The sequence below is a fragment of the Anoxybacillus sp. FSL W8-1294 genome (genome assembly GCF_037965005.1).
Taxonomy (GTDB): domain Bacteria; phylum Bacillota; class Bacilli; order Bacillales; family Anoxybacillaceae; genus Anoxybacillus; species Anoxybacillus flavithermus_G.
This window is the reverse complement of the sequence record NZ_CP150179.1, coordinates 2,666,421-2,897,106: the sequence shown is the minus strand read 5'-3', so window position 1 is coordinate 2,897,106 and position 230,686 is coordinate 2,666,421. Positions and strand designations below refer to the sequence as shown.

Here is a 230,686-nt window from a genome sequence, read left to right as displayed (position 1 = left end):
AGCGAGGGACGGATGGTGAAACAAACGAAGACGAATGCTGTGCGCATGCTCGATCGCGCACGTGTGCCATATGAATTGCTCACTTATGACTATGACGATGGGCAAATTGATGGGAGATCGGTTGCGAAAAAAATTGGACAACGTGAAGAGATTGTATATAAAACGCTTGTGACAAAAGGGACGAGCGGACAACTTTATGTGTTCGTCATCCCTGTCGTAGCGGAGTTGGATTTGAAGAAAGCGGCGAATGTTGTCGGTGAAAAAAGCGTGCATATGTTGCCTGTGGCGGACATTGAAAAAATGACAGGGTATGTGCGTGGCGGTTGCTCGCCAATTGGGATGAAAAAGATGTACGACACGTATGTTGACGAATCAGCTCTTGCGCACGAGCAAATCATTGTGAGCGCAGGAAAAATTGGCATGCAAATGAAGCTTTCTGTTCAAGATTTATTAAAGTTAACAAATGGGAAAACCGCACATATCATCAAAGCGTAGGAGGGTTGTCGCATGCGAATGACAAAAGAGGAAGAACGTCAATGGCTAAAGCAACGCATGGAAGAAGGACTGTTGACAGACGACAATCGCTTGCTTTGGGAAATGATTTTGCCGAGTCGCTTAAAGCGCATGTACGATGTGTTAAGCGAACGAACAAGATATATTACGATTTTGACTGAAGCGGTCGATGATCCGCACAATCAAGCAGCGGTGTTACGTTCAGCCGAGGCGTTCGGTATTCAAGACGTTCATGTCGTCACCGGAGCGGCTCCATTTGAACCGAATAAATGGGTGACGCGACATGCGGACAAATGGTTAACCGTGCATAAACATTCATCGATTGAACAGGCCATTCGCCACCTCCAACAAAACGGATATCAAGTATATGCAAGCTATTTAGGAGAAGGAACGATTCCGCTTGAACAAATCAACGTATCGAAGCCAACGGTGCTTTTGTTCGGGAATGAGCATCGCGGAGTATCCGAAGAGGCGCTTGCTTTGGCGGACGGGAAGTTTATCATTCCGATGAACGGCTTTGTGCAAAGCTTTAATATTTCCGTTGCTGCAGCTATTTCTCTTTACGATGTCACGAAGCGAGCAAAACAAGTGGCAGGGGAGCGTTATCATTTGTCGCCGGCGGAAAAGAAGGAAATATATGAGCATTGGATGAAGCTTTCGCTTAGTCCGCGGTTAAGAAAAATGGTAGAAAGTCAAATGGGAGGACGCAATGATTGAAGCAGTTATTTTTGATTTAGATGGCGTCATTGCTGATACAGTCGAGTTATATTATATTGCGACAAAACGTGTCGCCGATGAAATAGGAGTGCCGTTTGATCGACAGCTCAATCAAAAGCTACAAGGCATGAGCAGACAGGCGATGGTTGAGGCGCTTCTTGGTGAAACGGCGCATGAATGGACGGAAGAAGAAAAGCGCGCTCTTGGCGACCGCCGTGGCCAATATTATCGTGAGCTGATCGAACAACTGTCGCCGAGCGACGTGTTGCCGGGAATGTGGGATCTTCTTTGCGGCATTCAGCGCGACGGTGTCCCGATGGCGCTTGCATCGTCAAGTTCAAACGCACGTATCGTTGTTGAACGGCTTGGCGTACGCTCTTTTTTTGACGTCATTGTCGATGTAAAAACGATTGCGCGCATGAAGCCGGATCCAGAAATTTTTTTAACAGCTGCGAAAGAGCTCCATGTCGATCCATCTCATTGTATCGCCATTGAAGACGGAGAGGCAGGAATGAAAGCGATTAAGCAAACAAATATGTTTTCCGTCGGCATCGGAGCTCATTTAGCCCCGTTGTCTCCCGATTGGCTCGTTCAACAGACAACACAATTGACGTGGGGCGAGTTAAAAAAACGGTTTATGCAAAAAGCTGGTCAATGACGACCAGCTTATTTTGCGCCTAATATTTGTTTTGCTTTTTCAACACTTTCTTCTGATGGTGTCGGGATGCCTTCAAGCGGATATGTCAGTCCGAGCGCTTTCCATTTGTACACGCCGAGTTGATGATAAGGAAGCACCTCAATTTTTTCGACGTTGCGCAACGTACGAATGAATGCAGCTAAGCGTTGCAAATCGTTTTCATTGTCTGTGATGGTTGGAACGAGCACATGGCGAATCCAGACGGGTACGTTTCGTTCAGATAAAAGACGAGCAAAAGCTAAAATATGTTCATTTGTTTTTCCAGTCAGTTTACGATGTTTTTTTTCGTCGATATGTTTCAAATCAAGCAAAATTAAATCTGTATATTGAAGCAATTCATTCAGCTTTTTCTGGAACGATGCCTCTGTCGTATAACATCCGCCAGACGAATCAATCGTTGTATGGATGCCAAGTTGCTTACAGCGACGAAATAACTCAATTAAAAAGTCGATTTGTAAAAGAGGCTCTCCGCCACTTACTGTAATCCCGCCGCCAGATGCTTGCATAAACGGCAAGTATGTTTGGGCATCAGCGATGATTTCATCGACGGACATTTGATTTCCTTTGCCAATTTCCCACGTATCTGCGTTGTGGCAATATTGACAACGCAATAAACAGCCTTGGGTGAAAATGACATAACGAATGCCAGGACCATCAACTGTTCCGCACGATTCAATCGAATGAATAAATCCGTTCATGATGTTTTCCTCCTAGGTAGAAAGCTCCCACGCATCGTGGGAGCTTCCGCGTCACATTGTTTCATGGAACGTCCGATTAATGACGTCAATTTGTTGTTCACGTGTTAATTTAATAAAGTTGACCGCATAACCTGATACGCGAATGGTCAGTTGCGGATATTTTTCAGGATGTTCCATCGCATCAAGTAATGTTTCGCGGTTAAAGACGTTGATGTTTAAATGATGACCGCGTTTTTGTGCATAACCATCTAAAATGGCGACAAGGTTTTGAATGCGTGTCGCGTCATCTTTACCGAGCGCTTTTGGCACGATTGAGAACGTATTTGAAATGCCGTCTAATGCATATTCATACGGTAATTTTGCGACAGAGCTTAATGACGCAAGCGCCCCTTTTGTGTCGCGACCGTGCAACGGGTTAGCGCCAGGTGCAAACGGTTCGCCTGCGCGGCGGCCGTCAGGTGTATTTCCTGTCTTTTTACCGTATACGACGTTTGATGTGATTGTTAAGATCGATGTTGTATGTTTTGAATCGCGGTACGTTTTATGTTTGCGCAATTTTTTCATAAAGCGCTCGACAATATCGACAGCAATCGAATCGACGCGATCATCGTTGTTTCCATATTTCGGGAAGTCGCCTTCAATTTCAAAGTCGACCGCTAAGCCATTTTCGTCGCGAATCGTTTTTACTTTTGCATATTTCATTGCGCTAAGTGAGTCAGCGACGACAGAAAGACCAGCAATTCCCGTTGCCATCGTGCGCATGACGTTTGTATCATGAAGCGCCATTTCAATGCGCTCATAACAATATTTATCGTGCATGTAATGGATGACATTTAATGTATTAATATACAATTCAGCAAGCCATTCCATGACGTTGTCAAATTTGCGCATCACTTCATCGTAATCTAAGTATTCAGATGTGATTGGCGCAAACTCTGGACCGATTTGCACTTTTAATTTTTCGTCAACGCCGCCGTTAATTGCGTATAATAATGCTTTCGCAAGGTTTGCGCGCGCGCCGAAAAACTGCATTTGTTTACCGATGCGCATGGCGGATACGCAGCATGCGATGCCGTAGTCGTCACCAAACTCAGGACGCATTAAATCATCATTTTCATATTGAATGGAGCTTGTTTGAATCGACATTTTTGCACAATATTTTTTAAACGCTTCTGGTAATTTTGTCGACCAAAGAACCGTTAAGTTTGGTTCTGGCGCTGGACCTAAGTTGTCAAGCGTATGCAGGAAACGGAACGAGTTTTTCGTCACAAGTGGACGGCCATCAATGGCGACACCGCCGATCGACTCTGTTACCCACGTTGGGTCACCGCTAAATAACTCATTATATTCTGGTGTTCTTGCGAATTTCACGAGGCGCAATTTCATGACGAAATGGTCAACAAGCTCTTGCGCTTCGCGTTCAGTTAATGTGCCTTCTTGTAAGTCGCGTTCAATATAAATATCTAAAAACGTGGAGACGCGACCTAAGCTCATTGCCGCACCGTTTTGTTCTTTAATCGCAGCAAGATAAGCGAAATATAACCATTGGAACGCTTCGTGTGCGTTGCGAGCTGGTTTGGAAATATCGTAGCCGTAGCTTGCCGCCATTTCTTTTAGTTCTTGGAGGGCGCGAATTTGTTCGGCTAACTCTTCACGGAGACGAATGATGTCTTCGCTCATTGTGCGCGCACCTGTGTTGCGTAAATCTTTTTTCTTCTCTTCAATGAGGCGATCTACACCATATAGTGCCACGCGACGATAGTCACCGATAATGCGACCGCGTCCATAGGCGTCAGGAAGCCCTGTAATGATTCCGGCTTTGCGTGCGGCTTTCATTTCGTCTGTATATGCGTCAAATACGCCTTGGTTATGTGTTTTACGATATTGAGTAAAAATTTTCTTTACTTCGTCGCTAACTTGATATCCATAAGCTTCGCATGCTTGTTCAGCCATGCGAATACCACCAAATGGCATAAGTGCTCGTTTAAACGGCTCATCTGTTTGAAAACCGACAACTTTTTCAAGTTCTTTATTTAAATAGCCAGGTCCGTGCGATGTAATGGTCGATACGATTTCCGTATCCATATTGAGAACGCCGCCTTTTTCGCGTTCAAGTTTTGAAAGTTTCATCACTTGTTCCCAAAGTGTTTTTGTCGCTTCAGTTGGACCTTGTAAAAACGATTCATCCCCTGTGTAAACGGTTACGTTATTTAAAATAAAATCACGAACGTCAATTTCTCTTTTCCATTTATCACCTTTAAACGTTCTCCAAGCGTCCATTAACGCTTCATTTACAGCAAGTAGCGTCATTATATCTCCTCCCAATCTTTAAAGAATAATTAAAAATATCCCCTACATAAAGAATACTACTTCTTTACAAAGATGGAGGGATGAAATGATGACAAATTTGTGAAATGTTGATCAAAAACATTTTCTAAAATAAAGATTTTTCCAAAAATTATTTTTATAAAATTTGTTGCATAAAATTAAAAAAGCTGATAATATGTGAAACATGAAGAACATAGCATGTTTATACATGAGTATTTATTATTTTACAGTAAATAGTAAGGGGGAGTAACTATGATAAAAAGAAGTATAATTGTAGCATTTGTATGTATGCTTATTTTTGCGCTTGTCGGATGCGGTAGTTCGACAGAAAAGACGACATCAAAGGAACAGAAAAAGAAAATTACCGTTGTGACAAATCCATCATTTGCACCGTTTGAATATATGGATAAAGGAGAAATTGTCGGTTTTGATATTGATTTATTAAAAGCGGTAATGGACGAGGCTGGACTAGAATATGAATTAAAAGGCATCGGTTGGGATCCGTTATTTGCAGCCATTCAAGGAAAAACAGCGGATATGGCCGTTTCCGGTATTACGATCAACGATGATCGAAAACAAACGTATGATTTCTCGATTCCTTACTTTGAATCGACACATATGATTCTTGTCAAAGAAGGAAGTTCGATTAAAAGCGCGAAAGATTTACAAGGAAAAGTTGTCGGTGTGCAAAACGGGACAACAGGACAAGAAGCGGTTGAAAAAATTTTAGGAAAAGAGAATAAAAATATTAAAAAGTTCGAGGATACAGTCGTCGCAATTATGGACTTATTAAACGGCGGTGTGGAAGCTGTTGTGACGGACAATGCTGTCGCAAACGAATATATAAAAAATAATCCAGATGCAAAAATCGTGGCATTTGAAGATCCAGAACATTTTGAAACGGAGTTTTACGGCTTTATGTTCCCGAAAGGTAGCGAGTTAAAACAAAAAGTAGATGAAGCATTGAAAAAAGTCATTGAAAATGGTACGTATGCAGAAATTTATAAAAAATGGTTCGGGATAGAACCGAATATCGAATCATTACAACAACAGCAATAACATGGACGTAAAAGTTGCGTAACTGTTCCCGGTTACGCAACTTTTTCAAAGGGAAAGGTGAGACATATGGATTTTCGTTTTGATATTGTAGTTGAATATGCGCCGTTTTTTTTCAAAGGCGTGTTATGGACGATCGGCTTATCGTTGATCGGCATCTTTTTCGGGACGATTCTCGGCTTAGCCATTGGGCTTGGAAAAATGGTTCAAAATCGTTTCGCCCGTCTTCCGTTTGATTGGTATGTTCATTTTTTCCGCGGTACGCCATTATTCGTACAAATTTTACTTATTCATTTTGGAGTCATGCCGATTTTTACCTCTCAACCGAATCCGATCGTATCCGGCGCGATTTCGTTATCTTTAAACGCAGCTGCATACATTGCTGAAATTTTCCGTGCTGGTATTCAATCGATCGATCGTGGTCAAATGGAAGCAGCTCGCTCGCTCGGTATGACACATGTACAAGCGATGCGTTACATCATTTTACCGCAAGCGATTAAGCGAATGATTCCGCCGCTTGGCAATGAATTTATCGTGTTAATTAAAGATTCGTCGCTTGCAGCAATTATTGCGGCACCTGAACTGATGTATTGGGGACGAGCGATGCAGGGTCAATATTATCGCGTTTGGGAGCCTTACTTAACTGTTGCCCTTATTTATTTAATTCTCACTCTTTCGCTAAGCAAGTTGCTACACTGGTTAGAAAGAAGGTATGATGCATGATTCAAGTGACCAACTTAAAAAAATCGTACGGATCGCTACATGTGTTAAAAGGAATTGACGTGCATATTCGTGAAAAAGAAGTTGTCGTTGTCATTGGTCCTTCCGGTTCAGGAAAATCGACATTTTTACGTTGTTTAAACATGCTTGAAGATTTCGATGAAGGCGATATTATCATCGATGGATTTCGTTTAAAAGATCCGAAAACGGATTTAAATAAAGTGCGCGAAGAAGTAGGAATGGTATTTCAACGATTCAATTTATTTCCGCATATGACGGTGCTGGATAACATCACACTCGCCCCGATGAAAGTGCGCAAATGGCCAAAGGAAAAAGCGGAAGAAAAAGCGCTACAATTGCTTGCGAAAGTCGGTTTACAAGATAAGGCGAACGTATATCCAGATTCATTATCAGGTGGACAGGCACAGCGTGTCGCGATCGCTCGTGCGCTTGCGATGGAGCCGAAGGTGATGTTATTTGACGAGCCGACGTCTGCGCTCGATCCCGAAATGGTCGGGGAAGTGCTTGCCGTCATGAAACAACTAGCAAAAGAAGGAATGACGATGGTCGTCGTGACGCATGAAATGGGATTTGCTCGTGAAGTTGGGGATCGCGTTCTCTTCATGGACGGTGGAGTGATCGTAGAAGAAGGAACGCCACAACAAATTTTTGATGCGCCACAACATGAGCGAACGAAGTCGTTTTTATCCAAAGTGTTATAGGAAAAAGGTGTCCAGTTTGTCAAGACACCTTTTGTTTTTTTATGCTAATAGTTGCTTTTCCAAAGCTACTTCGACCGGAACGTAATCGTAACCGAGGTCGCGTGCGACTGCTTCGTATGTGATTTCTCCGTTTGCGACGTTTACACCGAGGCGTAATGCCGGGTTGTCCGCAACAGCTTTTTGCACGCCCTTGTTTGCAATTTGTAGTGCGTACGGCATTGTGACGTTTGTCAATGCGAGTGTAGAGGTGCGTGGAACCGCCCCTGGCATGTTCGCGACTGCATAGTGAACGACGCCGTGCTTCACGTATGTTGGGTTGTCGTGTGTTGTCACATGGTCGCTCGTTTCCACAATGCCACCTTGGTCGATTGCTACGTCAACGATGACAGAGCCTGGTTGCATCGCTTTTACCATTTCTTCTGTCACAAGTTTTGGCGCTTTCGCCCCAGGAATTAATACGGCACCGATGACAAGGTCCGATTCAGCGACTGCTTGAGCGATGTTCATTGGATTAGACATGAGCGTATTAATTTGGCTTCCGAAAATGTCATCAAGCTCACGTAAACGTTCTGCACTTAAATCAATAATTGTGACGTTTGCACCTAAGCCAATCGCGACTTTTGCGGCGTTTGTTCCAACGACACCGCCACCGATAATTGTTACTTTGCCACGGCTAACACCTGGAACGCCTGAAAGAAGAATTCCTTTTCCACCTTTTGTTTTTTCGAGGAATTGAGCACCGATTTGTGCTGCCATGCGTCCTGCGACTTCGCTCATCGGTGTTAAAAGCGGTAATGTACGACCAACTTGTACTGTTTCATAAGCGATCGCAATGACGCCTTTTTCTTTCAATGCACGCGCTAACTCAGGTTCAGCAGCAAGATGTAAGTATGTGAATAGCACTAATCCTGGACGGAAATACTCGTATTCGCTCGGTAGCGGCTCTTTTACTTTCATCACCATATCGGCTTGTGCCCAAACGTCTGCAGCGCGCTCAATGATTTGTGCCCCTGCCTGAACGTAATCTTCATTTGTAAAACCGCTTCCAAATCCTGCATCTTTCTCAATGATAACAGTATGTCCATTGCTGACAAATGACATAACGCCAGCAGGTGTAATGGCAACACGATTTTCGTTATTTTTAATTTCCTTTGGAACACCAATAATCATAAGCTGTTTCCCCTTTCATGTTGTCTTTTTGTATTATCTACAGTATAAACGGTTTTTATCATTTGTTGTTTGTTAAGAAGGGAGAAAGAAAAAACGAGCTTTTGTGGATTTCCACAAAAGCTATGTTGTCCGATATTTGTCTAATTTCATATCGATATATAGTTTCACTTTTTCGCTCATGTTCCCTAGGTCGATGTTTCCGATTTCATTGATTCGCTTCAGACGGTAAGCAAGCGTATTCGGGTGAATATTGAGCGTTTTCGCCGTTTCGTTGACGTTGCTGTCATAATCGAGATATGTTTCGATCGTCTCGACTAAATTTGTATGATGTTGGGCATCGTATTGTTTTAACTTTTCAAGCGAAGCATTGTGAAAATCCCCATGTCGTTTTTTCTCAAAAAGTAAATCAAAAAATTGATACATGCCAAGGTGTTGATAACTTTGAATATTTGCAAGTTGATGAGGGAATGCTCGCTTCATTTTTAATACCGTTTGTGCTTCTTCGTAACTTTTTGCGATTTTTGTATAACATTCATATACATTGCCAAACGCGCCCGTCATAATGTCAACGCGAAATCGCTCTTTCATTTGCGTCATAAACGAGCGAAAAAACCGTTCGATATGCGCTTCGCCGTAGACGTTTGAACTTGGCGCAACGAGCACGATCAACCGCTGATGATCGATCGTATAAAGCGGGACAGCGAGTTGTTGTGTCGTTTTTAATAAATAATCAATTTGCCGCTCGACTTGCGTTTGAATGTGCTGTTGAAATTGAAAAATGCCAACAGAAAAAAACGGATACACATGTACATTTAATTGATGGCATTGTTCAACGATGTCATGGGGAGATGAAAAATGTCCGGTGAGTAGTTTCCAAAAAAACTCTTGAATGCGCTCTTCTTTTTTATGTTTGCGAATTTGTAATTGCAACAATAAATTTTTTGCTGCTTTCGCTGCTTGTTTTAACAAATCAAACTGATGTTCTGTCCACGGCTCATTCATTTCAATCGCCCAAATAAATCCGAGCACCTCTTTATTTTTCCAAATCGAAATGGCGATACGATTGCCTAGCCCTACTTCTGAAATTTCGGCGACACGAACAGGCTCCTCACTTTGTAAAAGTTTTGGAATCACCCCTTCGCGCCATAAGCTATTAATGACGCGTTCCGGCACGCGACGATGGATAATGGTTGCTGTACGGGCAGGATCGGTGTAATGCTCATGTCCACTGTAAGCAATTAAGCGATGGTTTGCATCTTCAATCGTAATCGGACATTGCAATAACTCGCTCACACGATCGGCAAACTCCTCTAAACTTTCAAAATGAGTGGCAAAAGGATTCATGACATCCACTCCGTTTCTTACGTTGTTTTACGATCATTGTAGCATATTGACAAATGAAAGAGCTCACTTTACTCTATAAATTGAGGAGTTGCATATTGTGGGATTGTGACTGCGTTGCAGGCAAGACCTAAAACGGACGAAGGAAGGTTTCTTTCTTGCGTTTTAGGTCTTTTATTTTTTATCCAAATAATTCCTAAGGAAGGAGATATTTCAAATGTTTCGTTGGTTTCGTAAGCGTGAAGAGGTCATTGTTTCTCCATTAACAGGAAATGTACGATCGCTTGAAAATGTTCCAGACCCTGTGTTTGCCCAGAAAATGATGGGCGATGGTTTTGCGATTGAACCAACAGATGGCGTTGTTGTTTCACCGATCCATGGAGAAGTAGTGCAAGTGTTCCCAACAAAACATGCTGTTGGTTTACGTTCGGATCAAGGATTAGAAATTCTTATTCACGTTGGCATTGATACAGTTCATATGCAGGGAGAAGGATTTGAAGCGTACGTGAAAGCAGGGGATCGTGTGAAGGCTGGGGATTTACTTTTGTCGTTTGACTTGACGCTTGTGCAACAAAAGGCGAAAAGTTCCCTTACCCCAATGGTAATTACAAACGGGGACGTGGTAAGCGAGTGTCATCGAGAGCATACAGAAAAAGCGGAAAGAGGCAGCACAGTTTTAATGAGAGTGAAATTGAAATAATATATATGTGATAAAACAAAGAGTGTTAAGGGGACGAAGATGACGTTGCGAATCCATAAAATTTTAAATAATAACGCTGTCGTTGTATTGGATGAAGGGCAAGAGAAAATTGTAATGGGTCCAGGTATTGCTTTTCAGAAAAAGAAAAATGACATCATCCCTCGCGCGAAAATCGAAAAAATTTTTGTGATGGAAGAAGAAAATGAAAAATTCCAAGAGTTGTTACGTACCCTTCCAGAAGAGCATATTGACATCGCTGAAGAAATTATTAGCTATGCCGAAAGAGAATTGCAAGCACCGTTAAACAATCATATTCATATTGCATTGACAGACCATTTATCATTTGCGATTGAACGTATTCAGCAAGGGTATCAAATTCAAAATAAATTGTTAAATGAAATTAAAGTGCTGTATAAAAAAGAATATCAAATAGGTCTTTGGGCAAAACAACTGATTCGAGAACGTCTCGGTATCGACATTCCGGATGACGAAGTTGCCCATATTGCTCTTCATATTCATACAGCGAAAATGGACGCAGCTAGCATGAACAGAACGTTAAAACAAACGACTTTAATTCGAGAAATGATCGATTTGATGAAACAAACATTACATGTTCATATTGATGAAGAAGGAATATCTTACCAAAGACTTGTGACACATTTGCGCTTCGCACTGAACCGAATTGAAAATGGTGAGTTGTTTCATTCGATGGATGATGATATGTTAGCGCTCATTCAAACGAAGTACGAAAAAGAGTTTGCATGTGCTGTTGCGATGGCTGAATATGCGAAAAAGGAATACGGAATTGAATTCCCTGTCACCGAATTAGCTTATATTACGTTGCACATCCAACGTCTAACCATAAAATAATATTTTTGGTATGAGTAAAATGTTTGTGGGAGAAAAGGAGAAAAAAAGACAGGTTCCCTATTTGTTTGTTATTGACTTAATTTCAACAATAACATAAAATGAAAGCGGATAAAAAATTAGATAAAGCGGGATTGTGACTGCATAAGCAGGCAAGACCTAAAATGTGCGACAGTTCCTACAGCATCTGTACGTACGTTTTAGGTCTTTTTGTTTTTCACAACATAATATTTTTGTTTTTCACAATAATAATATTAAGAGGGAGGAATCCACATGAATTACGAACACGTTGCTAAGCAACTCGTTTCGTTGCTTGGTGGAAAAGAAAATGTCATTAGTGCGGTTCATTGTGCAACTCGTCTTCGTCTTGTGCTAAAGGACGAAAAGAAAGTGGATCAACAAGCAATTGAACAACTTGATGGGGTAAAAGGTGCATTTTCTAGTTCCGGTCAGTATCAAATTATTTTTGGTACAGGTGTTGTCAACAAAGTATACGAACAGTTTGTCAAAGAAGCAGGTTTACAAAACGTAAGTGCTGATGTGCACCAAGAAGCAGTCAAGCAAAAAATGAATCCGCTGGCTCGTCTTGCGAAAACGTTGTCAAATATTTTTGTCCCGATTATCCCTGCCATTGTAGCTAGCGGATTGCTTATGGGATTGCTTGGGATGATGAAGGCATTTAAATGGGTAGCGCCAGATAGCGCCTGGATTGTATTGTTGGACATGTTTTCAAGCGCTGCTTTCATCATTTTGCCAATTTTAATTGGTTATAGTGCTGCGAAAGAATTTGGGGGAAACCCGTTTCTAGGAGCAGTGATCGGGGGAATTATGACCCATCCTGCTTTGTTGAATCCTTGGGGGTTAGGAAGTGCTGAACCTGAGTATTTGCATTTTCTCGGTTTTGATATCGCAATGATTGGATATCAAGGAACGGTCATTCCAATTTTGTTTGCAACATATGTCATGAGTAAAATCGAAAAAAGCTTGCGCAAAGTCGTTCCACACGCAGTCGACTTACTTGTTACACCATTTATTACGGTTATTTTAACAGGCTTCACTGCGATTTTAGTCATTGGTCCACTTGGAAATATAGTTGGGAAAGGAATTACAACAACGTTAAACTTCGTATATGACACAGGTGGTGCGCTTGCAGGCCTCATTTTCGGTGGTCTGTATTCGATGATTGTAATTACAGGTGTTCATCATAGTTTCCATGCGATCGAAGCCGGATTGCTTGCGGATATTGGTAAAAACTATTTATTGCCTATTTGGTCAATGGCAAACGTTGCCCAAGGTGGAGCGGGTTTAGCAGTATTTTTAAAATCAAAACGGACGAAAACGAAGGAAATCGCTTTGCCAGCTGCATTTTCCGCTTTTCTCGGCATTACTGAGCCTGTTATTTTTGGGATTAACTTAAAATATCGAAAGCCGTTTATCGCTGCTGCCATTGGTGGGGCGGCTGGTGGAGCGTATGTTGTATTTACAAACGTTGTCGCAAATGCATATGGATTAACGGGCATCCCAATGATTGCGATCGTCGCACCAATGGGGATGGCGAACTTAATAAACTATTTAATCGGCTTTGCAATTGCAGTTGGTACAGCGTTTGTGGCAACATGGATATTAGGATTTAAAGAAGAATAAGGCGAGTGAATGGCTCGCCTTTTTTTGTAGGAGGGAATAACGATGAAACGAGGAGTCATTAGTCTTGGTGAAGCGTTAATTGATTTTATTCCGCTCGATGCAACAAATCGGGTTTACCAAAAAAGTCCTGGTGGGGCGCCAGCGAATGTCGCGGTCGGTGTCGCACGGCTTGGCATACCATCGACATTTGTTGGAAAAGTCGGACGTGACGTACTCGGTGTCTTTTTGAAAGAAACACTCGATGAATACGGTGTCAACACAACTTCGCTTCAATTTAGTGACGATGTTCGCACAGGTGTCGTTTTTGTAACGTTAGCTGAAAACGGAGAACGAAGCTTTGATTTTCACATTAATCCGAGTGCCGATCGCTTTTTAAGCGAAAAGGAAGTGGATGAGTCGTTATTTTTGACGCATCGCATTTTCCATTTTGGTTCTATTTCACTTATTAGCGAACCAGCACGAAGCGCGACAAAGCGGGCTGTTATGTTAGCTAAAGAAAATGGAATGATCGTCTCGTATGACCCGAATTTACGTCTCGGTCTGTGGGAAAACGAACAACAAGCTCGCGAAATGATTATATCTATGTTAACTGAAGCGGACGTATTGAAAATTTCCGAAGAGGAATTGACATTTATTACAGGGGAAGAAGATATTCAAAAAGGTGTAGATGCCCTTGCTTCCTACAACATTCCACTTATTGTCGTCACGCTAGGAGAAAACGGAAGTTATGCGTTCACGAGGGAAGGATCGGTATTTACCCCAGCGCTTAAAGTAGAGGCGGTGGATACGACAGGGGCAGGAGATGCGTTTGTTTCCGGTATGCTTTATTGCTTGCATGAGCAAGAAGGGGCGATCGACGACTTGTCGCTTACGGAAGTTGAACAAATGGCGCGTTTTGCGAGTGTTTCAGGGGCGCTAGCTGCATCAACAAAAGGGGCGATGACAGCTTTACCGACGCGTGATGAAGTCGAACGAATTTTACGAGAAGGTTGGTCGAGATGAAATCGCTCATACAATTAGCTGAGGAAGAAATAAAAAAGTATGCCTCGATTGTTGAAAGTGATCCGAATCGCTTGCGCTATCATTTAATGCCTCCTGTCGGACTAATGAACGATCCAAATGGACTGATTTATTGGAAAGGGACATACCATGTGTTTTATCAGTGGATGCCGTTTCAAACGACACATGGAGCAAAATTTTGGGGGCATTATACATCGCATGACTTTGTTCATTGGGAAAGACAAGCGCCTGCATTAGCTCCGGACGAATGGTTTGACCGAAACGGTTGCTACTCTGGAAGCGCCGTGGACAATGATGGTGTACTTACACTTTTTTATACAGGAAATGTAAAAGATGATCAAGGAATGCGACATACGTATCAATGCATGGCGATATCAAATGACGGCCTTCACTTTGAAAAAAAGGGGGTTGTTGTTCATCTCCCAGACGGTTACACGGCTCATTTTCGTGACCCAAAAGTGTGGAAGCATGAAAACAAGTGGTATATGGTGATTGGCGCACAGAGCGAGCAATTAGATGGAAAGGCAGTATTATTTCGCTCTGATGATCTCATGCATTGGGAGCATATCGGTGCTATAGCAGGAGGAGAGGACGGGAACTTTGGGTACATGTGGGAGTGCCCAGATGTATTCCGTTTGGGTGGAAAAGATGTTCTCATCGTCTGTCCACAAGGATTACAACCAGAAGGTATGCATTACCAAAACGTATATCAAGCAGGATATTTTGTTGGACAGTTAAATTATGAAACAGGACAATATGTACACGGTACATTTACTGAATTGGATCGAGGGTTTGAATTTTACGCACCTCAAACGATGGTCGATGAGCATGGGCGTCGTGTGATGATTGCTTGGATGGGGGTACCGGATCAAGATGAAGATAAACATCCAACAATTCATTATCGATGGGTACATGCACTAACATTACCTCGTGAACTCATTTTAATTGGCGATAAATTATATCAGCGTCCGATTGAGCAGTTGCAGTTGCTTCGGAGTGACGAAGTTCATCATCCAAATGTATTCTTGCAGAAGGAAGTTAGGCAATTTGATGGTGTAAAAGGAAAAACGGTTGAACTGCTACTTAAGCATATCGATGGTAAAGGCGTTTTATCCATTCATATACAAAACAATGTTTCATTCTCATATGATTTTGAACAAAAAGTTGCGACGTTAGAGAGAGAAAGTTTTGCTCGAAATGGCATGAAAGAGAAACGACAATGTTTATTATCACAATTACACACGATTCACATGTTTATCGATACGTCGTCTATTGAAATTTTCTTAAATGATGGAGAGGAAGTTTTTACGGCGCGGTTTTTTTCGAATAAGGATAACGAAGATATTTCATTTCAGACAGATGAACAAGTTACATTTCACTTATACAAATGGAAATTATGTTAAAACTTTTGCTTGTCAAATGTTCAGTGATTTTCGTATGATGAAAGAAAAGGGAGTATTCCTTCAAATATGGAAGGTTGCTCCTTTTTTCAGTCAATAATAAAAGGTGATGAAGCGATGGAGCAAGAAAAGTTAAAAAAAGTGGTTGAAGCAGCGAAGTTGTATTATTTGCTTGATTATAATCAAAACGACATTGCCAAAAAGCTTGGCGTGTCGAGGCCAACAGTATCACGCTTACTGCAGCAAGCAAAGGAAGAAGGAATTGTGGAAATTAAAATTAACGATCCTGCCGAAGATATTCAACAGTTGGCAACACAACTTGAACAAAAGTTCAATTTAAAAAAAGCAATTGTTGTATCCGTTCCTGAACATCAAGATGGCATTATTAAAAAATATTTAGGGAAAGAGGCGGCTGAATATTTACGTTCGATTGTAAAAGACGGAGATGTCATCGGCGTCACATGGGGGACGACGCTGTATCATGTTGCGTTACAGCTTAAACATAAGCATGTGAAAGACGTCAAAGTCGTTCAATTAAAAGGTGGCGTCAGCTTGTCGGAAACGAATACGTTCGCTTCTGATATTTTACATTTGTTTGGAAGCGCATTCAATGCAACGGTACATCACTTGCCTCTCCCGGCCATCGTCGATCATGTCGTTGTTAAGCAGGCAATGGAGGCAGATCGCCATATTCGCAAAATTCTCGATCTCGGTCGACAAGCGAATATTGCTGTATTTACGATTGGATCAATTAAATCGGAGTCGCTATTGTTCCAGCTTGGTTATTTTACAGAAGAAGATTTGCAAACGATTTATTCAAAAGCAGTCGGTGACATTTGTTCACGCTTTTTTGATCAAAACGGAAAGCTATGCAGCGAGGAGTTAAATGCCCGCACGCTTGGCATTGAGTTAGAAGAGTTGAAAAATAAGGAATACTCGATTGTGATTGCGGGAGGTATTCATAAAGTGGCAGGCATATACGGAGCATTGAAAGGAAAATATGCAAACGTATTAGTAACAGATCAATTTACTGCCGAATGTTTGTTAGAAAAAGAATAAAAAACGACAAACGGGGGAAAAGAAGAAAGCCCCCTTTATTTATGCAAAGAAGGAAGAAAGATGGAGCAAAAACGTGAATTTTATTTTACGTTTGTTCATGCTAACGTTTACATATGTTCGTTTTCCTGTTATATTGATGATGTAATCAAAAATTCAACTTAGTAAGATGATTGTAGCTATATTTATTTAAAAATAGGGAGGAACGAATGGTCAACTACCCCCACTTAGCTAACGCTTGAAGTGAGGGCTTGCAACTCCCCAGAAGTGCAAACGGATTTCGTCCTCCTTCCTTGACTTGGGGTTGCATCAGGGGCAGGTTGACGACTACCCAACGACGCAGGTCATGCCTGCATCGTTACCGATTCTCTCGGTGTGTCTGTTGGCAGTACTTGGCTTCCACACACAACAGACGGACCTACGCTCGATGTTTTACGGTTACAACGTTTCCTGTAACCAACTCCATACATCGAGTAGCAGTTATTGGAGTGCCTTTATTGAACGGTTTTCTCCACGCCTTTATTATATCATACACAAAAGAAAGGGGGAACGCGCATTCCTCTCCCACTTACTCCCTTTGGTCGTTGAAGTGGGAGTCTCCTGCGCGAAATAGGATGAACATTGCCCGTATGATTGATCATACGTTATTAAAGCCAGAAGCGACGAAAGTGCAAATTGAAAAGTTAGTAGAAGAAGCGAAAAAGTACGAATTCGCATCAGTATGCGTTAACCCAACGTGGGTAAAGCTTGCTGCTGAACGTTTGCAAGGAACAAAAGTAAAAGTATGTACCGTCATTGGCTTCCCGTTAGGAGCGACAACGCCAGAAGTGAAAGCTTTTGAAACAAAACAAGCGATTGAAAACGGTGCGCAAGAAGTCGATATGGTCATCAATATTGGTGCGTTAAAGGATGGTGACGATGATCTGGTAGAGCGCGACATTCGTGCGGTCGTCGAGGCTGCAAAAGGAAAAGCGTTAACAAAAGTTATTATCGAAACAGCGTTGTTAACAGATGAAGAAAAAGTGCGCGCATGCGAAATTGCTGTTCGCGCAGGCGCTGATTTTGTGAAAACATCAACGGGATTTGCCAGCGGTGGGGCAACAGTGGAAGACGTTGCATTAATGCGCAAAACAGTTGGTCCAAACGTTGGAGTGAAAGCGTCTGGTGGTGTGCGTAGTGCGGCAGATGCAAAAGCGATGATTGATGCAGGTGCAAACCGGATCGGTACAAGTTCTGGACCAGCGATTATGGAAGGAACAACTTCAAACGAAGCATACTAATGGAGGCATTCACATTATGAAAGAAGTAGTACTTAGCTTACTTGCTGGGCTTGTCGTTGGAATCTTGTTTAAATTTTTACGTTTGCCGTTGCCAGCCCCGCCTGTGTTGGCAGGAGTGATAGGGATTTTTGGCGTATATTTAGGTGGCGTCGTTGCGGATTGGTTAATGAAGACGTTTTTTAACTAAACAGCCCAAGGAGGGGTGATCAACAATGGATAAACAACTATTAATTGAAGCGGCAAAACAAGCGAGAGAGCGGGCGTACGTTCCGTATTCAATGTTTAAAGTTGGGGCAGCGCTATTAACGAAAGATGGGAAGGTGTATGGAGGTTGCAACATCGAAAACGCATCATACGGTTTATGTAACTGTGCTGAACGTACAGCTTTATTTAAAGCGTACTCAGAAGGAGACCATGAGTATGCGATGTTAGCTGTTGTTGCGGATACAGAGCGTCCTGTTCCGCCATGTGGCGCATGCCGTCAAGTCATTGTTGAATTGTGTGACCCGAATATGCCTGTCATTTTAGCCAATATGAAAGGCGATGTACAGGAAACGACGGTGAAAGAACTTCTCCCTGGAGCTTTTTTAAAAGAAGATTTGCGATAAGCGTCGGTTTTTCCGACGCTTTTTGCATTGATACATAACAAAAAAGGAAATATAATCGTGTAGAGGATAATTTGACAGCTGACAATGGAGGGATGACATGAGTCAAGATGTATCAAGAAACAAGTTGCTTTGGATCGCGGGGCTTGGATGGTTGTTTGATGCGATGGATGTCGGGATGCTTTCATTCATTCTTGCGGCTTTGCAAAAGGAATGGGGATTAACAGCTGAGCAAATGGGTTGGATTGGGAGCGTGAACTCGATCGGTATGGCCGTCGGTGCTCTTGTGTTTGGATTGTTAGCTGATCGTATCGGTCGAAAGCAAGTATTTATTATTACGCTTTTATTATTTTCGATCGGAAGCGGCTTATCTGCTTTTGCGACAACGTTAACGGTATTTTTAATTTTACGCTTTTTTATCGGTATGGGACTTGGCGGTGAACTTCCGGTTGCTTCCACGCTCGTATCGGAAAGCGTACCCGCTCATGAGCGCGGGAAAGTTGTCGTTTTATTAGAAAGCTTTTGGGCAGGTGGCTGGCTATTAGCTGCGCTCATTTCATTTTTCATTATTCCGACGTACGGTTGGCAAATGGCACTCATTTTAGGGGCTTTACCTGCGTTATACGCCATTTATTTGCGTATTAACTTGCCCGATTCACAAAAGTTTATTGCGGTAAAAACGGCAGAACGTCGTTCTGTTTGGCGCAATATCGCAGACGTATGGGCAAAACCTTATGCGAAGCAAACGACGATGCTTTGGATTTTATGGTTTGCGGTCGTCTTTTCGTACTACGGCATGTTTTTATGGCTGCCGAGCGTGATGGTGATGAAAGGATTTAGTTTAATTAAAAGCTTTGAATATGTGCTAATTATGACGTTAGCGCAATTGCCAGGTTATTTTAGCGTCGCGTGGTTAATCGAACGCATCGGAAGAAAAGCGGTGCTCATTATTTATTTAGTTGGGACAGCGTTAAGCGCTTATTTCTTCGGAAATGCCGAGTCGGTTGCGATGTTAGTGACGTTTGGAGCGCTGTTATCATTCTTTAATCTCGGCGCATGGGGAGCGCTTTATGCCTACACGCCAGAACAATACCCAACGGTTATTCGCGCGACAGGGGCAGGCATGGCCGCTTCATTTGGACGTATTGGTGGCATTTTAGGACCGCTTCTCGTCGGTTATTTCGTTGCACAAAAAGTGTCTATCACGACGATTTTTGCGATGTTTTGCATCGCCATTTTTATCGGAGCGCTTGCTGTTCTTTTCCTCGGAAAAGAGACAAAGCAGCAAGAACTCGCATAATCATACGATAAGAAGCTATAATGGTATCATTGTAGCTTCTTTTTTTGAAAGGAGATATTTCATTTGGGCGTTTCTGTAGTTATTGCGACATATAATCGGTTACTTCCGCTGGCAGAATTGCTAGAGTCGTTAAGCAAACAAACGTATAAACCAACGCAAGTCATTATTGTCAACGATGGGGGGGAATCGGTGCAAGCCGCGGTTGATGCATATCCTGAGCTCCCGATCGAACTCATTGAATTGCAAGAAAACGTCGGGCATGTTGAAGCGCGGAATATCGGTGTGCGTGTAGCAACAGAAGATTTTATCATGCTTTGTGATGACGACGACTTATTATTGCCGTGCCATATGGAACGAATGATCGCGAATATGAATGATGCGGATTTTGTATATTCGGACGTAGAAATTTTTCATTATCGCACGGAAAATGGTATGCGTATACCGACCGATCGCTTTTTATTTGCATATGAATATGATTTACAAGCAATGCGTACATTTTCGACGTATGTTCCTTCAGGGAGCATGTATCGGCGCACGATTCATGATGCGATTGGCTATTTTGATCCGTACGTTCATAATTATTGGGATTGGGATTTCTTTTTACGTGTAGCGAAAGAGTTTTGTGTCAAACGCGTACCGACAGCGAGTGTTCTTTATGCTTTTTCCAATGAAGGAGATCATTTATCGAAACAAATGAATGAAACGAGACAAATGTATTTAAACCGATTAAGTGAAAAACATGAACTTGGCAACCTACCAACAAAAAACTTTTGGCTCCTTTTATCAGAGCCGGATGTGCAAAAACGGCAAGCAAAAAGTGAAATCATATGGGATGGTGAACCGTTTCGTTCGCGGCTCGCTCATCTCGTTCGTCGCTAGGGGATATGTACAGGGTCTTTGCGAAGGCTCTGTTTTTTGTTTACCTGAATCCGTGATGGATTGACATCGACTTTGACTTTTTTGCTGGTTTTATGGATACGTGATCCACCATTCCCTTTTTATGTTTAAAACAGATGTCATCTTCACTCTCAGAAATGAAATAAATATCTTTTTTAGGTATATAAACCAAAGAAAAAACAAAAAAGGACAGAGGGTTAGGATGAGTACAGAATTGCGAACAATCGTTCGTTATGCTCCTTCTCTCCATTTTATGTAAATGTTCAGAAGGGGCTCGCTATAGCCACTCCTTCGCGTCAGTTTCATCCAGATCTGTCGTGATCGGCGGACGAGTCGACCTGCCATCGTGATCACCGTCTGAATGATCGTCTTGATGCGGCGGCGTTTCACTTTATGATGTAATGGATGTCTCGGATCGCTTAATAGATCTTGTCCAATCAGACGAAGAAGGTTGTACACGAATGCTCCCATGACTAACACGAGCGCATTCGTTTTCATCTTCCCTGATGGAAGTCGCTCTAAATCTAAGTCGCTTTTCAGTTCGCTATGAAACTGTTCGCATGTCGCATGATCGTGATACAATGCGAGCACATCACTCATTCGAACATGCTCGTATCCTTCGAGGCGCACCCAGTAGCTTTCGACTTCGTAATCAGGAACGAGCATCAGCTGTCCATTTCGTTCCATCGTTCGTTCCGTCACTTGGGTGACTTGAACGTACGTATACGTGTGTCCATCAATTGCTGCTGTCTGTGGAAGGCATAACTCATACGTTTGTACTCCTTCGGTTTGTCCATCATCGATGCGTCTGCCCTTTTGCGAAGCGATCTGGAACCAAAGCGCTTTCGATTCTCGGCGTAAGTTTCGCTTGATGACAAAGTCCACGTCTTCCTTTAGACATACGTGCACATTCGCTTCCGCATCGTTTCCTGCATCCATGCGGACAAGCAGACGAGACGAGGTCAGCGGACGAGCTCGACGGATGGCGGTAGTTAAAAACGAAGGCATGTTGTCTTGTACATGTTGTTTCCCTGGACGCAGCTCGGCATGAACGATATACCCTTCCTTCCCTGCGTACGCAAACAACGGCGTAAAACCGTCAAATCCTTTATACGTTCGACTCACTCCTTCTTTCTTCGTATCGGAGTTGTCAAATGGGGAAGCATCTATATCAAGGGGAAGCCATGTCGTTTTCCCTTTCGCCCAACAAGGGGACAAGGTAGCGTGTTGTCGAACCAACAGACGCATCGATTCCTCCCAAATGATGGTTTCGGTCATCGGAAGACAAGCGAGCTGATCGAGACGCTGTCGCAACGTTGGGGAGGAAGGCACGTGCTGAATACCCATTGATGTCGAAAAGATATCGTCCTGACGATACGCTTCGATATGATCAAAATCCGTTTTTCCTGTGGCAAGCAAGCCGATCATCGAGCGAATGACGTCGCTATGGGAAATGTGCACATCTCGACGAACCGTTGGGAGCCGAAGGGCGTTTACTCGTTTATCCAGCTTCGTTTGGTGCAGTAAGTAGCCCACGAGAGCAAGCCCAGCACTTGGAGTAATCGCTTCATCTGTCAATACAAACCGAATCGGGAAATCTTTCATCACATTCACCTACTTGATGAAGAATCGTCAACGTCGTTTTCCCTTATCGTATCAACGGTTTGCGACCATTGTAAAGATGTTTTGTCACGGATTCAGGTGTTTATAGAAAAAGGAATAAAGAAGAAATGTGTCGAAAAACTAACAAGGTTAAGTAGTTTCTGCTTGACAAATAAACATTCCTATATGATAATTTATATTGCATTGTAATTGTTATAATTTTATTATTGTTTCAGTCATAAATTTCGAATGACTGGGACAAGCTATGCATATGCAAAAAAATACAACGAGGAGGATGATTTACAATGCCATTAGTAGGAAAACAAGTACAACCATTTAAAGCGATGGCGTATCATAACGGTGAATTTATCGAGGTAACAGAAGAAAACTTAAAAGGAAAATGGAGCGTCGTTTGCTTCTATCCAGCAGACTTTACGTTCGTTTGCCCAACAGAATTAGAAGATTTACAAAACGAATATCCGAAATTAAAAGAGCTTGGTGTTGAAGTATACTCTGTTTCAACAGATACACACTTCACGCATAAAGCATGGCACGATCATTCGCCAGCTATTAGCAAAATTGAATACGTAATGATCGGCGACCCTTCACAAAAATTATCACGCATGTTCGAAGTGCTTGATGAAGAAACAGGTCTTGCGCAACGCGGTACGTTCATTATCGATCCAGACGGCGTTATCCAAGCAGTTGAAATTAACGCTGACGGCATCGGTCGTGACGCAAGCACAATTGTAAACAAAATTAAAGCTGCACAATACGTGCGCAACAACCCTGGCGAAGTATGCCCAGCAAAATGGCAAGAAGGTGGGCAAACATTGAAGCCAAGTCTTGACCTTGTAGGTAAAATTTAAGGAGGCTTACGTCAATGGTATTGGATGCTGAAATTAAAGCACAGCTCGCCCAATATCTACAATTGATGGAAAATGACATTGTGTTAAAAGTGAGCGCGGGAGACGATTCAGTTTCCCGCGATATGCTTGCTTTAGTCGATGAGCTTGCAACAATGTCATCGAAAATCAAAGTAGAAAAAACAACGTTAGAGAGAACGCCAAGCTTTAGCGTCAATCGCGTTGGCGAAGAAACGGGCGTTGTGTTCGCAGGAGTGCCTTTAGGACATGAATTTACTTCCCTCGTGCTTGCGTTGCTTCAAGTGAGTGGACGTCCGCCAAAGGTCGATCAAGCGGTCATTGATCAAATTAAAGGTTTACAAGGAACGTACCGTTTTGAAACATACGTCAGCTTAACGTGCCATAACTGTCCGGACGTCGTTCAAGCATTAAACGTCATGAGCGTACTAAATCCGAATGTTTCACATACGATGATTGATGGAGCAGCATTTAAAGAAGAAGTCGAACAAAAAGACGTGATGGCGGTGCCAACTGTCTTTTTAAACGGTGAACCGTTCGCAAGCGGACGCATGTCGCTTGAGGAAATTCTTGCGAAGTTAGGAAGCACACCGGATGCCTCTACTTTTGCAGAAAAAGACCCATTTGATGTGCTTGTCATCGGTGGTGGACCTGCTGGTGCAACAGCAGCGATTTATGCTGCGCGTAAAGGCATTCGCACGGGAATTGTCGCTGAACGTTTTGGCGGTCAAATTTTAGATACGCTAGGCATTGAAAACTTTATTAGCGTCAAATATACAGAAGGTCCAAAGCTCGCGGCAAGCCTTGAAGAACATGTGAAACATTACAATGTTGACATTATGAACTTGCAGCGTGCGAAACGGTTGGAAAAGAAAGACCTCATTGAAGTTGAACTTGAAAACGGCGCCGTTTTAAAAAGTAAAGCGGTCATTATCGCGACAGGTGCGCGTTGGCGCAATCTCGGCGTCCCTGGCGAAGCGGAGTTCAAAAATAAAGGGGTTGCTTACTGCCCGCATTGCGACGGTCCGTTGTTCGAAGGAAAGCATGTCGCGGTCATTGGCGGTGGTAACTCTGGGGTCGAAGCGGCAATTGACCTGGCGGGAATTGCTAAGCATGTGACCGTTCTTGAGTTTGCGCCAGAATTAAAAGCGGATGCTGTGTTGCAAGATCGTTTGTACAGCTTACCGAACGTAACAGTCATTAAAAATGCGCAAACGAAAGAAATTACAGGTACAGACAAAGTAAACGGTCTCACATATATTGATCGCGCAACAGGCGAAGAGCACCATATTGAACTTCAAGGTGTATTCGTGCAAATCGGGCTTGTACCGAATACAGAATGGTTAGAAGGAACGGTAGAGCGCAATCGCTTCGGTGAAATTATCGTCGATAAACGCGGTGCAACAAACGTTCCTGGTGTCTTCGCTGCTGGCGATTGTACAGATAGCGCATATAAACAGATTATCATTTCCATGGGCTCAGGCGCAACAGCTTCTTTAGGTGCGTTTGACTACTTAATTCGGAATTAACCGGTTTCCCTCCCCTTGACGCTCGTATTGTCGTTTGATACAATATTAGCCAAACGAAATACAGGTGCAACGATGAAAGATGGATAGTAGCTAAGATCGTTCTTTTATAGCGAGCTAGGGAGGGTGGAAGCCTAGCAAAGACGCTTAGCGAAACGGCAGTCTGGAGTTGCTTCACGCAAAAAGTGGATGCGTTACGCATCAACTAGGGTGGAACCGCGGGAGTTACGCTCTCGTCCCTAGGCGAAAGGCCTAAGGACGAGAGCGTTTTTTGTTTACACTTCGTAAGAGGAGGATGAAATATGTCGGTAACGATGGATCAAATTGTGGCACATGCGAAACATCGCGGTTTTGTTTTTCCTGGCTCAGAAATTTACGGCGGGTTAGCGAATACGTGGGATTACGGTCCGCTAGGGACAGAATTAAAAAACAATATTAAGCGCGCATGGTGGAAAAAGTTTGTCCAACAATCGCCGTACAATGTCGGATTAGATGCAGCGATTTTAATGAACCCGCGCACGTGGGAAGCGTCAGGTCATTTAGGGAACTTCAACGATCCGATGATTGACTGTAAACAATGTAAAGCGCGTCACCGGGCAGACAAACTTATCGAAAGCGCCCTTGAAGCGAAAGGCATTGAAATGGTTGTCGATGGGCTCCCATTTGAAAAAATGGAGCAGCTTATCCAAGAGCACGACATCGCTTGTCCGGATTGCGGCAGTCGCGACTTTACGAACATTCGCCAATTTAACTTAATGTTTAAAACGTTCCAAGGTGTAACGGAATCGAGCGCGAACGAAATTTATCTTCGTCCTGAAACGGCACAAGGCATTTTTGTAAACTTTAAAAACGTGCAGCGGACAATGCGCAAAAAATTGCCGTTTGGTATTGCGCAAATCGGAAAAAGTTTTCGGAACGAAATTACACCTGGAAACTTCACATTCCGTACGCGCGAATTTGAGCAAATGGAGCTTGAATTTTTCTGCAAGCCGGGCGAGGAATTGCAATGGTTTGATTATTGGAAACAATATTGCGAACAGTGGCTTTTATCGCTTGGCATGAAGCGTGAAAACATTCGTTTGCGCGATCATTCTGCAGATGAACTATCTCACTACAGCAACGCGACAACAGATATTGAATATAAGTTCCCGTTCGGTTGGGGCGAGCTATGGGGCATTGCATCGCGCACCGATTACGATTTGCGCCGTCATATGGAATATTCAGGAGAAGATTTCCATTACCTCGATCAAGAGACGAATGAGCGTTTCATTCCGTACTGCATTGAACCTTCACTCGGTGCAGACCGCGTGACGCTTGCCTTTATGATTGATGCATATGAAGAAGAACAACTTGCAGACGGCACAACGCGTACCGTCATGCATCTTCATCCGGCATTAGCCCCATATAAAGCAGCTGTATTACCGTTATCGAAAAAGTTATCAGAAGGTGCACGTGAGATCTTTGAACAATTGTCACAACACTTTATGGTTGATTACGACGAGTCAGGATCAATCGGTAAACGTTATCGCCGCCAAGATGAAATTGGTACACCGTTCTGTATTACGTATGATTTCGACTCAGAACAAGATCAAATGGTAACTGTGCGCGATCGCGACACGATGGAACAAACACGCATTCCAATCGCACAATTAAAAGACTTTTTAGAAGAAAAAATTCAATTTTAACGAAAAACAGGCTATCCTATCGTTAGGGTAGCCTTTATGTTAGGAAGGAGTGAAACGATGAGCATATTGAAAAATGATTGGGCGCCTCTATTAGAAGAGGAATTTCAAAAGCCGTATTATTTGAAGTTGCGTCAGTTTTTAAAAGAAGAATATCGCACGAAAACGATTTATCCCGATATGCACGATATTTTCAACGCCCTTCATTACACGCCATATGCCAATGTGAAAGTCGTTATTTTAGGACAAGATCCGTATCATGGACCGAATCAAGCGCACGGATTAAGTTTTTCTGTCAAACCGGGCGTCGCTTTACCTCCGTCGTTATTAAACATCTTTAAAGAATTACACGATGATCTCGGCTGTTACATACCGAACAATGGCTATTTGTTAAAATGGGCGAAGCAAGGGGTATTATTGTTAAATACGGTATTAACGGTACGGCAAGGGGAAGCAAACTCGCACAAAGGAAAAGGATGGGAACATTTTACGGATCGCATCATTGAACTTGTGAATGAAAAGACGGAGCCGGTCGTCTTTATTTTATGGGGGCGTCATGCCCAAGCGAAAAAAGCGCTCATTACAAATGAACATCATTATCTTATTGAAGCCCCGCATCCGAGCCCACTTTCAGCCGCGCGAGGCTTTTTCGGCAGCCGCCCGTTTTCGAAAACGAACGCGTTTTTACAACGAACAGGGAGAGAGACGATTGACTGGCAAATCGAAAACATTTGATACTCGAATAAACTGTTATGCATGCAAACATTTTTACGTCACGTGGGACCCGCAGCTGCCGCGCGGTTGTCGTGCGTTCGGTTTTAAAAGCGTCGCGTTGCCGTCTATTGTCGTTAAGCAATCATCTGGCGCGCCTTGCATGAAGTTTGTAAAAAAAGGACATAAGGGGAGAAACGGATGAGTTCGTCGCGCTCTATCGTCGTTTCCGTTGTGGCGATGCTCTTCGCCATTGCTGCAGGAACGATAGGGTTTATGTTTTCTGAGCAATTAACGTTTTTTGATGCTCTTTGGTTGACTGTTGTTACGATTTTAACGGTTGGCTATGGCGATACAGTTCCACAAACGTTTTATGGGAAAATGTTTGCACTGATCATTATTCCCGTCGGTATTAGCATCGTGACATACGCGACAGGGGCGGTTGCTTCGATGATGATGGAAGGGGAATTTTCGAAAACAGTGCGGAGGCGAAAAATGAAAAAGAAAGTTGAAACGATGAGAAATCATATTATCGTATGTGGGTATGGACGAGTGGGAGAACAAGTCGTGCGCGAGCTTGTCAAAAACGGGACACCTGTCGTTGTTATTGAGCGAAACACGGATTGGCTCGAAGAAATGGACGACCCTCTTCCGTACGTCGAAGGGGATGCGACAGAAGATGACGTATTGATCGCGGCAGGCATTGAACGGGCGGCTGGCTTAATTGCCGCGTTGCCATCTGATGCTGATAACGTCTTTATTGCCTTAACAGCAAAAGGAATAAACCGCGACATTCAAGTTGTCGCGCGTGCCGAGCGGCCAGAATCAGAAGAAAAATTGCGGCGCGCCGGTGCGGACAAGGTGATTAACCCTTCGTTTTTGGGCGGCCGGCGCATGGCGATGACGATATTAAAGCCAGTTACTGTCGATTATGTTGATACGATTTTTCACGACCGTACCGGACAATACGCCATTGAGGAAGTAAAGATTGAGCCTCATTCTTCATTTGTTCATACGTCTGTCGGCGATCAAGCGGTAAGGACGCGCTTTCGAGTGACGATTATTGCTATTCAGCGGCAGGACGCCATCATTGGGAACCCGACCCCAGATGAGCGGTTTTGCGCGGGCGACATCGTCATCGTCTTTGGGGAAAAACGAGCGTTGGAAGCGTTTGAACAGGCAGTAAATAAAAAGTAAGCAGCCATATCGGCTGCTTACTGTAATGCATAAATTCTCGCTTCGTGTGGGCGCATATGAAGCGTCGTTCCTTCTTCTTTGACGTCTGTATAGTTGCCGAGCAAGAGGCGGCGACTTGCAGAGCTGATCTCTTCTGGCAATGTATATACGTTGTCGCTGTCGCAATGATTTAAAACGATGAGCCAGCGAACGCCATCGAGCTCGCGTGTATAGGCATAAATGTACGGCTCATTTTCTGAAAGATCGCGGAACGTGCCGTACACCATTACCGGATTTTGTTTGCGTAATTGAATAAGCTTTTTATAGTAATAATATACTGAGTTTGGATCAGCTAACGCTTGTTTCACGTTAATTTCTTTATAATTCGGATTCACTTTTAACCAAGGCGTTCCCGTCGTAAATCCTGCATGTTCGCTATCGTCCCACTGCATTGGTGTCCGAGAATTATCGCGGCTTAATAGCTGCAAGCTTTCTAGCACTTCTTTCGGATCGCGACCTTTCGCGACTTCTTCCGCATATTTGTTTTTCATCGCAATGTCGTTATAGTCATCAATTGAGTCAAATTTGACGCCCGTCATGCCGATTTCTTCTCCTTGATAAATGTAAGGCGTTCCAGGCAACGTATGCACGAGCGTAGCGAGCAATTTCGCTGATTCAACTCGAAATTCTTTGTCGTTTCCGTAGCGCGTCACTTGTCGCGTATGGTCGTGGTTGTTTAAAAATTGTGAGTTCCATCCTTTCCCCCACAACCCTTCATACCAACGTTTTTGAATTTGTTTAAAGCGAATCGGATCCCATGTCGGCATTTCGTCACATACTTCAAAATGGAACAGCGTATGTAGCTCGTTTCGGTCTTCCCCGACATATTTCAACCCTTCTTCTGGCGACACGAAAGCGACTTCACCGACTGTGAAAATATCATAATGCTTTAACACTTTTTCATGCATTTCTTGCAAGTAATCGTGCACGCCTGGGTTGTTTGTTAAATAGCGAATGTCATATGGATTTTCGGCATCAGGAAATCCTTCAGGTTTGGCAAGCAAAGCAATCGCATCTAAACGGAACCCGTCAATGCCTTTATCTAACCAAAAGCGCATCATTTTATAAATTTCTTCACGAACTTCTTTATTTTCCCAATTCAAATCTGGTTGTTCAACTGCAAAGGAATGGAAGTAGTATTGCCCTGTTTTTTCATCGTATTCCCATGCGGACGGTGTAAAGTACGAACGCCAGTTATTTGGCTTGTCACGCCATATGTACCAATCGCGTTTCGGATTGTCTTTTGACGAACGCGACTCAATAAACCAAGGATGTTGGTCAGATGTATGGTTTACGACAAGGTCCATAATTAATTTCATTCCACGTTTATGTACCTCGTGAAGCAGGCGATCAAACGTCTCCATATCCCCTGCTTTATCCATAATGCGATAGTAATCAGAAATGTCGTAGCCGTTATCTTTATCTGGGGACTCATAGCACGGATTGAGCCAAATGATATCGACCCCTAAATCGTGAATGTAATCGAGCTTTTGAATGAGCCCTTCCAAATCGCCATACCCGTCGCCATTTGAGTCAAAAAAGCTGCGCCAATACACTTGATAGACGACAGCTTCTTTCCACCATGTCCGTTTCATTTGCTGTCACTCCTTTTTTAAAGCGTTTTCAATTTGAAAAGTTGCTATGTATAAGATACCATTGTTGTAAAGGAAAAAGAAGTGGGGGAGTGAAAACGTTTTGGACATATCGGTGACAAATGTATTAACAAAGATAGAGGAAGAAATCGCACAGGCGAAGCAGTCGTCCTCACCGCATACGATGCGTGAGCATATATATGCGGTTCGCGCATTGTGCGATGTCATTTTACAACAACGATCACAAAATGTGACGGCGATTACGATACGGCAGCCGGCAACAACTGAACGATTAGACATCGATGCTGAAGCGAACGGACCATCATTACTTGATTTTTAGGGGGAATGAACATGAAAATATTTACAATTATCGCTTCCATTAGCGCAGCATTATGTGTCGCGCTCGGTGCGTTCGGGGCACATGCGTTGGAAGGAAAAATTCCAGAACGGTATATGGACATATGGCAAAAAGCCGTTCAATACCAAATGTTCCATACGGTCGGTTTATTTCTCGTTGCGTTGTTTGCGACAAAATGGCCGAACGTGACGCCAGCTGGTTGGTTTATGGTTGCGGGCATCATTTTATTTTCAGGAAGTTTGTATATCCTTAGTTTGACACAAATCAAAATACTTGGGGTGATTACCCCGTTTGGAGGCGTATCGTTTATTATCGCTTGGTTACTTTTAGCGTATACTGCGATCAAACATATGTAAAACGAGGCGCGTTGGACGCCTCGTTTTTAACGTGGGGCATATGTGCTTAATCCGACACCTGATGCAAATGGATATTCATAATTAATTTCTTCATCAAATGTCACATAGTCGAGATAAATCATCGGCAATAAATAGCGCATGCCTGTTTGTGGATCACTTAAAATAAGATGGTCGCGTCCAGCTGCTTCAACGACGCCGCGGAAAATTTTCGCATTCCATTCACGATTGTTTTCAAACGTCGCATAAACTGTGGCGATTTTACCTTTGTTTAGGCGCAAAATGTTTTCAATGTACGACTCTTCAATCGGGAGCATCCCCGATAGCGGTGCGGCTGTTGGTGTTTGCATCGCTCCCGTTTGGGGCGTAAACGTTGGTGTAGGCAACCCAAATGGATATGTTGGCATTTGGTACGGATAGTAGTAAGGATATGCATAATAAGGAACTTGTTGTCTTTCTTCACTCATACTAATCCCTCCCTTAAATTAATATACGCGTGGACAATCCGAGCGAGTTGGCGCGTAAAAACAATGAGATTTGAAGCGACCGGTATTCCATTGATTAAACCATTGTGCTGGACAAGGACCATCTGGTCTGAAAAACCAAAGCGCATTCGTTGCTGGATGAAATCGCTCACCGCGAATGACGCGCCGGGCAAGGCGCATGTCTTCTTCGCGGGCACGTTGATAAAAATACCCCTTTTGTACAGCTTCAAATCCCCCAGGACTTTGGAATACCATTTGTCGAATGGTACGCAGTCCAATAAAATCTAGACAGTCTGCGATGACTCGATTAATTCCTACGTTCCCTACCATAAGCATGCCGAGCTGTCCATCTCCTTCTGCTTCCGCTCGCATTAAACGGGCCAGTAATTTCACATCTTCTTCTGTATGTGCAACAACAGCCATCCCTTCACCTCCCTTTATGGAAATCGCTATTAGCCTATGATGAAACATGCGAAAATGTGAGGAAAGTCGTCATTGTTATATGTATGAAGCACATCATAAAAAAAGACCTCCAAATCGGAGGCCTATACATGTAAAAACGATTGTATTTTTTCCTTTGGCAAGATGTTCCCAACAAAAAACGAGCCAAACTCACCAAATCGTGCGCTTACTTCATCGAAACGCATTTCGTACACAAGCTTTTTAAACTGAAGGACATCGTTTGAAAAGAGAGTGACGCCCCATTCGTAGTCATCAAAACCGACAGAGCCCGTAATAATTTGTACGACTTTTCCTGCATATTTTCGTCCTGTCATGCCATGTGCGCGCATTAAATTGCGGCGTTCTTCCATCGGAAGCATGTACCAATTATCATTTCCTTGACGACGCTTGTCCATTGGATAGAAGCATACGTGATTTGTTTTCGGTAAAATCGGATATAAACGGCGGCGCACTTCTGGGTTTTCATACGGATCGCCAGCTTCTGCCGGCAAATAGTTGCTTAGCTCAACGACAGAAACGTATGAATACGCAGGGATGAGATATTCAGCTAACTTTGTTTTGTTGATTGCTGTTTCAATTTCATGAAGTTCTTCCATCGTCGGACGTAAAAGCATAAACATGACGTCCGCTTTTTGCCCCATAATCGTGTAAATGGCGTGACTTCCCTCTTTAGCCGCTTCCGTTGTTTCCCATTTTTCCACTAGCGTTAAAAACTCATGAATTGCTTCTTGACGCTCATCATTCGAGAGCGTTTTCCAAGCTACCCAATCAATTGTGCGAAAATCATGCAGGCAATACCAACCGTCTAACGTTTGTGCTGCTTCGCTCATATGTCACACTCCTTTTGTATGTACTGTTAAAAATTTTATCATATGTGTTTCGTTTATGACAAACCGCACTATTTCAATCGTTTGTAAATGAGGAAAGCGATGACCATGACTATTCCGCCGACGATCGTAATCGTTGTGAAATGTTGTTCGATAAATGATTTCGCTTGAGCGCCTAAGATGAAAATAATGAGCCCTTCGGTGAAAAAGCGCGCTCCGCGGCCGATGAACGACCAAAAAAGCAACGTGCGAATGCTGACGTTTGAAATGCCTGAGAAAATGGTAAATACTTTATACGGAATAGGTGTAAATCCTGCGATGACAATCGCCATCGCTCCGTATTGTTGAAAGTATTGATCGACTTTGTCCATTTTTTCATCAGAAATAAAATAACGCAAAGCCGGTCTGCCAAATTTTTTCCCGATATACCATCCAAGCAAGGCGCCAAGTACGGAAGCGACGGTCGTTAAAAACGAAAACCATAATGCCTTCTCCGGCTGCGCGAGGCTTAACGGAATTAATAACACATCAGGCGGGATAGGGAAAAAAGAAGATTCCGTAAATGAAACGATAACTAAACCAATGACGCCAAACTCAAGCAACCATTGTTCAATGTGATGAATCCATTGTGACATACGTAACGCTCCTTTGTATTGTACATGTTTTTTAACAAATATATCACTTTTTAAGTGATATATCACTCGAAATAAAAAAACAGAATTATTATAAAAAAAAGACTATTTTCGTTTGCGGCGTAATTCATTGCTTTTCGTCTCAATAAGAGTATTCTAATAGATAGACGAATTTTTTTAAACTAAGGAGGAACATTTCGTGAGTGATTTATTTGCAGCCTTAAAACAAAAGGTGGCAGGAAAAAATGTAACGATCGTGTTTCCAGAAGGATTAGATGAGCGTATTTTAACAGCTGTCGGACGTCTAGCGGAAGAAAATGTATTACAGCCGATTGTCATCGGCGATCAAGAAGCTGTCGTTCAAAAGGCGAAAGAGCTCGGCTTGACATTGGAAAAAGTAGAAATCGTTGATCCGCGCTCATATGAAGGAATGAATGAAATGGTGGCGGCTTTTATTGAACGCCGAAAAGGGAAAGTCACAGAAGAAGATGCTCGCAACATTTTACTTGATGAAAACTATTTTGGCACAATGCTCGTCTATATGGGAAAAGCGCACGGTCTTGTTAGCGGCGCCGCGCATTCGACGGCAGATACTGTACGTCCCGCGCTACAAATTATTAAGACGAAACCGGGCATTCGTAAAACGTCTGGCGTATTCATCATGGTGCGTGGCGATGAAAAGTACGTGTTTGCAGATTGTGCCATTAACATCGCTCCAGATAGCCAAGATTTAGCAGAAATCGCTGTAGAGAGTGCACAAACAGCGAAAATGTTTGATATTGAGCCGCGTGTAGCGATGCTTAGCTTCTCAACAAAAGGATCAGCGAAATCGCCAGAAACAGAAAAGGTCATTGAAGCGGTGCGCCTTGCAAAAGAAATGGCGCCAGATTTAACGCTCGATGGCGAGTTTCAATTTGATGCGGCGTTCGTACCTTCAGTTGCGAAAAAGAAAGCGCCTGATTCTGTCATTCAAGGCGATGCCAACGTTTTTATTTTCCCGAGTTTAGAGGCGGGAAATATCGGCTACAAAATTGCCCAACGTCTCGGCAACTTTGAAGCGGTCGGTCCAATTTTACAAGGATTAAATCAACCGGTAAACGACTTATCGCGCGGATGTAATGCCGAAGATGTGTACAAATTATCGCTTATCACAGCAGCGCAGGCGCTAGCGGCGATGGAATAATGAGCGAATTGTTGCGACAACAAACGTGGCGCATTATCGATCATTCGAGTCTCGGCTCATTGTTTGATGCTAAGCAGTCATTTGCATTCGATGATGCGCTTTGCGAATCGGTCGGTAACGGTCATTCACAACCGATTGTTCGCTTATGGGTGCATCATCATACCGTTGTACTCGGTATTCAAGATACGAAATTACCGCATATTGAGAGAGGACTCGCCTACTTACATGAACAAGGGTGGCATACGATCGTTCGCAACTCCGGTGGGTTGGCGGTCGTACTAGATGAAGGGGTTTTAAACGTTTCACTTATTTTTCCTGATACAAAAAAAGGAATTGATATTGATCGTGGATATGAAGCGATGGCGGCACTTATTGCACGCATGTTGTCAGAAGTGCATGTACAAGCGGGGGAAGTTGTCGGTTCGTACTGCCCGGGAAGCTTTGATTTAAGCATTGATGGAAAAAAGTTTGCAGGTATTTCACAGCGGCGCATTCGAGGTGGTGTCGCGGTGCAAGCGTATATATGTGTAAGTGGAAGCGGCGCCGCAAGAGCGGAGTGGATTCGCCAATTTTATGAGCGCTCGCTAGCAGGAAAACAAACGAAGTTCACGTATCCGACGATCGTTCCGCATACGATGGCGTCGCTTAGTGAATTACTCGGCAAAGAAATGACCGTTTCATCACTCATTATGCGCTTGTACGAAGCGCTCCAATCGTTCGGGAGTAGGCTCGAGCCGTCATCGCTTACCTCGGAAGAATGGGAGCGATATTACATGTATTTTCAGCGCATGATTGACCGTAATGAGATGATGTTGCCGAAATAAAAAAGCTGTCCGATGCGACAGCTTTTTTACTCGGCAATCTTTTCGATTTTTTCTAAATTTCCGTTGCGGTCCATTTTGAAAATAGGGGGCTTAAACTCATCTTCTGAAATTTCCATTTGTCTTGCGCGATTAATAATGCGTGCCATCGTTCCGTAATCTTCGCGTAATTCTTCATTTTCTTTTTGTAGTTTTGTAAATTGTTGTTCTAGTTGTTTATATTGTTGTTGTAGTTGTTCGAGCTCAAGTTTTAGCTGCTTATTTTCTACTAGCGCTGTTTCTTGACCGATATACGATTGTTTTAAAGAGTGCAAAAAAGCAATGACATGGTCAAGCGTTAAATGATTCGTCTCAACATGTTCATATGCATTCGTCTCGACTTGTAACGGTTCCATTCCTAACTCCTCAAGTGAAGGAACAGGTGGTGTATAGAGCGGTCGCTTTCGCAAGGCATGCTTATTTCCGAGTGCTCGCTGCCGTTGTTTACGGAACTTCTTTGCCATTTGTAGCGATTCTTCGTACTGTTGACGCACGACTGCATTCCAGCGAAACCCGCATGCCGCTGACGTGCGGTTTAATTTATCGCCCACTTCTTCAAACGCATTTAACTGCGTGCTCCCTTCGCGCACATGGCGAAGCACTGTTTCAGCTAACAATAAATCCTCTTCTTCAGTCCAAGCATCTTGCCGCTTTTTTGACATATGAAAAACTCCTTTCACATTCTTTTACTTTTATAATCACCAAAAAAGGAAAAAGATATACTATTTTTCAAAGGAAATAGATGCAACTTGCATTGTTTGTATATAAGCGTTAGAATACTCGTTAGCGAAAAGGAGTGAGGACGGTATGCAAAATGAATTTCGCGTCTGTGATGACTGTCAAGCAACAAATTTAAAAACGTTGTTGCCAAGGTTAAAAAAATTAGACCCGAACGCGACTATTGAAATTGGCTGTCAATCGTATTGCGGTCCTGGTCGAAAAAAAGTGTTTGCGTTCGTCAACAATCGCCCTGTATCAGCGATGACGGAAGATGAATTAATTGAAAAAATTGCTGCGAAGTTGAAAAAATAAAAAAATCGCCTTTGTTTAAAAAGGTGATTTTTTCTTTATTTCATGAAAAAGGAACGCTTTGTTTTTTACGAAGAACGCTCTATAATAAAGCTATGTTATGGACGGAAGAGAGGGAGAGAGATTGTATCCCAACGAAAAGTTAAGCGAAGAGAAAGTGTTTAAAGATCCGGTGCATCGGTATGTGCACGTGCGTGATAAAGTCATTTGGGATTTAATTGGCACAAAAGAATTTCAACGGCTGCGTCGCATTAAACAGCTCGGCACGACGTATTTGACGTTCCACGGCGCGGAGCATAGCCGCTTTAATCATTCGCTTGGCGTATATGAAATTGTGCGCCGCATCGTTGACGATGTGTTTGCTGGTCGACCGGATTGGGATGAAAATGAGCGTTTGCTTTGTTTATGCGCTGCGCTTTTACACGATTTAGGGCACGGGCCGTTTTCGCATTCGTTTGAAAAAGTGTTTCATCTTAATCACGAACAATTTACGCGCGCAATTATTTTAGGTGATACGGAAGTGAATGCGGTGCTCCGTCGCGTATCGTTTGATTTTCCGAAAAAAGTGTCGGAAGTCATTGCGAAGACGTACGAAAATAAGCTCGTCGTTAGCCTTATTTCAAGTCAAATTGACGCCGATCGTATGGACTATTTATTGCGCGATGCATACTATACAGGCGTCAGCTACGGGCATTTTGATATGGAGCGCATTTTGCGTGTCATGCGTCCCCGCGAAGAGCAAGTCGTCATTAAACGAAGCGGCATGCATGCGGTAGAAGATTATATTATGAGCCGATATCAAATGTATTGGCAAGTATATTTCCATCCCGTCACGCGTAGCGCCGAAGTCATTTTGACGAAAATTTTGCACCGTGCGAAACATTTATATTTAGCCGGTTATACATTTCAAACACCTCCTGTTCATTTCCAATCTCTTTTTCATGGAAATATGCAACTAGAAGACTACTTGAAACTAGATGAAGCGGTAACATTATATTATTTTCAACAATGGCAAGATGAACGAGATACGATTTTAAGCGATTTATGCCGTCGTTTTATGAATCGCAATTTATTTAAATACGTCGAATTTCAACCGACGAATGAGGAAATGAAAAAGCTAGTGGAATTGACGACGTTGTTTAAGAAGGCAGGCATCGATCCGGATTATTATTTAGTCGTTGACTCTTCATCCGATCTTCCGTACGACTTTTATCGTCCTGGTGAAGAAGAGGAGAGGCTCCCGATTTATTTGTTAATGCCGAATGGGGAGTTGCGTGAATTATCGCGGGAATCAACGATTGTTGATGCGATTTCCGGGAAGCGTCGCACCGATCATAAATTATATTTTCCGCAAGATTTTCTCGATGATTTATCGACGAAACGAAACGTGAAGAAAAAAATTAAACAACTTTTATATGAATAGGAGATGAGGGCGTTGCTTTTCGAGCATGCGAAAATGTTGAAAGCGTTAGCAGCAGTAGGGGAAATTGTCGGTCGAAAAAAACTACAAAAAATGATTTACATTGCGAAAAAGATGAAGTTTCCTTTTTATGAAAAGTTCGATTTTCATTTTTACGGTCCGTATTCGGAAGAATTGACGTTGCGTATGGAAGAGTTATGTAACGTTGGCTTTGTGCAAGAAATGAAAGAAAAAAAAGGAGGTTACTATCAATATCGTTACGTGTTGACGGAAGCGGGCGAGCAGTTTTTGACGCACTATCATTTGGACATGCCTGATTTAGACGTTTGTTTACGCAGTTTAAATGAACAAAGTGCAAGATTTTTAGAGCTAGTTTCGACGATTTTATATTTTGAAGATTTAAGTAAAGATGAAGTGAAAGAAAAAGTATTTACATTAAAAAGCAAGCAGCGATATACGGAGGAAGAAGTGGAAGAAGCGTATCGTTACATCGAGCAGTTGCGTGCACAAGCGTACATAAAAAGCTGACCCCCACAGGTCAGCTTTCGTCGCTTAATCGCTTTCCGCCAATCGCATAATGATTTTTCGACATTTCTTCAATAAAGACGACAATTTTTTCTTTCGGTGCACCTGTCGTTTCCGCAACGGCTTCTGTTACTTTCTCAACGAGCGCTCGTTTCTGTTCTTCTGTGCGTCCTTCAAGCATTTTTACTGTTACATATGGCATCTCCACCGCCCCTTTCCTCTTCATTCGACAATCGTTATTATATCATGAATCGACCGTTCTCAGTAGTGCTTCCCCTTGTTTTTCGTGTATAATAATCAAAAAATGAAAAAAGTTTGAAAAGGAGAAGGATCGTGGACCAATTTTTAGCATATCCGCTTCGAGAAATACCGTATGTTGTTTTGGCGCTTGCGCTTGCATTTTCAGTCCATGAATTTGCCCATGCCTACGTCGCGTATAAATTTGGCGACCCGACGGCAAAGGAGCAAGGGAGGCTGACGCTGTCGCCGCGCGCCCATTTAGACATTCTCGGAACGTTGCTTATTTTTATCGCTGGATTTGGCTGGGCGCGTCCAGTGCCTGTCAATCGTGGCTATTTCCGTCATCCACGCGTGGCGGGTATTCTCGTTTCTGTCGCTGGCCCGCTCAGCAATTTGTTGCTTGCGGCTATCGGTTTTGCTTTATGGTATGGAATGATTCGCATCGGCATATTTGACTTTATTCCAATATGGTTTCGAGACGGGTTGTATCAGTTTTTTGAAATTTATATCGGATTGAATATTTTACTGTTCGTTTTTAACTTATTGCCGTTTCCTCCGCTTGACGGGTATCGCATCATCGAAGATTTAGCGCCGATGCATATACGTGCCAAAATGACACAATTTGAAAATTATGGAGCGCTCATTTTTTTAATTCTTATTTTTACGCCATTAGACCAATATACGATTCAACCGATTTTTCATGTCGCTATTCCAGCGGTTGCCCAATGGTTGCAAGGCATATTCTCAACGCTTATTTTGTAAGGAAAGGATGATCGATCGTGGAAGAGAAAAAAAAGCCGATGTTTAACATTATTAAAAAAGAGCCGAAAGTGCACGGAACGTTTGGTACAGGGGTGCTTAGTTTGGCGAACGTTTCTCCTGTCATTATCGATGTTGAAGCAGGCGAAGCGTTTATTGATATGGGAGCGATGCATGCGCGCAGCGTCGTAGAGAAAGGCATTAAGTTCACACCAAATCGTGATGAAGTGCCAAACGGCAAGCCTTATTGGCTCGTCTGGGTAACGATTGATCAGGCGGAAGAAGGGGCGTATTATGCCGGGGTGACGGCATGCGAAATGACGGTCGATCGCGAGGCGCGTCGCGGATATAAATCGCTTCCCGAACATGTGAACCGCATGGACAAATCGTTAAAGCGTCATATTATTGTCGATCATATGGATGCGCGGTCAAAAGAGGTGTTAGCTTCGTTTTTACAACAACATAACCGCGACATGTGGGAACGCTCAAGCGAGGAGTTAAAACGTCAGCTTCAAAATCATGGATAAAATGTGACGGTTTTGTGAACGGAAACCTATGTATACTTGTCGTTGAGTGGGAAAAGGAGTAAACTAAAAGTACAAATGTAACACATGATAAAACTAGGACGCATAAACGCCCAAGCACACGCGCTTGGGCGTTTATGTTTAAAACCAGTCGAACAGTCGCTTAAACCATGAATCTTTTTCTTTTTTCTTTTTCTTCTTTTTCTTTTCTGCCGGATGGTCTTTGCAGTAGTCTGTCGGTTCTGTACCGACGACATAGTAGCTTAACCGTTTGATCGGACAAGCGGTTGTCGCAAGTTTCCCACTATGAGGATCGACATATACGCCAACGACGCCTTCTGGCGGTTCGAATGTCGCGACTTTTCTTCCGCGTAAACTATCTTCCATAAAATTGACCCAAATATGTTTGGCGTATTGTTTTTCGTCTGTGCGATCAATCGTTTCATCTCGGTCATATCCCGTCCAGACGGTTGTGACAAGTTGTGGTGTGAAACCGATCATCCAACTATCTGTTTTCGTCGTCCCAGATTTTCCAGCATACGGACGGGTCATGCGCGAAATAATCGATTGTCCCGTCACAGACGCATAATCGTTAAGCGTTGGATCAAACATGCCTGTCATTAAATGTGTCGTGACGAAAGCGAGCGCTGGATCAAGTATTTGTTCATCGTTTGATTGTTGTTCATATAGCACTTTTCCTTCGAAGTTTGTCACTTTTTTAATAAATACAGGTTCGACCTTTTTTCCACCGTTGGCGATAATGCTGTAGGCGCGTGCCATATCCATCACCTTAACGGGCGACGTCCCGAGGGCGAGCGATGGCACTTGTTTCAGTTTGCTTGTAATGCCAAGTTGTTTCGCGATGGCGACAAGCTTGTCTTGTCCGAGCAACAAATGCGTTTTTACGGCATAGACGTTGTCAGATAAGGCAATCGCTTGAGCGAGTGTAATTGTATCGTTCGCGTAATAGTTGTTAAAGTTGCGCGGTGCATATGTCGAACCGTCTTCAAGTGTAAACGTCGTTGGTTCGCTACGTAACAACGTTGATGGGGTAAACCCATGTTGCAGTGCAACGTAATATAAAAACGGTTTGAATGTTGAACCGGGTTGTCGCTCTGCTTGTGTGGCCCGATTAAATGGACTTTTCTCATAGTCACGCCCTCCGACAAGTGCTTTCACTTCACCTGTTTTCGGCTCCATCGCGACAAGCGCCACTTGAATGTTAGACTGCGAATGAATCGTTTCTTTTATTTTTGCTTCTGCGATTGCTTGCATGTCGATATCGAGCGTTGTATATACGCGCAATCCGCCCATTTCAATCGTTTCTTCATCGAATCCGAGCGTCGTTTTTAACATTTGTTTGACCGCATCTTGAAAATACGGGGCGATCGTTTTTGTTTTCATATGCTCGCCGTTTGAAAAATGAAGCGGTTCATTTGCTGCTTTTTCGGCTTCTTTCTCGGATAAAAATTTTGCCTCGACCATCGAATGTAAGACAATGCGTTGCCGCTTTTTTGCTCGTTCCATATCGACAAGCGGCGAATAGTAGCTCGGGCCTTTCGGAATGCCTGCGAGCATCGCTGCTTCCGCTACGGTTAAATCGCGGGCCGATTTTCCGAAATAAAAGTTTGCGGCTGCCTCAATGCCGTATACACCATGTCCGTAATAAATGGTGTTTAAATATCCTTCTAAAATGTCGTTTTTTTCGTAGTTTGCTTCCAGTTGAATCGTATATAGTGCTTCTTGTATTTTTCGCCACCACGTCTTTTCGTAGCTTAAAAATAAGTTGCGTGCATATTGTTGTGTAATGGTGCTTGCTCCTTGCACTTTCGCCATTGCTTTAATATCTGCGATGATTGCCCCAGCGATGCGCTTCAAGTCGAAACCGTAGTGGTCAAAAAATTTTCGATCTTCCACCGCAATCGTCGCTTCAATGGCGTGTTGAGACATATCGGATAGTTTTATCCAATATCTTTTTCCTCCGTAATGATTTTCACCAATTTTCGTTCCGTCTTCTGCATAAAAAATTGTGGATTGCGGAACGGCTAAAGGGGGAGGGCCTTTCCATTTCGCAAATATAATAAGCCCGGCGATCGTGAGTGTGCATAACAAGCTAGCAACAAAGGCGAACAAAAGAAAGAGTCGCATATATTTAAACGTTCGTTTCCATCGTTCGATGGCAATCGTCTCCATAGCCATCACCTCATTTTTTACGTTTACAATTTAGTATAAAAACATTTTTATTTTTTTAAACGTTTTCTAGCAATTTTTACTTGAAATTTTGCTAGATTGCTCTATACTTTTTCATGTTTAGCATTTTATTTTTCGGGCATGATGAGCGGTGCATTATTGACGAAAGGGTGTTCAATATGGAACTTTGGTTTACTGAAAAACAGACGGACAACTTTGGGATTACAGCACGAATTAAACGCACTTTACATACAGAGCAAACAGAATTCCAAAAGCTCGATATGGTCGAAACAGAAGAATTCGGGAACATGCTTATTTTAGACGGAATGGTGATGACAACGCAAAAAGATGAGTTCGTCTATCATGAAATGGTGGCGCACGTTCCGTTATTTACGCATCCGAATCCAGAAAACGTTCTTGTTGTTGGTGGCGGAGACGGCGGTGTCATTCGTGAAGTGTTAAAACATCCGAGCGTGAAAAAAGCGACGCTTGTTGAAATTGACGGCAAAGTGATCGAGTATTCGAAAAAATATTTGCCGGAAATCGCCGGTCAATTGGACGACCCACGCGTTGAAGTGAAAGTAGATGACGGCTTTATGCATATTGCGCAAAGTGAAAACAAATATGACGTCATTATGGTTGACTCGACAGAACCTGTTGGCCCAGCGGTGAATTTATTTACAAAAGGGTTTTATGCAGGCATTGCGAAAGCGTTAAAAGAAGACGGTATTTTTGTTGCGCAAACAGACAACCCTTGGTTTAAAGCAGATTTAATTCGCACCGTTCAACGTGATGTGCGCGAAATTTTTCCGATTACGCGTTTATATATCGCAAACATTCCGACGTACCCAAGCGGTATGTGGACGTTCACCCTCGGTTCGAAAAAGTATGATCCGCTTGAAGTAAGCGATGACCGTTTCCATGACATTGAAACGAAATATTACACAAAACAGCTTCATAAAGCGTGCTTCGTATTGCCGAAATTCGTTGAAGACTTAGTGAAGTAAGGGGGGAAGACGATGCGGTTTGATGAAGCTTATTCTGGCAACGTATTTATTAAAAGTCATCCGAACTTTGAAGAAAGCCAAGCGGTCATTTACGGGATGCCGATGGACTGGACAGTTAGCTACCGCCCAGGCTCTCGTTTCGGTCCAGCACGCATTCGCGAAGTGTCAATCGGGCTTGAGGAATATAGCCCATATTTAGATCGCGAGCTCGATGAAGTGAAATATTTTGATGCAGGGGATATTCCGTTGCCGTTTGGCAACGCGCAACGCAGTTTAGATATGATTGAACAGTTTGTTGATCGCGTGTTAGAAGCTGGGAAATTTCCGCTCGGTCTTGGCGGCGAGCATTTAGTGTCTTGGCCGGTCATGAAAGCTGTATATAAAAAGTATCCAGACTTAGCGATTATTCATATGGATGCTCATACGGATTTGCGTGAGCATTACGAAGGCGAGCCGTTGTCGCATTCCACGCCAATTCGCAAAATTGCTGAGCTCATTGGGCCGAAAAATGTATATTCTTTCGGTATTCGTTCTGGAATGAAAGAAGAATTTGAATGGGCGAAACAAAACGGCATGTACATTGCGAAATTCGATGTGCTTGAACCGTTAAAAGAGGTGCTCCCAACGCTTGCAGGCCGCCCGGTATATGTAACAATCGACATTGACGTATTAGATCCAGCGCATGCGCCAGGGACGGGCACAGTCGATGCGGGCGGCATTACGTCAAAAGAGCTATTAGCTGCCATTCACGCCATCGCTCGTTCAGATGTGCGCGTTGTCGGAGCAGATTTAGTTGAAGTTGCACCTGTGTATGACCATTCTGAACAAACAGCCAACACAGCAAGCAAACTCGTGCGCGAAATGCTTCTCGGTTGGGTGAAATAAAGATCAATCCCTGTCGGTGAGACAGGGATTTTTCAATGGGGAAGGAAAGTATAAAATTTTACGATAAGGAGGCTCACTGTCTAGCTCCAATTCCCACCAGTGTCGTGTGTTTTGTCCTCTTTTTTGGTTGTAACATATTCACTGTAGGAAACAAGGGCAATACTTTTTTATCTTTAGGTAGTTTTGTTTATCGTTTATTATGATGAATAATAAAGTTGACGAGTGAACTCCTTTTTATGTCTTTATTAATCTTAGAGTAATTTTCTACAAACAAAACAAGTACACGATATAAATAGTAACCGATCCAAATACCGAATGTATTCATTAAAATGTCATTAATATCTACAATTCGTTCGGAATATGATGTTAGAATAAATTGAATTAGCTGTAACCCTTCAATGACAAGAGGAACAAGTAAACTCCAAAGGATCTTTTCTTTGGAGTTTACTTTTTTTATAAAAGGAAATATGATCCCAAAAGGAACGGTCATAAAAATATTCAGTATATAATTGATAGGTGAGCGATGTAGGTTAATAAAAGGTACCACATTTATTATTTCATCTATGTTTTGCTTAAAGGAATTGCCAAGAAACAAGGTGATAGGGAATTGTGTATATTTAATTAATAAACATATATAAAGAAAGAAAGATGATAAAAAAAAGAATCGTATACGTTCTTTTCTGAACTTTATCCATATAAACATAACACCCATGGCAAAAAAAATAACAAAAAGCGGTCCTTCGAAATATATTCTCATAAAATACCACCTTAAAAGAAATGGTTTTAATAAAAGGTTTAGAGAGTTTCTATGGTGTAGATAATTTGCCGCTACCGACTATTTTCCACCCATTATTGCTTTTTACTATAACTAAATAGTATTTTGAAGAATCAGAATCTAATTTTGATGGAAAAGATTCTTTTATTTTTGACACATTACTTTTATCATTGTTTTTTGATACATAATGATTCACACACCCGTAGCTAGTATCAAACCCTGTTTTTTCTCTGTAAAGACAATAAGTTACTGTTTCTCCTGGCGGGGTGATGCCATCAGCCCAGTTTTCTTTGCTGCCGTTGTAAAAAGCGTGACCATCTATTGTAGCTGTTCCTTTGTTTAAAGTGTGATATATTCCGTTAGCCTTTCCATCAACTATATAAACAGCATTATAAGAGTACGAAGAGGATATTGCCGATACAATGATGGGAGTTAGCATCACAATCGATATGAGTAACATCATAGATATTGTAAAAATTCTTGGTTTCATCATTCGCCCTCCTAAAATTTCTTTCATTTTCCTGCTTCATTATTATAAACTTTTTTTCTATACATGTATATCCGTATATTCCACAATTTTTTCATTTTAAATATTTGTATATGTTTTATCGAAAATGGGCAATTGTAATTTTCTTACATTTGGTAAAAATAAAGGCTCTTTACCGAAAGTTGTACTTGACTATTTCAGGACACCTCTTCCCTATACTTATAAGGAAAAATAAGTAAAAATATTTTTGGACACGAAGGCTCAAAAAATCCCTCTCTTTTCAAGTGTATGTTGTGGTGATGAAACAAAATAAAGTGAAACTTGTCAGTTTTGCACATAGAAAAGTACAGATAAAATGTTTGGGAAAGAGAAAATGCGCAACGAACTTTGGATCATTGGCGAGCTATTGCATGTATGCGCCTCTTTTTCTATACTTAACTACAGTCACAACAACTGCAAGGATGTGGGGAAGGTGAATGGAATACCGATACAACTGAAGCAAGTGACAGAAATTCGCGATGGCGCACGAAAAGAAATTGTTGTCATTGAGGCAAATGGTTTATACTACTTAAAAGGAGACGCAACGTATGTAACGTTTGAAGAGACGTATGAAGGAGAAACGATCAAAAACGTCGTGAAAATTGCCAATGATGAAGTCGTCGTTCTCCGTTCCGGTGCGATCTCGATGCGCCATACGTTTCGCAAGCAGTCGGAAACGATCGGTACGTACGAAAGTCCGGTGGCGCGCTGGGAAATGAAAACAAAAACAGAACAAGTATTGTATCAGTATAACGAGAAAACGAAAAAAGGGCAGTTATTTTTTTCTTACATACTTCACTTATCTGGGAAACATGTCGGTCGTCATGCGGTGACGATTTCGTTTAAGGAGGCAAAGAAATGAACATTGTTGAACAAATGAAACAAAAATTGAAGGAAGAAATAAAAGAAGCAGTCATTCGCTCAGGGGTTGCGACAGAGGCAGACGTTCCAAACGTCATTTTAGAGACGCCAAAAGATAAAGCGCACGGCGACTATTCAACAAACGTTGCGATGCAACTCGCGCGCGTTGCAAAAAAGGCACCACGTATGATTGCGGAAGACATTGTACGCCATTTTAACGGTGAAGCTGTGTTCGTGAAAAAAGTGGACATTGCTGGACCAGGGTTTATTAATTTTTACATGGACAATCGCTATTTAACAGAACTCGTTCCAACCATTTTACAAGCAGGGGACGCATACGGCGAAACAAACGTCGGCAATGGGCAAAAAGTGCAGGTCGAGTTTGTTTCAGCGAACCCGACAGGTAGTTTACATTTAGGTCATGCACGTGGAGCAGCTGTTGGCGATTCGTTATGCAACATTTTGAAAAAAGCAGGTTTTGACGTCACGCGAGAATATTACATTAACGATGCCGGCAACCAAATTGCTAACTTAGCCAAGTCGGTCGAAGCGCGTTATTTTCAAGCGCTTGGCATTGATAAAGATATGCCAGAAGACGGCTACTTCGGTGAAGATATTATTGAACTAGGGAAAAAATTAGCAGAAGAACATGGTGACAAGTTTGTCGCGCTAGATGAACAAGAGCGACTTCAACAGTTTCGCGAGTACGGATTAGCTTTTGAAATGGATAAAATTAAAAAAGATTTAGCGGACTTCCGCGTCACATTTGACGTATGGTATTCGGAAACGTCTCTTTACCATAATGGAAAAATTGAGAAGGCGCTTGAGACATTGCGCGAAAAAGGACATATTTACGAACAAGACGGCGCGACATGGTTCCGTTCGACGACATTCGGTGACGACAAAGACCGCGTGCTCATCAAACAAGATGGCACGTACACATATTTATTGCCAGATATTGCGTATCATCAAGATAAACTTGAGCGCGGGTTTGAAAAAATTATTAACATTTGGGGAGCCGATCATCACGGTTACATTCCGCGCATGAAGGCGGCGATCGCTGCGCTCGGATACGACCCTGATGTATTAGAAGTTGAAATTATTCAGCTTGTCAGCTTGTATCAAAACGGTGAAAAAGTGCGCATGAGTAAGCGGACAGGAAAGGCGGTTACGTTGCGCGACTTAATGGAGGAAGTCGGACTAGACGCCACGCGCTATTTCTTTGCGATGCGCTCGTCGGATACGCATTTAGATTTTGATATGGACTTAGCGGTGTCGCAATCGAATGAAAACCCTGTGTACTATGCGCAATATGCTCATGCGCGCGTATGCAGCATGCTTCGCCAAGGAGAAGAGCAAGGGTTATCATATGACGGCGACTTATCGTTCACGTATGAATTGGCAGAAAAAGAAATTGACTTGTTGAAAAAGGTAGGAGAGTTTCCGTCCGCGGTTGCGGAGGCGGCGGTGAAACGTTCACCACATCGCATGACGAACTACATTTTCGAGCTCGCTTCTGCGCTGCATAGCTTTTACAATGCGGAAAAAGTGCTTGATGCAACGAATGTTGAAAAAAGCCGCGCTCGCCTAGCGCTTATGAAAGCTGTACAAATTACATTGAAAAATGCTTTAGCGCTTGTTGGTGTACATGCTCCTGAAAAAATGTAACACAAAAGCCCTCATTGCAAAGAGGGCTTTTTATAATAATGGGGCGATCATTGTCGCGGTGGCTTCTTTTAGGCGCTGAAACCATGTTTGTTTGCGGAAATATTCCGCTGTTAACAACGTCGATGTGTCGATATCGCGAGCGATTGTTTGTTTCACATGTTGAATAAACGGTTTGTCATATATATAACAATTCATTTCGTAGTTAATAAACAAACTGCGGCGATCGAAATTCGCTGTGCCGATATCACATATATCGTCATCGATGACAATCACTTTTGTATGGTAAAATCCGTTATAAAACTGATAAATGCGTGCCCCTGCGCGCAAAAGTTGACGAAAATACGGGTATGATGCTTCTTTAACAAACGAATGATCTGCTTGCATCGGTACAATAATCGTCAGTTGAACTCCTCGTTTTATCGCTTCAAGCAGGGCATTCATAATTTTTTTACTCGGAATAAAATATGGTGTCCCGATGATGATTTCTTGTTTTGCTCGTTTAATGAGCTGAATAAATTCTTCCTCTAGATATTTTCCATCTGTCGAAAGAAAGCGATGTTTCATCGCCCCTTTTTGAAGAGGTGGAAAATATCGCTCACTATTTCCAAACGATTGTCCTGTTGCTTTTGTCCAATCTTCTTGAAACTGTCGTTGCAAATCATGAACCCCTTCTCCCATAATTTTTAAATGATAGTCGCGCCAATGGCCAAACTTCGGATCTTGTCCGATATATTCTTTTCCGATATTAAACCCGCCCAAATAGCCGATTTTCCCATCAATGACAGTAATTTTGCGATGGTTTCGCTCATTTAGTTTATAGAAAAAAAACGGTAATGCCGGGCGGTTTGCAAAGGCAAATTGTCCGCTTTTTTGTCGGAGGGAAGCCGGTAACCCGAAGCTTCCAACCCAATCGACAAGGAGGCGCACTTCCACCCCTTCGTTTACTTTTTGTTCAAGTAAAGAAAAAAATCGCTGCCCGATTTCATCATTGCGCACGATGTAAAATAAAATGTGAATATGATGTTTTGCTTGTTCTAATTGTGCGAAATAGTCGTCAAACAACGTTTCTCCTGTCGTAAATAGCGTGATGTCACTTTGGCGCGCAACACCCGCCTTCTTTTGTACCGCTGCTTTTGAAACTTTTTTGCCCCATTTATAATCGAGCAAAAGAAGAAACAATAAAATAATGGCAACTATGAGCCAGCCCATGCCCTCACTCCTTTCATTGTTGTAGTTTTCCCAAAAAGAAAATAAAAAATGAGAAAAAATATTGACTGAATGCTCATTCATTATATAATGAAAGTAAGTTTGTTCAGAAAATTTATTTTATTTTTACAACAAAGGGGGAAGGGTATTGTGCTTTGGTTGAACTGGATTGCTTTTTTACTTGTGACAGCGTACGCCGTTCATTTGTTTGTGTATCTCGTGAAAACGCGTATTGCGTATATTAAGTTAGGGAAAAAAGTTGAGTTTGATGGAAAAGTGAAAGAACGACTACAAAACATATGGGTGAACGTTTTCGGACAGAAAAAGCTGTTAAAAGATAAAAAAAGTGGGATTATTCACGTCATGTTTTTTTACGGCTTTATTCTCGTTCAGTTTGGTGCCATTGACTTTATTATAAAAGGTCTTATACCGGGGGCGCACTTGCCGCTTGGGCCGCTTTATCCAGCGTTTACGTTTTTCCAAGAAATCGTCACATTGCTTATTTTAGTGGCAGTGTTATGGGCGTTTTATCGTCGTTACATCGAAAAGCTCGTCCGTTTAAAGCGCGATTTGAAATCAGGGCTTGTGCTCATTTTTATCGGTGGACTTATGCTTTCGGTGTTGTTCGGTAACGGCATGAGCCGCATTTGGCATAACGAAGGGACGTCGTGGAGCGAGCCTGTCGCTTCGGCCATTGCGCTTGCGTTTAGTTGGGTAGGGGAAACAGGTGCAGCGGTATTGTTTTTTGTCGCTTGGTGGGTGCATTTGCTTATTTTATTAACGTTTTTAGTGTACGTGCCACAATCAAAACACGCCCATTTAATCGCCGGACCAGTTAACGTCTTTTTCAGCCGATTAACGAGACCGAAACTTGAAAAAATCAACTTTGAAGATGAGACACAAGAATCGTTTGGCGTCGGGAAAATTGAAGACTTTAAGCAAACCCAACTGATCGATTTATATGCCTGTGTCGAGTGCGGGCGCTGTACGAACATGTGCCCAGCAACGGGGACAGGGAAAATGTTATCACCGATGGATCTTATTTTAAAGTTGCGCGACCATTTAACAGAAAAAGGTGCAGCCATTACATCGAAAGCTCCTTGGGTGCCGACGTTTGCGTTTGCGAACACAAAAGGAAACCAGCTCGCTTTTATGGCACAAGGAATGCAAGAACAAGCGGCAACGATTGAAATGCCGAACTTAATTGGCGATGTCATTACGGAAGAAGAAATTTGGGCATGTACGACGTGTCGCAACTGTGAAGACCAATGCCCAGTTATGAATGAACATGTCGATAAAATTATTGATTTGCGTCGTTACCTCGTATTAACAGAAGGAAAGTTAAACCCAGATGCACAACGGGCGATGACAAATATCGAACGTCAAGGAAACCCATGGGGACTCAATCGCAAAGAAAAAGAAAATTGGCGCGAGTTGCGTGAAGATGTCCGCATTCCGACAGTAAAAGAAATGCAAAAAGCAGGGGAAGAATTCGAATATTTATTCTGGGTTGGTTCGATGGGTTCGTTCGATAATCGAAGCCAAAAAATTGCGTTAGCCTTTGCGCGTCTATTAAATGAAGCAGGCGTGAAATTTGCGATTTTAGGAAACAAGGAGAAAAACTCGGGCGATACGCCGCGCCGTTTAGGAAACGAATTTTTATTCCAAGAATTAGCGACAGCCAATATTGCCGAATTTGAAAAAGCGGGCGTGAAAAAAATTGTGACGATCGACCCGCATGCGTATAACACATTCAAAAACGAATATCCAGATTTCGGCTTTGAAGCGGAAGTATATCACCATACGGAGTTACTAGCAAAGCTTGTTGAAGAAGGTCGTCTTGTCCCGAAATATGAAGTAAACGAAGTCGTGACATTCCATGATTCATGTTATTTAGGTCGATATAACGACGTATACGATGCACCGCGTCAAATTTTGAAAGCGATTCCGGGCGTGAAACTTGTTGAAATGGCACGCCATCGCGAAACAGGCATGTGTTGTGGCGCTGGTGGCGGATTAATGTGGATGGAAGAAACAACAGGCACCCGCATTAACGTCGCGCGCACAGAACAGGCGCTAGAAGTGAATCCGACAGTTATTAGCTCTGGCTGTCCGTACTGCTTAACAATGCTATCAGATGGTACGAAAGCAAAAGAAGTAGAAGAAAAAGTTGGCACGTATGATGTAGCTGAACTGTTAGAAAAAGCTGTATTTGGTCCGGTTCATTAAAAATTCTAAAAAAAATAAATAGTTTTATTTTTTAAGATATTTTAAGTATAATGAAAGCAATAGGAAGGTGTGCGGCTTGTCGTGCGCCTTCTTTGCCCGTCCATCATTGAACGAGCGTTCGCTCAATATTTTTGAAAGGGCTTTCTTATAACGAAAAGGGGGAGAAACATGGGGAAAACGGTCATTGTTAGTGGGGTACGTACACCTTTTGGAAAGTTTGGTGGCAGTTTAAGCGCATTGAGCGCAGCGCAGCTTGGAGGTATTGCGATCAAAGAGGCGCTCGTGCGCGCAAATGTTCGTGCAGAAGATGTTGATGAAGTCGTATTTGGCACCGTATTGCAGGGTGGACAAGGACAGCTTCCATCGCGGCAAGCAGCGAGAGAAGCGGGGATTCCGTGGGAGACAAAAACCGAAACGATTAATAAAGTGTGCGCCTCAGGGATGCGTAGCGTCACGCTCGGTGATCAAATCATTCGTGCTGGAGATGCGGACGTCATCGTTGCAGGTGGAATGGAATCGATGAGCAATGCGCCGTATATATTACCGAAAGCACGTTGGGGATTGCGTATGGGCGACTCGACGGTGAAAGATTTAATGGTCTATGATGGATTGACATGCAGTTTTACAGGTGTGCATATGGGTATTTACGGAAGTGAAACAGCAAAAGAGTTAGGCATTACGCGCGAAGAACAAGACCGCTGGGCGTATCGCAGCCATCAATTAGCGATTGCGGCGATCGAAAGCGGCAAATTTGCTGAAGAAATCGTCCCTGTTTCTATTCCACAACGAAAAGGGGAACCGATCACCGTAGCGGTGGATGAATCACCGCGTAAGGATACATCGCTTGAAAAATTAGCGAAACTGGCGCCCGTATTTGATCCAACAGGCACGATTACAGCAGGCAATGCGCCGGGGGTAAACGATGGAGCAGCTGCGCTCGTATTAATGAGCGAAGAGCGCGCGCAAAAAGAAGGGCTCACGCCACTTGCGACAATTGTAGCCCATACGGCGATTGCCATTGAAGCGAAAGATTTTCCGAAAACACCAGGCATCGTCATCAACGAATTGTTGCGTAAAACAGGCAAAACCGTAAACGACATTGACTTATTTGAAATTAACGAAGCGTTTGCTGCTGTCGCTTTAGCAAGCATGAAAATTGCCGACTTGCCAGAAGAAAAAGTAAATGTGAACGGCGGTGCGATTGCGCTCGGACATCCGATCGGAGCAAGTGGGGCGCGCATTATCATTACGCTCATTCACGAATTAAAACGTCGCGGAGGCGGCACTGGCATCGCAGCTATTTGTAGCGGTGGCGGTCAAGGCGATGCAATAATGATTGAAGTTCATTAACGGGGGATAGGGACATGAAAGTGACCGTCGAAGCGGTACAAATTTTCGGAGGCAACGGCTATACCGAAGACTATCCGGTTGAGCGGTTATTCCGCGATGCGAAAGTATGTGAAATTTACGAAGGAACGAGCGAAATTCAGCGGCTCGTCATTAGTAAACATTTGTTAAGGGGGATGGGGAAATGAACTTTCAATTAAGCGAAGAACATGAAATGATTCGAAAAATGGTGCGCGATTTTGCGAAAAATGAAGTCGCGCCGACAGCGGCCGAACGCGACGAAGAAGAGCGATTTGATCGCAGCATTTTTAATAAAATGGCGGATCTCGGCTTAACAGGCATCCCGTGGCCAGAGGAATACGGCGGCATCGGTAGCGACTATTTAGCATACGTGATTGCTGTTGAGGAACTGTCAAAAGTGTGCGCATCAACAGGAGTAACGCTTTCTGCTCACATTTCATTAGCGAGTTGGCCAATTTATAAATTTGGGACAGAACAACAAAAACAAACGTATTTACGGGCGTTAGCGACAGGGGAAAAGCTTGGGGCGTACGGTTTGTCTGAACCAGGAGCAGGTTCTGACGTGTCAGCGATGAAAACGCGTGCGGTGCGTGATGGTGATCATTACGTATTAAACGGTTCAAAAGTATGGATTACAAACGGTGGAGAAGCGGACATTTATGTCGTTTTTGCGGTGACAGATCCAGAGAAAAAGCACCGCGGCATTAGCGCATTTATTGTTGAGAAAGGAACGCCTGGTTTTTCGATCGGGAAAAAAGAGAAAAAGCTCGGCATTCGTTCATCGCCAACAACGGAGCTCATTTTTGAAGATTGTCGCATTCCGAAAGAAAATTTGCTCGGTGAAGAAGGAGAAGGATTTAAAATTGCGATGATGACGCTTGATGGCGGTCGAAATGGTATCGCAGCGCAGGCGGTTGGCATCGCGCAAGGGGCGTTAGATGCAGCGGTAGAATATGCGAAAGGACGTATTCAATTCGGCAAGCCAATTGCAGAACAACAAGGCATTGCCTTTAAACTAGCTGATATGGCAACTGCTATTGAAGCTGCTCGTTTACTAACGTATCAAGCGGCGTGGCTTGAATCAAACGGTTTACCGTACGGAAAAGAATCTGCGATGGCGAAATTGTTTGCAGGGGATACAGCAATGAAAGTCACTGTGGAGGCGGTACAAATTTTCGGTGGCTACGGTTATACGAAAGACTATCCAGTCGAACGGTTTATGCGCGATGCAAAAATTACGCAAATTTATGAAGGCACGCAAGAAATTCAACGCATCGTCATTTCAAGAATGTTGACGAAATAGGAGTGATGTGATGAAAAAACGTGAAGTGCCTGCGTCTGTGAAAGACGAACGGCTTGTGAAAAAAAGGCGTAATCAAATGATAAAAGGGGCGATTTCGCTATTTAAGCAAAAGGGGTTTCATCAAACGACGACGCGCGAAATTGCCCGCGCTTCTGGCTTTAGCATCGGAACGTTATACGAATACATTCGCAAAAAAGAAGATGTCCTTTATTTAGTGTGCGATCGGATTTACGATGAAGTGCGCGATCGTATGGAGCAAGCCATCGACACAACAAAAGAGGATTTAGACGGTTTAAAATTAGCGATTGATTACTATTTCCGTGTCGTTGACGAGCTGCAAGACGAAGTGCTCGTCATGTATCAAGAGGCAAAGTCGCTCGGCAAAGAATCGCTTCCGTATGTGCTTAATAAAGAATTGCAAATGGTTGCGATGTTCGAACATATTTTACGACGTTGCGTAGACAATGGGGTATTTTCATTAACGGAACGAGAAATTCAATTGTTTGCACATAACATTTTCGTTCTCGGTCAAATGTGGGGGTTCCGTCGTTGGGCGTTGAAAAAAATGTATACGCTCGATGAATATATTGAATTGCAAACAAAGCTATTGCTTGAAGGGATTATAAAGCGGTAGCGAAAGGGGATGGGAGAAACGTGGCTCACATTTATCGCCCAAAACATCACGTTCGCTTTGTGACGGCGTCTAGTTTATTTGATGGGCACGATGCAGCCATTAACATTATGCGTCGCATTTTACAAGCAAGTGGAGCGGAGGTCATTCATGAAAGCGTTGTATGAAGTCGGTGGACAATATCGCCGCAATATGTAATGTCGGGGGGATGTCCCGACATTTTTTTTGGCAACCGTCTAGCATAAAGTAAATGAATTTGTTTATAATGAATGGTATGGATTTTTGTTGTTTTCATACGTTGGAGAAAGGGAGTGCGGAAAGTGAGTTTGGAGCAATACTCTCAAGAACAATTGCGAGAGATGTCTTTCGTCGAACTTGCGTATTTGCTATTGTGTGAGAAAAAACAGACGGTGTCATTTCAAGAGATGATCGAGCAACTCGTCGCGATAAAAGGGTTATCCGAAAGTGAAGTAAGTGCACGACTAGCGCAGTTTTATACAGATTTAAACGTCGACGGCCGGTTTATTTGTGTTGGGGAAACGGCTTGGGGCTTACGCTCGTGGTATCCGTATGATCAAACAGAAGACGAAGCGGTGCCTGTAGAACGCGTGAAGAAGAAGAAAAAAGTGGCGGATGACTTTGATGACTTTGATGACATGGTCGATGAGGACGAATTAGTATATGACGATTTAGATGAGGAATTATTGGGCGATGAAGAACTGTTAGACGACGATTTTGCATTAGATGAAGATGAAGAAGTGATTGACGACTTATTAGACGAAGAACTAGATTTAGACGATGAACCGATTGATGAAGAGCTAGATGTCGTCGATGAAGAATTAGAGGATGAAGAATTAGAGTTAGAAGAAGATGAGGAATTATAACCTTGACTTTTTACATCGATATATGTAGAATTCTGTTTGGGCTCTTTTCATAGAGATACGTTCGCTCCCTTACTAATTTGTAAGTGGAGCGTTTTTATTTTTCCCCGAATTCGCACACACTGTAACTATTCCAAATGAGTTGAGGGGGAAGGTTTCATGACCAAATATATTTTCGTAACAGGTGGCGTTGTATCATCGCTTGGGAAAGGAATTACGGCTGCTTCACTTGGTCGCTTACTAAAAAATCGCGGCTTAAAAGTGACCATTCAAAAATTTGATCCGTACATTAACGTTGACCCAGGAACGATGAGTCCGTATCAACATGGAGAAGTGTTTGTCACAGATGACGGGGCGGAAACGGACTTAGATTTAGGTCATTACGAGCGCTTTATTGACATTAATTTAAACAAATACAGCAACGTCACAACAGGAAAAATTTATTCCACCGTATTGAAGAAAGAACGTCGCGGCGATTATTTAGGAGGAACGGTACAAGTCATTCCGCACATTACAAATGAAATTAAAGAGCGCGTCTTTCGCGCAGGTCGCGAAACGAATGCGGACGTCGTTATTACAGAAATCGGAGGGACAGTTGGCGACATTGAATCTCTTCCGTTTTTAGAAGCGATTCGTCAAATAAAAAGCGACGTTGGCCGTGAAAACGTGATGTACATTCATTGTACGCTTGTCCCATATATTAAGGCAGCAGGTGAGATGAAGACAAAACCGACGCAACATAGCGTCAAAGAATTGCGCAGCCTAGGCATTCAACCGAACGTGATCGTCGTGCGCACAGAAATGCCGATGTCCCAAGATATGAAAGATAAAATCGCCCTATTTTGCGACATCGATCCGAAAGCGGTCATTGAAGCGCGTGACGCTGACACGTTATACGCTGTTCCGCTTATGCTTCAAGAACAAAAGTTAGACCAAATCGTTTGCGAACATTTAAAACTAAACTGCAACGAAGCGGATATGACAGAATGGATCGCGCTCGTTGAAAAAGTGCGCAACTTATCCAACAAAACGACGATTGCGCTTGTTGGAAAATATGTTGAACTACAAGATGCGTACATTTCTGTCGTCGAAGCGTTACGTCATGCGGGATATGCGTTTGATACGGATGTCGATATTCGTTGGATTAACTCCGAACATGTTGATCGGGACAACGTAGCGCAATTGCTGCAAGGAGTAAACGGTATTCTCGTTCCAGGCGGATTTGGCGATCGCGGCATCGAAGGAAAAATTGAAGCGATTCGCTACGCTCGCGAACAGCGCATTCCGTTCCTTGGCATTTGTTTAGGTATGCAGCTAGCATCCGTTGAGTTTGCCCGCCATGTCGTCGGCTTAAAAGGTGCACATTCAGCGGAAATCGATCCAAGCACACCGCATCCAATTATCGATTTATTGCCGGAACAAAAAGACATTGAAGATTTAGGTGGAACGCTTCGCCTCGGCTTATATCCGTGCAAGCTTGTAGAAGGAACGAAAGCGTATGATGCGTATCAAGATGAAGTCATTTATGAGCGCCATCGTCATCGTTATGAATTTAATAACGAATATCGTACGATGATGGAAGAGAACGGCTTTATGTTTTCAGGTACAAGCCCAGATGGCCGTCTTGTAGAAATTATTGAGTTAAAAGATCATCCGTGGTTTGTTGCGGCGCAGTTCCATCCAGAATTTACATCTCGTCCGACGCGTCCACAGCCGCTTTTCCGCGAATTTATTCGCGCATCGTTAGAAAAATAAAGGAGGATGTCCGATATGGGCATCCTCTTACTCGTATTCTGCGACAATTTCTTGCGTCATGAGCGCTAAACTATGATAAGCGAATAAAGCGGCAATCGCAGAAGGAAAGCCAACGCGTGTACCATCTTCTGTTGGAACGAGCGGCTGTTTTAAACATAAATCAATATGCACATCGACGTAATCAACAAGTGTTTGTGTCGTTTCTTCTATGATGGATGACATACCGATTGTCCATATGTTTTGTTCTTGAAGTTGTTTAGCGATGCGAATGGCTTCTTCATTTGTACAAAAGCGCGAAACGATAAGCACGCGATCAGCGGTTGTTACTTCGTTTATATCTAGCCGTTTTACGTTTGGTAGCTTTTCAGCTCCATAAAGCGCCTCCGCAACAACTGCTTCCATTTCATCGATGCCGTAAATAAAAATCGTTCCGCTACTAATGATTGCCTGTGCAAGTAAGCGGGCAGCATCTTCAAACTGCTCTTCTTCTTGCGCGCTTATTCGTTGAAACACCCCAGCAAGCTGTGTCGATAATATTTTTAACATGGTGAATCCCCTTCCCATGCGACGTTGTCTATGGTGTTCATTATATTAAAAAATAAAAAAATGATCAAAATCTGAACATGAAGCAGGATAAATGGTAAAAATTTCGAAGTAATGATACGATAATAAAGATAGGAGCTCTACATATGAAAAAGAGAAAATAGAGGTGTTTATGATGGCGGGGAAGATTTTAATTGTGGACGACCAATTTGGCATTCGTATTTTATTAAACGAAGTATTTCAAAAAGAAGGGTACGAAACGTATCAGGCAGCTAATGGTGTTCAGGCGCTTGATTTGTTTGCGAAACATTCCCCCGACTTAGTGTTGTTAGATATGAAAATCCCGGGCATGGATGGGGTTGAAATTTTAAAGAAGATGAAAGAGATGAATGAAAACGTCAAAGTCATCGTGATGACAGCCTACGGCGAACTAGATATGATTCATGAAACGAAAAAGCTCGGTGCGCTGACACATTTTGCGAAACCTTTTGACATAGATGATATGCGTGATGCAGTGAAAAAATATATTCGTTAACCATTGACAGCTTTTTGAACTTTTTTCACAAAGTTTCGTTCGTTTCGGTGAATAATGTTGATGTGTGGAAACAAAGTTTGTTATTCTTATAATGTACATACTATTCGAGGTCGTCTTGTATAAAATTGTCGTATTTTGGTCATTGTACATGTGAAAGGCGCTTTCGGATAGTGAACAATGGCTAATTTAAGGAGGATTTAACGATGCCTTTAGTTTCAATGACGGAAATGCTTAAACAAGCATTGGCAGGCAAGTATGCGGTCGGTCAATTCAACATTAACAACTTAGAATGGACACAAGCGATTTTAGCGGCAGCCGAGGAAGAGAAGTCTCCTGTCATTCTTGGTGTGTCTGAAGGAGCAGCTCGCTATATGGGCGGCTTTAAAACGGTTGTAAACATGGTCAAAGGATTAATGGAAGACATGAACATTACTGTTCCTGTTGCGATTCACCTTGACCACGGTTCTAGCTTTGAAAAATGTAAAGCGGCGATTGATGCTGGATTTACATCTGTTATGATCGACGCATCGCATCATCCGTTTGAAGAAAACGTTGAAATTACATCAAAAGTGGTGGAGTACGCTCATGCGCGCGGCGTCTCTGTTGAAGCTGAGCTCGGAACAGTCGGCGGACAAGAAGATGACGTCGTTGCAGAAGGAATCATTTATGCAAATCCAGATGAGTGCGAGGAGCTTGTGAAGCGTACAGGCATCGACTGTCTAGCACCAGCGCTCGGTTCTGTACATGGTCCATATAAAGGAGAGCCAAAACTAGGATTTAAAGAGATGGAAGAAATTCGTGATCGTACAGGTGTACCGCTCGTATTACATGGTGGAACAGGTATCCCGACAGAACAAATTCAACGCGCTATCTCGCTCGGTACATCAAAAATTAACGTCAATACAGAAAACCAAATGGCGTTTACAAAAGTGGTGCGCGAAGTGTTAGCGAAAGACGAAAAAGTGTACGATCCGCGCAAAATTCTTGGCCCTGGCCGCGATGCGATTAAAGAAACAGTCATTGGCAAAATGCGCGAATTCGGTTCTTCCGGCAAAGCATTGTAATACAAGCCGCACCGTTTCAGCGTTTGCTGAAGCGGGCGGTTTTGTTTCATTCCATTTTGAAAGCGTTTAGGAGGTTGAAAATCATGAAATTTTTTATTGACACAGCGAACATTGATGAAATTCGCCATGCTCACGAACTTGGCATTTTAGCGGGGGTAACGACAAACCCGAGCCTCGTTGCCAAAGAAAACGTATCATTCCACGATCGTCTTCGTGAAATTACTTCTCTCGTTTCAGGCTCCGTTAGCGCTGAGGTGATTGCAACAGATGCAGAAGGAATGATTGCTGAAGGAGAAGAGTTAGCGAAAATTGCTCCAAACATTACAATTAAAGTGCCGATGACGCCAGAAGGATTAAAGGCGGTCAAAGTATTTAGCGAAAAAGGAATTAAAACAAACGTGACGCTTATTTTTAGCGCCAACCAAGCGTTGTTAGCGGCGCGTGCTGGTGCAACGTACGTCTCTCCATTTTTAGGACGCCTCGATGATATCGGGCATAACGGCTTGGATTTAATTGAAACGATCGCGAACATTTTTGCCATTCACGACATTGAAACAGAAATTATCGCCGCATCCATTCGTCATCCACAACATGTGACAGAAGCAGCATTAAAAGGAGCGCACATTGCGACCGTTCCTTACAACGTGCTTATGCAGCTATTTAAACATCCGTTAACAGACCAAGGCATCGAAAAGTTTTTAGCAGACTGGAATAAAGCGAACCAAAAATGATGATCGAACCGTTTTCCGTCGCGTTTTAGTATTTGCTTTGCGAGAAGGGAGACACATATGGAAAAGTTAAAAATCGTTGGCGGTGACCTCCTTCAAGGTTCCGTGCGCATTAGTGGAGCGAAAAATAGCGCCGTCGCGCTCATTCCAGCCGCTATTTTAGCAAACTCACCTGTAGTCATTGAAGGATTGCCGAACATTTCAGACGTTCATGTACTAGGACAGTTAATTGAAGAAATTGGCGGTGCTTTTCATTTCGATGAAAACGAAGTCGTCATCGATCCGTCACATATCGTTTCTATGCCTTTGCCGAACGGAAAAATAAAAAAATTACGCGCTTCCTATTACTTGATGGGTGCGATGCTTGGACGGTTTAAAAAAGCGGTCATCGGTCTTCCTGGTGGTTGCCATTTAGGGCCGCGCCCAATTGACCAACACATCAAGGGCTTTGAAGCGCTTGGGGCGAAAGTGACAAACGAACAAGGTGCCATTTATTTACGAGCGGAAGAGCTTCGCGGGGCACGCATTTATTTGGACGTCGTTAGCGTGGGGGCGACAATTAACATTATGTTAGCTGCCGTCTTGGCGAAAGGGAGAACGATTATTGAAAATGCGGCAAAAGAGCCAGAAATTATTGACGTTGCGACGCTATTGACAAACATGGGTGCGCGCATTAAAGGGGCAGGAACAGACGTCATTCGTATTGACGGCGTGGAACAGTTGCACGGTTGCCGCCATTCCATTATTCCGGATCGCATTGAAGCGGGAACGTATATGATTATCGGTGCGGCTATGGGGAAAGAAATGATTATTGACAACGTCATTCCGCAACATTTAGAGGCTGTCATTGCAAAAATGCGTGAAATGGGCGTTGTTGTCGAAACGAGCGATGACCAAATTTTTGTTGCGACGAAAGAACGTCTTCGTGCTGTCGATATTAAAACGCTCGTTTATCCGGGCTTCCCGACCGATTTACAACAGCCATTCACTTCACTATTAACGAAAGCGTCTGGGACGAGCATTGTGACAGATACAATTTATAGCGCCCGATTTAAACATATCGATGAGTTGCGGCGCATGAATGCGAACGTAAAAGTCGAAGGGCGTTCAGCGATCATTACAGGTCCATCCCGACTGCAAGGAGCGAAAGTGCGTGCGACCGATTTGCGTGCAGGAGCTGCACTTGTGGTCGCGGGATTAATGGCCGAAGGGGTTACAGAAATTACAGGGTTGGAACATATTGACCGTGGCTATAGCAACTTAGTTGACAAACTTGCTAATCTTGGCGCAACGATTTGGCGCGAACAAATGACCGAGCAAGAAATCGAACAACTAAAGAACACATAATGCAACAAAGGGGAGAGGGAGAAACGATGGAAAGAAGTTTATCGATGGAGCTTGTCCGTGTAACAGAAGCCGCAGCACTAGCTGCAGCGCGCTGGATGGGGCGCGGTAAAAAAGATGAAGCGGATGAGGCGGCCACGTCTGCGATGCGCGATGTATTCGATACGATTCCGATGAAAGGAACGGTTGTCATCGGTGAAGGGGAAATGGATGAAGCACCGATGTTGTATATTGGTGAAAAGCTTGGCAACGGTTACGGCCCGCGCGTCGATGTCGCAGTCGATCCGCTTGAAGGAACGAACATTGTCGCCTCTGGTGGCTGGAATGCGTTAGCGGTCGTCGCTGTGGCGGATCATGGTAACTTGCTTCATGCGCCAGATATGTACATGGATAAAATTGCTGTTGGTCCGGAAGCGGTCGGCATGATTGACATTAACGCTCCGATCATTGATAATTTAAAGGCAGTTGCCAAAGCGAAAAATAAAGACATTGAAGACGTTGTGGCGATCGTTTTAAACCGTCCGCGCCATGAGCACATCATTGCCGAGTTGCGCGAAGCGGGGGCGCGCATTAAGCTTATTAATGACGGCGACGTTGCGGCGGCGATCAATACAGCGTTCGATCATACAGGGGTAGACATTTTGTTCGGTTCAGGCGGTGCACCAGAAGGGGTATTAGCCGCTGTTGCGCTCAAATGTCTCGGTGGAGAAATACAAGGAAAACTATTGCCGCAAAACGATGCGGAGTTGGAACGATGCAAAAAAATGGGGCTAGATGTGAACCGTGTGTTGCGCATGGAGGACCTCGTCAAAGGAGATGACGCTATTTTTGCCGCAACGGGTGTAACGGACGGAGAATTGCTGCGGGGGGTACAATTTAAAGGGGCATATGGCGAAACACACTCCGTTGTTATGCGGGCGAAGTCAGGAACCGTTCGTTTCATTGAAGGACGCCATAGCTTAAAGAAAAAGCCGAACCTTGTTATGAAGTGATCGCGAGATGTGCGAACTTTTTGCGCTCTCGCTCTTTTTCTATTGATTGACAATATGAAAAAAGGGTAAAATAGTCGTGTTACGTCCCTTCTCATCATCTTTTCATCTTCGCTTTTTCCATCCAAAGAGAAATTCATCAAAATAAATAAAAGAGTGGTGTAAGTATGGAGCTAGGAGATTTAACGATTGCAACACTAGAAAATATGACAATTAAAGAGCTATATGAGTTAGCTCGCCAATACAAAATTTCATATTACAGCAAACTAACAAAAAAAGAATTAATTTTTGCGATTTTAAAAGCGCGCGCAGAACAAGACGGTCTTTTCTTCATGGAAGGCGTGCTTGAAATCATCCAATCAGAAGGGTTTGGTTTTTTACGTCCAATTAACTATTCCCCGAGTTCGGAAGATATTTATATTTCCGCATCGCAAATTCGTCGTTTTGATTTGCGCAACGGTGATAAAGTTTCAGGAAAAGTGCGGCCGCCAAAAGAAAACGAACGATATTTCGGCTTATTGCACGTCGAGGCTGTAAACGGTGAAGACCCAGAAATCGCAAAAGAGCGCGTCCATTTCCCAGCGCTCACACCGCTTTACCCAAGCCGTCAAATGAAGCTGGAAACGACGCCAGACAAGCTATCTACCCGCCTCATCGACTTGATTGCTCCGATTGGATTCGGTCAGCGCGGCTTAATTGTCGCACCGCCAAAAGCAGGAAAAACGATGTTATTAAAAGAAATCGCTAACAGCATCACAACGAATCACCCTGATGTTGAACTGATTGTCTTGCTCATTGATGAACGCCCAGAGGAAGTGACGGATATTGAACGTTCTGTATCAGCCGATGTCGTCAGTTCCACGTTTGATGAAGTGCCAGAAAACCATATTAAAGTGGCGGAGCTTGTGCTCGAACGGGCGATGCGTCTTGTCGAACATAAGCGTGACGTCGTCATTTTAATGGATAGTATTACGCGTTTAGCGCGCGCATACAACTTAGTCATTCCGCCGAGCGGGCGTACGCTTTCGGGAGGAATTGACCCAGCGGCATTCCATCGTCCGAAGCGGTTTTTCGGGGCGGCGCGCAACATTGAAGAAGGGGGCAGTTTAACGATTTTAGCGACCGCTCTTGTCGACACAGGTTCGCGCATGGATGACGTCATTTACGAGGAATTTAAAGGAACAGGAAATATGGAGCTTCATCTTGATCGCTCATTAGCGGAAAAACGGATTTTCCCTGCCATTGACATTCGTCGTTCAGGTACACGAAAAGAAGAATTATTAATTCCAAAAGAACATTTAGAAAAATTATGGGCGATTCGTAAGACAATGTCAGATACGCCAGACTTTATTGAGCGATTTATTCACCGACTAAAGCAAACGAAAACGAATGAAGAGTTTTTTGCGATGTTAGACGAAGAGTGGAAAGCAGCCGGAAATTTAAAGCGGTTATAAATGGATAGTTGCAAAACAACGGAACGGTTGTTATAATTTTATCATGTGTGTTTTTCATTGCATATAAACTCTGTTTCGAAAAGATTCAGGGCGGAAGGAGATGAAATGAGATGAAAGCAGGAATCCATCCAAACTATAAAAAAGTGATGGTTAAATGTGCGTGTGGAAACGAGTTTGAGAGCGGTTCTGTTAAAGACGAAGTGCGCGTAGAAATTTGCTCAGCGTGCCATCCATTCTACACAGGACGTCAAAAATTCGCTTCTGCTGCAGGACGTGTTGATAAATTTAACAAAAAATACGGCCTTAAGTAATCCGTATGTCATGAAAACAGGCAAGCGAACATTTTTCACTTGCCTGTTTTTTTCGTGAAAGCTTGAAAGAAAGGGGACGCCCTCATGTATGTTATGAAGCAATCCGGCTGGCTTGAAGTCATTTGCGGCAGCATGTTTTCGGGAAAATCAGAGGAGCTCATTCGTCGTGTACGCCGCGCGCAGTTTGCGAAGCAAGAAGTGAAAGTGTTTAAGCCAGCGATTGATAATCGATATAGTGAAGAAGCAGTCGTTTCCCATAACGGGACGTCTGTTATTGCCATTCCGGTGTCATGTGCATTAGACATTCGAAAACATATCTCCGCACATACGGACGTTGTGGCAATTGATGAAGTGCAATTTTTTGATGAGCATGTCGTTGACGTCGTGCAACAGCTTGCTGATGAAGGATATCGCGTCATTGTAGCTGGATTGGATCAAGACTTTCGTGGTGAGCCGTTCGGTCCTGTTCCAACGTTAATGTCCATCGCCGAATCGGTAACAAAACTACAAGCTGTTTGTACTGTCTGCGGTTCCCCAGCATCGCGCACGCAGCGGCTCATTGACGGACGTCCTGCATCTTATTATGATCCTGTCATTTTAATCGGTGCGAGCGAATCGTACGAACCACGTTGCCGCCATCATCATGAAGTGCCTGATCATCCGATAAAAACCCAACAATTCCAGATGAACAGCAAGATGAAATAATAGTTCATTGCATGGGAATATAGAAAGATATCCAATTACGATAAAAGGTGCTCTCGTAAAAAATGAGGGCACTTTTTAAAACGATACAATAGACAAAAAATTTAAAAAAGTTATACAATTAATTTAAATTTATTGTTAAGGAGCGAATGTGTCAACTACCCCCACTTAGCTAACGCTCGAAGTGAGGGCTTGCAACTCCCCAGAAGTGCAAACGGACTTCTTCCTCCTTCCTTGACTTGGGGTTGCATCAGGGGCAGGTTGACGACTACCCAACGACGCAGGTCATGCCTGCATCGTTACCGATTCTCTCGGTGTGTCTGTTGGCAGTACTTGGCTTCCACACACAACAGACGGACCTACGCTCGATGTTTTACGGTTACAACGTTTCCTGTAACCAACTCCATACATCGAGTAGCAGTTATTGGAGTGCCTTTATTGAACGGTTTTCTCCACGCCTTTATTATATCATACACAAAAGAAAGGGGGAACGCGCATTCCTCTCCCACTTACTCCCTTTGGTCGTTGAAGTGGGAGTCTCCTGCGCGAAGTAGGATGAATATCCATAAATTCGTCATGCCTGAAGTTATTTTTGGTAACGCTTCCATTCAACAGGTAGGGGAAAGTTGTGTGCGACTTGGGGCAACGAACGTATTTATCGTTAGTGACCCAGGAGTTATGGAGGCTGGTTGGCTAGATGTAGTTGTAAGAAGTTGTCGGCAAGCAGGGTTAAGCTATACAACATTTCACGACATAACCATTAATCCAAAAGATAAAGAGGTGGAGAAGGGGTGTCGTATATACCTCGAAAACGAATGTGATGCGGTTATCGGGGTTGGCGGTGGAAGTTCCATTGATGTAGCAAAAGCAATCGCCATTCTTGTTACTAACGGTGGGCGGATTCATGATTATGAAGGGGTTGACAAAATTCGTTATCCTCTCCCGCCGCAGGTAATGGTGCCTACAACAGCAGGATCAGGCTCTGAGGTTTCTCAATTTTCTGTAATTGTTGACACAGAGACAGAGAAAAAGATGACGATCATTTCCCGTTCACTTATTCCTGATATTGCGATCATTGATCCTGAAACATTGTCGACTAAAAGTCCGCATTTAACTGCCTCAACAGGTCTAGATGTGTTAACCCATGGTATTGAAGCTTATGTTAGTCTGGCAGCAACACCTTTGACGGATGTACATGCTAAAAATGCTATTTCACTTGTTGCTGAATATTTGCGGCCTTCGGTAGCTTCAAAAATGAACCTAGAGGCTAAAATAAACATGGCAATGGCATGCTTACAGGCTGGTCTAGCTTTTTCTAATGCAATTTTAGGAGCGGTTCATGCAATGTCGCACGCGGTAGGAGGAAAATATAATCTCCTTCACGGAGCAGTGAATTCGATTTTGTTACCACATGTGATGGAATACAACTTGTTAGCAAATCCAAAGAAATTTGCAGATATTGCTCTTTTCCTAGGTGTTGATATTCGGGGAATGTCGAATATGGAGGCTGGAAACAAAGCAATTGAGCACGTGAAACAGCTGACTATGGATATTGGTACGCCACAAAGGCTAGCGGATATAGGTGTTGAGAAAGATCAGTTAAAAAGGATGAGTGTTTCCGCTTTTCACGATACGTGCATGATTACAAATCCACGAGATGTAACTATAGAAGACATTGAGGAACTATTTAGAAAGGCATGGTAAAGGCGATGAGAGATAGGCAACAAATCATCAACTTATTAACAGGGGTACAATCTTCAAAGAAGAGCTACTATACCGAATTAAAAAAAATGGTAAATGAGTTAAAAAAGAAGAATATGCAGTTAGAAATCATCAATGATATTACAAAGAGTTTTAATATCGACATGTCGATCGATGATATGCTGAAAAATACGTTTGACAAACTAAAAGAGATTTTCCCTATAGGGCGAATTAGCTTGTTGCTATATGAACAAGAGCAACTTATATTAACGAACGTATATCCAGAACAAGATTTATATTTTCCAGTTGGATTTGTGGTGCCAAAAGAGCATTCTCTTTACTGGAAAGTAATGCAATCACTTGAGAAAATGTTCTATCAAGTACAAGAAGAGAAAGCATTTTTTGAAAATAAGATATACCAAGCACTAGGAATTCGTAGCATACTACTTATCCCGCTTATGAGAAAGGCGCAAGTTATTGGTTTGCTAAGTATTGGTAGTGAGGAGGTGATTATGTACGATGAATCTGATCTCTCTTTTTTTCAACAGTTTGGTGACCAATTGGCAGTCTGTATTGAAAATGTTCGCCTTTACAATGAAGTGCTGACAAGTAAAAAAGAATGGGAGGAAACGTTTCGGGCAGTCTCCGAAATGATATTCGTTGTTGATTTAGAAGGAAATATTTTGAAATATAATGATGCAGCTAAAGCTTTTTTTTCGATGAATCTATATAACATAAATATTTGTGAGTTACTATCGATAAATTTTAAGGAAAGTCCGATTGTTGAAACGATAGAAACCAAAAAACCTGTCCATCGTCAATTTTATATCCAGCAACGTGTTTGTGAGTTTCATTCTTATCCTGTATGGAACGAACAACAAAAAATGTATGCGATTATTATTTACATCAATGATATTACTGAAAAATTACAAATTGAAGCGCAACTTATTCAGTCTGGGAAACTTGCTGCTATTGGAGAGATGGCAGCTGGCATTGCACATGAACTAAACAATCCACTAACTGCAATTCTTGGTAATGCACAATTGTTGTTACGATCAATTAAGAAAGATGACCGTTCGTATAAATTATTGTATGATATCCATTTATGTGGGAAACGGTGCAAAAGCATTATTCAAAACTTATTGACGTTTTCCAGACAGGATGAATATGTATTTGAATTGTGTTCTATAAATGAAGCTGTTGAGCAAGTTTTAGGGTTAATTGGAGATCAAATTCAAAAACAGAATATTAGGATTCAAAAAAAACTAGATAGTTCGCTGGGTTTGATCGAAGCAAACATTCAGCAAATTGGACAAGTTATTTTAAACTTTTTAATCAATGCAAAAGATGCATTGGAAGAAGTGGAAAGTGATCGAAAGGTAATTGTGATTGAAACGAAACAATTTATCGAGAACGAGAAACAATGGGTCGTTCTATGTGTTAGGGACAATGGAAAAGGAATTGCAGAGCAACATTTACAAGAAATTTTTAATCCATTTTTTACAACTAAGAGACCGGGGAAGGGGACAGGTCTTGGTCTCTCGGTCAGCTTAGGTATTGCAGAAGCACACGGTGGGACCATTGAGGTAGTTAGTAAGCTAGGTAGAGGAAGTGAATTTTGCTTAAAGATTCCTTGCGCAGTGAAGGAGGAAAATGAATGAAAAGTATTTTAGTCATTGATGATGAGCGTGAGGTAGGTACATTTTTTAGTCATTTTTTGGAGGGAAAAGGCTATAGTGTAAAGATTGGATTTAGTGGAAAAGACTTTTCCGAACTTATTAGACAGCATCACTTTGATTTGGCATTAATTGATGTGAAGTTGCCGGATACAAATGGGCTAGATTTGTTAAAGCAACTGAAGGTTTCACTTCCTTTTTGCAAAGTTGTGGTGATGACGGGCTATAGTACTGTAAAAACAGCGGTGGAAGCAATCAAATACGGGGCAAGTGACTATGTGGAAAAACCATTTGACGATATTGATCAACTGGAACAACTAATTGATGGTTTGTTGTATAGCGGTGTTCCTTCGACACAAAATGATATGTATAAGTTAGCTGAAACGCTTGGGTTTATCGTTGGAACGAATAAAGAGATGAATGATTTATTAAAGTTTGCATATAAAATCGCAAAGAAAAATGTAAATGTACTTATCGAAGGAGAAACAGGTACAGGAAAAGAAGTTCTTGCTCATTTTATCCATAGTGCTAGTATGCGATATGATCATCCTTTTGTTGGGGTTAATTGTGGTGCGGTTTCAGAAACATTATTGGAAAGTGAACTGTTTGGCTACGAAAAGGGAGCATTTACGGGAGCAGTAAAAGAAAAAAAGGGAATTTTCGAAATTGCTAACCGTGGTACGTTGTTCTTAGATGAAATCGGTGAAGCTTCGCTTGCTACACAAGTAAAGTTGTTGAGGGTATTAGAGACGGGGGAATATATGCGAGTCGGTGGTGAAACAGTTCGGAAAACAAATGCACGTATTATTGCCGCAACTCATGTAAATCTTGCTAAGGCGGTGGAGGAAAGAAACTTTCGGGAAGATTTGCTCTATCGCCTTGATGTTGTGAAGTTGACTATCCCACCACTTCGTGAACGTCTGGAAGATTTGCCGCTTCTCGTTGAGTACTTTTTGAAAAAGTTAAATATTTCTATGACATTTTCTGAGGATAGTATTGCTTGTATGAGACAATATTATTGGCCCGGAAATGTAAGAGAGTTATTTAATGTCGTCAAACGAGCAGTAACATTAGCAGAAGGAGAAACAGCTGTTATTACTCCTTCATATTTACCTGAAAAATTAAAGGTTTCACTACCTTTGAAGCGAGCGGATGATGAGCAAGACAAGAAAAAGGAATTAGACTTCGAGGTATATTTGCAACAATGGGTAACCCACGTTTTGTCCATGTGGAGAAGCAATGAAAAAGTGGATCTTGAATATGTGCTTTCTTTAGTCAGAGAGATGGAGGTAGAGATGAGTCGTTCGTTTATTATGAAGACGCTAAAAGAAACTATTGGGAACAGAAAAGAAGCAGCGGAGCGCTTAAATATTACAGTCCGAAAGTTAAGGTACTTACTAAAAGAAAAGGGATCAGATTCAAAGTTGTAGATCACTTTTGATCTGATCCCCTCTGTACAATAAGCATAACAACGTCACAAAAGAGTGTGTTCCTAATTAAGTCTCCTCGACCTTGTTAAAAAACGTACTCCTTCGCGCCCTTCAAGTGAAAACATGCCACCGCGGCCAGGTACAACATCAATAATTAGTTGCGTATGTTTCCAATATTCGTATTGAGCAGCATGCATATAAAATGGGCATCCTCCGATTTCGCCAAGCAATACGTCTGAGTCCCCGATCATAAACTCCCCTTGTGGATAACACATCGGTGAGCTTCCATCACAACAACCACCAGATTGATGAAACATAAGCGGACCGTATGTTTCTTTTAATTTTTCGATAAGTTGTAGCGCAGCTTCGGTCGCTACTACTTTCGGTTGCATGCACAATCAGCTCCTTTCAAAAAAGGCAGCGCTTTTGAGACGCTGCCTGAACGATTAGAAAAATCCAAGTTTTTTCGGCGAATAGCTAACAAGTAAGTTTTTCGTTTGTTGATAATGTTCGAGCATCATTTTGTGCGTTTCACGACCGATTCCTGACATTTTATATCCACCAAACGCTGCATGAGCCGGATAAGTGTGATAACAATTCGTCCAAACGCGTCCAGCTTGAATGCCGCGACCAAATCGGTATGCGGTATTTATATCGCGCGTCCATATTCCGGCACCAAGTCCGTATAATGTATCATTGGCAATCGATAACGCTTCATCTTGATCCTTAAATGTTGTGACGGAAACAACGGGACCGAAAATTTCTTCTTGGAAAATACGCATCCGATTATGTCCCTTAAAGACGGTTGGCTTCATATAATAACCACCTTGTAAATCCCCTTCTAACATGTTGCGTTCGCCACCGATGAGAAGTTCAGCTCCTTCTTGTTTACCGATATCAATGTATGACAAAATTTTTTCTAGCTGTTCGGACGAGGCTTGAGCACCGATCATTGTGCTCGTATCGAGCGGGTTGCCTTGTTTAATTTGTTTGACTCGCTCTAATGCTCGTTCCATAAATACATCGTAAATGGATTCTTCGATTAATGCACGCGAAGGGCATGTACAAACTTCCCCTTGGTTTAGAGCGAACATTGTAAATCCTTCAAGCGCTTTATCAAAAAATTCGTCATCTTTCGCAGCGACATCGGCAAAGAAAATGTTTGGTGATTTTCCCCCAAGTTCAAGTGTGACCGGAATTAAGTTTTGAGATGCATACTGCATAATGAGACGTCCCGTCGTCGTTTCGCCGGTAAAGGCAACTTTTGCGATACGTGGGTTAGAAGCGAGCGGTTTGCCAGCTTCAAGACCAAATCCATTGACGACATTCACAATGCCTTTTGGTAGTAAATCTTGAATGAGTTCGATCAGCACGAGAATCGATGTCGGTGTTTGTTCAGCTGGCTTTAGTACAACGCAGTTGCCAGCAGCTAAAGCAGGTGCGAGTTTCCAAGCCGCCATTAAAATTGGGAAATTCCATGGAATAATTTGTCCGACAACGCCGAGCGGCTCTTTAAAATGATAAGCGACGGTATCCGCGTCAATCTCTGCCAACGTGCCTTCCTCAGCGCGAATGCAGCCGGCAAAATAGCGGAAATGATCAATAGCTAGAGGAATGTCAGCCGCACGTGTTTCACGAATCGGTTTTCCATTTTCCCACGTTTCCGCCACGGCAAGCATGTCTAAGTTTTCTTCCATTCGGTCTGCGATTTTATTGAGCAGACGTGCCCGTTCAGCAACAGATGTACGTCCCCATGCTTCTTTCGCTGCATGAGCTGCGTCGAGTGCTAGTTCAATATCAGCAGCTTTTGAACGAGGGACCTCGCAATATACTTGTCCAGTAACAGGTGAAATGTTTTCAAAATATTCCCCATCTATTGGCGGGACCCATTCCCCACCGATGAAATTTTCATATCTCTTTTTGAATGTAATGAGTGAACCAGGTTGTCCCGGTTGGGCGTAAATCATGTAAATTCCTCCCCTTTTAAACTTTTAGATTGGGGGATGGTGCCCCCGTTTCCTTATGATTTTTACAAAGTTAAAACAACACGTCCGTTGATCTGTCCCTTCTCCATTCTCTCGAATACTTCATTGACCTTATCTAACGGAACCGCTTCCACGATTGGACGAACTTTCCCTCGAGCCGCAAAATCTAATGCTTCCTGCATGTCTTTTCTTGTTCCGACGATCGATCCTTTTACTGTAATACCATTTAAGACCGTATCAAAAATCGGTATTGGTAATTCATCGTTAGGTAAGCCCACAACAACAAGGCATCCCCCACGCTTAACAGACTGATAAGCTTGTTCAAAGGCTTTTTTTGTCACAGCAACACTAATAGCAGCCTGAACCCCGCCCACTTTTTCACGGATTGCCGTTACCGGATCCTCTTTCAGTCCGTTAACAGCAATATCTGCTCCTAATTTTGTTGCGAGTTCTATTTTTTCATCGCTAATGTCTACAGCCACAACATTGAACCCCATGGCTTTAGCATATTGTAAAGCGATATGGCCTAACCCACCAATCCCGTAAATGGCAACCCAGTCACCTGGTTTGGCATTCGATACTTTTAAAGCTTTATATGTGGTCACCCCAGCGCAAAGAATAGGTGCGACTTCTACTGGATCTAGATTTTCAGGTATTCTTGCTACATAGTTTGCTGGAGCCTTGCAATATTCCGCATATCCACCGTCTACTGAGTAGCCGCCATTTAATTGGTGTGGACAAAGTGTTTCTTGTCCACTTAGGCAATATTCACACTCCCCACACGCTGAATATAGCCATGGAACACCAACCCGATCACCAATTTTTATCGTTTTGACTCCCTCTCCTATTTCGACAACGACTCCAACTCCTTCATGACCAGGGATGAGAGGGAGTTTAGGTTTAATTGGCCAGTCCCCATGAGCTGCATGTAAATCGGTGTGGCATACTCCACAAGCCTCGATTTTGACAAGTACCTCACCGTACCCTAACTTCGGTTTTTCTACCTCTTCGATGCTTAGCTTTTGTTTGAACCCGTGAACGACTGCAGCTTTCATTTTCTTGATCCCCTTTCCAAAAATTTTTTGTTCGCATATTATTCAAGCAAAAATCATGCCAACTTTAATTAACTATGAAAATAGGCATAAATTAATATATATTGCCGAATTTTTGTCCGTTTTTCCCAAATAAACGATATTTTGTTCACAAAATTGTAACAATTTTAAATGGACTTTCTTATTTCATTAAAATGTAGTACAATTATAAATTAGACTGTGTATGGAACATGGATAGGGGTGAATATTGTGTTTGACCGTTTACAAGCGGTAGAAGCCCGTTATGAAAAATTAAATGAACTATTAATGGATCCAGATGTGTTAAATGATCCGAAAAAGTTGCGTGATTACTCAAAAGAGCAATCCGATTTAGCTGAGACTGTCCAAACGTATCGTGAATATAAAACGGTGCGTGAGCAGCTTGCGGATGCGAAAGCGATGCTTGAAGAAAAGCTCGATCCAGATATGCGCGAAATGGTGAAAGAAGAAATTAGCGAACTAGAAGAGCGTGAAGAGCAGCTTGTTGAAAAGCTAAAAGTATTGTTGCTTCCGAAAGATCCGAACGACGATAAAAACGTTATTATGGAAATTCGCGGAGCGGCAGGTGGCGAGGAAGCAGCGCTTTTTGCAGGCGATTTATACCGCATGTACACGCGTTATGCCGAGTCGCAAGGATGGAAAACAGAAGTGATTGAAGCACATCCGACAGGGCTTGGTGGCTATAAAGAAATTATTTTTATGATTCAAGGAAAAGGGGCATATTCGAAGCTGAAATTCGAAAACGGTGCTCATCGCGTTCAGCGCGTACCTGAGACAGAATCTGGTGGACGCATTCATACATCCACAGCAACGGTTGCGTGTTTGCCAGAGATGGAAGAAATTGAAATCGAAATTAACGAAAAAGACATTCGTGTTGATACGTTCGCATCGAGCGGTCCGGGGGGACAAAGCGTCAATACGACGATGTCGGCTGTTCGTTTAACGCACATTCCAACAGGAATCGTCGTATCGTGCCAAGACGAAAAATCGCAAATTAAAAATAAAGAAAAAGCGATGAAAGTATTGCGCGCACGCATTTACGATAAATACCAACAGGAAGCGCGTGCAGAATACGATCAAACGCGCAAACAGGCGGTTGGCACAGGCGATCGCTCTGAACGCATTCGCACATACAACTTCCCACAAAACCGTGTGACAGACCATCGCATCGGCTTGACGATTCAAAAACTTGATCAAGTGTTAGAAGGAAAGTTAGATGAAATTATTGATGCGCTCATTTTAGACGATCAATCGAAAAAATTGGAGCAAGCGAACAATGAGCAGTAAAATATACGAAGTCCTTCAATGGGCTTCTTCTTTTTTCCGAGAGCACGGCAAAGAAGAAACGGCTGCAGAATGGTTGTTGCGCCACCACTTACAAATGACGCGCGCGCAACTATTTGCTTCGTTGCGTGAACCAATCGATGAAACGAGCAAGCGAACATTTATCGCCGATGTAAAAAAACATGCACTTGAACATATACCGATTCAATATTTAATCGGGTATGAACAGTTTTACGGTCGAACGTTTATCGTGAATGAACACGTACTCATTCCGCGTCCAGAAACGGAAGAGCTCGTCGCCCACGTACTTGCACGTACGACCGAGCAGCCCCTTCGCCTAGTTGACGTCGGAACAGGAAGCGGAGCGATTGCCATTACATTGTCGTTAGAACGACCAGCGTGGCATGTGTATGGCATTGATATTGCCGCTTCATCGCTTGAAGTCGCGAAAAAAAATGCCGCTCAGCTTGGCGCTTGCGTGCATTGGTTCGAAGGGGACTTATTGCAACCGATTATCGACTGTGGCATACAAGTCGATGTCGTTGTGTCTAATCCGCCATACATCCCAGCGCGTGACATTCCGACGCTATCGCCTGTCGTGCAAAAAGAGCCGCTTCGTGCGCTTGTCGGTGGCGAAGATGGCTTGTTATTTTATCGTCGCTTGACGGAGCAGCTGCCACATGTAGTTACCCCACAAGCACTTATTGCATTTGAAATCGGTCACGGACAAGGGCAAGCTGTCAAAACGATGTTGCACCAAACATTTCCTTCCGCGCATGTCGATGTCCTTTTTGATATCAACGGTAAAGAGCGCATCGTCGTCGCTGATCTCGCTTCCGAGTAACATCGGAAGCTTTTTTATATTTTTTCATTTTCATAGTTTATCAACATCCTTTTCTGGTTATACTGCATAACAAGAAAGGGGAGGTAAACGATGAACAAATACGTTATGATGGTATATATAACAATGGTGATGATTGGTGCGCTTGTGACGATATATGGACAACAAACGGAAGCGCAAAGAGATGTTGTCATTCCAAACGAAGCGGTACGGTTGCGCATTTTAGCAAATAGCGATTCGCCAGATGACCAAGCGTTAAAGCGCGCGGTTCGCGATGCAGTCAATGAGCAAATTACGGCATGGGTAAGCGACTTAACATCATTTGAAGAAGCAAAACAAGTTATTGCCCAACATGTGCCCGAAATTGAACAAACGGTTGCCCGCGTTCTTCAAGAAAAAAAGAGCGATCAGTCGTACAAAGTGACGTTTGGGCGTGTATCGTTCCCGACGAAAATATACGGTTCATACGTATATCCAGCAGGTGAGTACGATGCGGTCTTAATTACGCTCGGCAAAGGTGAAGGAGCAAACTGGTGGTGCGTTTTATTCCCGCCGCTTTGTTTTCTCGATTTTTCAACAGGTGAAGCCGTTCGTCCTGTGGAAAAACAAGTGGAACGAGAGACACCGATCGAACAAATGACTGAACAACCGCTCGTTGTGGAAGATGAACAGCAAGTAGAAGTGAAATTTTTCGTTGCAGAAGTATGGAAAAAGCTTATGCAATAACATATCCACAAAATTATCAACAAAAAGCAATAACATATTCACAATTTGTGGACAATTGTTGAGTATTTTGTATGAATCTTTTATACTCATGAAAGAAGTGGCTGTGGAATGCTTGTAAAATGTCAATCAACAAACAAGCAACTTGAATATGTATGAGGTGAAAGCATTGAAAACACATGTGTTTTTTGTGGATAAAAATGTGGATGAGTTAAACAGTTGTCCACAAGTGAAACAGGCCGCAGCGTATTTACAACGAGGCGAGCTTGTTGCTTTTCCGACAGAAACGGTGTATGGTCTTGGAGCGAACGCCATGTCCACAGCAGCTGTGGAAAACATTTTTGTAGCGAAAGGGAGACCGAGCGATAATCCACTTATTGTTCACATTGCGACAACGGAGCAGTTGCATGATATTGCTTGCGACATTCCGTCTGTCGCATATACGTTAATGGATCATTTTTGGCCGGGTCCGCTCACGCTCGTTTTGCCGACAAAAGATGCTGTTTCTCCGCGCGTTACTGCTGGTTTGAACACGGTAGCCGTGCGCATGCCGAACCATCCGATTGCCCTTGCGCTTATCAAAGCAAGCGGGCTACCGATTGCTGCACCGAGTGCGAATCGTTCAGGAAGACCGAGTCCGACGACGGCGAAACATGTGCTCGACGACTTAGATGGACGGATTGCAGCTGTTGTCGATGGGGGAGCGACAGGTGTTGGAGTTGAGTCAACGGTTATAGACTGCACGTCAGCCATCCCGACCATTTTAAGGCCGGGCGGTGTGACAAAAGAAGAAATTGAACGGGTGATCGGAGCTGTGGATATCGACCGCGCACTTGTGGAAAAAGAGGCTGTGCCGAAATCTCCAGGGATGAAATATACACATTACGCCCCGAAAGCTCCGCTCGTCGTTGTGTATGGCTCACCGTCATTTTTACAACAAGTTGTGAATGAAAAACGAGCGAGTGGATTTACTGTAGGAGTGTTGACGACGGAAGAGCGGCGCGATACGTATGAAGCTGATGTCGTTATTGCGTGCGGACGACGAAGTGATTTACGAACGGTGGCAAAACAGCTTTATGACGCGTTACGAGCGTTTGATGAAACACATGTACATTTCATTTATAGCGAGGCGTTTCCGAACGAAGGCATCGGGGTCGCTATTATGAATCGATTGTTAAAGGCAGCTGGCTATCAACAAATGATGGAAAAATGATGTCTAAACTCCTTAGCGCGTGCATATGTTAACGTGAGGGCACGTCCTAAGGAGGCATTTGTATGATTGGGGAAATGATCACATTAGCGATGATGGCATTTGCGTTGGGGATGGATGCATTTTCAGTCAGCCTCGGCATGGGATTGCTTCAGCTTCGTTTAAAGCAAATTGCCTATATTGGAGCAACGGTAGGCTTTTTTCATGTTGTCATGCCTTTAGCTGGGATGACGATCGGTCGGTTGTTATCTATTCAATTAGGGCATGCAGCGACATATATCGGAGGAGCATTGTTGTTTATTCTCGGTGTGCAAATGGTCATCGCTTCCTTCCATCATGAACAAGAACGTTGGCTGAGGCCTGTTGGCATCGGTTTGTTTTTATTTGCGTTTAGCGTTAGCCTTGACAGTTTTTCCGTCGGGTTAAGTTTAGGGATTTATGGGGTGGAAATGGTGCTCGCTGTGACCGCATTCGGCTTGACGAGCATGGTGTTAACGTGGATAGGGTTGCTTCTTGGGCGTCGCTTTCAACGTTGGTTAGGGACATATAGCGAGGCGTTAGGTGGTGCCATTTTACTTTTATTTGCATGTAAACTATTATTTCCTTTATGAGCTGGGGCGTTTCCAGTTCTTTTTTCTTTTTTACTCTATATTTTGTCTTACGGTTTGCTTTATAATAATAGTAAACATGTGGGAAATGATGCGAGGTGTGAATGGTGAGTCAAACGAACGTTTTGTTTGTATGTACAGGAAATACGTGCCGCAGTCCGATGGCGGAGGCGCTACTTAGACATAAACAACTGCCGCACGTACAAGTGAGGTCAGCGGGCGTTTTTGCGTTTGAGGGGAGCGATGCGTCACAACATGCGAAAGCGGTGCTTGCTGAAAAGGGGATTCATATTCAGCACCAATCGTCGTTATTGACGAAAGAGCATGTTGACTGGGCGACGTACATATTAACGATGACCGAAAGTCACAAGCAACATGTGTTGTCTCGTTTTCCGGAAGCAGAAGGAAAAACGTTTACGTTGTACGAATTTCTTGGTGACAGCAAAGACGTTATCGATCCATTTGGGGGCTCGATTGACGTGTATCGTCAAACGCGCGATGAGCTCGAACAAGCGATCGAAAAGCTACATAAAAAGCTATAACGCAAGGGGGATGTATGATGGGGGGAAAATACACATTTAGCTTACAAAAAAAGCTAGCCATTTTCACAACGGTATTAGCGATCATTACGTATTCAACAAGCGCCTTTTATATTTATGTGCTCTATGACTACGTCAAACAATGGCTTCCGTTTGGGGAAAATACGTTTACCATTTTAACGCTATTGCTCGGTATTTTTTGGTCTGGTGTATTGGCATATTATGCGGCGCGGTTCATTACGAAACCGCTTTCTCAACTTGAACAAGCGGCGTTAAAAGCAGCAGAAGGGGAAATTGGACAAGATGTACCTGTGCCAAAGTCGGATGATGAAATTCGTTCGCTTGCGCTTGCATTTAACGATATGTTGCGCAGTTTACGCGAAATCGTGCAAAACATTCAACAAAATTTTGCCCATACGAATGAAAAAGTTGTCGAGATGACAAACGTGTCTCGAGTTGCGGCGGAACAAGCGGAAAACATCGCGCGCACGATTGATGAAATTTCAAAAGGAGCGGATAATTCCGCGGTGGCGATGCAAACGACAGCGGAAGCAGTAGAAGATGTATTAGCGATCGCAGGAAACGTCCAGCAAAAAGCGATGCAATCGGAAAAACTGTCGACGGAGATGGTTGCAAAGCTTGAAGAAAGCCGTCGCGTCATCGGTTCGCTCATCGCTGGCATTCAACAATTAGCGAAAAACAACGAAGCTTCGCTACATGTCGTGCGACGTTTAGAAGATCATGCGAAAGAAGTAGGACAAATTATTTCGCTTGTTGGGGATATTGCAGGACAGACGAATTTACTAGCATTAAACGCTTCGATTGAAGCCGCGCGGGCAGGGGAGCACGGGAAAGGATTTGCGGTCGTTGCGGAAGAAGTAAGAAAGTTAGCGGATGAAAGTGCTAAGGCGGTACAAGGCATTTCTGAGCTCGTTCAAAACATTCAACATGAAGTAGCCAACGTCGTTAGCCAAATTACGGAGCAAGTAAAAAAAGCAAATGATGAAGCGAAAAAAGGAAACGAGACAAATGAAGCGATTTCGCACATGAGTGCATCCATTCATGAAGTAGCAGATGCGGTCAAACAAATTGCCCAACTTGTTGATGAACAAACGAAATACATTCAACAAACATCTGTTCAATCGCAAGAAGTGGCTGCGATTGCCGAACAAACATCCGCTGGGGCGGAAGAAGTGACAGCGGCAACACAAGAGCAAACCGCGGTCATCGAAAGCATGCGTGAACTAGCAACAGAACTTGGTGAGCAAGCAGAAAAATTAAAACAAACGATTGCCCGTTTTCGTTTATAAGCATAATAAATGATGAAAAGACCGTCTCGACCCGTTAAAATGAAGAGAGACGGTTTTTTCTTTATAACGATAAGGAGGGGTTCAAACGTGAAAGTAGCAATCGCATCAGACCATGGTGGCATTCGCATTCGCGAGGAAATTAAAAAACTCATGGATGAAATGGGAATTGAATATACAGATTTTGGATGTGAATGTGAAACGTCGGTCGATTATCCAGACTATGCGTTGCCGGTCGCACAAAAAGTAGCGAACGGTGAATTTGACCGCGGAATATTAATTTGCGGAACAGGTATTGGCATGAGCATTGCTGCAAATAAAGTGAAAGGCATTCGTTGTGCGCTCGTTCATGACGTATTTAGTGCAAAAGCAACGCGCGAACATAACGACAGCAATATATTAGCGATGGGCGAACGCGTCATCGGACCGGGATTGGCGCGCGAAATTGCCAAAGTATGGCTGACAACCCCATTTGAAGGAGGTCGTCACGAAAAACGCATTCAAAAAATTTCCGCTTATGAAAACGAGCAATAAAGGTGGGAGTATCGTGACGGACATGGAACAATGGCGTAGTCAATGGCAAAAGGCGCTTGCTGAGTTTCGTGCGCAAGTGCCGCTAACGAATCATGACGTTGTCGTCATTGGTTGCAGTACAAGTGAAGTCATTGGAGAAAAAATCGGAACAGCGGGAACGATGGATGTGGCGGCGATGTTGTTTCAAGAATTAAAACGATGGCATGAGGAAACGGGGGTTCAGCTTGCATTTCAATGTTGTGAACATTTAAACCGGGCATTAGTAGTGGAACGACAAACCGCTGTGACAAAGCAGCTGGAAATTGTGAGCGTCATTCCTGTTCGCAACGCGGGTGGCGCAATGGCGGCATACGCATATACGCAACTTCATGATCCTGTTGTCGTTGAACATATTCGAGCAGATGCTGGCATTGATATCGGTGCTACATTAATTGGTATGCATTTAAAACATGTGGCGGTTCCTGTCCGCACATCGATTAAGCAAATCGGACATGCGATCGTTACATTTGCGAAAACGAGACCGAAGCTCATCGGAGGCGAACGCGCCGTCTATTCAGAAGAAAAGGCGAACAAATCATGTTCGATCGGTTAAATTTGTTCACTTTTTCATTTGAAAATGTGTTAAGATAAAAAAGAATATTCACACTTTAGGGGAGGATTGTCAATGAGTCGCTTGTCACAGCAAGATCCGAAAGTATTTCAAGCCATTCAAGATGAATTAAAACGACAACAAACAAAAATTGAATTGATTGCATCGGAAAACTTCGTTAGTGAAGCGGTGATGGAAGCGCAAGGATCAGTATTAACGAACAAGTATGCTGAAGGATATCCAGGCCGTCGCTATTACGGCGGTTGTGAACATGTTGACGTCGTGGAAGAGCTTGCGCGCGAACGTGCAAAACAATTGTTCGGAGCGGAGCATGCAAATGTTCAACCACACTCTGGAGCGCAAGCGAACATGGCGGTATATTTTACAATTTTACAACATGGGGATACTGTGCTTGGCATGAACTTATCGCACGGCGGGCATTTAACGCACGGAAGCCCGGTGAATTTTAGCGGTATCCAATACAATTTCATTGAATACGGCGTTGATCCAGAAACGCACCGTATTAATTACGATGACGTTCGTGAAAAAGCGTTAAAGCATAAACCGAAATTAATCGTTGCTGGGGCAAGCGCATATCCGCGCACGATTGACTTTGCGAAGTTCCGTGAAATCGCTGATGAAGTAGGCGCCTATTTCATGGTCGATATGGCCCACATCGCCGGACTTGTCGCGGCAGGGTTGCATCCAAATCCTGTGCCGTATGCCCATTTTGTCACGACAACAACGCATAAAACGTTACGCGGTCCGCGCGGAGGCATGATTTTATGTCAAGAACAGTTTGCTAAACAAATTGATAAAGCGATTTTCCCGGGCATTCAAGGCGGTCCGCTTATGCATGTGATCGCTGCAAAAGCTGTGGCGCTCGGTGAGGCGTTACAAGACGATTTCAAAACGTATGCACAAAACATTGTAAACAATGCGAAACGTTTAGCGGAAGCGCTCGTAGCAGAAGGATTTACACTCGTTTCTGGCGGAACGGACAACCATTTATTGCTCATTGACCTCCGTTCCATCGGATTAACAGGAAAAGTGGCTGAAAAAGTGCTCGATGAGATCGGTATTACAGTCAATAAAAACACGATTCCGTACGATCCAGAAAGCCCGTTTGTTACTAGCGGCATTCGCATCGGTACAGCAGCGGTGACAAGCCGCGGATTTGGGCTTGAGGAAATGGATGAAATTGCGCGCATCATCTCGCTTGCGCTCAAACATAAAGACGATGAGCAAAAATTAGAAGAGGCGCGCCAACGTGTTGCCGCATTAACTGAAAAATTTCCACTGTACGTATAAGGTGTCCATCGGGGCACCTTTTTCTTTAAATCGTAAGTTGAATCCTCGTTTGTTTTTATGTAAAATTTACAAGAATGCATATGAAAAAAAGGGGCGACTGACATGAGTAAAGTGTACGTATTTGATCATCCGTTAATTCAACATAAGCTTACATACATTCGCGACAAACATACAGGAACAAAAGAGTTTCGCGAGCTTGTCGAAGAAGTGGCGACGCTTATGGCGTTTGAAATTACGCGCGATTTGCCGCTTCAAGAAGTTGATATTGAGACGCCTGTTAGCAAAGCGAGAGCGAAAGTGATCGCAGGGAAAAAATTAGGTATCATCCCGATTTTACGTGCAGGAATCGGAATGGTAGACGGTATTTTAAAGCTTATTCCAGCGGCGAAAGTTGGACATATCGGCTTATATCGCGACCCAGAGACGTTAAAGCCGGTTGAATATTACGTGAAGCTTCCGACAGATGTCGAAGAGCGCGACTTTATTGTTGTCGACCCGATGCTTGCGACAGGGGGATCAGCTGTTGAGGCGATTCATGCGCTCAAAAAACGCGGGGCGAAAAACATTAAATTTATGTGTTTAATCGCCGCACCAGAAGGAGTCGAAGCGGTGCAACAAGCGCATCCAGACGTCGACATTTATATCGCTGCATTAGACGAAAAATTAAACGATCATGGCTACATTGTCCCAGGTCTTGGCGATGCTGGCGACCGTCTATTCGGGACGAAGTAAGGTGAGCATAATGGGAAAACGAAAAGTCATGACCATTTTCGGAACGAGACCGGAAGCCATTAAAATGGCTCCGCTCGTGTTAGAATTGCAAAAATACGAAGATATTGAGTCGATTGTAACTGTGACAGCACAACATCGTCAAATGCTTGATCAAGTGCTTGATATTTTTGGCATTCAGCCGCATTACGATTTAAACATTATGAAAGAGCGTCAAACGCTTGTCGATATTACGACAAGAGCGCTTGCTGGTTTAGACGACGTCATGAAAAAAGTAAAGCCCGACATCGTGCTCGTCCACGGCGACACGACAACGACATTTGTCGCTAGCCTTGCGGCGTTTTACAACCAAATTGCTGTTGGGCACGTGGAAGCGGGGTTAAGAACGTGGAATAAATACTCGCCGTTTCCAGAAGAAATGAATCGCCAATTAACGGGGGTATTAGCTGATTTGCATTTTGCTCCGACAGCGAAAGCGGCTGAAAACTTGCGCGCAGAAAATAAGCCAGAACAATCCATTTTCATTACAGGGAATACAGCGATTGATGCATTAAAAACAACGGTGCGTGAAGCGTATACGCATTCGATTTTACAAAAGGTTGCAGGAGGTCGGATGATTTTATTGACAGCGCATCGTCGTGAAAACCTTGGTGAACCGATGCGCAATATGTTCCGTGCGGTAAAAAGGCTTGTCGAAGATTATGATGATGTGCAAGTTGTGTATCCTGTTCATTTAAATCCTGTCGTGCGCGAGTTAGCGAACGACATATTAGGAAACGATGAACGCATTCATTTAATCGAGCCGTTAGATGTGATCGACTTCCACAACTTTGCGGCAAGAGCACATATCATTTTAACGGACTCAGGTGGCGTGCAAGAAGAAGCCCCTTCGCTTGGTGTGCCTGTCCTTGTGCTACGCGATACAACGGAACGCCCAGAAGGCATTGAGGCAGGAACGCTCAAGCTAGCTGGAACGGATGAACAAACGATTTATGCGCTAGCAAGTGAATTATTAACAGACGAAAGAGCATACGAGCAAATGGCGAAAGCGTCAAACCCGTACGGTGATGGGTGGGCATCAAAGCGGATTGTTGAAGCGATTCGTTATTATTTCGGGCAAAGCGATGTTCCACCGACGCCGTTTCAACATGAAAAAGGGATGTAGGAGCACATCCCTTTTTCTTTGTCAAAAATTTTCCTTACTTTTGTGACCGAACACATTGACATCGAGTTTTCGCTATTGTATGCTTACAAAGGGATAAGGATAAACTTTTTTAAAATACAGTAAATTCTGAAAATGAAAAGTGAGGCTTTCTTATGCGGCAACATGAGCGCCATCCGTTTCGAGCGATCGGTTTGATGACGGCCATCTCTTCCCAGCTTGTCGGTTCCGTTTTAGTTGGGATTTTTGGCGGGCGTTTTGCCGACGAACACTTTGATACTGAACCGCTCTTTTTAATTGTCGGCTTGTTGCTCGGCTTAGCGGCTGGTGTTTACGCAATGATTCGCCTCATTCGCTCATTTTTTTCAGGAGAGGAAAAATGAACGAACTGCAGCAGCATTGGCGACGTCACAAATCATACATACTATATTTGTTGGCTGTTTATGTATTAGGATGGGGTTTTTCGTCATACGAAAAAATATTTTTAAGTTTAATTATTGGAACGATTATCGGCTTATTTAATACGTGGACGCTCATTAGAAGGGTTGAGCGACTAGGACGAGCTGTTATTCTAGGGGAGCGAGTAGTTTCACTCGGCATGCTCTCACGTATGGCGGCCGCTACATTGGGTGCCATTTTTGCGTTGCGTTATCCAGAACACTTGTCGATCGTTTGGATAGTGGTAGGATTAATGACATCTTATATTGTCATTATGATAGATTTCTTTTTCCAAAAAAACAAAGGGGAAGAGAGGTGAGTAAAGGTGCATCATGAGGCTCCTCTGTATGAATTGTTTGGATTAACCTTTAATTTGTCAAACGTAATGATGATTACGGTTACATCCGTCATCGTTTTTGTGATCGCTTTATTGGCTACCCGCAACTTGTCGATGAAACCAACTGGCATGCAAAATTTTCTTGAGTGGGTTATGGATTTTGTTAAAGGAATTATTAAAAGTAACATGGATTGGCAAACAGGCGGGAGATTCCAAGTATTGGGTGTTACGCTGATTATGTATATTTTTGTAGCCAATATGCTTGGTCTACCTTTTGCGGTCGTCATTAACGACGAACTATGGTGGAAGTCCCCGACCGCTGATCCTGTGATCACACTTACACTCGCTACAATGGTAGTTGGATTGTCTCACTATTACGGCATTAAAATGAAAGGGTTAAAAGGATATGCCGAAGGTTTTGTTAGCCCGATGCCGTTTTTGTTCCCGTTGAAGATTATTGAGGAGTTTGCGAATACTCTAACACTCGGTCTCCGTTTATACGGAAACATTTTCGCGGGTGAAATTTTGCTAGGATTGTTGGCTGGTGGTCTAGCGACTGGATTTGCTGGCACTGTTTTAGCGATCATTCCTACAATTGTATGGCAAGCATTTAGTATTTTCGTTGGTGCGATTCAAGCATTTATTTTCACTATGTTAACGATGGTTTATATGTCTCACAAAGTGAGCCATGACCATTAGAATATATTAACAACTTTGTTCTCAAAAAACAGCTTTTAAGGAGGAGTTAAATATGGGAGCTTTAGCAGCTGCAATTGCAATCGGTTTAGCAGCACTTGGTGCAGGATTTGGTAACGGTATGATTGTCAGTCGTACAGTAGAGGGAATTGCTCGTCAACCTGAGGCTCGTGGAGCACTTCAAACGACGATGTTCATCGGGGTAGCACTAGTCGAAGCGATTCCGATTATCGCGGTTGTTGTAGCGTTCATGGTTATGGGCAAGTAATTGTCAAAGTGAACTTATACGAAACGGTTCAATAATGGCGAAGTCCGTCTCATACGAGAACCTTCGCCATTCCTTTATGTTCGTACGCACACGCTCCGAGTGATATTCGGGCGATTTTTGAAGGGAGTGAAACGCGCGGTGGTAAACATGTTTGTATTAGGCGCTGGTGGACATGGGTTCAACGGCGGTGATATCGCATTCCAATTAATTATGTTCCTATTGCTCATGTTCTTGCTTCGTAAATATGCATTTGGGCCGTTAATGGGCGTCATGAAACAACGCGAAGAGCATATTGCGAACGAGATCGAGCAGGCGGAAAAACATCATCAAGAAGCGAAAAAGCTTGCAGAAGAGCAACGTGAACTAATGAAAAAATCGCGCCAAGAAGCGCAAGCACTTATCGAGGAAGCACGCAAACTTGGTGAAGAGCAAAAAGAACAAATCATTCAAGCAGCGCGTGCTGAAGCAGAGCGCTTAAAAGAAGCAGCGAAAAAAGAAATCGCACAAGAAAAAGAGCAAGCGATGGCGGCATTGCGTCAACAAGTTGCTTCCTTATCCGTACTTATTGCATCAAAAGTAATTGAAAAAGAATTGAGCGAACAAGATCAAGCGAAGCTGATTAGCGAGTACATTCAAGAGGTAGGAGAAAGCCGATGAACAAACAAGTCGTAGCGAAACGATATGCGTCGGCACTTTTTGAAATTGCGAAAGAACAGCAGCTTCTTGATCAGCTCGAACAAGAACTTCGCGTCGTCAAACAAGTGTTTGCACAACATGAAGCGCTTCTTTCTGTGCTCAATCATCCAAAAATTGCGCTAGCAAAAAAGAAAGCGCTCATTGAAGAAGCGTTTGCGAACATTTCGACGGTATTAAAACATACATTAATGTTGCTTTTAGATCGCCATCGCATCGACATCGTCAGCGATTTGGCAGATGCGTTTATTGCACTAGCAAATGAAGCGCGCGGTGTAGCTGAGGCGATCGTCTATTCCGCTCGTCCGTTAACAGAAGATGAAACGAATGCGCTAGCAGAAGTGTTTGCGAAAAAAGTCGGCGTCGACACGCTTCGCATCACAAACATCATCGATAAAGATGTGATCGGTGGCGTAAAAGTGCGCATTGGCAACCGTATTTTCGACGGAAGCGTCAGCGGAAAATTAGCAAGATTACAGCGACAGTTAACTCGCTAACATTTATAGATAGGGGTGAAATGCATGAGCATCAAAGCGGAAGAAATTAGCGCGCTGATAAAAAAGCAAATCGAAAACTATCAGTCTGAAATCGAAGTGAGCGATGTCGGCACAGTCATTCAAGTCGGTGACGGAATCGCTCGTGCTCATGGCCTCGACAACGTCATGTCAGGAGAGCTTGTTGAGTTTGCCAACGGCGTCATGGGATTGGCGCTAAACTTAGAAGAAAACAACGTCGGTATCGTTATTTTAGGACCGTACACAGGCATTAAAGAAGGCGACGAAGTACGTCGGACAGGTCGCATTATGGAAGTGCCAGTCGGTGAAGCGTTAATCGGTCGCGTCGTAAACCCATTAGGACAACCGGTAGACGGTCTTGGTCCAATCGAAACGACAGCAACTCGCCCAATTGAAAGCCCAGCACCTGGCGTCATGGATCGTAAATCTGTTCATGAGCCATTACAAACGGGAATTAAAGCGATTGACGCGCTTGTGCCAATCGGTCGCGGTCAGCGTGAGTTAATTATCGGAGACCGTCAAACAGGTAAAACGTCCGTTGCGGTAGATACAATCATCAACCAAAAAGGTAAAAACATGATTTGTATTTATGTGGCGATCGGACAAAAAGAATCAACCGTTCGTAACGTCGTTGAAACGTTGCGCAAATACGGGGCATTAGATTACACAATCGTCGTTACAGCGTCTGCGTCACAACCAGCTCCGCTTTTATTCTTAGCGCCATATGCGGGCGTAACGATGGGCGAATACTTCATGTACAAAGGACAACACGTTCTCGTTGTATATGATGATTTATCAAAACAAGCGGCAGCTTACCGTGAGCTTTCGTTATTATTACGCCGTCCGCCAGGTCGTGAAGCGTATCCGGGTGACGTATTCTACTTGCATTCTCGCTTGCTTGAGCGCGCAGCGAAATTAAGCGATGCAAAAGGTGCAGGTTCATTAACAGCGTTACCTTTTGTTGAAACGCAAGCGGGCGACATTTCAGCATACATTCCAACGAACGTTATTTCTATTACAGACGGACAAATTTTCTTGCAGTCTGATTTGTTCTTCTCTGGTGTGCGTCCAGCGATCAACGCCGGTCTTTCCGTATCGCGCGTCGGTGGGGCAGCACAAATTAAAGCGATGAAAAAAGTATCAGGTACGTTGCGTCTGGACTTAGCGGCATATCGTGAGCTAGAGGCGTTCGCGCAGTTCGGTTCCGACCTTGATAAAGCGACACAAGCAAAACTTGCTCGCGGTGCGCGCACAGTTGAAGTGTTAAAACAAGGTTTACATGAGCCGCTGCCAGTGGAAAAGCAAGTAGCGATCATTTATGCATTAACGCGCGGTTTCTTAGATGATATTCCAGTCGAAGATATTCGCCGCTTTGAAAAAGAGTTCCATGCATGGTTAGATAAGGACGAGAACGGTCAAAAGCTAATGGAGCATATTCGCACAACAGGCGATCTTCCAAACGAAGAAGACTTCAATAAAGCAATTGAAGCGTTCAAAAAGACGTTTGTTGTATCCGAGTAACAAAAGTAGAGTGGAGAGCGGAACAGCATGGCTGTTCCGTCCCTTTCAACAATTGAGCGAAAAAGGTGGTGAAACCTTTGGGAGCATCGTTACGCGATATTAAAGCGCGCATTAATACGACAAAAAAGACGAGCCAAATTACGAAAGCGATGGAAATGGTCTCGGCCTCAAAGTTAAACCGTGCTGAACATAATGCGAGATCGTTCACGCCGTACATGGAAAAAATTCAAGAAGTCGTCGCGAGCGTTGCACTTGGCAGCAATGACGCTTCTCATCCGATGCTTGTAAAGCGCCCAGTCAAAAAGACGGGATATTTAGTCATTACGTCTGACCGCGGTTTAGCAGGTGCTTACAACAGCAACGTGCTTCGTGCCGTTTTTCAAACGATTCAAGAGCGTCACCGTTCAACAGAGGAATATGCGATCATCGCAATCGGCCGCGTCGGTTTAAATTTCTTTAAACGCCGCAACATCCCGGTAGCTTTACATATTACCGGTTTGCCAGACCAACCGGTGTTTGCGGATATTAAAGAAATTGCAAACAAAACAGTAAACATGTTTGCAGATGGTACGTTTGATGAGTTGTATATGTTTTACAACCATTTCGTCAGTGCCATCCAACAAGATGTCACAGAGAAAAAGCTATTGCCATTAACGGATTTAGCTTCCGATAAAAAGTTAACGACATACGAATTTGAGCCGTCACAAGAAGAAATTTTAGAAGTGTTGTTGCCACAATACGCAGAAAGCTTAATTTACGGTGCATTGCTCGATGCGAAAGCGAGCGAACATGCAGCGCGGATGACAGCGATGAAAAACGCAACAGACAACGCAAAAGAATTGATTCGGACGCTTACACTTTCTTACAACCGTGCCCGTCAAGCAGCGATTACGCAAGAAATTACAGAGATTGTGGCCGGAGCGAACGCATTGCAATAACGTTGATTAGCAGTTAGGAGGGAAAACGATGGCAAAAGGACGCGTTATTCAAGTTATGGGTCCTGTTGTAGACGTCAAGTTCGAAGACGGACACTTACCTGCGATTTACAACGCCCTAAAAATTAAACATAAAGCGCGTAACGAAAAAGAAGTCGATATCGACTTAACGTTAGAAGTAGCCCTTCACCTTGGGGACGATACAGTACGCACAATTGCGATGTCAACGACAGACGGATTAGTGCGTGGCATGGAAGTTATCGATACAGGAGCACCAATTTCTGTTCCTGTCGGTGAAGTGACGCTCGGACGTGTATTTAACGTACTAGGGGAGCCGATTGACTTAGGAGAAGAAATCCCAGCAGACGCTCGCCGCGATTCAATTCACCGTCCGGCACCAAAATTCGAACAGCTTTCAACACAAGTTGAAATTCTTGAAACAGGAATTAAAGTCGTTGACTTGCTTGCACCTTATATTAAAGGTGGAAAAATCGGTTTGTTCGGCGGTGCAGGGGTAGGAAAAACGGTTTTAATTCAAGAGTTAATTAACAACATCGCGCAAGAGCACGGTGGTATTTCCGTATTCGCCGGCGTTGGTGAGCGTACGCGCGAAGGAAACGACTTGTACCATGAAATGAAAGACTCTGGCGTTATTAACAAAACAGCGATGGTATTCGGTCAAATGAACGAGCCACCTGGAGCACGTATGCGCGTCGCATTAACAGGATTGACGATGGCGGAATATTTCCGTGATGAGCAAGGACAAGACGTATTGTTCTTCATCGATAACATTTTCCGCTTCACGCAAGCAGGTTCAGAAGTTTCCGCCCTATTAGGACGCATGCCTTCAGCGGTAGGTTACCAACCAACGCTTGCGACAGAAATGGGTCAATTACAAGAACGTATTACATCAACAGCAGTCGGTTCGGTTACATCGATCCAAGCGATTTACGTACCAGCAGACGACTACACAGACCCAGCGCCAGCGACAACGTTCGCACACTTAGATGCAACGACAAACTTAGAGCGTAAATTATCTGAGATGGGTATTTACCCAGCGGTAGACCCGCTTGCATCAACATCTCGTGCGCTTTCTCCTGAGATTGTTGGAGAAGAGCACTATCAAGTTGCTCGTAAAGTACAACAAACGTTGCAACGCTATAAAGAATTGCAAGACATTATTGCGATTCTCGGTATGGATGAGCTTTCAGAAGAAGATAAACTTGTCGTTCATCGCGCTCGTCGCATTCAGTTCTTCTTGTCGCAAAACTTTCACGTTGCTGAACAGTTTACAGGACAACCAGGTTCATACGTTCCTGTAAAAGAGACAGTTCGTGGCTTTAAAGAAATTTTGGAAGGAAAATATGACCATCTTCCAGAAGATGCGTTCCGCTTAGTCGGCCGTATTGAAGAAGTAATTGAAAAAGCGAGAAAAATGGGCGTAGAAGTTTAATAAGGGACCGAGGAGGATTTTCCATGAAGACGATTAAAGTCAGTGTCGTAACTCCGGACGGCCCAGTATATGAAGCGGATGTGGAAATGGTGAGCGCTAAAGCGCAAAGCGGCGAACTCGGCGTGTTGCCAGGGCACATTCCGATGGTCGCACCGCTAGAGATTGGCGCGGTTCGTTTGAAAAAAGGAAACGCGACAGAGCTTGTCGCGGTGAGCGGCGGCTTTTTAGAAGTTCGCCCTGATCGCGTCACGATTTTGGCGCAAGCAGCGGAACGAGCAGAAGATATTGATGTGGCGCGTGCAAAAGCGGCGAAAGAGCGGGCTGAACGCCGTCTGCAAGCAAAACAAGAAGATATTGATCATAAGCGGGCTGAGCTAGCTTTACGTCGCGCGCTCAACCGTTTAAATGTCGCGAATCGCAACTTTTAACCCTAAGAGCATCGTCTCTTAGGGGTTTTTTGTTATTAGAAAGAGGGGGTGTTTTTCTTGTTTTTGGAACAAGTTTTATCGACACATATGTGAAGAAGTGATATAATGTTATCGGTTACAGTCGTAATAGTATGACGTTTTCGAAAAATGTGTATAAAGTCACAAAGGGGTGGGGCATCGTTGAACGTTTATGTAAACAGTTATGTAGTCGTCTTTGTGTTTCTTTGTTTAGGTATTTTACTTCCGATCGTTGCGCTCACAGCGGGACGTTTTCTTCGTCCACATGCGCCAAATGCAGCGAAGCAAACAACGTACGAGAGCGGATTGGATCCATTCCACGATTCGCGCGTGCAATTTAACGTGAGATATTACATCTTTGCGTTGCTGTTCGTCATTTTTGATGTAGAAACTGTATTTTTATATCCGTGGGCGGTGGCATTTGAAAAGCTCGGTGCATTTGCCATCATCGAAATGCTTATTTTCGTCGTCATGTTGTTGATTGGACTTGTGTATGCTTGGAAGAAGAAGGTGTTAAAATGGATGTAAAGTTATTGAACGTATCAGATCAGGAAATGGAAGAAATGCGTCGCAACGTCTTTTTAACGACATTAGAACAGCTAAAAGCGTGGGCGCGCAGCAACTCGCTATGGCCGCTTACGTTCGGACTTGCCTGTTGCGCCATTGAAATGATGGGGGTCGGTTCTTCACATTACGATTTAGATCGCTTTGGATCTTTTTTCCGTACGTCACCTCGTCAATCTGATGTCATGATCGTTTCAGGTACAGTCACGAAAAAAATGGCGCCAATTGTTCGCCGCTTGTACGATCAAATGCCTGAGCCGAAATGGGTCATTGCGATGGGATCATGTGCAACCGCAGGCGGGCCATATGTAAAATCGTATTGCGTTGTCAAAGGCGTCGATCAAATTGTACCGGTTGATGTATATATTCCGGGCTGTCCGCCAAACCCAGCTGCCCTTATTTATGGCATTAATAAGTTAAAAGAGAAGATTCGCTATGAAGCAAAAACAGGAAAGAGGGTGCTGTAAATGAGCGATGAAAAAGATTTACAGCAACTAAAAAAAGAAGCAGCGGAACGGGCGAAACAATTAGCAAAAGAGCGATTGGCAGCAAAACAAGCAGCCGAACAAACTGAGCCATCGCTCGAAAGCGAAGATGACCTTGCGCTTGCGAAGAAAAAAGCAGCGGCGAAAGCGAAAGCGGCAGCATTGGCGAAACAAAAAGCTGCGGAGACAGGGGGCTTGAGCGAAGAAGAGTTAGCGAAGAAAAAAGCTGCAGCAGCAGCGAAAGCAAAAGCAGCAGCATTGGCGAAACAAAAAGCTGCGGAGACAGGGGGCTTGAGCGAAGAAGAGTTAGCGAAGAAAAAAGCGGCAGCAGCAGCGAAAGCAAAAGCAGCAGCATTGGCGAAACAAAAAGCTGCGGAGACAGGCGAATTAAGTGAAGAAGAATTAGCGAAGAAAAAAGCGGCAGCAGCGGCGAAAGCAAAAGCTGCAGCAGCAGCAAAAGCAAAAAATGCAGATGTCGCTGAACAAAAAGAGGAAAAACCTTCACCAAATCAGCCATATCTCGACAAATACGTCAAAGTGATTGAACAACATCTCGGAAAAGATGTTTTAGAAAACGCTTACATCAATCGTTTGTCGAAAGACGTACCGACACTCGTTGTGAAAAAAGATACATATTATAAAGTAGCTGAGTTTTTAAAATATAACGAGCAACTAAGTTTTGATTATTTATCCGAATTGCACGGAACGGATTTTCAAACACATATGGAAGTGTACGTCCACTTGTATTCTTATAAAAATCGCCAGTCCGTTGCGTTGAAAGTAAAAATAGATCGCGACAATCCGGTCATTGACTCGCTTGTTCCGCTTTGGCCAGGGGCAAATTGGCCGGAGTGCGAGGCGTACGACTTGCTTGGTATTCGTTTTGAAGGCCATCCAAACCTCATTCGCATTTTCTTAGGGGAAAATTGGGTCGGCTACCCGCTCCGGAAAGATTACGAACCGTACGATATGGAGGGTTAGAGCGTGCTGAGAACAGAGGAGATGCTTTTAAACGTCGGACCGCAACATCCGAGCACGCATGGCGTGTTTCGCCTCGTGCTGAAAATTGATGGGGAAATAATTAAAGAAGCGACTCCCGTCATCGGTTATCTTCATCGCGGGACAGAAAAAATTGCGGAAAATTTGCAGTATACACAAATCATTCCGTACACAGATCGCATGGACTATTTATCGGCGATGACGAACAATTACGTTATTTGTCACGCAGTAGAAACGATGATGGGTATTGAAGTGCCAGAGCGCGCAGAATATTTACGTGTTTTAGCGATGGAGCTTGGCCGTATTGCGAGCCATCTCGTTTGGTGGGGTACGTATTTGCTTGATATTGGTGCAGTCAGCCCGTTTTTATATGCGTTTCGTGAGCGGGAAATGATTATTAATTTATTAAACGAATTATCAGGCGCGCGCCTAACGTTTAACTACATGCGTGTCGGCGGCGTGAAATGGGATGCGCCAGATGGATGGATCGACAAAGTGAAACAGTTCGTTCCATATATGCGCAAGCAACTAGAAGGTTATCATGAACTTGTGACAGGAAATGAAATTTTCCGCAATCGCGTCATCGGAGTCGGAAAGTATACGAAAGAAGAAGCGTTAGCATATTCATTAAGTGGGGTCAATTTGCGTTGTACAGGTGTAAAATGGGATTTACGAAAAGATGAGCCGTATTCTATTTACGACCGATTTGATTTTGACGTGCCTGTTCGTACGGAAGGTGATTGCTTCGCCCGTTATGAATGCCGTCTTGCTGAAATTGAGCAATCGCTCCGCATTATTGAACAGGCGTGTGAACAGTTTCCGGATGGCGGTGAAATTATGGCGAAAGTGCCGAAAATTATTAAAGCGCCACCGGGCGAGGCGTATGTGCGCATCGAGTCGCCGCGCGGAGAAATTGGGTGCTACATTGCGAGCGACGGGAAAAAAGAGCCGTACCGCTTAAAATTCCGTCGACCGTCATTTTATAATTTACAAATCCTTCCGAAACTATTAAAAGGGGAAAATATCGCAAATTTAATTGCGATACTTGGCGCGATTGATATCGTGCTTGGGGAGGTCGATGGATAATGATGGAACAACTTTTACAGTCGACGCCGAGCTGGACAAATGTTGCGATATTTTTCGCGATTGGTGTTGGCTTGTTGCTCGTTGTATTAGGGTTTGTTACGTACGGCATTTTAGCGGAACGAAAAGTGATGGGATTTATGCAAGGGCGCATCGGTCCAAACCAAGTCGGGGGCCGCTGGGGGCTACTACAAACAGTTGCGGACGTATTAAAACTACTATTGAAAGAAGATACAATTCCAAAAGCAGCCGATCGGCCATTGTTCATTTTAGCACCGGTCATTGCGTTTGCCCCTGCGTTTATGGTGTTGGCAGCGTTGCCGTTTACGGATGCGTTACAATTTGCCGATATTGGTGTCGGGCTGTTGTATTACATCGCGGTATCAGGATTAACGACGATTGGCGTTGTGACAGGCGCATGGGCGTCAAACAATAAATATGCGCTACTTGGAGGCATGCGCGCAGCCGCGCAAATGATTTCATACGAAGTGCCTCTCGTCATGTCGGTCATCGGTGTCATTTTGTTGTCGGGAAGCTTAAACTTAAACGACATTGTCGACGCGCAAAAAGAAGTTTGGTTTATCGTTGTGCAGCCGATTGGATTTCTCGTCTTTTTGATCGCTGCTGTGGCGGAGTTAAACCGGACGCCGTTTGACTTGCCAGAAGCGGAATCAGAGCTTGTAGCAGGTTTCCACGTTGAGTATTCTGGCTTCCGTTGGGCGTTTTTCATGCTTGCAGAGTACGTGTACTTTTTTGCGATGGCGGCATTAACGACGGTACTCTTTTTAGGAGGATGGCATCCGCTTCCGTTTCTCGATTTTATTCCAGGAGCGGTTTGGTTTGCATTGAAGTTTAGTCTCATCGTCTTTTTATTCATTTGGTTTCGCATTACGTTTCCGCGTGTGCGGGCTGATCAATTGATGGAGTTTGGTTGGAAAGTGTTATTGCCTGTTGCACTCGTCAACATTTTTGTAACAGCGCTTGTGAAACAACTATTTTTTTAAATAAAAAGGTGGGTGGGCAGAAATGCTCGGTTTAATGAAAGGATTAGCGTATACGCTGAAAAACTTAACAAAAGAAAAAGTGACGTACGATTATCCGAATGAACCGCTTCCGCTTCCGGATCGCTTTCGCGGCATTCAAAAGTTTTATCCGGAAAAATGTATCGTTTGCAATCAGTGCGCAAACATTTGCCCGACCGACTGTATTCAATTGACGGGCAAAAAGCATCCGGACCCGACGAAAAAAGGAAAAATTATTGATACGTACGACATTAATTTTGAAATTTGCATTTTATGCGACTTATGTACCGAAGTGTGTCCAACAGAGGCGATTGTCATGACGAACAACTTTGAATTAGCGGAATATAGCCGCGATGAGTTATTTAAAGATTTAACGTGGCTTGATGAAAACGATACGAACGTGCGGAAGGTGAATAAGCCATGAGTGGACAATATATTGCGTTTTTCGTTCTTGCGCTCATTGCGCTTGGCGGCGGCATTTTTATGTTAAATTTAAACAAAGTCGTCCATATGGTCGTCGCCCTTGTATTTACGTTCGTCAGCATCGCCGGCATTTACGTACTTTTATCAGCTGAATTTGTCGCAGCTGTTCAAGTGCTTATTTACTCTGGGGCAATTACGATCATTATGTTGTTTGGCATTATGCTGACGCGCCACCAAGATGACGGACAATCGACAGGAAGCCCGCTTCGTAAAGCGCTCGCGTTGCTCGGTACGGTTGCCTTCGGTGCCGTGATGTATATCGGCATTCGCACGCTCGACTTTGGCAGCGAAGCGGTTGGGCTTCATGATAAAAATACGGAACAAATCGGAATCGCGATGTATTCGAAGTACGTCATTCCGTTTGAACTAACATCTGTATTATTGCTCGTTGCTCTCGTTGGCGCCGTCATTTTAGCAAAAAAAGATGATAAGGAGGAGGGAGAATGAGCGTACCGTTATCCGCCTATCTCGTATTTGCGCTTATGTTATTTTGCATCGGGCTGTACGGAGCGTTAACAAAACGCAATACAGTAATCGTGCTCATTTGCATTGAACTTATGTTAAATGCTGTAAACGTCAATTTAGTCGCATTTAGCAAGTACGGCGTAAACCCAGGCATTACAGGGCAAGTGTTTTCGCTCTTTACGATTACTGTTGCAGCGGCAGAAGCAGCGGTTGGATTAGCCATTTTAATTGCGCTATACCGCAATCGCAAAACGATTCATATTGATGAAGTCGATTCGATGAAACGATAAAGGATGGGAAACAAAGGGGTTATATATAAATGCACCTGAAAAAGGGGATGATTGAACGATGATGGAAAACGCATGGCTCATACCGCTTTTTCCGTTCGTATCGTTTGTTGTGCTGCTTGTCGTTGGCAAGCAGTTAAAAGAACGAAGCGCGTATGTCGGGATGTTGTTGACGTTTCTTTCGCTCGTTTTGGCTCTCGGAACGTTGTATGAGCGATGGACGGCATCAACATATAAACAAGCATACACATGGCTAACAATCGGGGATGTGGATATAACGGTCGGCTTTGAAGTGAACGCATTAAATGCATTAATGCTCGTTGTTGTGTCGCTTGTTAGTTTTCTCGTACATACGTATGCGAAAGGATATATGCACGGTGATGAGCGCTTTCCGGTATTTTACGCATATTTAGGCTTGTTTACATTTGCGATGCTCGGGCTCGTCGTATCACCAAACTTACTGCAAACGTATATCTTTTGGGAGCTTGTCGGTCTCGGCTCGTTCTTATTGATCGGATTTTATTTTTACAAAGAAGAAGCAAAAGCTGCAGCGAAAAAAGCGTTTATTATGACGCGCATCGGGGATGTCGGCTTGCTGATCGGCATGATTTTATTATTCCTTGAAGTAGGCAGCTTTGAATATGAAGCCATTTTTGCCGCGTTACAAAACGGAAATATATCGACTACAATCATCACGTTAAGCGCCATTCTTATTTTTATTGGCGCTGTCGGAAAATCAGGTCAATTTCCGCTTCATACGTGGCTTCCGGATGCGATGGAAGGTCCAACGCCTGTATCAGCGTTAATTCACGCTGCAACGATGGTCGCGGCTGGGGTATATTTAGTGGCGACATTGTTCCCGCTTTATGAAGCGAGTGAAACAGCGATGACGACCGTCGCTTACGTTGGAGGATTTACCGCTATTTTTGCGGCATCGATCGGTCTTGTGCAAACGGACATTAAACGCGTGCTTGCATATTCCACCGTCAGCCAGCTTGGCTATATGATGTTAGCGCTCGGTTCCGCAGGTTATGTTGCAGGTGTCTTTCATTTAATGACGCACGCCTTTTTTAAAGCGCTCCTCTTTTTAGCTGCAGGTAGCGTCATTCATGCGGTGCATACGCAAAACATTGAACAAATGGGCGGATTATGGAAAAAAATGAAATGGACCGCTCCACTCTTTTTAATCGGAACGTTAGCGATTAGCGGGTTTCCGTTGTTCTCAGGCTTTTTCAGCAAAGATGAAATTTTAATTGCCGCGTGGACGCACGGGCATGTCGGTCTATTTGTTGTTGCTGTTATTGCGGCCTTTTTCACAGCGTTTTATATGTTCCGCTTATTTTTCCTTGTATTTGCAGGGGAAGCGCGAACGAACGTCCACGACGTTCACGAATCACCAATGGTTATGGTGCTTCCGATGATTGTGCTCGGCGTGCTTGCTGTCGTTTCTGGCTACGTCCAAACACCGTGGGGAGCGTTTTTAGGCGAATGGTTGACGGAAGGAACGAACTGGCATGCACATGCGGAAGGACCGAGCTGGATTATGATTGTTGCGACTGTTGTTTCTTTATGTGGCATGGCTTTTGCGTGGCTCATATATGGCAAACGTGCGATTGCGCGCGACTGGCTATCGTCACGTTTCCCAATGACGTACAACGTGCTTATGAATAAATATTACGTCGACGAGTTTTACGGACTGACTGTCACGCGCGCGACCGCATTCATCAGCTTGTTGTTTGAATACATCGATCGTTTCCTCGTCGAAGGAATAGCTCGGTCGCTTGCAGCAGCTACGCGCGGTATCGGACGAATCGGTTCGCGTCTACAAAACGGTCAAGTACAAATGTACGGCACAGTAACGATTGTCGCTTTAGCGATTCTCGTCGTCATTTTTGCGGTGACAGGGGGGTATTTATAATGCAGCCATACTTTTTATCGCTCTTAATTTTCTCCCCGCTTTTAGGCATACTCGTTCTTTCGCTCTTTCCGAAAGAACAAGAAAAAGCGATCAAATGGCTCGGCGTGTTAGCGACGCTGCCATCGTTATGTTTATCGCTGTTTGCGTTTTGGCAATATCGAAACGGCTATGATATAAGCCAGCTGACAGAAAAGCGTTCATGGATTCGATTTGGCGATTTTCCGTTTTTAAGGGAAACGGATTTTACTGTTGCATATGAACTTCATGTTGACGGTTTTGCGCTTGTGATGATCGTTTTGACGACGATTTTAGCGACGCTTGCGGCGATTGCTTCTACGTCTATTCAAAAAGAATGGAAAGGATATTTTCAACTATTTTTACTGCTTGAAATCGGCATGCTCGGCGTATTTGCGGCAAGCAACCTCGTTCTCTTTTTCATCTTTTTCGAATTGACGCTCATTCCGATGTTTTTCTTAATCGGAAAATGGGGATATTTCGAAAAAGAAAAAGCAGCGTACAGCTATTTAATCTATAACGGTCTTGGTTCAGCCGTCTTATTGATCGTCATTGCGGTATTGTTTGCACGTACCGGTACATCGAATATAGCAGAGTTGCGTTACATATTAACTAACTCATCGGTACAAACGATTTCGCCAATTTCCGACGATCTTCGTTACGGATTGTTTATCGCCTTGCTTGTTGCATTTGGGGTAAAATTGCCGATCGTGCCGCTCCATCGTTGGATGTTGCGCGTGCACGTACAAGCGCCGCCGTCTGTCGTCATGCTGCACGCAGGGGTTTTGTTGAAAATTGGTGCTTTTGGTCTCGTTCGTATCGCCCTCGGATTATTTCCTGGGCAATTCCAGCAATTTTCGACATGGCTCATCGTTTTAGGAGTTGTAAATTTATTGTATGGTGCGTTTTTAGCACTTAGACAAACCGATTTTAAAATGGTACTTGCTTACTCGAGTGTGTCACATATGGGGATTGTATTGATCGGTCTTGGTTCGCTAAACGAGGCAGGAATACAAGGAGCTATTTTCCAAGCGGTGTCACACGGATTTATCGCGGCGTTCTTATTCTTCTTCGTCGGGGTCATGTACGAAAGAACGCGTACAACAACGCTTGCTCGTTTAGGAGGGTTAGCGAAGACGATGCCGTATGCATCAGGATTTATTCTTGCTGGAGCGATGGCTTCGCTTGGGTTGCCGGGGACGTCAGGATTTATTAGCGAGTTTATGGCGTTCGTTGGTGCATTTCAAGCAGCGCCTTGGCTCGCTGCGATCGGTACGCTCGGTATTATTATGACCGCGGTATATTTGTTGCGAGCTGTACTTGACATGACGTTTGGGCAAACAGCGGTGACGAGCGTTCGCGATTTACGTGGTATCGAATGGGTGCCAGCCATTAGTTTACTGTTACTCATTATCATCATCGGGGTATATCCGAACGTGTTGGCGATGCCGCTGCAGACGACGATTGAAACGATGATGAACGGGTTAGGGGGTTGATGAGATGGATTTTGAAACATTACTTAGTTATCAATGGGGCGTTATGATGCCGGAATTTATTATTCTCGGCGTAGCCGTCGCGCTCTCGCTCATCGACCTATTTATTCCAGAAAATCGCAATCGGCAGCTGCTTGGCTTATTTGCTTTCGTTGGCGTCGCCGTTTCGTTCGTATCGTTGCTTGGGTTATGGACGAGTGATGTTACATCCATTTTAGATGATACGTTTCGCCTCGATTCGTTTGCGAAATCGTTTAAAGCGTTATTGCTCATCGGTAGTGCGCTCGTGTTACTTCTTGCGATTCATTACGAACCGAATGAGCGCATCGCCTACCGCGGCGAATTTTACTACTTATTTTTAACGGCTCTCCTCGGCGCGATGATGATGGCATCAAGCGGCGATCTCATTACATTGTTTGTCGGTCTTGAACTATTGTCGATTTCCTCTTATATTCTCGTCGCCATTCGGAAAAAACATACGTTAGCGAATGAAGCGGCGTTGAAATACGTCATTACGGGAAGTATCGCAACAGCCATTACGTTGTTCGGAATGAGCTACATATTTGGCTTTACCGGGTCGACAAATATAAAAGAAATTGCCGTACAACTTGCGAGTACGTCCGATGAAAATCATCAATACGTTTTATCGCTCGCCTTTTTGCTCACGTTTGTTGGATTATCGTTTAAATTAGCATCCGCTCCGTTTCATATGTGGGCGCCTGATGTATATCAAGGTGCAACGACGCCTGTTGTTTCGTTTTTAAGCGTTGTTTCTAAAACAGCTGGATTTGTCATTGTATTGCGTGTTATCGTTTCCGTCTTTGCGCAAACGCCAGCCGGAAGTTCCGCTTCCATGTTGATGACGCTTGCGCCATATATCGCTTTTTTAGCAGGAGCAACGATGATTATCGGCAATACGATTGCCCTTCGACAACGAAACGTGAAGCGTATGCTCGCATATTCAAGCGTGGCGCATGCTGGATATGTATTAGTTGCTTTTGCGAGCTTGTCGATGTTTATGTTTGAAGCGATTTGGTTTTACTTATTAGCATATGTATTTATGACGATTGGAGCATTTGCGATTTTGCAAGTCGTTTCTCAACATCATGATGATGAAGATATAAGCATATTTGCCGGTTTGTACCGCCGCTCGCCGCTTATGGCGATTGCGATGACAATCTTTTTACTATCGCTTGCAGGTATCCCAGGGACAGCTGGATTTATCGGGAAAATGAATATTTTCCTCGGAGCGTTTATCGTCGAGCCTGCTCATTATGTGCTCGCGTCGATTATGGTGATCACAACGGTCATCTCTTACGTATATTACTTTGGAATTTTCGTCCAAATGTTTTTCCGACCAGTCGAACATACGCACCGATTAGAGTGGCCACCTGGGGTCATTGCGGTTGTCGTTATTTGTATCATCGGCACCGTTTTATTAGGGGTGTTTCCAAACATCGCTTACGATTTCCTTGCACCGTTTGAACATTTTAGCGATTTTCTTCAATAAGACGTATAATGGAAGGGGTTTACCCTTCCATTTTCTTTTGTGAAAGGAGGAATAAACGTGGAAGTATTTGGACAAGAGGCGTTAATTAGTTTACTTTCTCATTTATTTTTTATTACGGTGACGTGGTGGACGTTACAAGCGGTTCGACTTGAAGTCATTTTCAAACCAAATCGTATCATTCAAGCGCGCGTCTTTTACATTTTAATTACGATTGCTATTGGCTCATTAGTGAGCAACTTCTTTTTAGATTATTTACGCTGGTCGCGTCAGTTGCCATTTTTACTTTAAACGCGAGCGTTGTCGATTTTTTTCACGTATGTTCCCTTCCGATCTGGCAACAATAAAGCTAAGGAGGGGAAGGGAAAAAAGATGAGAAAAAGATGGTTGGCACTCGTTATTTTTTGTTTGTTATTAAGTGGTTATCGGATGTATGATGGTGAACGTGTCGAAAGAGAAATAACGAAAATAAACGACATGCTCGGCGTATTTGACGCTCATCATATTTACCTCGAACGATGGAACGTCTACGCCAAAGAGCAAGTGCTCACGACAGACCCTCACAACTGGATCCAACAATACGTGAGAACATGGTCCTCTTTTCGTTGGACGGTTGAACCGCACAAGATGATTGGCAAACGTGAAACCTCCGCTTACGTTGAAACGATTCAACTTATCACGAACGCTCATCATCCAGCTGTCCTTGTTTTATACGAAGCAACCGGTTCAACGTGGAATAAACAACTCGAACGCACGCTCGTCCGACAAACGACAAAATTATTCGAAAAACCTACATTTTTTACTTGTATTACAGGGGAATTCGATGGTAAGATGAAAGGTGTTTTGTTTGACAAGGCGGTTCGCTTGCTTGCTTCATTTCAAGCGCAACCGATCGAATCATTGCGTGAAGAGACATTTGTCTCCCTCTCAGCATATACTGAGCAGTGGAAGACATCACTTTCTGTCGGACAACAACAAATGAATCTTCAACTGGCGTTACGACAAAACGGATTGGGCGCGCGAACGACCGTTGTCATTGGCACCCCAATCATTACATCTGAATATTAATATAGAGACTTTGGACGCGGAGGGGAATGCCTTGGAAAAAATCATCGTCCGCGGCGGGAAGCGGTTGAGTGGCACAGTGAAAGTGGAAGGTGCGAAAAACGCTGTGTTGCCTGTCATCGCCGCAACATTATTAGCGAGTGAAGGAAAGAGCGTCATTTACGATGTACCTGAACTCTCCGATGTATATACGATTAGTGAAGTGTTGCGTCATTTACAAGCGGACGTAACGGTTGGCAACAACAAAATTGTCGTTGATGCATCTGGAGAGCTAACGATTGAAGCACCTTTTGAATATGTACGAAAAATGCGCGCATCTGTATTAGTGATGGGACCGTTGCTTGCGCGTAAAGGCCGCGCGCGCGTGGCGCTACCGGGCGGCTGTGCGATCGGCTCACGACCGATTGACCAACATTTAAAGGGATTTGAAGCGATGGGTGCAACGGTGAAAATCGGCAACGGTTTTATCGACGCAGAAGTGAATGGAAAATTGCGCGGTGCAAAAATTTATTTAGACTTCCCGAGCGTTGGTGCGACGGAAAACATTATGATGGCGGCCGTGTTAGCTGAAGGCACAACGATCATCGAAAACTGTGCGAAAGAACCAGAAATCGTTGACTTGGCAAACTTTTTAAACGCCATGGGTGCGAAAGTGCGCGGGGCTGGAACAGGCACGATTCGCATTGACGGTGTCACTGCATTATATGGTGCAGAGCATGCGGTTATTCCTGATCGCATTGAAGCAGGAACGTTTATGATTGCCGCTGCGATCACAGGTGGAAACGTTCTCGTGCAAGGGGCAGTGCCTGAACATTTAACGTCGTTAATCGCAAAGCTCGAGGAAATGGGTGTCACGATCGTTGAAGAAGATAACGGTTTGCGCGTCATTGCGCCAGACAAATTAAAAGCGGTAGACGTCAAAACGATGCCGCATCCCGGCTTTCCAACAGATATGCAATCACAAATGATGGCGCTATTGATGAAAGCAGAAGGCACAAGCATGGTAACCGAAACGGTATTTGAAAACCGTTTTATGCATGTCGAAGAATTTCGTCGCATGAATGCAGATATGAAAATTGAAGGACGTTCCGTTATTATTAACGGCCCATGCAACTTGCAAGGGGCGGAAGTAGCCGCAACCGACTTGCGCGCTGCTGCCGCGCTCATTTTAGCTGGACTTGCGGCGGAAGGATATACGCGCGTAACGGAGCTGAAACATTTAGATCGCGGTTACGTTCGTTTTCATGAAAAGTTAGCCGCTCTAGGTGCTGACATCGAGCGTGTCCGCGAGGATGTCGATACGGCACAAACACAAATGACAGACGTTGGATGAACATAAAAGCGACCGTTTGCGGAGGCGAATGGTCGTTTTTTGCATATATGCTTGTCCCCTCGCATACAGTTTAGTAATGACAAAGGGGGGATCGGATTGCGACAATGGATCATCGCAACAATAACACTATTTACACTTATTTTACTTATTCCTGCGTTAGTCGTTTTAGCGTTTGGGGAAAAGCAGAGCATACCCCTTTCGGCCGAACCGAAGCACGTTCAAGCGCGCGATGAACCGATCGTGGAAGTGGCGGTATACCGAAGTAAAGAAAAGAAAGTCGAACGGCTTCCGCTTGAACAATATGTCATCGGCGTCGTAGCGGCAGAAATGCCAGCGGAATTTGAAATGGAAGCGTTGAAAGCACAAGCGCTTACCGCAAGGACGTACATTGTTAAACAGCTTATGCATAAACAGACGATTGAACTGCCAGAAGGGGCGAACGTCACCGATACGGTCATGCATCAAGTGTATTATAACGAAGAACAGTTAAAACAACTGTGGGGCATGAGTTACGAATGGAAAATAAAAAAAATTAAAGAAGCGGTCGAGGCGACAAGAGGGCAAATTTTAACGTACAACAACGAGCCGATTGAAGCGGCGTTTTTCTCGACAAGCAACGGCTATACGGAAAACTCAGAAGCGTATTGGCAAAACGCGTTTCCGTATTTAACGAGCGTCGAAAGCCCGTGGGATGAACAGTCGCCAAAGTTTTACGAACAAGTGACGTTATCGGTTCGCGAATTTGAACAACGGCTCGGTGTGAAATTACCGAAAGACGGATCATCTATCGGCAAAGTGCTTGCACGCACGCCGGGAAAACGCGTCGCTCTTGTTGATATTAACGGGAAACAGCTCACTGGTCGTGACGTGCGCGAAAAGTTGCAGTTAAAATCAACTGATTTTACGTGGGAGAGGAAAGGAAATAACATCGTCATTACGACGAAAGGATACGGCCACGGTGTCGGCATGAGTCAATACGGAGCGAACTTTTTAGCGAAACAAGGGAAAACGTATAAAGAAATTGTCACATATTATTATCAAGGGGTACAAATTCACGATCTTTCACTTGTCGCTTCAAAATTTTGAAGCGGCAATTTTTTTTGTATTCATGTGTATAAATGTTCTTCTTTCTGTTCACAATGGTTGCTGAGGTGATGAACATGAAAGAAGAAAACAAAAAAGTTTCAAAGTTGTTCCGTAAACGTTGGGTTGTTCCTTCGATTTATTTGTTAAGTGCAGCGCTCATTTTAACAGGTGTGCTTTGGTTCCAAAGCAAAACAAACGACATCGTCCAACCGCCTGTTGATGAAGCACAACAAGGCACAGCTGTGAACGAACCAGACTCTGTTCCTGTACAACAAGCCGTTGAACAAATTGTCATGCCTGTCCTTGATCCGAATGCTGTAGAAATCGCAAAACCATTTTACGATTTTCATGCATCAGCCGAAGAACAAGAAGCCGCTCTCGTCTCTTATAATGATGAATATTATCCGAACAAAGGTGTCGACATCGCGATGAAAAACGGCGAAAGCTTTGATGTAACTGCATCGTTAAGCGGAACAGTCATTAAAGCAGAAAAAGATCCGATCTTCGGTTACGTCGTTCATCTTCAACACGATCGTGGCGTTGTGACGGTATATCAATCATTAACAGACGTGCAAGTGAAAACAGGCGACACAGTAAAACAAGGGCAAGTGATCGCAAAAGCGGGCACAAACGAGTTCAATAAAGAAGCAGGCGTTCACGTTCACTTTGAAATTCGCAAAGATGGGCAAGCGGTTAACCCAGTCGCTTACTTCGATCAACCGCTAAGCGCATTAGAAAACAATGAACAACAAACAACGGAACAACAAGCGGAACAACAAGAAACAAATCAAAGCGAAACAAATGAACAAGAAGCCGATCCGTCAAGCACTGTGCCAGATGCTTCGATCGGAATGGCAAGAACATGAACAGATGGGCAAAATGCTCATCTGTTCGCTTTTTTATGGCATATATTTTCTTCCTTCCTAATACACTATTACAAACTTGAACAACGAGGGTGTTTGAGGTGAGATGAACGATTAATAGATGAGCTTGACGACTTTGTTATGAGCGAGTAAACGCCACTGCGACAACCGCCTTATGCGTCTCATTTCACACTTCTCACATCCAACTTAGGGAGGGCGAGCAGTGTGCACGATTACATCAAAGAGCGTACAATCAAGATTGGCAAGTATATCGTGGAGACGAGAAAAACCGTTCGCGTCATCGCGAAAGAGTTCGGTGTGTCTAAAAGCACCGTCCATAAAGACTTAACGGAGAGGCTCCCGGAAATTAACCCCGAATTAGCGAATGAAGTAAAAGAAATTTTAGATTACCATAAATCCATTCGCCATTTGCGTGGAGGAGAAGCAACGAAGAAAAAGTATAAAAAAGAAACCGAGCAAGCGACGTAAATTTCTCGTTCCCCTTGCGAAAAATGTACTCTTTTTCGTTATCGTTGTGGTAGAATATTTTATTAGGAGAAATGGCAAGGAGGAACATATATGTTTTTCGCAAGGGATATCGGCATCGATCTCGGCACGGCGAACGTGTTGATTTATGTAAAAGGGAAAGGCATCGTATTGAACGAACCTTCCGTCGTTGCGATTGATCAACATACAAAGCGGGTGTTAGCGGTAGGGGAAGAAGCGTGGCGCATGGTTGGGCGCACGCCTGGGCATATTGTTGCCATTCGTCCATTGAAAGATGGCGTCATTGCGGACTTCGACATTACGGAAGCGATGCTAAAACATTTTTTAAGCAAACTCAATTTAAAAGGATGGTTTGCTAAACCGCGCATTTTAATTTGCTGTCCAACAAACATTACGTCCGTCGAACGAAAAGCGATTAAAGAAGCAGCGGAAAAAAGCGGAGGCAAAAAGGTATATTTAGAAGAAGAGCCGAAAGTGGCAGCGATCGGTGCGGGAATGGACATTTTCCAGCCTTCAGGAAACATGGTGATCGACATCGGTGGGGGCACAACGGACGTTGCCGTATTATCGATGGGTGATATCGTCACATCCGCATCCATTAAAGTAGCGGGCGATAAATTTGACCAAGAAATTTTAAGTTATATTAAACGAGAATATAAACTACTAATCGGTGAGCGAACAGCGGAAGAAATTAAAATCAATATCGCGACTGTTTTCCCGAATGCGCGCGATGAAGCGATGGACATTCGCGGCCGCGATTTAGTAACAGGCTTACCAAGAACGATTACTGTTCGTTCCGGTGAAATTGAAAAAGCGCTGCGCGAAACGGTATATACGATCGTCCAAACAGCAAAAAGCGTGCTTGAGCGCACACCGCCAGAACTATCAGCCGACATTATTGACCGCGGCGTTTTCTTAACAGGAGGTGGGGCATTGCTTCACGGCATCGACCAACTGCTTGCGCAAGAATTAAAAGTACCGGTCTTTATTGCGGAAAATCCGATGGACTGTGTAGCGATCGGCACAGGATTAATGCTTGATAACATCGACAAAGCTCCATATCGTCAACCCGTATAGGTACCATTGGGAAATGGTACCTATTCGCTTTTTCCCCACATTTCTTTTATAATGAAAGTAGTGTAAAAACGGTGAGGGGGAGTTTTATGTTTCGCGGACTATATACAGCAGTCTCAGGCATGCTTTCACAACAACGCCGCATCGAGATGATGACGAACAATATCGCAAATGCGAATACGCCGGGCTACAAAGCTGATCAAGCATCGTTGCGAGCTTTTCCAGAGATGCTAATGCACCGCATTCAACAAACAACGATTCCGACAGAAAGGAAACTCACATGGCGCGATCGGACGTACATTGGCCCGCTATCGACAGGTGTGTACGTGCAAGAACTTGTGCCGAACTTTGCGCAAGGAGATATACGCGAAACAGGAAACAACACTGATGTAGCGATTGTCGATGGGACAGGCACATCGTTTTTTACAGTACAAAATGAAGCCGGCGACGTGCGCTACACACGAAACGGTCATTTTACGATCGATGCCGACGGTTTTTTAACGACGACAGACGGCTTGTACGTGCTCGATGAAACAGGCAACCGTATTCAAGTGGGCGATGAACAGTTTACCGTCTTATCTGACGGAACGATCACAAAAGACGGCGAACAAATTGCTCGCCTTCGCATCGCTTATGCCGAAAATGTGCAAACGCTTACGAAAGAAGGGAACGGTTTATTTCGAGCCGAACAAGAACTTCCGCCTGCACAAACGTATACAATTCGCCAACAATATATTGAACGTTCAAACGTCGATCTTTCTCGTGCGATGACAGATATGCTTTCAGCTTACCGAGCGTTTGAAGCGAACCAAAAAATTTTACAAGCGTACGATAAAAGTATGGACAAAGCGGCAAACGAAATCGGCCGCTTAAGGTAGGGGGATGACGATGCTTCGGTCAATGATTACTGCCGCCAACACGATGAACCAACTACAACAACAACTAGACGTCATTAGCCATAATATCGCCAACGTCAATACGACCGGGTTTAAAAAACGCGATGCCGTATTTGGTGAATTGCTTGCCCAACAGTTTACGAATTTGCCAAAAACGGACGAAGCGCCTCGTCTGACGCCAGCAGGTGTCCGCCTCGGTGTCGGCGCAAAAGTCGCGTCCACCTATATGCAAATGAAACAAGGTTCGATCGTAAAAACAGATCGTCCATTAGACCTTGCTTTAACGAAAGAAGGGCAATTTTTCCGCATCGCCGTCGATGGCGACATTCAATATACGCGCGATGGTGCGTTTTACCTTAGCCCGTCGGTGAACAATCCAGACGAACTTATGGTTGTAACAGCTGATGGTTACGCGGTGCTAAATGAAAACGACGAGCCGATTACTGTCCGCGACGGTTTTAAAGACATTCAAGTCACCCAAAACGGCACGATGCAATTCATTGCGCCAAACGGAGACATCATGCAGACGGTAAACATCGGGGTATCATATATCACCCGTCCGCAACTTATGCAAGCGCTTGGCGATAACCGTTTTGCTTTTCCAAATGGGCTCAATGTGGAAGACGCAACAATCAACTTAGCTGGCAATAATCGCAACGACATTTCATTACAACAATACGCCCTAGAACAATCAAACGTGGAGCTAGCGACAGAAATGAGTGAACTGATGATTACGCAACGGTCATATCAGCTTAACGCCCGCGCCATTACATTATCCGATCAAATGATGGGGATTATTAACGGCATTCGTTCGTAGAGAGGGAAATCATTATGGAAGAAAAACAACAAAAACGCTCGCTTCGCCGTCCGCGCCGTCGCCTTATTCCGATTTGGCTTCGTTTAGTGATCGTGTTCGTTCTCGTTCTGTTAAGTGGGATGATCGGAGCGATGGTCGGCTACGGTGTAATTGGCGAAGGAAACGCATGGGATGCGTTAAAACCAGCGACGTGGCAACATATTGTCGATTTAATCGAAAAACAGTAGTGGACAGACCACTAAAAAACATGATACATTGAAAAAAAGGCGGAAGGGAGATCCTTCCGTTTTTTTATAAAGGAGGAATTCGTATGCTTGATATTCAACAAATTCAACAAATTATTCCACACCGCTATCCGTTTTTACTCGTTGATCGCATTGTTGAAGTGGAAGAAGGAAAACGCGCCGTCGGCATGAAAAACGTGAGCGCCAACGAACAATTTTTTGTCGGTCATTTTCCGGACTATCCCGTCATGCCTGGCGTGCTGATCGTCGAAGCGCTAGCGCAAGTTGGGGCGGTCGCGATGTTAATGAAAGAAGAAAACCGTGGCCGTCTCGCATTTTTTACCGGCATTGACAATTGCCGCTTTAAAAAGCAAGTAAAGCCGGGCGATCAATTACGATTAGAAGTCGAAATGATTCGCTTCAAAGGGGCAATCGGGAAAGGAAGAGGAGTCGCTACCGTTGACGGCGAGCTCGTATGCGAAACAGAAATCATGTTTGCCCTCGGTGAAAAATAATGCATAATCGTCTCCTTTCTGGGCATGTTATAAGTGATTACATATGCCTAAGAAAGGAGATATGCAATGAAAAAACTATGGTTACTCAAACTACTTAGCGCGCTCATCGCCATTATGGTCGTAACGGGCTGCAATGACGATGATACAGACAACGAGGTAAATGACCAAGAAGAAGTGCAGCCAGGTGAAGACACAAATGAAGACGCTGGCGACGATGAAAACGACGCTGTCCCAGATGAAGAAGACGCCGTTGAAGATCCAGAAGACGTGAACGATGCAGACAATGTAGACGAATAAAACGTAAGAGGTTTCCTCTTGCGTTTTTTTATTCCCCTCCTTCCTATAACCGTTAGTATAGTTATGAAAAAACTTTGTCAATACACGCTTTTTTATGATACATTAACGGTTGACGATAATCATATGGAGGGTTTTATACATGTTAAAACAGCTTCCTCATCGCATGAAGATGAACATGACGCTATCGATTAAAAAAGTGTTTGAACAATATATGGCAAGCATCGGCTGGGATGAAACAAAATACAATGCCGCAACATTGATGGAACAATGGCGTCATTATTTATACAATGAAGCGACATGGTTTGCGGAATTAGACGATACGATTAAAACAAACCCACACTTTCATGAACAACTTGCTGAACGTATTAACGAAATTATCGACCAGCTCGTCAATGAACCTCCAACGGACGAACAAATTGCCGAAATTAACCGTCTCGTTGAACGGCTCGGCATTGACGATTTCCCTTACGGCTGTCGATTAGAAGCAAAATACCACATCGAACGTCTACAACAAGAGCTAAAAAAAAAGAAAAGTTAACGAAACGGGCGAGCATCAAACAACGAAAACTAGCAGAAATTTTATATTATCAAGCGTATGACGAACCGTTGCCAAATCGTGAGTATACGGTACAAGAAATGTACGACATGATCAATGAAGCGAAGCGAGTATTAGGACAAGAAAGTGAAGATGGCGAAATGATTCATTAGACCGGCAGAAAAAGAAACTGCTGGTTTTTATTTATAATTTTTTTACAAAAAAGGGTAGAGAATTATAGATTGTCCATTTATAATGGAATTAGTCGAATGCTTGTCGAAAAATGAGTGTTTAGGAGGAAATTATGGAAGAGACGATTAGCTTACGAGAATTATTTCAGACGTTGCGCAAACGCATATGGCTTATTGTTGCGATTACGGTGATCGCCACGATGACGAGCGGCATCGTCAGCTATTTTGTGTTAACACCGATTTATCAAGCATCAACACAACTGCTCGTCAACCAAGCGAAAAACGAACAGCCGATTTACAATATTAGCGAAATTCAAACGAACTTGCAGCTTATTAATACATATAACGTCATTATGAAAAGCCCAGCCATTTTAGATATCGTCAAAGAAGAACTCGATTTAAATATGCCGATTGAAGAGCTCAATGCAAAAATTAACGTCACAAGTGAAAAAGACTCGCAAGTCGTGAACGTAACAGTCGAAGATCCCGATCCGTATATGGCGGCCGATATCGCCAACACGGTAGCTAGCGTGTTTCAACGTGAGATTGTGAAAATTATGAACGTTGATAACGTCAACATTTTAGCGAGGGCAGAAGTGAAAGAACAACCTGTTCCAGTCAAACCAAAGCCGCTATTAAACATGGCGATCGCTTTCGTCGTTGGCATGATGACAAGTGTTGGTTTAGCATTTTTACTTGAATATTTAGATAATACGATTAAAAACGAACAGGACGTCGAGAAGTTGCTTGAGCTACCTGTGCTAGGAGCTGTCACAACAATTGATGAAGAAGGAAAAGAAGCAAAAGCGTTACAAGCGAAAAAGCAAGTAAGAGGTGAGACGGTTGGTTCTTAAAAAGAAAAAGCAAGTATTTGAGCGGACGATGCGTTCGTTAATTACAAAAACAAATCCGAAGTCACCAATTTCTGAACAATATCGGACGATTCGTACAAACATTTTATTTTCTGTCGTCGATCGTCCTCTTCGTTCGCTGATGGTTACTTCCTCTGCTCCGGCAGAAGGAAAAACGACGACGGTTTCGAATTTAGCTGTCGTGTTTGCCCAACAAGGGAAGAAAGTGTTGTTAGTCGATTCAGATTTACGGAAACCGACCGTGCACTATACGTTTCGCAAAGACAATTATGTTGGCTTAACGAACGTATTAACGAAACAAGCACCTTTTCAAGCGGCTGTGAAAGAAACAGATGTGGACAATTTATTTGTTTTAACGAGCGGCCCTATTCCGCCAAACCCAGCCGAATTGCTTGGTTCTTCTGCGATGGAAGAACTATTAGCGGAAGCGTATAAGCAATTTGACTTTGTTTTATTCGACACTCCACCAGTACTTGCGGTGACCGATGCGCAAATTTTAGCGAACCAATGCGATGGAACGATTCTTGTCGTCCATAGCGGAAAGACAGAAATTGAAGCTGCACAAAAGGCGAAAGAACTACTCATTAACGCAAAAGGAAAGCTGCTCGGTGTCGTGCTGAATCAAAAGAAGCAAAAAGAAAGTAGCTATTACTATTACTATGGCAACAAATAGACAACATTCGACAAAAAATGTCTATTGTCTCCTTCTATTTTCCTATGTTAGTATGAATTACATACGAGGAAATTGTCGAAAAATATGAGAAAAATTTCTTTCATGTCGATAGATCAAAGGGGGGATTGTGATGATTGACGTTCATAGTCACATTTTACCATCTGTCGATGACGGAGCGAAGACGTTCGATGACGCCATTGAGATGGCGAAAGCAGCGGTTGCTGAGGGAATTACGACAATCATCGCAACCCCTCATCACCGCAATGGGACGTTTGAAAATGATAAACGATCGATTATTGAACACGTTTATGCGTTAAATGAGGCGTTGCAAATGCATCACATTCCCCTCTCTATCTTACCAGGACAGGAAGTGCGCATTCATGGGGAACTGATGGATCATTATCGCGATGGGGATATTTTGTCGCTTGCGGAGACGAAGTATGTGCTTGTGGAGCTTCCAAGCGACCACGTTCCACGCTATACGGAGCAGCTTCTTTTCGATATGCAACTGCAAGGGCTTGTTCCGATCATTGCCCATCCTGAACGAAATAGCGAGCTGATCGAGCACCCAACGAAGCTATATGACCTTGTGAAAAAAGGAGCATTGACACAGCTGACTGCGGGAAGTATCGCTGGTAAGTTCGGCAAAAAAATTAAGAATTTTTCCTTGCAAATCATCGAAGCGAACTTAGCTCATTTAATCGCATCGGATGCGCACAATACGACGTCACGGGCATTCCATATGCGCGAAGCGTACGACGTCATTCAAAAACAGTTCGGCTCGCAAGCTGTATATGTGTTTCAAGAGAACGCACAGCTGCTTGTTGCTGGCGACACTTTGTATAAAGATGCACCAGAGCGAATGAAAAAGAAAAAGTTTTTAGGTATTTTCTAAGTTTCATCGTTTCCTATACATACTATGGAATAATTGTGCATTGCCGATCTCGAACGTTTGTCGATATCGGCTCTCCTTTTCGGTGATGTCTCCTTACCGTTATCAACGGAGGCACTCGGCCGTGCTGTGGGTGGGGACGATGACGGTCCTGCCACCTTAGACGCCTGTCGTCAATGGTGCGGTGTGAGGGTGGGTTAGATGCCCAATGCTAACCTTGTTTTTTATTTATGTCTCTTTTTTGCCATGTTATAATGAGAGAAATGGTAAAGGAGGGATACAATTGAGCCAAGAATTAAAAGCTTTGCTTCGCTCTGTATTAAAGGAAGAACTACAGCCTGTTCATGAGCGATTAGAACGCGTTGAACAAACGCAACAAGAGTTACAACGCGGTCAAAAAGCATTAGAAAAGAGTGTTGCTCAAATCCAGCAAGATGTAACAGAGCTACAAGTAGGCCAGCGAGCACTAGAAAACACAGTTGCTCAAATTCAACAAGACGTCGCACAGTTACAAGCAGGTCAACAAGCGTTACAACAAGACGTCGCACAACTGCAAGCAGGCCAACAAGCATTACAACAAGACGTCGCACAACTGCAAGCAGGTCAACAAGCATTACAACAAGACGTCGCACAGTTACAAGCAGGCCAACAAGCGTTACAACAGGACGTCGCACAACTGCAAGCAGGCCAACAAGCGTTACAACAGGACGTCGCACAGTTACAAGCAGGCCAACGAGCATTACAACAAGACGTCGCACAATTACAAGCAGGTCAACAAGCGTTACAACAAGACGTCGCACAATTACAAGCAGGTCAACAAGCGTTACAACAAGACGTTGCACAGTTACAAGCAGGCCAACGAGCATTACAACAAGACGTCGCACAGTTACAAGCAGGCCAACGAGCATTACAACAAGACGTCGCACAGTTACAAGCAGGCCAACAAGCGTTACAACAAGATGTTGCACAATTACAAGCAGGTCAACACAAGCTAGAAAATGATATGGTTCTGTTTTTTCATCCAATCGTAAAAATACATTAAAAATTTTGATAAAATATATTTGAGATCCCACTTCTTTCGTGATTATCTTTACATCTTATTGCATGGTTCTCTTATGAACATGTATAGTAAAAGAGAAAGCGAGGTGAACAACGATCATGATGGCGAATCGAGTGGAAAGGCATATGATTTTCGCCACTCATCCGTATTATCCGATGATCGATGAGTATTGTTTTCGGTCAAAAAATTTGTACAACTTCGCCAACTATCAAGTGAGGCAAACGTTTTTCCAACACGGCACGTATCTTTCTTACAACAAGCTAGACAAGCTGCTGAAAACAGAAGGGATGGATACAGACTATCGAGCGATGCCAATGGCTCAATGTGCTCAACAAACGTTAAGAATGTTGCATCAAAATTGGCAATCATTTTTTAAGTCGATGAAAGATTGGGCAAAAAACAAAGACAAATATACAGGCAGACCGAAACCGCCCAAATATCTCAAAAAAGACGGACGATATGTACTTGTGCTAACGAATCAATCATGCAAAGTCGTCGATGAACAAATCACGTTTCCTGCCTGTTTTCAAGGGTTTCGGTTAAAGACAAACATGAAAGGGAAGCTACAACAAGTCCGATTCGTTCCGAAACACCGCCATATCATCGTCGAAGTCGTTTACAAAATCCCTATTCCAACACAAAAACAAGATAACAACAGATATATCAGTATTGATTTGGGATTAGATAACTTCGCAACCATTGTGAACAATGTGGGCAAACAACCGATCGTCATCAATGGTAAAGGTCTAAAATCTGCCAATCAATACTATAACAAACAAATGAGCCACTACCGCAAAGTAGCGAAACAGATGAATGGACTCGATTGGACAAAACGAATGAGCAAAATGACAGAAAAACGAAACCGCATCGTGGAAAACTTTATGCACCAAGCGAGTGCCTTTGTCATCAAACATGCGCTGTCTTTAGACTGCGATACGATTGTGGTGGGGATGAATAAAGATTGGAAGCGTGAAGTCCATCTCGGAAAGCGCACAAATCAAGCGTTCGTTCACATCCCGTATCAAACGTTTCTTCATCAGTTGCAGTACAAAGCAGCACAGCATGGGATTCGTGTCATCGTGACAGAAGAAAGCTATACATCGAAATGCAGTTTTTTAGACATGGAAGAAATCAAAAAGCAAAAGCAATACAAAGGAACGCGCATCAAGCGAGGACTGTTTCAATCTGAAAATGGAATACTGATTAACGCAGATGTCAACGGGGCATACAACATCATGAGAAAAGTATTCCCAAAGGCGTTCGCCAATGGGATAGCGGGTGTGGGGTTACACCCAATCCGAGTACATGTCGCTTAAACGACGTGGACGGATAAACAATTTTATTAAAATCTTTATCATTATTCTATGATTTTAATAAAATTGATAACCTGGTCGATATGAAACAATCACTCGGAAATATGGAACAGACACAGGAGAAGATTCTCGAAGAGCTACGCATATCAAAAAACAACCAGGTACTAGTCATAAATGATTTGACAAGCATAAAAAAATCAATGGATGTGACGGTTGCTTATTTGCAGCGTAGATCTGATGTCATATTTGATAAAATGATTGAACATGAAAAAGAAATTTTAAATTTAAAAGCACGTCTACCAAACTAACTCCCCATGGGAGCTATTTTTTTTGTACATCGACGTATAGGTTATGCATATATAGCGTATACGTGGGTGTACAGTTTAGGAAGCGAGGGATCTATGTGAAAAAAGTACGAAAGGCAATCATCCCAGCCGCCGGACTCGGCACACGATTTTTACCTGCGACAAAAGCGATGCCGAAAGAAATGCTTCCGATCGTCGATAAACCGACGATTCAATACATCGTCGAAGAAGCGATCGAATCGGGCATTGAAGATATTATTATCGTCACAGGAAAAGGAAAGCGCGCCATTGAAGACCATTTCGATCATGCATTTGAACTGGAACAAACGTTGTTAAAAAACAATAAACACGACCTACTAGAAAAAGTAAAAGAACCGTCCAAAGTCGACATTCATTACATTCGTCAAAAAGAACCGAAAGGACTTGGCCACGCCGTTTGGTGCGCCCGCAAATTTATCGGCGATGAACCGTTTGCGGTGCTGTTAGGCGACGACATCGTTCAAGCTGAAACACCGTGTTTAAAACAACTGATGAACGAATTTGAACAAACGAGAAGCTCTGTCATCGGCGTCAAACAAGTCGCAGACGACGAAACGCATCGCTACGGCATCATCGACCCGATCGATAAAAAAGGACGGCGCTACCAAGTCCGTCAATTCGTCGAAAAACCAGCACCAGGCACCGCCCCATCGAACTTAGCGATTATGGGTCGATACATATTAACGCCAGAAATTTTCATGTTTCTTGAAAAACAAGAAACCGGCGCCGGCGGCGAAATTCAACTGACCGACGCGATCCAAAAACTAAACGAAATTCAACGCGTCTTTGCTTATGAGTTCGAAGGCAAACGGTACGATGTCGGGGAGAAGCTTGGGTTTATCCAGACGACGATTGAGTTTGGGATGCAAGATGAAGAGTTGAAACAACATCTCATTCCGTTTATGGAGAAGATATTGCAAGAAGCGAAAGTGAAGGAATAAAAGTTTAAAGGGGGATGAAGGGAGTTGGCGCAATCAGGCAATGTTGCTAGTATACAAGCCCAACAAAGATATACTCAACAAGTGATTGTTAACGATAAAAAAAGTTATTTAATTGCTAAACGAACAATGGACATTATCGGAGCCATGATCGGATTAATTTCGTTATCTTGGCTCTTTCTTATTGTCGCTGTTCTCATAAAGCTAGAAGACCCAAAAGGTCCAGTGTTTTTTAAACAAATACGAGTTGGAAAAGACGGAAAACAGTTTTATATGTACAAATTTCGCTCGATGGTGACCGATGCGGAAAAGAGATTGAAAGAATTACTGAAGTATAACGAAGTGTCAGGTGCCATGTTTAAAATGAAAAACGACCCTCGGGTGACGAAGGTAGGAAGATTCATTCGTAAAACGAGCATTGACGAGCTCCCGCAATTATGGAATGTATTAAAAGGAGACATGAGCTTAGTTGGCCCACGTCCACCTCTACCGAGGGAAGTAGCGCAGTATACGGAATACGATAAGCAAAGACTGCTTGTCACACCAGGGTGTACGGGGTTGTGGCAGGTGAGTGCCCGCAACAGTGTCGGGTTTAAAGAAATGGTCGAGTTAGATTTACACTATATTCGCCATCAATCAATTTTATTTGATTTGAAGATTATCATAAAAACTGTTTTTGTATTGTTTGGGTCGAAACATGCATTTTAAGAAATGAGGGAAAGACGGAATGGACAAAAATGCAAAAATTTATGTCGCCGGGCATCGTGGGTTGGTCGGTTCGGCGATTTTACGGAAATTGCAAGCCGACGGCTATACTAATCTTGTGTATAAAACAAGTCAAGAGTTGGATTTAAGAGATAAAAATGAAGTGGACAAGTTTTTCGAAGAAGAAAAGCCGGAATACGTTTTTCTTGCGGCAGCAAAAGTTGGAGGTATTGTCGCAAACAATGAATATCCAGCGGACTTTATTCGTGACAATTTAATGATTCAAACGAATGTTATCGATGCAGCATATCGAAACGGCGTCAAAAAGCTGTTGTTCTTAGGAAGCACATGTATTTATCCGAAATTTGCTCCACAGCCGTTAAAAGAAGAATATTTGTTAACAGGCGAATTGGAGCCAACGAACGAACCATATGCAATTGCGAAAATTGCCGGCATTAAGATGTGTCAGTCATATAACCGTCAATACGGTACGAAATATATTTCAGTGATGCCGACTAATTTATATGGTCCAAATGATAATTTTGACTTACACACTTCACACGTATTACCAGCGTTAATTCGCAAGTTCCATGAAGCAAAAGAAAACAATGCTCCATATGTCGAAGTATGGGGAACAGGAGCACCAAGACGTGAATTTTTATATTCTGACGATTTAGCCGATGCTTGCGTCTTTTTAATGAACAACTACGAGGGCAACGAAATCGTCAATGTCGGTGTCGGCGAAGATATTTCTATTAAAGAACTAGCGGAAAAAATTAAAAGTATCGTTGGCTATCAAGGTGAAATTAAATTTGATACAACAAAACCAGATGGTACGCCACGTAAACTAGTTGATGTATCAAAAATCAATGCATTAGGTTGGAAAGCAAGCATTTCATTAGAGGAAGGATTACAAAAAGCGTATCAATGGTTTTTAGATAATGTAGCAGTGAAAACGAATTAAAAAATTGGAGGATACAATGAAACGAGCGTTAATTACAGGTGTAACAGGACAAGATGGATCGTTTTTAGCTGAGTTTTTATTAGAAAAAGGTTATGAGGTACATGGCATTATTCGCCGCAGCTCTTCCTATAACCAAGAGCGTTTAGAAGATATTTTATCACCGGAAGAAGCGGAAGCGCTCATGAATAATCAGAACTTCCATTTACATTATGGGGATATAACAGATACATCCAATATCATTCGGTTGATTAACGAAATTCGCCCGGATGAAATTTATAACCTTGCGGCGCAATCACATGTCCGTGTATCATTTGATATGCCAGAGTACACAGCGGATGTGGATGCAATCGGGACATTGCGTATTTTAGAAGCTGTACGTATTTTAGGATTGACAGAGAAGACACGTATTTATCAAGCATCAACATCTGAATTATATGGAAAAGTACAAGAAGTTCCACAAAAGGAAACAACACCGTTTTATCCACGTTCTCCGTATGGTGTGGCAAAATTATATGCATATTGGATTACGAAAAACTACCGTGAATCGTATGGAATGTTTGCAGTGAATGGTATTTTATTTAATCATGAATCAGAACGACGCGGTGAAACATTTGTGACACGTAAGATTACATTAGCTGCAGCACGAATTGCTCAAGGTAAACAAGATAAATTATACTTAGGTAACCTCGATGCACTTCGTGACTGGGGTTATGCAAAAGATTATGTAGAATGTATGTGGTTAATGTTGCAACATGATACTCCTGAGGATTTCGTAATAGCTACAGGAGAGATGCACTCTGTACGGGAATTTGCAACATTAGCATTTAAATATGCAGGTATTGAAATTGAGTGGCAAGGTGAAGGATTAAACGAAAAAGGTATTGATAAAGCCACTGGTCGTGTATTAATTGAAGTTGATCCGAAATATTTCCGCCCAGCTGAGGTTGATCAATTATTGGGAGATCCAACAAAAGCGAAGACATTACTAGGATGGAATCCGACAAAAACTCCGTTTGAAGAGCTAGTTCGGATTATGGTTGAAGCAGATATGAAGAAGGTTGAAAAGGAAGATAAGTTGAAGAAGATGTTTGATTAAGAATACATGAATAGATTCATGAAGACCTAATAAACTTTGTATATAAATTTCACAAATTAAATATATAAACTTAGCAACTTCTTGTGGCAGTTTCCTAGTCACTCAGATGCAAACATAACTGGGAGCTTTGCCGGTGACTATGTAAAAGCCATGTGGTTAATGTTACAACAAGATGAGTCTCAGATGACTATGTCATCGCAAAGGGTGAAATGCACAGTACGTGAATTAGTAGAAATTGCGTTCTCTTATGTAGGATTAGACTGGAAAGACTATGTGGTACAAGATGAAAGATTTGTGCGTCTAGCGGAAGAAGATCTTCGGGATTGTACGAAGGCGAATGAGAAATTAGGTTGGAATCAGGAAGTGTTTTGAAGAGTTAGTAAAGATGATGGTGAATGTGGATTTGTGTAGATTTACAAAAAAATACAATAAGTAACAAAGATTTGCTATTGTTACTTGTTGCTATACTTTAGGGGGAAGTAGTATTGTCAAATATAAATTTACTTGTCATACCCTCTTTCTATCCTACTGCTGAGGATCCTTTGACTGGGAATTTTTTTCATGAACAAATTATAGAAATGTCAAAGAAAGTAAAAATTGGGGTTATTTATCCTGAAAGAAGGAGTATAAAGAAAATTAATATTAAAGGGATAATACTAAATCACTTTCAAACTTCTTTTGGGGAAGAACACGGGATTCCAGTTTATCGGTCACATCGTTGGAATGTTATCCCAGATAGGTTTAAATTAGGGGCGCTTTTATGGGTCAGAAGTGCTATAAAGCTAGCAGACCAATATATTAAACAGAATGGGACCCCTGATTTAGTGCATGCGCACTGTGCCTTATGGGGAGGTTATGCTGCTAAATTAATTGCAGAAAAATATAAAATCCCTTATATTATTTCGGAGCATTCCAGTTCATATGGGCTTGGAAAAATTAAAAGTTGGGAGGAAAAATATATTAGGAGTGCAATGGAAAATGCCTCCCTTATTACCACAGTAAGTCGAGGATTTTCCAATACTATTCAAGAATACACTAATGTACAAAATATAGAAGTTATTCCCAATTTTATAGATATGGATTTCTTCACTTTACCACCTAATAGGATAGAAGGGGAAAAGTTTATTTTTACCTCTATTGGTTGGCTTAATAAAAATAAAGGCTTTGACTTACTAATTAGAGCATTTCATAGAGCGTTCAAAGATCAAGAAAATGTTTATTTGAATATTGTGGGTAGAGGTTCTGAAAGAAACAACTTATTGAAAATAATCAAGGAACTTAGATTGGAAAACAGAGTTAACCTTTTAGGTGAACTAAATAGACAGCAAATACGTGATATTTTATGGAAGAGTCACTGTCTAGTTTTGGCTAGTTATGTTGAGACTTTTGGAATTGTTCTGATCGAAGCACTTGCTACAGGTATCCCGGTTATTGCTAGTGATACAGATGGACCAAGTGACATTATTACAAAAGAGACCGGATTAATATTTCGAAGGGGGGACATCTTTTCTTTAGAAAAAAAACTTCAAAAGTTATATAATGATTATTCATTCTATAATTCATACAAAATTCGAAAATATGCTGAGGATAGGTATAGTGCGTCAGTGGTGACTACAAAAATAAAAGAATTATATGAGAAAGTTATTGGTAGAAATTAGGAGGAATTAATGAAAAACGTTTCTCTAGTAAGAAATATTCGAGATAATTATATTCGTATGATTATAAATGGTGTAATTACCTTTGGAACTTCAATTATCTTTACAAGAACATTAGATGTTGAAACTTATGGGGTTTATTCTTATTTTATTTGGTTTATTTTAACAGCATCTTATCTATTAAACTTTGGTTATGAGGGTACAATTACAAAATTTGTGCCGGAGTATTATTTCAACAGAAATCTAGAAGGAACTAGTTCTTTTTTATTATATGTATTAAGAAGACAGACACTTGTAATTACTGTTTTGATAATACTTTTAATTTTAACTTTAGATATTTGGAAAGATATTTTAAATATTAAAGAAAAATATGGTAAATTAATAATTATTCTTGCGCTAATAAATATTCTTCCAAATATTTTATTAAATATATTGGTTAGCACGGTTCAATCAGTACAAAGATTTGATGTGTTTGCTCGTGTAAGTATTCAATCAAATATTATAACATTTATACTAAATGCATTATTGCTGATTACGACAAAGAGGATTGAATATGTTTTTGTTGTTATCTTATTATGTAATGTCTACCAAATAGTTTTATATCTTTTATGGCTCCAAAAAGATTTATCTATCCATATTCACCATTTCTTCCAGAAAAATCGTATTCTTAAGGATTCTAAACGAATAAAAAAATATGCTGGCTATATGTACATTAATATTGTATGGCAACAAATTGTATGGAATCGTTCAGAATTTTTTTTTCTTTCTTTGTATAGCGCAGCTGATCAGGTTGCTTTTTATGGTTTAGCATTCAGTTTGGTTAATATGGTAAATATGGGGGTGTCTCCATTTTTATCTATCGTAAATAACTATTTAGCAAAATTAGTAGCTATTAAAGAACATGAAGAAATAAAACTACTAATTTATAATTTGACAAATATTTTTACTGTAATTTTATTATTTGGATTGACTATAGCATTTTATTTTTCATCAAACTTAATAAACTTAATATATACAAGTAAATTTTCTGAAGCAACCTCTGTTTTTTTAATTTTGTTATTCGGTTTTATTATTGGTAAAATCCTAAATATTGCGAGTTCACTACCATTTTACTACGAACAGCAAAAATTTATTGTTTTTTTGGGAATAGTAACTGGTTGTGTGAACATTATTCTTGATGTAATCTTTATTCCAAATCATGGAGCTATAGGGGCTGCCGTGGCTAATACCATAGCTCAAATCTTTTTTTCAGTAATACAATTTGTTTATACAATAATCAAATTTTCTTTGAGAGTTCCTTATAAAAATATATTGTCATTATTCATTTTAAATTCTGTTTTCATCATAATAGTTTTGTTACTTGAGATACCGTTATTGATTAAATTTTTAATCATGTTAATATTCCTACTTATATATATGATTGTTTGCATTAAAATGAAGATTTTCGATAGAAATTATATTCGAAAATTGCGAGAAAATGTTTAGACTAGAGGGGAAAACATTGGTGAGAAAAATCAATTTTGAACTTTTAAAATTACAGCTTTTGTATTTAACAGTTCTGCTACTAGTTGCGATGAAGACATTTGTAATAAATAATATAGAAATACAAGTTTTCTCTTCAACAGCTATAAGTATTTTATTTCTATTATTTTATAATTATAAAATTTTAAATAAATCGTCGGTTATTAAAGTAACGTCCGATAGCAAAATAATCATAGCGCTCATTATTATATATATAGCATTTATCAATATAAATGCCTTAATTGTAGAACCCCAAAAAGCTATTTTTCCTTTAGTAAAGTCAATACCTATTATTACTTTTATTTTTTTGATTATATTATTCAATATAAAACCAAATTTGCGAGATAAAATTGAGGTATTTTCTTTCTGGTTACTATCTATTTCTATGATCCTAGCTTTTATACTCTTTCACTTAGGTTATAGTAATCTTTACATTTCAATAAATAAAATAGTATCTCTAGTTCCGAATGATGAATATGTAAAACAATTTGGGGAAACAAGACTACAATGGATGAGCACCCATAAATCTCGTTTTGCAGCCTTTTGTATATTTTCAATTCTATTTACCGTACGCGCGTATATAAAAAATATATATAAGGTTATCATTATTCTAATTTGTTTAATCAATATATTTTATTCATCATCAAAAATCTCACTGTATTTGGTATTGTTTTCGATTCTGTTACTTTTGTTTTTTAAAATAATCTTAGGGAAAATTAATACTTATTTAAAAGGATTTTTTTTGGTAATGATTTTAATGTTAGGATTTTTAGGCATGGTTTTAGCTTTTCATGAAATAGAGCAATACATGAATTCAACAGAATATATCACTTTAGGGGATAGAACTTATATTTGGAAATATAGTATTGATCAGATTAAAACGCATCCTGAGGGAATTATCACCTATGGAATAGATGAGTTTTTTAAAGTGTATGAACGAAACATTGTTTTAAAAAGTGCTCATAATATTTTTTTAGATGAATTTCTAAAAAACGGTATTATTGGTGGGATAATATTTTTAATGATATTATTAACAATATTATGGAAATGTAGAACTGATTTAACAATTTTTGTTTTTTTATGTTGCCTGTATATAATCGGTTGTTTTGATATCATTCTTGAAGAAAATATGAATTATATTTTTTGGTATCTAGTTGCACTTTTATACACTTATGTTATTAATGAAAAGTTAAATAATCGGAGGAGGCTATGATGAAAGTTTTACTTGCAGCTTTAAAATTTGATTACAATGATTCCTCAAGAGGTTACAGTTTTGAGTATGAAAATTTTTATAAATCAATGATAAATATGAGAGATGTTGAAGTAATTTTTTTTGACATATCAGATTTTAATGATCTGAAAAGATTTGAAGAAAACAATAAGAATCTTCTTAAAACAATATATCAAGAGAAACCAGATGTTTTTTTCTATATTCCATATAAAGAAAATATTCGACGAGAAGTTTTACAAGAAATTAAAAATATAAAAGAAATAACTTCCGTTTGTTGGTTTTCGGATGATCATTGGAGGTTTGAAACTTTTTCTAAGGAATTATGTTTTTATTTTGATTATTGTATAACGACTGATAGGGAATCTATTGAAAAATATCACCAAATTGGTTATAAGAATGTAATCCTTTCTCAATGGGCATGCAATGTCCATACTTACAGAAAGTTAAATTTACCAAAAAAATATGATGTTAGTTTTGTCGGACAACCACATGGGACGAGAAGAGAAATTATTAATATACTAAGAAAAAACGGTATTTCTGTAGCGTGCTTTGGTTATGGCTGGGATAATTCTCTTTTAAAACGTGCATGGAATGCTTTTGCAAAAAGAATTGGATTAGAATTCCTTACATTTAAGATGGGAAGAGTTACTCAGGAGGAAATGATTAGGATTTTTAACCAGTCTAAAATTAATTTAAATTTGAGTAATTCTTCAGATAAAGGTTTTCCTAGACAAATTAAAGGTCGTAATTTTGAAGTGCCTGGATGTGGGAGTTTTTTATTAACTGAAAAGGTAAGTCACTTGGAAGACTACTATGAGCTAGATAAAGAAGTTGTAACTTATTCTAACATCGATGAAATGATTAAAAAGATTCGTTACTATTTAACTCATGATCAGGAGCGCGAGGCTATAGCTCAAAAAGGGTATGAGAAAACAATCCGATTTCATAAATATGAAGATCGTTTTCGTGACATATTTCAAAAGATTGGGAAATAGGGGGTATTTATGGATCCAAAAGTTTCTGTCATTATTACAAGCTATAACTCAAATGAGTCATTTTTAAAAATTGCTATAGAGAGCGTCCTTCATCAAACTTATCCTAATATAGAATTAATCTTGGTAGATGATGGTTCTAATAATAATTCAGCTAAAAAACTTTGTGAATTTCACAAAGAAATTAAGTATATTAGACAAAGTAATAAGGGGTTACCTGCTGCACGGAATACGGGGATTAGAAATTCATCAGGAGAATATATTTGCTTTTTAGATGATGATGATTATTGGCACGAGGAAAAGGTTGAAAAGCAGGTAATACAAATGGAAAAAATTTCGAAAGAGGACCCAAATGTGGGGATGACCTTCACATATACGAACGTTATAAATATGAATGGAGATGTGATTGGAAAGTATGGATATAAGGTAAAGGGGAATATATTCAATAAGTTGTTACTAGGAAATATAGTAGGTGCTCCTTCTTCGGTTATGATTAAAAGAGGAGTCTTAGAACATGTGGGCCTTTTTAATGAAGAATTTCGCTATGCAGAAGATATTGAATTATGGTACCGTGTTGCTTATTTCTATACAATTTATTCGACGGATGAATATTTGCTGTACTATCGTTGGCGGGACAACAGTCACTCAAAAAATGCAAAATTTATGAATACGTATCTAGAGAAAGCACTTAAGAACATATTAGAAATGTACCATGACCATCCATATATAAAAGAAAATAAATGTGCTATTTTATCTAATCTTTATAAATCGATGGCTAATCGCTATTTTTGGTCAAACGATATTAATAACTTTAAAGATTCATATTTTAAGTTCATAAAAGTAAACAAAAGGAATATTTTAAATATTAAAATGCTAACAAAATACTTAATGTCTACGTTTTTACCAAATCTAGTTTTATATAAAAATAATCTGCGTAGTAAAAAAGAATGGCCAGGAATTAATGGGATAATTGATTATACATAGAATATAAGTTTGGTGATAATATGAAAACCTGTTCTATACTAGGGGTTAATATTAATGTCATTAGTATGAAAGAAGCTATTAATCTTATTGATCAAAATCTAGAAGAGTTAAAAGGACATTATATATGTGTATCCAATGTTCATACTACGGTTTTAAGTTATGAAGATCCTGCTTACAAAAATGTTCAAAATTCTGCGTATATACGATTACCTGATGGAAAGCCTTTATCTTTTTTGAGTTCATTAAAGGGATTTAGAGAAGCAGAAAGAGTTACTGGTCCAGATTTAATGGAGGAGCTTTTCAAACTTTCTGAGAAGAAAGGATATACTCATTTCTTCTATGGAAGTACAGAGCAAACTTTACAGCTTTTGAAAAAGAATTTACAAAAGAGATATCCGCAAATGAAAATTGTTGGAATGTATTCCCCCCCATTTCGTCCATTAACTGTGCAAGAGGATGAAAAAATCATTAATTTAATTAATAATTTAAAACCTGATTTTATATGGGTTGGGCTTGGTGCACCAAAACAGGAATATTGGATGTATGAGCATAAAGGACGAGTTCCTTCTCTAATGATTGGAGTAGGTGCGGGTTTTGATTATCATGCTGGAAAATTAAAAAGAGCTCCACTTTGGATGCAAAAAGCTGGACTTGAGTGGCTATACCGCTTAGTTCAAGAACCAAGGCGTTTGTGGAAGCGCTATATGCTGTATAACACTAAATTTCTGTATTATTTATTATTAAGAGATAAAGGTTAGTGAGTAAAGATGGAAACTATAACAATTGTTGTTGTTGCTTTTAACAGACCAGATTCATTAAAGCGTAATTTAAAAGCTCTATTAAAAGCGGATTATCCAGGTAAAGTAAGATTAGTTATTAGTATTGATAAAGGTAACAATAAACACGTTTTGGATATTGCTAATTCATTTGATTGGAAATATGGAGAAAAAATAGTAATCTACCAAAAGGAAAATATTGGTTTGCGCCGTCATATTTTAAAATGCGGAGACCTAACCAATCAATATGGAAATATAATATTATTAGAAGATGATATTTATGTTTCACCCAACTTTTATAATTTTGCACTTCAGGCATTAGAATTTTATCAAGATCATAAGGAAATAGCTGGGATATCACTATACTCGCCGCGTTTTAACGAGACAGCTTCTCTGCCGTTTGAACCTTTACAAAGTAACTATGATGTTTTTTTTAGTCAATTACCGAGTTCTTGGGGTCAGTTATGGACGGCTTCGCAATGGAATGATTTTCGTAACTGGTATAATAATGAATCCAATTTAAAGATTAAACCAGATGATTATAATTTGCCAGATAATGTTAAAAAATGGCCGGAAAGCTCATGGAAAAAATATTTTATTAAATATATGGTCGATAATCAAAAGTTTTTTGTTTATCCTTATATATCGTTAACAACAAACTTTGGTGATATAGGCACTCATTTTTGGAGAAAAAATAATGCATTTCAGGTCCCCCTAAGCTACAATATTAAAAAAGAGTTTAAATTTTGTCGGCTTGATGAAACTAATGTTCGTTATGATGTGTTTAATGAAAATATTGGTATAATTGAAATTTTTGATAAGGAAATAAGAAATAATATAACAGTTGATTTATATGGAAAAAAAAGTGAGAAAGCTTATAAAAAATATCTTCTAACTACAAAGAAATTGAACTATCATATCATAAAGCAATATGACTTAACAATGAAACCAATTGAAGATAATATTTTACAGAATATTCCTGGTAATAGTATTTTCCTTTATGATACAACTAAAATAGTCAAGAATAGGTATACTAGTACAACGATTAACATAGAGGAATATTTTTATGGTCATTTGAATCCTACATTATTAGCAAAACTATTGTTTAATAAACAACTATTTTTGTCTATTTTAAAAAGAATATTAAAAAGGGGTTTAAAATGAAGAAGATAGCTGTAGTAGGGACAGGTTACGTCGGTTTAGTTACTGGTGTTGCTTTATCTCATATTGGCCATCATGTCACATGTATTGATATCGATGAAACAAAGGTAGAAAAAATGCGTCAAGGCATTTCGCCGATTTATGAGCCTGGTCTTGAAGAGTTAATGAAGGAAAATATTCAAGCCGGGCGTTTGTTTTTTACAACAAGTCATCAAGAAGGATTTAAAGATGTAGATGTCATTTATATTGCGGTTGGTACGCCTGAAAAAGAAGATGGATCTGCTAATTTAGAGTATATTGAACAAGCGGTTCGAGATATTGCGGCGAATATCACGAAGGACGTCATTGTTGTTACGAAAAGTACAGTACCGGTTGGAACGAACCATTATATAAAAGAGTTGTTAATTTCTTTAGTTCCTAAGCATATCAATGTCGAAGTAGTGTCAAATCCAGAGTTTTTGCGTGAAGGTTCCTCGGTTTATGATACGTTTCATGGCGATCGTATCGTCATTGGAGCGGATAATGAAGAAGCGACAAAGGTCATTGAAGAAATTAACAAACCTTTTGGTATTCCGATTTTTAAAACGGACATTAAAAGTGCCGAAATGATTAAATATGCTTCGAATGCTTTTTTGGCGACGAAGATTAGTTTTATTAACGAAATTGCCAATATATGTGAAAAAGTGGAAGCCGATGTCGAAAGTGTTGCGTTAGGCATGGGAATGGATAAACGCATCGGTTCTATGTTTTTAAGAGCAGGAATTGGCTATGGAGGGTCTTGTTTCCCAAAAGACACAAAAGCTTTGGCAAAAATTGCAGCGAACATTGATCATGATTTTGAATTGTTAAAAGCAGTGATAAAAGTAAACAATCAGCAGCAACGCATTTTAATTGATAAAGCAAGAGAACGTTTTGGAAGCCTAACTGGTAAAAAAGTCGCTTTATTAGGCTTATCCTTTAAGCCGAATACGGATGATATGCGTGAAGCAGCTTCGATCGTTATTTCCAAAGAGCTAATTGCTGAAGGAGCGGAAGTCGTTGCTTACGACCCAGTTGCGGTTGAAAATGCAAAGAAGGTTCTGCCACAAGAGGTAGTATACACAGAATCCATTGAGGCTGCGCTTGAAAATGCAGATATGGCGTTTATTCTTACGGAATGGGCACAAATTAAGGATTTAGATTTAAATATATATGTTCAGAAGATGAAACAACCAATCGTTTTTGACGGACGGAATTGTTATAGCTTAAATGAAGTGCAAAAATATCCTATTGAATACCATTCGATTGGTCGCAAACCAATTTATAATTATCAATTCCAAACAGTCTAATAATGAATGCATAGATCAGATCGTTTAAGATCTGATTTTTTTATTATGGAGGGTTATAAATGAAACTAGTCCTTTTATCCGGCGGATCTGGCAAACGACTTTGGCCTTTGTCGAATGATACGCGTTCGAAGCAGTTTTTAAAAGTGTTGGAAGGAAAGAATGGCGAGAAACAGTCGATGGTGCAGCGGGTTTGGGGGCAGTTAGAAGCCGTTGGGCTGGCTGGGTCTGCGGTCATTGCGACATCGAAAATGCAGCGCGATATGATTCATCGCCAATTAGGGACAGATGTACCGCTAATTATTGAGCCGGAGCGCCGCGATACGTTTCCGGCGATTGCGCTGGCAGCTTCGTATTTATATACGGTCGAGAATATATCAGAAGAGGAAACGGTCGTTGTCTTGCCGGTGGATCCGTATGTGGAAGATTCTTTCTTTCAAAGAATGAAAGAATTAGAAAGTGTTCTTGAGCATTCGAATGCAGAGTTGGCGTTAATTGGTGTAAAACCGACGTATCCTTCTTCTAAATATGGATACATTGTTCCTAAGGAAAAGGCGGAAGGTGCAGAATATTTTGTTGTAAATCACTTTACAGAGAAGCCAAGTGAAGAAAAGGCGCAAACGTTAATTGCGATGAACGCTTTTTGGAACTGCGGTGTATTTGCGTTTAAATTAAAATATTTAGTCAATCTTCTAATTGAGAAAGGCATTCCGCTTCATTTTGATCAGCTTTCCAATCAATACGATACGTTGCCGAAAATTAGTTTTGACTACGAGGTAGTCGAAAAAGCAAATCATATTGTTGTGCTTCCGTATGATGGTTATTGGAAAGACCTTGGTACATGGAATACGCTGACAGAGGAAATGGCAACGAAGCAAATTGGGAAAGGCGTACTAGCGGAAGATGTGGTGAATACCCATTTAGTTAATGAGCTTGATATTCCTGTGACAGTGATTGGTACAAAAGATCTTGTTGTGGCCGCAAGCCCAGACGGAATCTTAGTTGCCGATAAAGCTTCCAGCCCGAAAATTAAAGATTTAATTAACGGTTTTCATCAGCCGCCAATGTATGAAGAGAGGATTTGGGGCTGGTCGCGCGTTCTTGACTATGCCAAATATGAAGATGGACAAGAAATGGTAACAAAACGAATTTGTATTCATGAAGGGAAAAACTCAAGCTACCACTATCACAATTTACGAGACGAAGTATGGACGATTGTTCGCGGTGAAGGGGAACTAGCGTTAGATGAATATATTACCCGCGTAAAAGCAGGGGATATCATTCATCTTCCAGCAGGACGAAAACATGGAATTCGTGCGATTACGGAATTAGAGTTTATTGAAGTGCAAACAGGTTCTGGTATTAGTGATGAAGATTTTGTGAGACTTTATTTTGATTGGGCCGATGTGATTCGTCACTTCCAAAAATCAAAAGCAAAAGTGATTTCTTAATGGTTAACTGGGATTTTCTCCCCGTTCTTTTTTTATGCAAAGAAATAGAGAGGCCTGGGTAAACCGATGAAGACGATTGCTTACTATATTTCTGATTACGGTTTTGGGCATGCGGCAAGAAGTGTTGCGCTCATTCGTCATTTGTTAGCGATGGAGGAAGACTTGAGAGTTATTATTTGTCACTCGTTTGCCCTTCACTTTTTGCGAGAGTCTTTGAAGGACGAGAATCGCGTAGCATTCTGCACGATTGAAACGGATATTGGTTATATGTTGCAAAAAGACTCGATTGAGCCGGATGTCGAAAAATTAAATGTTGAATATGAAAAGTATCTCAAAAAGTGGAATTTCCTAATCGAACAAGAACGTGATTTTTTACAGACAAATAAGGTAGATTTCGTCATTTCCGATATTTCCGCTTTTCCGTTTGAAGCAGCGTATACACTAGGAATCCCTTCCCTTGGTATATCCAACTTTACTTGGCACACGGCATATCAAGGATTAATTGCTGATTCGTTGCGTGAACCTTTAAAAGAGGCCTATGAAAAAATGACTTATTTCTTCTCTTTAGCTGGAAGTAAAGAGCCGAATTGGGGGATGAAAGGAACAAAGCAGTTTGGCTTTTTTGCCAGAAACGTAGACAGCAATGAAGTTAATAGAATAAGGCAGCTTATGAATCCAAATGGCGAGCAATTCGTTGTGTTCTTCGGACTTGGGATGAAAATCGATGTCGGACAACTAGAACGTCTACCGATATGGGATAGTCCTAATTGTATGTTTATCGTTTCATCGAATGTTCAAGTGAAACGGCCAAACGTTTTCGCAATTCCCAAAGACTATCTCGAATCGCAACATTATATTGCCGCAGCGGATTTAGTCATTTCAAAACCAGGTTGGGGAATCGTCAGCGAAGCAGTATGTAATCGTAAACCATTATTGATTTTAGACCGCCAGACAATGAAAGAAGATCAAAATACGATTTCATTTTTAAAGGCCAATCATTTGTGTAAGACGATTACATGGGATGAATTATGTCAGTTTGTCATTAACGAAGAATTTATCGATGAGCTGCAGAGTCAGCATACACATGATGGTGGTTTTTTTGGAAATCAAACAGATATCATCTCAAAAGAAATTTTGCGCGTGTTAAGAACGAAAAACGAAAGGATTTAACTAGATATGACATTCCTTCCAAGCGAACAGGGGAGTGTTGGTCAATTTCTGCACATTCAAACGATCAGAGTGTAAGTCGCTTCGGAGAATTTACAGGAACGATTGTTACGGAAGAAGGGGAACCTGCTTGCCTCTTCCTTATCAACTTGGAACGTTTCAAGTGAAAGGAAATGTGCAAGTGATCGTGTCGCATCCATAGACAAGGAGGGAAAGCAACATGAGTTGGAAAGAAAAAAATGAAAAATGGCTTTCATATCCACATTTAGATGAACAGCTAAAACAGCAATTACTTTCGATGCAAGCGGATAAAAAACTGCTTGAAGATAGTTTCTATAGAAACTTAGAATTTGGCACAGGCGGAATGCGCGGGGAGATTGGACCTGGGACGAATCGGATGAATATATACACGATTCGAAAAGCAGCGGAAGGATTGGCACGTTACATTGTCGAGAAAGGGGAAGAGGCAAAAGCGCGTGGGGTAGTCATTGCTTATGATTCCCGGCATAAATCGCCTGAGTTTGCGTTAGAAGTGGCGAAGACGGTAGGAAAACACGGCATTCGAGCATATTTGTTTAAAGAGCTTCGTCCGACGCCAGAGTTGTCTTTTGCGGTTCGGCATTTAGGTGCGTTCGCTGGAGTTGTGATTACGGCAAGTCATAATCCACCCGAATATAATGGGTTTAAAGTATATGGCAAAGATGGGGGACAAATCCCTCCAACGGTCGCAGATGTACTCATTGAATATGTGAATGCGGTAGAGGATGAATTAGCGGTGGCTGTGGCGAGTGAGCAAGAGCTGCTTGAAGCAGGACTGTTAACGTATATCGGGGAAGAAATTGATGCGGCGTATATTGCGCAGTTAAAAACAATTCAATTAAACCCGGAACTTGTGGCGAGTGTCGCGAAAGATTTAAACATTGTTTTTTCTCCGCTCCATGGAACAGCGAACATGCTCGTGCGGAAAGGATTAGAAGCGTTCGGGTTTAAAAATGTGACCGTTGTGAAAGAACAAGAACAACCAGATCCGAATTTTTCAACCGTTGCCTCACCAAATCCAGAAGAGCACGCGGCGTTTGCTTTGGCGATGGAATACGGTGAAAAAATAAACGCCGATCTTTTAATGGCAACGGATCCGGACGCCGATCGACTTGGAGTAGCGGTAAAGAACGACAAAGTCCTGCGGTAATATGTCAAGGTGAAAAATCATCGAAATTGGAAATTCGATTGTCCGATGACCCGAAAAAAGGCAATACTTAAGAAGCCCAGTCTTGTCTTATGTCATTAACTGGGTTTTAATGCAAAATCAGTTAGATCGATACCCCTATCGATCTTCCCCCTTTCTTGGCGTGTAGATTTGACCGTTGCGTAGCAGCGCATCGATCACACGCACGAGTTTTCGAGCGGTGAGGACGAGGGCTCGTTTGTGTTGGTGCTTTGGTACTTCCTCATACTTCTTCCGGTAATAGGTGCGAAACGACGCATCATGCCGTTGTACCGAGTTGGCAGCCTCCACTAGGTAGTAACGGAGATAGCGATTGCCGGAACGAATGAGGGAAGTCTCCTCGGCTTGGAACCGACCGGACTGGTGCTTAGACCAAGTCAAACCTGCATACTTTGCTAAGGCGGCTTGGTTGTCAAAGCGCTCGATTTGTCCAATTTCGGCTAAGATGCCAGCGGCGTAGACCGGACCAATGCCGGGAATCGTTTGTAACGTATTTGGGATGCCTTCCAAATGGCGAGTAATCGCTTTATCTAGCTCTTTAATTTGCGCTTGAAGGCTACGGATGGATTGAATTGATAGCCCTAAAAGCAAGTCGATGGAATCCTCGACACATTTGGAAAGCCGATACGACGAACGAGCCGCCTTTTGAATGGACTTGGCGATGCATTCCGGATCGGCAAAGCGATTGCGTCCTTTTTGGCGCAAGAAGTCAGCGAGCTGTTGCACGTCCATCTGACTGATTTCGTCTAAGCTAAACGACTCGAGAAGAAGCTCTAAGATGGCATGTCCGAACACGGAGCTGTCCACCTCTTGGGTAAAGGAACTGCACTTGTAAAACAAGTGTTGGAGGAAGTACTGCTTTTCCCGAGTCAGCTGATGGACGAGATGATAGCGCATGCGCGTGAGCCGTTGAAGGGCGATAAACTGTTCTTGCATGACAGCTGTCACTTTCAAACGGCCAAAGCGAAGCCGATCGGCGATGATCCACGCATCGATGCCGTCCGTTTTATCCAAGTCAGTGTACGCTTCTTTAAATTTGCGAATGAGCTTTGGATTGATGGTAAACACCTTGACATTCCAAGACTTCAGCTCCTCCTGTTGGTGGAAAAACATCGCTGGATGCCAGCTGTAGACCGAAGTGGCTTCCATCCCGATGAGAATTTCGGATGGTTGGCGCTTGTTGGCCCACAGGAGGATTTGATCGCGAAGGAAGGTCGCGCCAAGGAGATGATTGTCCACCTTGAATTGGGCGCACGTGTTTCCTTCTTGATCCATGATACACGTGTATAAGTCCGTTGAGCTCACGTCAATCCCGACGTAGAGTTTCATGAGATCACCTCCAATCGTAGTAGGATCGTGGGGTTGGGACTCTTCGGGATGCCCCCGGACCGCGCCTGTTGACCAGTCACCCTCGCATATGAGAACTCACGTTGGGCCATGGGCTGCCTGGAAGCTGCTCCTTCCAGCATGGGAAACCAACGGGAACAGCCTGCGGGTTAGAAGTCCGAACAGGAGCCGGGGAGACAGACTTTCTAAGTAGTCAAAGCTACAGGAGAGAGAAGAGTGTCCCCGATGATCCTAAGACCATTATCCAAGAACATCGCGAAAAGTCCAACCCCGATGTAGTGCCATCCACGGGGGAGGGGCGCGCCCCTCCCCCGTGGGCAAATCACTTACACATATGCGATTGTCAAGGAGCATATCCAACTGGAAATTCGATTTAAAAATCTTTCTAAACATACTATACGAGGAGAGTATGTCGTTTTAACTGGTAATCAAATGGGCGCGTTAATGTTAGAGTATTTGTTATCACAAAAACAAGCAAAAGGCATCTTGCCGAAGAATGGTGTCGTATTGAAAACGATCGTGACATCAGAAATCGGTCGGGCGATTGCCGCGCATTATGGACTCGAAACGATCGATACGTTAACTGGCTTTAAGTTCATCGGTGAAAAAATCGACGAATTTGAGCGAACGAAAGAATACACGTTCCAATTTGGATATGAAGAAAGTTACGGTTATTTAATCGGTGACTTTGTTCGCGATAAAGATGCGGTGCAGTCAGCTATTTTTGCGGCAGAAGTAGCAGCGTATTATAAAGCGCAAGGCAAAACGTTATATGAAGGACTAATGGACATTTTTGAAAAGTATGGCTACTATAAAGAGTCATTGCGTTCGTTAACGTTAAAAGGAAAAGAAGGGGCAGAGCGAATTGCTCACATCATGTCTTCGTTCCGCAAACAACCATTACGTGAAGTCGCTGGTGTAGAGGTTGTTGCAGTGGAAGATTACGCTGTGGGCAAACGATGGGAAAACGGTATAGAGCAATCGCTTTGTTTGCCACGATCGAATGTGTTGAAATATGAACTAGCCAACGGTTCATGGTTTTGTGTTCGCCCGTCAGGCACAGAGCCGAAAGCGAAATTTTATTTTGGCGTAAAAGGCAAGTCACAAAAAGAAAGTGATGCGCTGTTAGCCGAACTTGAACAAGCCGTTATGTCGCTTGTGGAAGATGCTTTATATCAAATGAAGTGATGGGGAGTTTTCCCCATCTATCCCCTTTCATACAACTCAAGTGGTAATTGATCTGGATCTTGAAAGAATGTGAACTTTTTCCCCGTTATCGGATCGATGCGAATCGGTTCGACTTCAATGTGATGCGCTTGTAAATAAGCGATCGTTTCCTCAATACAATCTACTGCAAATGCTAGATGGCGTAAGCCACATGCTTCAGGATAGCTTTGTCTTTTTGGTGGATGTTCGAAAGAAAAAAGCTCTAGTTGTAAATCCCCGATTTGCAAATCTAACTTATATGATCGTTTATCAGCGCGATAATGTTCGTGAATGATTGGTAGTTGTAAAACACGTGTGTAAAAATGTTTGGATCGTTCATAATTCGAACAGATAATTGCTATGTGATGTAGTTGTGTGAACATTTGTCTTCTCCCCCTTGCACGGTAATGATTTGTATTTTACCACAATTTACGGTAAAAATTTGTGATAATGTTGGTCGGATTGTCCGTTATAATAACAGTGTAACAAATAAAGCGCTTACAGAAGGGGAGAGATGGATGAAATTTGTAGCGATTACATCTTGTCCAAATGGAATTGCCCATACGTACATGGCGGCAGAAAAGTTAGCGAAGGCAGCTGAACGGATGGGACATGAAATGAAGGTGGAAACTCAAGGTTCCATTGGTGTGGAAAATGAGTTGACACGAGAAGATATTGAACAAGCCGATGGGGTGATTATTGCGGCGGATAAGCAAGTGGATAAAAGTCGCTTTCGAGGGAAACGGGTGTTGGAAGTGTCGGTTACGGATGGCATTCGTCGTCCGGAGGAGTTGATTGCACGCTTTGAGCGAAACGAAGTGCCGGTATATGAAGTGGTAGAGAAGCTGAAGAGTGTAGCGGAAGCGAAAAAAGAGCGAAATGAGAAGCAAAATCCTATATATCGAAATTTGATGAATGGTGTTTCATATATGATTCCGTTTGTTGTGATCGGCGGATTGCTTATTGCGCTTTCGCTTGCGATCGGAGGAGAGCCAACGGCAAAAGGGCTAGTCATTCCCGAAGGTTCGATCTGGAATCGTATTTTAGACGTCGGTGTAGCGAGTTTCACATTTATGGTACCAATTTTGTCAGGTTTCATTGCGGTTAGTATTGCTGATCGCCCAGGGTTGGCACCGGGGATGGTCGGTGGTTACATTGCGGCAAACGGTAGTTTTTATGGCAGTGACGCAGGAGCTGGTTTTATTGGTGGTATCATTGCAGGGTTTTTAGCAGGATACATTGTAAAAGCAATTAAGCAAATTCGGGTTCCTCAAATGATTCAACCAATTATGCCGATTTTGATTATCCCGATTGTATCGTCTTTATTTGTTGCGGCCGCATTCATTTTCGTTATTGGTCAACCTATTGCGGGAATGATGGAAGGATTAACATCATGGTTAAATAGTATGCAGGGAACAAGCAAAGTAGTATTAGCGATGATTTTAGGCGCAATGATTGCCTTCGATATGGGGGGGCCGGTAAACAAGGTTGCTTTCCTATTCGGTTCCGCAATGATTGCGGAAGGGCATGCGAATATTATGGGGGCGATTGCTGTAGCCATTTGTGTTCCTCCACTCGGTTTAGGGTTAGCTACATTGTTAAGTAAAACAAAATATACGAATGAGGAGCGCGAGGCAGGGAAAGCTGCTCTTGCGATGGGGCTTGTTGGGATTACAGAGGGGGCGATCCCATTTGCGGCGCGAGATCCGTTGCGGGTAATTCCTAGCATTATGATTGGCTCTATGGCCGGAGCGGTCATTGCGATGTTGAGTAATGTTGCCGATCATGTTCCACATGGTGGCCCGATCGTCGCAGTATTTCGTGCGGTGGACAATGTACCGATGTTCTTCGTTTCCATTGTTGTCGGTATGATTGTCACAGCTTTGCTTGTCAATGCGGTGAAAAAACCGGTATAGGTGGAGAAGTGATAAAGGGGAAGGAGGATGTCGAACACGATTCCCCCTTCTCATTTTACAAATGGAGTGAAGGTGGTGACAGTGGTGATTTCTCGACATAAAAAAATTATAAAAGCGTTATTAGACGCGAATCATTATTTATCTGTCACTTCACTTGCTGATGATTTACGTTGTTCAGAGAAAACTATTCGTAATGATTTAAAGGTGATAGACCAATGGTTACAACGGTATCCGACATTAAAAATTGAGCGAAAACCGAGCGTCGGGGTGCGATTGGAAGGGGACAATGAAGAGAAAGAGACTTTGTTTCGCGATCTTTTACGTATGAACGACAATGAGGAACGTCAGCTTCAGTTGTTAAAATGCTTATTGATGGCGGACAAGCCAATGACGATGCAACAGCTGGCCGACCGATTTTATATGAGCAAGACTTCTATCCATGATGATTTGGAAGAGATTGATTATTGGCTACGTTCGTTCCATTTAAAGTTGATCCGTAAACCTAATTTAGGATTAAAGGTCGAAGGGGAAGAGAAAAATTGGCGTGCTGCTTTATCCAAGTTAGTCGAGTTGTTCGTTGATCACGCCTACTATATGTTGAATGAGCAGCAGCTGAAAATGGTTGCCGATGTAATACAGCCATATGAAGTTGCATTCATCGAAAAGGCGGTTCAAGAACTTGAGGCAACGTTGTCATTTCCGTTAACCGATGAGGCGATAATAAGTCTTACAATTCATATCGCTATTGCCGTCAAGAGAATGAAACAAGGTTATCGTATTCAAATGAATCCCATCCAATTAGAAGAATTACAACAAAAAAGGGAGTACAAGTTAGCCGAACAATTAGCAAGAAAAATTGAAATGTGGTTCGCTATCAAAATTCCAGCAGCTGAAGTAGGTTACATGACTTTACATTTGTTAGGTGCAAGAATTCGTTATGACCGTGTCCGTCTTGCCAAAGGGGTAGAACAGTTTTTCAGTCAAGTAGATGAGGAAGCACTACAAGTGACACGTTTGCTTATTGAGCATATCGCGGATCATATCGATGCGAGGTGCATGAATGACAAAGAGTTATTACTAGGTTTGACGATCCATCTCCATTCCACATTCAATCGCCTACGCAACGGGCTGTCAATTACAAATCCGATGTTGCGCGAAATTAAGCGAACATATCGTTATTCATTTGAAATTGTGCTTTCGTTTATGAAACAGATGGAAAAAATAATAAAGTTGAATATCCCTGAGGATGAGATCGCATATATTGTTTTGCATATTCAAGCGGCGTTTGAGCGGGTGAAGCATAAGCAACATGGACGGCAGAAAGTGCTTGTCGTTTGTGCAACAGGTGCTGGAACTTCTCGTTTTGTCGAGGCGAAATTGGAGTCAGTTTTTCCTGAAATTGATGTTGTTGGGATCGCTTCGGTTTCTAAATTGAGTGAATCAATAGGAGAGAAGAAACCGGATCTTTTAATTAGCACCGTTCCTTTACCTATGGACATACCTGTTCCGGTCATTACGGTTAGTCCGTTGCTTCAAGATCGGGAGTTAGAAACAATTAAGGATCAGCTGTTCCGTTTACGAGTGCAAGAGCCAGGAGGGAAATCTTATGAAGTGCTCAAATCTTTACTAGATGAGCGGCTTATTTTTCTTGATCTTCCTTTTGAAAGCCGAGAGTGTGTGATGAATTATTTAGCAGAACAACTTTATCAATATGGGTATGTATATGAGGAGTATAAACAAAGTGTGAATGAGCGGGAACGTTTATCTTCCACTTACATTGGGAACGACATGGCAATTCCACACGGAGAAGTACAGTTCATCCGAAAATCAGTCATTGCGGTTGGGAGATTGCAGGCTCCGATTGTTTGGGGGGAGGATCGAGTTCAGCTCGTTTTCATGATCGCTAATCGTATGCAGGAAAAAGAGCGTATTAAACAGCTGTTTCAAGAGTTAGTTGCTCTATCAGAGGATGAGGGAACGCTAAAACAGCTGAAGCAAGCAAAAACGGTAAATCAGTTTTATCAATGTTTATAAAAGGAGTCGAGGACGATGACATTAACACAGTTGCTGACGGAACAATTAGTCAAATTGCACTTGGAAGGAACGACAAAAGATGAAATTATGGAAGAGATGATCGAATTGATTGATCAGGCTGGGGGATTACTTGATCGAAAGGGGTATAAACAGGCGTTATATGACAGGGAACGTGAGGGGAGTACAGGAATTGGGTTTGGTATTGCAATTCCACATGGGAAAAGTGATGCGGTTAAGCATCCTTGTCTAGCGTTTGGGGTGAAGCAGGAGGGAGTAGACTGGGATAGCTTGGATGGAGAAAAGGTGAAGCTTATTTTTATGATCGCGGTACCTGAACAGTATGCAGGAAATGAGCATTTGAAAATTTTGCAGCTGTTATCGAGAAAGTTGATGGATGATGCGTTTAGGGAACAGTTATTAACTATACGAAAAGTAGAGGATGTTTTACAATTGTTTGATACGTTTCAAGCTTAGTGTGTGAGGGGGGGAATGATCATGAACAACATACCGCTCTTTTTATCACCAGTGTTTCAAGAACGTATTTGGGGCGGAAATCGTCTTCGCGAGCAGTTTGGTTATGACATTCCTTCGGAGCGAACGGGGGAATGCTGGGCCATTTCTGCCCATCCAAACGGACAGACGATCGTGACTAACGAACCGTTCCGGGGGAAAACGTTAGGCGTGCTGTGGGAACAGCATCCAGAACTGTTTGGTCATTTTCCAGCTGACCGTTTTCCTCTATTGACAAAAATTTTAGATGCAAATGCTGATTTATCGGTACAAGTACATCCAAACGATGAATACGCGCGTACATATGAACATGGAGAATTAGGAAAAACAGAATGTTGGTATATTATCGACTGTAAAGATGGGGCAGAGCTAATATACGGGCATTATGCAAAAACAAAAGAAGAATTACGACAAATGATGGAAGAAGGACGTTGGCATGATTTACTTCGGAAAGTACCCATCCGTCCCGGGGACTTTTTTTATGTACCAAGTGGTACAGTACATGCGCTCTGTGAAGGAACGCTTGTCCTTGAAACACAACAAAACTCAGATACGACGTATCGTATATATGACTACGATCGTATAGATGAGAAAGGGAATAAACGAGAATTACACTTAGCTAAGGCAATCGATGTCGTTGTTGTTCCTCATGTTGATGTGCATTACGAGCCATATGTGATTCAAACAACTGGTGCGAGGATTACAACATTTGTTGAAAATGAGTATTTTACCGTACAAAAATGGGATATTGAACGAGAGTGGCATGTTAAGCAAGTAGATCACTTTTTATTAGTTAGCGTCCTTGAGGGGGAAGGAGATCTCCATACCTCCCAACGGACGTATCGAGTTCGGAAGGGAGACCATTTTATTCTGCCTCATTCACTTGATAGTTTTACAGTAAGCGGAAATTTACGATGCATTGTCTCTTCACCGTCATGGCCAAAATAACTTTGGATATGTGCAGCGTGCCTGTCACGCCCCGATAAATTGGAACGTTTCAAATCAAAGGAATTGTATCACATCCGTAAACAACAAAGGGGGACAGAAAGATGACATATAAAGCGGCAGTAGAAAAATGGCTTTCATATCCAAAGCTATATAAGTTGCAATTTTGTTTTACATGGCATTGTTCGCTCTTCTTGTCACCGTGCCAGCTTGTCAGGTGATAAAGACGGAACATGGAGATCGGAAATTCTTTATTACAACCTATATAGATGCAGAATTGAAGCAACAATTAATTTTGATGCAGCATAATCAAAAAGCTCTTGAAGATAGCTTTTACAAACACTTAGAATTCGGTACAGGCGGGATGCGCGGGGAAATTGGTCCTGGTACGAATCGAATGAATATCTATACCATTCGCAAAGCATCGGAAGGATTAGCGCGTTATATTGTTGAACAAGGCGAAGAAGCGAAAGAGCGCGGTGTCGTGATTGCCTATGATTCCCGCCATAAGTCACCGGAGTTTGCGTTGGAAGTGGCAAAGACGGTTGGGAAGCATGGGATTAAAGCTTACTTATTTAAAGAGCTTCGTCCAACGCCAGAGCTGTCGTTTGCCGTTCGTTATCTCGGAGCGTTTGCCGGTGTTGTCATTACCGCAAGCCATAATCCGCCTGAGTATAACGGATTTAAAGTGTATGGGCAAGACGGCGGACAAATCCCGCCAGCTGTGGCAGATGCGATTATTCAATACGTCAATGCCGTCGAAAATGAATTGACGGTTGCAGTAGCAAGCGAGCAAGAACTTCTGGAAAACGGACTGCTTACATATATCGGCGAAGAAATCGATGAAGCCTACCTTCAGCAATTAAAAACGATTCAACTAAATCCAGAAATGGTTGCGGAAGTGGCGAAAGATTTAAAAATTGTTTTTTCTCCTTTGCATGGCACAGCCAATAAGTTAGTCCGCGCTGGTTTAAAAGCATTTGGTTTCGAAAACGTGACGGTTGTAAAAGAACAAGAACTTCCAGACCCGAACTTTTCCACTGTTGCCTCGCCAAATCCGGAAGAACACGCAGCGTTTGAACTTGCGATAAAATATGGCGAAGAAATTGATGCCGACATTTTAATGGCGACAGACCCGGATGCGGATCGTCTTGGTGTCGCGGTGAAAAACCTTGAAGGACAATATGTTGTCTTAACGGGCAACCAAATGGGTGCGTTGATGCTAGAATATTTATTATCACAAAAGCAGGCGAAAGGAATATTGCCGGGAAATGGTGTCGTTGTGAAAACGATCGTGACGTCCGAAATCGGCCGCGCGATTGCCGAGCATTATGGTTTGCCAACGATCGATACGTTGACTGGGTTTAAATTTATTGGCGAGAAGATTAACGAGTTTGAACGGACGAAAGAATACACGTTCCAATTTGGTTATGAAGAAAGCTATGGCTATTTAATCGGTGACTTTGTCCGCGACAAAGATGCGGTGCAATCGGCGATTTTTGCCGCAGAAGTAGCGGCTTATTATAAAGCGCAGGGAAAAACATTGTATGAAGGATTATTAGAGATTTTTGAAAAATACGGTTACTATCGGGAATCATTGCATTCGCTAACGTTAAAAGGAAAAGACGGCGCCGAGCAAATTGCCAATATTCTAGCTACCTTCCGTAAAGAACCGCCGAAAGAAATCGCCGGTGTCGAAGTTGTCGCGATCGAAGACTATTTGATAAGCAAGCGCACCATTGTCGCGACAGGGGAAGAACAGACGATTGACTTGCCTCGTTCGAACGTGTTGAAATATCATCTTGCGAATGGCGCATGGTTCTGTTTGCGCCCATCAGGCACAGAGCCGAAAGCGAAGTTTTACTTTGGCGTGAGAGGAACATCGTTACAAGAGAGCGAAGAACTTGTTGCCGCATTAGAAAACGCGGTAATGGCTATAGTCCATCAAATAGTTAATGTATAATTGGGGGATTGTATATGATTCTCGTTGTCGGCGGAGCCGGTTATATCGGCAGTCATTTAGTGAAAGAATTAGTGAAAAAAGAGCAAGTGATCGTTCTTGATAACTTATCGACTGGCCATCGCTATTTAGTGGATGACCGCGCGGTGTTTGTGCAAGGGGATTTAGGGAACAAAGCGGATCTTGAGCCGATTTTTGAAAAATACCCGATTCAAGCCGTCATGCATTTTGCGGCGAACAGCTTAGTCGGCGAATCGGTGGTGAATCCGCTGAAATATTATCAAAACAACGTTGCCGCTACCTTAACGTTACTAGAGACGATGCTAAAGTATAATGTGAAAAACTTTATCTTCTCGTCAACCGCGGCGACGTATGGAATTCCGAATGTCGAATTGATTACGGAAGATTGCCCAACAAATCCAATTAATCCGTATGGACGTTCAAAGTTGATGATCGAACAAATTTTAGCGGATTTTGCTTCTGCGTATGGTTTGAACTATGTCGTCCTTCGCTACTTTAACGCGGCTGGGGCGCACGAGTCAGGAGAAATTGGCGAAGACCATAACCCAGAAACCCATTTGATTCCGATTGTCTTGCAGCACTTGTTAGGCCAGCGCGACAAAATTTCCGTCTTCGGTACGGACTATGATACACCAGACGGGACATGCATTCGCGACTATATCCATGTCACCGACTTAGCGAAGGCGCATATTTTAGCGCTGGAAGCTTTATTGTCAGGCAAAAAGAAAACCGCCGTTTATAACCTTGGCAACGGCTTAGGCTATTCCGTCAAAGAAGTGATTGAAACATGTGAAAAAGTAACTGGACGTAAAGCCGTCATTGAATATACGGACCGTCGTCCGGGCGACCCGGCGCGCCTTGTCGCTTCCTCGCAAAAAATTTATGAAGAACTTGGCTGGAAAGCGGAATATTCATTAGAACAAATCATCGAAAGCGCGTGGAAGTGGCATCAGCGGAAAGGGTGAGAAGGGCAGGCCGCCCTTGTTGCAAGGGTGGCTAGTATAAATAACTGAATATTGTGTGTTTTTTGTTGATAGTGCTTGCGTGGCGGCAACGGTTTGACTCTTGCTTGACGGTTGGTGGTAAGAGAGTTAGTAGTACATACATCGTGGGTATATTTTCATAAAAATGTTATGGAAGGAAAAGGATTGGGGTGAATGGGTGTAGAAATAAAAGGATTGATGTCAATATGGCAAATATGGAGGATAGAAAAGTGAATCAGCAGCTATTTGCGGAACAAATGTGGGCAACACTGTTGGAGTAGCTCTAGAAGGGAAAGGCGTTTCTGCGCCTAAAGGGGGGAAATATGGTTCATTGCCAGAGAAAATGACTACTATATGTAACTATTTTTGTTGTATTCTAGCAAATTAGCCAGTAATGGGCTGGTTACTATTTATGAGGGGAGAAAAAATGAATTCGATTACTACTTTTGATAGCACGGTAGAGAGTTTATTAGATTTACTAGAAAGTATCAAAGATTGCAGAACACAACTGCCTGATTTTCAAAGAGAGTGGGTTTGGGATGATGAACGGATTAGAAATCTTTTAATTAGTATTTCTCTTTCCTATCCTATCGGCGCAGTGATGATGCTTCAAACAGGCAACCCAAACGTTCGTTTTGCTCCTAGACCTATTGAAGGGGTAACTAACAATAATCAAGTTGAGCCGGAAAGATTAATTCTTGACGGGCAACAACGACTCACTTCCTTATTCCAATCATTGAAGCTGAAAACGCCTGTTCTTACAAGAGATGCGAGGGGGAGAGAAATCAAAAGATTTTATTACATTGATATCGATAAAATTTTGGATCCGAATGTTGATCGAGAAGAAACGATCGTTAGCGTTCCTGAAGATAGAATAGTTAAAGGACCGGGCAATAAAATTATTGCTGATTATTCCGACTTGGACAAAGAGTGCGAAGCAGGGATGTTGCCAATCAATTTGTTGTTTGATCCAGCTGAGTTGTTAAAATGGCAAACCCGTTACTTTTCAGATTCAAATAAAATCGCGGAGAGATCATTGAAATGGCAAAGATTAATGACTGAAGTGTTTCCTCGTTTTCAACAATATCAAGTTCCTGTCATTATGCTTAGAAAGCAAACTCCGAAGGAAGCGGTTTGTCAAGTTTTTGAAAATGTAAACACTGGTGGCGTATCGTTAACAGTATTCGAGCTGCTTACAGCCACTTTTGCAGCGGATAACTTTCGGTTGAGAGATGATTGGCAAAGCAAAGAAGCGAAGCTGAAAAAATCAGGGGAAATTTACAACAAGATTTTGGCTGATATTAGCAGTACCGATTTGCTTCAAACGGTTTCTCTATTGACGACATACAATCGGAGAAAAACGAGAGCTGGTGCTGCGGTAAGCTGTAAGCGTAAAGACATTTTAAAACTAACTTTAGCCGATTATCTGGATTGGGCAGATAAAGCAACGGATGGTTTTATTGAGGCGGCGAAATTTTTGCAGGAACAGAAGGTTTTTTCCGCAAGAGACTTGCCGTACGGAACGCAGTTAATACCATTAGCGGCCATTTTTGTGGAATTGGGGAGCAAAGCGCATAACATTCATGTCCGCAATAAAATCGCTCGGTGGTATTGGTGCGGTGTGTTGGGCGAGCTCTATGGCGGTGCTTCAGAGACTCGAATAGCACGCGATTTATCGGAAGTCATCGACTGGATTAACGGGGGCTCAGAACCAAGTACCATTGTTGAAGCTAATTTCTCCGCAGATCGGCTCCTTACTTTACGAACTCGAAATAGTGCAGCTTACAAAGGTTTGCATGTTTTGCTAATGAGGGAAGGGGGACAAGACTTTCTTTCTGGTGTACCAATAGATATTCAGACGTACTACGGGGAATCCATTGATATTCATCATATTTTCCCACGTGCATATTGCGAACGCAACGGTATTGATAAAAACCTTTACGATTCTATCGTGAATAAAACTCCTTTATCTTATAAGACGAACCGCATCATTGGTGGTGATGCTCCAAGCGTGTATTTGCATAAACTAGAGCAAAAATACAATATTTCGTCAAGTCAATTAGATCAAATTTTGCAGACGCATTTGATCGACGTTCCATCCTTACGCTCTAATAACTTTCATCAATTTTTTGAAAAGCGAAGACTTTCCCTATTAAAAATTATAGAACGGGTGATGGGGAAGAAAGTGATGTGAACTTCCGCTGAGAAAAGTGGATTTGATTTATTGCGATACCACCCCTCGATGCTCGAATTACTATCGCTTGAGAGACCGCATCGATACCTATGTACTGCTCAGTTGGCTGGTCCTTCTATTGGTCGGGATTGTCGAAATCCGCACCCGGGAGGGCGTGGCGAAAGGTGCGGGCTGAACTACAACGACTAACTTTACGACATTTTTCTTCAAAATATGGATATCTATACCAATGTACCGAGTTCACTGCCAAACAGCGTTAACTCTTTGCGGCTGTAGGGGTGAGCCTTCTCCAAGAATCCTAGACAGTCAGCCTCACTCCTAGATACAGGCGTGAAGTATGCCCAATCGTTCAACAACCCTTGTGGCAAGGGATGGTGAACGATTTGTTTGCCTAGTAAGTGTCGAACTCGGGTTAGAGATTTTTGTAAAATACGGTTATTAAAGAAATTGATCCCAATAACTCTAAAAGCAAAAGAAGGTATCAGGCAAATCGCGAACATCTTAACGACCTTTCACAAGGAGGATGTTTATACTGGATGAGAAGATTTATTTCCATTTTAATTTCTTTAGTAATAATCTACGGAATGTTTTTCACAGATTTTCATATTTCCGAAGCCACTGACAAAAGCTATACAATATTATGGAAAACATATTATTTTAAAGACTCTGAGCATGTTATAATTAAAGACAACCTTAATTTTACTGATGGATTAAACAATGGATTAGCCTTGTTAGGTAAGGTGTTTAAAATGTTGTTTGTGGGTGGCTGGGATCTGTATACCTCATTAGATGACTTTATTTCACTTCTCAAAGTGAATATTTTTATAAATATCATATTGAGGATTTTGTTAATCCCAGTAAGTATCGTAATAGCAATGTTAGCAATGTTAATAGCACTTCCTGTATACTTATATAAACTTTTATTTTTTAAAGCAGCAGTAAGTTATTATCTTGGCTTTTGTGTGTCTTTCTTTGGTCTGTTATTTATTTCGAAATATATTGACGATTCCGATTCCAAGAGCAAACAATCTCAAACAGTAGAATCCTGATTACTTTGTATGGTTGCCTGTTACTTGTCGAAAAAAGCCATTTATAACCTATGCAACAGCTTAGGCTATTCTGTCAACGAAGTGATTGAAACATGTGAAAAAAGTCATCGGCCGCAAAGCCATTATTGAGTACACCGACCGCCGCCTTGGCGCCCTTTGTCGCCTCATCACAAAAAATTTATGATGCACTCAGCTGGAAAATGGAATATTCGTTGAAATCATCGAAAGCGAGTGGAAATGGTACAGCTAAAAAGTCAAAAGCCTCCTGTTGCTAAATGAGTGTTAACGGGAGGCTTTTTATTATTGTATCAATAATCCTATGTTAATTATATGTGAAATCTAAGGTTCCTCGATAGTTTGGCGAAACACAGGTTATTGAGAATGGGAAGGGATCCGATATTCATCTGGAATGAATTAGTCACTTACATAAAAACATTCTTAATTATTAATGAGTCTATAGCATTCCGTTTATGAATTAGGGGATTGAAGATACAATCCATCCTCATCAAAAATCATCCATTTTGGTTTTATGAAATCACCTTTTACGTCACTGTAAATGGATTGATATTTTGAGAAAGTGTTTTCTAAGAATGACAACATTTCCTTTTCCTTTTTAGGTAAAAATTTGGATATAAAGGTACAAAGTACAGGAGTATCTGCATGATCGAACATTAACCAATCTGCATAGAATTTATCTTCTCCCACCCTATAGTGAATGTGACGTCTTATGTTCCAGCCACGCTCTAAATATGCTTTTGAATGCTTGATAATGAAAAGTTCACGATAAATGTTATAATACTGACCACCTAGCAATTGTAATGATTTTAAATATGTTTCTAACTTTTTAGAGAAATCATTATCCATATAATAAGGATTAACGAGGTATTCAAATAATTCAACACTAAATTCCCCGATCCAGTCCCTCATGGAATAAAGAAGAATTCCTTTCTCTTTAGCTATTTCAAATGCTTCTCTTTCAATGGTTCGATAAAATAAGATCGGAATGATTCGTGTTCCTGTTTTGTAGTTTTTCATTCTGGCACTTTGCATTTCAATACGGGCTACAAATCCTTCTACATCTTCTAAATAAGTTTGCCTATGGAAGAGCATTTCCATAAATACAAAAGACGGTGTTTTTTTCTTTTCTTCGTTTTCATAATACGATTCATAAAAGCCATATAGATAGGTAAATCCAACGGCATCCCATAAATGTCCATTGAAATCTACCCGATTTTGCTCAGAATCAAATATATGAGTTTGATTCCACGCTGTTATGTTACAACGTTCTAACCATGTAGCAGCCTCTAATGCAAAAAGGCGATTGACCATATGTCTTCTGTACCATGGGTAAAGTTCAGCTTCGGATGAGATATTTTGCATTTTGGCAATGATATAAGAAATCTCATTATAATTTGATATATCTTTTATAATCCCAATTTGTAATAGATTATCTAACACTTTCTCTTTTGGCTCATTTGCTGGAAAAAAGTTGCGGTTGGTAACCGCTGCTGATATTTTGATGGCTTCCGAAGTTAAAATCCTTCCTTTATTATGAACCAGGCTTTGAAAAATTCGATGTAATCCTTTTCGCTGTTTTTGTAATGCTGTCTGCAATGCATCTGAAATATTATGGTGCTGTAAATAATACAAATACTGTCCTCTTCCGAACGATACTGGTTTAGTGGAAAAAATCACTTCGTTATCTGTTGCCCTTTGAATTATTTTTCGAGCATATGCGGACGAAATATCCATAGTTTCTCGAAGTTTTTGATTTAATTCACTTCCTAATAGAGGTCCGTATTTTTCAAGGATCTTTTTTATAACTTCAAAACCAATCCTAGAATTGTTCATCGAATCACCTTCGTCACAGTAATGTTAGTATAAATTATAATATAGTACACACGGATTATTAAAGTTTAAATGCTGAAAAAATAATATTCTATTTAAATAAATATTGTCACGGTTAAAAATACAGATTATAATAAAAATTGTAAATAGGTAAATATTTCTTTTTTGATGAAAGGAGGGACGAGCTTATGGCTAAAACGAAAGATGGCAAGAAAATTGTTCCTGTTAAGCCATACGTTAAAAAAGTAAGAGGCAAAAGTGTAAAAGTACGTGGCCATCGGCGTTCTACTCCAAATTAAAAAGCCCGTTGTTTGACAGAACAACGGACTTTTCACGAATTGGGGACTTCTATAAATTTTCCCTAAAAAATTACCTTCAAATATTTATGTTGATTATAAAGTATTAGATAGTCAAGTCCCCAATTCCTTCTTTTTTGAAGAAATCTATAAATTTTAGCAAAGAAAGAAGGGATCAAATTGGCTGAAAAAATATTTAATGTTGATTTTAAAGGCTATTGGAGGGAGCCGAATATCAGAGGGATTCCGGAAGAATCAGGAGTTTATTGTGTCTATGAATGTAAACACAATGTTTCAAATAAAACAGTCACCATCCATCGCTTAATTTATATTGGGGAATCAGATAATGTGAATGAACGAATCAAAAACCATGAGAAATGGGATGAGTGGAAACAATACGTAGGTTTAGGTAGAGAGCTATGTTTTTCTTTTGGCTATGTCGAATCAACTTATCGGGAAAGAGTAGAAGCGGCGCTTATCTATGAACATAAACCCCCTGTGAATGTTGAATATAAGTCATGTTTTCCTTTTGACAAAACAACGGTGAAAACAAGTGGAGCTAACTCAAAATTAAAAACGGAATTTACGGTTTTACGTACTTTGTAAGAGGGTCTATTATTTTTGGCCTTCTTCTTTTAGTAATCTAATACTTTCTTAGACTAGAGGTGATGAGCTTTGAAAACTCGTCCTATAAAAATATCAATGACTTCTTTTTTAGATTTTACCTTAATGCCAGATAGTCAAAAGATACGTAAAGTAAAAGAAATAAAATATAACGAATATAGTCCTGGAAAAGATTATTGGAAGAAACTACGCGACAAAATTGTAAACATTCACGCAATGAATAACGACTTTTCACAATTGGATAACTTACTTCATGATATTCCAGTTAATCGTATAAACAATTATTAAAGAAGCTATTAAAGGGTATCGGAGATTTTTGAAACGGTATAAAGATTTTAAGTGGTTTGATGTACAAAGTAAATTATGGGTGTATGATAACTTGGCTATTAGTGTTAACCCGGAACTTGGTTTATTTATAGACGGGGAGCCTTATCTTATTAAACTATACTTTAAAGAGACGACTACTCCGGCGGAGATAAATTTGACGAAAAGCCGGTCAGCAAATATTGCATTTTTGATGTTCGATTGTTTACGTCAACAACCCAATGACTAAAGTCATGGGCTTGTAAGCCCCATGTTGACCAGACCAAGGCTTGAAACAGAGCCTACGTTATAGATGTCATGACACGTTCGGGTGCTTCTCCAGCCCGTTCCTCTGTCGTGCAAGGTTAAACAAGCGTGGTGGGTAGCGCTAGTGTCTTGCACATAACAAGCATCTATAACATGGTCGAGGAGAATATGACCTGCTTTATGCAGAGGAAAGGGGAGAACCCTATGGTTTTTGTGTTAGACACAAATAAGTGTCCGCTTGCTCCTTGTCACGAAGCAGTTGCAAGAAAGCTGTTGAAACAAGGGAAGGCGGCGATTTACAGGCGATTTCCATTTACCATCATCTTGAAAAAATCAGTAGACGAATCAGAAATTAAAGCAACATATCGGCTAAAAATCGACTATGGAAGCAGGCATACAGGATTAGCGATTTTGCGAGGACAAGAAGTGGTATGGTTAGGGCAACTTGACCATCGCACAGACATCAAGGAAAGAATAGATAAAAGGCGTGCTTTTCGTCGAGCAAGACGAAATCGAAAAACAAGATACAGAAAACCACGCTTTCTGAACCGCAAGCGAAAGGAGGGGTGGTTGCCGTCATCACTAGAGAGTCGTGTGCAAAATATCCAAACATGGGTTAACCGCCTAAAGAAGTTATGCCCCATTGGGTATATATCATACGAAAATGCCAAATTCGACACGCAACTCATGCGAAATCCTGAAATCAATGGTGTAGAGTATCAACAAGGCACGCTACAAGGATATGAAGTACGGGAGTATTTGCTTGAAAAGTTTGGGCGGAAGTGTTGTTATTGCGGAAAAGAAAATGTTCCACTTGAAGTGGAGCATATCATTCCAAAATCGAGAGGTGGAACAGACCGAGTGGATAACCTATGTCTTGCCTGTCATGACTGTAATCAGCGCAAAGGAAGTAAGACAGCAGAAGAATTCGGGTATCCGCACATTCAAAAGCAAGTCAAAGAATCATTAAAGGATGCAAGTGCTATCAACTCGACAAGATGGAAAGCGTATGAAGTGTTAAAGCAGACAGGATTAGATGTCGAGTGTGGAACAGGTGCACGAACAAAAATGAATCGTATTCGTTTAGACTTGCCGAAAACACATTATTTTGACGCTTGTTGTGTAGGCGAAAGCACAACAAATCACTTATATTTCAAAACAAAAGAAGTGTTATTTATCAAGGCAAAAGGGCGTGGTAGTCGCTCTCGTACAAACCTAGATAGATATGGCTTCCCAAGAGGTTATCTTGCAAGACAAAAATTCTTCTTTGGTTTTCAAACAGGGGACATGGTTAAGGCTGTTGTCCCAAGAGGGAAATATCAAGGCGTTTGGTTTGGCGAAGTCGCATGTAGAAAGACTGGAAGTTTCGATATTAAAGGCAAGGACGGAAAGCGTATCGCACAAGGAATAAATTATAGATATGTCCAAGTCATTCAGCGATTTGACGGATATGCTTATGGAAAGGGGGTGGCGGAACTTGCGTAAGGTGCAATTCCTCCCCGTGCCTAAAGGCAGGGGCTTCCTTGCGTAAGTTTCGTGATGATTGTCCAGAAGGTACGAAAATGGCAGTATTGAATGTTAAAAAAGGAAATTTAATTGTACCAGATTTTAATGTAAATGACCAAAAAATATCTATACAAGGTTCATCCGTGCATTTTTTAGCAATTTGGGAACAAGTTTAAATTAAACAGAAAATTAGAGGGGGCTAAATTATGCAAACTCACCAAACGTTTATTGACAGAATCGGGACGGAATATAATCTTGCTCGAAAGTGGTTGAAAGCCTTAAATATGAATCCCCGAGATGGAAACGAACATAGCGAAGAAGAGGATGGAACTTTTTTAGTTCGAATGTATGCTTACTCTTCTTTTGTAGACGATCGCTTGAACGAAAAAATGTATGAGTAAAATGTTTGTGGGAGGAAGTTAAATCCTCTTTCATGTGGTTCAAGGGGGAATTTCCTTGATAAAAGAAGGAGGATGAGCAAAATAGATGCAAAAAGGACTCTCTTCCTGTATGTTGATAAGTGCAATCAAACCACAACAGGAGGTCAGAGAGTCCTATGCAACAGTTTATCACAGATGGGCAAACATTAAAAGAGATAGAAATGGAATTGTTTTCGATGTTGCAAAAAACCTATGGAGCAATGCTTCAACAGGTACTAGAACGGCTGGATGAAGAGCTAGCCAACCAACGAGATAAAAAACGCTATTACCTAAAAGATAAACGAACGGTACGCATCCAGACGCTCTTTGGGGAGGTGGAGGTTCGGCGCAATTACTATTTGGATCGAGAAAAAGGCGTGTATACGTGCTTATTAGATCCCTTCCTCGGGTTCGATGGCGCAAAGGGAGTGAGTCCATTATTGGAGGAAACCGCCATGGAATTAGCCGTTACCGGCCCTTCGTATCGCCAAGCCGCCGAAGCGTTAGAGAAGATGGTAGGTTATGCGGTGATGAGCCATGAAACGATTCGGCAGCTCGTGTTACAAGCAACGGTGGATAGACATCGTCCGATGGAAATGGAGCGACAGGTGTTGTTCGTGGAGGCGGACGGATTATACGTGAAACGGCAGCGAAGTCGGCGAAGAGGGAAAGAAGAAAAGATTTTGGCAGTGCACCAAGGATGGAAAGCCAACGGGAAACGGGTATCCTTGGTTGGGAAACGGCACTATGTACACGAAACAAACGAGCCGATGTGGGAAGGATTAGAACGATTTTTGATCGAGGAATACGGCTATGACCCCACGAGGGATTGGGTGGTGATCAATGGCGATGGAGCTGCGTGGATTACGGTTTGTCGGGAATATTTCGGGAAGCGAGCGTTTTTCCAGCTAGATCGGTTCCACGTAGCGCGAGAGATTCGTGAATGCTTAAAAGATCACCCACGGTACCGGACGATTCGGAAAAAGCTGGCCTTGTTCGATGAAAATGGGTTATTAACCGAACTGCATAGTGCGGTAGGCACCCTAGGGGATGAGAAGAAAGAAAAGCAATTGGAAGGATTGATTCAACGGATCGAATCGATGCCAGGATGCTTGAGTGATTACCGTCAATGGTTGCGGGAGAAAGGCATAGATACGACCGGAATGCGCCCGATGGGAAGTGCAGAGGGAACGATGCACGTCTTTGCGAAGCGAGTAAAAAATGGACGGGGTTGGTGTGAAGAAGGGATTCGAGCGTTTTTACACGTGATGGTAGCCGTGAAAGACGGGTTAACGATTCAGACATGGAAAGGAGAGGTGTTTGCGCAGGAGGAGAAAAGAGAAACGGAACGAGAAACGATCGTGAAAAAGGCGATGAAGCACGTAGGAACAAAGGTAGCAGAGTTGGTGCGAGGGAATATCCGTTATTTCGATCATTCGTCAGGAACGCCTATTTATCAAGCGTTAAAAGCATTGAAAGGGTTTTAAAAAAGCGAAAAAAGGGCACGAAAACAGGATGAGAGGATTAGAAAACGCTTACAAAAACTAGGTTATTTAAACCAAATATATCCAGAGAATCGAAATATCAAAAAAATCTCCCACAAACTCTTGACTCAATCAGAACTACTGATGAACAGTTTGTATCAAATTTATGTTAAAATGAATATAAGATTTATACAAAAAGGAACGATTAGCATTGTTGAGAGATGTTAGTGATTGGGAACGGATCGGATATGGTAGAAAAAGTACATTGGAGAAAGAGGAATTGATATCTCCAGAGAAAATACATTATCTTATAAAATATCCTCGACAATTTAAAGAAGGAGTTTCTTGGGAGGATATTACAGAATTAATTGCCGCTGAAATTGGAGCTATATTTGGTTTGGAAATGATGGATGTGGAAATTGTAACAAGGAATGGTAGAAGAGGATGTCTTCTGCGAAATTTTGTAAAAGAATATGATGCAAAAATGGCTGAAGAAGGCGGAGTTTTATTATCAGCACTAGTAGATGATTATACGAAGCTCCAAGAATCCTCATTGAAGGGCATGGAACTTATTGATGCTGGATTCAAAATAATGAGGGAGTTTGCATATTGGAAGGCCATAAAATCAGAATTTATAGATATGCAATTGTTTGATATTCTTATTGGCAATCAAGATAGGCACCCATTTAATTGGAAATTACTATTTCTCGAAACAGGAGCAAAGTTCTCCCCCATTTATGATAACGGTGTTTCCTTAGGTTTTCGATTTGATGATGAAAAGCTCATGCAAATGGTTTCGAATCCCCAAGAAATGAACAAATATACCGAGAAAACAAAGGTTAAGGCGGGTATATTTGAAAAGAAAAAAGTCAAAGCTAAAGACTTGTTAACATATATTAGTAAAAACTTTACAGATGAGTTTCATCAAAGTATCCAAAAGTTAGTTGAATTTGATTTAATAAGGTATTCTGATTTTATTCAATCATTAGATATTTTAAGCGAGGCACAAAAAGACTGGTTATTGAGTATAGTGCCTTTTCGAAGAAAGAAAATATTGGAGTGGATTGGAAGGGGTGATCAATAACATGAAAAAAGTTCATACACTTTTAGTGGTTTGGCAAAATCCCAAAACCCGTTCTTTTTATCATATAGGAACTCTTTCTCATTATGATGGCTATTATGAGTTCACTTACACCTATAATGCCTCTGGTCACGGAAAACTGAAAGATGCATTGAATAACGGGTATATGTTGCATCCAGCTTTCCCAGACCCAACTAAAATATATCGATCAAAGGAGCTGTTTCCGGCGTTTGAACGCCGATTGCCGTCACCAGATCGTGCGGATTTTAAAGCCATTTTGTCCGATTTAGGTCTGGATGAGAATTCCACTAAGATGGACTTGCTTCAACAAACACGTGGGCGGTTAGCCAGCGACACTTATTCTTTTGAGCAGCCGCTGCGTCTTGAAAACGATGGCAAGCTGCGCGTCAGCTTTTTTGTTCATGGCATGCGCCATCAAAATCTTCCTCAAAATTGGGCAACATGGCTAGCCATTAACGAAACGTTGAAATTAGTACAAGAACCAACAAACGCTTATGACCCTCATGCTGTTGCTATTTATACTCATGGGGGGAAGAAGCTTGGATATGTTCCGGCTTTTTATAGTAAGGCCATCTTTTCCTTGTTAGAAAATGGAGTGAACCCTTCTGTTCGTGTTGTGTATATGAATGAAAAATCAACACCTCATTGGTGGCTGAAAGTAGCCTTTGAGTGCGAGATTCCTTCTTTCCAAGGTGCAACATTGGATGAATTAGCCCCTGTTATGGGATAATACCTGCCGTGCTTCGAAGTTTGTCAAAGATTTAACATTAGGGGGATGGCTTGGTCATTGCCATGGATATTGATAACCTTGTGCAGCGTGCCTGTCACGCCCCGATAAGTACACCGACCGCCGCCCGGGCGACCCGGCGCGCCTTGTCGCGTCATCGCAAAAAATTTACGAAGAACTTGGCTGGAAAGCGGAATATTCATTAGAACAAATCATCGAAAGCGCGTGGAAATGGCATAGCCGCAACGGGAAGTAAATAGAAAACCTCCTGCTGAATGAGTGTCAGCGGGAGGCTGTTTTTGTATTTATTATGACATGTATAAACAATCTTCTTGCATAAAATTATGAAAAATGTCAATACTTTTTTGTGGATTTACTTGTTAAATATGATATAGTAAGCTTAGGAGTTGTACGCATTCCCTTATGTTAGGAGGGATTTATATGTCTTATGAGGTAAAGTATCGGGTGGCTGAACAACGTCCTTATATAAACATTAACTTTCAGCGTTGGAATCCAGCACATTTCCCGTCCGTATATAAAGACCATCGAGCTGAGTTATCAAATGTTTTTAATCAGTTTTTTGACTGGATATTTAAACAGGTAAGAGATGTGCGTGATAAACTAACTTCATCCAATCAGAGTGAATATTTGCGTTCAAAAGCAAATCAAGTATATACATGGTTCGAAACAGATGGATATAAGATGTTTCAAGAATTTGAAAAGAATTTAAATCCGTTTTCCATTCATCGCTCTCAATTAGAACGTGTCGAAAAAAGCATTTCTTTGTTTAAAAAACGATACGATTATCAATTGAACTCTGAAGACTATGATCATCTTCTTGACTGGTTGATGGAACTTCCTTATCTATTTAAGCAGCGTCTTACAATGTTTCAAATATTATCTGATTATCGACAGTTTACTCGCAATAAAGAGTTTGATGCTTATTTTCAAATTGAATCCAATTATTTCACAAAGACAGGTTCGTCTAGAGCTTGTCTTTTTTATCAAGTTAATATCCGTATATTTGGAAGTGAGGAGTAAAAAACATGGAAAAGATATATGAACGTCTAATTCAAGCGGTGGATTTAGATAATCTTTACCTGCATTCCATTAATAGTAAACGTTACTATCCAGATCCATTTCAAGGGAATGTCGATGTTGATATTCAGACAGGTCAGCGTTTAGAGTACTACAAGGACGATTTTTTTGCTGCATTAGCTATGTTTTATATTAACGCACATGAAGAAAACAATCCTGATAATAAAGTTTTCGATATCGAGTTTTCTTATATTTTAGAGTACAGGTTACAAAAATCAAATGATAATCATTTGGAGGGAGAGAACTTAGAAGAAGCGATTAAACTATTTGTGCAACGAAATGTTCCAATCAATATTTGGCCTTATGCAAGGGAGTTAATTTCTCAGTTGACAACGCGTATGGGGTTTCCACAATTGTTGATCGGTACATATAAGTATATTCCGCAATCTTCGACATCAAGCGAGTGAATGAGAATGACTATTGAATTTTGTGGACGAACACCAAGTACTTATTCGAAAGAGCATATTATTTACAAAGTCGCAACTTATGTTTTTCAACATTATTTATATTTCGTAACTATTCAGCCACATCATAAAGTGAGCTGAATATTTTTTGCTTTTCCTGTCTATGATGTGAATATTGATAGACAAGGAGGTGAATCACATGTTGACGGTACAACAAGCTGTATTTACAGTTGAAAGCTTAATCAGCAAAGTCCAACAACAAAAGCAGCTCATTACTCACCAACAACAAGTCATTGAGCAACTGTTGAAAGAAAACAAACAGCTACGCAAAGAAAATGAACAACTCAAGTATCGCGTTCAAGAGCTGGAAGCACGCACGAAAAAAAACAGCTCCAATAGCCATTTGCCCCCATCTTCTGACCGTTTTGCCAACACACGTTCTTCTCGTCAACCATCTGGCAAAAAGCCTGGTGGACAAGAGGGACATGAGGGGACGACGCTCCGTCAAGTGGAACATCCACATCATCGTGTCGTCCACCGTGTACATACGTGTCAAGGATGTGGGGCTTCTTTACGTGATGTCAAACCGTTCAAAGTCGATGTCCGTCAAGTGTTTGATCTGCCTCCCGTGTCGATTGAAGTGACACAACATGAACGTGAAGTGAAATCATGTCCGCATTGTCGATGCGTGCAACAAGCCGAATTCCCATCCCATGTCACGAATCATGTGCAATACGGTCCACGGCTCACGGCGCTCGCTGTTTATTTACATCATATCCAATTGATCCCGTACAAGCGTTTAAGTGATACAATCGAAGCGTTATATCAACACTCGATTAGTACGGGAACTCTTGCCAATATGGTGAAACGAGGACGCGAAGCGTTGGAATCAAATATGGACATCATCGAAGACGCCTTACTTGAATCCAACATCCTGCATGTCGATGAAACGAGTTTGCGCATCAAGGGGAAACTCGCATGGGTGCATGTCGCCTGTACATCGAAATATACGTACTTGGCTCCTCACGTTTCTCGTGGAAAGAAAGCGACTGATGACATCGGGATTCTTCCGCGGTATCAAGGGACGATGATGCACGATGGGTTCGGTACGTATCCGAAATGCACACAAGCCACCCATGCCCTTTGTCACGCCCATCATTTGCGTGAATTGAAGGGTTTCATCGAACAAGGGCATACGTGGGCGATGCGCTTGACCACGTTTCTGTTAGCCGCCAAACAAGCCGTCGAAGCCCATCACGGTGCACTTTCCGAAGAAGAAGCGAAACGGTGGGAACGAGTGTATGATCGCATCCTAGAAAGAGCACAACACCGATTGGAAACGATGACGCCTCTTCCAAAAAAAGCACTTGCTTTTGTTCGACGGCTTCAGAAACGAAAGGAAGAAGCGCTGCGTTTCTTACGTGAAGTGCATGTTCCCTTTGACAACAACCAAGCCGAACGCGATCTTCGCATGGTCAAAGTGAAAGAGAACATTTCGGGTACGTTTCGCGAAGAAACATTCGCCCAGTCGTTTTGCATCACAAGAAGCATCGTTTCCACACTCGCGAAACACGAAAAAAACGTGTGGGATTCGTTATGTCTTCTGTTGACAGGCGACACGCTCGATCGTGTTCTTTCTACCACTTAGGGCATTTTCTATTACGGGGATGCCCTATTTGTGTTGCGCTTCTTTACATACTACTATCGAGGTGAATAGTTACGTTCACGAACGTTCCAAACAGGAAATAAAACATCGATTTCATTGTGCGATTTTGACATACAAAATTTAAAAATAATAGTCAGTATTTATGGTAGAATGTAAGAAGATAGAAATTATCTAATCATACAACAGGGGGAGAGAATGATGAAAAAACTAATTAACGACCCAAATCAAGTTGTCAATGATATGTTGGAAGGAATGGTTGCCGCTTATCGTGATCGGTTGAGAAGGCTGCCGGGTACGAATGTGATTGTGAGAAACGATGCTCCAGTAAAAGGAAAAGTCGGAATCGTGAGCGGCGGCGGCAGCGGACATGAGCCGGCGCATGCGGGCTATGTCGGCAAAGGAATGTTAGATGCGGCGGTATGCGGGGAAGTGTTTACCTCACCGACACCTGACCAGGTGCTTGAGGCGATCAAAGCGGTCGATAGCGGGAAAGGTGTATTCCTTATTATCAAAAATTATACGGGAGATGTCATGAATTTTGAAATGGCCGCGGAGTTGGCCGAAGCAGAGGGGATTCGTGTCGCGAAAGTCATTGTGAATGACGATGTTGCGGTGGAAGACAGCACGTTTACGACAGGGCGGCGCGGCATCGCGGGAACGGTGTTCGTTCATAAAATCGCAGGGGCGCTGGCGGAGCGCGGCGCATCGCTTGAAGAAGTAGAAGCGGTAGCGAAGAAGGTGGTGCAAAACGTCCGTTCCATGGGAATGGCACTTACTCCGTGCACCGTGCCGGCAGCGGGGAAACCAGGCTTTGAACTTGGCGAAAATGAAATCGAAGTTGGCATCGGCATTCACGGCGAACCGGGAATTGAAAAAACAACGCTTAAAACAGCGGACGAAATCACGGAAACGTTGTTGAACAAAATTTTCGCTGACATGAAATTAGAAAAAGGCGATCGCGTCGCAGTGATGATTAACGGGCTTGGCGCGACACCGTTAATGGAGCTGTATATTGTGAATAAAAAAGTGTTGGAAATCTTAAAGGAAAAGCAAATTCATGTTCATGAAACGTTTGTCGGAGAATATATGACCTCTCTGGAAATGGCGGGATGCTCGATATCGCTATTGAAATTGGATGATTCCTTAATCGAATTGTTAGATGCGCCTGCCGATACAATTGCGTTGAAAAAATAAAGGGAGAGGAGAAATCATCATGGCGTTTGGCGTGGAACAGGCAAAACGATGGATGAACATCGCAAACGATAAAATTCAGCAACAAAAACAATATTTAACGGAGCTCGATCAAGCAATCGGCGATGGCGACCATGGGCTAAATACGGCGCGGGGATTTCAAGAAGTAGTCGAAAAAATTGCTTCTGTCAATTACGAAGATCTCGGTTCGCTTTTCAAAGACGTAAGCATGACGTTAATCGCGAAAGTAGGCGGAGCTTCAGGGCCGCTATACGGCACTGCATTTTTGAAAATGTCATTGGCGCTAAACGGGAAAAAGGAAGCGGATGATAAAGAGCTGGTCGCAGCGTTAGAAGCGGCGTTAAGCGGAATTAAAGCGCGCGGAAAAGCAAGCGTTGGCGAAAAAACGATGGTTGATGTGTGGGAGCCGGTCATAGAGTTGTTGCGGGAAAAGGGAAGCATGCAAGCGAAAGAAGCGGCGCTTCTCGCAAAAGAAAAAATGGAACACACAAAAGAACTTGAGGCGAAAAAAGGGCGCGCCGCTTACTTAGGAAAGCGATCGGTTGGCCACATCGATCCAGGTTCGGCTTCTTCGTATTTTTTGTTTGCCGCTTTAGCGGAAGCGCTGGAAGGATAAAGGGGAGATCAATTCATGAAGTATGTCAGCCTTGTATTAATTTCGCACAGTGAGGAAATTGTAAGCGGTTTAAAAAAACTATTGAATCAAGTTCAGCCTGATGTTCCGATCGCAATTGCCGGGGGAAATGATGGAGAGATTGGAACAAACGCTTTCCGCATCAAGGAAGCGATTGAGTCCGTTTATTCGGAAAAAGGGGTTGTTATTCTGTTTGACCTTGGAAGTGCTTTGATGAATGCGGAATTGGCAATCGAAATGCTGGAGAAAACGGGTCATATCGCCATCGCCGATGCCCCATTGGTGGAAGGAGCGTATATCGCCGCTGTGGAAGCAGGGTTGGGCAAATCGCTCGATGAAGTCGTCCGAGCGTGTGAACAAGCGAAGCAAATGGCGAAGGTGGAACATTAAGAATTTACGGTGTAGATTTATCATAAATTATGGATATAGGTCAACAACCCAATGACTAAAGTCATGGGCTTGTAAGCCCCATGTTGACCAGACCAAGGCTTGAAACAGAGCCTACGTTATAGATGTCATGACACGTTCGGGTGCTTCTCCAGCCCGTTCCTCTGTCGTGCAAGGTTAAACAAGCGTGGTGGGTAGCGCTAGTGTCTTGCACATAACAAGCATCTATAACATGGTCGAGGAGAATATGACCTGCTTTATGCAGAGGAAAGGGGAGAACCCTATGGTTTTTGTGTTAGACACAAACAAACGTCCGCTTGCTCCTTGTCACGAAGCAGTTGCAAGAAAGCTGTTGAAACAAGGGAAGGCGGCGATTTACAGGCGATTTCCATTTACCATCATCTTGAAAAAATCAGTAGACGAATCAGAAATTAAAGCAACATATCGGCTAAAAATCGACTATGGAAGCAGGCATACAGGATTAGCGATTTTGCGAGGACAAGAAGTGGTATGGTTAGGGCAACTTGACCATCGCACAGACATCAAGGAAAGAATAGATAAAAGGCGTGCTTTTCGTCGAGCAAGACGAAATCGAAAAACAAGATACAGAAAACCACGCTTTCTGAACCGCAAGCGAAAGGAGGGATGGTTGCCTCCATCACTAGAGAGTCGTGTGCAAAATATCCAAACATGGGTTAGCCGTCTAAAAAAGTTATGCCCCATTGGACATATATCATACGAAAATGCCAAATTCGACACGCAACTCATGCGAAATCCTGAAATCAATGGTGTAGAGTATCAACAAGGCACGCTACAAGGATATGAAGTACGGGAGTATTTGCTTGAAAAGTTTGGGCGGAAGTGTTGTTATTGCGGAAAAGAAAATGTTCCACTTGAAGTGGAGCATATCATTCCAAAATCGAGAGGTGGAACAGACCGAGTGGATAACCTATGTCTTGCCTGTCATGACTGTAATCAGCGCAAAGGAAGTAAGACAGCAGAAGAATTCGGGTATCCGCACATTCAAAAGCAAGTCAAAGAATCATTAAAGGATGCAAGTGCTATCAACTCGACAAGATGGAAAGCGTATGAAGTGTTAAAGCAGACAGGATTAGATGTCGAGTGTGGAACAGGTGCACGAACAAAAATGAATCGTATTCGTTTAGACTTGCCGAAAACACATTATTTTGACGCTTGTTGTGTAGGCGAAAGCACAACAAATCACTTATATTTCAAAACAAAAGAAGTGTTATTTATCAAGGCAAAAGGGCGTGGTAGTCGCTCTCGTACAAACCTAGATAGATATGGCTTCCCAAGAGGTTATCTTGCAAGACAAAAATTCTTCTTTGGTTTTCAAACAGGGGACATGGTTAAGGCTGTTGTCCCAAGAGGGAAATATCAAGGCGTTTGGTTTGGCGAAGTCGCATGTAGAAAGACTGGAAGTTTCGATATTAAAGGCAAGGACGGAAAGCGTATCGCACAAGGAATAAATTATAGATATGTCCAAGTCATTCAGCGATTTGACGGATATGCTTATGGAAAGGGGGTGGCGGAACTTGCGTAAGGTGCAATTCCTCCCCGTGCCTAAAGGCAGGGGCTTCCTTGCGTAAGTTTCGTGAATACATTGTCATTACAGATTGAAAAGCGGTCGATTTTTGAAGAATTCGAGATGATCGAATACAAACATCAAAACAACTGATGTCAAAGCGGGGATTTGACCAAGCATTGGTACTCAGAAATCATTATGATTTCTGGGTTCATTTTTTTACAAAAAATTGTTTTTTGAAACAAAATTCGACAACATTCTTCATCGGATTCATATATGGTTTAGATAGAATCATTAAAGGGGGAGTTTTTGAGTGTTTTGTCATCAATGCGGTGAAAAAGTATCTGATCAAGCTCGGTTTTGCCCACAATGCGGTGTGCCGTTGCGGGAGGGGGAACAGGAGACAGATCATCATTTAGATAGTGTTGTGAGCGCAGCGGATGAGGAATCGAATTCGCTTTCTAAAAGCGAACAAGCAGCTAAATACAGCAAAGTCCGACGGTTATTGCCAATTGCCATTCCTGTTGCGAGTTTGATTATTGTAGCTTCTAGCATTGCTGGTTTTTACGGTTATGAGCAAAAGGTAAACGCGCAAGTGGTAGCGTTGCAAAAAAAGGCGGAGGAGCTTGCTTTGAAAGGAGAATATGAAAGGGCGGAAAAAGAATTAAATAAAGCGTTAAATCTTCGTCCGAATTATACGGTGTTATCTAAAGATATACATGTTATTCGACAAGCGGAAGCGCTTGCGAAAGGGCTGCAAGAAGTAGATCAAAAGATAAAACAAAAACAATATGATGAAGCTGCCGAACAATTAGAAAATGTGAAAAAGGAATATGAAAAGAGAAAAGGCCCTTTGTTTAACCCATTTCAGAAAGAAATTACGAGAAGAGATATTACGATAACGGTGGGGAAAATCAAACAGGAGTTAGACGAATTAACTACAATTGAGCAATTGGCAGACAAGCTTAATATTGTTTCCACGTTATCATCAGAAGAAGCGAAACAAGTGAAAGAACAAATCACTAATAAAATCGTGCAGATTGCAAGCACCGAAGCGGAAAAAGAAGCAAAAAATAAACAATTTTCAAAAGCGATCTCTATTTTAGATAAGGGGCTACAATATGCGGTGAATGATGAAAAACTTTTATCTGTCAAAGAAAAAGTAAAAAATGAACAGGCAGCGTTTGAAAAAGCAGAACAAGAACGAATAGAACAAGCAATGAAAGCCGCTGCCCAAGAAGATTTAAAGAATCGTACTGCCGCTGTGGAAGTGACGGCATTGAATGCCAATGTAGATGAGTACGGAGATCTTTATATTAATGGGGAAATCAAAAATGTTGCGACAAAAGGAATTTATTCGATTACGATTTATTACACAATTACTGATGCAGAAGGAAATTATTTAGATGATGGATTTACAACTGTGTATCCATATTATGTAAAACCAGGCGATACAGGAACATTTGAAGATATTTATTACGGAGTTAATGAAAATGCGAAAGTGGCTATTGACAATATTACATGGTATCTCGATTAAAGAGGTGACATAATGAACAAAAAATGGATTATCAGCGTTTTATGTACACTGGCCATATGGGGAGCGGGAATTTTTGCGTTTATACATATAAAAGAGTCCGTGCCGAAAAAATTATCTCAGCCATCCATCATTGCAGTAGCAGAAAATAAATATGAAAAGAAAGAAGAAACTTCACCAGAACTAAAAGAAATCATCCATAAATCACAAAAACTAGTCGTACAAATAGAAACGGAGGATGGGACTCTAGGTTCTGGATTTCTTTATAACAATAAAGGAGATATCGTTACGAACGCGCATGTTGTTGCGAATGCCAAGGAAGTGAAAGTAAAAACGGCAGATTCGAAAGAATTTACCGGGACTGTGATTGGCGTTAGTAATAATATAGATGTGGCGTTAGTGCGCGTGCCAGAACTTTCATCTTTACAACCGCTAAAAGTGGCAAAAAATCGAAAAGCGGAAGTAGGCGATGAAGTGCTGGCGCTAGGCAGTCCATTAGGATTACAAAACACGGTGACAACAGGAATTATTAGCGGGGTAGGGAGAACTTTTGATTTACAACCGTTTCGTTATGAAAATGTATATCAAATTTCTGCGCCAATTGCCCCGGGAAATAGCGGTGGTCCACTTGTCGATAGTAAAACGGGAGAAGTATTGGGAATTAATTCGGCGGGGTATGATCAAGGTTCCATTGGCTTTAGCATCCCGATTCCAAACGTTATTTCGCTTATTGAAGAATGGTCCGAACATCCAATGACCAAGCTGCCGGAAATTGTTTTTGTGGATAATGCCTATGCTCATGAAGAAGGTGATTCTTTCGAAGAAATGGCGGAGCGTCTTGTTTCGTATTTCTATGAAAATATTAATTATGGGGATTATGTAACTGCTTATTCACTATTAGGGAGTTCTTGGAAGTCGAAAATATCATATGAAAAGTTTAGAAACGGTTATTTAGATACATTGTCTGTTACTGTTGATGATATGAATGCAAGGCAACAAGGTGACACAGTGTCTGTCACTGCTGTGATTACGGCAGAGGAAAGGAAAAACGACGGAATTTCTTATGCAAAATATAAACTGAATTATGAGATTGGTTATGAAAATGATGAATTAAAAATATTAACTGGAAAAGGAGAAGAAATAAAATGACGACGGTGAATGACGACGGTGCCCCTTTCCGACACAGTGCACTGCGATCCGAAAAGTAGACAGTATAAATTCAGTTAACGTGAAGGAATCAGAGCGAAACAGTTCTGATTCCTTTCCTTTTCTCGTCTTTTTTCAGTGTCTCAGAACCCCGTAAAACTGTCAAGGAGAGCACTTGACAGCCCCACGGAGTTCTGATGTTAGACTAAAAAGTAGACACAGATTATTATAGTAATAATAGACTAAAAAATGAGGTGTCTACATGACAAAAAAACAAAGGCGATACGAGGAAGACTTTAAGCGTCAAACTGTTCGTTATATTTTGGAGGAAGCGAAATCCGTTGCACAAGTGGCTCGGGAGCTCAAAATTAATGAAAATACGCTTCACGGTTGGGTGAAAAAGTATAAGCAAGAACCAGAAATATCAGAAACCCAAACTTTTCGAACTGAAGACCACGAAGTTCGTGAACTGAAGAAACGTATTCGGGATCTAGAGGAGGAAAACTCCATCTTAAAAAAGGCGATGCACTTCTTCGCGAAAGACCATCGGTAAAATATTCATTTATCCATGAACATCGCTTCGATTACCGATTGGAGAAGATGTGCGAAGTTTTGAAAGTTTCTCGAAGCGGTTATTATAAGTAGCGTGATCGTCCCAAAAGTGCTAGACAAGAGCGCCGAGAAGAATTGACGCAGGAAGTGTGTCGTGTGTATATCGAATCCCGCCAATTGTATGGGAGTCCAAAGGTTACCAAAAAGCTCAATCATGAAGGAATTAAGGTTTCACAGAAGACGGTCTCCCGCATAATGAAAGAAAAGGGAATGAAGTCTCGTACCGTGAAAAAGCATAAAGCAACCACTAACTCGAAACATAACCATCCGGTTCATGAAAATGTCTTAAACCAAAATTTTACTGTTACAAAACCAAATGAGGTGTGGGTAGCTGATATCACATACGTTCCAACGGATGAGGGTTGGCTTTATCTAGCTAGTGTTATGGATTTGTATTCAAGGAAAATAGTCGGCTGGCATATAGATTGTTCAATGAAAAAGGAGCTAGTGTTGAGCGCTTTAAAGCAAGCATATCAGCGTCAACAACCACAAGGATCTATCCTCCATCACTCTGATCGAGGGAGTCAATATGCTTCAAATGACTATCAAGCTAAGCTAATTGAATACGGTATGAAATGTAGCATGAGCCGCAAAGGAAACTGTTATGACAACGCTTGTATCGAATCATTTCATGGGATCATAAAAAAAGAACTAATTTATCAGACTCGTTATAAAACAAGGGAAGAAGCAAAAAAGAGCATATTCGAGTATATAGAAATATTTTACAATAATAAACGTATTCACTCCGCAACAGAGTATTTTTCACCTTCTGAATAAGAACGTATGTACTATAAAAAGGGAGCTTAATGAGCATATTAATAGAAAAATGAGACCCGAAAATTTACCTTTTAAAAATAATTAGGACAGCGTCGTAATTGTTTTTAAAAGGCCATCAAGCGAGAGCGCGGTAGCTGCTAAAAATTTATAAATTTTTGTGTCTACTTTATTGACCTAATATCACTTTATGATGTGGCTGAATAGTTACACAAAAATGATGACGGCCATTTTTTAACAAAAAAGATTTGCCCGGCACTCGCCGAAACAAATCTTTTCATTCTTGAGAATTTATTTTTCGGAATACATTTCAAAAAAACGTAATGACAGGTCGACAATTTTTTGTTGATCATAATCAAGCGTCGCAACGTGATAGCTATTTTTCAACGAAACAAGCTCTTTTTCGCTGGAACTAATTTTCTCATAAATATGCTGAGAGTTGGAAGGTGGGACGACATGATCTTCTTCGGAAACGAAGATTAATGCAGGACATGTGATTTTATGAAGGTCGGCCCTCACCTTTTCCATGAGCATGACAATTTGTCGAATGGAGGCGACAGGGGTTTTCTCGTATGCTAATTCTTTCACGTCTGGATTTTTGATATCTGAGCCGATCGCATCCAGATACCTAGGCAAGTCTTCTAAATTTGTTGCGCTGGCCATCGTTGGAATGTCAATCGCCGCATTAATCGGGACAATTCCTTTTATTTCCGGATATGTTTCCGCCATATATAGGGTCAAGGTCCCGCCCATCGACAAACCTGTCACAAAAATGGTGTCGCAACGTTCTTTTAACCACTCATATCCGCTCTCGACCGATCGAATCCAATCTTCATATGTCGTTTGTTCCATGTCCTCATAATGCGTTCCGTGCCCTTTCAACCGTGGGCCGCAAACGGTATACCCCGCCTTTGCGTACGCCTCGCCTAACGGGCGCATGCTTTGCGTTGTACCAGTAAAACCATGGGAAACTAATATTCCTATATTGTTCCCTTCAAAATAAAACGGTTCTGCCCCTTTTAATACAGGATACTTTTCTTTCATCTTCTCTCCCCCCAAATGCGCAAAATGTATCCATTTCATCAATTCGCTGCTGACGTGTTTTTTCCTCTTTTTATGAACAATTTTTTTGCAGCGTGCCTGTCACGCCCCGATATATGTCGAGATTTGTAGAAACAGAGGGTCATAGATTGGCTCTCTGCTTTTGTTTAAAAAATTCATTCCCAAGCAGGAATTTGGTTCGTTTTGTCGAAAAAGCATGTAAAATTTTTGGAGGTGAGGTAAATGTATGGCCGTCGATCACGACCGCTTGTTTAAAGAGCTCATCACAACGTTTTTTGAAGAGTTTATTCTTCTCTTTTTCCCGCAAGTGCACGAGCATATTGATTTTCACCATTTATCGTTTTTATCTGAAGAACTGTTCACGGACGTCAACAACCCAATGACTAAAGTCATGGGCTTGTAAGCCCCATGTTGACCAGACCAAGGCTTGAAACAGAGCCTACGTTATAGATGTCATGACACGTTCGGGTGCTTCTCCAGCCCGTTCCTCTGTCGTGCAAGGTTAAACAAGCGTGGTGGGTAGCGCTAGTGTCTTGCACATAACAAGCATCTATAACATGGTCGAGGAGAATATGACCTGCTTTATGCAGAGGAAAGGGGAGAACCCTATGGTTTTTGTGTTAGACACAAATAAGTGTCCGCTTGCTCCTTGTCACGAAGCAGTTGCAAGAAAGCTGTTGAAACAAGGGAAGGCGGCGATTTACAGGCGATTTCCATTTACCATCATCTTGAAAAAATCAGTAGACGAATCAGAAATTAAAGCAACATATCGGCTAAAAATCGACTATGGAAGCAGGCATACAGGATTAGCGATTTTGCGAGGACAAGAAGTGGTATGGTTAGGGCAACTTGACCATCGCACAGACATCAAGGAAAGAATAGATAAAAGGCGTGCTTTTCGTCGAGCAAGACGAAATCGAAAAACTCGATACAGAAAACCACGTTTTCTTAATCGTAGGAGAAAAGACGGGTGGTTGCCTCCATCACTAGAGAGTCGTGTGCAAAATATCCAAACATGGGTTAGCCGTCTAAAAAAGTTATGCCCCATTGGACATATATCATACGAAAATGCCAAATTCGACACGCAACTCATGCGAAATCCTGAAATCAATGGTGTAGAGTATCAACAAGGCACGCTACAAGGATATGAAGTACGGGAGTATTTGCTTGAAAAGTTTGGGCGGAAGTGTTGTTATTGCGGAAAAGAAAATGTTCCACTTGAAGTGGAGCATATCATTCCAAAATCGAGAGGTGGAACAGACCGAGTGGATAACCTATGTCTTGCCTGTCATGACTGTAATCAGCGCAAAGGAAGTAAGACAGCAGAAGAATTCGGGTATCCGCACATTCAAAAGCAAGTCAAAGAATCATTAAAGGATGCAAGTGCTATCAACTCGACAAGATGGAAAGCGTATGAAGTGTTAAAGCAGACAGGATTAGATGTCGAGTGTGGAACAGGTGCACGAACAAAAATGAATCGTATTCGTTTAGACTTGCCGAAAACACATTATTTTGACGCTTGTTGTGTAGGCGAAAGCACAACAAATCACTTATATTTCAAAACAAAAGAAGTGTTATTTATCAAGGCAAAAGGGCGTGGTAGTCGCTCTCGTACAAACCTAGATAGATATGGCTTCCCAAGAGGTTATCTTGCAAGACAAAAATTCTTCTTTGGTTTTCAAACAGGGGACATGGTTAAGGCTGTTGTCCCAAGAGGGAAATATCAAGGCGTTTGGTTTGGCGAAGTCGCATGTAGAAAGACTGGAAGTTTCGATATTAAAGGCAAGGACGGAAAGCGTATCGCACAAGGAATAAATTATAGATATGTCCAAGTCATTCAGCGATTTGACGGATATGCTTATGGAAAGGGGGTGGCGGAACTTGCGTAAGGTGCAATTCCTCCCCGTGCCTAAAGGCAGGGGCTTCCTTGCGTAAGTTTCGTGAGTGAAAAAATGAAAGCGAAAATTTGCACAATTGGGTTTGCGAAGAAACCGTTGCGAACGTTTGTGGAACTTTTAAAACAAGCAAATGTTCAAGTAGTTATTGACACACGTTTGCATAATACGTCGCAATTATCGGGATACGCTAAAAAAGACGATTTAGCATTTATTTTAGAAATATTAGGTATTGGTTATATTCATGATCCCCTTCTTGCCCCCACGGAGGAAATTCTCAAAGCGTATAAAAACAAGGAGATGGCTTGGGGAGATTATGAGGAGAGATATGTAGAGTTATTAAAAATGAGAAAAGTAGAGCAGTCCCATCAAGATCTCATCGCAAAGAAAACGGTTTGTCTACTATGTAGTGAACACGCCCCACATTACTGTCATCGTCGTTTATTAGCAGAGTACTTGCGAAAATTTTATTCGGATATAGAAATTGTTCATTTAATGTAGAGAATGAAATTAGTTATAAAAGGATGTACAAACTTTCTCTTCCCCTTCGTCGAGCTATATGATATCCTTCACATGAAAATAACTTCATGATAAGAGGAAGATGTAGATGAAATCGGAACGAAAAAGGGTAAAACGTATATGGATCGGAGCAATTGTTTTATTTCTTGCGTTGGTAGGGGCGTATGCATTTTCTGTTTACTATAAACTACAACAAACGATCAGCGAAATACACGAACCTATTCAACGTGAACATTCAGAGAAACGCCCAGAGGAGCTATCATTTACAGAAAAACAACCGATCTCGATTTTGCTTATTGGGGTAGATGAACGAAAAAATGATCGCGGTCGGGCAGATTCGTTAATTGTGATGACAGTAAACCCGAAAAAGCAGTCGATAGAAATGGTAAGCATTCCGCGCGATACACGTACGATGATTGTTGGTAAAGGGAAAGAGGATAAAATTAACCACTCTTACGCTTTTGGCGGGGTGGAAATGACGCTTGCGACGGTCGAACATTTTTTAGACATTCCCATTGATTATTACATTAAAGTGAACATGGAAAGCTTTAAGGATATCGTAGATGCCGTTGGCGGTGTAACAGTAAATAATGCTTTTGCATTTGAATATGAGGGAGAGTCGTTCCCTAAAGGAGAAATTACTCTAAATGGAGAAAAGGCATTAAAATACGCTCGTATGCGCTATGATGATCCACGTGGCGATTTTGGCAGACAAGATCGCCAAAAACAAGTCATTGAAGCCATTATTAAAAAAGGAGCTAGCTTCTCTTCGCTTACAAACTATGGTGACATACTTGAAGCGATAGGAAAAAATATAAAAACAAATTTGACATTTGACGACATGAAACAAATTCAAGCGAACTATAAAGAAGCACGACGTCATATCGAGCAGCTACACATACAAGGAAAAGGTCAAAAAATAAACGGGATCTACTATTTGATTGTACCAGAGGAAGAACGTATAGCCATTTCGCAACGGTTAAAGGAGCATTTGGAGATACAGAAAAGGGGCTGACCGAAAAGACCGCTAAAAGGTGGACTTTTGAGTCAGCCCTAAAAAATGCATTTATTTGAATTTGATTGTTGCTAGTCTTCCGTTTACTTCCTCTATGTCAAAATACTCTGGATCAAAGTCGTCTCCGTACCATTCATCATACCACTCGAGAAACTCTTCCCGTTCTTGTTTTCTTGTATCGTCTTGCATCATATCGATCACATCTTGGTAGCCCCAAACGCCACCGACATCTTCTGGTGGGCATGCTCGTTTTCCTTTAATGCAAATAGGATGTGTCAACGGTTCCATTCGTTTTTCAATTTTTTCTAATGTAACGATATGCTCCCAATTGTCGCCAAAGTCATACGTATATAAAACTTTGTCTTTTTCTTGACTTAAATATGTTTTTATCCGTATTTTTCGAGAATCGAGCATATCTTTCCGAGGGTGTGAAAAATCGTCTAGAGGGTGTGGCACATCGATGATCGCATCGCTTGTTTCGAATTGATATAAGTGATAGTTTTTCCAACCCATTGCTTCTTGAATGATCAGATGAAGTTGATCGAATGTAATATTGCTTGGAACAAGTACACGTCGCCAAATGGGAGGACGAATACCACGCAAGGCGATTTTTAATTGGTAAACGGTTTGTTTTTTCTGCAACACTTTCTCCTCCTTTCTTTTACTATAATGATAGACGAGTTTCTATGTTTTTATAAGAGAAATCTTTCATTTTTTTCGATAGCCGTATCGTGCAAAAATGCTCACGTTTGTGTAAACTGAAAAAAAACGTGCACGGAGGTTGGCTATGAACATTGTCGTTGTCGGAACAGGATATGTGGGCTTAGTGACAGGTGTGGCGCTTGCGCATATTGGTCATCAGGTGACATGCGTGGATGTCGATGAAGAAAAAGTTGAGCGGATGCGACAAGGTATCTCACCGATTTATGAGCCGGGCATTGAGCCGTTAATGAAAGAAAATATGGAAGCGAATCGGTTGTTTTTTACGACAGATGGTGCGCGTGCATATCAGGAAGCGGATGTGATTTATATCGCGGTCGGCACGCCTGAAAATGAAGATGGCTTTGCGGATTTAACATATTTAAAGCAAGCGGTGAGAGACATTGCTTCGGCGGTGACGAAAGACGTGATCGTCGTCATGAAAAGTACGGTGCCAGTTGGGACAAATCATGAAATACAACGTATGTTTAAGCAGCTCGCTCCACATGTGCATATCGATGTCGTATCAAATCCAGAATTTTTGCGTGAAGGGTCTGCGATTCATGATACGTTTCATGGCGACCGCATTGTGATCGGTGCGGATGATGAACGGGCAGCAGCGGTCGTTGCCGATATTCATCGGCCATTTGGCATTCCGATTTTTCACACGGATATTCGCAGCGCAGAAATGATTAAATATGCGTCAAACGCCTTTTTAGCAACGAAAATTAGTTTTATTAATGAAATTGCGAACATATGTGAAAAAGTTGGCGCGGACATTGAACAAGTGGCGGCTGGAATGGGGATGGATGCGCGCATCGGCTCCTCGTTTTTGCGCGCTGGCATCGGTTATGGAGGCTCTTGTTTTCCGAAAGATACGAAAGCGTTAGCGAAAATTGCGGCAAATATTGATCACGATTTCGAATTGCTGAAGGCAGTGATTGAAGTAAACAATAAACAACAACGCAAGCTCATTGAGAAAGCGAAAGAGCGGTTTGGTCGTCTCGCCGGAAAACGAGTGGCTCTTCTCGGTTTATCGTTTAAGCCAAATACAGACGATATGCGGGAAGCTGCATCGCTTGTCGTTGCGCGCGAGCTGCTTGCGGAACAGGCAACTGTTGTTGCTTATGATCCGATCGCGATGAATAAAGCGAAAAGTGTGTTGCCGAAGGAAGTCATATATGCAAGCAGTGTGGAGGAGGCGCTAAAAGATGCTGATGCGGCAATGATTTTAACGGAATGGGATGAATTTCGCCAGTTGGACTTATCTGTATACGTTAAGCAAATGAAAACGCCGATTATTTTTGATGGGCGCAATTGTTATGCGCTTCACGATGTAGCGCGCTACCCAATTGAATATTACTCGATTGGACGAAAACCGATAACGAATATAAAATGACTCCGTCTTTCCTATATATGTGTGATAAAATTGAAGTGCATGACAAGGAAAGGAGATATTGTATGATTTTAGTCGTTGGTGGTGCAGGATATATCGGCAGCCATGTGGTAAAGAAATTAGTTGAAACGAAGCCGATCGTCGTGCTCGATAATTTATCGACAGGGCATCGTCATCTCGTGGACAAACGAGCGGTATTCGTTCATGGCGATTTAGGCGATCGGACGACGCTTGTACGCATTTTTGAAAAATATCCGATCGATGCGGTCATGCATTTTGCGGCAAATAGTTTAGTAGGCGAGTCGGTTGCCGAACCGATGAAATATTATAAAAACAATGTCGCTGCGACGTTAACGTTATTAGAAACGATGATAGAATATGGTGTCAAACGTTTTATTTTTTCATCGACAGCGGCTGTATACGGCATTCCAAACGTTGATCTTATTACGGAAGATTGCCCGACAAACCCAATTAATCCGTACGGTCGCTCGAAATTAATGATCGAGCATATGCTTTCAGACTTTGCCTCGGCGTACGATTTACGTTACGTCGTGTTGCGCTATTTCAACGCGGCAGGTGCGCATGAAAGCGGTGAAATAGGGGAAGATCATCATCCGGAAACGCATTTAATTCTGCTCATTTTGCAACATTTGCTCGGATTGCGTGATAAAATTTCGGTGTTTGGTACAGACTACGATACACCAGATGGCACATGCATTCGTGATTACATTCATGTCACCGATTTAGCGGAGGCGCACATTCTCGCGCTGCACGCCCTTCTTTCGGACGAGAAAAAGACAGCGACATACAATCTTGGCAACGGGCTCGGTTATTCGGTCAAAGAAGTGATCGATATGTGCGAGCATGTGACGGGGAAAAAAGCAACGATCGAATATACAGAGCGCCGTCCAGGAGATCCGGCTCGACTCGTCGCTTCGTCTGAAAAAATTGCTCGTGAACTTGGCTGGAAAGCGACACGCTCGCTTGAAGAGATTATTGCAAGCGCATGGCGTTGGCATAGAAAACAAAAATAAACAGCCGGTCGCGTCGGCTGTTTATTTTTTTCGTTCTTCTAGTTTTTTGGCCATTTGTTCAAGCAGTTTTTCCCATAATGTTTGTTGCTTCGTTCCTTTTTTCTTTGCCATATTTCACCTCATGAAAGGGTAAATAGTTCACGTAATTGTTCGTTGGACAGTTCGGTAATCCACGTTTCACTTTGGATGAGCTGTTCATTGAGCGACTGCTTTTTCTCAAGCATATCGTCAATTTTTTCTTCAATCGTCCCGGTTGTAATGAATTTATGCACATGAACAAATTTCGTTTGCCCGATGCGATATGCTCGGTCTGTCGCTTGGTTTTCAACGGCCGGATTCCACCAGCGGTCAAAATGAATGACGTGGTTGGCGGCTGTTAAGTTTAGCCCTGTTCCGCCCGCTTTGAGCGATAAAATGAATATATGAAACTGTCCGTTTTGAAATTGTTCGATCATTTCATCGCGCGTTTGTTTTGGCGTGCTGCCGTTTAAAAAGACGACCGTTTCTTTTAGATGAGAAGCAAGAATATGTTGAATCATCTCGCCCATTTGAATGTACTGGGTAAAGATTAAGCAACTTTCCCCGTTTTCGCGAATTTGCCCGACAAGTTCAAGCAGCTTTTCTACTTTATGCGATCGCTCGACGATTTGCTTCGGATGTTTTTCTTTTAAGTATAGTGCTGGATGGTTGCATAGTTGTTTTAAGCTGTTTAACATTTGTAAAATGATGCCGCGTCGCGCAAACCCATCGACTTGTTCGAGTTTTTCAAGCGACTGTTGCACAATTTGTTCATATAAGGATGCTTGCTCGACGGTGAGCGGGCAATATTCTTTTTGTTCGAGTTTATCAGGCAAGTCGAGCGCAATACGTTCGTCTGTTTTTGTTCGCCGCAATAAAAATGGACGAATAAGCTTTTGTAAACGTTCGGTCGCTTGTTTATCCCCATTTTTCTCAATTGGCGTCGCAAATTGGCGCTGAAACTCGGTTTGCGATCCTAAATAGCCCGGATTTAAGAAATGGAAAATGCTCCAAAGTTCGTTTAGTCGATTTTCAATCGGTGTGCCGGTGAGCGCAATTTTATGACGCCCTTTTAGTTTACGAATGGCACGCGCTTGTTTCGTTTGGGCATTTTTAATGTTTTGTGCTTCATCTAAACAAATGACATCCCAATCGATGCTTGCGAGGTCGTCGAAATCTAAATGAGCCAAACTGTATGATGTAATGACAAGATCACAGCTTTTTGCTTTTTCGATAAACGTATCTCCATGTCCACGAGTGGATCCGTGATGAACGTAGACGGTTAAAGACGGAACGAATTGCTGACATTCTTTTTGCCAATTGCCGATGACGCTCGTTGGACAAATAAGTAAAGCAGGGCCGTTTCGTTTCTCGTTTTCTTTCACATAGGCGAGATAGGCTAGCATTTGTATCGTTTTCCCAAGACCCATATCGTCTGCTAAACAGCCACCAAAACCGAGCTGGCGTAAAAAGATGAGCCAGTCGACGCCTCGCTGTTGGTATGGACGTAACGTGCCATGGAACGTGCTCGGAATGGTGACGTTTGGGATATGGTCAATGTTTTTCATTTTTCGTACGAGTGTGGCAAACGAGCGATTTAGTTCAATGTCAATCGCTTCATCGTCTTCATGTTGTTCGTTTGTTTTTTCCGCGAGCGTTTGCATCAGCACGTCACGAAGCGATAAACCTTCTTGTTTCGCTCGTTTCATCAGCTTTTGTACGTGTTGAATGACGGCAGGGTCAAGTTGCACCCATTGATCGCGAATGCGCACGAGCCGGCGCTTTTGTTCGACGAGTTCCGCGAATTGCTGCTCCGTCAGTTCGATGCCGTTTGTAGCGATGCGCCAGTCGAAATCGACGAGTGCATCGAGTCCGAATACAGATGTCGCCGATGATTTCACTCGTGCTTTTACACGAAGGCGCGCTTGTTTGACGACTTCCCACCATTCCGGCACGATAACGCGAACGCCTGCTTCGGTGAGTTCGATTGTCGCTTCCACTAAAAAGCGCAACGCTTCTTCTTCGTTTAGTTGCGTGCGCAACGCTCCGTTTTCGCTCAGCCATGGAACGATCGTTTGCCAGCGTTGTTGAGCTCGTTCAATATGGCTAGCGTATGCCTCCCAAGCTTTTGGCATGTGCGGATACACGGTGATGTCATTCGTTTCCATGTCGATAAGCACCGTTTCGAGCGGCCACGCCCCTCCGTCTTCCTCTGGTTCGTTTAAACGAATGGCGACGATAAATGGCGGGCGGTTTTTGTCCCATCCAATTTCTGTTAACCATTCGTACTCGTCTATAAATGGTGTAGCGTCGCCTGAAATAAGCGGATATGTTTCAATGATTTGTTGCCACGTTTGTTTTAGCTCCACGTCCGATTGAATCCAGTCATTGATTGCTTCGGAACGCCAAACGGATACGAACGGATGATCGTCCGCTTCTGTTCCTTTCCATCCGAAGCGCCCGTTTTTCCATGCTTCAAAGTCGGGCATGAGCTGTTTTTGTTCGATATGTCCCATGATTTGTTTTGCCCATGTTTGAAATTGTTTGCTTTGTTCGTCCCATATCATATGAATAAATCGATTGGACGATGGATAAGCAAAAAACGTAAGCGCCTCCCATGGAGAAAGAAGGACGCCAATATGTGTCCCAATCGTCTCGATAGGGGCGAATGTGCCATAAAACGTTTCTTCATGCCATAAAAAAACGATGCCTCTCCAATTACTTGGGTGTGTATCGTCGCTATAAATGAAAAATTGTTTTTGTTCCTCAAGCCAGCGGCTTTGTAATTCCAGTTGCATCATATGAATTTCCCTTTCCGTAATAAATCTTGAAAGGCACGTAATCGTTTTGTTTGTTCAGCTAATGTTGCGATATACGCTTCCCAGCGCGACATTTGTTTTAAAGCACGGTAATGAGCCCGTAGTTTTCGTAAATGTTTGATTGCTTGTTCGTATGCGCTCCGATTTTTTTGTTCGATGTAATACATAATCGTTTGATGGTAAAGCGGAAGAACGAGCGAAGGATCCGCTTGTTCGACTGCTTTTAAATGGAGCGGGTGAATCATATCGACGGTTGTTTTTTCAAGCATATATAATTCAATAAGCTCTTTCCATTTTTGTTCATCAAATAAGTAATCGATGTACGTATAAAAGCTGTACGGAAGCAGCTTTTGAAGAAGCTGTTCGTACCGTTCGGTTTGTTCATTTTTTGTAGCGATACGATATTGGACATAGGCAGATAGTACATGTTGAACAAACCACTCACGGTCAGTTATATGAAGCGAATATAAGTACGTTTCCACATTTTGTTCGAGCCGATGAAACCAATCAGCTCCACGTTGAATTTGCTTTTTCGCAAATGACATATGCATAAAACGGACGATATGTTCTGTTGCTAAGTATGGAAACGGTTCAATGAGCTGATAAGCTTGCTGATCGTTTTTAAGCAAAAATGATACGTATGAAGCGGCAGCGATAAATGGTATTTTTTCTTCTACGGTTTGCTTTTTGTTTAACTGTTCAATCGCCCATGTACATTCCTCTTGGCGATATGTTTCGTCGGTCAATACGGTTGTCCATATGATTTCGTATACATCTAATATTTGTCTAAAGTACGTTAATTCGCCTGACAATACGTTTCTTACGTATGGGATAGTAGCGTATAAAAGTTGTTCATGACTTTTTGTACGCGGTTTTTTTGCTAAATTTGTGAGCGCCTGTTGTACGGTTGAAGAAAATTGTTCCACATGTCGCTCTTGCATGATCGCGAAGTAGCCCCATGATTTTTGCGGAATATGAACAAGTTTAATAAATGTAAATAAGGCGGCATGGACATAATATAAATGGTCTAAAAACGATGCTTTAGATGTCGGACGTTTAAATGTTGGGAAAAACGATTGAACGAGCCTGCGCATATGTTCTTCTTCCGTTATATTGTATAGCGGGATGCGGCGATATTTTTCTTCAAACGATTGCCACCACGCGTCAACGATATTTGCGTTGTTTGACGTATTGCTTCTATTTTTCTCGTTTAGCTTCTGTTGCTGAACGGTTTGTTGTTTCACTTGTACGTCTTTTTGTTTTTCATTGCTTTCGGCTTTTTTTCGTTTTGTCGCTGGTTCTTTCCATGTTCTAATTAAATTCCCGACTGCATCAATTTGATTGTATGCATATAAAAATAACGCAACATTGTGCGGACATAGACCGACGGCTGTGCAAGTACACGATGAGCCCGCCACCTGCTTTAACCGAAAAGACGGCTCATATGTATGTCCTCGGTCTGTCACCTTCCCTTTTAGTACATCATTTTCTACCGTCACATTATATACATGTCCTGTTCGATACAGTTGCCATGCTCGCTTGATGACGTCGCTATGCTTTTTGTACGGTAAAAGCTTCATGAGACGTTGAGCCGCTTTTGTCATCACTTCTTGCGATAACATCGTCTGTAACATACGAAAGCTCCTTTTTTATCAATTTGCCCTTATTTTAGCATGTGTGTTTGTTGTTTACAAACGTGGGGAATGAAAGAACGTTTTTAACGTTTGTTTATTTTGTAATAAGTCAGCAAGTGTATAGGCATCGAGCGTTTGTAAAAATGCTTGCAATGCTTCATGAAGCACATGTTTCAGTTGGCAAACGGGTGTAATAATGCAGTCATTTCCGTGAGCGGCAAAGCATTCAACGAGCGATAAATTATCTTCCGTTTGCCTAACGACAGCGCCAATGCGGATGTCTTCTGGTTTTTTAGCGAGGCGAATGCCACCGTTTCTTCCACGAATCGTTTCAATCAGACCGAGCTTCCCGAGATCGTATACGATTTTACTGAGGTGGTTTTCCGAAATGGAAAACGTACGAGAAATTTCTTTTATATTTGTTTTTCCTCCTTCTTCTAGCGCACCTAAAAAAAGAAGAACTCGTAGCGCATATTCTGTATAGTTCGTCAACTGCATAATTTTTTCACCTTTTCATTTTTATTTTACCTATATAGTAGCACATTCTTCAGTTTTTCCGTCATGTAATGAACTAGTAATAAAAAACATGTATTTTATATATTGCTTTTTTGTTCGATGTATGGTTCAATAAACATGTATATTAAATACATGTTTTGGGGGATATGTGTAATGAGTGCAACAAAATCTTTATTAAACGAACGTACGATACAAATCATTCAATCTACTGTACCTGTATTAGAACAATATGGGGAGCAAATTACACGTCGCTTTTATGAACTGATGTTTGCTAATCATCCGGAGTTATTGAACATTTTTAATCATGCTCATCAAAAACAAGGAAGACAACAAAAGGCGTTAGCAGCATCGGTATATGCCGCAGCGAAGCACATTGATCGTTTAGAAGACATTTTACCTGTTGTGAAGCAAATTGGTCATAAACATCGTAGTTTAGGTGTCAAAAAGGAGCATTATCCGATTGTCGGCAAACATTTATTGCTTGCGATTAAAGATGTGCTTGGTGACGCTGCGACAGATGAAGTGATTGAAGCGTGGGGCGAAGCTTATGGAGTCATTGCTGATGTGTTTATTCAAGTAGAACAACAAATGTACGATGAGGCAGCGAAAAAACAAGGTGGATGGGTTGATTTTCGTCCTTTTGTTGTGCAGAAAAAAGTGAAAGAAAGCGATGTTATTACATCATTTTATCTCGTTCCGCAAGATGGAGGGGAAATAAGCGATTTTCTTCCCGGTCAATATGTGAGTGTGAAAGTGCAAATTCCGAGCGAAAAATATACGCACATTCGTCAATATAGTTTGTCGGATATGCCAGGGCAACCATATTATCGCATCAGTGTGAAACGGGAAGTTGAAACAAATCAAAAACCTGCTGGTATTGTATCGAATTATTTGCATGACCATGTGAAAGAAGGGGACGTGCTTGAATTAAGCGCGCCAGCTGGTGATTTTACGATTGATATGAGCAAAGAAACACCGGTTGTATTTGTGAGTGGTGGTGTAGGTATTACACCGTTATTAAGTATGGCAAAGGCAGTCGCAAAACAACAGCCAAATCGTTCAATCACTTTTATTTGTGCGGCAATCAATCGTCGCGTTCATGCATTTGATCAAGAGTTGCGCATGCTCGCAGAACAAACGAACGTATCTTATTATGTTTGTTATGAACAACCGTCAGAAGCTGACCGAACTCATCCGTATTTTAAGAAGGAAGGATTTATTGACGCTTCATTTATGCGGTCTGTTATCGAGCAAACGAATGTCGATGTATATATGTGCGGCCCAATTCCGTTTATGAAAGCTGTGAAAGATGCTCTTCGTGAAAACGGAATAAGCGAACAACACATTCATTATGAATTTTTTGGTCCTGCTAGTCAGCTGTAACATGTTGTCCTTCCCAATTTGGGAGGGGCTTTTTTGTTGTGAAAAAGAGGAAAAAGAGATAGAATGGTGGGAAGATTTCCGTATATAGAAAGGGTCTGGATGATGACTAAAACAAATCGTATGATATGGTGGGGTCTTGTCGTTGCATGGTGTGCGCTTATTTACTATTTTACAGAGTCTCCGCTATTTACCGGAGAGCAAACGGCGCAATGGATTCGCCATTGGTTGAATTATTTCGAAATTGAAACGAATCGTCCTGTGAGCGACGGATTGTTTTCATGGAATTTTATCGTTCGAAAATGTGCGCATATGACGGTATTTGGAACGTTTGCGTTTTTTGCATGGAAAGCAACGGCTTCATACCGTGTCGCTTGGTTGTTGACGCTTTTTTGTGCCATATTTGACGAATGGCATCAATTGTTTCAGCCGAAACGAACGGCCTTATTCTCTGACGTTATCATCGATATGATCGGGGCAACGATTGTTTTATGGATCGTTTGGAAAGCGAATAAGCGAGCATAGTCGCTCGCTTATTCGCTCATTTTTTTCCACTTCGCACCTCTCCCTTTACCGATTGGTGTAATTTTCTTCGCTTCCTTTAATTCATTTAAGACGCGATTAATCGTTGCTTCGCTAATATCAGGACAAGCGTGGCGAATCTCTTCCTTTGTAAAATACCCAACTTTTCCTTCAATGAAATCTTTAATGCGCTTTCGTTTATTTCCGCGACTTGTTTCTACATAGCCCACACGCTCTTCAAGTTTTTTATATGCGGCAACAATGATCGATAAGAAATAATGCAGCCAAGGGAAAATATCGTTTTTCCCTTCATGCCAATGGATTGATGAGCGCTTTAGCACGTCGTAATATGTTTCTTTACTTTCCTCAATGAGTGTTTCTATACTAATATAACGACCGACTTCATATCCGAATTTGTATAGTAAAAGAAGAGTTAATAAACGTGACATCCGTCCATTGCCGTCGTGAAATGGATGAATGCAAAGGAAATCTAAAATGAAGATGGCAATTGCGATCAATGGATGTACGTCACCTTTTTGAACGGTATGTTGAAAAGTCATGCAAAGAAGGCGCATATGTTCATCGGTTTGGAAAGCTGGTACGGGAATAAAACGGATAAACTTTTCACCATTCGGGAGCGTTTCACTTATATAGTTATCTTGATTTTTCCACTCTCCACCTTGCGAAGGGACATACTCGTATAAATCACGGTGCAGTTGTTTGATGATAGAAGGGGATATCGGAATGGCGTCGTATGATGCGTGGATCAATTTTAACACATTTCGGTATCCGGCAATCTCCCCTTCCGATCGATCCATCGGTAACGTTTGTTCAGCCATAATGCTTTTAAGTCGTTTATCTGTAATGACGATTCCTTCAATCGCATTTGATGATTTTGTGGATTGAATGATCGCTACATTTTTCAGCGTTTCGAGTATTTGAGGAGATTGCTTTTTGTATAAGTCTTGTTTCCCTTTGTATTCATCAATTTTTGTAAGTAGTTGAATCGTTTCCATGGAGTATGGGAGATGTTTCAATAGCTCGTAATTGTATATGCGCATCATATCACCTCGTTTATAAATGATTACATTTAATTATAACATAATGAACTCATTCTTATAAAAATATACTCATTACATAAAAAAAGAGAACGTTTCGTTTTAAACGAAACGTTCGTCCGCAGGAAAGACGATGCCTGTTTGTTTTCTTGCTTCGTCCATCACTTTCATTGTCGCAAGCGAATGGGCGTGTGAATTAATTGTAGATTCCTTCTCTCCCCGTTCGATGAGTGACATAAATTCAAGCGCCTCATAGTACATCGGCTCGTACGGTTGCGGAACGGTGACGTCTTCAATGCGCCCGTCACGGTAATGAATATGAACGCGTGCTGGCGTATGGATCGCATCGATGACGATCGTCCCTTCTTCTCCTTGAATTTCGGCAGGAGCATACGAGTTTGCGATTTTGGAATACATAACGATCGCATCCATGTCGCCGTAATCGAGCGTGATGCTGCCTTCGCCATCTACGCCCGACGATAGGCGAACGCTATGGGCTTGAATGGCTTTCGGTTCGCCAAACAAAACAACGAGCGGATATAAACAATATACGCCAAGATCCATCAATGCGCCGCTTGAAAAGGCAGGGTTAAAGGCGTTTGCGACTGTTCCTTGCTTAAATGCATCGTAGCGCGAAGAATATTGGCAATAGCTTGCGACGTAGCGACGGACGCGCCCGATTTTCGGCAAATGGTGTTGAATCGCTTGAAAGTTTGGTAAACACGTCGCCTTCATCGCCTCCATCAACACGACACCATTTTTTTGTGCCGCCTCAATCATCGCTTCCACTTCTTTGGCGTTAGAAGCGAGCGGTTTTTCACAAATGACATGTTTGCCGTGATTCATAAGCGTGATTGCTTGTTCGGCATGAAACGCATTTGGACTTGCGATATATACCGCATCGACGTTTTTGCTTACTGCAAGTTCATGTAAGTTTGTAAACGTTTCGGTTGCCCCTGTTTTTTCAGCAAAGGCGTTTGCGGTTTCTTTTTGTCGAGAATAAACAGCTTGTAAATGAAACGAAGGCACTTGTTTGGCCGCGCGAATAAACGCTTCTGTAATCCAATTTGTTCCGATTGTTGCAAAGCGAATCATTCATTTTCTCTCCCTTTGATATATGTCCAACCATCTTGTTGGTACACTTTTTCTTCTTTCATTAATCGTCCGAGCGCGCGTTTAAATGCCGCTTTGCTCATATGAAAGCGGGTTTGAATGTCTTCCGGGTCGCTTTTATCGCTATATGGCATCGCACCGCCACGGCTTTCAAGGTAGTTGTAGATCGTTTCTGCATCTGTTTGTAAACTTTCTTGTTTGCGCGGAAGTAACGAAACGTTAATCGTCCCATCTTCTTTCACAGCGATGATGCGCCCTTCGACAAGTTCACCGAGGCGTGGTTCTTGTCTTCGTTGTGATTCGTGAATAAATCCGATATATCCGACATCTGTAATGAGAAACGATCCTGCTTTAATAAGGCGATAAATGCGTCCGCGCACGTTCGTGTTGAACGCAGAAGCGGGAGCGGGAACGCTTATTTGTTTCATCGTTTCTTCATCCGCGAGTTTGGCAAGTAATCGTCCCCGTTTATCTACTTGAAGTGAACAGTATAACTGATCTCCTTTTTCCGGCCAAAGTGTCGGAATGGACGGTAAGTCGTCGAGCGACAATAAGATGTCTTTTTCGATGCCAATATGAACGAAAACGCCGAGCTGTGGTACGACGTCGACGACTTCAACCCAACCGTATGATGACGTCGTAATGAGCGGGCGCTTCATCGTTGCACGCATCCGTCCATCATGATCGTGATATAAAAATACGGTCACATCATCCCCAACTTGTAACTCGCCTTCACATTGACTTTCATGAAGCAAGGCGCTTTCTTTTCCGTTCGTGACGATGTAGCCGAACGGTTTTTGTTCTTTTACTTGCCATGTAACGATTTGTCCAATCATTGCTCTCTTCCTTTTTTATAGCGTTTAATGCTTATTCTACACGATTGCAAGGAAAGACACAAAGGGATGTATCTTCTTTCCTTTTGACGTGTTACAATAAAGAAAAAGTGTTGAGGTGGGGAAAATGAGTAAAGTAGCACGAAATGCGTTATGTCCGTGCGGAAGTGGAAAAAAGTATAAACATTGTTGTGGGAATAATGTTGTGTCGATGCATGAGCTTATCGATCAAGACGTTATTCACTATATGCACGATCTCATTCACTATGCTACATTTGAACACGAATCGTTTTTGTATCGAACGGTTCAAAAACATATGATCGTAGAACAAACGGACGAAGATACAACACCTGTGTTTCGCTTTTTCATTAGTATGTGGGCGATGTTTTTCAAAAAGGATGCACATGGTATGACGATTTTCGATTACTATTTGCGCACGCTTCGTAAGCAGGCAATTCGGCCGACTGTATATAGCATCATTCAATCGTGGCGGCAGGCGTTTCCGACGTTTGTTTGCATAGATGAATTGCGCGATTCGTATGTTGTCGTAACAGATTTATTAACTGGGGAAACGAAACATATGAAACTACTTGATATGCCGGATGAGTTCGAGTTGGAAGAAGGACAAGCGTTGGCAGGAATTTTTGTACCACATGGTCAATATATCGCTTGCTTCGGGACATTTTTTCCTCTCCCGGTCGTTTTAACCCGTCCGTTATACGTATACATACAAGATGTTTGGAAAGCATGCGACGAACAGTATGAACGATGGATTGAGACGTATCCAGAAACGTTTCAAAAATCATTACGTTTAACGATGTTTGACGTCGAAAGTTTATCGCCAAAACAAGAACAAGTGTTTATATTATTTGAACAAAACTTTCCGAAAAAAGATTTGTCCATTCTTGATACCGCTCGTCTCATTTGGGTGGAATATTGTCGTCTGTACAATCCGACGATTCGAAAGCCAGAAGTGTACGCAGCAGCGCTTCATTACATTATGGCTGATGCGATTTTGCATGAATGGATTCCACAAAAACAACTAGCCGAGCAATACGGCATTTCTGCGAGTACGTTATCGAAACGGATCGATACGTTTTACGATGCGTTTGAAGACATTGCCGAACAAATTCACGACCAACTTGATGACTTATTTACTGACTGGGATGATGACGACTGGGACGATGAGGACATCTTTGAAGTATGTGAAGATTGTGATGAAGAGTAAAAGGGAGCGAGTCGGCTCCCTTTTACAGTTTGCTCAACGCTTTTTTTAATAGCGCGTTGCGTTGCGTTGATTTTTGTTGTTCGTATGTTTCACGAAATTCTTTCGCATGATTTGGGCTAAAGCCATTCTTTTTTAATTCGTTTTCTAGTGCGTTGTAAATGACGTTGAATGCTGCATCTGTTTTTGCCTCAAGCTCTTGGGCAGCTGTGTTGTATTTGGAGAAGAAGTAATTAAATGATACCGATTGTCCATTTGCTTTTCTTTCTTTGTACTCTCCAATTGCGTGATCGACAAGCGCGTCAATTTTAGCATTCGCTTGCTGTTGGAGGAGTTCAAACGACGGACGATACTTTTCTTTAATGCTTGCGACCGTTACTTGTTGGACGGGTTCGTTTGTTTTGTTTTCTTCATTTGTATCATTTTGTTTGTTTGATTCGCTTTCGTTATTTGTTCCTTTTTCATCGGATGGCGACGATGACTTGTTTTCCTCCTCATGTTCTGTTTCATTGTTGTTTGCTTGACTATTTGTGTCGTCTTGCTTCTTTGTTGTGGATGTTTGCTCGTTTCCTGACGCAGATGACCCGCTGTCATCAGGCAACACAATTTCATATTCTTCTTCTACAATTTTAGCTACTTCTTTGTCTTCTTTTTTCAAATCTACTTTTTTATTTGTAAGAAAATAATAGTATCCTCCTGCACCACCAAGAAGCAAAACGATGATGCTAAGTGAAATGACGATCCACTTTTTCACTTGACTGATCTCCTTTCTCTTTGTTCCGCTATGTTTATCATACACGATTTTATAGGACAATGGACATAAAAAATGTAACCAAGCTGGAAATATGTCTTGATATCGTCATACAATTGAGTTACTATAAACTTATGGAAAAAAAGATAGATTACGGTTGTTAGTACTTTCATATTTACATATATTTAAATGAGGTGATGAAATGAAAAAATATCTATGGAGTCAAAAAGCGTTGCGGGCGATGATTGCTACGGCGGTTGCTTTTACCCCAGCGGTTGCGATTGGTGGACAAGCTACACATGTTGAGGCGGCGCAAACAGTCGATCAAAAAATTAATCAGCTAGCTAGTCGGTTTTATATTTTTTACAAAAATGCTGATGCGACGACTTTGGAAAACGCAAAAAATAATATCAACAATATTCAATACTCTCATATTTCAAACGCTGTTAATGGGCTATCGTTACATGGATCGAATAAACAAAATGCACTTGTTGAACTTATTAAAGGTGTAGCCGATCTCATCTATACGAAACATGCGGATTCGGCTGATCTTGCGCAGGCGGTAAAAAACTTCCGTACAAATTATGCAGATGAGTTTAATACGTTATTTGATGAAACAAACAACGTCACAGCGGATCAACTCGTTGATTTCGTATTAGCCATGGAGTCTAACTTAGAAACAGCTATTATGCAAAATGCAACACGATCGAATGTATCGTACTCGGCGATCATTCAAACAGCTGTTCAAAATACGTTAAACACAGGAAATTTTGCTACTTTACAAGGTAAGCTCAATTCTATTGGTTTGTCTGTTGAGAAGTTATTCGAATTGCAATCGAATTTGAATGATCAAGTTATTGATACAAATAAACAAGCACGTTCCACAATGCTTCAAAGTGCATTTACGGAGAAGGGTGCGATAATCGCTAATGTAGGAAATGCATATGAACTTCGTGTTCCAATTGTTCAAGGAAGTACCATAACAGTTAGCTTAACAACATCCATTCAATGGGATACATCGAACCCAACGATTGCAACCTTCAGTGGCAACGTCTTGACTGTCCATCAAACAGGGACGATTGATGTTTTTGCTAAAATTGATGGAATAACAATCGCTAAAAGGACAGTCTCAGTTACGGCTGGTAGCACAGGTGGTGGTAGCACAGGCGGCGGTAGCACAGGTGGTGGTGGCGGTAGCACAGGCGGTGGTTCAGTTGTAACTCCTCCAAGTACAGGCGTAGACAATGGAAAAGTAAATGTTGGCCAAGATGCAGTAACGACAAAAGAGCAAACAAACAGCAAAGGACAAAAAGAAAAAGTAACCGAAGTGAAAGTAGATAAAATTGCAGACATCGTTAATCTTGTTTCAGCTCAAAATAAAGAAATCGTGTTAGGCGTTGGTGCGCTTGGAGCGAATGAAGTGGCAAAGGCGGAAGTACCAGCAAAGCTATTTGCGGATGTAGCGGCAAAAGAGGCAAAAGCGATAGTGAATGTTCAAACAGATAAAGCATCATATAAGTTACCTGTGGCGGAAATTCAAGCGAAGCTTACCGAAATCGCGCAAAAGCTAGGTTCAAGCATAGATAATATAAAAATCGTTATTGAAATGACGAAAGTCAATCCGCCTCAAGGAGTAACTGCGGTATCGGATGCGGTGGAGTTTAACGTTGTTGCTACAGCAAACGGAAAAAGCGAAACGATTACACGGTTTACGCAATATGTGGAACGTGAATTAAAGGGATCGAAAGTATTTGTTCCACAACGTTCGGTAGCTGTGCGTGTTGATGCAAACGGCAACCTCGTCTCTGTGCCAACGGTGTTTAACGGTGACAAAGCTACCGTGAAATCGTTAACTAACTCAACATATGTTGTTGTTGAAAATCATAAGACGTTTCTGGATGTAGACGGTGGAAAAACATGGGCTGAAGCGTATGTTGAGGCGCTTGCATCTAAGTACATTATTAAAGGAAAAACAGATCAAACGTTTGCACCAAAAGAAAATATGACACGTGCGCAATTTGCTGTTTTACTTGTTCGTGCGCTTGGATTGCCAAGTGAGACATATGATAAACGGTTCAAAGATGTGAAAGGAACAGAATGGTTCAACGAAAATGGCGAGCTTGCTGCGGCGGTGAAACATGGAATTATTCAAGGGAAAGAAAACGGCTTGTTCGCACCAAACGCTCCAATTACTCGTGCGGAAGCTGCGGTCATGCTAAAACGAGCGTTAGAACTTTCTTTCTTGGACTATGACATGACGCAATTAAATACGTCGAAAAAAGTGACGGATTTCAAAGATGCTGCGCATATTAAGTCGTGGGCAAAAGACGGTGTAGAAAAAATGTATCAAGCTAACATTTTTACAGGTCGGGAGAACGAACGTTTTGTACCGAATGGTTATATGACACGCGCGGAAATTGCCAAAGCGTTAGTAAAGTTTTTAGCATCTGCGAAATTAATGAACGATGTACAATAAAAAAGGGAGCGAATCGGCTCCCTTTTTTTAAATGAGTTCAATATCTTCTAAAATCATGCTTGCGAAAAAGCCGCTGATGTGATGAAGTGCTTCAAGCACCGCTTTTGGATCGGCATGGAAAAAGTCTTTCATCATCGACTGATTTTGTTCATGAATAAATGCGAAAATGAAATCTGTCTTGATTCGATTGCTTAGTAAGACAGGGCAATAGCTCAGTTCAAGCTTACGTTTTATATTTCCTTCGTCGCCGAAATGTTTGCGATACACTTCACGCAACGTTGGCAATTGTTCTTGAATTTTTTCATGCGCATCTGTTAACCATGCTTGCACGGCTTCAGCAGGTGGAAATTGTTTATGAAGCAAAATGAGCTCAAAGATTTTGTTTAATGCAAAGCTTGACTCTGTCGCAAAAGCGACGTTCGTCAACAATAACGAAACGTATTCTTCTTCTGTTTTTGTTTCCATGCGCATTTTCATAAAAATTTCTAATATTTCCGAGTGTACTTTCGTCTTCGTCCAATCTTTTGTTAATTGTTGAACGAGAGCCATGACAGCCCGATTAACCGTATCGTTTGTCCATTGTTCCATGGCGTATGCAACCCTTTCTTTTGCACGTATGTATACCATTAGTTTACCAATGTTATGACAAAGAAGAAATAGTCAATTGTTATATTCATGTGATATGATTAATAATGTTGTCGAACAATCGAATTAAAGGAGCGTTTTATATGTCGTTTCAAACGGTTCACATACTTGGAGTTCCGTTTGTTCGTGCGACAATGGATGAAATGATGTCCGTCATTCATGAGCACGTCAAACAACAAAAGCCGTGCTTTATCGTAACGGCGAATCCTGAAATTGTGATGAAAGCAAATGAAGAACCTACATATATGGCAACGATTCAGCAAGCGGATTACGTCGTCGCGGATGGCATCGGGGTCGTGAAAGCGGCTGAACTGCTCGGAACGCCGCTTCCAGAGCGAGTGGCTGGCTACGACTTGCTTTGCCGCTGTTTGCAGCTTGCTGATGAGCATGAATATCGCGTATATATGATCGGCGCAAAAGAAGAAGTTGTACAAGCGGCAGCGAAACATGTGCGTGACCGCTATCCGAACGCTCGTTTAGTCGGAGTACGCAACGGCTACTTCGATTGGAACGATGAAACGATCATCGAAGAAGTGAAGCGAGCCGAACCGGATTTTGTTTTTGTCGCGTTAGGCATGGGGAAACAAGAACAGTGGATTTCCCAACATATACAGACAGTCGGACGCGGTGTATGGATGGGCGTTGGCGGAAGCTTCGACGTGCTTGCCGGCGTGGTGAAGCGCGCACCTGAACTATGGATTCGTCTCCATTTAGAATGGTTGTATCGACTGTTAAAACAGCCGACGCGGGCGAAACGAATGCTTGCATTGCCGCGCTTTGCGTGGACGATTTTAAAGCAAAAGGTTGTTAGAAAATGAGCCAGTCATTTGTGAAAGGGACGATCATTTTAACACTCGGCACGATCATCTCGAAAGTGCTCGGCAGCATTTTTCGTATTCCACTGCAAAATATTGCAGGGGATAAAGTGCTCGGTATTTTCAGTCTCGTTTACCCGCTTTATATGGTTGCCTTAATTTTATCTGTCGCAGGCATTCCTATCGCGGTATCAAAATTAATTTCGGAAGCGCGCGCCCAGCAAAAAGAAGATGAAGTCGCGCGTCTCGTGCAGACGGCGAGCGTGTTGGCATTTAGTTTCGGCGTGCTCAGCTTTTCGCTCCTTGCAGGAGGCTCCTCATGGATCGCCCAAGCACTAGGTGGCGAGGAAGCGCAATGGGCGATTATCGTCGTCAGTACGACGTTACTTATCTCGCCGTATATGGCGGTATATCGCGGCTTTTTCCAAGGGCTCGAAGATATGAAACCGACGGCGGTATCACAAGTACTTGAACAATTTGTGCGCGTTGCTTTTATTTTACTTGTTGCTTTTTATATGGTGAAAGCTGCATATCCTGACGATATAATCGCCGGAGCAATTATGATTGGCTCGCCGCTTGGGGCGCTCGCGAGTCTCGTATACTTACGGACGTTGTATGCCCGCTCTCCTTACCGTCCGAAGCGCGTGAAACTAACGCGTACGCAGTGGATGGAGACGAGCAAGACGATTTTAACGTTATCCATTCCTATTGCGCTCGGTGCGCTTGCGATGCCATTTTTAAATTTAGTCGACTCACTATCCGTTCCGCTCGCGCTTCGTTCGTATGGCGTAGGAACAGACGAAACGAGCTATTTATTTGGGCTATATAGCCGTGGAACAGCGCTCGTGCAAATTGCGACCGTATTTTCATCTTCCCTTGTGCTCCCACTCATTCCGCTGTTAAGTAAACAGCTAGCAAAAGGGGAAATAAACCGAGCACAGCAAACGATCGAACAGTCGTTTCGTCTATCCCACTTTTTATCATGGCCCATGGCGGCCGGACTCGCCGCTTTAACCGTTCCGCTCAATGTCGCTTTATTTACAAATGACGAAGGAAGCGCAACGATGGCGGTCGTGTTGGCAAGTTCTCTATTTACATCATTCGCGTTGCTTGGGACAGGCATTTTACAAGGTATTGGCGAGTCGAAACGAGCTGCTTTCATTATTTTAATAGGCTGTCTCGTGAAATGGGGGACAAACATATTGTTCATTTCTTGGTACGGCTTAATTGGTGCCGGCATTTCGACGTTTGTCACATATGCGTTTATTACGTGGGCAAATCATTATGCGATTCGTCGGCGCATTCCGCTCGCATTTTGGAATCGCCAAGCGATCATTTACGCACTCGCCTCACTCATGATGGGCGCATGTTTATTTTTCATTTCCCCAACGACTAGTAGAATAGCTTCTCTCGCTTATGTAGCAGCGGCAACGATCGGAGGGGGCTTGCTTTATGTTGGAGTGGTTTTTGCGCTCGGTGGTGTTACGCTCCAGCAAATGCGCCAATGGTTGAATCAAACGAAGAAGGGATGAAACACGTGAAAAAATGGTTGTTGATTATCATCGCGCTTTCGCTCGTGCTCATCGCCCCAGCGATCAGCAAGCGTCATCAAGCAGAATGGGACAATCGAACGTATGAAATGATAATGCCATACGATGAAATCGAAGCATGGTTGCAAGAAGAAAAAGAAGAAGACGTATGGAAGCAATTGAAAGAAGCTGGGTTAACGACGGTGAGCGTTGAAGCAGAAACGCTCGAGTCACTTGAAAAATCCGGGCGTGTTCTATTGATAAAGATGAGCGAGTTTAAACGTATGCTTATTTTTGCAAACGAAAATGTCGCTCATCTTCCTTCGCGTGGGCTTGTCGTTTATCCGCTCGATGAAACGTTCCCGCTTGTTTCATCGCTCGAAGCGACGTTTGGCGATGACGTTCAAGCGACGCAAGCAAATGGAAAAACGTATTATATAATCGAAGGAAATGCGAAAAAAATCAAGCGTGTTCCATTAGGATATGATGAAATGAAAATCGCTCATCTCATTGAACAAGGCTTAATGGTTGTGCTCCGTATTCCAGATGCACGTGATATGAACAAAGCGAGTGTACATGTACTTCAACAAATTGAAGCGTTAAAAAATGAACATACATCTAAGTTGTTGCCGACAGGGGAAGAAGTGGCCGGCTATCCGACAGATGTCGCAAAATGGGGCGAAAGATGGAAAGAAACGGGATACGTCCTATTGTCAACGGAGTTTTATGAAGCGAAAGGGTTGACGACATTAGCGAAAGCGATGGATGTGCACGTTGTTCGATTGCATAGTTTAAATTTAGAGCAGCGAAAGCCAAATGAAGCGGTCGATGTCGCTATTCGTGCGATTAAAGAGCGAAACATACGTGCCTTGTTTATTCGTCCGTATGCATCGGCAGATACAGAACAAAATATGGAAAAAACAATAACGGTGATGAAACAAATTGTTCAACATATGCCGAGTCATTATACGCTTGGAAAAAGCGAACCGTTCGCACCAATTGAACGTTCGTCTATTGCCACAATTGGATTTGTGATTGGGGCGACTGCTTTCGTTTTTCTTGCGGTTCGTTCGCTCGTGTCGCCAATGATGGCATCACTTGCCGCTGGCGGAGCTCTCATTTTAGGCATGGCAGGTACGGTGTTAGCAATCGATTTGGCATTGAAAGCACTAGCCTTGCTCGTTGCTATCATTACCCCAATATATGCCTCTAAACCTTCTTCCGTCCAAGAAGGATGGCGTGGTACATTTATGGCGTATGGTCGTGCGATTGCCATTTCGTTTGTCGGAATTAGTTGGATTGTGACGATGCTGTATGGAAATGAGTATATGGCTTATGTCGGTGAAGGGTTTCGTGGGGTGAAACTTGTTTACGTCGTTCCGCTTGTTGCCATGGTCGTACTCGTTTTACCTTGGATCATTCGAGAGCCGCTTCTTCCTTTTATGAAGCGACTATGGAAGCATCCGATTACTGTCGGACATGTCGTGCTTAGCTTGATCATTTTCGCTCTGTTGGCGTATTACGTCTTGCGCTCTGGCAATACAGGAACGGCAAGTGCTCTTGAACTAGCAGCGAGACAAAAGTTAGAAGAATGGTTGTACGTACGCCCACGCACGAAAGAGTTTTTGCTCGGTTTTCCAGCTTATTTGCTTGCGTTATTTGTCATCAATAAGCAAAAGCAGCTAGGGGCGATCCTCCTTGTCGTTGGGACAATCGGATGGTTGTCGATGATCAATACATTTACACATTTGCATATCCCACTTTTTATTTCATTTGTTCGCACAATGTATAGTCTTGGACTTGGGCTATTTATTGGTATTGCCCTCATTTATGTATATAAGTGGGTATGGAAAAAGGTGATACGATGAACATTGTACTATCTGGATATTACGGTTTTCATAACGTCGGCGACGAAGCCATTTTATATGCGATCATTCAAGCGCTTCGGGCGCATGATCCACATGTGCAAGTGACCGTGCTTTCAAACGATCCTGAATTTACAAAACAAACATATGGGGTTCATGCGGTAAATCGTTGGCGAATCGGTGACATCGTTCAGGCGCTCCGTCAAAGCGATGGGTTAATTAGCGGCGGCGGAAGTTTGCTTCAAGATCAAACAGGATGGCGCAGCATTCCGTACTATACAGGGATCATGCAAATTGCCAAATGGCTCGGCAAACCGGTCATGGTGTACGCACAAGGGATGGGGCCTGTCAACAAAAAGCAAAATCAATGGCTAGTGAAATGGACGTTAAATCAAGTTGATCGTCTTACGGTGCGCGATGAACCGTCTGCACAACTATTAAAAACGCTAGGTGTAACGAAACCGATTACTGTCGTACCTGATCCGGTAATGGGACTAGAGCCGCCGACAACGCCAACAGTTTGGTGGCAACAACAGTCGTTTACACGTCCTGTTGTTGCTGTTTCCGTGCGTGATTGGACGCGCGGTCGCGATTTTGAAAGAAAAATTGCCGTTGCGCTTGACCGTTCGATTGAAGCAGGTTTTGATGTTGTATTCATCCCGATGCATGGGCATCATGATGATCAAACGTCCCGTCGTGTGTTAGCGATGATGAAAGAGCGCGCCGTCGTTGCTCCTTATGATGCAAGCATTGAAGAAAAAATGGCGATGATCGCAAGTGCTGACTTGCTTGTCGGGATGCGTTTACATGCGTTAATTTTTGCGGCGGTCGTTCATACACCGTTTATCGCTTTGTCGTACGATCCGAAAATTGATGCATTTGCCGAGCAAGCAAACCAACCGGTGTTTGCGCATGTCGAACGAGACGACTGGGACGGTGAAGCACTATTTTCATATATTCAGCAATGTATGAACGAACGAGAAGAGCGAAAAGAAGCGATGATTCAAGCTGTCGCACCGCTCCAACAAACAGCCCAACAAACAGCCAAAGAAGCGCTCGCTTTGTTAAAGCGCAACATTTAGCGAAAAAAGGAAAACAATTTACTGTTTAGTCCCGGACATTTTCCGGGATTTTTATTGTTAAAATTATGAAAATTCATTATAATAATGGCGAACATATATTTGTGAGGGGGAGTTTGGATGGAACGGATGGAAGAGTACATGATTATGGAGGAGACAGCTGCACTTGTGCCACAATATGATTCATACGGCCGGCTTGGGACGATCGTTTACGAATTGTACAACACGTACAAGGTAGAGCAATCGCCGAAAGAGATTATACAACAAAGCTGCCGTTACTACGGAAGTACATATGAAGGAAAAGTTCACGCGGCAAAACATATTCTCGGCATTCGGCAAATGGTTCCGATCTCCGTTTGTGAAGCGCTTCGGCTCTACTTCTTTCCAACATGTTCTCCTGACAGCGATCGATGCATATGGATTGCACCATCCCACATCAAGATGATACAACCGTATGAGAAAAAGAAAACGAAAGTCATTTTAAAAAATAAACAAGAACTCATTGTCGACATCCAAAAAGGAACGTTGGAAGGAAAAATGTATAAAACAGCGATGCTTATGGTTACTTTACAACAAAGAATGATGAATAACTATGAAAAGTAGTGTATAATATTTCGAGGATAAAAAAGAAAAGAGGACCATTATGCGAACGTTGCGAGGACATCATTTATTATGCGTACACGGCTTCCAAGGCATGGGATATAGTGAATCGTTCGTCGAAAAGATGACCGAAATCGTTGCGTTTATGCGCGATGACCGTACGGATGGTCCGATTCGCGTCATCGCCGCCCTTGATGAAGCGTGTTATGCGTGTCCCCACCATGGAGTAGACCGTTGCGAAGCAGATGAACAATCGAACGATCATGTGCTGACGATGGATCGGCGCGTGCTCAACCATTTACAGCTCAAAGAAAACAAAGTATATATGAAATCTGAGCTCATTGAACGAACGAAGCAAGCGGTTGAACCAGATGATCTAGATGTGCTTTGTGCTGGCTGTTCATGGCTATCGTATGGTGTGTGCAAAGAAGGAATACGAAAATTGAAAAATTTTTCTGACAAAAGAGATTGAAGATATGCTATGATAAGGAAATAAAAATAGAAAGAAAGGGTTATGGCATATGAAAGTAGCAAAATTCGGGGGAAGTTCTGTTGCCAATGCACAGCAATTTCAAAAAGTAGCCAACATCGTCACAGCGGATGATGCGCGCAAATTTGTTGTTGTTTCTGCGCCGGGCAAGCGATGCAAAGATGATACGAAGATGACAGATTTATTAATTACGCTTGCAAAAAAAGTAATTGAACATGACATATACGAAGGGGTGCTTGCGCAAGTTGTCGCACGTTATGATGAAATCGTCACCGATTTACATTTATCACGTGACATTTTAGACGTCATTTCGGCAAGCTTACAACAAATGATTGATACGTATCGCGATCAACCAGAGCGCTTGCTTGATGCATTAAAGGCGAGCGGAGAAGATAACAATGCGAAGCTGATGGCACACTACCTTCGTCAGCTCGGTTATGAAGCGCACTATGTCAATCCGAAAGATGCCGGCATTTTCGTCACAGATGAGCCGGGCAATGCACAAATTTTACCTGAGTCATATGAGCAACTGGCAAAATTAAAGGAAAGAAGTGGCATTTTAGTTATCCCAGGCTTTTTCGGCTATTCGCGTTCAGGGCATATCGTCACATTCCCACGCGGCGGTTCGGATATTACCGGTTCGATCGTTGCGGCAGGAGTTGGCGCTGAACTATACGAAAACTTTACCGATGTCGATTCCATTTATTGCGTCAATCCGTCGATCGTGGAACATCCGTGCCAGCTGAGAGAATTAACATATCGTGAAATGCGTGAATTGTCGTATGCCGGTTTCTCGGTGTTTCACGATGAAGCGCTTGAACCTGTGTATCGCCGTGGCATTCCGGTATGCGTGAAAAATACGAACAACCCGGAAGCGCCGGGGACGATGATCGTCGCAACGAGAGATCATCGCGAGCGCCCTGTTGCAGGCATCGCAAGTGATACAGGCTTTTGCAGCATTAACGTCAGCAAATATTTAATGAACCGCGAAATCGGATTTGGGCGCCGTCTACTACAAATTTTAGAAGACGAAGGTATTTCATATGAACATACGCCATCAGGCATTGACAATATGTCGGTCATTTTACGTGAAGAACAATTGGCTGGAGACGTAGAACGCCGCGTTTTAGAGCGCATCGTGAAAGAATTGCGTGTCGATGAAGTATCGATTGAACGCGATTTAGCGCTTATTATGGTCGTTGGGGAAGGGATGGAGCGGAGCGTCGGTATTGCGGCGAAGGCTACAGCTGCATTTGCCCGCGCCAACGTCAATATTGAAATGATTAACCAAGGTTCCTCAGAAGTAAGCATGATGTTTGGCGTCAAAGCGGATGCGGTTGAAAAAGCGGTGCGCGCCTTATATGAAGTATATTTCTAATCGTATAAAAATGGAATAATCGAACAAAATAACCATAGCACACATAAGGGAGGAAAATACATGCGCGTGCTATGGTTATTTGTTTTTTTAGTTGCCACACCTGTGCAAGCAGCCATTTCCGAAGAGGCGCTACAACAATACGTACAAGACATCGGTTGGACGATGGACGATTTAACGCGCTATTTAGCGAAATGGAATATGACGATCGAAGATTTTTCTTCATTGGAGGCGTTAAAAGAGCAATTAGGCACACCCATCACGCCTGATCGGCTTGATGCCCTATTACAGCGTTATGAAATGACGCAAGAAGAAGCGGAAGCGCTTCTCGGACAATTTGGTGAACAACTGCAACAATATACGTTTATTGAAGATTTATCGTATGCGCTATCGTTTTATCGCGACCGTTACGATGCGATGCAAGCGATGACCGATATTTTAGCGACGATTGGACTAACGGAAAACGAAATTCGAGGATTAATTGAACGTACTCCGCCGACTGCGAAACAAACGCTTGAACGCCTTGACGACCAAATACAAACGCTTGTGCTGCGTGACTTATCCAGACCGCTAACGAAAAAAGAGCGGGAAGCCATGCTCACCTTTTGGAACGAATGGCTGTCGCTGTATCGCCTGCAAGCGAAAGTGTTTGAAGTAAACGAACATGGGCGAAAACCGATTTCGTTTGAACAAATAGAAACAGCTACAGCCCCTGTCGTTATGGAATGGTATGATGAAAGAGGAAATTTCGTAGCCGATTTATATATTCCGTCTGAACGGATGAATTCGAGCGTGTTGATTGATGCAAGCGAACAACTTGCACACATTGGGAAGATGGCGCTTGATTTAGAAAGCGGCTTGCTTGTTGCGCGCATGCCGAAAACCGCTTCTTCGTACGGGATGAACATATTGATTGGCATCGGGTTGCTTTTTGTTAGTTTGCTGTTATGGAAGAAGGGAAAACGATGCGAGCCGTTGCGATAGCGTTATTCCTTTTCGGCGCCTCTTTCATTTGGGCAAATGTGTTCGGTTGGTATAAAACGTATGAAGCGGTAAAACGAAACGACCAACCTACTGTACAACAGGGTGATGTGATCGGCACGCTTTTTATGCCGAAACTAAACATATCCATGCCGATTTATGAAGGATTGCAACAGTTAAATAAAGGGGTGGCGCTCGATGAACGAAGTGCGCTTCCGGGGAAAGGTAATCATACGATTTTAGCAGGGCATCGCGATACGGTATTTCGTCAGCTTGGCGACATTCAACGAGGAGACGAGCTAGTCATTCGCACGAACGATCAAACATGGACGTACGTCGTTCAACATATTCGCATCGTCAAGCCAGATGATAAAACGGTGCTCGTCCCAAAAGCGCATCCGACGCTTACGTTAATTACATGTTATCCGTTTCGCTGGATCGGGGATGCGCCGAATCGATACGTTGTCATTGCCAAACAAAAAGGGGCTGGATAATCAGCCTCTTTTTGTATGCATGTGTTCTTTAAATTGTTGTAGGAGCGTTTCACCGTGTAGTCCGCGCTGAACTAAATCTTCGAGCACAACTTCAGCCAGATTCGACCGTTTGACGAGCGTCGCATCCATTAGTACACTCATTCGTTCACTCATTATCGTTATCGAGCGAACGGTCGCACGTACATGGGCAGGATCGTTCGTTTTGCGTGAAATGGTCACAAGCGCATCAAACGTTGCTCCGCTTTCTTTTAACGATGTAAATAGCTCGCGGTATGTTTGCTCGACGTACGCTTCGATCAGCCACTGCTTGTTTTCATCTTCTTTATTGATTATTAACCCATCAACAAGTGGAATATCTTGCTTTTGTTCATGCAATAGTGTGAGGGCAACCAGCTTAAATGTTTTCACCGCATCCACCTCGCAACAGTAGTTGCCTTTATTATATCATATGAAGAATGTGTAACAAAAAAAGAAAAGAAAAAGTAAAAATTGAATTTTCGGCTACTTTTTTTGCGAGAAACGGCTGAAAAACGGCGAAAAAATAAAAAAATCGGCTTGAAAATTAAAAAATCGAAATTTTACATCATTTTTGTATTTTTGTATCATATAGACCGAGGAGGTGATAAAAAGCAATTCCTCTCAACTTCCTTCCAAAATGTGTCCTCTTACTGCTCCCTCACAGTTTGGCTAGCATCCTCTCCGCTAGCCTCTTTTTTTCAATTGACCGGCTATGGTCGGAGTGGTATGCTAGGGGTGAAAATGAAAGGGGTGAATGAAACGTGGAAAGCCAAGTGTTACAAGCAGTGAAAGAATTGCTTTATGAAGTACGTGAAATGCGTGGGGAAATAGAAAACTTGAAACAAGAGATGCAAAGCTTCAAACAAGAGATGCGTGCAGAAATGGAAAGTTTCAAACAAGAGATGCGTGCAGAAATGGAAAGTTTCAAACAAGAGATGCGTGCAGAAATGGAAAGCTTCAAGCAAGAAATGCGCGCAGAGATGCAAAGCTTTAAACAAGAGATGCGTGCAGAAATGGAAAGTTTCAAACAAGAAATACGTGAAGAAGTAAAAGAACTGCATGTGCGCATCGGAAAGTTAGAAACAAAAGTGGACAAGCTGCATGACAAATTTGAACTGCACGCACAAAAGCAATGGCAAACGGAAGCAGATGTATATCGTTTAAAAAAATTAATCGGCATTGAATAAAGGGCAGAAAACGCCCCTTTTTTATTTCAATGCTTCAATCATTTCATCGATCATCTTTATGACGATCTCTTCCAAACGTTTGCGTTTATGCGTCGGTAATGACCGCAACGCATATAGTCGTTTCGCAAGCTTCGGCTGTTCATTGATGTAGCGAATAACGGATAACTGCTCATCGCTCATGTCATTTGTCCCGTATGCCAATCGTACTTCTTGCAATAGTTGTTCATCTGTCGGGTGTTTACCGAGCAAAAAATCGGTGCTGACGCGAAATAAATCACTCATGTCGATAATCGACTGCAAATCAGGGAGCACTTCACCGTTTTCCCATTTACTCACTTTCGAACGAGACACGTTTAATCGCTGTGCCAATTGTTCTTGCGTCCAATCGTGTGCGTTGCGCAAACGCCTAATTTGTTCTCCGATATGTTGTAACATCATCTTCCACCAAATTCCCTTTTTCTTTTTACGATAGAAGAAGAAAGGGGGATTTTTTGTTCTTTTTAAGAACAAACAAACAAAATGTTCGTTTTCAGAACGAAAATAAACAGTCTTTTTGTCGAAAAAAGTTGAATGAATATTCGAAAAATGTAAAAATATACATTGGAAAAACTTGAGGGGGATGATGAATAATGAATATTTATTTTTCCAATTTCATTGTTCATGAAGCGAAAAAAAGAGGAAAAACGTGCGAGGTGCTTATTAAAGAAAAGCCGAATCCTCCATTTTATGAATCTCGCACAATCGAACCCATTCACTTTTCTGACTCACTTCAGTTTATTTCACCAGTGAACAAGCTGCCTCTTGAACCGATGCGCTACCGCATGATTACATGCACAACAAAAGACGATTTATTTTTATTTTTTAAAACGGTAGACGATCAATTAATGATTGTCATTCACGGCTGTTGATTATCCAAAATTAGGCATACTCCTCCCATATATTCGGGCATACTCAAATAAGACAGCTGCCATCTCGGATTTCCATTCGAGAGGAAGTTGCCCAGAGAAAAAACGACGGACAAACGAAAGAAAGGTAAGGGACGAGGTTGTCCGTTTTTCCGTTCGATGATATAGCCATCTCAGTAACACATAAGCGATAAATGCCGCAAAAAGTTGGTTGTATACCGCATGCTCGTTGTTGCCAAATAAGGTCGGAACGTTTAGATATTGCTTGATCCATCGGAAAAACACTTCCACTGTCCAACGTTCTTGATACATCTCGGCAATCTTTTCCGCCGATGCCTCTAAGACGTTCGTGACCACACGGATTTCATGCCCGTTCGCATCCTGAAAGATCACGACGCGATGGCGCTTTTTGGAACGACATTGTTTCGTTCCTAACTGGCAAGTAAAATCCGCCACAATAGAAGAAGAGGAGGAAGAAAGGCGCTTTAGGCTCTTTTTTTGATGGATCTCGACATTGTCTTTCATCCGAATCACAAACGGTTGCTTCTGTTCGACAAACCGATCGAGGCGTTCAATTTTAAAGTACGCTCGATCTTCGACAAGAACCGTTTGTACGTCTGTGAGCCGCTCTCCCACCGGTCCATCGTGGCGCAACCCTACGGTTTCTACGATGTCGCTCGGCATTTGTTGCTCAGGGGAATACGCGACGTGCATTTTCACTCCGGATCGTTCCCCATGATAGGGTGCCCATGTCAGGCGGTTTTTCCCCACGGTGACGGTCGTGGAGTCTACTATACGCAATGCTTTTGGAAAGCGAAGCGAACGGCGGGTTTGGCGATTGCACTTAGAAACAACCAAAGCAAATAAGCGCTTCATCACCTCGTACGGAACTTCTTTCGCTTTCTTAGAAACCGTCGAGTAATGAAACGTCGGCAATCCGTACATTTTCGCCACATCGGCACCATGACGGAAACTTTTCCATTCGTGAAGTGCCGCCAGCAGAAAAAAATCAACCAACGTGCGCACCGTAAACGTCCGCGAAGTGTCATGGTAGCCAACGGCTTCGGTAATCGACTGGAGATCTTCATCAGAAACAATTTTTTGCATCAAATTTGGGAGTGTGGTATGCTTGTGCATAGAGAGCACCTCCTAGGTTTGTTTGTGTTGTTACTTACATTCTACAGGAAAGGTGCTCTTTTTTCTATGTTTTTTATGGATATTATTGGTTAATCAACACGCCTGATTGTCATTACGTTTTTCTTTGGTAAAGGACAAGCGCAAATATGTGTGAAACGTTGGAATGACCTCGAGAAGCGTTACATCCCCGCACCGATGAACGACCTCACAGCTGCTGAAGAACGAGCCATCCTATGTACTTTCCGCTCAGTTTCTATTCGTTCTGGGCAGAAAATTCAATATTGTTTATTTTGAACGTGTGAGAGAAGGGAATATATGCTTGTCAACAAAAAATTTATACCAAAAAGACTAAAAATATGTTTGTTAAACATAAAAAATCATGCTAAAATATAACTGTAGTACTATTTCCTTCTGTTTACAATAGAGAGCGGTTGGTGGCCAGAGGCAAAGAAAAAGGGCTGATGTGAATCATCAGCCCTTTTTCTTATTGTGGAATATAGGCACGCCATGTAGAAAAATCAAATTCATCTTTTTGTAAAAGTGATTTTGGAAAGATAAACGTCCACGGTTTGCTTGTATTTGCTTTCACTTCCAAATTCAACGTGAATGCTCCGCGTGCGACAACATCCCCCGATGCATCTTCGACAACTAATGGCATTTGCTCGAATGTAATGTTTTTGTCGCTACCGTTGCGAATCAGTAACGTGACGACTAAATCTCCCTCTTCGTTCATGCGGGCTTGCAATCCCATCACGTTCACTTCGCCTTGTTTCGGTGGGGTAAGCGAACGAACGAGTTGCTCGAGTTTTTGTTTATCTTCTTCTTTTAAATGTTGCTCCCAACTTTCTTCTAAATCTAGTCGATGTGGCTTTTTTAATTCAAACGCTAACTTCCATCCTGTTTCTGGAATATGTTCTGTATATAAGTCACTTGTTGTAAATACAAATCGCCACGGACGGCTGCTTTTTGGCGGAATGTCGCCAAGTTCATTCATCGGGAATATTTTTCTTCCGATGACTTTTCCATCTGGTCCGATGAACAGTAGTGGCATATGGTCAAAACGAATCGACTGATCTAAGCTGTTTCGGACAAACGCTGTAACAACGTAATGATCGCCTTCCTTTTTCCATTCTATCCCCGATAGTGATACTTGATTTTTTTTCAACGGTGGTAATTCGTTATTGACATATTGAAAATAATATTTTTGTTCGGTTGTTAGTGACATCAGTGGATGAATCGATAATGTCGTATGCACGTCTTCATCTTGTTGTTCACTTGCGCCGTCAAATAATTGCTCTGCTTGAACGGTGCTATCTTCCCCTTGTTTTTTCTTTTTGAAAAATGGAAACATTGTTCCATCTCCTTCCTTATTGTGATATGAGCTGGGCAAGTTGTTGGGAAGCATCCTTTTCTAATCGATGGTACATGAGTGTAAAGAGCTCCAACCCTTCTTTTGCATATTGGCGCATCGGATCTTCTTGTCCGTAATAGCGCAACCCAATCCCTTCTTTCAATAACTCCATCGCTTCTAAATGTTTTGTCCAATGGAAGTCGATGAGCGAGAGTAATGCACGTTTCAATGCCCATTGATGTTCTTCGGTATATTCAAATGCATGAACGCGCTCTTTCCATGCTGAGATCGCTTGGTGGACGATCGCTACTACTTCTTTTTGCTCGACGACATCAGCTACATCAATGTGTTCGTTTGTTACCGCTTGAACAGTCGCTACTAAACGTGTGATGTCCCATTCTTCTGGAATGACATCTTCTGGACATGTATAAGCCACTTCTCGTTCAAGAAACGATGGCACCATATGAACAACAATTGGAATGACATCATCAGCTTCAAGCACGCGGTTGCGGAGCGTATAAATGGTACGACGCTGTTCGTTCAATACGTCATCGAGCTTTAAGTTATACTCCCGTACCGAGAAATTGCTTCCTTCACAAATACGCTGGACGCGGTTGACAAACTCATGGATGTCTTTGTTTAATACTTCCCCTTCCTCGTTCACTTGTAGTGATTTTTTTATTTTTTCTAATTCGTCTTTGGCGAAGCGACGAAACATATCGTCTTCAAGCGAAATGAAAAATTGCGAACGTCCCGGATCTCCTTGACGACCAGCACGTCCTTTTAATTGGTTGTCAATGCGGCGGCTTTCATGACGTTCTGTACCGAGAACGTATAAACCACCAAGCTCTGCCACGCCTTCTCCAAGCATAATGTCTGTTCCGCGCCCAGCCATATTTGTCGCAATTGTAATTTGCCCCTTTTGACCAGCACGTGAAATCAGCTCGACTTCTTGCTCAACGCTTTTCGCATTCAGCAATTGGAACGGCAATCCTTCTTCCGCTAAATATTTCGCCACTTTTTCCGATTGTAAAATGGACGTTGTCCCAATGAGCATTGGCTGTCCAGTCGCGTGTACGCGCTTCGCTTCTTTGGCGACTGCTTTATATTTTGCATCGATGGTCGCAAAGACGCGGTCAGGCAAGTCTTGACGGATAACAGGGCGGTTTGTCGGAATTTGAACGACATCCATGCCGTACAACGTTTGAAACTCTTTTTCTTCCGTTTTTGCTGTACCTGTCATGCCGGATAAAATCGGATAAAGACGGAAATAGTTTTGAATCGTAATCGACGCTTGAATTTTGTTTTCTTCGGTTAGTTCGAGTCCTTCTTTTGCCTCGATCGCTTGATGAAGCCCGTTGCTTAAACTGCGTCCTTCCATCGGGCGGCCGGTAAACATGTCAATAAGCAATACCTTTCCGTCTTTGACGATATAATCAACATCGCGCGTAAACATGACGTATGCGCGCAACGCTTGAATGACGTAATGATATAACACTTGATGTTCAAGGTCATATAAGTTGTCGATTCCGAATCCTTTTTCAATCTTTTCAATGCCTTGCTCGGTTAAGTTAACGGTTTTTGTTTCTTCATCGTATTCGTAATCTTCATCACGAACGAAATGTTTCACGATACGGGCGCATAAGTAGCTTAGTTCCGAGCTTACGCCTGTTTTACCCGCGATAATGAGTGGGGTTTTCGCCTCGTCAATTAATACGCTATCGACTTCATCGATAATCGCATAATGAAATGGGCGTTGGACACGATCAGCGACGCTATACACCATATGATCGCGCAAATAGTCAAAGCCAAACTCGTTGCCGACACCGTACGTAATATCGGCGTTGTATGCTGCTTTTTTTTCCTCAATGGACATGTGTGGCAAGTTCAGACCGACGGATAAGCCTAAAAACTCATGAATTTGTCCAATTAACTCTCGGTCGCGACGAGCTAAGTAGTCGTTGACGGTAATGACGTGTACGCCCTTTCCTTCAAGGGCACGCAAATAACTTGGGGCGGAAGCGACGAGCGTTTTTCCTTCCCCTGTCGCCATCTCGGCAATATTTCCTTCCGCTAGTACTAATCCTCCAATCAATTGAACGTCAAAATGACGCATGCCAAGCACGCGTTTGGATGCTTCGCGAACGGTTGCAAACGCTTCTGCTTGTATATCAAATACCGTTTCGCCACGCTCGAGCCGTTGTTTAAACCCGCTTGTTTTTGCGCGCAATTCGTCATCTGTCAACGCTTCAAATGTCGGTTCAAGCTCGTTGATACGCGCAACGATTTTATAGTAGTTTTTTAATTTTCTTTCATCGCTGTTTACTAGTTTTTTTATGTAAGACAACATGGGGAACCTTCTCCTTCGCTGTAAATCAAATCGTTTCAACGTACAGTATACCATTGTTCCCAGAATGTTTCACGACCCGGAAAATATTTCTTTACTTTTTGTTTATTGGGTGATATTGTAAGATTGTTAGAAAAATTTATCAAAATATGAAACCTTTTTTGTTTTTTATCGTTATAGTAGGTGTATTTGTCTTCGGTGGCGAATACATATGTTACATTCTTTTGAAGGAGGCTTTTTTATGAAAAAATGGAAGAAAACCGCATTATCGATTAGTTTAGCTTCGTCGCTTATCGTGCCGGCAGTTGCGCAAGCGTCGACGGAAGCGCCAATCGCACAGTGGAAAAAACAAACGACGACAGCATCGGCTTCACTTGCGTACAAAAAGTTTGAAGATGCACAAAACCAAGTGAGCACCGATACGCTTATCGTAAAGTACAATGAAAAAATTCCAACGGCGGTACATCGTAGTTTAGGAGCGACGTTGAAACAATCATTCCCACAATTAGGATATGATGTCGTCACCGTACAAAAAGGAAAAGACATGCAGCAAGTGATGAAAAATTACGCAAAATTAAAAGCCGTCAAAAGCGTGACACCAAGTTTTACATACAAACGGCTCGGTTCTCTTGATCCGAAAGCAGACCATATGTATTTACTGTCGCTATTAAACGTGGACAAAGCGATCAAGCTAGCGGGAAAACATAGCGTGACTGTCGCGGTCATTGATACAGGTATGGATACGAAACATCCAGAGTTAAAAGGACGCCTCCTTCCTGCTTACAATGCGATGAACCCAGCAGGTGCGCCAATCAAAGACGTGCACGGGACACATGTGGCAGGCATTATCGGTGCCAATGCGAATAACGGTATTGGCGCGCATGGTGTGAATCCGAACGTAAAAATTTTACCGATTGACGTGTTTGGTGGGGGACTTGGAGCGAACGATTATACGATCGCCCAAGGTATTTTATATGCGATTGAAAAAGGGGCAAAAGTCATTAATATGAGCCTTGGCGGCTATTTTAGCTCACCGATTTTAGAAGAAGCTGTTCAAAAAGCGATTGATGCAGGCATTACCGTCGTTGCTGCAGCAGGAAATGAAGCGACGGACATGTACTCCGTTCCGGCTGCATATGAAGGGGTCATTAGCGTGGGGGCAACGGATAGTAAAAATCAGCTCGCTGAGTTTTCAAACTACGGTCCGTCTGTTGACCTTGTTGCACCGGGGGCGGACGTATATAGCCCGATTTACGACTATGCGAAAGGCTCGTCTTTTGCAGAACTAAGTGGAACATCGATGGCATCGCCAGTTGTCGCAGGCGTAGCATCGCTTCTTTTATCGAAATATCCGAATTTAAAGCCATATCAAGTGGAATGGATTTTAGAGCGCACCGCAACAGATTTAGGTGAAAAAGGATATGACTTGACGTACGGCAACGGTTTAGTCAATCCAGTTGCCGCGCTGCAATATAACATTAAAAACGTACCGCAAAAAGAAAAATGGAACGATGAAACGATTTTAGCGAAAGCTCCTGTTATTGACGCGAAAGAATCGTACGTCAAGAAAGGATCGCTTACGAAATCGGAAGAAGTGCATTGGGTGAAAGTAAACGTCCAACAAGGTGAAAGCGTGCAAGCCCTATTAGAAGGGGCGGAGTCGTACGACTATAAGCTCGTTTTCCGCTTCTATCCTGAAGGAAAAACGACGTCTGAAAAGCCGATTCAAGTGAATGACGGCCGCGCAGGTGAAATGGAAGCGAAACTATTTACAGCAAAACAACCAGGTGTGCTCGCGATCGGGGTCACAGATGCGAACGGCAACTACAATTTACAAGGAAAATCAACATATACATTAACTGTCCAGTCGTTTACAGAACTTGCGGACGATGGCTTGACGAAAGAAAACCCAGCGACGATTGAACAATTACCGTTTTCTTTAGAAAACTTAACATTCGTTCCAGAAAACAATGAAAGCGACCGCGACTATTTCCGTTTTACTGTCGCAGAGCCGACGACGGTGAAATTTCAGCTATCTGCTGTGCCGGGCATCGATTCGTCATTAAACGTTTATTTCGCTGAAGAACTATATCGCCCAGTCGACCCAGACGCAAAATATAAAGAAATTCCGTTCCCGATCGCGTCAGGAAACAATAACGGCGTCAGCAAAGGGGAGACGGTGACGTTTGAAGCGCAACCGGACGTCGAATATGTGCTCGAAGCGTCAAGTGAACCGATGGACGGATTTTATCCAATGGTGCTTGATATGACGATGTCAAGCAACAAAGTAAAAGAAGCAACCGGTTCAGCGATCCCGTATCAAATAAGCGCCGAGGCGATTACGCTCCCACAAGATGAAGACAACTTCCCAGCACGTGAACCGATGTCGTCGGAAGAAGGGGCTGTGGAACAAGCCGAAAAAGCGACCGTCAATATGCGCAAACCAAACGACATCATTACCATTGGCGATGACGGAAGCTGGAGCTACTTTGAAAACGAACAAGTCGCACAAATTAAAGAAAATGCTCTACCTTACAACATCGGCGATCGCGCCGAGGCGTTTATTCAATTTAGCTACGACCAAGATTTTTACAAGTTAACGGTACCGAAAACAGCGATATATCAATTTTCATTCGCAACACCTGACGATATGATGCCGTCAGCGATGTTGTTTGAATACGATGAGAAAAAAGACGATCTTGTGCCAGTCAACTCGTTCTACTCATTCGATTGGATGACAAGGAAAAAACAATCCGACTGGACGCTCGTTCTCGAAGAAGGAAAAACGTATTACATGTCAGTACAAAATGACTACTATCAACCAGTTGCCGATCCGTATGCCATCACATCGAAAAAATTGCTCGACGCACCGACAGATAAAAACGAAAAAAATAACGAACCAATTCAAGCAACCGTTATAAACGTTAACGATGTGAAAACAGGAAACTTTGCCCTTCCAAACGACAGCGATTACTATTACTACAAACATCGGAAAGCGACCGAACTGTTGACGTTTTATGCAAAACCAAGCAAACAAAACGCATCGTTTCCGAAAGCGTTGCGCGGCACATTAATTCCAATCGTATCGGTTGTTGAAGATACGAACGGAAATATGACGATTGACGAGGACGAATACAATAAAGCTGTCACGTTTTATCCAAACGGTTCGAGCCCGTTATACGACGTAAACGGTTCGTTCCAAGCGAAGAAAAATGTCGGCTACTTCTTTATCGCGAACGGGTTGATGTGGGATGGATTGTCGCTTCAGTCGTATAACTTTGGTATTCAGTCGCTCACTCAAAAAGATGAAGATGCGTCATCTGTCATGAAAAACAACGTGCCATCCAAACCGCTTTCGCTAAATAAAAAAGGAAATACGTACGAAGCGAAAGGGTATATGAACGTTGTTGATTACGGAGACAAAGACGCATACAAATTCGTCGTTGCAAAAGACGGCACATTTACATTCAAACTCGACGTACCAGGCACGATGGATGGGGTCATGTCGATTTTTGATGCGAAAGGACGGATCGTTCAAACGTACGACCATTACGGTGATGGCGACGCCGAAATCGGCACGCTTTCCTTGAAAAAAGGAACGTACTATGTCGTCGTTGAAGAATCGCTTGCTCGGCCAAACTCCAACCCATACACGCTCTCGATTATAAAAAAATAGATGACATAAAGGCTGTCTGTAATTAGGCAGCCTTTATCATTTTCCAGCTACGTGATGTACGAAACCGTGTTAAGATAAATGTAGATTGATAGAATGAGGTGGTCGATATGCGTCGTATGCCGTTCGTCTTGTTTATGTTCGTTTTTTTGTTCTTTTTTCAAACGCCAGCGCATGCCGATGTCGTTGATTTAACAAATAAAGCGAAAGCGCAAGCGTACGAAGATTATTATCCGCTGATCGCTCGCTATAAAGGAACGAGTGGGGTGACGTTTGAAAGCTATAGCGTCTATTGGAATGCAACGAAACTTGCTCAGCTTGAACAAGAGCTATTAAAAAATAAACACGGTGCCGAACTTTCCTTGTTAGGAAGTGTAAAAATTTTTCCTGATTACCCTGCAGGACAAAACGTACTTGGACAATATTTTGCGCAATATCAAGTCAGTCCGAAACTTGCGCTGCTTCCGAATCGTTACATTCATTTATACGGTGGGAATGAATGGACGACCGTTGAGGAAATGGCAACGACGCTCGCACATGAATATGGGCATCATTTTACGTATTATGATTTGTTGAATAAAGAACAACGCGTATGAGTAAAATGTTTGTGGGAGAAAAAAAGACAGGTTCCTGATTTGGTATAATAAGGAACCTGTCAGATATGTAAGCAAAATAGATGAAAAACGGGCTCTCCTCCTGGTAAGGTAGTAAGTGAGAAAAAAATACAACCAAAGAAAGGAGTGGAGCCCATGCAGGATTATATCACAAACGGCTTGACATTAAAAGAGATCGAACAGTCTTTATTTAGACATATGCAAAAACAATATGGTCATCTCCTTCAACAGGTGTTGGAGGAGATCGACCGCACATTGGCAGAACAGCGGGACAAGAAACGATATGCGCTCAAAGATAAGCGGACGATCCGACTCCAAACGCTATTTGGAGAGGTGGAAGTGAAGCGAAACTACTACTTTGACCGTGAAAAAAAGGTGTATACGTCTTTACTCGATGTCTTTCTTCAGTTCGATGGGGCGCATGGAGTGAGTCCGCTATTAGAGGAGACAGCGATTCATCTCGCCGTGACGGGTTCTTCGTATCGACAGGCTGCGCAGTCGCTTGAAAAGCTGGTGGGGTATGCATGTATGAGTCACGAAACGATTCGCCAGTCCATCATCGAGGCAGAGGTGGAAGGGCACCGTGCGATGGAGAAAAAAGGGCGCGTGTTTTTTATCGAAGCAGACGGGTTGTACGTGAAACGTCAACGAAGCCGCATCAAAGGAAAAGAAGAAAAGATCATCACGATTCACCAAGGATGGGAGAAAAACGGGAAACGCGTATCCTTAGTGAATCGACGGTATATGGTTCATCAAACGAATGAACCGATTTGGGAAGCTGTAGAGAATTTTCTGATGAAGGAATACAGCTATGATCCGTTTGAGGATTGGGTGGTCATCAATGGAGATGGAGCCCCATGGATTACAGCGTGTCGAGAATATTTCGGGGACAGGGGGTACTTTCAGCTTGATCGGTTCCATGTGGCAAGAGAGATTCGTCAATTGTTCCGAGGTCATGCGAGATATCGGGTGATTCGAAAGAAGTTAGCATCATGGGATGAAGAAGGTGTGTTACGAGAACTCACAAGTGCCATCGGTACGTTAGAACATGAGGAGAAGGAAAAGCAACTCGAGGCGCTTGTTCGTCGAATCGAGGAGATACCAGGATGTTTACGTGACTATCGCGTATGGTTGAAGGAAAAAGGGATTGACACGACAAACATGAGGGCGATGGGGAGTGCGGAAGGAACGATGCATGTGTTTGCGAAACGAAGTAAAAACGGTCGAAGTTGGAGGGATGCAGGGATTGAAGCGATGTTGCGAGCGATCGTCGCGATAAAAGATACGTTACTCATTCGGACACGCGATGGAGTGATGTATGGCGTGGAAGAACGAGAAGAAACGAAACGAGAAACGATCGTGAAAAAGGCACTGAAGCGCGTGCAAACGCAAATGACAGAAGTGGTACGAGATAACATCCCATACCTTCGCCAATCTTCAGGGACACCGATTTACGAGGCATTGCAAGCATTGAAAGGTTTTTAAAACGAGAGAAAACGCACATACCTACAGGATGAGAGTGAGTAAAAGCGCTTACATATAACGATTTTATAAAACCATATATAACCAAAAAAATCGGTCGAGAAAAAAATCTCCCACAAAGTCTTGACTCAAACGAACAACGCCATCCGAACGAATGGCTCATGTCGCGATATGCTGCCGCGCGTGAATTGTTTCGCTATCCGTCTGTCCACGCTGATGGAAGTGGAGCGTACGAATGGTATATGTCTGAAATATTGGCAGAAGATTACGTTCAACTTTTTGGTTCGCCGAATGCGTTAAAAGGACATATGCAAATGAACGTTCATTTGCCGACACCATTTGATCTTCCAGCTTTACAAACGTATTGGAAAAATCAACTTGGCGTTCCGTACGAACCGATGCCGCCGTTTCCTTTATTGCTGACAAACTATACGGTAAAAAATAATGTATATGCGCTCAAGCTTTACACATATGCTGATGCGACCGCATACGTCAACGCGCAAGATGGAGATGGACGCTACGCTTCTGTTTATATCGGAAGCGTGCCAAAAGGAGTGAACGAGACGGTATACGATGGGGCAAAACTAAATAGTCAAGTTTCTTGGCTATTCCGCTCAACAATGGTCGATACAGCGTTATTTCGCGTCGTCCAGCCGACAACAAAAGGATTTAATCGCGGTTCAGCGACGTTACGTGTCCAATACGGAACAATCGATTCGCTTGTTTCTACACCGCCACTTTTTCCGGACGTCGTTGGGGAGGAATTGCAAGAAGCTGCCCAGCTCCTCAATGAACGAGGTATTGTAGCAGGATATCCAGATGGAACGTATCGTCCAAACGAACGGCTACTCCGCCGCCATGCCGCGCTTATGCTGATTCGTGAGCTGAAGTTAACGCTTCCTGAAGGATATGTCGTGAAAGCAAAAGACGTCAAACCGACCGATCCGTGGTATAAAGAGATGACGATTGCTGAAGCATACGGGTTGCTTACAGGATATAACGGAAAACTATATCCGAACGATTATATTACTCGCGCCCAAATGGCAACGATTTTAACGAGGGTATATGCCGATGTGTACGAACAGCCGACGACGAATCAACCGTTTGTCGATGTTCCTTTTTCTCACTGGGCGTATGAGCCAATTAATACGCTTTTTTATAATCGAATTACGATCAACAATCCGTATCGCCCGGACGACGTTGTCACACGCGGACAGTTTGCCCTCTTTTTAAAACGGACGCTCGATAAAAAATAGCGAGAAAGACTTGTCCTTTCTCGCTATTTTGCGTTAATTGCACGATAGAAAAATACCGCAAATTGTGCACGTGTCACCGTTTCTTTTGGGCGAAACGTTCCGTCTTCATAGCCGCTTGCAATGCCAGCTGCAACAAGCTTTTCAATCGCATCATACGCCGCATCTGTTTCTTTTACATCGGTAAATGGCACATCCGCCCCGCGCTTTAACTTCCACGCTTCCGCAAACCATATCGCTAACTGCTCGCGCGTGATCGGTTCGTCCGGTTGGAACTGTTTACTGTTTTTATCGATTATACTTTCTTTCACAAGGGCGTTCACCGCACCAACTGCCCAATGATCGCTTGGGATGTCCGTAAACGTTTCTTTTCGATCGTTCATATTCAATTTGAAATACGTGGCGAGAAGCCCTGCAGCTTCAGCACGCGTCATCATTTCATCAGGTTTAAAATAACTTTTCGCATACCCGAGCACAATCTCTTTTTTTCCTAACGCTTCAATTTCTTTATTTGCCCAAAAATCATTTCCGATATCTTCGAATTGACCAGCTGCCTGCTCATAAGCGAGCACGCGTCTTGCTCCTATGTATCGCTTTTTATAGTACGAATCATCTAATGAAGAAACAGCAATTCCTTTCGATGAACTGGCATGAATAAACTCGTTGTCTCCGATGTAAATGCCTGCATGCGATGGACCTTTTTTATACGTCTCAAAAAAGACGAGATCACCGACACGTAAGTCTTCTTTTTTTACCGCACTTCCTTGTTTATATTGCTCCGCTGTCGTGCGCGCTAACGTGACGCCAACACCGCTCATCACATGACGCGTAAACCCGGAACAATCGAACCCTTTTTCCGAACTTCCCCCGAACTGATACGGCACCCCGACATATTTTTTCGCCAATGGAACGAGTCGATCGTAGCTATCGCTTGCGTAAGCGAAGGAAGGGAAAAGAAAAAACAAAAGCAATGCTGAAACAAACCGCCTCACCCGTCACACCTCGCTCCGTCATTATTTTTATATTTTCGACATTTTTACACAATTCCAAGTGTATCATAAATAGGAGAGTGGTAACTTTACAGTTATGTAACAAAAGTTTTTGTCAAAAAGTTACGTAGGAAGGTATTGAAAAATGTCGAACATTCGGTAAAATGGTGAATAGGTGGAAGGCTACACAATGAATAGTTTTGTTATTCCAATGAAGAAAAAGCATTCAAAAAATGGTTGACTTTAATCATGGAAAAAATTATAATGTAGTTTGTAGTCGTTCACTCGCTAAGTTTAAGAGTTTTATAGAGAAAGCACACATATCTCTTAAATTTAGCTAAACTTAAATAGAAAGAGAAACAAAAGGAGGAAATATGTCGATGGCTTACCAACCAAAGTCTTATCGCAAATTTTTAGCTGGTACAGTCTCTGCAGCAGTTGTTGCTTCAGCGATCGCACCAGTAGCAAGCGCGTCTTTCACAGACGTAGCAGGAAGCGTGCATGCAAATGACATCGCTACATTAGTAGCAAAAGGTTACATTAAAGGATATGCAGACGGTACATTCAAACCAAACAAACCGTTAACACGCGGTGAAGCTGCAATCATCTTCTCACGCATTTTAAAAGATGCAGGTGTCAAAGCACCTGAGCAAGGTGCAGGCTTCCCAGACGTTCCAGCGAGCAAAGCTGAATTAGCAGAAGCTGTTGCGATCGTGAAAGCTGCTGGAATCATGACTGGAGACGAAAAAGGCAACTTCAACCCGAACGCAAACATCACTCGCGAGCAAATGGCGAAAGTCGTTGTTGAAGCGTTCAAATTAACAAAACCAGCAAACCACACAACGAAAGTAACTGACCTTGACAAAGCTGGCTCATGGGCGCGTGAGTACATTCAAACATTAGAAGCAAACGGTGTAACGAAAAACACAGAATTTGCACCAAAACAAAACGTCACACGCGGTCAATTCGCTTCGTTCGTTGTTCGTGCGATGGATGTGAAAAAAGAAGTTTCTGCAGCTGATATCACGGCTGTGAAGCTTGTTGACGAAAAAACATTAGAAGTTACATTCAACGGCGAATTGAAAGAAGTGAAAAAAGAAGACTTCGCCATCCAAGGCGTTGAAATCGAGTCTGTATCAATCAAAGCTGCAGCTGCTGAAGCAAAAACAACAGTTGTTGTAATCAAAACAAAAACAGCGTTGCAAGAAGGAAAATCTTACAACGTATCTTACAAAGGTCAAACAACAGACAAAGCGAAAGTTGATGTGCCTGTTGTAACGCCTAAGGTTGAGAGTGTAAGTGCGAATAACCTTAACCAAATCCTTGTTAAATTTAACAAAGAACTTGATAAAGATTCAGCTGAGAACTTAGCTAACTATACATTAAACAACGGTACTGTAAATGCTGCGTTAAATAACGCTGCATGGACAGAAGCTCCGAAAGCAACACTTCAAGCAGATGGAAAATCAGTATTAATTACTCTTGATACTGACACTGATAGCACGCGCCAAACTTTAGCTAACCAAATCGAGTCAAAATTAACTATTGATGGCGTGAAAACTAAAGACGGCAAAGCTATCGCTAAATCTGAACACAAATTCTCTTATACTGATGCAACAGTTCCAACTGTAGAATCAGTATCAATGGAAGGTAACAAAGTAATCGTTGTGAAATTCTCTGAAGCAGTTAAAGCTGATCAAGCTGTTAGCGTTGCGAACTATCAAATCGATGGAGTTTCTCTAAGTGCTTATGGAGTAGGTACTCCTCAATGGGATGCTGAGAAAAATGAAGTTCGTATTCCATTAACAACAGCTTTAGCTGATAAAACTTACAAGTTAAAAGTATCTGTAAATAACGGAATTGAGGATATTGCAGGATACAAATTATTGCAAGTTGAGAAAGATTTAACAGTTGTAACTGATAAAACTGTTGGTAAAATGACAGAAGTGTCAGTAGCAGCTGATAAATCATATGTATTGGTTAAATTCGACAAAGCTCTTGCTCCTTCTAGCTTTGTAACTGGTCAGCCGTTATTCATTGATGGAGTAAACGTATTTAACTCATCTACAATTTCTCGTACTATTGAAAACGGTGCGTTGAAATTAACTCCAGCTGGTGCAGGAACAGACTTTAACACTATCATCGCAAATGGTATCCATGCTGTTAACTTGAAGAGCGATGATAACAACTATTTAGTAGATGCATACGGTATTAAAGTTGCTGCCGGAGCTACTTCTTATAATGTAGTAGCTGACACTACTAAGCCGACTGTTGAAAATGTAACAGTAAATGAAGGCGCAACAACCATTGAAGTTAAATTTAGCGAGTCTGTAGATAGCGCAACTGCACAAAATCGTTTCAACTACACATTGAAAAAAGCTGACGGTTCAGTTGTTACTATCTCTAATGCAACATTCAAATCTGGTTCTACTAATACTGTTCAGTTAACTGTAAGTGCATTAGCTGCTGGTAACTATACATTAACTGTACAAAATGTTAAAGACCGTGCTGGCAACACAATGGACTCTTATAGCACATCTTTATCAGTAGCAGACTTAGTTGCTCCGACAGTAACAGCTGTTAAACAAGGTACAGGCTCTAACAGCAACAGCATTTATGTATACTTCAGCGAAGCTGTAAATACAGCAACAGCTACAGATGTAAATAACTATCTATACAATAATAAAGCTTTACCAGCAGGTACTTCTATTACTGCTCTATCTGCTAGTGCAGTTAAAATTACATTACCTTCTAGCACTACAGTAACACAAGGTACACCATTTGCGGTATCTAACAACGTTACTGACGTAGCTGGAAACAAAATTGCTGGTTATGGTTACCAAACAACTGTATCTGGTACAGTTACTAACGACTTAGGTTTAGCATCTGGAACAGCTGTAAAAGTTGTTGATAAGCGTACTGTACAGGTTACTTTAAATAAAGAACTTAAGTCTGTAAATGCTTTAGACTTCCAGTTCAAAGTAAGCAATGGTTCTGGTGGAGCTACATGGACAACTGTACCACAGCAAAATGTTTCTTATGTGAACAGCGATGGTAAGGCAACTATTACATTCAAATTCAACTCTGATGTGGTTGATGAAGATGGTAAATTTGCAACTGGTGCTACTAGAACAGCTATTGCGGTTCGCACTAACCAAACAAGTGAATATACATTTGGTACAGTAGCTGTTGATGATACAACATTTGTAAACACTGCTCTTAACGGTGCAACAGGTACTGATGCAGCTGATAAGATTGCACCAACACTTGCATCTACAAACGGTATCGTTACTGTAGATTCAAATAACAATGGTAAGATTGATAAAATCAAGCTTACATTTACTGAAGCAATCAATGGAAATTACTTATCAGCAACTACATTTGATGTATCTGGATACACAGTTACAGGTGCTGCATTAGATGGTTCAGATTCTAAGGTAGTATGGATTACAGTAGCTGAAAAATCTACTCCAGATACAGACGCAACACCAAACATTGTTCGTTTAGGTACTGTTAAAGATGCTAATGGTAATGATTTTACAGGATTAACGACAGCTAGTGCTTCGGTGGATCAAGCTGCACCAGTAATCATTTCAGCTAAATATGTTGATGCAAACGGAGATAGTTCTGTATCAGCTGGAGATAAGGTGGAAATCACATTCTCCGAAAATGTTAAGTTAATTAGCGGTGCTGTTCTGGCTGATCTAGCAAATGACTTTGTTCTTTCTAGTGCTGGTTCATTCGGTTCAACTCCAACATTCGCAATTGATGGTAACAAAGTAACCGTTACTCTAGGTACTTCACCTTCGTTGACTGTTGGAACAACCACAGTTGAGTTAACGTCGACTGCTAGCAATGTTAGCTTAGAAGACAACACTGGTGTTGACGCAATAGTTTCTTCTGCACCTAAGACTATTACTAACTAATGGGTTACGTGCAAAAAAAGGGTAGGGTGCCTGTCACCCGTCGAAGTTTGTCGAAGATTAATAGAAACAGAGAGTCATTGGGTGGCTCTCTGTTTCTTTTTTATCCGCATCAACGAGCATTTGAAACATATATGATCCCTTTGAACGTCTTCATTCCATTGTGGAACAGGGGCGATTTTTTTGGAAAAGTGCGCGAATATTGTCGAATTGCCTATCTTATTTACGGAATTTGTCGAAAAATAAAGACGAATTCATGAAAGATTTTCTCGTTATATGTCGAATCATTGATGTGTAGCGAGTTTCGGAAAGGAGAGGAAAGGATGTTTATTCGAGAGATAAAAATTAAGAACTTTAGAGGAATTACGGAGTTTCAAGCTGTTATGACTAATCATATGCTTTCCATTGTTGGGCAAAATGATGTCGGAAAGTCATCTGTATTGAAAGCTATCCGTATTTTTTTCGATGATGACAAAATAACCGCTGAAGATTTTCCGAAGCACGATTCTCAGCTACCTGTTGAGATTGAAATGGTCTTACATATAGATGATGAAGTATTAGAGTCACTTAAAGTAGATAATACTTTGCGTTTGAAGCAAATTTTTCATCTTATGGACGGAAAGATAACTGCAAAAAAGAGCGTTTACATGGAGAACAGAAAACCTTCTATGGAGGAATTGGATAATTATTCGCAGTTAAAAAAAATCGGTATCGGGTTGGGAGTAGAGTTCCCTAAAACCAAACCTAAAGAAAATGAGAAAATTGAAGAACTTAAACAAAAGGTTATGGAAAGAATTAATAATATGGAACAGTATACTTGGAATGACGCGAGTGAATATTGGAAAGAAATAAGTACAAAATTTCCAAACGTTGTTTATATTCCTGCAGCCCAAGATCATGAAAACGAACAAAAAGTTACAAACGATACATCGGCTTTTGGTAAGCTATTTCGAGTAGGTATAAAAAAATGGGTAAAATTAGATGAGGAGAGTAATCATGCCGTGGAAGTATTGACGGATAAATTGAAGGAGTTGAACAAAGGGATTTTATCGATAGTGGAGAAAAATTTAAAACAGCAGGTTGTGTTAGCGGAAGAGTTATTTCCAAAAATAGATCCTTTAGACGTTAGTAAAGGATTTTCTTTCACTCTTTATGTGAAAGATAGTCATGGAGTAGAAACCCCTTTGTACAATAGAGGAAGTGGATTACAAAGAGCTGTGCTTGTGGCTGCCATCCGTTCACAAGCTGAAGTAGAGCAAATGATTGAAAGACAGCGATTGAAAAAAGAGACAAGTGGTGATGAAGAAATAAAGAAAATTGCTATTCCGCCTACATTGTACATATTTGGCACGGTGCCTGTCACCCGTCGAAGATTGTCGAAGATTGATAGAAACAGAGAGTCGTTGTATGGCTCTCTGTTTCTTTTTTTCTGCATCAAACGTCATTTGAAGCATATATTATATCTTTGAACGCCTCAATTCCTTTCGGGGAATTGGGGCTATTTTTGTTTTAGGAGGGAAAAGGATGAGCAAGTATCAAACCATCAACCACCAGCAGCTAGAGTTGCTAGAAAGAGAGGTGCCTGCCAAGCAGCCAGCGAAGCGCGTCAACATTGTAAGCCTGAAGCTCGTTCGTGAGTCTAGCGTGCTGTACAAGGAGCGGCAAATCAAATCCCCAGAGGATGCGTACAAGTTGTTGAAGCCGTTTCTCGTGGAAGCTGACCGCGAGAAGTTTGTCGTTGTCTGCCTTGACACGAAAAACCAGCCGACCGCCATCAACATTTGCCATGTGGGTAGCTTGAACGCTAGTATCGTGCATCCGAGGGAAGTGATGAAGGCTGCCATTCTCTCCAACTCTGCTTCTATCATCGTTGCCCATAATCATCCCAGCGGTCATTGCGAGCCGTCGAGGGAAGACATCGAGGTAACGAAACGGTTAGTAGAGGCTGGAAGAATCGTTGGCATTGATGTGCTAGACCATTTGATTGTTTGCCCTGAACGATATTTGTCGCTGAAAGAAAAAGGATATATTTGAGAGGAGACAAGAAGATGTTGCACATGGATTGGTTTGTAAGGACAATGGAAAGAACGTTCAACGTGGCAGTCAACATTGACGAGGTGGGCTATGAAGCGTACGAATTCTATCACGAAGAGTTGGACAACTATCTTGTACCCGAAGAGCATCTGGAAAAGCTGCCGAATCCGCTGCTTTTTGAGGCACTAATGTACGTGGATGCAGAAGGATACGAATGGATTGCCGGAGTGGTCGTCAATGAGGAGACGAGAAAGAAGCTGTACGAAGTGTGGATAAAGAACGGAGAGCCAATCGCTTACGAAATATATGTCTAAGATTGGCGGATGTTCGTCCGAGAATCTCACGGCTAGACCAAATGAAAGGGGAAGGGAAAATGGCAAAATACCATCGCACCATCATTGACGGAGTGCCGTACTATCGGGAATACAGCTACGGAATGGCAATCTATTTATTAGAAAAAAAGTTGTTCAGTATTCCCTAATTATAAATTATTGTGTTTCAGTAGCATAAATGCTATCATATGTGTAATAATATTATGTAAAGGGTAGAGGATGTTGTTTGAGGTAATATACACAGGAAATGTAAAGGAATTTGAAAATTATCTCTTGAATAAGGCAGAGCAAGAACTTAGACAAAAAGGTCATTCGGGTATATGGTGTCATGTTGCTGATGTATATGCAAGGCAACTTACGATTATTCAACATAATCCATATCCTTCTGATCCAGAGGACAACAGCTTTCTGGACGATATAACCCCTCCATCATTGAAACATCTTAGCATGAATACTCGTTATGATAATTTTTACAGATGGGGTATAAGGGGTGGAAGAACTGGAAATCACAGGATTATATTTGCGATCCACAATTTTTCAAAAGTCATACTGCTCCATTATTTCGACAAGCAGTATAATGGAGCGATAAGACGAGAGGATATTGTGCCTGCCGAATCAGCATATGAAAGTTATTGCGCTTTTGATCCTTACCTTTATTGATCAACTGGGAGGGAAAAAGAATGAGTGATTTTTTTAAGAAATATGCAGCCATTCGAGGCGAGCAGCATGTTCAAAAACTTCAATTAGAGGGAACTATAGCTTCACAGATCAAAACAAGACGGAAGCAGCTGAATATGTCTCAACAGGAACTTGCAGACCGTATTGGAGTTCCAAAATCCACGATTGGGAGAATTGAAGCGGGGCTTACAAGCCCTAGAGTAGAGACACTTTTTAAAATCTCGCAGGCATTGAATACCCCTTTCATCATTGATGGTACAAGTAGACAGGATCATAACTTGCATGTTCAAGTTTAGCGCATCATTCATACGCTTATATTATCGAAGCAGTTCCTTGCTAACATTGACTGTTACCATCGTCGTCTATATAAACAAAAAGAAATAACCGTCCCCCTCGACCAAAGGTGTGAAACGGTTATTTCTTTTTTATCTGTTACACATCTAAAGGTCAGCCGCTCTTCTTGCGGCATGTAGTTGCCCGCTGAGTGTTCACCGCACTCAGCTTTTTTATTTTATGAAATATCTGCTTATATTATACAAATGATATCGCTGGTTTGACAAGTGGCATAAGTGTCACCCGTCGAGAGAGTAGTTTTACGTGCAGAGTATCAAAAAATTTTTCTTTTGATGCAGGATTTTCGCTGTTTTTGTCGAAGGGATATGGCGAGAAAGTTCGTGTGAGGTGAGGTGTGTGGGTCGGGCAAGGCGGATATGGGTGCCGCATTTGTTTTATCACATTGTGTGCCGTGGAAATCGGCGTGATCCGTTGTTTAAAGAAGCAAATGATTTCCGCGCATTTTTGTATATCCTCGAACAGCTCCATGAAAACATTCCGTTTGAAATTGCTTCATATTGTTTTATGACAAATCATTTTCATCTTCAACTTCGCTCGCAACAACAATCCATTTCCAAAGTCATGGCACTGGTTAACAAACGATACGCCAACTATTACAATACGCGTTACGGGTTAACTGGTCATGTGTTTGAAAAGCGTTACTTCAGTAAACTCATTGACGATGATGCAGGGATGTTAGAAGTCAGTCGCTATATTCATCTCAACCCTGTCGAGGCACGTATGGTGCATCTTCCCGAACATTATCGTTGGAGCAGTTTCCACTTTTATCACCAATCTACCTCATTGCCTTCGTTTATGAACATTGATGTACTCCTTCGTTACTTTTCTGGAACAATGAATGAAAAAAAGAAAGCATATGTGCAGTTTGTGAAAGAAGATGTTGTACCGAACTGTGTCAAGGAGGAATAACATGAAAGTTTGTAGTATCGGTTTGCGTGGGATGGAAGGATACCGCGTACAAGTGGAAGTGAAAGAACTGCCGGGAATGCCTTCAGTTGTGATTGTTGGATTGCCGGATACATCGGTGAAAGAAGCAAAGGAACGAGTCATTGCGGCATTGCATGCGTTTGGATGTGATGTCATGAATCAAAAACTTGTCATCCATCTGTCGCCGCCCGAGCGAAAAAAACAAAGCCCGATGTTTGATCTAGCAATGGCGATTGGTATTTTAAAAGTAAAAGGAAAACTCGAGCAACCAATTCCGTCACATATCGCATTTTTAGGCTCATTGTCATTAGATGGAACGATTCAGTCAGTAGATGGCATGTTACCAGCTATTTTAGCTGCCAAAAAACTCGGCTTTCAACAAGTATATGCCCCATATGATCCGACATTTCCCTTTCAATACCTGCAGCATATCGATTGTGTTTTTGTTCAAACATTAGATCAAGTGATGCAATGTTTACAAGGTCAACCAGTGTTATTTTCGACGAATCATCTCCCTTCAGCTGTCGATCCACCTCAAAAAACTCATCGTGATTTTGAACATATCATCGGACATGACTACGCCAAGTATGCACTTGAAGTTTCTGCTGCAGGAGAACATAACGTGTTAATGATCGGACCACCAGGGTGTGGGAAAAGCCTGTTAGCCGAAACGTTTCCAACGATTTTACCGCGCCTTTCCGATGAAGCGCAGTTGGAAGTACTTAGTTTATACCAACTCGCAGGAGAAACGAAAAACGATTCCTCTCCACCGTTTCGTCATCCCCATCATTCAACATCTTCTATAGCATTGATTGGAGGAGGGACGCAGCCGAAACCAGGGGAAGTTTCGCTTGCCCATCGTGGGGTATTATTTCTTGATGAAATGGCAGAGTTTACGAAAAAGACGTTGGACATGCTTCGCCAGCCATTAGAAACAGGAAAAGTGACGATTAGCCGCGTTTCGTCGACGGTGACGTATCCAGCACATTTCATTTTGATCGGGGCGATGAATCCATGCCCATGCGGCTATTTCGGTTCGAAAAAACGCTATTGCATATGTAGCCCAAAACAGATCCACGCCTATCGCCAACGTATCTCCGGACCGATTTACGACCGCATCGATATATTGTTATCGTTAGAAGCAGTAGATTTGACTCAAAAATCAAAGCAAGTAGACTGTTCGGAAACGATTCGTCGCCGTGTGGAAGCTGCGCGTTTCCGGCAATTCGAACGATATGGGGAAGAAATAACAAACGGCCGTGTGCCGATGGACGTGCTGCTTGCGAAAAGTCCGCTAACGAAAGGGCAACAACAACTGCTTCAACATTGGGCGGCTATGAATGACTGGAGCAACCGCGTGCAAACAAAAATCGTTCGCCTTGCTCGCACCATTGCCGATTTAGCAGAAGCGGAAAACATCACCGATGAAGCATTATGGAAGGCGATGGCGTTTCGGAGAATAAAAGAAGGACGTCAAGAAAGGAATATGAAGGAAGGATGTTGAGTGGAGATAGGGAGAGTGATTGGATAGCGTGCCAGTCACTAAAGTATGTTAGGAATGTAAAGAATGAATGTATGAACAAATGAAATATAGATAGTAAATGTGTTGTTTTCTGTGTAGAATTATGTGTATAATATAGATAATAATGCATATACTAAAGAAGGAAGGATGGAAAGTGGGTGTTCATATATTGCCAAAAGAACAATATCCTATTGCCAACACAAACACATTGAATTTTTTGAAAACGAATGTTTTAAGTGTTACGGATCTTTCTAGAACAAAAAAATTATCAGAGATACTGGATCGTTTTTCAAATGGAGTCTCAGATGAGGTATTTGTTATTCAAAATGCAAAAAAGAAAGATGCACTGGCTGTAGTTGTTGATATAGATTATTTTGAGCAGTTGCTCCAAATAAAAGAAGTTGTAGAAGAAGCACTTGACCAAATTGTTATGGAAGAGGCATATGCACGTAAGAATAAACCTGTAAATCAAACTTTATCAGATATTTTTGATGAAGAGGATATTAATGTAAACGAACTAATGAAATTATTAGAGGAAGATTGATGTGAAAACGCTTGAAGATTTGCAGGAGATTATTTTAGAAAAATATAATGTTGAACTGAGGTTTGTTGAGGATGTAAAGCAGGATATTAAAGCGATTAATAAAGGACATAGACAAACCATTTTATTAGAAATTTTAAGAAGGGCAAAGCAAGGTCCCCTATTTAAGCCGGATGGAGTTGCTGAATCGTTACATGGGGACTTGCATGGTTTCGCAAAGATTAAGTCGAAGTCACTAAATATTAGAATTATTTATCGCCCGGTTGAAGGACAGCCGATAAGGATGGAAATAATTGCGATAGGTCCTCGTGATAAAGAAAAGGCATATCGAATGGCTGCGGAACGTTTACAAAAATTCTTCATGGAAATGGGATAGCATGCCTGCCACGCCCCGAAGTTTGTCGAAGATTGATAGAGACAGAGAGTCACATGGCTCTCTGTCTCTTTTTCTGCATTCTTGTTGATGTGCTGTGACATTTTTTGTAGTAGTGGTTGTTGAAATTGCGAGGGTGATAGAAAAATGTTACAATCTCTGTAGCAGCTACATAAGCAGGGTGGGCGGTTGACCACTTCCCCAATGGAGGGAGGTGGGAGTATGACGACGTATGAAGCATTGAGTCTTATTGCGCAATTCAGCTTAGTGTTCATCGGAATGCTAACATTGACTGTCACCATCGTCGTCTATATAAACAAAAAGAAATAACCGCTCTCCCGCGACCAACGGATGAAGACGGTTACTTCTTTTTGGTAATCTCTAATTCGGTTCGGTCAGCCGCTCTTCTTGCGGCATGTAGTTGCCTGCTGAGTGTTCACCGCACTCAGCTTTTTTATTTTACGAAGTATCTGTTTATATTATACAAATGATATCGCTGGTTTGACAAGTGGGATGGGGCAGCGTACCAATCACCTGTCGAGAGAAATTTTTCTTTTGATGCAGGATTTTGTCCGTTTTTGGCGAAAGGGTATGCAAAAAAATTCATGTGAGGTGAGGTGTGTGGGTCGGGCAAGGCGGATATGGGTGCCGCATTTGTTTTATCACATTGTGTGCCGTGGAAATCGGCGTGATCCGTTGTTTAAAGAAGTAAATGATTTCCGCGCGTTTTTGCATATCCTCGAACAGCTTCATGAAAGCATTCCGTTTGAAATTGCTTCGTATTGCCTTATGACGAATCATTTTCATCTTCAACTTCGCTCACCACAACAATCCATTTCCAAAGTCATGGCACTGATTAATAAACGATACGCCAATTATTACAATACACGTTACGGATTAATCGGTCATGTGTTTGAAAAGCGTTACTTCAGTAAACTCATTGACGATGACGCTGGGATGTTAGAAGTCAGTCGCTATATCCACCTCAACCTTGTCGAGGCGCGTAACGAGAGTAGCTTTTCGCGAAATCGGGCGCGATGAACAAGGAAGGAAACAGTCTTGTAAGTTTTCTGTAACGGTGTTAAATATGGTGAGAGTGATCCGAATGGCGGAAGAAAGAGCGAGAATCAATGAAAGTCAGCAGGCAAAAAAAATATTTAAGCGCAAGATTAGGTTTGGAAAGTAAACCGATGCAAAATAAAGTAGATCGTATTACGGATTTGTATTTGTTGCATCATTTGCTAGACGATTTATATCGAACAGAGAAGAAAGGTTTACGATCATGGCGAATGAGAGTATTATAAATACGCAAAAAATTCAAAAATATTTTGTTGAAATTTTTGAATTTTTTATGTACGATACTTAGTAAGTGAGGCTGTTTGCATCCCCCTTACTGTACCCCTTTGTGCAAACGGTTTCACTTGAAAGAAAATTTAAATAAAGGAGGAGCAAATGGTGAAGGGAAGATGGAGAAAGTATGTCGCTTATTTCTCAATCTTTTTGCTTTTTGCACAGTTGTTTTCATTTAGTGCAATCGTTCGCGCAAATGAACCAGTGCAAAGCCCTGTTGTCAACGGAAACGATGTGACGTTTCGCTACGTTGGAACGGGAGAAGAGAAGTCCGTTTTGCTGGTCGGATCGTTTAATGACTGGCAAACAGATGGTGAGAAAAAGATTGAATTGACGAAAGAAAGCGATTATATTTGGTCAGTAACAAAAACGCTTCCAGATGGAACGTACATGTACAAATTTGTTGTAGATGGAAACTGGGTGGCTGATCCGTTAAATGCCAATCAAGCTGATGACGGGTATGGCGGAAAAAATAGCGTCGTCGTTGTCGGTCAACCTGTCGAACAACAACGAATCGTCACGCTTGTTGGGAACTTACAAGATGAATTTGGACATACAAGTGAATGGGATCCGAAAGCGACTGCTACGATCATGACATATGAAGGTAATGGATTGTACACATTCACAGGAACGCTTCCAGCAGGAACGTATGAATACAAAATTGCCATAAACGGTAGTTGGGGTGAAAACTACGGCGCTGGGGGACGTGGTGGTAGCAACATTTTACTTACGTTACAACAAGAAACGAAAGTGACGTTTTATTATAACGATCGTACACATGCGATTGCCGATTCGACATGGTATACGCCAATTCCAAAAGAAAAACAGCCGCGATTAGTCGGAACGATTTTGCCTGCGATCGGCTATGAAAAAGAAGTCAATGGTTGGACGCCTGAGACGTCAACCGCATTTTTTACAGACGATAACTTTGACTCCGTTTATACATTTAGCGCACGTGTGCCAAAAGGAACATATGAATATAAAGTAGTGTTAGGGAATAATTGGAGTGAAGAAAACTATCCACAAGATAACGCAAGGTTGAATGTGTTAGAAGAAACGATCATTACGTTTTTCTTTGATGCGAAAACAAAAGCTGTGTATACAGATTACAGCCCAACAGGTTCAGATGGAGCGGTACAAAAAGATCGATTGAAACATAACACATGGGACTCTTTATATCGTCAGCCGTTTGGAGCAGTGAAAGAAGGAACGGAAGTGACGTTACGTTTAGCTGCGAAAAAAGGAGATGTAACAAAAGCGAGCTTATATGTAAAAAATACAACAACTGGAACAGCGAAGTTATATTCCATGAACAAAGTCGGTGTCATTGGTGACGATGAATATTGGGAAGCAACATTTACACCAGATGACAAAGGATTATATGGCTATAAATTTATCGCGATGGACGGCTCTGCCAAAGCGGAATATGGTGAAGATACACAAGAAGGTCAATGGGGACGAGTGGTCGATAAAAATGCGGAATTGTTCCAATTGACCGTGTATGATCCAAACTATAAAACGCCAGATTGGATGAAACAGGCGGTTGTATATCAAATTTTCCCTGATCGTTTCTTTAATGGGAATCCAAATAACGACAAGGTGAAAAAATATGGGCGTGGAAATGAGCCAATTGAGTATCGGGAGTGGTCGCAACTTCCTGACAATCCACGTATGAAAGGGACAGCTGGATATGATGGTGATGGCATTTGGTCGAACGACTTTTTCGGTGGAGATATTGCAGGAATTGAACAAAAGCTAGATTACTTGCAGTCTTTAGGTGTAAATACAATTTACTTAAACCCGATTGCTAAAGCGCCGTCAAACCATAAATATGATGCGAATGACTACAAAGAGCTTGATCCAATGTTCGGAACGCCTGAAGAGTTTGAATCATTTGTGGAAGCGGTTGCATCACGCGGTATGCATCTTATTTTAGATGGGGTATTTAATCATGTATCCGACGATTCTATTTACTTTGATCGTTACGGAAAATATCCGACTGTTGGGGCATATGAATATTGGTCGGCTGTGTATGATTTGATGAACGATAAAGGGTTGTCGGAAGAGGAAGCGTGTGCTCAAGTTGCACAAAAGTTTAAAGCTGAGGGACAACAGTTCAGTCCGTACGGATTCCATTTATGGTTTAATATCGAGAATGAAAAAGTAAATGGTGTATATAAATATCAATCGTGGTGGGGATTTGATAGTTTACCAGAATTTAAGTCTGTCACTGGAACGAAAGTAAAGTATGCGAGCGAGTTAAATAACGTACAGCTTGCAAATTACATTTTTTATGAAGACGATTCCGTCGCCAAAAGCTGGATTACGCGCGGAGCATCCGGTTGGCGTTTAGATGTAGCTAATGAGGTGGATACGGAGTTTTGGCGTGAGTTTCGTAAAGAGTTATTGCAAGGTGACTATGACCGTGGGCCAACGCTCAAAAACGGACAACAGCCGTTAATTCTCGGTGAAATTTGGGATGATGCATCAAAATACTTCCTTGGTGATCAATACGATTCAGTCATGAACTACCGTTTCCGCGGAGCTGTATTAGACTTTTTACGAAATGGGAAAGCGGAAGATATTGATGCCCGATTAACAGCCATTCGTGAAGATTACCCGAAAGAAGCATTTTATGCGCTCATGAACTTAATTGGTTCACACGATACGGCACGCGCTGTTTTCTTACTTGGGAACGGAACGGATTCATACGAACGTGCAGAACTTGACCCGAATTATGATGAAGAACTCGGTAAAAAGCGGTTAAAACTTGCTGCTATTTTCCAAATGGGTTATCCGGGAGCACCAACGATTTACTACGGCGATGAAGCAGGTGTAACAGGCTCTAAAGATCCAGACAATCGTCGTACGTATCCGTGGGGAAGCGAAGACAAGGAGCTTATTGCACATTATCAAAAAGTAGGTAAGATTCGCGAGAAGTATCAAGATGTATTAGCGAAAGGAACAATTGAGACAGTATATGCGAAAGGTGATGTGTACGTCTTTGCCCGTCAGTACGGAAAAGATGTTGCGCTTATCGCGATGAACCGTGGGAATAGCGCGCAAACGGTACAGTTGGATGTTTCTTCAATCATTCCGAATGGAACAAGCTTTGTTGATGAACTACATGACGAATATGAAGTGACAGTATCGAATGGAGAGGTACAGCTAAACATTCCTGCATTTGATGGACGCATGTTGTTTGGAAAAGTAACCGTTAATATGCCGAATGAAGTGACGAACGTTCAAGCGACAGCAGGCGTTGGACAAGTGACATTAACGTGGGAAGGCGATGCACCAACGTACCGTATTTATCAATCTACATTAAAAGGTGCAGGTTATGAGCTTGTGAAAGAAACGAGTGAAGAGACAGCTGTGATAGACAATTTGAAAAACAGTACAGCATATTACTTTGCGATTACAGCTGTTGATGGAAATGGGAATGAGTCCGTGAAAGTAGAAACAAGTCGCGTTGTACCACATTATCCATTAACAAAAGAGGACGTTTCTTTACTTTCCGAAGTGAACGGTGGCCTGCTCGATTTAGCTACGCCAATAACGGTGGAAGCAAAAGCGCAAATTGCTGATGTAACGAAACATGGGCTAGCTGATGGTCTTCAAGCTGTATTACAAGTGAAAAAACCGAATAGCGACAAATGGGAAGACATACAAGCAACGTACGACCGACAAGATGGCGATGCGAACGTATTCCGTGCATCGTTCACTCCGCTACAAGCAGGAACGTACACGTATCGTTATGGATTTACGACAAATCTTGGCGGTAATTGGGTGTACACAAGCGAAAAAACATTTACGCTTACCGCAAATACAGAAGATACGCAAGCACCTGCCAAGGGGATTCAACTTGTTCAACCAGACGTTGAATCCGGTCAAGTGAATTTAACGTGGTCGTTCGAAGGTCTAGATGACAATGATGCCTATATGCTTATCATTGAGCGTGATGGTCAAATCGTCCATACAACAACGAATATCGGTACATCATTTACTGATTACGATGTTGAAAACGGAAAAACATATACGTATGTTGTGAAGTTGTATGACCGTGCTGGGAACGTTGTCGCATCAAATGACGTGCAAATTACGCCAGACATCGTTATGGTTCAAGTGACGTTTAAAGTGAGAGCGCCTAGTTACACGCCGTTAGATACGCTCATTACTATTCCAAACAGCTTGAACGGTTGGAACACAGGAGCTTGGAAAATGACGCGTGGTGGAGCGGTCACGCCTGATTGGGAGTTTACGACAGAACTTCAAGAAGGCGAAACGATTACTTATAAATACGTAAAAGGTAGCTCATGGGATCAAGAAGGGCTAGCTGATCATACGCGTGACGATCAAAAAGATGATGACGTCAGCTACTACGGTTACGGTTCGATTGGTACAGAATTAAAAGTGACTGTGCACAATCAAGGTAATAATAAAATGGTCATCCAAGACTATATTTTACGTTGGATTGACATGCCTGTCGTTGTTGAAGATGTCACCAAAGACGGTGATCGTGTGACGATTAAAGGAAATGCGATTAAAGATGGGGTATTAACAATTAATAAAGAGCGTGTAACAATTCAAGACGACATGTCATTTACGTATACGTTCACACCAGCAGCAAACCAAAAAGAAGTAGCCATCCACATTGAACCGTCTGAAAGAAGCAAATCTGATAAATTCAAAAAAGACGGTGGTGCGATTGCGAAAAATACGAAGGATTACGTATTAAACCTCGACACAAAACAATTACGTGAAGGGGTGTTAACTGAGCAGCCAGACAGCGGCACAACACCAGGTAGTGGCACAACACCAGGTAGCGGCACAACACCAGGTAGTGGTACAACGCCAGGTAGTGGCACAACACCAGGAAGTGGCACAACACCAGGTAGCGGTACAACGCCAGGTAGTGGCACAACGCCAGGAAAAGTCGAAAACGGTGCAGTTGTTTTACAACCACAAGTAGTGACGAAAGAAAAAGATGGAAAAGTCGTAGAGAAAGTTGCGACCGTTTCGTCAAATGAAGTGGCTTCTATTGTTAGCGCACTTTCAAATGAAAATAAACAAGTTGTCATCTCTCTTGGTTCGCTTGCAAAAGGTGTGACTACAAAAGTAGATGTACCAGCTACATTGTTTACACAGGCGGCAAATAAGCAAGGAGAAGCAACGATTGTGAGTGCAACTGAGCAGGCGACATACAAATTGCCAGCAAAAGAAGTACAAGCGTCTCTGGCAGCGATTGCAAAAACACTCGGTGCGACAGTCGAACAAGTAAACATCTCGATCGAAATGAAAGTAAAAGATGCTCCACAACTACGTGCGAAAGCATTATCTGATGCAGTAGAGTTTCATGTTGTGGCGAAGGCAAACGGAAAAGAACAAGTGATTGATCGTTTTACTCAATATGTTGAACGTGAAATCGTATTGAAGC

General features: G+C 42.3%; 218 protein-coding genes and 11 pseudogenes (1 of these 229 running past the window's edge). 190 read left to right on the top strand and 39 right to left on the bottom strand.

From position 1 onward, the window contains the following. The first annotated feature begins 15 nt into the window (after positions 1 to 15). Genes ybaK through pgmB form a run of 3 tightly spaced genes read left to right on the top strand, consistent with a single transcriptional unit; the run spans position 16 to position 1,888 of the window. Positions 16 to 495 (top strand): Cys-tRNA(Pro) deacylase, encoded by a 480-nt coding sequence (gene ybaK, locus NSQ23_RS15635; protein ID WP_339172100.1) that lies wholly within the window; start codon positions 16 to 18, stop codon positions 493 to 495. A 12-nt stretch (positions 496 to 507) separates the two neighbouring features. Next, positions 508 to 1,230, top strand: a complete 723-nt coding sequence (locus NSQ23_RS15630; RefSeq protein ID WP_339172098.1) for an RNA methyltransferase — start codon at positions 508 to 510, stop codon at positions 1,228 to 1,230. Continuing rightward, positions 1,223 to 1,888, top strand: a complete 666-nt coding sequence (pgmB, locus tag NSQ23_RS15625) for a beta-phosphoglucomutase (protein ID WP_339172096.1) — start codon at positions 1,223 to 1,225, stop codon at positions 1,886 to 1,888. Before NSQ23_RS15630 ends, pgmB begins: the two co-directional genes overlap by 8 nt. Positions 1,889 to 1,896: 8 nt before the next feature. Here the strand turns inward: pgmB and pflA are convergent, their stop codons facing one another. Beyond that, entirely contained in the window at positions 1,897 to 2,625 is a 729-nt protein-coding gene (pflA, locus tag NSQ23_RS15620; RefSeq protein WP_339172095.1) for a pyruvate formate-lyase-activating protein, read from the bottom strand. 51 nt (positions 2,626 to 2,676) lie between these two features. Continuing rightward, on the bottom strand, positions 2,677 to 4,935 hold the full coding sequence (gene pflB / locus NSQ23_RS15615; RefSeq protein ID WP_339172094.1) for a formate C-acetyltransferase: 2,259 nt from the start codon (positions 4,933 to 4,935) through the stop codon (positions 2,677 to 2,679). 270 nt (positions 4,936 to 5,205) lie between these two features. Between pflB and NSQ23_RS15610 the strand changes: the two genes are divergently transcribed. From NSQ23_RS15610 to NSQ23_RS15600, 3 genes are all read left to right on the top strand, one after another. Then, on the top strand, positions 5,206 to 6,012 hold the full coding sequence (locus NSQ23_RS15610; protein ID WP_339172093.1) for a basic amino acid ABC transporter substrate-binding protein: 807 nt from the start codon (positions 5,206 to 5,208) through the stop codon (positions 6,010 to 6,012). 66 nt (positions 6,013 to 6,078) lie between these two features. After that, on the top strand, positions 6,079 to 6,732 hold the full coding sequence (locus NSQ23_RS15605; RefSeq protein WP_339172092.1) for an amino acid ABC transporter permease: 654 nt from the start codon (positions 6,079 to 6,081) through the stop codon (positions 6,730 to 6,732). Then, on the top strand, positions 6,729 to 7,451 hold the full coding sequence (locus NSQ23_RS15600) for an amino acid ABC transporter ATP-binding protein (protein ID WP_004893164.1): 723 nt from the start codon (positions 6,729 to 6,731) through the stop codon (positions 7,449 to 7,451). Before NSQ23_RS15605 ends, NSQ23_RS15600 begins: the two co-directional genes overlap by 4 nt. A 39-nt stretch (positions 7,452 to 7,490) precedes the next feature. Here the strand turns inward: NSQ23_RS15600 and ald are convergent, their stop codons facing one another. Both ald and NSQ23_RS15590 read right to left on the bottom strand, forming a co-directional pair. After that, positions 7,491 to 8,621 carry an alanine dehydrogenase gene (gene ald, locus NSQ23_RS15595; RefSeq protein ID WP_339172089.1) on the bottom strand — a complete coding sequence of 377 codons (1,131 nt, stop codon included), beginning with the start codon at positions 8,619 to 8,621 and terminating at the stop codon, positions 7,491 to 7,493. A 120-nt stretch (positions 8,622 to 8,741) separates the two neighbouring features. Further along, positions 8,742 to 9,965, bottom strand: a complete 1,224-nt coding sequence (locus NSQ23_RS15590; protein ID WP_339172087.1) for a helix-turn-helix domain-containing protein — start codon at positions 9,963 to 9,965, stop codon at positions 8,742 to 8,744. Between the two features lie 214 nt (positions 9,966 to 10,179). On the opposite strand from NSQ23_RS15590, the gene NSQ23_RS15585 reads away from it, so the two are divergent. The 11 genes from NSQ23_RS15585 to NSQ23_RS15535 all read left to right on the top strand — a co-directional run bounded on the left by NSQ23_RS15585 (position 10,180) and on the right by NSQ23_RS15535 (position 20,713). Continuing rightward, on the top strand, positions 10,180 to 10,662 hold the full coding sequence (locus NSQ23_RS15585) for a PTS glucose transporter subunit IIA (RefSeq protein ID WP_192954428.1): 483 nt from the start codon (positions 10,180 to 10,182) through the stop codon (positions 10,660 to 10,662). Between the two features lie 39 nt (positions 10,663 to 10,701). Further along, complete coding sequence (locus NSQ23_RS15580; RefSeq protein WP_339172084.1) at positions 10,702 to 11,532, top strand: PRD domain-containing protein; 831 nt, start codon at positions 10,702 to 10,704, stop codon at positions 11,530 to 11,532. 270 nt (positions 11,533 to 11,802) lie between these two features. Beyond that, positions 11,803 to 13,173 carry a sucrose-specific PTS transporter subunit IIBC gene (locus NSQ23_RS15575; RefSeq protein WP_192954217.1) on the top strand — a complete coding sequence of 457 codons (1,371 nt, stop codon included), beginning with the start codon at positions 11,803 to 11,805 and terminating at the stop codon, positions 13,171 to 13,173. A gap of 42 nt (positions 13,174 to 13,215) precedes the next feature. Beyond that, the gene (locus NSQ23_RS15570) at positions 13,216 to 14,175 is read left to right on the top strand and encodes an aminoimidazole riboside kinase (RefSeq protein WP_339172081.1); all 960 of its coding nucleotides are present in this window, start codon (positions 13,216 to 13,218) and stop codon (positions 14,173 to 14,175) included. Then, positions 14,172 to 15,596, top strand: a complete 1,425-nt coding sequence (locus NSQ23_RS15565; protein WP_192954219.1) for a sucrose-6-phosphate hydrolase — start codon at positions 14,172 to 14,174, stop codon at positions 15,594 to 15,596. Before NSQ23_RS15570 ends, NSQ23_RS15565 begins: the two co-directional genes overlap by 4 nt. Before the next feature lie 114 nt (positions 15,597 to 15,710). Then, complete coding sequence (locus NSQ23_RS15560; protein WP_192954220.1) at positions 15,711 to 16,652, top strand: sugar-binding transcriptional regulator; 942 nt, start codon at positions 15,711 to 15,713, stop codon at positions 16,650 to 16,652. 611 nt (positions 16,653 to 17,263) lie between these two features. Further along, entirely contained in the window at positions 17,264 to 17,929 is a 666-nt protein-coding gene (gene deoC, locus NSQ23_RS15555; protein WP_339172078.1) for a deoxyribose-phosphate aldolase, read from the top strand. Positions 17,930 to 17,945: 16 nt separating this feature from the next. Further along, complete coding sequence (locus NSQ23_RS15550) at positions 17,946 to 18,116, top strand: DUF1427 family protein (RefSeq protein WP_339172076.1); 171 nt, start codon at positions 17,946 to 17,948, stop codon at positions 18,114 to 18,116. 25 nt (positions 18,117 to 18,141) lie between these two features. Beyond that, positions 18,142 to 18,537 (top strand): cytidine deaminase, encoded by a 396-nt coding sequence (locus NSQ23_RS15545; RefSeq protein WP_339172074.1) that lies wholly within the window; start codon positions 18,142 to 18,144, stop codon positions 18,535 to 18,537. A gap of 97 nt (positions 18,538 to 18,634) precedes the next feature. Next, positions 18,635 to 19,834 (top strand): MFS transporter, encoded by a 1,200-nt coding sequence (locus tag NSQ23_RS15540; RefSeq protein WP_339172070.1) that lies wholly within the window; start codon positions 18,635 to 18,637, stop codon positions 19,832 to 19,834. 63 nt (positions 19,835 to 19,897) lie between these two features. Beyond that, positions 19,898 to 20,713, top strand: a complete 816-nt coding sequence (locus NSQ23_RS15535) for a glycosyltransferase family 2 protein (RefSeq protein ID WP_339172069.1) — start codon at positions 19,898 to 19,900, stop codon at positions 20,711 to 20,713. A 249-nt stretch (positions 20,714 to 20,962) separates the two neighbouring features. On the opposite strand, the gene NSQ23_RS15530 is transcribed toward NSQ23_RS15535, so the two are convergent. After that, the gene (locus NSQ23_RS15530; protein WP_339174395.1) at positions 20,963 to 22,336 is read right to left on the bottom strand and encodes an IS1380 family transposase; all 1,374 of its coding nucleotides are present in this window, start codon (positions 22,334 to 22,336) and stop codon (positions 20,963 to 20,965) included. 302 nt (positions 22,337 to 22,638) lie between these two features. On the opposite strand from NSQ23_RS15530, the gene ahpC reads away from it, so the two are divergent. From ahpC to NSQ23_RS15500, 6 genes are all read left to right on the top strand, one after another. Next, a complete protein-coding gene (gene ahpC, locus NSQ23_RS15525) occupies positions 22,639 to 23,202 on the top strand; it encodes an alkyl hydroperoxide reductase subunit C (RefSeq protein WP_003397103.1) in 564 nt (187 codons plus the stop codon). A gap of 14 nt (positions 23,203 to 23,216) precedes the next feature. Beyond that, positions 23,217 to 24,746 carry an alkyl hydroperoxide reductase subunit F gene (ahpF, locus tag NSQ23_RS15520; protein WP_339172068.1) on the top strand — a complete coding sequence of 510 codons (1,530 nt, stop codon included), beginning with the start codon at positions 23,217 to 23,219 and terminating at the stop codon, positions 24,744 to 24,746. Between the two features lie 299 nt (positions 24,747 to 25,045). Then, positions 25,046 to 26,428, top strand: a complete 1,383-nt coding sequence (locus NSQ23_RS15515) for a glycine--tRNA ligase (RefSeq protein ID WP_339172066.1) — start codon at positions 25,046 to 25,048, stop codon at positions 26,426 to 26,428. Positions 26,429 to 26,485: 57 nt separating this feature from the next. Beyond that, positions 26,486 to 27,160 (top strand): uracil-DNA glycosylase, encoded by a 675-nt coding sequence (locus NSQ23_RS15510; RefSeq protein ID WP_339172064.1) that lies wholly within the window; start codon positions 26,486 to 26,488, stop codon positions 27,158 to 27,160. Further along, entirely contained in the window at positions 27,135 to 27,341 is a 207-nt protein-coding gene (locus NSQ23_RS15505; protein ID WP_035019033.1) for a hypothetical protein, read from the top strand. Before NSQ23_RS15510 ends, NSQ23_RS15505 begins: the two co-directional genes overlap by 26 nt. Continuing rightward, positions 27,338 to 28,333, top strand: coding sequence for a potassium channel protein (locus NSQ23_RS15500; RefSeq protein ID WP_339172060.1), 996 nt, complete (start codon positions 27,338 to 27,340; stop codon positions 28,331 to 28,333). The genes NSQ23_RS15505 and NSQ23_RS15500 overlap by 4 nt, the downstream gene beginning before the upstream one ends. Before the next feature lie 17 nt (positions 28,334 to 28,350). On the opposite strand, the gene NSQ23_RS15495 is transcribed toward NSQ23_RS15500, so the two are convergent. After that, on the bottom strand, positions 28,351 to 29,967 hold the full coding sequence (locus NSQ23_RS15495; RefSeq protein ID WP_339172057.1) for an alpha-glucosidase: 1,617 nt from the start codon (positions 29,965 to 29,967) through the stop codon (positions 28,351 to 28,353). A gap of 112 nt (positions 29,968 to 30,079) precedes the next feature. Between NSQ23_RS15495 and NSQ23_RS15490 the strand changes: the two genes are divergently transcribed. Together NSQ23_RS15490 and NSQ23_RS15485 are read left to right on the top strand one after the other, a co-directional pair. Beyond that, positions 30,080 to 30,304 (top strand): YwdI family protein, encoded by a 225-nt coding sequence (locus NSQ23_RS15490; protein WP_339172055.1) that lies wholly within the window; start codon positions 30,080 to 30,082, stop codon positions 30,302 to 30,304. Between the two features lie 11 nt (positions 30,305 to 30,315). Beyond that, a complete protein-coding gene (locus NSQ23_RS15485) occupies positions 30,316 to 30,678 on the top strand; it encodes a DUF423 domain-containing protein (RefSeq protein WP_339172052.1) in 363 nt (120 codons plus the stop codon). Positions 30,679 to 30,704: 26 nt separating this feature from the next. On the opposite strand, the gene gerQ is transcribed toward NSQ23_RS15485, so the two are convergent. The 4 genes from gerQ to NSQ23_RS15465 all read right to left on the bottom strand — a co-directional run bounded on the left by gerQ (position 30,705) and on the right by NSQ23_RS15465 (position 33,084). Beyond that, complete coding sequence (gene gerQ, locus NSQ23_RS15480; protein WP_339172049.1) at positions 30,705 to 31,142, bottom strand: spore coat protein GerQ; 438 nt, start codon at positions 31,140 to 31,142, stop codon at positions 30,705 to 30,707. A gap of 18 nt (positions 31,143 to 31,160) precedes the next feature. Then, entirely contained in the window at positions 31,161 to 31,583 is a 423-nt protein-coding gene (locus tag NSQ23_RS15475) for a cell wall hydrolase (protein ID WP_339172046.1), read from the bottom strand. Positions 31,584 to 31,705: 122 nt separating this feature from the next. Continuing rightward, positions 31,706 to 32,452 carry a hydrogen peroxide-dependent heme synthase gene (gene hemQ, locus NSQ23_RS15470; protein WP_339172044.1) on the bottom strand — a complete coding sequence of 249 codons (747 nt, stop codon included), beginning with the start codon at positions 32,450 to 32,452 and terminating at the stop codon, positions 31,706 to 31,708. Between the two features lie 68 nt (positions 32,453 to 32,520). Next, the gene (locus tag NSQ23_RS15465; RefSeq protein WP_091700107.1) at positions 32,521 to 33,084 is read right to left on the bottom strand and encodes a YqaA family protein; all 564 of its coding nucleotides are present in this window, start codon (positions 33,082 to 33,084) and stop codon (positions 32,521 to 32,523) included. Positions 33,085 to 33,280: 196 nt separating this feature from the next. Between NSQ23_RS15465 and pta the strand changes: the two genes are divergently transcribed. Both pta and NSQ23_RS15455 read left to right on the top strand, forming a co-directional pair. Continuing rightward, on the top strand, positions 33,281 to 34,264 hold the full coding sequence (pta, locus tag NSQ23_RS15460; RefSeq protein ID WP_339172041.1) for a phosphate acetyltransferase: 984 nt from the start codon (positions 33,281 to 33,283) through the stop codon (positions 34,262 to 34,264). Continuing rightward, a complete protein-coding gene (locus NSQ23_RS15455) occupies positions 34,264 to 35,088 on the top strand; it encodes a biotin/lipoate A/B protein ligase family protein (RefSeq protein WP_339172040.1) in 825 nt (274 codons plus the stop codon). The genes pta and NSQ23_RS15455 overlap by 1 nt, the downstream gene beginning before the upstream one ends. Before the next feature lie 26 nt (positions 35,089 to 35,114). Here the strand turns inward: NSQ23_RS15455 and NSQ23_RS15450 are convergent, their stop codons facing one another. Next, on the bottom strand, positions 35,115 to 35,786 hold the full coding sequence (locus NSQ23_RS15450) for an RsfA family transcriptional regulator (RefSeq protein WP_339172039.1): 672 nt from the start codon (positions 35,784 to 35,786) through the stop codon (positions 35,115 to 35,117). 145 nt (positions 35,787 to 35,931) lie between these two features. On the opposite strand from NSQ23_RS15450, the gene NSQ23_RS15445 reads away from it, so the two are divergent. The 3 genes from NSQ23_RS15445 (at position 35,932) to NSQ23_RS15435 (ending at position 38,101) form a co-directional block, all read left to right on the top strand. Continuing rightward, on the top strand, positions 35,932 to 36,156 hold the full coding sequence (locus NSQ23_RS15445) for a DUF1450 domain-containing protein (RefSeq protein ID WP_003397078.1): 225 nt from the start codon (positions 35,932 to 35,934) through the stop codon (positions 36,154 to 36,156). A gap of 97 nt (positions 36,157 to 36,253) precedes the next feature. Then, positions 36,254 to 37,576 (top strand): HD domain-containing protein, encoded by a 1,323-nt coding sequence (locus tag NSQ23_RS15440; protein ID WP_339172037.1) that lies wholly within the window; start codon positions 36,254 to 36,256, stop codon positions 37,574 to 37,576. A 12-nt stretch (positions 37,577 to 37,588) separates the two neighbouring features. Next, positions 37,589 to 38,101, top strand: coding sequence for a hypothetical protein (locus NSQ23_RS15435; RefSeq protein ID WP_004893122.1), 513 nt, complete (start codon positions 37,589 to 37,591; stop codon positions 38,099 to 38,101). 10 nt (positions 38,102 to 38,111) lie between these two features. On the opposite strand, the gene NSQ23_RS15430 is transcribed toward NSQ23_RS15435, so the two are convergent. Continuing rightward, positions 38,112 to 38,300 carry a 2-hydroxymuconate tautomerase gene (locus tag NSQ23_RS15430; RefSeq protein ID WP_003397075.1) on the bottom strand — a complete coding sequence of 63 codons (189 nt, stop codon included), beginning with the start codon at positions 38,298 to 38,300 and terminating at the stop codon, positions 38,112 to 38,114. A gap of 131 nt (positions 38,301 to 38,431) precedes the next feature. Here NSQ23_RS15430 and NSQ23_RS15425 point away from each other — a divergent pair, with 131 nt between their 5' ends. Together NSQ23_RS15425 and NSQ23_RS15420 are read left to right on the top strand one after the other, a co-directional pair. After that, positions 38,432 to 39,100 (top strand): site-2 protease family protein, encoded by a 669-nt coding sequence (locus NSQ23_RS15425; RefSeq protein WP_339172035.1) that lies wholly within the window; start codon positions 38,432 to 38,434, stop codon positions 39,098 to 39,100. A 17-nt stretch (positions 39,101 to 39,117) separates the two neighbouring features. Further along, complete coding sequence (locus NSQ23_RS15420) at positions 39,118 to 39,624, top strand: YwhD family protein (protein ID WP_004893119.1); 507 nt, start codon at positions 39,118 to 39,120, stop codon at positions 39,622 to 39,624. A gap of 138 nt (positions 39,625 to 39,762) precedes the next feature. Here NSQ23_RS15420 and NSQ23_RS15415 read toward each other — a convergent pair whose 3' ends face one another. Then, entirely contained in the window at positions 39,763 to 41,814 is a 2,052-nt protein-coding gene (locus NSQ23_RS15415) for a PBP1A family penicillin-binding protein (RefSeq protein WP_339172031.1), read from the bottom strand. A 176-nt stretch (positions 41,815 to 41,990) separates the two neighbouring features. On the opposite strand from NSQ23_RS15415, the gene speE reads away from it, so the two are divergent. Further along, the gene (gene speE, locus NSQ23_RS15410; RefSeq protein ID WP_004893116.1) at positions 41,991 to 42,818 is read left to right on the top strand and encodes a polyamine aminopropyltransferase; all 828 of its coding nucleotides are present in this window, start codon (positions 41,991 to 41,993) and stop codon (positions 42,816 to 42,818) included. A 12-nt stretch (positions 42,819 to 42,830) separates the two neighbouring features. Beyond that, a complete protein-coding gene (gene speB, locus NSQ23_RS15405) occupies positions 42,831 to 43,703 on the top strand; it encodes an agmatinase (RefSeq protein WP_339172028.1) in 873 nt (290 codons plus the stop codon). A gap of 187 nt (positions 43,704 to 43,890) precedes the next feature. Here speB and NSQ23_RS15400 read toward each other — a convergent pair whose 3' ends face one another. Together NSQ23_RS15400 and NSQ23_RS15395 are read right to left on the bottom strand one after the other, a co-directional pair. After that, positions 43,891 to 44,406, bottom strand: coding sequence for a VanZ family protein (locus NSQ23_RS15400; RefSeq protein WP_230456263.1), 516 nt, complete (start codon positions 44,404 to 44,406; stop codon positions 43,891 to 43,893). 103 nt (positions 44,407 to 44,509) lie between these two features. Beyond that, positions 44,510 to 44,968 (bottom strand): hypothetical protein, encoded by a 459-nt coding sequence (locus NSQ23_RS15395; protein WP_064221095.1) that lies wholly within the window; start codon positions 44,966 to 44,968, stop codon positions 44,510 to 44,512. 460 nt (positions 44,969 to 45,428) lie between these two features. On the opposite strand from NSQ23_RS15395, the gene NSQ23_RS15390 reads away from it, so the two are divergent. Further along, positions 45,429 to 45,866 carry a DUF1934 domain-containing protein gene (locus tag NSQ23_RS15390; protein WP_339172023.1) on the top strand — a complete coding sequence of 146 codons (438 nt, stop codon included), beginning with the start codon at positions 45,429 to 45,431 and terminating at the stop codon, positions 45,864 to 45,866. Then, positions 45,863 to 47,533 (top strand): arginine--tRNA ligase, encoded by a 1,671-nt coding sequence (argS, locus tag NSQ23_RS15385; protein ID WP_339172020.1) that lies wholly within the window; start codon positions 45,863 to 45,865, stop codon positions 47,531 to 47,533. Before NSQ23_RS15390 ends, argS begins: the two co-directional genes overlap by 4 nt. Before the next feature lie 30 nt (positions 47,534 to 47,563). Here argS and cls read toward each other — a convergent pair whose 3' ends face one another. Beyond that, positions 47,564 to 48,742 carry a cardiolipin synthase gene (cls, locus tag NSQ23_RS15380; RefSeq protein ID WP_339172018.1) on the bottom strand — a complete coding sequence of 393 codons (1,179 nt, stop codon included), beginning with the start codon at positions 48,740 to 48,742 and terminating at the stop codon, positions 47,564 to 47,566. Positions 48,743 to 48,829: 87 nt separating this feature from the next. On the opposite strand from cls, the gene NSQ23_RS15375 reads away from it, so the two are divergent. From NSQ23_RS15375 to NSQ23_RS15340, 8 genes and pseudogenes are all read left to right on the top strand, one after another. After that, complete coding sequence (locus NSQ23_RS15375) at positions 48,830 to 50,968, top strand: (Fe-S)-binding protein (RefSeq protein WP_339172015.1); 2,139 nt, start codon at positions 48,830 to 48,832, stop codon at positions 50,966 to 50,968. A 168-nt stretch (positions 50,969 to 51,136) separates the two neighbouring features. Next, positions 51,137 to 52,318, top strand: a complete 1,182-nt coding sequence (locus tag NSQ23_RS15370; RefSeq protein ID WP_339172014.1) for an acetyl-CoA C-acetyltransferase — start codon at positions 51,137 to 51,139, stop codon at positions 52,316 to 52,318. 14 nt (positions 52,319 to 52,332) lie between these two features. Then, positions 52,333 to 52,503, top strand: a pseudogene (locus NSQ23_RS15365) (acyl-CoA dehydrogenase family protein); the annotation flags it as partial. Beyond that, positions 52,500 to 53,639 carry an acyl-CoA dehydrogenase gene (locus NSQ23_RS15360; RefSeq protein WP_339172011.1) on the top strand — a complete coding sequence of 380 codons (1,140 nt, stop codon included), beginning with the start codon at positions 52,500 to 52,502 and terminating at the stop codon, positions 53,637 to 53,639. The pseudogene NSQ23_RS15365 and the gene NSQ23_RS15360, both read left to right, overlap by 4 nt. A 10-nt stretch (positions 53,640 to 53,649) precedes the next feature. Then, the gene (locus NSQ23_RS15355; RefSeq protein WP_339172009.1) at positions 53,650 to 54,273 is read left to right on the top strand and encodes a TetR/AcrR family transcriptional regulator; all 624 of its coding nucleotides are present in this window, start codon (positions 53,650 to 53,652) and stop codon (positions 54,271 to 54,273) included. A 20-nt stretch (positions 54,274 to 54,293) separates the two neighbouring features. Next, complete coding sequence (locus tag NSQ23_RS15350; RefSeq protein WP_339172008.1) at positions 54,294 to 54,437, top strand: hypothetical protein; 144 nt, start codon at positions 54,294 to 54,296, stop codon at positions 54,435 to 54,437. A 153-nt stretch (positions 54,438 to 54,590) separates the two neighbouring features. After that, a complete protein-coding gene (rpoE, locus tag NSQ23_RS15345; protein WP_035019012.1) occupies positions 54,591 to 55,154 on the top strand; it encodes a DNA-directed RNA polymerase subunit delta in 564 nt (187 codons plus the stop codon). A gap of 156 nt (positions 55,155 to 55,310) precedes the next feature. Then, the gene (locus NSQ23_RS15340) at positions 55,311 to 56,906 is read left to right on the top strand and encodes a CTP synthase (protein WP_004893068.1); all 1,596 of its coding nucleotides are present in this window, start codon (positions 55,311 to 55,313) and stop codon (positions 56,904 to 56,906) included. Between the two features lie 27 nt (positions 56,907 to 56,933). On the opposite strand, the gene NSQ23_RS15335 is transcribed toward NSQ23_RS15340, so the two are convergent. Then, complete coding sequence (locus NSQ23_RS15335; protein WP_192948800.1) at positions 56,934 to 57,452, bottom strand: DUF2529 domain-containing protein; 519 nt, start codon at positions 57,450 to 57,452, stop codon at positions 56,934 to 56,936. A gap of 169 nt (positions 57,453 to 57,621) precedes the next feature. Between NSQ23_RS15335 and NSQ23_RS15330 the strand changes: the two genes are divergently transcribed. The 11 genes from NSQ23_RS15330 (at position 57,622) to NSQ23_RS15280 (ending at position 69,383) form a co-directional block, all read left to right on the top strand. After that, positions 57,622 to 57,984 (top strand): response regulator, encoded by a 363-nt coding sequence (locus NSQ23_RS15330; RefSeq protein ID WP_339174459.1) that lies wholly within the window; start codon positions 57,622 to 57,624, stop codon positions 57,982 to 57,984. A 203-nt stretch (positions 57,985 to 58,187) separates the two neighbouring features. Beyond that, a complete protein-coding gene (locus NSQ23_RS15325) occupies positions 58,188 to 59,048 on the top strand; it encodes a class II fructose-bisphosphate aldolase (RefSeq protein ID WP_004893063.1) in 861 nt (286 codons plus the stop codon). A gap of 83 nt (positions 59,049 to 59,131) precedes the next feature. Next, on the top strand, positions 59,132 to 59,779 hold the full coding sequence (gene fsa, locus NSQ23_RS15320; protein WP_003397044.1) for a fructose-6-phosphate aldolase: 648 nt from the start codon (positions 59,132 to 59,134) through the stop codon (positions 59,777 to 59,779). Positions 59,780 to 59,836: 57 nt separating this feature from the next. Continuing rightward, positions 59,837 to 61,123 carry a UDP-N-acetylglucosamine 1-carboxyvinyltransferase gene (locus tag NSQ23_RS15315; RefSeq protein WP_339172001.1) on the top strand — a complete coding sequence of 429 codons (1,287 nt, stop codon included), beginning with the start codon at positions 59,837 to 59,839 and terminating at the stop codon, positions 61,121 to 61,123. 26 nt (positions 61,124 to 61,149) lie between these two features. Next, positions 61,150 to 62,112, top strand: coding sequence for a class II fructose-bisphosphatase (gene glpX / locus NSQ23_RS15310; protein WP_339171999.1), 963 nt, complete (start codon positions 61,150 to 61,152; stop codon positions 62,110 to 62,112). Between the two features lie 164 nt (positions 62,113 to 62,276). Further along, positions 62,277 to 63,563 (top strand): transcription termination factor Rho, encoded by a 1,287-nt coding sequence (rho, locus tag NSQ23_RS15305; RefSeq protein ID WP_339171997.1) that lies wholly within the window; start codon positions 62,277 to 62,279, stop codon positions 63,561 to 63,563. 110 nt (positions 63,564 to 63,673) lie between these two features. Next, positions 63,674 to 63,874, top strand: a complete 201-nt coding sequence (gene rpmE / locus NSQ23_RS15300; protein WP_003397039.1) for a 50S ribosomal protein L31 — start codon at positions 63,674 to 63,676, stop codon at positions 63,872 to 63,874. A gap of 84 nt (positions 63,875 to 63,958) precedes the next feature. Continuing rightward, a complete protein-coding gene (locus NSQ23_RS15295) occupies positions 63,959 to 64,579 on the top strand; it encodes a thymidine kinase (protein WP_339171993.1) in 621 nt (206 codons plus the stop codon). A 552-nt stretch (positions 64,580 to 65,131) separates the two neighbouring features. Then, positions 65,132 to 66,280, top strand: coding sequence for an iron-containing alcohol dehydrogenase (locus NSQ23_RS15290; RefSeq protein WP_339174456.1), 1,149 nt, complete (start codon positions 65,132 to 65,134; stop codon positions 66,278 to 66,280). Between the two features lie 5 nt (positions 66,281 to 66,285). Further along, the gene (locus NSQ23_RS15285; RefSeq protein WP_064214554.1) at positions 66,286 to 67,938 is read left to right on the top strand and encodes an ATP-binding protein; all 1,653 of its coding nucleotides are present in this window, start codon (positions 66,286 to 66,288) and stop codon (positions 67,936 to 67,938) included. Further along, a complete protein-coding gene (locus NSQ23_RS15280) occupies positions 67,935 to 69,383 on the top strand; it encodes a sigma-54 dependent transcriptional regulator (protein WP_192948582.1) in 1,449 nt (482 codons plus the stop codon). The genes NSQ23_RS15285 and NSQ23_RS15280 overlap by 4 nt, the downstream gene beginning before the upstream one ends. Positions 69,384 to 69,445: 62 nt before the next feature. Here NSQ23_RS15280 and NSQ23_RS15275 read toward each other — a convergent pair whose 3' ends face one another. The 3 genes from NSQ23_RS15275 to adhP all read right to left on the bottom strand — a co-directional run bounded on the left by NSQ23_RS15275 (position 69,446) and on the right by adhP (position 72,423). Continuing rightward, on the bottom strand, positions 69,446 to 69,775 hold the full coding sequence (locus NSQ23_RS15275) for a DUF779 domain-containing protein (protein WP_064220730.1): 330 nt from the start codon (positions 69,773 to 69,775) through the stop codon (positions 69,446 to 69,448). Between the two features lie 54 nt (positions 69,776 to 69,829). Next, positions 69,830 to 71,350, bottom strand: a complete 1,521-nt coding sequence (gene adh / locus NSQ23_RS15270; protein WP_004893051.1) for an aldehyde dehydrogenase — start codon at positions 71,348 to 71,350, stop codon at positions 69,830 to 69,832. Positions 71,351 to 71,412: 62 nt separating this feature from the next. Then, the gene (adhP, locus tag NSQ23_RS15265; protein ID WP_088223570.1) at positions 71,413 to 72,423 is read right to left on the bottom strand and encodes an alcohol dehydrogenase AdhP; all 1,011 of its coding nucleotides are present in this window, start codon (positions 72,421 to 72,423) and stop codon (positions 71,413 to 71,415) included. A gap of 246 nt (positions 72,424 to 72,669) precedes the next feature. On the opposite strand from adhP, the gene prfA reads away from it, so the two are divergent. From prfA to NSQ23_RS14925, 68 genes and pseudogenes are all read left to right on the top strand, one after another. Then, positions 72,670 to 73,746 (top strand): peptide chain release factor 1, encoded by a 1,077-nt coding sequence (gene prfA, locus NSQ23_RS15260; RefSeq protein ID WP_003397036.1) that lies wholly within the window; start codon positions 72,670 to 72,672, stop codon positions 73,744 to 73,746. Next, positions 73,736 to 74,587: a peptide chain release factor N(5)-glutamine methyltransferase gene (gene prmC / locus NSQ23_RS15255; protein ID WP_339171987.1), complete on the top strand. Its 852-nt coding sequence runs from the start codon at positions 73,736 to 73,738 to the stop codon at positions 74,585 to 74,587. Before prfA ends, prmC begins: the two co-directional genes overlap by 11 nt. 90 nt (positions 74,588 to 74,677) lie before the next feature. Further along, a complete protein-coding gene (gene spoIIR / locus NSQ23_RS15250; protein ID WP_339171985.1) occupies positions 74,678 to 75,310 on the top strand; it encodes a stage II sporulation protein R in 633 nt (210 codons plus the stop codon). Positions 75,311 to 75,458: 148 nt separating this feature from the next. Beyond that, positions 75,459 to 76,520: an L-threonylcarbamoyladenylate synthase gene (locus NSQ23_RS15245; protein ID WP_339171982.1), complete on the top strand. Its 1,062-nt coding sequence runs from the start codon at positions 75,459 to 75,461 to the stop codon at positions 76,518 to 76,520. Between the two features lie 62 nt (positions 76,521 to 76,582). Then, positions 76,583 to 77,128: a manganese efflux pump MntP family protein gene (locus NSQ23_RS15240; RefSeq protein ID WP_077429167.1), complete on the top strand. Its 546-nt coding sequence runs from the start codon at positions 76,583 to 76,585 to the stop codon at positions 77,126 to 77,128. Between the two features lie 101 nt (positions 77,129 to 77,229). Beyond that, entirely contained in the window at positions 77,230 to 77,667 is a 438-nt protein-coding gene (locus tag NSQ23_RS15235; protein WP_128999598.1) for a low molecular weight protein arginine phosphatase, read from the top strand. Between the two features lie 14 nt (positions 77,668 to 77,681). Then, on the top strand, positions 77,682 to 78,974 hold the full coding sequence (locus NSQ23_RS15230; protein WP_077429169.1) for a methyl-accepting chemotaxis protein: 1,293 nt from the start codon (positions 77,682 to 77,684) through the stop codon (positions 78,972 to 78,974). 87 nt (positions 78,975 to 79,061) lie between these two features. Next, positions 79,062 to 79,505 (top strand): ribose 5-phosphate isomerase B, encoded by a 444-nt coding sequence (gene rpiB / locus NSQ23_RS15225; protein WP_004893029.1) that lies wholly within the window; start codon positions 79,062 to 79,064, stop codon positions 79,503 to 79,505. Then, positions 79,489 to 80,097 (top strand): TIGR01440 family protein, encoded by a 609-nt coding sequence (locus NSQ23_RS15220; RefSeq protein WP_339171976.1) that lies wholly within the window; start codon positions 79,489 to 79,491, stop codon positions 80,095 to 80,097. The genes rpiB and NSQ23_RS15220 overlap by 17 nt, the downstream gene beginning before the upstream one ends. Positions 80,098 to 80,169: 72 nt before the next feature. Further along, positions 80,170 to 81,405, top strand: coding sequence for a serine hydroxymethyltransferase (gene glyA / locus NSQ23_RS15215; RefSeq protein WP_339171974.1), 1,236 nt, complete (start codon positions 80,170 to 80,172; stop codon positions 81,403 to 81,405). Between the two features lie 102 nt (positions 81,406 to 81,507). Next, positions 81,508 to 82,137, top strand: a complete 630-nt coding sequence (gene upp, locus NSQ23_RS15210; protein ID WP_021095055.1) for a uracil phosphoribosyltransferase — start codon at positions 81,508 to 81,510, stop codon at positions 82,135 to 82,137. Positions 82,138 to 82,147: 10 nt separating this feature from the next. Continuing rightward, positions 82,148 to 83,299 carry a UDP-N-acetylglucosamine 2-epimerase (non-hydrolyzing) gene (gene wecB, locus NSQ23_RS15205; RefSeq protein WP_339171970.1) on the top strand — a complete coding sequence of 384 codons (1,152 nt, stop codon included), beginning with the start codon at positions 82,148 to 82,150 and terminating at the stop codon, positions 83,297 to 83,299. 152 nt (positions 83,300 to 83,451) lie between these two features. After that, the gene (locus NSQ23_RS15200; protein ID WP_339171967.1) at positions 83,452 to 83,679 is read left to right on the top strand and encodes an AtpZ/AtpI family protein; all 228 of its coding nucleotides are present in this window, start codon (positions 83,452 to 83,454) and stop codon (positions 83,677 to 83,679) included. Further along, on the top strand, positions 83,676 to 84,053 hold the full coding sequence (locus tag NSQ23_RS15195; RefSeq protein ID WP_339171965.1) for an ATP synthase subunit I: 378 nt from the start codon (positions 83,676 to 83,678) through the stop codon (positions 84,051 to 84,053). The genes NSQ23_RS15200 and NSQ23_RS15195 overlap by 4 nt, the downstream gene beginning before the upstream one ends. A gap of 6 nt (positions 84,054 to 84,059) precedes the next feature. Next, complete coding sequence (gene atpB, locus NSQ23_RS15190) at positions 84,060 to 84,770, top strand: F0F1 ATP synthase subunit A (RefSeq protein WP_339171963.1); 711 nt, start codon at positions 84,060 to 84,062, stop codon at positions 84,768 to 84,770. 52 nt (positions 84,771 to 84,822) lie between these two features. Further along, the gene (gene atpE / locus NSQ23_RS15185) at positions 84,823 to 85,035 is read left to right on the top strand and encodes a F0F1 ATP synthase subunit C (protein WP_339171960.1); all 213 of its coding nucleotides are present in this window, start codon (positions 84,823 to 84,825) and stop codon (positions 85,033 to 85,035) included. A gap of 147 nt (positions 85,036 to 85,182) precedes the next feature. Beyond that, on the top strand, positions 85,183 to 85,692 hold the full coding sequence (gene atpF / locus NSQ23_RS15180) for a F0F1 ATP synthase subunit B (RefSeq protein WP_035044969.1): 510 nt from the start codon (positions 85,183 to 85,185) through the stop codon (positions 85,690 to 85,692). Then, complete coding sequence (locus tag NSQ23_RS15175; protein WP_064220722.1) at positions 85,689 to 86,225, top strand: F0F1 ATP synthase subunit delta; 537 nt, start codon at positions 85,689 to 85,691, stop codon at positions 86,223 to 86,225. The genes atpF and NSQ23_RS15175 overlap by 4 nt, the downstream gene beginning before the upstream one ends. Before the next feature lie 24 nt (positions 86,226 to 86,249). Further along, the gene (atpA, locus tag NSQ23_RS15170) at positions 86,250 to 87,764 is read left to right on the top strand and encodes a F0F1 ATP synthase subunit alpha (protein ID WP_006319888.1); all 1,515 of its coding nucleotides are present in this window, start codon (positions 86,250 to 86,252) and stop codon (positions 87,762 to 87,764) included. Positions 87,765 to 87,841: 77 nt separating this feature from the next. Then, on the top strand, positions 87,842 to 88,702 hold the full coding sequence (locus NSQ23_RS15165; RefSeq protein WP_339171955.1) for a F0F1 ATP synthase subunit gamma: 861 nt from the start codon (positions 87,842 to 87,844) through the stop codon (positions 88,700 to 88,702). Between the two features lie 28 nt (positions 88,703 to 88,730). Then, positions 88,731 to 90,152, top strand: coding sequence for a F0F1 ATP synthase subunit beta (atpD, locus tag NSQ23_RS15160; protein ID WP_339171952.1), 1,422 nt, complete (start codon positions 88,731 to 88,733; stop codon positions 90,150 to 90,152). A 23-nt stretch (positions 90,153 to 90,175) separates the two neighbouring features. After that, positions 90,176 to 90,580 (top strand): F0F1 ATP synthase subunit epsilon, encoded by a 405-nt coding sequence (locus NSQ23_RS15155; protein WP_003396996.1) that lies wholly within the window; start codon positions 90,176 to 90,178, stop codon positions 90,578 to 90,580. Between the two features lie 147 nt (positions 90,581 to 90,727). After that, positions 90,728 to 91,126, top strand: coding sequence for an NADH-quinone oxidoreductase subunit A (locus NSQ23_RS15150; protein WP_035019004.1), 399 nt, complete (start codon positions 90,728 to 90,730; stop codon positions 91,124 to 91,126). Beyond that, entirely contained in the window at positions 91,117 to 91,629 is a 513-nt protein-coding gene (locus tag NSQ23_RS15145) for an NADH-quinone oxidoreductase subunit B (RefSeq protein WP_003396994.1), read from the top strand. Before NSQ23_RS15150 ends, NSQ23_RS15145 begins: the two co-directional genes overlap by 10 nt. Then, positions 91,630 to 92,628, top strand: coding sequence for an NADH-quinone oxidoreductase subunit C (locus NSQ23_RS15140; RefSeq protein WP_339171946.1), 999 nt, complete (start codon positions 91,630 to 91,632; stop codon positions 92,626 to 92,628). Between the two features lie 3 nt (positions 92,629 to 92,631). Next, positions 92,632 to 93,732 carry an NADH-quinone oxidoreductase subunit D gene (locus NSQ23_RS15135; protein WP_004892993.1) on the top strand — a complete coding sequence of 367 codons (1,101 nt, stop codon included), beginning with the start codon at positions 92,632 to 92,634 and terminating at the stop codon, positions 93,730 to 93,732. Continuing rightward, positions 93,732 to 94,733 carry an NADH-quinone oxidoreductase subunit NuoH gene (nuoH, locus tag NSQ23_RS15130; protein ID WP_339171943.1) on the top strand — a complete coding sequence of 334 codons (1,002 nt, stop codon included), beginning with the start codon at positions 93,732 to 93,734 and terminating at the stop codon, positions 94,731 to 94,733. The genes NSQ23_RS15135 and nuoH overlap by 1 nt, the downstream gene beginning before the upstream one ends. 22 nt (positions 94,734 to 94,755) lie before the next feature. Further along, the gene (gene nuoI, locus NSQ23_RS15125) at positions 94,756 to 95,175 is read left to right on the top strand and encodes an NADH-quinone oxidoreductase subunit NuoI (RefSeq protein WP_003396988.1); all 420 of its coding nucleotides are present in this window, start codon (positions 94,756 to 94,758) and stop codon (positions 95,173 to 95,175) included. Continuing rightward, positions 95,172 to 95,681 (top strand): NADH-quinone oxidoreductase subunit J, encoded by a 510-nt coding sequence (locus NSQ23_RS15120; protein ID WP_339171941.1) that lies wholly within the window; start codon positions 95,172 to 95,174, stop codon positions 95,679 to 95,681. Before nuoI ends, NSQ23_RS15120 begins: the two co-directional genes overlap by 4 nt. Next, a complete protein-coding gene (gene nuoK / locus NSQ23_RS15115; RefSeq protein ID WP_339171938.1) occupies positions 95,678 to 95,989 on the top strand; it encodes an NADH-quinone oxidoreductase subunit NuoK in 312 nt (103 codons plus the stop codon). Before NSQ23_RS15120 ends, nuoK begins: the two co-directional genes overlap by 4 nt. A 58-nt stretch (positions 95,990 to 96,047) precedes the next feature. Beyond that, positions 96,048 to 97,904 (top strand): NADH-quinone oxidoreductase subunit L, encoded by a 1,857-nt coding sequence (nuoL, locus tag NSQ23_RS15110; RefSeq protein WP_339171932.1) that lies wholly within the window; start codon positions 96,048 to 96,050, stop codon positions 97,902 to 97,904. After that, positions 97,904 to 99,415, top strand: a complete 1,512-nt coding sequence (locus tag NSQ23_RS15105; protein WP_339171930.1) for an NADH-quinone oxidoreductase subunit M — start codon at positions 97,904 to 97,906, stop codon at positions 99,413 to 99,415. The genes nuoL and NSQ23_RS15105 overlap by 1 nt, the downstream gene beginning before the upstream one ends. 4 nt (positions 99,416 to 99,419) lie before the next feature. Further along, positions 99,420 to 100,922: an NADH-quinone oxidoreductase subunit NuoN gene (gene nuoN / locus NSQ23_RS15100; RefSeq protein WP_064220717.1), complete on the top strand. Its 1,503-nt coding sequence runs from the start codon at positions 99,420 to 99,422 to the stop codon at positions 100,920 to 100,922. Positions 100,923 to 100,979: 57 nt separating this feature from the next. Continuing rightward, positions 100,980 to 101,210 carry a DUF1146 family protein gene (locus tag NSQ23_RS15095; RefSeq protein ID WP_164875846.1) on the top strand — a complete coding sequence of 77 codons (231 nt, stop codon included), beginning with the start codon at positions 100,980 to 100,982 and terminating at the stop codon, positions 101,208 to 101,210. Positions 101,211 to 101,291: 81 nt separating this feature from the next. Further along, entirely contained in the window at positions 101,292 to 101,987 is a 696-nt protein-coding gene (locus tag NSQ23_RS15090; protein ID WP_339171927.1) for a YwmB family TATA-box binding protein, read from the top strand. A 31-nt stretch (positions 101,988 to 102,018) separates the two neighbouring features. Next, positions 102,019 to 103,317, top strand: a complete 1,299-nt coding sequence (gene murA, locus NSQ23_RS15085) for a UDP-N-acetylglucosamine 1-carboxyvinyltransferase (protein ID WP_339171924.1) — start codon at positions 102,019 to 102,021, stop codon at positions 103,315 to 103,317. Between the two features lie 96 nt (positions 103,318 to 103,413). Continuing rightward, complete coding sequence (gene spoIID, locus NSQ23_RS15080) at positions 103,414 to 104,403, top strand: stage II sporulation protein D (RefSeq protein ID WP_339171922.1); 990 nt, start codon at positions 103,414 to 103,416, stop codon at positions 104,401 to 104,403. 53 nt (positions 104,404 to 104,456) lie between these two features. Continuing rightward, positions 104,457 to 105,269: a M23 family metallopeptidase gene (locus tag NSQ23_RS15075; protein ID WP_339171921.1), complete on the top strand. Its 813-nt coding sequence runs from the start codon at positions 104,457 to 104,459 to the stop codon at positions 105,267 to 105,269. A 222-nt stretch (positions 105,270 to 105,491) separates the two neighbouring features. Then, complete coding sequence (spoIIID, locus tag NSQ23_RS15070) at positions 105,492 to 105,755, top strand: sporulation transcriptional regulator SpoIIID (RefSeq protein WP_003396966.1); 264 nt, start codon at positions 105,492 to 105,494, stop codon at positions 105,753 to 105,755. A 90-nt stretch (positions 105,756 to 105,845) separates the two neighbouring features. Further along, on the top strand, positions 105,846 to 106,850 hold the full coding sequence (locus NSQ23_RS15065) for a rod shape-determining protein (protein ID WP_339171918.1): 1,005 nt from the start codon (positions 105,846 to 105,848) through the stop codon (positions 106,848 to 106,850). A gap of 86 nt (positions 106,851 to 106,936) precedes the next feature. Further along, positions 106,937 to 107,725, top strand: coding sequence for a flagellar basal-body rod protein FlgF (gene flgF / locus NSQ23_RS15060; protein WP_339171915.1), 789 nt, complete (start codon positions 106,937 to 106,939; stop codon positions 107,723 to 107,725). A 10-nt stretch (positions 107,726 to 107,735) separates the two neighbouring features. Beyond that, positions 107,736 to 108,560: a flagellar hook-basal body protein gene (locus tag NSQ23_RS15055; RefSeq protein WP_339171913.1), complete on the top strand. Its 825-nt coding sequence runs from the start codon at positions 107,736 to 107,738 to the stop codon at positions 108,558 to 108,560. Between the two features lie 14 nt (positions 108,561 to 108,574). Beyond that, positions 108,575 to 108,787: a DNA-directed RNA polymerase subunit beta gene (locus NSQ23_RS15050; protein ID WP_094240362.1), complete on the top strand. Its 213-nt coding sequence runs from the start codon at positions 108,575 to 108,577 to the stop codon at positions 108,785 to 108,787. Positions 108,788 to 108,870: 83 nt separating this feature from the next. Beyond that, positions 108,871 to 109,299: a 3-hydroxyacyl-ACP dehydratase FabZ gene (fabZ, locus tag NSQ23_RS15045; RefSeq protein ID WP_339171911.1), complete on the top strand. Its 429-nt coding sequence runs from the start codon at positions 108,871 to 108,873 to the stop codon at positions 109,297 to 109,299. A 66-nt stretch (positions 109,300 to 109,365) separates the two neighbouring features. Further along, on the top strand, positions 109,366 to 109,596 hold the full coding sequence (locus NSQ23_RS15040) for a hypothetical protein (RefSeq protein ID WP_339171909.1): 231 nt from the start codon (positions 109,366 to 109,368) through the stop codon (positions 109,594 to 109,596). A 139-nt stretch (positions 109,597 to 109,735) separates the two neighbouring features. Continuing rightward, positions 109,736 to 110,134 (top strand): hypothetical protein, encoded by a 399-nt coding sequence (locus NSQ23_RS15035; RefSeq protein ID WP_339171906.1) that lies wholly within the window; start codon positions 109,736 to 109,738, stop codon positions 110,132 to 110,134. A 301-nt stretch (positions 110,135 to 110,435) separates the two neighbouring features. Further along, a complete protein-coding gene (locus tag NSQ23_RS15030; protein ID WP_339171904.1) occupies positions 110,436 to 111,176 on the top strand; it encodes a Wzz/FepE/Etk N-terminal domain-containing protein in 741 nt (246 codons plus the stop codon). A gap of 28 nt (positions 111,177 to 111,204) precedes the next feature. Beyond that, complete coding sequence (locus tag NSQ23_RS15025; RefSeq protein WP_339174454.1) at positions 111,205 to 111,867, top strand: CpsD/CapB family tyrosine-protein kinase; 663 nt, start codon at positions 111,205 to 111,207, stop codon at positions 111,865 to 111,867. Positions 111,868 to 111,997: 130 nt separating this feature from the next. Then, complete coding sequence (locus NSQ23_RS15020) at positions 111,998 to 112,762, top strand: CpsB/CapC family capsule biosynthesis tyrosine phosphatase (protein ID WP_339171902.1); 765 nt, start codon at positions 111,998 to 112,000, stop codon at positions 112,760 to 112,762. Positions 112,763 to 113,042: 280 nt separating this feature from the next. After that, the gene (locus tag NSQ23_RS15015; protein ID WP_339171900.1) at positions 113,043 to 113,801 is read left to right on the top strand and encodes a hypothetical protein; all 759 of its coding nucleotides are present in this window, start codon (positions 113,043 to 113,045) and stop codon (positions 113,799 to 113,801) included. Between the two features lie 116 nt (positions 113,802 to 113,917). After that, positions 113,918 to 115,135, top strand: a complete 1,218-nt coding sequence (locus tag NSQ23_RS15010) for an RNA-guided endonuclease TnpB family protein (RefSeq protein ID WP_004891372.1) — start codon at positions 113,918 to 113,920, stop codon at positions 115,133 to 115,135. A 101-nt stretch (positions 115,136 to 115,236) separates the two neighbouring features. Then, positions 115,237 to 115,440, top strand: a pseudogene (locus NSQ23_RS15005) (hypothetical protein); the annotation flags it as partial. 95 nt (positions 115,441 to 115,535) lie between these two features. Further along, positions 115,536 to 116,417, top strand: coding sequence for a UTP--glucose-1-phosphate uridylyltransferase GalU (gene galU, locus NSQ23_RS15000; RefSeq protein ID WP_339171897.1), 882 nt, complete (start codon positions 115,536 to 115,538; stop codon positions 116,415 to 116,417). A gap of 24 nt (positions 116,418 to 116,441) precedes the next feature. After that, positions 116,442 to 117,122 carry a sugar transferase gene (locus NSQ23_RS14995; protein ID WP_339171895.1) on the top strand — a complete coding sequence of 227 codons (681 nt, stop codon included), beginning with the start codon at positions 116,442 to 116,444 and terminating at the stop codon, positions 117,120 to 117,122. Positions 117,123 to 117,141: 19 nt separating this feature from the next. Further along, positions 117,142 to 118,083: a GDP-L-fucose synthase gene (locus tag NSQ23_RS14990; RefSeq protein WP_339171893.1), complete on the top strand. Its 942-nt coding sequence runs from the start codon at positions 117,142 to 117,144 to the stop codon at positions 118,081 to 118,083. A gap of 16 nt (positions 118,084 to 118,099) precedes the next feature. Continuing rightward, positions 118,100 to 119,179, top strand: a complete 1,080-nt coding sequence (gmd, locus tag NSQ23_RS14985) for a GDP-mannose 4,6-dehydratase (RefSeq protein WP_339174451.1) — start codon at positions 118,100 to 118,102, stop codon at positions 119,177 to 119,179. Positions 119,180 to 119,305: 126 nt separating this feature from the next. Further along, a pseudogene (locus NSQ23_RS14980) lies at positions 119,306 to 119,615 on the top strand (GDP-mannose 4,6-dehydratase); the annotation flags it as partial. Between the two features lie 49 nt (positions 119,616 to 119,664). After that, on the top strand, positions 119,665 to 120,837 hold the full coding sequence (locus NSQ23_RS14975) for a glycosyltransferase (RefSeq protein ID WP_339171890.1): 1,173 nt from the start codon (positions 119,665 to 119,667) through the stop codon (positions 120,835 to 120,837). 9 nt (positions 120,838 to 120,846) lie between these two features. After that, positions 120,847 to 122,319, top strand: coding sequence for an oligosaccharide flippase family protein (locus NSQ23_RS14970; RefSeq protein WP_339171888.1), 1,473 nt, complete (start codon positions 120,847 to 120,849; stop codon positions 122,317 to 122,319). A 19-nt stretch (positions 122,320 to 122,338) separates the two neighbouring features. Then, positions 122,339 to 123,568, top strand: coding sequence for an O-antigen ligase family protein (locus NSQ23_RS14965; RefSeq protein ID WP_339171886.1), 1,230 nt, complete (start codon positions 122,339 to 122,341; stop codon positions 123,566 to 123,568). Next, positions 123,568 to 124,581 carry a glycosyltransferase gene (locus NSQ23_RS14960; protein WP_339171884.1) on the top strand — a complete coding sequence of 338 codons (1,014 nt, stop codon included), beginning with the start codon at positions 123,568 to 123,570 and terminating at the stop codon, positions 124,579 to 124,581. Before NSQ23_RS14965 ends, NSQ23_RS14960 begins: the two co-directional genes overlap by 1 nt. 9 nt (positions 124,582 to 124,590) lie before the next feature. Next, positions 124,591 to 125,562 (top strand): glycosyltransferase family A protein, encoded by a 972-nt coding sequence (locus NSQ23_RS14955; RefSeq protein ID WP_339171882.1) that lies wholly within the window; start codon positions 124,591 to 124,593, stop codon positions 125,560 to 125,562. A gap of 65 nt (positions 125,563 to 125,627) precedes the next feature. Then, entirely contained in the window at positions 125,628 to 126,320 is a 693-nt protein-coding gene (locus NSQ23_RS14950) for a WecB/TagA/CpsF family glycosyltransferase (RefSeq protein ID WP_339171880.1), read from the top strand. Between the two features lie 9 nt (positions 126,321 to 126,329). Continuing rightward, positions 126,330 to 127,502, top strand: coding sequence for a glycosyltransferase (locus NSQ23_RS14945; protein ID WP_339171877.1), 1,173 nt, complete (start codon positions 126,330 to 126,332; stop codon positions 127,500 to 127,502). Beyond that, positions 127,499 to 128,827, top strand: a complete 1,329-nt coding sequence (locus NSQ23_RS14940) for a UDP-glucose/GDP-mannose dehydrogenase family protein (protein ID WP_339171875.1) — start codon at positions 127,499 to 127,501, stop codon at positions 128,825 to 128,827. The genes NSQ23_RS14945 and NSQ23_RS14940 overlap by 4 nt, the downstream gene beginning before the upstream one ends. A 59-nt stretch (positions 128,828 to 128,886) precedes the next feature. Then, a complete protein-coding gene (locus NSQ23_RS14935) occupies positions 128,887 to 130,275 on the top strand; it encodes a sugar phosphate nucleotidyltransferase (protein ID WP_339171872.1) in 1,389 nt (462 codons plus the stop codon). Positions 130,276 to 130,341: 66 nt separating this feature from the next. Then, a complete protein-coding gene (locus tag NSQ23_RS14930) occupies positions 130,342 to 131,445 on the top strand; it encodes a hypothetical protein (protein WP_339171870.1) in 1,104 nt (367 codons plus the stop codon). A 217-nt stretch (positions 131,446 to 131,662) separates the two neighbouring features. Next, a pseudogene (locus NSQ23_RS14925) lies at positions 131,663 to 132,613 on the top strand (phospho-sugar mutase); the annotation flags it as partial. A 153-nt stretch (positions 132,614 to 132,766) separates the two neighbouring features. On the opposite strand, the gene NSQ23_RS14920 reads toward NSQ23_RS14925, so the two are convergent. Continuing rightward, positions 132,767 to 133,996 (bottom strand): IS110 family transposase, encoded by a 1,230-nt coding sequence (locus tag NSQ23_RS14920; protein WP_339170721.1) that lies wholly within the window; start codon positions 133,994 to 133,996, stop codon positions 132,767 to 132,769. Between the two features lie 417 nt (positions 133,997 to 134,413). Between NSQ23_RS14920 and NSQ23_RS14915 the strand changes: the two are divergent. Further along, positions 134,414 to 135,202, top strand: a pseudogene (locus NSQ23_RS14915) (phospho-sugar mutase); the annotation flags it as partial. A 17-nt stretch (positions 135,203 to 135,219) separates the two neighbouring features. Here NSQ23_RS14915 and NSQ23_RS14910 read toward each other — a convergent pair. Then, positions 135,220 to 135,603 carry a VOC family protein gene (locus NSQ23_RS14910; protein ID WP_339171868.1) on the bottom strand — a complete coding sequence of 128 codons (384 nt, stop codon included), beginning with the start codon at positions 135,601 to 135,603 and terminating at the stop codon, positions 135,220 to 135,222. Between the two features lie 135 nt (positions 135,604 to 135,738). Here NSQ23_RS14910 and NSQ23_RS14905 point away from each other — a divergent pair, with 135 nt between their 5' ends. The 10 genes and pseudogenes from NSQ23_RS14905 to NSQ23_RS14860 form a co-directional block, all read left to right on the top strand. Then, complete coding sequence (locus NSQ23_RS14905; protein WP_339174447.1) at positions 135,739 to 137,136, top strand: PTS fructose transporter subunit IIBC; 1,398 nt, start codon at positions 135,739 to 135,741, stop codon at positions 137,134 to 137,136. Between the two features lie 27 nt (positions 137,137 to 137,163). Continuing rightward, positions 137,164 to 139,170, top strand: a complete 2,007-nt coding sequence (locus tag NSQ23_RS14900; RefSeq protein WP_339171867.1) for a BglG family transcription antiterminator — start codon at positions 137,164 to 137,166, stop codon at positions 139,168 to 139,170. A 15-nt stretch (positions 139,171 to 139,185) separates the two neighbouring features. Continuing rightward, positions 139,186 to 139,644 carry a fructose PTS transporter subunit IIA gene (locus tag NSQ23_RS14895; protein ID WP_004577697.1) on the top strand — a complete coding sequence of 153 codons (459 nt, stop codon included), beginning with the start codon at positions 139,186 to 139,188 and terminating at the stop codon, positions 139,642 to 139,644. Positions 139,645 to 139,665: 21 nt separating this feature from the next. Continuing rightward, positions 139,666 to 140,628 (top strand): mannose-6-phosphate isomerase, class I, encoded by a 963-nt coding sequence (manA, locus tag NSQ23_RS14890; RefSeq protein WP_339171865.1) that lies wholly within the window; start codon positions 139,666 to 139,668, stop codon positions 140,626 to 140,628. Positions 140,629 to 140,800: 172 nt separating this feature from the next. After that, positions 140,801 to 142,588 (top strand): phospho-sugar mutase, encoded by a 1,788-nt coding sequence (locus NSQ23_RS14885; protein ID WP_339171863.1) that lies wholly within the window; start codon positions 140,801 to 140,803, stop codon positions 142,586 to 142,588. Positions 142,589 to 142,602: 14 nt separating this feature from the next. Then, complete coding sequence (gene galE / locus NSQ23_RS14880) at positions 142,603 to 143,571, top strand: UDP-glucose 4-epimerase GalE (protein ID WP_339171860.1); 969 nt, start codon at positions 142,603 to 142,605, stop codon at positions 143,569 to 143,571. 412 nt (positions 143,572 to 143,983) lie between these two features. After that, positions 143,984 to 145,783: a DUF262 domain-containing protein gene (locus tag NSQ23_RS14875; RefSeq protein ID WP_339171857.1), complete on the top strand. Its 1,800-nt coding sequence runs from the start codon at positions 143,984 to 143,986 to the stop codon at positions 145,781 to 145,783. A 58-nt stretch (positions 145,784 to 145,841) separates the two neighbouring features. Next, positions 145,842 to 146,105, top strand: a pseudogene (locus NSQ23_RS14870) (transposase); the annotation flags it as partial. 214 nt (positions 146,106 to 146,319) lie between these two features. Further along, on the top strand, positions 146,320 to 146,832 hold the full coding sequence (locus NSQ23_RS14865) for a hypothetical protein (protein ID WP_339171854.1): 513 nt from the start codon (positions 146,320 to 146,322) through the stop codon (positions 146,830 to 146,832). 30 nt (positions 146,833 to 146,862) lie between these two features. After that, positions 146,863 to 147,082 (top strand): annotated as a pseudogene (locus NSQ23_RS14860) (UDP-glucose 4-epimerase GalE); the annotation flags it as partial. A 218-nt stretch (positions 147,083 to 147,300) separates the two neighbouring features. Here NSQ23_RS14860 and NSQ23_RS14855 read toward each other — a convergent pair. After that, positions 147,301 to 148,683 (bottom strand): hypothetical protein, encoded by a 1,383-nt coding sequence (locus NSQ23_RS14855; protein WP_004892875.1) that lies wholly within the window; start codon positions 148,681 to 148,683, stop codon positions 147,301 to 147,303. A gap of 473 nt (positions 148,684 to 149,156) precedes the next feature. On the opposite strand from NSQ23_RS14855, the gene NSQ23_RS14850 reads away from it, so the two are divergent. The 17 genes and pseudogenes from NSQ23_RS14850 to NSQ23_RS14770 all read left to right on the top strand — a co-directional run bounded on the left by NSQ23_RS14850 (position 149,157) and on the right by NSQ23_RS14770 (position 166,424). Next, on the top strand, positions 149,157 to 149,582 hold the full coding sequence (locus NSQ23_RS14850) for a GIY-YIG nuclease family protein (RefSeq protein ID WP_339171851.1): 426 nt from the start codon (positions 149,157 to 149,159) through the stop codon (positions 149,580 to 149,582). A gap of 792 nt (positions 149,583 to 150,374) precedes the next feature. Next, positions 150,375 to 151,655 carry an RNA-guided endonuclease IscB gene (iscB, locus tag NSQ23_RS14845; RefSeq protein ID WP_129000790.1) on the top strand — a complete coding sequence of 427 codons (1,281 nt, stop codon included), beginning with the start codon at positions 150,375 to 150,377 and terminating at the stop codon, positions 151,653 to 151,655. 227 nt (positions 151,656 to 151,882) lie between these two features. After that, a complete protein-coding gene (locus tag NSQ23_RS14840; RefSeq protein WP_091705010.1) occupies positions 151,883 to 152,077 on the top strand; it encodes a hypothetical protein in 195 nt (64 codons plus the stop codon). Between the two features lie 155 nt (positions 152,078 to 152,232). Beyond that, the gene (locus tag NSQ23_RS14835) at positions 152,233 to 153,582 is read left to right on the top strand and encodes an ISLre2 family transposase (RefSeq protein WP_339171848.1); all 1,350 of its coding nucleotides are present in this window, start codon (positions 152,233 to 152,235) and stop codon (positions 153,580 to 153,582) included. A gap of 208 nt (positions 153,583 to 153,790) precedes the next feature. After that, positions 153,791 to 154,663: a HipA domain-containing protein gene (locus NSQ23_RS14830; RefSeq protein ID WP_064213985.1), complete on the top strand. Its 873-nt coding sequence runs from the start codon at positions 153,791 to 153,793 to the stop codon at positions 154,661 to 154,663. Position 154,664: 1 nt separating this feature from the next. Then, positions 154,665 to 155,411, top strand: coding sequence for an HIRAN domain-containing protein (locus NSQ23_RS14825; RefSeq protein ID WP_091705233.1), 747 nt, complete (start codon positions 154,665 to 154,667; stop codon positions 155,409 to 155,411). 106 nt (positions 155,412 to 155,517) lie between these two features. Next, positions 155,518 to 155,664, top strand: a pseudogene (locus NSQ23_RS14820) (GDP-mannose 4,6-dehydratase); the annotation flags it as partial. 185 nt (positions 155,665 to 155,849) lie between these two features. Then, positions 155,850 to 156,449, top strand: coding sequence for a hypothetical protein (locus NSQ23_RS14815; RefSeq protein ID WP_192954353.1), 600 nt, complete (start codon positions 155,850 to 155,852; stop codon positions 156,447 to 156,449). A gap of 5 nt (positions 156,450 to 156,454) precedes the next feature. Further along, complete coding sequence (locus NSQ23_RS14810; protein ID WP_339171844.1) at positions 156,455 to 156,913, top strand: protein-export chaperone SecB; 459 nt, start codon at positions 156,455 to 156,457, stop codon at positions 156,911 to 156,913. A gap of 196 nt (positions 156,914 to 157,109) precedes the next feature. After that, positions 157,110 to 158,558, top strand: a complete 1,449-nt coding sequence (locus NSQ23_RS14805) for an IS66 family transposase (RefSeq protein ID WP_339171842.1) — start codon at positions 157,110 to 157,112, stop codon at positions 158,556 to 158,558. A gap of 216 nt (positions 158,559 to 158,774) precedes the next feature. Continuing rightward, positions 158,775 to 159,770, top strand: a complete 996-nt coding sequence (dhaK, locus tag NSQ23_RS14800) for a dihydroxyacetone kinase subunit DhaK (RefSeq protein WP_192954475.1) — start codon at positions 158,775 to 158,777, stop codon at positions 159,768 to 159,770. A gap of 19 nt (positions 159,771 to 159,789) precedes the next feature. Continuing rightward, entirely contained in the window at positions 159,790 to 160,404 is a 615-nt protein-coding gene (gene dhaL / locus NSQ23_RS14795) for a dihydroxyacetone kinase subunit DhaL (RefSeq protein ID WP_119877386.1), read from the top strand. Positions 160,405 to 160,419: 15 nt separating this feature from the next. After that, entirely contained in the window at positions 160,420 to 160,812 is a 393-nt protein-coding gene (dhaM, locus tag NSQ23_RS14790) for a dihydroxyacetone kinase phosphoryl donor subunit DhaM (RefSeq protein ID WP_192954474.1), read from the top strand. A gap of 280 nt (positions 160,813 to 161,092) precedes the next feature. Next, complete coding sequence (iscB, locus tag NSQ23_RS14785; RefSeq protein WP_339174444.1) at positions 161,093 to 162,373, top strand: RNA-guided endonuclease IscB; 1,281 nt, start codon at positions 161,093 to 161,095, stop codon at positions 162,371 to 162,373. A gap of 295 nt (positions 162,374 to 162,668) precedes the next feature. Further along, positions 162,669 to 163,892 (top strand): zinc-ribbon domain-containing protein, encoded by a 1,224-nt coding sequence (locus NSQ23_RS14780; RefSeq protein WP_339171833.1) that lies wholly within the window; start codon positions 162,669 to 162,671, stop codon positions 163,890 to 163,892. A gap of 12 nt (positions 163,893 to 163,904) precedes the next feature. Beyond that, positions 163,905 to 165,038, top strand: a complete 1,134-nt coding sequence (locus NSQ23_RS14775; protein WP_328267025.1) for a trypsin-like peptidase domain-containing protein — start codon at positions 163,905 to 163,907, stop codon at positions 165,036 to 165,038. A gap of 259 nt (positions 165,039 to 165,297) precedes the next feature. Beyond that, positions 165,298 to 166,424: pseudogene (locus NSQ23_RS14770) on the top strand (IS3 family transposase). 288 nt (positions 166,425 to 166,712) lie between these two features. Here the strand turns inward: NSQ23_RS14770 and NSQ23_RS14765 are convergent. Continuing rightward, on the bottom strand, positions 166,713 to 167,465 hold the full coding sequence (locus NSQ23_RS14765) for an alpha/beta fold hydrolase (protein WP_062754222.1): 753 nt from the start codon (positions 167,463 to 167,465) through the stop codon (positions 166,713 to 166,715). A gap of 244 nt (positions 167,466 to 167,709) precedes the next feature. Between NSQ23_RS14765 and NSQ23_RS14760 the strand changes: the two are divergent. The 4 genes and pseudogenes from NSQ23_RS14760 to NSQ23_RS14745 form a co-directional block, all read left to right on the top strand. Continuing rightward, a pseudogene (locus tag NSQ23_RS14760) lies at positions 167,710 to 167,853 on the top strand (transposase); the annotation flags it as partial. 238 nt (positions 167,854 to 168,091) lie between these two features. Next, positions 168,092 to 169,372 (top strand): RNA-guided endonuclease IscB, encoded by a 1,281-nt coding sequence (iscB, locus tag NSQ23_RS14755; protein ID WP_339174442.1) that lies wholly within the window; start codon positions 168,092 to 168,094, stop codon positions 169,370 to 169,372. Positions 169,373 to 169,435: 63 nt separating this feature from the next. Next, entirely contained in the window at positions 169,436 to 169,879 is a 444-nt protein-coding gene (locus tag NSQ23_RS14750) for a DUF488 domain-containing protein (RefSeq protein ID WP_339171826.1), read from the top strand. Between the two features lie 106 nt (positions 169,880 to 169,985). Next, positions 169,986 to 170,912: a LytR family transcriptional regulator gene (locus NSQ23_RS14745; RefSeq protein ID WP_339171823.1), complete on the top strand. Its 927-nt coding sequence runs from the start codon at positions 169,986 to 169,988 to the stop codon at positions 170,910 to 170,912. A 51-nt stretch (positions 170,913 to 170,963) separates the two neighbouring features. On the opposite strand, the gene NSQ23_RS14740 is transcribed toward NSQ23_RS14745, so the two are convergent. After that, on the bottom strand, positions 170,964 to 171,557 hold the full coding sequence (locus NSQ23_RS14740; RefSeq protein WP_339171821.1) for a plasmid pRiA4b ORF-3 family protein: 594 nt from the start codon (positions 171,555 to 171,557) through the stop codon (positions 170,964 to 170,966). A gap of 142 nt (positions 171,558 to 171,699) precedes the next feature. On the opposite strand from NSQ23_RS14740, the gene NSQ23_RS14735 reads away from it, so the two are divergent. Further along, entirely contained in the window at positions 171,700 to 173,010 is a 1,311-nt protein-coding gene (locus tag NSQ23_RS14735) for a UDP-glucose/GDP-mannose dehydrogenase family protein (protein WP_339171818.1), read from the top strand. A gap of 62 nt (positions 173,011 to 173,072) precedes the next feature. Beyond that, entirely contained in the window at positions 173,073 to 174,041 is a 969-nt protein-coding gene (gene galE / locus NSQ23_RS14730) for a UDP-glucose 4-epimerase GalE (RefSeq protein ID WP_339171816.1), read from the top strand. 119 nt (positions 174,042 to 174,160) lie between these two features. Here the strand turns inward: galE (NSQ23_RS14730) and NSQ23_RS14725 are convergent, their stop codons facing one another. From NSQ23_RS14725 to NSQ23_RS14715, 3 genes are read right to left on the bottom strand one after another with little or no spacing between them, the layout of a single operon-like run. Continuing rightward, positions 174,161 to 176,860 carry a DEAD/DEAH box helicase gene (locus tag NSQ23_RS14725; RefSeq protein ID WP_339171815.1) on the bottom strand — a complete coding sequence of 900 codons (2,700 nt, stop codon included), beginning with the start codon at positions 176,858 to 176,860 and terminating at the stop codon, positions 174,161 to 174,163. Next, positions 176,857 to 178,512, bottom strand: coding sequence for a hypothetical protein (locus tag NSQ23_RS14720; RefSeq protein ID WP_339171813.1), 1,656 nt, complete (start codon positions 178,510 to 178,512; stop codon positions 176,857 to 176,859). Before NSQ23_RS14720 ends, NSQ23_RS14725 begins: the two co-directional genes overlap by 4 nt. Positions 178,513 to 178,566: 54 nt before the next feature. After that, positions 178,567 to 179,010, bottom strand: a complete 444-nt coding sequence (locus NSQ23_RS14715; protein WP_192948459.1) for an Rrf2 family transcriptional regulator — start codon at positions 179,008 to 179,010, stop codon at positions 178,567 to 178,569. Positions 179,011 to 179,181: 171 nt separating this feature from the next. Here NSQ23_RS14715 and hmpA point away from each other — a divergent pair, with 171 nt between their 5' ends. Then, on the top strand, positions 179,182 to 180,411 hold the full coding sequence (hmpA, locus tag NSQ23_RS14710) for an NO-inducible flavohemoprotein (protein ID WP_339171810.1): 1,230 nt from the start codon (positions 179,182 to 179,184) through the stop codon (positions 180,409 to 180,411). A gap of 102 nt (positions 180,412 to 180,513) precedes the next feature. Further along, positions 180,514 to 180,933: a VanZ family protein gene (locus NSQ23_RS14705; RefSeq protein ID WP_064221430.1), complete on the top strand. Its 420-nt coding sequence runs from the start codon at positions 180,514 to 180,516 to the stop codon at positions 180,931 to 180,933. Positions 180,934 to 180,941: 8 nt separating this feature from the next. Here the strand turns inward: NSQ23_RS14705 and NSQ23_RS14700 are convergent, their stop codons facing one another. The 3 genes from NSQ23_RS14700 to NSQ23_RS14690 form a co-directional block, all read right to left on the bottom strand. After that, positions 180,942 to 181,991 carry a Fic family protein gene (locus NSQ23_RS14700; protein ID WP_339171805.1) on the bottom strand — a complete coding sequence of 350 codons (1,050 nt, stop codon included), beginning with the start codon at positions 181,989 to 181,991 and terminating at the stop codon, positions 180,942 to 180,944. A gap of 99 nt (positions 181,992 to 182,090) precedes the next feature. Continuing rightward, entirely contained in the window at positions 182,091 to 183,083 is a 993-nt protein-coding gene (locus NSQ23_RS14695) for a Gfo/Idh/MocA family oxidoreductase (protein ID WP_339171803.1), read from the bottom strand. Beyond that, on the bottom strand, positions 183,080 to 183,937 hold the full coding sequence (locus NSQ23_RS14690; RefSeq protein ID WP_339171800.1) for a S1 RNA-binding domain-containing protein: 858 nt from the start codon (positions 183,935 to 183,937) through the stop codon (positions 183,080 to 183,082). Before NSQ23_RS14690 ends, NSQ23_RS14695 begins: the two co-directional genes overlap by 4 nt. A 124-nt stretch (positions 183,938 to 184,061) precedes the next feature. Between NSQ23_RS14690 and NSQ23_RS14685 the strand changes: the two genes are divergently transcribed. Next, the gene (locus NSQ23_RS14685; protein ID WP_339171798.1) at positions 184,062 to 185,162 is read left to right on the top strand and encodes an SEC-C domain-containing protein; all 1,101 of its coding nucleotides are present in this window, start codon (positions 184,062 to 184,064) and stop codon (positions 185,160 to 185,162) included. 22 nt (positions 185,163 to 185,184) lie between these two features. Here NSQ23_RS14685 and NSQ23_RS14680 read toward each other — a convergent pair whose 3' ends face one another. After that, the gene (locus tag NSQ23_RS14680; RefSeq protein WP_088223529.1) at positions 185,185 to 185,913 is read right to left on the bottom strand and encodes a hypothetical protein; all 729 of its coding nucleotides are present in this window, start codon (positions 185,911 to 185,913) and stop codon (positions 185,185 to 185,187) included. A 199-nt stretch (positions 185,914 to 186,112) separates the two neighbouring features. Here NSQ23_RS14680 and NSQ23_RS14675 point away from each other — a divergent pair, with 199 nt between their 5' ends. Next, positions 186,113 to 188,386 (top strand): S-layer homology domain-containing protein, encoded by a 2,274-nt coding sequence (locus NSQ23_RS14675; RefSeq protein ID WP_339171794.1) that lies wholly within the window; start codon positions 186,113 to 186,115, stop codon positions 188,384 to 188,386. Between the two features lie 27 nt (positions 188,387 to 188,413). On the opposite strand, the gene NSQ23_RS14670 is transcribed toward NSQ23_RS14675, so the two are convergent. Next, positions 188,414 to 188,974 (bottom strand): hypothetical protein, encoded by a 561-nt coding sequence (locus NSQ23_RS14670; protein ID WP_064220792.1) that lies wholly within the window; start codon positions 188,972 to 188,974, stop codon positions 188,414 to 188,416. Positions 188,975 to 189,114: 140 nt separating this feature from the next. Between NSQ23_RS14670 and NSQ23_RS14665 the strand changes: the two genes are divergently transcribed. The 9 genes from NSQ23_RS14665 to NSQ23_RS14625 all read left to right on the top strand — a co-directional run bounded on the left by NSQ23_RS14665 (position 189,115) and on the right by NSQ23_RS14625 (position 198,259). Beyond that, the gene (locus NSQ23_RS14665; protein WP_339171792.1) at positions 189,115 to 189,849 is read left to right on the top strand and encodes a WecB/TagA/CpsF family glycosyltransferase; all 735 of its coding nucleotides are present in this window, start codon (positions 189,115 to 189,117) and stop codon (positions 189,847 to 189,849) included. Further along, positions 189,846 to 191,378: a polysaccharide biosynthesis protein gene (locus tag NSQ23_RS14660; protein ID WP_339171789.1), complete on the top strand. Its 1,533-nt coding sequence runs from the start codon at positions 189,846 to 189,848 to the stop codon at positions 191,376 to 191,378. Before NSQ23_RS14665 ends, NSQ23_RS14660 begins: the two co-directional genes overlap by 4 nt. Beyond that, on the top strand, positions 191,351 to 193,243 hold the full coding sequence (locus NSQ23_RS14655) for a DUF5693 family protein (RefSeq protein WP_339171786.1): 1,893 nt from the start codon (positions 191,351 to 191,353) through the stop codon (positions 193,241 to 193,243). Before NSQ23_RS14660 ends, NSQ23_RS14655 begins: the two co-directional genes overlap by 28 nt. Then, positions 193,240 to 194,322, top strand: a complete 1,083-nt coding sequence (gene csaB, locus NSQ23_RS14650; protein ID WP_339171783.1) for a polysaccharide pyruvyl transferase CsaB — start codon at positions 193,240 to 193,242, stop codon at positions 194,320 to 194,322. Before NSQ23_RS14655 ends, csaB begins: the two co-directional genes overlap by 4 nt. A gap of 117 nt (positions 194,323 to 194,439) precedes the next feature. Further along, the gene (locus NSQ23_RS14645; RefSeq protein ID WP_064214374.1) at positions 194,440 to 194,922 is read left to right on the top strand and encodes a competence protein ComK; all 483 of its coding nucleotides are present in this window, start codon (positions 194,440 to 194,442) and stop codon (positions 194,920 to 194,922) included. Positions 194,923 to 194,962: 40 nt separating this feature from the next. Beyond that, a complete protein-coding gene (locus tag NSQ23_RS14640; protein WP_064220796.1) occupies positions 194,963 to 195,391 on the top strand; it encodes a DUF1284 domain-containing protein in 429 nt (142 codons plus the stop codon). A 49-nt stretch (positions 195,392 to 195,440) separates the two neighbouring features. Beyond that, a complete protein-coding gene (locus tag NSQ23_RS14635) occupies positions 195,441 to 196,787 on the top strand; it encodes an aspartate kinase (RefSeq protein WP_339171779.1) in 1,347 nt (448 codons plus the stop codon). A gap of 60 nt (positions 196,788 to 196,847) precedes the next feature. Beyond that, positions 196,848 to 197,768, top strand: coding sequence for a processed acidic surface protein (locus tag NSQ23_RS14630; protein WP_339171777.1), 921 nt, complete (start codon positions 196,848 to 196,850; stop codon positions 197,766 to 197,768). Further along, positions 197,732 to 198,259 carry a class D sortase gene (locus NSQ23_RS14625; protein WP_339171775.1) on the top strand — a complete coding sequence of 176 codons (528 nt, stop codon included), beginning with the start codon at positions 197,732 to 197,734 and terminating at the stop codon, positions 198,257 to 198,259. Before NSQ23_RS14630 ends, NSQ23_RS14625 begins: the two co-directional genes overlap by 37 nt. On the opposite strand, the gene NSQ23_RS14620 is transcribed toward NSQ23_RS14625, so the two are convergent. Further along, positions 198,260 to 198,667 (bottom strand): YwpF-like family protein, encoded by a 408-nt coding sequence (locus NSQ23_RS14620; protein WP_339171773.1) that lies wholly within the window; start codon positions 198,665 to 198,667, stop codon positions 198,260 to 198,262. It lies immediately after the preceding gene. A 371-nt stretch (positions 198,668 to 199,038) separates the two neighbouring features. Here NSQ23_RS14620 and NSQ23_RS14615 point away from each other — a divergent pair, with 371 nt between their 5' ends. Then, positions 199,039 to 199,464: a coiled-coil domain-containing protein gene (locus NSQ23_RS14615; RefSeq protein WP_339171770.1), complete on the top strand. Its 426-nt coding sequence runs from the start codon at positions 199,039 to 199,041 to the stop codon at positions 199,462 to 199,464. Between the two features lie 21 nt (positions 199,465 to 199,485). Here NSQ23_RS14615 and NSQ23_RS14610 read toward each other — a convergent pair whose 3' ends face one another. Then, positions 199,486 to 199,899, bottom strand: a complete 414-nt coding sequence (locus NSQ23_RS14610; RefSeq protein ID WP_339171769.1) for a helix-turn-helix domain-containing protein — start codon at positions 199,897 to 199,899, stop codon at positions 199,486 to 199,488. Between the two features lie 194 nt (positions 199,900 to 200,093). On the opposite strand from NSQ23_RS14610, the gene NSQ23_RS14605 reads away from it, so the two are divergent. After that, positions 200,094 to 200,372 (top strand): hypothetical protein, encoded by a 279-nt coding sequence (locus NSQ23_RS14605; RefSeq protein ID WP_339171767.1) that lies wholly within the window; start codon positions 200,094 to 200,096, stop codon positions 200,370 to 200,372. Here NSQ23_RS14605 and NSQ23_RS14600 read toward each other — a convergent pair whose 3' ends face one another. From NSQ23_RS14600 to secA2, 3 genes are all read right to left on the bottom strand, one after another. Continuing rightward, positions 200,373 to 201,506 carry an IS4 family transposase gene (locus tag NSQ23_RS14600; RefSeq protein WP_064214037.1) on the bottom strand — a complete coding sequence of 378 codons (1,134 nt, stop codon included), beginning with the start codon at positions 201,504 to 201,506 and terminating at the stop codon, positions 200,373 to 200,375. A 484-nt stretch (positions 201,507 to 201,990) separates the two neighbouring features. Next, entirely contained in the window at positions 201,991 to 202,857 is an 867-nt protein-coding gene (locus NSQ23_RS14595) for an accessory Sec system S-layer assembly protein (protein ID WP_339171765.1), read from the bottom strand. 16 nt (positions 202,858 to 202,873) lie between these two features. After that, positions 202,874 to 205,207, bottom strand: a complete 2,334-nt coding sequence (gene secA2, locus NSQ23_RS14590) for an accessory Sec system translocase SecA2 (protein ID WP_339171763.1) — start codon at positions 205,205 to 205,207, stop codon at positions 202,874 to 202,876. 238 nt (positions 205,208 to 205,445) lie between these two features. Between secA2 and NSQ23_RS14585 the strand changes: the two genes are divergently transcribed. The 4 genes from NSQ23_RS14585 to NSQ23_RS14570 all read left to right on the top strand — a co-directional run bounded on the left by NSQ23_RS14585 (position 205,446) and on the right by NSQ23_RS14570 (position 212,229). Next, a complete protein-coding gene (locus NSQ23_RS14585; protein WP_339171761.1) occupies positions 205,446 to 208,880 on the top strand; it encodes a S8 family serine peptidase in 3,435 nt (1,144 codons plus the stop codon). 134 nt (positions 208,881 to 209,014) lie between these two features. Continuing rightward, on the top strand, positions 209,015 to 209,473 hold the full coding sequence (locus NSQ23_RS14580) for a hypothetical protein (RefSeq protein ID WP_339171758.1): 459 nt from the start codon (positions 209,015 to 209,017) through the stop codon (positions 209,471 to 209,473). A 153-nt stretch (positions 209,474 to 209,626) separates the two neighbouring features. Then, positions 209,627 to 210,976, top strand: coding sequence for an ISLre2 family transposase (locus tag NSQ23_RS14575; protein ID WP_075039588.1), 1,350 nt, complete (start codon positions 209,627 to 209,629; stop codon positions 210,974 to 210,976). Positions 210,977 to 211,134: 158 nt separating this feature from the next. Beyond that, positions 211,135 to 212,229 carry an S-layer homology domain-containing protein gene (locus NSQ23_RS14570; protein WP_339171755.1) on the top strand — a complete coding sequence of 365 codons (1,095 nt, stop codon included), beginning with the start codon at positions 211,135 to 211,137 and terminating at the stop codon, positions 212,227 to 212,229. A 23-nt stretch (positions 212,230 to 212,252) separates the two neighbouring features. Here NSQ23_RS14570 and NSQ23_RS14565 read toward each other — a convergent pair whose 3' ends face one another. Next, complete coding sequence (locus NSQ23_RS14565) at positions 212,253 to 213,218, bottom strand: C40 family peptidase (protein ID WP_339171753.1); 966 nt, start codon at positions 213,216 to 213,218, stop codon at positions 212,253 to 212,255. A 377-nt stretch (positions 213,219 to 213,595) separates the two neighbouring features. Here NSQ23_RS14565 and NSQ23_RS14560 point away from each other — a divergent pair, with 377 nt between their 5' ends. The 14 genes and pseudogenes from NSQ23_RS14560 to NSQ23_RS14495 form a co-directional block, all read left to right on the top strand. Continuing rightward, on the top strand, positions 213,596 to 217,141 hold the full coding sequence (locus NSQ23_RS14560) for an S-layer homology domain-containing protein (protein ID WP_339171751.1): 3,546 nt from the start codon (positions 213,596 to 213,598) through the stop codon (positions 217,139 to 217,141). A gap of 320 nt (positions 217,142 to 217,461) precedes the next feature. Continuing rightward, positions 217,462 to 218,607 (top strand): AAA family ATPase, encoded by a 1,146-nt coding sequence (locus tag NSQ23_RS14555; RefSeq protein WP_339171748.1) that lies wholly within the window; start codon positions 217,462 to 217,464, stop codon positions 218,605 to 218,607. Positions 218,608 to 218,662: 55 nt separating this feature from the next. Continuing rightward, positions 218,663 to 219,172: a DNA repair protein RadC gene (gene radC, locus NSQ23_RS14550; protein WP_064220743.1), complete on the top strand. Its 510-nt coding sequence runs from the start codon at positions 218,663 to 218,665 to the stop codon at positions 219,170 to 219,172. A 14-nt stretch (positions 219,173 to 219,186) separates the two neighbouring features. Beyond that, entirely contained in the window at positions 219,187 to 219,486 is a 300-nt protein-coding gene (locus NSQ23_RS14545) for a hypothetical protein (RefSeq protein ID WP_192949104.1), read from the top strand. Positions 219,487 to 219,723: 237 nt separating this feature from the next. Then, a complete protein-coding gene (locus tag NSQ23_RS14540; protein WP_064221009.1) occupies positions 219,724 to 220,164 on the top strand; it encodes a hypothetical protein in 441 nt (146 codons plus the stop codon). Between the two features lie 20 nt (positions 220,165 to 220,184). Next, positions 220,185 to 220,478, top strand: coding sequence for a helix-turn-helix transcriptional regulator (locus tag NSQ23_RS14535; RefSeq protein ID WP_064214363.1), 294 nt, complete (start codon positions 220,185 to 220,187; stop codon positions 220,476 to 220,478). 394 nt (positions 220,479 to 220,872) lie between these two features. Next, positions 220,873 to 221,445, top strand: coding sequence for a transposase (locus NSQ23_RS14530; RefSeq protein WP_339171742.1), 573 nt, complete (start codon positions 220,873 to 220,875; stop codon positions 221,443 to 221,445). A 1-nt stretch (position 221,446) separates the two neighbouring features. Then, entirely contained in the window at positions 221,447 to 222,967 is a 1,521-nt protein-coding gene (locus NSQ23_RS14525; protein WP_339171740.1) for a YifB family Mg chelatase-like AAA ATPase, read from the top strand. Between the two features lie 187 nt (positions 222,968 to 223,154). Beyond that, complete coding sequence (locus NSQ23_RS14520; protein WP_255707008.1) at positions 223,155 to 223,529, top strand: hypothetical protein; 375 nt, start codon at positions 223,155 to 223,157, stop codon at positions 223,527 to 223,529. 1 nt (position 223,530) lies between these two features. Beyond that, positions 223,531 to 223,902, top strand: a complete 372-nt coding sequence (locus NSQ23_RS14515; protein ID WP_237811308.1) for a hypothetical protein — start codon at positions 223,531 to 223,533, stop codon at positions 223,900 to 223,902. Positions 223,903 to 224,121: 219 nt separating this feature from the next. Continuing rightward, on the top strand, positions 224,122 to 224,229 hold the full coding sequence (locus tag NSQ23_RS14510) for a putative holin-like toxin (protein WP_019418134.1): 108 nt from the start codon (positions 224,122 to 224,124) through the stop codon (positions 224,227 to 224,229). 291 nt (positions 224,230 to 224,520) lie between these two features. Further along, positions 224,521 to 224,901: pseudogene (locus tag NSQ23_RS14505) on the top strand (transposase); the annotation flags it as partial. A 128-nt stretch (positions 224,902 to 225,029) separates the two neighbouring features. Continuing rightward, the gene (locus NSQ23_RS14500; RefSeq protein WP_339171733.1) at positions 225,030 to 225,203 is read left to right on the top strand and encodes a hypothetical protein; all 174 of its coding nucleotides are present in this window, start codon (positions 225,030 to 225,032) and stop codon (positions 225,201 to 225,203) included. Between the two features lie 151 nt (positions 225,204 to 225,354). Beyond that, on the top strand, positions 225,355 to 230,686 hold the 5' portion of the coding sequence (locus tag NSQ23_RS14495; protein WP_339171731.1) for an alpha-amylase family glycosyl hydrolase. The gene runs 713 nt beyond the window's last position; 5,332 of the gene's 6,045 nt are visible here — the first part of the coding sequence; it begins with the start codon at positions 225,355 to 225,357; its stop codon lies off the right edge, out of view.

Bases quoted from the DNA above. Each gene is read 5' to 3' on its own strand.
- NSQ23_RS15510 (WP_339172064.1), top strand. From the start codon at position 26,486: ATGAGCATATTGAAAAATGATTGGGCGCCTCTATTAGAAGAGGAATTT.
- pgmB (WP_339172096.1), top strand. From the start codon at position 1,223: ATGATTGAAGCAGTTATTTTTGATTTAGATGGCGTCATTGCTGATACA.
- NSQ23_RS14605 (WP_339171767.1), top strand. From the start codon at position 200,094: ATGAATATTTATTTTTCCAATTTCATTGTTCATGAAGCGAAAAAAAGA.
- atpA (WP_006319888.1), top strand. From the start codon at position 86,250: ATGAGCATCAAAGCGGAAGAAATTAGCGCGCTGATAAAAAAGCAAATC.
- adhP (WP_088223570.1), bottom strand. From the start codon at position 72,423: ATGAAAGCTGCAGTCGTTCACGGGTTCAAACAAAAGCTAAGCATCGAA.
- NSQ23_RS15450 (WP_339172039.1), bottom strand. From the start codon at position 35,786: ATGTCAAAAAAGCGGCAAGATGCTTGGACTGAAGAAGAGGATTTATTG.
- nuoK (WP_339171938.1), top strand. From the start codon at position 95,678: ATGAGCGTACCGTTATCCGCCTATCTCGTATTTGCGCTTATGTTATTT.
- NSQ23_RS14725 (WP_339171815.1), bottom strand. From the start codon at position 176,860: ATGATGCAACTGGAATTACAAAGCCGCTGGCTTGAGGAACAAAAACAA.
- nuoI (WP_003396988.1), top strand. From the start codon at position 94,756: ATGCTCGGTTTAATGAAAGGATTAGCGTATACGCTGAAAAACTTAACA.
- NSQ23_RS15150 (WP_035019004.1), top strand. From the start codon at position 90,728: ATGTGTATAAAGTCACAAAGGGGTGGGGCATCGTTGAACGTTTATGTA.
- NSQ23_RS15220 (WP_339171976.1), top strand. From the start codon at position 79,489: ATGAAAACGAGCAATAAAGGTGGGAGTATCGTGACGGACATGGAACAA.
- NSQ23_RS15145 (WP_003396994.1), top strand. From the start codon at position 91,117: ATGGATGTAAAGTTATTGAACGTATCAGATCAGGAAATGGAAGAAATG.
- NSQ23_RS15400 (WP_230456263.1), bottom strand. From the start codon at position 44,406: ATGTTTATATGGATAAAGTTCAGAAAAGAACGTATACGATTCTTTTTT.
- NSQ23_RS14920 (WP_339170721.1), bottom strand. From the start codon at position 133,996: ATGAAACTCTACGTCGGGATTGACGTGAGCTCAACGGACTTATACACG.
- NSQ23_RS15550 (WP_339172076.1), top strand. From the start codon at position 17,946: ATGAAAGAAGTAGTACTTAGCTTACTTGCTGGGCTTGTCGTTGGAATC.
- pflA (WP_339172095.1), bottom strand. From the start codon at position 2,625: ATGAACGGATTTATTCATTCGATTGAATCGTGCGGAACAGTTGATGGT.
- NSQ23_RS14525 (WP_339171740.1), top strand. From the start codon at position 221,447: ATGAAAGTTTGTAGTATCGGTTTGCGTGGGATGGAAGGATACCGCGTA.
- galE (WP_339171816.1), top strand. From the start codon at position 173,073: ATGATTTTAGTCGTTGGTGGTGCAGGATATATCGGCAGCCATGTGGTA.
- NSQ23_RS15050 (WP_094240362.1), top strand. From the start codon at position 108,575: ATGGAAGAAAAACAACAAAAACGCTCGCTTCGCCGTCCGCGCCGTCGC.
- NSQ23_RS14560 (WP_339171751.1), top strand. From the start codon at position 213,596: ATGGCTTACCAACCAAAGTCTTATCGCAAATTTTTAGCTGGTACAGTC.
- NSQ23_RS15570 (WP_339172081.1), top strand. From the start codon at position 13,216: ATGAAACGAGGAGTCATTAGTCTTGGTGAAGCGTTAATTGATTTTATT.
- NSQ23_RS14945 (WP_339171877.1), top strand. From the start codon at position 126,330: ATGGAAACTATAACAATTGTTGTTGTTGCTTTTAACAGACCAGATTCA.
- NSQ23_RS14765 (WP_062754222.1), bottom strand. From the start codon at position 167,465: ATGAAAGAAAAGTATCCTGTATTAAAAGGGGCAGAACCGTTTTATTTT.
- NSQ23_RS14900 (WP_339171867.1), top strand. From the start codon at position 137,164: ATGTCGAACACGATTCCCCCTTCTCATTTTACAAATGGAGTGAAGGTG.
- galE (WP_339171860.1), top strand. From the start codon at position 142,603: ATGATTCTCGTTGTCGGCGGAGCCGGTTATATCGGCAGTCATTTAGTG.
- argS (WP_339172020.1), top strand. From the start codon at position 45,863: ATGAACATTGTTGAACAAATGAAACAAAAATTGAAGGAAGAAATAAAA.
- NSQ23_RS14835 (WP_339171848.1), top strand. From the start codon at position 152,233: ATGCAACAGTTTATCACAGATGGGCAAACATTAAAAGAGATAGAAATG.
- NSQ23_RS15040 (WP_339171909.1), top strand. From the start codon at position 109,366: ATGAAAAAACTATGGTTACTCAAACTACTTAGCGCGCTCATCGCCATT.
- deoC (WP_339172078.1), top strand. From the start codon at position 17,264: ATGAACATTGCCCGTATGATTGATCATACGTTATTAAAGCCAGAAGCG.
- atpD (WP_339171952.1), top strand. From the start codon at position 88,731: ATGGCAAAAGGACGCGTTATTCAAGTTATGGGTCCTGTTGTAGACGTC.
- NSQ23_RS14635 (WP_339171779.1), top strand. From the start codon at position 195,441: ATGAAAGTAGCAAAATTCGGGGGAAGTTCTGTTGCCAATGCACAGCAA.
- dhaL (WP_119877386.1), top strand. From the start codon at position 159,790: ATGGCGTTTGGCGTGGAACAGGCAAAACGATGGATGAACATCGCAAAC.
- atpF (WP_035044969.1), top strand. From the start codon at position 85,183: ATGTTTGTATTAGGCGCTGGTGGACATGGGTTCAACGGCGGTGATATC.
- NSQ23_RS15455 (WP_339172040.1), top strand. From the start codon at position 34,264: ATGAGCGAATTGTTGCGACAACAAACGTGGCGCATTATCGATCATTCG.
- NSQ23_RS15370 (WP_339172014.1), top strand. From the start codon at position 51,137: ATGGGGAAAACGGTCATTGTTAGTGGGGTACGTACACCTTTTGGAAAG.
- speB (WP_339172028.1), top strand. From the start codon at position 42,831: ATGCGGTTTGATGAAGCTTATTCTGGCAACGTATTTATTAAAAGTCAT.
- NSQ23_RS15515 (WP_339172066.1), top strand. From the start codon at position 25,046: ATGTCGGTAACGATGGATCAAATTGTGGCACATGCGAAACATCGCGGT.
- NSQ23_RS14895 (WP_004577697.1), top strand. From the start codon at position 139,186: ATGACATTAACACAGTTGCTGACGGAACAATTAGTCAAATTGCACTTG.
- NSQ23_RS14685 (WP_339171798.1), top strand. From the start codon at position 184,062: ATGAGTAAAGTAGCACGAAATGCGTTATGTCCGTGCGGAAGTGGAAAA.
- iscB (WP_339174442.1), top strand. From the start codon at position 168,092: ATGGTTTTTGTGTTAGACACAAATAAGTGTCCGCTTGCTCCTTGTCAC.
- NSQ23_RS14970 (WP_339171888.1), top strand. From the start codon at position 120,847: ATGAAAAACGTTTCTCTAGTAAGAAATATTCGAGATAATTATATTCGT.
- NSQ23_RS15195 (WP_339171965.1), top strand. From the start codon at position 83,676: ATGAACGAACTGCAGCAGCATTGGCGACGTCACAAATCATACATACTA.
- dhaM (WP_192954474.1), top strand. From the start codon at position 160,420: ATGAAGTATGTCAGCCTTGTATTAATTTCGCACAGTGAGGAAATTGTA.
- NSQ23_RS14855 (WP_004892875.1), bottom strand. From the start codon at position 148,683: ATGAACAATTCTAGGATTGGTTTTGAAGTTATAAAAAAGATCCTTGAA.
- NSQ23_RS15290 (WP_339174456.1), top strand. From the start codon at position 65,132: ATGAATATCCATAAATTCGTCATGCCTGAAGTTATTTTTGGTAACGCT.
- NSQ23_RS14595 (WP_339171765.1), bottom strand. From the start codon at position 202,857: ATGTTTCCATTTTTCAAAAAGAAAAAACAAGGGGAAGATAGCACCGTT.
- NSQ23_RS14700 (WP_339171805.1), bottom strand. From the start codon at position 181,991: ATGCGCATATACAATTACGAGCTATTGAAACATCTCCCATACTCCATG.
- NSQ23_RS14580 (WP_339171758.1), top strand. From the start codon at position 209,015: ATGTTCGTTTTTTTGTTCTTTTTTCAAACGCCAGCGCATGCCGATGTC.
- iscB (WP_129000790.1), top strand. From the start codon at position 150,375: ATGGTTTTTGTGTTAGACACAAATAAGTGTCCGCTTGCTCCTTGTCAC.
- pflB (WP_339172094.1), bottom strand. From the start codon at position 4,935: ATGACGCTACTTGCTGTAAATGAAGCGTTAATGGACGCTTGGAGAACG.
- NSQ23_RS14690 (WP_339171800.1), bottom strand. From the start codon at position 183,937: ATGATTGGACAAATCGTTACATGGCAAGTAAAAGAACAAAAACCGTTC.
- NSQ23_RS15530 (WP_339174395.1), bottom strand. From the start codon at position 22,336: ATGAAAGATTTCCCGATTCGGTTTGTATTGACAGATGAAGCGATTACT.
- NSQ23_RS14665 (WP_339171792.1), top strand. From the start codon at position 189,115: ATGTCGTTTCAAACGGTTCACATACTTGGAGTTCCGTTTGTTCGTGCG.
- NSQ23_RS15275 (WP_064220730.1), bottom strand. From the start codon at position 69,775: ATGCAACCGAAAGTAGTAGCGACCGAAGCTGCGCTACAACTTATCGAA.
- NSQ23_RS15430 (WP_003397075.1), bottom strand. From the start codon at position 38,300: ATGCCATATGTAACAGTAAAAATGCTTGAAGGACGCACAGAAGAACAG.
- NSQ23_RS15315 (WP_339172001.1), top strand. From the start codon at position 59,837: ATGGAAAAGTTAAAAATCGTTGGCGGTGACCTCCTTCAAGGTTCCGTG.
- csaB (WP_339171783.1), top strand. From the start codon at position 193,240: ATGAACATTGTACTATCTGGATATTACGGTTTTCATAACGTCGGCGAC.
- ahpF (WP_339172068.1), top strand. From the start codon at position 23,217: ATGGTATTGGATGCTGAAATTAAAGCACAGCTCGCCCAATATCTACAA.
- NSQ23_RS15440 (WP_339172037.1), top strand. From the start codon at position 36,254: ATGGACGGAAGAGAGGGAGAGAGATTGTATCCCAACGAAAAGTTAAGC.
- NSQ23_RS15200 (WP_339171967.1), top strand. From the start codon at position 83,452: ATGCGGCAACATGAGCGCCATCCGTTTCGAGCGATCGGTTTGATGACG.
- NSQ23_RS15580 (WP_339172084.1), top strand. From the start codon at position 10,702: ATGACGTTGCGAATCCATAAAATTTTAAATAATAACGCTGTCGTTGTA.
- upp (WP_021095055.1), top strand. From the start codon at position 81,508: ATGAGTAAAGTGTACGTATTTGATCATCCGTTAATTCAACATAAGCTT.
- hmpA (WP_339171810.1), top strand. From the start codon at position 179,182: ATGAGTGCAACAAAATCTTTATTAAACGAACGTACGATACAAATCATT.
- NSQ23_RS14500 (WP_339171733.1), top strand. From the start codon at position 225,030: ATGAAAGTCAGCAGGCAAAAAAAATATTTAAGCGCAAGATTAGGTTTG.
- NSQ23_RS15565 (WP_192954219.1), top strand. From the start codon at position 14,172: ATGAAATCGCTCATACAATTAGCTGAGGAAGAAATAAAAAAGTATGCC.
- NSQ23_RS15020 (WP_339171902.1), top strand. From the start codon at position 111,998: ATGATTGACGTTCATAGTCACATTTTACCATCTGTCGATGACGGAGCG.
- NSQ23_RS14510 (WP_019418134.1), top strand. From the start codon at position 224,122: ATGACGACGTATGAAGCATTGAGTCTTATTGCGCAATTCAGCTTAGTG.
- NSQ23_RS14825 (WP_091705233.1), top strand. From the start codon at position 154,665: ATGAAAAAAGTTCATACACTTTTAGTGGTTTGGCAAAATCCCAAAACC.
- nuoH (WP_339171943.1), top strand. From the start codon at position 93,732: ATGATGGAACAACTTTTACAGTCGACGCCGAGCTGGACAAATGTTGCG.
- NSQ23_RS15610 (WP_339172093.1), top strand. From the start codon at position 5,206: ATGATAAAAAGAAGTATAATTGTAGCATTTGTATGTATGCTTATTTTT.
- NSQ23_RS14960 (WP_339171884.1), top strand. From the start codon at position 123,568: ATGAAAGTTTTACTTGCAGCTTTAAAATTTGATTACAATGATTCCTCA.
- NSQ23_RS14745 (WP_339171823.1), top strand. From the start codon at position 169,986: ATGAAATCGGAACGAAAAAGGGTAAAACGTATATGGATCGGAGCAATT.
- iscB (WP_339174444.1), top strand. From the start codon at position 161,093: ATGGTTTTTGTGTTAGACACAAACAAACGTCCGCTTGCTCCTTGTCAC.
- NSQ23_RS14735 (WP_339171818.1), top strand. From the start codon at position 171,700: ATGAACATTGTCGTTGTCGGAACAGGATATGTGGGCTTAGTGACAGGT.
- adh (WP_004893051.1), bottom strand. From the start codon at position 71,350: ATGATTTACGCCCAACCGGGACAACCTGGTTCACTCATTACATTCAAA.
- NSQ23_RS15295 (WP_339171993.1), top strand. From the start codon at position 63,959: ATGTATGTTATGAAGCAATCCGGCTGGCTTGAAGTCATTTGCGGCAGC.
- NSQ23_RS14600 (WP_064214037.1), bottom strand. From the start codon at position 201,506: ATGCACAAGCATACCACACTCCCAAATTTGATGCAAAAAATTGTTTCT.
- NSQ23_RS15155 (WP_003396996.1), top strand. From the start codon at position 90,176: ATGAAGACGATTAAAGTCAGTGTCGTAACTCCGGACGGCCCAGTATAT.
- NSQ23_RS15175 (WP_064220722.1), top strand. From the start codon at position 85,689: ATGAACAAACAAGTCGTAGCGAAACGATATGCGTCGGCACTTTTTGAA.
- radC (WP_064220743.1), top strand. From the start codon at position 218,663: ATGAGCAAGTATCAAACCATCAACCACCAGCAGCTAGAGTTGCTAGAA.
- rho (WP_339171997.1), top strand. From the start codon at position 62,277: ATGGAGCTAGGAGATTTAACGATTGCAACACTAGAAAATATGACAATT.
- ahpC (WP_003397103.1), top strand. From the start codon at position 22,639: ATGCCATTAGTAGGAAAACAAGTACAACCATTTAAAGCGATGGCGTAT.
- NSQ23_RS14535 (WP_064214363.1), top strand. From the start codon at position 220,185: ATGAGTGATTTTTTTAAGAAATATGCAGCCATTCGAGGCGAGCAGCAT.
- NSQ23_RS14640 (WP_064220796.1), top strand. From the start codon at position 194,963: ATGCGAACGTTGCGAGGACATCATTTATTATGCGTACACGGCTTCCAA.
- NSQ23_RS14545 (WP_192949104.1), top strand. From the start codon at position 219,187: ATGTTGCACATGGATTGGTTTGTAAGGACAATGGAAAGAACGTTCAAC.
- NSQ23_RS15590 (WP_339172087.1), bottom strand. From the start codon at position 9,965: ATGAATCCTTTTGCCACTCATTTTGAAAGTTTAGAGGAGTTTGCCGAT.
- NSQ23_RS14875 (WP_339171857.1), top strand. From the start codon at position 143,984: ATGGGCTGGTTACTATTTATGAGGGGAGAAAAAATGAATTCGATTACT.
- NSQ23_RS15495 (WP_339172057.1), bottom strand. From the start codon at position 29,967: ATGAAACGGACATGGTGGAAAGAAGCTGTCGTCTATCAAGTGTATTGG.
- NSQ23_RS14630 (WP_339171777.1), top strand. From the start codon at position 196,848: ATGCGCGTGCTATGGTTATTTGTTTTTTTAGTTGCCACACCTGTGCAA.
- NSQ23_RS14660 (WP_339171789.1), top strand. From the start codon at position 189,846: ATGAGCCAGTCATTTGTGAAAGGGACGATCATTTTAACACTCGGCACG.
- NSQ23_RS14695 (WP_339171803.1), bottom strand. From the start codon at position 183,083: ATGATTCGCTTTGCAACAATCGGAACAAATTGGATTACAGAAGCGTTT.
- NSQ23_RS15055 (WP_339171913.1), top strand. From the start codon at position 107,736: ATGCTTCGGTCAATGATTACTGCCGCCAACACGATGAACCAACTACAA.
- NSQ23_RS14815 (WP_192954353.1), top strand. From the start codon at position 155,850: ATGTCTTATGAGGTAAAGTATCGGGTGGCTGAACAACGTCCTTATATA.
- spoIIR (WP_339171985.1), top strand. From the start codon at position 74,678: ATGAACAAATACGTTATGATGGTATATATAACAATGGTGATGATTGGT.
- NSQ23_RS15025 (WP_339174454.1), top strand. From the start codon at position 111,205: ATGCGTTCGTTAATTACAAAAACAAATCCGAAGTCACCAATTTCTGAA.
- cls (WP_339172018.1), bottom strand. From the start codon at position 48,742: ATGGGCTGGCTCATAGTTGCCATTATTTTATTGTTTCTTCTTTTGCTC.
- NSQ23_RS15235 (WP_128999598.1), top strand. From the start codon at position 77,230: ATGGTGAGTCAAACGAACGTTTTGTTTGTATGTACAGGAAATACGTGC.
- glpX (WP_339171999.1), top strand. From the start codon at position 61,150: ATGGAAAGAAGTTTATCGATGGAGCTTGTCCGTGTAACAGAAGCCGCA.
- manA (WP_339171865.1), top strand. From the start codon at position 139,666: ATGAACAACATACCGCTCTTTTTATCACCAGTGTTTCAAGAACGTATT.
- NSQ23_RS14540 (WP_064221009.1), top strand. From the start codon at position 219,724: ATGTTGTTTGAGGTAATATACACAGGAAATGTAAAGGAATTTGAAAAT.
- nuoN (WP_064220717.1), top strand. From the start codon at position 99,420: ATGGATTTTGAAACATTACTTAGTTATCAATGGGGCGTTATGATGCCG.
- NSQ23_RS15360 (WP_339172011.1), top strand. From the start codon at position 52,500: ATGAACTTTCAATTAAGCGAAGAACATGAAATGATTCGAAAAATGGTG.
- NSQ23_RS15415 (WP_339172031.1), bottom strand. From the start codon at position 41,814: ATGGAGACGATTGCCATCGAACGATGGAAACGAACGTTTAAATATATG.
- glyA (WP_339171974.1), top strand. From the start codon at position 80,170: ATGAGTCGCTTGTCACAGCAAGATCCGAAAGTATTTCAAGCCATTCAA.
- NSQ23_RS15075 (WP_339171921.1), top strand. From the start codon at position 104,457: ATGGTTGCTGAGGTGATGAACATGAAAGAAGAAAACAAAAAAGTTTCA.
- dhaK (WP_192954475.1), top strand. From the start codon at position 158,775: ATGAAAAAACTAATTAACGACCCAAATCAAGTTGTCAATGATATGTTG.
- NSQ23_RS15280 (WP_192948582.1), top strand. From the start codon at position 67,935: ATGAAAAGTATTTTAGTCATTGATGATGAGCGTGAGGTAGGTACATTT.
- flgF (WP_339171915.1), top strand. From the start codon at position 106,937: ATGTTTCGCGGACTATATACAGCAGTCTCAGGCATGCTTTCACAACAA.
- NSQ23_RS15585 (WP_192954428.1), top strand. From the start codon at position 10,180: ATGTTTCGTTGGTTTCGTAAGCGTGAAGAGGTCATTGTTTCTCCATTA.
- NSQ23_RS14840 (WP_091705010.1), top strand. From the start codon at position 151,883: ATGCAAACTCACCAAACGTTTATTGACAGAATCGGGACGGAATATAAT.
- NSQ23_RS14955 (WP_339171882.1), top strand. From the start codon at position 124,591: ATGGATCCAAAAGTTTCTGTCATTATTACAAGCTATAACTCAAATGAG.
- atpE (WP_339171960.1), top strand. From the start codon at position 84,823: ATGGGAGCTTTAGCAGCTGCAATTGCAATCGGTTTAGCAGCACTTGGT.
- NSQ23_RS15500 (WP_339172060.1), top strand. From the start codon at position 27,338: ATGAGTTCGTCGCGCTCTATCGTCGTTTCCGTTGTGGCGATGCTCTTC.
- NSQ23_RS15560 (WP_192954220.1), top strand. From the start codon at position 15,711: ATGGAGCAAGAAAAGTTAAAAAAAGTGGTTGAAGCAGCGAAGTTGTAT.
- rpmE (WP_003397039.1), top strand. From the start codon at position 63,674: ATGAAAGCAGGAATCCATCCAAACTATAAAAAAGTGATGGTTAAATGT.
- NSQ23_RS14775 (WP_328267025.1), top strand. From the start codon at position 163,905: ATGAACAAAAAATGGATTATCAGCGTTTTATGTACACTGGCCATATGG.
- gerQ (WP_339172049.1), bottom strand. From the start codon at position 31,142: ATGAGTGAAGAAAGACAACAAGTTCCTTATTATGCATATCCTTACTAC.
- NSQ23_RS15540 (WP_339172070.1), top strand. From the start codon at position 18,635: ATGAGTCAAGATGTATCAAGAAACAAGTTGCTTTGGATCGCGGGGCTT.
- nuoL (WP_339171932.1), top strand. From the start codon at position 96,048: ATGATGGAAAACGCATGGCTCATACCGCTTTTTCCGTTCGTATCGTTT.
- NSQ23_RS14715 (WP_192948459.1), bottom strand. From the start codon at position 179,010: ATGCAGTTGACGAACTATACAGAATATGCGCTACGAGTTCTTCTTTTT.
- NSQ23_RS14705 (WP_064221430.1), top strand. From the start codon at position 180,514: ATGACTAAAACAAATCGTATGATATGGTGGGGTCTTGTCGTTGCATGG.
- gmd (WP_339174451.1), top strand. From the start codon at position 118,100: ATGAAACGAGCGTTAATTACAGGTGTAACAGGACAAGATGGATCGTTT.
- secA2 (WP_339171763.1), bottom strand. From the start codon at position 205,207: ATGTTGTCTTACATAAAAAAACTAGTAAACAGCGATGAAAGAAAATTA.
- NSQ23_RS14670 (WP_064220792.1), bottom strand. From the start codon at position 188,974: ATGGAACAATGGACAAACGATACGGTTAATCGGGCTGTCATGGCTCTC.
- prmC (WP_339171987.1), top strand. From the start codon at position 73,736: ATGAGCAGTAAAATATACGAAGTCCTTCAATGGGCTTCTTCTTTTTTC.
- NSQ23_RS14645 (WP_064214374.1), top strand. From the start codon at position 194,440: ATGGAACGGATGGAAGAGTACATGATTATGGAGGAGACAGCTGCACTT.
- NSQ23_RS14575 (WP_075039588.1), top strand. From the start codon at position 209,627: ATGCAGGATTATATCACAAACGGCTTGACATTAAAAGAGATCGAACAG.
- NSQ23_RS15105 (WP_339171930.1), top strand. From the start codon at position 97,904: ATGCAGCCATACTTTTTATCGCTCTTAATTTTCTCCCCGCTTTTAGGC.
- NSQ23_RS14625 (WP_339171775.1), top strand. From the start codon at position 197,732: ATGGAAGAAGGGAAAACGATGCGAGCCGTTGCGATAGCGTTATTCCTT.
- NSQ23_RS14610 (WP_339171769.1), bottom strand. From the start codon at position 199,899: ATGTTACAACATATCGGAGAACAAATTAGGCGTTTGCGCAACGCACAC.
- NSQ23_RS14910 (WP_339171868.1), bottom strand. From the start codon at position 135,603: ATGTTCACACAACTACATCACATAGCAATTATCTGTTCGAATTATGAA.
- NSQ23_RS15140 (WP_339171946.1), top strand. From the start codon at position 91,630: ATGAGCGATGAAAAAGATTTACAGCAACTAAAAAAAGAAGCAGCGGAA.
- NSQ23_RS15230 (WP_077429169.1), top strand. From the start codon at position 77,682: ATGATGGGGGGAAAATACACATTTAGCTTACAAAAAAAGCTAGCCATT.
- NSQ23_RS14555 (WP_339171748.1), top strand. From the start codon at position 217,462: ATGTTTATTCGAGAGATAAAAATTAAGAACTTTAGAGGAATTACGGAG.
- NSQ23_RS14810 (WP_339171844.1), top strand. From the start codon at position 156,455: ATGGAAAAGATATATGAACGTCTAATTCAAGCGGTGGATTTAGATAAT.
- NSQ23_RS15335 (WP_192948800.1), bottom strand. From the start codon at position 57,452: ATGTTAAAAATATTATCGACACAGCTTGCTGGGGTGTTTCAACGAATA.
- NSQ23_RS15330 (WP_339174459.1), top strand. From the start codon at position 57,622: ATGATGGCGGGGAAGATTTTAATTGTGGACGACCAATTTGGCATTCGT.
- NSQ23_RS15340 (WP_004893068.1), top strand. From the start codon at position 55,311: ATGACCAAATATATTTTCGTAACAGGTGGCGTTGTATCATCGCTTGGG.
- NSQ23_RS15120 (WP_339171941.1), top strand. From the start codon at position 95,172: ATGAGTGGACAATATATTGCGTTTTTCGTTCTTGCGCTCATTGCGCTT.
- NSQ23_RS15395 (WP_064221095.1), bottom strand. From the start codon at position 44,968: ATGAAACCAAGAATTTTTACAATATCTATGATGTTACTCATATCGATT.
- NSQ23_RS15485 (WP_339172052.1), top strand. From the start codon at position 30,316: ATGAAAATATTTACAATTATCGCTTCCATTAGCGCAGCATTATGTGTC.
- NSQ23_RS14585 (WP_339171761.1), top strand. From the start codon at position 205,446: ATGAAAAAATGGAAGAAAACCGCATTATCGATTAGTTTAGCTTCGTCG.
- NSQ23_RS14570 (WP_339171755.1), top strand. From the start codon at position 211,135: ATGTCGCGATATGCTGCCGCGCGTGAATTGTTTCGCTATCCGTCTGTC.
- NSQ23_RS14950 (WP_339171880.1), top strand. From the start codon at position 125,628: ATGAAAGAAGCTATTAATCTTATTGATCAAAATCTAGAAGAGTTAAAA.
- NSQ23_RS15245 (WP_339171982.1), top strand. From the start codon at position 75,459: ATGTATGAGGTGAAAGCATTGAAAACACATGTGTTTTTTGTGGATAAA.
- NSQ23_RS15545 (WP_339172074.1), top strand. From the start codon at position 18,142: ATGGATAAACAACTATTAATTGAAGCGGCAAAACAAGCGAGAGAGCGG.
- NSQ23_RS15325 (WP_004893063.1), top strand. From the start codon at position 58,188: ATGCCTTTAGTTTCAATGACGGAAATGCTTAAACAAGCATTGGCAGGC.
- ald (WP_339172089.1), bottom strand. From the start codon at position 8,621: ATGATTATTGGTGTTCCAAAGGAAATTAAAAATAACGAAAATCGTGTT.
- NSQ23_RS14720 (WP_339171813.1), bottom strand. From the start codon at position 178,512: ATGTTACAGACGATGTTATCGCAAGAAGTGATGACAAAAGCGGCTCAA.
- NSQ23_RS15375 (WP_339172015.1), top strand. From the start codon at position 48,830: ATGAAAGTAAGTTTGTTCAGAAAATTTATTTTATTTTTACAACAAAGG.
- fabZ (WP_339171911.1), top strand. From the start codon at position 108,871: ATGCTTGATATTCAACAAATTCAACAAATTATTCCACACCGCTATCCG.
- NSQ23_RS14905 (WP_339174447.1), top strand. From the start codon at position 135,739: ATGAAATTTGTAGCGATTACATCTTGTCCAAATGGAATTGCCCATACG.
- NSQ23_RS15630 (WP_339172098.1), top strand. From the start codon at position 508: ATGCGAATGACAAAAGAGGAAGAACGTCAATGGCTAAAGCAACGCATG.
- NSQ23_RS14655 (WP_339171786.1), top strand. From the start codon at position 191,351: ATGGTTGAATCAAACGAAGAAGGGATGAAACACGTGAAAAAATGGTTG.
- NSQ23_RS14750 (WP_339171826.1), top strand. From the start codon at position 169,436: ATGAAAGCGAAAATTTGCACAATTGGGTTTGCGAAGAAACCGTTGCGA.
- NSQ23_RS14805 (WP_339171842.1), top strand. From the start codon at position 157,110: ATGTTGACGGTACAACAAGCTGTATTTACAGTTGAAAGCTTAATCAGC.
- NSQ23_RS14885 (WP_339171863.1), top strand. From the start codon at position 140,801: ATGGCATTGTTCGCTCTTCTTGTCACCGTGCCAGCTTGTCAGGTGATA.
- NSQ23_RS15065 (WP_339171918.1), top strand. From the start codon at position 105,846: ATGTTTTTCGCAAGGGATATCGGCATCGATCTCGGCACGGCGAACGTG.
- NSQ23_RS15445 (WP_003397078.1), top strand. From the start codon at position 35,932: ATGCAAAATGAATTTCGCGTCTGTGATGACTGTCAAGCAACAAATTTA.
- NSQ23_RS14935 (WP_339171872.1), top strand. From the start codon at position 128,887: ATGAAACTAGTCCTTTTATCCGGCGGATCTGGCAAACGACTTTGGCCT.
- NSQ23_RS15090 (WP_339171927.1), top strand. From the start codon at position 101,292: ATGAGAAAAAGATGGTTGGCACTCGTTATTTTTTGTTTGTTATTAAGT.
- NSQ23_RS15030 (WP_339171904.1), top strand. From the start codon at position 110,436: ATGGAAGAGACGATTAGCTTACGAGAATTATTTCAGACGTTGCGCAAA.
- NSQ23_RS14865 (WP_339171854.1), top strand. From the start codon at position 146,320: ATGAGAAGATTTATTTCCATTTTAATTTCTTTAGTAATAATCTACGGA.
- NSQ23_RS14990 (WP_339171893.1), top strand. From the start codon at position 117,142: ATGGACAAAAATGCAAAAATTTATGTCGCCGGGCATCGTGGGTTGGTC.
- NSQ23_RS15035 (WP_339171906.1), top strand. From the start codon at position 109,736: ATGTTAAAACAGCTTCCTCATCGCATGAAGATGAACATGACGCTATCG.
- NSQ23_RS15605 (WP_339172092.1), top strand. From the start codon at position 6,079: ATGGATTTTCGTTTTGATATTGTAGTTGAATATGCGCCGTTTTTTTTC.
- NSQ23_RS15355 (WP_339172009.1), top strand. From the start codon at position 53,650: ATGAAAAAACGTGAAGTGCCTGCGTCTGTGAAAGACGAACGGCTTGTG.
- NSQ23_RS15600 (WP_004893164.1), top strand. From the start codon at position 6,729: ATGATTCAAGTGACCAACTTAAAAAAATCGTACGGATCGCTACATGTG.
- NSQ23_RS14940 (WP_339171875.1), top strand. From the start codon at position 127,499: ATGAAGAAGATAGCTGTAGTAGGGACAGGTTACGTCGGTTTAGTTACT.
- NSQ23_RS15010 (WP_004891372.1), top strand. From the start codon at position 113,918: ATGATGGCGAATCGAGTGGAAAGGCATATGATTTTCGCCACTCATCCG.
- NSQ23_RS15240 (WP_077429167.1), top strand. From the start codon at position 76,583: ATGATTGGGGAAATGATCACATTAGCGATGATGGCATTTGCGTTGGGG.
- NSQ23_RS14675 (WP_339171794.1), top strand. From the start codon at position 186,113: ATGAAAAAATATCTATGGAGTCAAAAAGCGTTGCGGGCGATGATTGCT.
- wecB (WP_339171970.1), top strand. From the start codon at position 82,148: ATGGGAAAACGAAAAGTCATGACCATTTTCGGAACGAGACCGGAAGCC.
- NSQ23_RS15285 (WP_064214554.1), top strand. From the start codon at position 66,286: ATGAGAGATAGGCAACAAATCATCAACTTATTAACAGGGGTACAATCT.
- NSQ23_RS14930 (WP_339171870.1), top strand. From the start codon at position 130,342: ATGAAGACGATTGCTTACTATATTTCTGATTACGGTTTTGGGCATGCG.
- NSQ23_RS15465 (WP_091700107.1), bottom strand. From the start codon at position 33,084: ATGTCACAATGGATTCATCACATTGAACAATGGTTGCTTGAGTTTGGC.
- NSQ23_RS15575 (WP_192954217.1), top strand. From the start codon at position 11,803: ATGAATTACGAACACGTTGCTAAGCAACTCGTTTCGTTGCTTGGTGGA.
- hemQ (WP_339172044.1), bottom strand. From the start codon at position 32,452: ATGAGCGAAGCAGCACAAACGTTAGACGGTTGGTATTGCCTGCATGAT.
- speE (WP_004893116.1), top strand. From the start codon at position 41,991: ATGGAACTTTGGTTTACTGAAAAACAGACGGACAACTTTGGGATTACA.
- NSQ23_RS15475 (WP_339172046.1), bottom strand. From the start codon at position 31,583: ATGGCTGTTGTTGCACATACAGAAGAAGATGTGAAATTACTGGCCCGT.
- fsa (WP_003397044.1), top strand. From the start codon at position 59,132: ATGAAATTTTTTATTGACACAGCGAACATTGATGAAATTCGCCATGCT.